Annotated in this window: 229 protein-coding genes, 1 other RNA gene, 3 pseudogenes, 1 CRISPR repeat array and 2 riboswitches (2 of these 236 only partly in view); of the genes and pseudogenes, 49 read left to right on the top strand and 184 right to left on the bottom strand. The window is 39.9% G+C overall.

Annotated elements, in window-relative coordinates:
- From AAFQ93_RS04865 to AAFQ93_RS04800, 14 genes are all read right to left on the bottom strand, one after another.
- Positions 1-104 carry the beginning of a glycosyltransferase family 2 protein gene (locus AAFQ93_RS04865; protein ID WP_375555760.1) on the bottom strand. 862 nt of this gene lie to the left of the window's left edge, so only the first 104 of its 966 coding nucleotides appear in the window; the start codon lies at positions 102-104; its stop codon lies off the left edge, out of view.
- Entirely contained in the window at positions 88-933 is an 846-nt protein-coding gene (locus tag AAFQ93_RS04860) for a phosphorylcholine transferase LicD (RefSeq protein WP_375555774.1), read from the bottom strand. Before AAFQ93_RS04860 ends, AAFQ93_RS04865 begins: the two co-directional genes overlap by 17 nt.
- 140 nt (positions 934-1,073) lie before the next feature.
- Positions 1,074-2,393 (bottom strand): LCP family protein, encoded by a 1,320-nt coding sequence (locus AAFQ93_RS04855; protein ID WP_375555759.1) that lies wholly within the window; start codon positions 2,391-2,393, stop codon positions 1,074-1,076.
- Positions 2,390-3,238 carry a prephenate dehydratase gene (gene pheA, locus AAFQ93_RS04850; RefSeq protein WP_070459865.1) on the bottom strand — a complete coding sequence of 283 codons (849 nt, stop codon included), beginning with the start codon at positions 3,236-3,238 and terminating at the stop codon, positions 2,390-2,392. Before pheA ends, AAFQ93_RS04855 begins: the two co-directional genes overlap by 4 nt.
- Positions 3,235-3,711, bottom strand: a complete 477-nt coding sequence (locus AAFQ93_RS04845; RefSeq protein WP_375555758.1) for a shikimate kinase — start codon at positions 3,709-3,711, stop codon at positions 3,235-3,237. Before AAFQ93_RS04845 ends, pheA begins: the two co-directional genes overlap by 4 nt.
- Entirely contained in the window at positions 3,704-4,987 is a 1,284-nt protein-coding gene (gene aroA, locus AAFQ93_RS04840) for a 3-phosphoshikimate 1-carboxyvinyltransferase (protein WP_375555757.1), read from the bottom strand. The genes AAFQ93_RS04845 and aroA overlap by 8 nt, the downstream gene beginning before the upstream one ends.
- A gap of 169 nt (positions 4,988-5,156) precedes the next feature.
- Positions 5,157-6,317 (bottom strand): TPM domain-containing protein, encoded by a 1,161-nt coding sequence (locus tag AAFQ93_RS04835; protein WP_375555756.1) that lies wholly within the window; start codon positions 6,315-6,317, stop codon positions 5,157-5,159.
- A 250-nt stretch (positions 6,318-6,567) separates the two neighbouring features.
- Positions 6,568-6,906 carry a YlbF/YmcA family competence regulator gene (locus tag AAFQ93_RS04830; protein WP_375555755.1) on the bottom strand — a complete coding sequence of 113 codons (339 nt, stop codon included), beginning with the start codon at positions 6,904-6,906 and terminating at the stop codon, positions 6,568-6,570.
- A gap of 11 nt (positions 6,907-6,917) precedes the next feature.
- Positions 6,918-8,021, bottom strand: a complete 1,104-nt coding sequence (locus AAFQ93_RS04825; protein ID WP_375555754.1) for a prephenate dehydrogenase — start codon at positions 8,019-8,021, stop codon at positions 6,918-6,920.
- A gap of 8 nt (positions 8,022-8,029) precedes the next feature.
- Complete coding sequence (gene aroC, locus AAFQ93_RS04820) at positions 8,030-9,196, bottom strand: chorismate synthase (protein WP_375555753.1); 1,167 nt, start codon at positions 9,194-9,196, stop codon at positions 8,030-8,032.
- Between the two features lie 9 nt (positions 9,197-9,205).
- Positions 9,206-10,273 (bottom strand): 3-dehydroquinate synthase, encoded by a 1,068-nt coding sequence (aroB, locus tag AAFQ93_RS04815; RefSeq protein ID WP_375555752.1) that lies wholly within the window; start codon positions 10,271-10,273, stop codon positions 9,206-9,208.
- 16 nt (positions 10,274-10,289) lie between these two features.
- Positions 10,290-11,147, bottom strand: a complete 858-nt coding sequence (locus tag AAFQ93_RS04810; protein WP_223140711.1) for a shikimate dehydrogenase — start codon at positions 11,145-11,147, stop codon at positions 10,290-10,292.
- Positions 11,137-11,814 (bottom strand): type I 3-dehydroquinate dehydratase, encoded by a 678-nt coding sequence (aroD, locus tag AAFQ93_RS04805; protein ID WP_223140710.1) that lies wholly within the window; start codon positions 11,812-11,814, stop codon positions 11,137-11,139. The genes AAFQ93_RS04810 and aroD overlap by 11 nt, the downstream gene beginning before the upstream one ends.
- Positions 11,811-12,974 (bottom strand): class I SAM-dependent rRNA methyltransferase, encoded by a 1,164-nt coding sequence (locus AAFQ93_RS04800; protein WP_223140709.1) that lies wholly within the window; start codon positions 12,972-12,974, stop codon positions 11,811-11,813. Before AAFQ93_RS04800 ends, aroD begins: the two co-directional genes overlap by 4 nt.
- 246 nt (positions 12,975-13,220) lie before the next feature.
- Between AAFQ93_RS04800 and AAFQ93_RS04795 the strand changes: the two genes are divergently transcribed.
- The gene (locus AAFQ93_RS04795; protein WP_375555751.1) at positions 13,221-14,672 is read left to right on the top strand and encodes an alpha-amylase; all 1,452 of its coding nucleotides are present in this window, start codon (positions 13,221-13,223) and stop codon (positions 14,670-14,672) included.
- Positions 14,673-14,871: 199 nt separating this feature from the next.
- Here the strand turns inward: AAFQ93_RS04795 and AAFQ93_RS04790 are convergent, their stop codons facing one another.
- The 12 genes from AAFQ93_RS04790 to cdaA form a co-directional block, all read right to left on the bottom strand.
- Positions 14,872-15,546, bottom strand: a complete 675-nt coding sequence (locus tag AAFQ93_RS04790; protein WP_375555750.1) for a DnaD domain-containing protein — start codon at positions 15,544-15,546, stop codon at positions 14,872-14,874.
- Between the two features lie 8 nt (positions 15,547-15,554).
- A complete protein-coding gene (metA, locus tag AAFQ93_RS04785) occupies positions 15,555-16,499 on the bottom strand; it encodes a homoserine O-succinyltransferase (RefSeq protein ID WP_375555749.1) in 945 nt (314 codons plus the stop codon).
- Between the two features lie 193 nt (positions 16,500-16,692).
- Complete coding sequence (locus AAFQ93_RS04780; protein ID WP_001049312.1) at positions 16,693-17,205, bottom strand: adenine phosphoribosyltransferase; 513 nt, start codon at positions 17,203-17,205, stop codon at positions 16,693-16,695.
- A 131-nt stretch (positions 17,206-17,336) separates the two neighbouring features.
- On the bottom strand, positions 17,337-17,933 hold the full coding sequence (locus tag AAFQ93_RS04775; protein WP_223140705.1) for a hypothetical protein: 597 nt from the start codon (positions 17,931-17,933) through the stop codon (positions 17,337-17,339).
- On the bottom strand, positions 17,933-19,801 hold the full coding sequence (locus AAFQ93_RS04770) for an ABC-F family ATP-binding cassette domain-containing protein (RefSeq protein WP_375555748.1): 1,869 nt from the start codon (positions 19,799-19,801) through the stop codon (positions 17,933-17,935). The genes AAFQ93_RS04775 and AAFQ93_RS04770 overlap by 1 nt, the downstream gene beginning before the upstream one ends.
- Positions 19,798-20,997 carry a CCA tRNA nucleotidyltransferase gene (locus AAFQ93_RS04765; protein ID WP_375555747.1) on the bottom strand — a complete coding sequence of 400 codons (1,200 nt, stop codon included), beginning with the start codon at positions 20,995-20,997 and terminating at the stop codon, positions 19,798-19,800. The genes AAFQ93_RS04770 and AAFQ93_RS04765 overlap by 4 nt, the downstream gene beginning before the upstream one ends.
- Complete coding sequence (dapB, locus tag AAFQ93_RS04760; protein ID WP_375555746.1) at positions 20,994-21,761, bottom strand: 4-hydroxy-tetrahydrodipicolinate reductase; 768 nt, start codon at positions 21,759-21,761, stop codon at positions 20,994-20,996. The genes AAFQ93_RS04765 and dapB overlap by 4 nt, the downstream gene beginning before the upstream one ends.
- A 281-nt stretch (positions 21,762-22,042) precedes the next feature.
- Complete coding sequence (locus AAFQ93_RS04755; RefSeq protein ID WP_375555745.1) at positions 22,043-22,891, bottom strand: DegV family protein; 849 nt, start codon at positions 22,889-22,891, stop codon at positions 22,043-22,045.
- A 3-nt stretch (positions 22,892-22,894) separates the two neighbouring features.
- Positions 22,895-23,269: a DUF1149 family protein gene (locus AAFQ93_RS04750; RefSeq protein WP_001050093.1), complete on the bottom strand. Its 375-nt coding sequence runs from the start codon at positions 23,267-23,269 to the stop codon at positions 22,895-22,897.
- A gap of 65 nt (positions 23,270-23,334) precedes the next feature.
- Positions 23,335-24,684 (bottom strand): phosphoglucosamine mutase, encoded by a 1,350-nt coding sequence (glmM, locus tag AAFQ93_RS04745; RefSeq protein WP_375555744.1) that lies wholly within the window; start codon positions 24,682-24,684, stop codon positions 23,335-23,337.
- Between the two features lie 22 nt (positions 24,685-24,706).
- On the bottom strand, positions 24,707-25,498 hold the full coding sequence (locus AAFQ93_RS04740) for a YbbR-like domain-containing protein (protein WP_375555743.1): 792 nt from the start codon (positions 25,496-25,498) through the stop codon (positions 24,707-24,709).
- The gene (cdaA, locus tag AAFQ93_RS04735; RefSeq protein WP_375555742.1) at positions 25,485-26,342 is read right to left on the bottom strand and encodes a diadenylate cyclase CdaA; all 858 of its coding nucleotides are present in this window, start codon (positions 26,340-26,342) and stop codon (positions 25,485-25,487) included. Before cdaA ends, AAFQ93_RS04740 begins: the two co-directional genes overlap by 14 nt.
- 134 nt (positions 26,343-26,476) lie before the next feature.
- Between cdaA and AAFQ93_RS04730 the strand changes: the two genes are divergently transcribed.
- Positions 26,477-27,445, top strand: coding sequence for an NAD(P)/FAD-dependent oxidoreductase (locus AAFQ93_RS04730; protein WP_375555741.1), 969 nt, complete (start codon positions 26,477-26,479; stop codon positions 27,443-27,445).
- A 382-nt stretch (positions 27,446-27,827) separates the two neighbouring features.
- Here the strand turns inward: AAFQ93_RS04730 and AAFQ93_RS04725 are convergent, their stop codons facing one another.
- The 18 genes from AAFQ93_RS04725 to rlmD form a co-directional block, all read right to left on the bottom strand.
- Positions 27,828-29,207: a sensor histidine kinase gene (locus tag AAFQ93_RS04725; protein WP_375555740.1), complete on the bottom strand. Its 1,380-nt coding sequence runs from the start codon at positions 29,205-29,207 to the stop codon at positions 27,828-27,830.
- Positions 29,198-29,857 (bottom strand): response regulator transcription factor, encoded by a 660-nt coding sequence (locus AAFQ93_RS04720; protein WP_375555739.1) that lies wholly within the window; start codon positions 29,855-29,857, stop codon positions 29,198-29,200. Before AAFQ93_RS04720 ends, AAFQ93_RS04725 begins: the two co-directional genes overlap by 10 nt.
- Before the next feature lie 19 nt (positions 29,858-29,876).
- On the bottom strand, positions 29,877-30,614 hold the full coding sequence (locus AAFQ93_RS04715) for a lantibiotic immunity ABC transporter MutG family permease subunit (RefSeq protein WP_375555738.1): 738 nt from the start codon (positions 30,612-30,614) through the stop codon (positions 29,877-29,879).
- Positions 30,614-31,351: a lantibiotic immunity ABC transporter MutE/EpiE family permease subunit gene (locus AAFQ93_RS04710; RefSeq protein WP_375555737.1), complete on the bottom strand. Its 738-nt coding sequence runs from the start codon at positions 31,349-31,351 to the stop codon at positions 30,614-30,616. The genes AAFQ93_RS04715 and AAFQ93_RS04710 overlap by 1 nt, the downstream gene beginning before the upstream one ends.
- A 2-nt stretch (positions 31,352-31,353) precedes the next feature.
- On the bottom strand, positions 31,354-32,049 hold the full coding sequence (locus AAFQ93_RS04705; RefSeq protein ID WP_375555736.1) for a lantibiotic protection ABC transporter ATP-binding protein: 696 nt from the start codon (positions 32,047-32,049) through the stop codon (positions 31,354-31,356).
- A gap of 303 nt (positions 32,050-32,352) precedes the next feature.
- Positions 32,353-33,264: a DNA-binding protein WhiA gene (gene whiA, locus AAFQ93_RS04700; protein WP_375555735.1), complete on the bottom strand. Its 912-nt coding sequence runs from the start codon at positions 33,262-33,264 to the stop codon at positions 32,353-32,355.
- Entirely contained in the window at positions 33,261-34,238 is a 978-nt protein-coding gene (locus tag AAFQ93_RS04695) for a YvcK family protein (RefSeq protein WP_001231098.1), read from the bottom strand. Before AAFQ93_RS04695 ends, whiA begins: the two co-directional genes overlap by 4 nt.
- Positions 34,235-35,125 carry an RNase adapter RapZ gene (gene rapZ, locus AAFQ93_RS04690; protein ID WP_070889283.1) on the bottom strand — a complete coding sequence of 297 codons (891 nt, stop codon included), beginning with the start codon at positions 35,123-35,125 and terminating at the stop codon, positions 34,235-34,237. The genes AAFQ93_RS04695 and rapZ overlap by 4 nt, the downstream gene beginning before the upstream one ends.
- A 51-nt stretch (positions 35,126-35,176) precedes the next feature.
- Positions 35,177-35,557 (bottom strand): RidA family protein, encoded by a 381-nt coding sequence (locus AAFQ93_RS04685; protein ID WP_001140424.1) that lies wholly within the window; start codon positions 35,555-35,557, stop codon positions 35,177-35,179.
- Positions 35,558-35,566: 9 nt separating this feature from the next.
- Positions 35,567-36,154, bottom strand: a complete 588-nt coding sequence (yihA, locus tag AAFQ93_RS04680; protein ID WP_006150399.1) for a ribosome biogenesis GTP-binding protein YihA/YsxC — start codon at positions 36,152-36,154, stop codon at positions 35,567-35,569.
- An 8-nt stretch (positions 36,155-36,162) separates the two neighbouring features.
- Entirely contained in the window at positions 36,163-37,395 is a 1,233-nt protein-coding gene (clpX, locus tag AAFQ93_RS04675) for an ATP-dependent Clp protease ATP-binding subunit ClpX (protein ID WP_006145154.1), read from the bottom strand.
- A 31-nt stretch (positions 37,396-37,426) separates the two neighbouring features.
- Positions 37,427-37,597 (bottom strand): hypothetical protein, encoded by a 171-nt coding sequence (locus AAFQ93_RS04670; protein ID WP_000442253.1) that lies wholly within the window; start codon positions 37,595-37,597, stop codon positions 37,427-37,429.
- Positions 37,597-38,103 carry a dihydrofolate reductase gene (locus AAFQ93_RS04665; RefSeq protein WP_178895326.1) on the bottom strand — a complete coding sequence of 169 codons (507 nt, stop codon included), beginning with the start codon at positions 38,101-38,103 and terminating at the stop codon, positions 37,597-37,599. The genes AAFQ93_RS04670 and AAFQ93_RS04665 overlap by 1 nt, the downstream gene beginning before the upstream one ends.
- Positions 38,104-38,230: 127 nt before the next feature.
- Entirely contained in the window at positions 38,231-38,749 is a 519-nt protein-coding gene (locus tag AAFQ93_RS04660; protein WP_178895327.1) for a DNA starvation/stationary phase protection protein, read from the bottom strand.
- Positions 38,750-38,897: 148 nt separating this feature from the next.
- Entirely contained in the window at positions 38,898-40,679 is a 1,782-nt protein-coding gene (locus AAFQ93_RS04655; RefSeq protein ID WP_375555734.1) for an ABC transporter ATP-binding protein, read from the bottom strand.
- A 10-nt stretch (positions 40,680-40,689) separates the two neighbouring features.
- A complete protein-coding gene (locus AAFQ93_RS04650) occupies positions 40,690-42,426 on the bottom strand; it encodes an ABC transporter ATP-binding protein (RefSeq protein WP_375555733.1) in 1,737 nt (578 codons plus the stop codon).
- Positions 42,427-42,550: 124 nt separating this feature from the next.
- Positions 42,551-43,309 (bottom strand): triose-phosphate isomerase, encoded by a 759-nt coding sequence (tpiA, locus tag AAFQ93_RS04645; RefSeq protein WP_000087902.1) that lies wholly within the window; start codon positions 43,307-43,309, stop codon positions 42,551-42,553.
- Positions 43,310-43,426: 117 nt separating this feature from the next.
- The gene (rlmD, locus tag AAFQ93_RS04640; protein ID WP_375555732.1) at positions 43,427-44,794 is read right to left on the bottom strand and encodes a 23S rRNA (uracil(1939)-C(5))-methyltransferase RlmD; all 1,368 of its coding nucleotides are present in this window, start codon (positions 44,792-44,794) and stop codon (positions 43,427-43,429) included.
- Positions 44,795-44,849: 55 nt separating this feature from the next.
- On the opposite strand from rlmD, the gene AAFQ93_RS04635 reads away from it, so the two are divergent.
- The 3 genes from AAFQ93_RS04635 to AAFQ93_RS04625 all read left to right on the top strand — a co-directional run bounded on the left by AAFQ93_RS04635 (position 44,850) and on the right by AAFQ93_RS04625 (position 47,031).
- Entirely contained in the window at positions 44,850-45,623 is a 774-nt protein-coding gene (locus AAFQ93_RS04635; protein ID WP_375555731.1) for an aminoglycoside 3'-phosphotransferase, read from the top strand.
- 9 nt (positions 45,624-45,632) lie between these two features.
- On the top strand, positions 45,633-46,409 hold the full coding sequence (recX, locus tag AAFQ93_RS04630; RefSeq protein ID WP_375555730.1) for a recombination regulator RecX: 777 nt from the start codon (positions 45,633-45,635) through the stop codon (positions 46,407-46,409).
- A gap of 88 nt (positions 46,410-46,497) precedes the next feature.
- The gene (locus AAFQ93_RS04625; protein WP_000775325.1) at positions 46,498-47,031 is read left to right on the top strand and encodes a DUF402 domain-containing protein; all 534 of its coding nucleotides are present in this window, start codon (positions 46,498-46,500) and stop codon (positions 47,029-47,031) included.
- Between the two features lie 265 nt (positions 47,032-47,296).
- On the opposite strand, the gene AAFQ93_RS04620 is transcribed toward AAFQ93_RS04625, so the two are convergent.
- The 5 genes from AAFQ93_RS04620 to AAFQ93_RS04600 all read right to left on the bottom strand — a co-directional run bounded on the left by AAFQ93_RS04620 (position 47,297) and on the right by AAFQ93_RS04600 (position 52,758).
- A complete protein-coding gene (locus tag AAFQ93_RS04620) occupies positions 47,297-48,064 on the bottom strand; it encodes an epoxyqueuosine reductase QueH (protein ID WP_049504710.1) in 768 nt (255 codons plus the stop codon).
- A 70-nt stretch (positions 48,065-48,134) separates the two neighbouring features.
- On the bottom strand, positions 48,135-49,331 hold the full coding sequence (locus tag AAFQ93_RS04615) for an MFS transporter (protein WP_375555729.1): 1,197 nt from the start codon (positions 49,329-49,331) through the stop codon (positions 48,135-48,137).
- 269 nt (positions 49,332-49,600) lie between these two features.
- A complete protein-coding gene (gene asnS / locus AAFQ93_RS04610) occupies positions 49,601-50,944 on the bottom strand; it encodes an asparagine--tRNA ligase (RefSeq protein WP_004252147.1) in 1,344 nt (447 codons plus the stop codon).
- Between the two features lie 150 nt (positions 50,945-51,094).
- Positions 51,095-52,273: a pyridoxal phosphate-dependent aminotransferase gene (locus AAFQ93_RS04605; RefSeq protein WP_375555728.1), complete on the bottom strand. Its 1,179-nt coding sequence runs from the start codon at positions 52,271-52,273 to the stop codon at positions 51,095-51,097.
- Positions 52,270-52,758, bottom strand: a complete 489-nt coding sequence (locus AAFQ93_RS04600) for a DUF5590 domain-containing protein (protein WP_375555727.1) — start codon at positions 52,756-52,758, stop codon at positions 52,270-52,272. Before AAFQ93_RS04600 ends, AAFQ93_RS04605 begins: the two co-directional genes overlap by 4 nt.
- A gap of 260 nt (positions 52,759-53,018) precedes the next feature.
- Here AAFQ93_RS04600 and AAFQ93_RS04595 point away from each other — a divergent pair, with 260 nt between their 5' ends.
- Positions 53,019-53,567 carry an NAD(P)H-dependent oxidoreductase gene (locus AAFQ93_RS04595; protein WP_375555726.1) on the top strand — a complete coding sequence of 183 codons (549 nt, stop codon included), beginning with the start codon at positions 53,019-53,021 and terminating at the stop codon, positions 53,565-53,567.
- A gap of 193 nt (positions 53,568-53,760) precedes the next feature.
- On the opposite strand, the gene AAFQ93_RS04590 is transcribed toward AAFQ93_RS04595, so the two are convergent.
- Positions 53,761-54,951: an O-antigen ligase gene (locus AAFQ93_RS04590; RefSeq protein ID WP_301559063.1), complete on the bottom strand. Its 1,191-nt coding sequence runs from the start codon at positions 54,949-54,951 to the stop codon at positions 53,761-53,763.
- A 210-nt stretch (positions 54,952-55,161) separates the two neighbouring features.
- On the opposite strand from AAFQ93_RS04590, the gene birA reads away from it, so the two are divergent.
- Positions 55,162-56,097, top strand: coding sequence for a bifunctional biotin--[acetyl-CoA-carboxylase] ligase/biotin operon repressor BirA (birA, locus tag AAFQ93_RS04585; protein WP_375555725.1), 936 nt, complete (start codon positions 55,162-55,164; stop codon positions 56,095-56,097).
- 57 nt (positions 56,098-56,154) lie between these two features.
- Here birA and AAFQ93_RS04580 read toward each other — a convergent pair whose 3' ends face one another.
- The 7 genes from AAFQ93_RS04580 to AAFQ93_RS04550 form a co-directional block, all read right to left on the bottom strand.
- Entirely contained in the window at positions 56,155-57,345 is a 1,191-nt protein-coding gene (locus tag AAFQ93_RS04580; RefSeq protein WP_375555724.1) for an acetate kinase, read from the bottom strand.
- Positions 57,346-57,395: 50 nt separating this feature from the next.
- Entirely contained in the window at positions 57,396-58,349 is a 954-nt protein-coding gene (locus tag AAFQ93_RS04575; RefSeq protein ID WP_375555723.1) for a class I SAM-dependent methyltransferase, read from the bottom strand.
- 103 nt (positions 58,350-58,452) lie between these two features.
- On the bottom strand, positions 58,453-59,580 hold the full coding sequence (locus AAFQ93_RS04570; protein WP_375555722.1) for an N-acetylmuramoyl-L-alanine amidase family protein: 1,128 nt from the start codon (positions 59,578-59,580) through the stop codon (positions 58,453-58,455).
- 118 nt (positions 59,581-59,698) lie between these two features.
- On the bottom strand, positions 59,699-61,306 hold the full coding sequence (locus tag AAFQ93_RS04565) for a CTP synthase (protein ID WP_375555721.1): 1,608 nt from the start codon (positions 61,304-61,306) through the stop codon (positions 59,699-59,701).
- A gap of 317 nt (positions 61,307-61,623) precedes the next feature.
- Positions 61,624-62,199 (bottom strand): DNA-directed RNA polymerase subunit delta, encoded by a 576-nt coding sequence (rpoE, locus tag AAFQ93_RS04560; RefSeq protein WP_049502915.1) that lies wholly within the window; start codon positions 62,197-62,199, stop codon positions 61,624-61,626.
- 293 nt (positions 62,200-62,492) lie between these two features.
- On the bottom strand, positions 62,493-63,692 hold the full coding sequence (locus tag AAFQ93_RS04555) for an ABC transporter permease (protein ID WP_375555720.1): 1,200 nt from the start codon (positions 63,690-63,692) through the stop codon (positions 62,493-62,495).
- A complete protein-coding gene (locus AAFQ93_RS04550; RefSeq protein ID WP_373094524.1) occupies positions 63,689-64,582 on the bottom strand; it encodes an ABC transporter ATP-binding protein in 894 nt (297 codons plus the stop codon). The genes AAFQ93_RS04555 and AAFQ93_RS04550 overlap by 4 nt, the downstream gene beginning before the upstream one ends.
- A 434-nt stretch (positions 64,583-65,016) precedes the next feature.
- Here AAFQ93_RS04550 and AAFQ93_RS04545 point away from each other — a divergent pair, with 434 nt between their 5' ends.
- On the top strand, positions 65,017-65,922 hold the full coding sequence (locus AAFQ93_RS04545) for an alpha/beta fold hydrolase (RefSeq protein ID WP_375555719.1): 906 nt from the start codon (positions 65,017-65,019) through the stop codon (positions 65,920-65,922).
- Between the two features lie 119 nt (positions 65,923-66,041).
- On the opposite strand, the gene pheT is transcribed toward AAFQ93_RS04545, so the two are convergent.
- The 6 genes from pheT to AAFQ93_RS04515 form a co-directional block, all read right to left on the bottom strand.
- Complete coding sequence (gene pheT, locus AAFQ93_RS04540; protein ID WP_375555718.1) at positions 66,042-68,447, bottom strand: phenylalanine--tRNA ligase subunit beta; 2,406 nt, start codon at positions 68,445-68,447, stop codon at positions 66,042-66,044.
- A gap of 77 nt (positions 68,448-68,524) precedes the next feature.
- Positions 68,525-69,034: an N-acetyltransferase gene (locus AAFQ93_RS04535; protein ID WP_223140669.1), complete on the bottom strand. Its 510-nt coding sequence runs from the start codon at positions 69,032-69,034 to the stop codon at positions 68,525-68,527.
- Positions 69,034-70,080, bottom strand: a complete 1,047-nt coding sequence (gene pheS / locus AAFQ93_RS04530) for a phenylalanine--tRNA ligase subunit alpha (RefSeq protein WP_049508191.1) — start codon at positions 70,078-70,080, stop codon at positions 69,034-69,036. The genes AAFQ93_RS04535 and pheS overlap by 1 nt, the downstream gene beginning before the upstream one ends.
- A 276-nt stretch (positions 70,081-70,356) precedes the next feature.
- Positions 70,357-71,073, bottom strand: a complete 717-nt coding sequence (gene ldcB, locus AAFQ93_RS04525) for an LD-carboxypeptidase LdcB/DacB (RefSeq protein WP_223140668.1) — start codon at positions 71,071-71,073, stop codon at positions 70,357-70,359.
- 11 nt (positions 71,074-71,084) lie between these two features.
- On the bottom strand, positions 71,085-71,546 hold the full coding sequence (locus AAFQ93_RS04520) for an HIT family protein (RefSeq protein WP_223140667.1): 462 nt from the start codon (positions 71,544-71,546) through the stop codon (positions 71,085-71,087).
- Position 71,547: 1 nt separating this feature from the next.
- Positions 71,548-72,585, bottom strand: coding sequence for a M42 family metallopeptidase (locus AAFQ93_RS04515; RefSeq protein ID WP_223140666.1), 1,038 nt, complete (start codon positions 72,583-72,585; stop codon positions 71,548-71,550).
- Positions 72,586-72,719: 134 nt separating this feature from the next.
- On the opposite strand from AAFQ93_RS04515, the gene AAFQ93_RS04510 reads away from it, so the two are divergent.
- A complete protein-coding gene (locus tag AAFQ93_RS04510) occupies positions 72,720-73,256 on the top strand; it encodes a DUF1307 domain-containing protein (protein ID WP_049502908.1) in 537 nt (178 codons plus the stop codon).
- Between the two features lie 46 nt (positions 73,257-73,302).
- On the opposite strand, the gene brnQ is transcribed toward AAFQ93_RS04510, so the two are convergent.
- The 6 genes from brnQ to AAFQ93_RS04480 form a co-directional block, all read right to left on the bottom strand.
- The gene (gene brnQ, locus AAFQ93_RS04505; protein WP_223140665.1) at positions 73,303-74,628 is read right to left on the bottom strand and encodes a branched-chain amino acid transport system II carrier protein; all 1,326 of its coding nucleotides are present in this window, start codon (positions 74,626-74,628) and stop codon (positions 73,303-73,305) included.
- A gap of 166 nt (positions 74,629-74,794) precedes the next feature.
- Positions 74,795-75,076 carry a rhodanese-like domain-containing protein gene (locus tag AAFQ93_RS04500; protein WP_223140664.1) on the bottom strand — a complete coding sequence of 94 codons (282 nt, stop codon included), beginning with the start codon at positions 75,074-75,076 and terminating at the stop codon, positions 74,795-74,797.
- The gene (locus AAFQ93_RS04495) at positions 75,073-75,663 is read right to left on the bottom strand and encodes a uracil-DNA glycosylase family protein (RefSeq protein WP_223140663.1); all 591 of its coding nucleotides are present in this window, start codon (positions 75,661-75,663) and stop codon (positions 75,073-75,075) included. Before AAFQ93_RS04495 ends, AAFQ93_RS04500 begins: the two co-directional genes overlap by 4 nt.
- A gap of 53 nt (positions 75,664-75,716) precedes the next feature.
- Complete coding sequence (pepV, locus tag AAFQ93_RS04490) at positions 75,717-77,117, bottom strand: dipeptidase PepV (protein ID WP_375555717.1); 1,401 nt, start codon at positions 77,115-77,117, stop codon at positions 75,717-75,719.
- Positions 77,118-77,126: 9 nt separating this feature from the next.
- A complete protein-coding gene (locus AAFQ93_RS04485) occupies positions 77,127-77,732 on the bottom strand; it encodes a nitroreductase family protein (RefSeq protein WP_000670142.1) in 606 nt (201 codons plus the stop codon).
- A 195-nt stretch (positions 77,733-77,927) separates the two neighbouring features.
- A complete protein-coding gene (locus AAFQ93_RS04480) occupies positions 77,928-78,428 on the bottom strand; it encodes a hypothetical protein (protein WP_223140660.1) in 501 nt (166 codons plus the stop codon).
- Between the two features lie 137 nt (positions 78,429-78,565).
- Here AAFQ93_RS04480 and AAFQ93_RS04475 point away from each other — a divergent pair.
- Positions 78,566-78,790, top strand: a pseudogene (locus tag AAFQ93_RS04475) (amino acid ABC transporter substrate-binding protein); the annotation flags it as partial.
- A 65-nt stretch (positions 78,791-78,855) separates the two neighbouring features.
- Here AAFQ93_RS04475 and AAFQ93_RS04470 read toward each other — a convergent pair.
- Positions 78,856-79,689 carry a metallophosphoesterase family protein gene (locus AAFQ93_RS04470; protein WP_223140659.1) on the bottom strand — a complete coding sequence of 278 codons (834 nt, stop codon included), beginning with the start codon at positions 79,687-79,689 and terminating at the stop codon, positions 78,856-78,858.
- Between the two features lie 207 nt (positions 79,690-79,896).
- Between AAFQ93_RS04470 and AAFQ93_RS04465 the strand changes: the two genes are divergently transcribed.
- From AAFQ93_RS04465 to AAFQ93_RS04450, 4 genes are read left to right on the top strand one after another with little or no spacing between them, the layout of a single operon-like run.
- Positions 79,897-80,091: a helix-turn-helix transcriptional regulator gene (locus AAFQ93_RS04465; RefSeq protein ID WP_006152985.1), complete on the top strand. Its 195-nt coding sequence runs from the start codon at positions 79,897-79,899 to the stop codon at positions 80,089-80,091.
- Between the two features lie 14 nt (positions 80,092-80,105).
- Positions 80,106-80,648, top strand: coding sequence for a DUF3278 domain-containing protein (locus AAFQ93_RS04460; RefSeq protein ID WP_223140658.1), 543 nt, complete (start codon positions 80,106-80,108; stop codon positions 80,646-80,648).
- 10 nt (positions 80,649-80,658) lie between these two features.
- Positions 80,659-81,000, top strand: coding sequence for a hypothetical protein (locus AAFQ93_RS04455; protein WP_223140657.1), 342 nt, complete (start codon positions 80,659-80,661; stop codon positions 80,998-81,000).
- A 12-nt stretch (positions 81,001-81,012) separates the two neighbouring features.
- The gene (locus AAFQ93_RS04450; protein ID WP_223140656.1) at positions 81,013-81,552 is read left to right on the top strand and encodes a DUF3278 domain-containing protein; all 540 of its coding nucleotides are present in this window, start codon (positions 81,013-81,015) and stop codon (positions 81,550-81,552) included.
- Positions 81,553-81,840: 288 nt separating this feature from the next.
- Positions 81,841-82,271: direct repeats of the CRISPR family, unit length 36 nt; unit sequence GTTTTGGAACCATTCGAAACAACATAGCTCTAAAAC.
- Between the two features lie 90 nt (positions 82,272-82,361).
- On the opposite strand, the gene csn2 is transcribed toward AAFQ93_RS04450, so the two are convergent.
- The 12 genes and pseudogenes from csn2 to zapA form a co-directional block, all read right to left on the bottom strand.
- A complete protein-coding gene (gene csn2 / locus AAFQ93_RS04445; RefSeq protein WP_223140655.1) occupies positions 82,362-83,024 on the bottom strand; it encodes a type II-A CRISPR-associated protein Csn2 in 663 nt (220 codons plus the stop codon).
- Positions 83,014-83,358, bottom strand: coding sequence for a CRISPR-associated endonuclease Cas2 (gene cas2 / locus AAFQ93_RS04440; RefSeq protein ID WP_223140654.1), 345 nt, complete (start codon positions 83,356-83,358; stop codon positions 83,014-83,016). Before cas2 ends, csn2 begins: the two co-directional genes overlap by 11 nt.
- On the bottom strand, positions 83,355-84,221 hold the full coding sequence (gene cas1, locus AAFQ93_RS04435; RefSeq protein ID WP_223140653.1) for a type II CRISPR-associated endonuclease Cas1: 867 nt from the start codon (positions 84,219-84,221) through the stop codon (positions 83,355-83,357). Before cas1 ends, cas2 begins: the two co-directional genes overlap by 4 nt.
- Positions 84,221-88,474, bottom strand: a complete 4,254-nt coding sequence (gene cas9, locus AAFQ93_RS04430; RefSeq protein WP_375555716.1) for a type II CRISPR RNA-guided endonuclease Cas9 — start codon at positions 88,472-88,474, stop codon at positions 84,221-84,223. Before cas9 ends, cas1 begins: the two co-directional genes overlap by 1 nt.
- 310 nt (positions 88,475-88,784) lie before the next feature.
- Positions 88,785-89,681 (bottom strand): TDT family transporter, encoded by an 897-nt coding sequence (locus AAFQ93_RS04425; protein ID WP_375555715.1) that lies wholly within the window; start codon positions 89,679-89,681, stop codon positions 88,785-88,787.
- A gap of 108 nt (positions 89,682-89,789) precedes the next feature.
- Positions 89,790-90,854, bottom strand: coding sequence for an acyl-CoA dehydrogenase family protein (locus AAFQ93_RS04420; RefSeq protein WP_375555714.1), 1,065 nt, complete (start codon positions 90,852-90,854; stop codon positions 89,790-89,792).
- Between the two features lie 14 nt (positions 90,855-90,868).
- On the bottom strand, positions 90,869-91,417 hold the full coding sequence (locus AAFQ93_RS04415; RefSeq protein ID WP_375555713.1) for a carboxymuconolactone decarboxylase family protein: 549 nt from the start codon (positions 91,415-91,417) through the stop codon (positions 90,869-90,871).
- A gap of 225 nt (positions 91,418-91,642) precedes the next feature.
- Positions 91,643-92,821: pseudogene (locus AAFQ93_RS04410) on the bottom strand (ryptide export MFS transporter).
- Positions 92,822-93,214: 393 nt separating this feature from the next.
- Positions 93,215-94,537 carry an alanine/glycine:cation symporter family protein gene (locus tag AAFQ93_RS04405; RefSeq protein WP_375555712.1) on the bottom strand — a complete coding sequence of 441 codons (1,323 nt, stop codon included), beginning with the start codon at positions 94,535-94,537 and terminating at the stop codon, positions 93,215-93,217.
- Positions 94,538-94,627: 90 nt separating this feature from the next.
- Positions 94,628-94,716, bottom strand: a riboswitch (glycine riboswitch).
- Positions 94,717-94,861: 145 nt separating this feature from the next.
- The gene (locus AAFQ93_RS04400) at positions 94,862-97,198 is read right to left on the bottom strand and encodes an endonuclease MutS2 (RefSeq protein WP_375555711.1); all 2,337 of its coding nucleotides are present in this window, start codon (positions 97,196-97,198) and stop codon (positions 94,862-94,864) included.
- A gap of 263 nt (positions 97,199-97,461) precedes the next feature.
- Positions 97,462-98,010 carry a CvpA family protein gene (locus AAFQ93_RS04395; protein WP_223140646.1) on the bottom strand — a complete coding sequence of 183 codons (549 nt, stop codon included), beginning with the start codon at positions 98,008-98,010 and terminating at the stop codon, positions 97,462-97,464.
- Positions 98,007-98,309, bottom strand: coding sequence for a cell division protein ZapA (zapA, locus tag AAFQ93_RS04390; protein ID WP_049503020.1), 303 nt, complete (start codon positions 98,307-98,309; stop codon positions 98,007-98,009). The genes AAFQ93_RS04395 and zapA overlap by 4 nt, the downstream gene beginning before the upstream one ends.
- Positions 98,310-98,395: 86 nt before the next feature.
- On the opposite strand from zapA, the gene rnhC reads away from it, so the two are divergent.
- The 3 genes from rnhC (at position 98,396) to AAFQ93_RS04375 (ending at position 102,362) form a co-directional block, all read left to right on the top strand.
- A complete protein-coding gene (rnhC, locus tag AAFQ93_RS04385) occupies positions 98,396-99,277 on the top strand; it encodes a ribonuclease HIII (protein ID WP_070460042.1) in 882 nt (293 codons plus the stop codon).
- Between the two features lie 3 nt (positions 99,278-99,280).
- On the top strand, positions 99,281-99,895 hold the full coding sequence (lepB, locus tag AAFQ93_RS04380) for a signal peptidase I (protein ID WP_223140645.1): 615 nt from the start codon (positions 99,281-99,283) through the stop codon (positions 99,893-99,895).
- A gap of 100 nt (positions 99,896-99,995) precedes the next feature.
- Positions 99,996-102,362, top strand: a complete 2,367-nt coding sequence (locus tag AAFQ93_RS04375; protein ID WP_375555710.1) for an ATP-dependent RecD-like DNA helicase — start codon at positions 99,996-99,998, stop codon at positions 102,360-102,362.
- A 47-nt stretch (positions 102,363-102,409) separates the two neighbouring features.
- Here AAFQ93_RS04375 and tig read toward each other — a convergent pair whose 3' ends face one another.
- The 16 genes from tig to AAFQ93_RS04295 all read right to left on the bottom strand — a co-directional run bounded on the left by tig (position 102,410) and on the right by AAFQ93_RS04295 (position 117,535).
- Positions 102,410-103,693 (bottom strand): trigger factor, encoded by a 1,284-nt coding sequence (gene tig / locus AAFQ93_RS04370; RefSeq protein ID WP_375555709.1) that lies wholly within the window; start codon positions 103,691-103,693, stop codon positions 102,410-102,412.
- A 231-nt stretch (positions 103,694-103,924) separates the two neighbouring features.
- On the bottom strand, positions 103,925-104,557 hold the full coding sequence (locus AAFQ93_RS04365) for a response regulator (protein ID WP_375555708.1): 633 nt from the start codon (positions 104,555-104,557) through the stop codon (positions 103,925-103,927).
- 18 nt (positions 104,558-104,575) lie between these two features.
- Positions 104,576-105,565, bottom strand: coding sequence for a sensor histidine kinase (locus tag AAFQ93_RS04360; protein ID WP_375555707.1), 990 nt, complete (start codon positions 105,563-105,565; stop codon positions 104,576-104,578).
- Positions 105,562-106,260: a cell wall-active antibiotics response protein LiaF gene (gene liaF, locus AAFQ93_RS04355; protein ID WP_375555706.1), complete on the bottom strand. Its 699-nt coding sequence runs from the start codon at positions 106,258-106,260 to the stop codon at positions 105,562-105,564. The genes AAFQ93_RS04360 and liaF overlap by 4 nt, the downstream gene beginning before the upstream one ends.
- A gap of 94 nt (positions 106,261-106,354) precedes the next feature.
- The gene (fni, locus tag AAFQ93_RS04350; protein WP_375555705.1) at positions 106,355-107,356 is read right to left on the bottom strand and encodes a type 2 isopentenyl-diphosphate Delta-isomerase; all 1,002 of its coding nucleotides are present in this window, start codon (positions 107,354-107,356) and stop codon (positions 106,355-106,357) included.
- Complete coding sequence (locus AAFQ93_RS04345) at positions 107,334-108,347, bottom strand: phosphomevalonate kinase (RefSeq protein WP_375555704.1); 1,014 nt, start codon at positions 108,345-108,347, stop codon at positions 107,334-107,336. Before AAFQ93_RS04345 ends, fni begins: the two co-directional genes overlap by 23 nt.
- Entirely contained in the window at positions 108,334-109,287 is a 954-nt protein-coding gene (gene mvaD, locus AAFQ93_RS04340) for a diphosphomevalonate decarboxylase (protein WP_375555703.1), read from the bottom strand. Before mvaD ends, AAFQ93_RS04345 begins: the two co-directional genes overlap by 14 nt.
- Positions 109,269-110,147, bottom strand: a complete 879-nt coding sequence (mvk, locus tag AAFQ93_RS04335) for a mevalonate kinase (protein WP_375555702.1) — start codon at positions 110,145-110,147, stop codon at positions 109,269-109,271. The genes mvaD and mvk overlap by 19 nt, the downstream gene beginning before the upstream one ends.
- A 122-nt stretch (positions 110,148-110,269) precedes the next feature.
- Positions 110,270-111,196, bottom strand: coding sequence for a choline-binding protein CbpJ (cbpJ, locus tag AAFQ93_RS04330; RefSeq protein WP_375555701.1), 927 nt, complete (start codon positions 111,194-111,196; stop codon positions 110,270-110,272).
- Positions 111,197-111,292: 96 nt separating this feature from the next.
- Positions 111,293-111,982 (bottom strand): response regulator transcription factor, encoded by a 690-nt coding sequence (locus AAFQ93_RS04325; protein WP_045763606.1) that lies wholly within the window; start codon positions 111,980-111,982, stop codon positions 111,293-111,295.
- An 11-nt stretch (positions 111,983-111,993) separates the two neighbouring features.
- The gene (gene gndA / locus AAFQ93_RS04320) at positions 111,994-113,418 is read right to left on the bottom strand and encodes an NADP-dependent phosphogluconate dehydrogenase (protein ID WP_003017375.1); all 1,425 of its coding nucleotides are present in this window, start codon (positions 113,416-113,418) and stop codon (positions 111,994-111,996) included.
- Positions 113,419-113,494: 76 nt separating this feature from the next.
- Positions 113,495-114,958, bottom strand: a complete 1,464-nt coding sequence (locus AAFQ93_RS04315; RefSeq protein ID WP_375555700.1) for a cell division site-positioning protein MapZ family protein — start codon at positions 114,956-114,958, stop codon at positions 113,495-113,497.
- 12 nt (positions 114,959-114,970) lie between these two features.
- Positions 114,971-116,128 carry a class I SAM-dependent RNA methyltransferase gene (locus AAFQ93_RS04310; protein ID WP_375555699.1) on the bottom strand — a complete coding sequence of 386 codons (1,158 nt, stop codon included), beginning with the start codon at positions 116,126-116,128 and terminating at the stop codon, positions 114,971-114,973.
- A gap of 81 nt (positions 116,129-116,209) precedes the next feature.
- Positions 116,210-116,590: RNase P RNA component class B (gene rnpB, locus AAFQ93_RS04305), an RNA gene on the bottom strand.
- Between the two features lie 18 nt (positions 116,591-116,608).
- Positions 116,609-116,938, bottom strand: a complete 330-nt coding sequence (gene gpsB, locus AAFQ93_RS04300) for a cell division regulator GpsB (RefSeq protein ID WP_000146538.1) — start codon at positions 116,936-116,938, stop codon at positions 116,609-116,611.
- A 69-nt stretch (positions 116,939-117,007) separates the two neighbouring features.
- A complete protein-coding gene (locus tag AAFQ93_RS04295) occupies positions 117,008-117,535 on the bottom strand; it encodes a DUF1273 domain-containing protein (RefSeq protein ID WP_375555773.1) in 528 nt (175 codons plus the stop codon).
- 67 nt (positions 117,536-117,602) lie between these two features.
- Here AAFQ93_RS04295 and recU point away from each other — a divergent pair, with 67 nt between their 5' ends.
- Positions 117,603-118,199: a Holliday junction resolvase RecU gene (gene recU / locus AAFQ93_RS04290; protein ID WP_375555698.1), complete on the top strand. Its 597-nt coding sequence runs from the start codon at positions 117,603-117,605 to the stop codon at positions 118,197-118,199.
- On the top strand, positions 118,196-120,358 hold the full coding sequence (gene pbp1a / locus AAFQ93_RS04285) for a penicillin-binding protein PBP1A (RefSeq protein ID WP_375555697.1): 2,163 nt from the start codon (positions 118,196-118,198) through the stop codon (positions 120,356-120,358). The genes recU and pbp1a overlap by 4 nt, the downstream gene beginning before the upstream one ends.
- Before the next feature lie 326 nt (positions 120,359-120,684).
- On the opposite strand, the gene AAFQ93_RS04280 is transcribed toward pbp1a, so the two are convergent.
- Complete coding sequence (locus tag AAFQ93_RS04280) at positions 120,685-122,661, bottom strand: peptide ABC transporter substrate-binding protein (RefSeq protein ID WP_375555696.1); 1,977 nt, start codon at positions 122,659-122,661, stop codon at positions 120,685-120,687.
- A 223-nt stretch (positions 122,662-122,884) separates the two neighbouring features.
- On the opposite strand from AAFQ93_RS04280, the gene AAFQ93_RS04275 reads away from it, so the two are divergent.
- Entirely contained in the window at positions 122,885-123,367 is a 483-nt protein-coding gene (locus AAFQ93_RS04275; protein ID WP_000032544.1) for an S-ribosylhomocysteine lyase, read from the top strand.
- 54 nt (positions 123,368-123,421) lie between these two features.
- On the opposite strand, the gene AAFQ93_RS04270 is transcribed toward AAFQ93_RS04275, so the two are convergent.
- Together AAFQ93_RS04270 and pflB are read right to left on the bottom strand one after the other, a co-directional pair.
- The gene (locus AAFQ93_RS04270; protein ID WP_375555695.1) at positions 123,422-125,524 is read right to left on the bottom strand and encodes an AAA family ATPase; all 2,103 of its coding nucleotides are present in this window, start codon (positions 125,522-125,524) and stop codon (positions 123,422-123,424) included.
- Positions 125,525-125,928: 404 nt separating this feature from the next.
- Positions 125,929-128,244 (bottom strand): formate C-acetyltransferase, encoded by a 2,316-nt coding sequence (pflB, locus tag AAFQ93_RS04265; protein ID WP_000260625.1) that lies wholly within the window; start codon positions 128,242-128,244, stop codon positions 125,929-125,931.
- Positions 128,245-128,481: 237 nt separating this feature from the next.
- Here pflB and dinB point away from each other — a divergent pair, with 237 nt between their 5' ends.
- Positions 128,482-129,543, top strand: a complete 1,062-nt coding sequence (gene dinB, locus AAFQ93_RS04260; RefSeq protein ID WP_375555694.1) for a DNA polymerase IV — start codon at positions 128,482-128,484, stop codon at positions 129,541-129,543.
- Between the two features lie 34 nt (positions 129,544-129,577).
- Here dinB and AAFQ93_RS04255 read toward each other — a convergent pair whose 3' ends face one another.
- Both AAFQ93_RS04255 and AAFQ93_RS04250 read right to left on the bottom strand, forming a co-directional pair.
- Positions 129,578-130,423: an undecaprenyl-diphosphate phosphatase gene (locus tag AAFQ93_RS04255; protein ID WP_049527374.1), complete on the bottom strand. Its 846-nt coding sequence runs from the start codon at positions 130,421-130,423 to the stop codon at positions 129,578-129,580.
- Positions 130,424-130,484: 61 nt separating this feature from the next.
- Entirely contained in the window at positions 130,485-132,380 is a 1,896-nt protein-coding gene (locus tag AAFQ93_RS04250; protein ID WP_375555693.1) for a DUF2207 family protein, read from the bottom strand.
- Between the two features lie 130 nt (positions 132,381-132,510).
- Between AAFQ93_RS04250 and AAFQ93_RS04245 the strand changes: the two genes are divergently transcribed.
- Together AAFQ93_RS04245 and AAFQ93_RS04240 are read left to right on the top strand one after the other, a co-directional pair.
- Positions 132,511-134,076, top strand: a complete 1,566-nt coding sequence (locus AAFQ93_RS04245; RefSeq protein ID WP_045763619.1) for an ABC transporter substrate-binding protein/permease — start codon at positions 132,511-132,513, stop codon at positions 134,074-134,076.
- Positions 134,076-134,816 (top strand): amino acid ABC transporter ATP-binding protein, encoded by a 741-nt coding sequence (locus AAFQ93_RS04240; RefSeq protein WP_000081949.1) that lies wholly within the window; start codon positions 134,076-134,078, stop codon positions 134,814-134,816. The genes AAFQ93_RS04245 and AAFQ93_RS04240 overlap by 1 nt, the downstream gene beginning before the upstream one ends.
- 458 nt (positions 134,817-135,274) lie before the next feature.
- On the opposite strand, the gene AAFQ93_RS04235 is transcribed toward AAFQ93_RS04240, so the two are convergent.
- The 13 genes from AAFQ93_RS04235 to AAFQ93_RS04175 form a co-directional block, all read right to left on the bottom strand.
- A complete protein-coding gene (locus AAFQ93_RS04235) occupies positions 135,275-135,490 on the bottom strand; it encodes a hypothetical protein (RefSeq protein ID WP_001140700.1) in 216 nt (71 codons plus the stop codon).
- A gap of 105 nt (positions 135,491-135,595) precedes the next feature.
- Complete coding sequence (locus AAFQ93_RS04230) at positions 135,596-136,492, bottom strand: SPFH domain-containing protein (RefSeq protein ID WP_000243418.1); 897 nt, start codon at positions 136,490-136,492, stop codon at positions 135,596-135,598.
- An 82-nt stretch (positions 136,493-136,574) separates the two neighbouring features.
- Positions 136,575-137,825 carry a threonine ammonia-lyase IlvA gene (gene ilvA, locus AAFQ93_RS04225; protein ID WP_223140626.1) on the bottom strand — a complete coding sequence of 417 codons (1,251 nt, stop codon included), beginning with the start codon at positions 137,823-137,825 and terminating at the stop codon, positions 136,575-136,577.
- 80 nt (positions 137,826-137,905) lie between these two features.
- Positions 137,906-138,928: a ketol-acid reductoisomerase gene (gene ilvC, locus AAFQ93_RS04220; RefSeq protein WP_045763621.1), complete on the bottom strand. Its 1,023-nt coding sequence runs from the start codon at positions 138,926-138,928 to the stop codon at positions 137,906-137,908.
- A gap of 65 nt (positions 138,929-138,993) precedes the next feature.
- The gene (ilvN, locus tag AAFQ93_RS04215; protein WP_001253809.1) at positions 138,994-139,470 is read right to left on the bottom strand and encodes an acetolactate synthase small subunit; all 477 of its coding nucleotides are present in this window, start codon (positions 139,468-139,470) and stop codon (positions 138,994-138,996) included.
- Entirely contained in the window at positions 139,463-141,163 is a 1,701-nt protein-coding gene (locus AAFQ93_RS04210; protein WP_375555692.1) for an acetolactate synthase large subunit, read from the bottom strand. Before AAFQ93_RS04210 ends, ilvN begins: the two co-directional genes overlap by 8 nt.
- Positions 141,164-141,374: 211 nt before the next feature.
- Positions 141,375-142,064, bottom strand: a complete 690-nt coding sequence (rplA, locus tag AAFQ93_RS04205; protein WP_001085672.1) for a 50S ribosomal protein L1 — start codon at positions 142,062-142,064, stop codon at positions 141,375-141,377.
- 96 nt (positions 142,065-142,160) lie between these two features.
- Positions 142,161-142,586, bottom strand: a complete 426-nt coding sequence (gene rplK, locus AAFQ93_RS04200) for a 50S ribosomal protein L11 (protein ID WP_001085808.1) — start codon at positions 142,584-142,586, stop codon at positions 142,161-142,163.
- 194 nt (positions 142,587-142,780) lie between these two features.
- A complete protein-coding gene (locus AAFQ93_RS04195; RefSeq protein WP_375555772.1) occupies positions 142,781-143,263 on the bottom strand; it encodes a GNAT family N-acetyltransferase in 483 nt (160 codons plus the stop codon).
- Positions 143,238-143,657: a chromosome partitioning protein ParB gene (locus AAFQ93_RS04190; protein WP_375555691.1), complete on the bottom strand. Its 420-nt coding sequence runs from the start codon at positions 143,655-143,657 to the stop codon at positions 143,238-143,240. Before AAFQ93_RS04190 ends, AAFQ93_RS04195 begins: the two co-directional genes overlap by 26 nt.
- Before the next feature lie 27 nt (positions 143,658-143,684).
- Positions 143,685-144,335 carry a phosphatase PAP2 family protein gene (locus AAFQ93_RS04185; RefSeq protein WP_375555690.1) on the bottom strand — a complete coding sequence of 217 codons (651 nt, stop codon included), beginning with the start codon at positions 144,333-144,335 and terminating at the stop codon, positions 143,685-143,687.
- Positions 144,325-144,888, bottom strand: a complete 564-nt coding sequence (locus AAFQ93_RS04180; protein WP_000185852.1) for an ECF transporter S component — start codon at positions 144,886-144,888, stop codon at positions 144,325-144,327. Before AAFQ93_RS04180 ends, AAFQ93_RS04185 begins: the two co-directional genes overlap by 11 nt.
- Before the next feature lie 157 nt (positions 144,889-145,045).
- Positions 145,046-145,264: riboswitch (FMN riboswitch) on the bottom strand.
- Between the two features lie 48 nt (positions 145,265-145,312).
- Entirely contained in the window at positions 145,313-145,816 is a 504-nt protein-coding gene (locus tag AAFQ93_RS04175; RefSeq protein WP_045763706.1) for a tRNA (cytidine(34)-2'-O)-methyltransferase, read from the bottom strand.
- A 393-nt stretch (positions 145,817-146,209) separates the two neighbouring features.
- Here AAFQ93_RS04175 and trkA point away from each other — a divergent pair, with 393 nt between their 5' ends.
- The 9 genes from trkA (at position 146,210) to AAFQ93_RS04130 (ending at position 157,375) form a co-directional block, all read left to right on the top strand.
- On the top strand, positions 146,210-147,559 hold the full coding sequence (gene trkA / locus AAFQ93_RS04170) for a Trk system potassium transporter TrkA (RefSeq protein WP_000691699.1): 1,350 nt from the start codon (positions 146,210-146,212) through the stop codon (positions 147,557-147,559).
- Between the two features lie 3 nt (positions 147,560-147,562).
- Positions 147,563-149,002: a TrkH family potassium uptake protein gene (locus AAFQ93_RS04165; protein ID WP_375555689.1), complete on the top strand. Its 1,440-nt coding sequence runs from the start codon at positions 147,563-147,565 to the stop codon at positions 149,000-149,002.
- A 163-nt stretch (positions 149,003-149,165) separates the two neighbouring features.
- On the top strand, positions 149,166-149,798 hold the full coding sequence (locus AAFQ93_RS04160; RefSeq protein ID WP_083279609.1) for a hypothetical protein: 633 nt from the start codon (positions 149,166-149,168) through the stop codon (positions 149,796-149,798).
- A 60-nt stretch (positions 149,799-149,858) separates the two neighbouring features.
- A complete protein-coding gene (locus AAFQ93_RS04155) occupies positions 149,859-150,551 on the top strand; it encodes a lysostaphin resistance A-like protein (RefSeq protein ID WP_375555688.1) in 693 nt (230 codons plus the stop codon).
- A 358-nt stretch (positions 150,552-150,909) separates the two neighbouring features.
- Positions 150,910-152,139 carry an arginine deiminase gene (arcA, locus tag AAFQ93_RS04150; RefSeq protein WP_223140618.1) on the top strand — a complete coding sequence of 410 codons (1,230 nt, stop codon included), beginning with the start codon at positions 150,910-150,912 and terminating at the stop codon, positions 152,137-152,139.
- 67 nt (positions 152,140-152,206) lie between these two features.
- Positions 152,207-153,220, top strand: coding sequence for an ornithine carbamoyltransferase (gene argF, locus AAFQ93_RS04145; protein ID WP_223141150.1), 1,014 nt, complete (start codon positions 152,207-152,209; stop codon positions 153,218-153,220).
- A 258-nt stretch (positions 153,221-153,478) separates the two neighbouring features.
- Positions 153,479-154,426 carry a carbamate kinase gene (gene arcC, locus AAFQ93_RS04140; protein ID WP_045763700.1) on the top strand — a complete coding sequence of 316 codons (948 nt, stop codon included), beginning with the start codon at positions 153,479-153,481 and terminating at the stop codon, positions 154,424-154,426.
- A 93-nt stretch (positions 154,427-154,519) separates the two neighbouring features.
- Positions 154,520-156,028, top strand: a complete 1,509-nt coding sequence (locus AAFQ93_RS04135) for a YfcC family protein (protein ID WP_045763699.1) — start codon at positions 154,520-154,522, stop codon at positions 156,026-156,028.
- 18 nt (positions 156,029-156,046) lie between these two features.
- Positions 156,047-157,375, top strand: coding sequence for a dipeptidase (locus tag AAFQ93_RS04130; protein WP_375555687.1), 1,329 nt, complete (start codon positions 156,047-156,049; stop codon positions 157,373-157,375).
- 356 nt (positions 157,376-157,731) lie between these two features.
- Here the strand turns inward: AAFQ93_RS04130 and AAFQ93_RS04125 are convergent, their stop codons facing one another.
- From AAFQ93_RS04125 to AAFQ93_RS04115, 3 genes are all read right to left on the bottom strand, one after another.
- Positions 157,732-159,276, bottom strand: coding sequence for a peptide chain release factor 3 (locus tag AAFQ93_RS04125; protein ID WP_045763697.1), 1,545 nt, complete (start codon positions 159,274-159,276; stop codon positions 157,732-157,734).
- Between the two features lie 240 nt (positions 159,277-159,516).
- Complete coding sequence (locus tag AAFQ93_RS04120; protein WP_375555686.1) at positions 159,517-160,209, bottom strand: TIGR02206 family membrane protein; 693 nt, start codon at positions 160,207-160,209, stop codon at positions 159,517-159,519.
- Positions 160,210-160,243: 34 nt separating this feature from the next.
- A complete protein-coding gene (locus AAFQ93_RS04115) occupies positions 160,244-160,918 on the bottom strand; it encodes a TIGR02206 family membrane protein (RefSeq protein WP_375555685.1) in 675 nt (224 codons plus the stop codon).
- A gap of 212 nt (positions 160,919-161,130) precedes the next feature.
- Here AAFQ93_RS04115 and gatC point away from each other — a divergent pair, with 212 nt between their 5' ends.
- The 9 genes from gatC (at position 161,131) to nusB (ending at position 168,407) form a co-directional block, all read left to right on the top strand.
- Complete coding sequence (gene gatC, locus AAFQ93_RS04110; RefSeq protein WP_004251926.1) at positions 161,131-161,433, top strand: Asp-tRNA(Asn)/Glu-tRNA(Gln) amidotransferase subunit GatC; 303 nt, start codon at positions 161,131-161,133, stop codon at positions 161,431-161,433.
- Positions 161,433-162,899 carry an Asp-tRNA(Asn)/Glu-tRNA(Gln) amidotransferase subunit GatA gene (gene gatA / locus AAFQ93_RS04105; protein WP_061862717.1) on the top strand — a complete coding sequence of 489 codons (1,467 nt, stop codon included), beginning with the start codon at positions 161,433-161,435 and terminating at the stop codon, positions 162,897-162,899. The genes gatC and gatA overlap by 1 nt, the downstream gene beginning before the upstream one ends.
- Positions 162,899-164,344 carry an Asp-tRNA(Asn)/Glu-tRNA(Gln) amidotransferase subunit GatB gene (gatB, locus tag AAFQ93_RS04100; protein WP_375555684.1) on the top strand — a complete coding sequence of 482 codons (1,446 nt, stop codon included), beginning with the start codon at positions 162,899-162,901 and terminating at the stop codon, positions 164,342-164,344. Before gatA ends, gatB begins: the two co-directional genes overlap by 1 nt.
- Before the next feature lie 52 nt (positions 164,345-164,396).
- Positions 164,397-164,789, top strand: coding sequence for a hypothetical protein (locus AAFQ93_RS04095; protein ID WP_045763692.1), 393 nt, complete (start codon positions 164,397-164,399; stop codon positions 164,787-164,789).
- Positions 164,790-164,839: 50 nt separating this feature from the next.
- Positions 164,840-165,796, top strand: coding sequence for a zinc-ribbon domain-containing transport protein (locus tag AAFQ93_RS04090; RefSeq protein ID WP_375555683.1), 957 nt, complete (start codon positions 164,840-164,842; stop codon positions 165,794-165,796).
- A gap of 9 nt (positions 165,797-165,805) precedes the next feature.
- A complete protein-coding gene (locus AAFQ93_RS04085) occupies positions 165,806-166,933 on the top strand; it encodes an SPFH domain-containing protein (protein WP_045763690.1) in 1,128 nt (375 codons plus the stop codon).
- 80 nt (positions 166,934-167,013) lie between these two features.
- On the top strand, positions 167,014-167,574 hold the full coding sequence (gene efp, locus AAFQ93_RS04080) for an elongation factor P (protein ID WP_000568646.1): 561 nt from the start codon (positions 167,014-167,016) through the stop codon (positions 167,572-167,574).
- A 28-nt stretch (positions 167,575-167,602) separates the two neighbouring features.
- The gene (locus AAFQ93_RS04075) at positions 167,603-167,992 is read left to right on the top strand and encodes an Asp23/Gls24 family envelope stress response protein (protein ID WP_000510582.1); all 390 of its coding nucleotides are present in this window, start codon (positions 167,603-167,605) and stop codon (positions 167,990-167,992) included.
- Entirely contained in the window at positions 167,985-168,407 is a 423-nt protein-coding gene (gene nusB, locus AAFQ93_RS04070; RefSeq protein WP_000203647.1) for a transcription antitermination factor NusB, read from the top strand. Before AAFQ93_RS04075 ends, nusB begins: the two co-directional genes overlap by 8 nt.
- A gap of 54 nt (positions 168,408-168,461) precedes the next feature.
- On the opposite strand, the gene AAFQ93_RS04065 is transcribed toward nusB, so the two are convergent.
- The 15 genes from AAFQ93_RS04065 to AAFQ93_RS03995 form a co-directional block, all read right to left on the bottom strand.
- Positions 168,462-169,187 carry a type II CAAX endopeptidase family protein gene (locus AAFQ93_RS04065; protein ID WP_223140613.1) on the bottom strand — a complete coding sequence of 242 codons (726 nt, stop codon included), beginning with the start codon at positions 169,185-169,187 and terminating at the stop codon, positions 168,462-168,464.
- 428 nt (positions 169,188-169,615) lie between these two features.
- The gene (locus AAFQ93_RS04060) at positions 169,616-170,383 is read right to left on the bottom strand and encodes an acetyl-CoA carboxylase carboxyl transferase subunit alpha (RefSeq protein WP_223140612.1); all 768 of its coding nucleotides are present in this window, start codon (positions 170,381-170,383) and stop codon (positions 169,616-169,618) included.
- Positions 170,383-171,246, bottom strand: a complete 864-nt coding sequence (gene accD, locus AAFQ93_RS04055) for an acetyl-CoA carboxylase, carboxyltransferase subunit beta (RefSeq protein ID WP_049503080.1) — start codon at positions 171,244-171,246, stop codon at positions 170,383-170,385. The genes AAFQ93_RS04060 and accD overlap by 1 nt, the downstream gene beginning before the upstream one ends.
- 185 nt (positions 171,247-171,431) lie before the next feature.
- The gene (gene accC, locus AAFQ93_RS04050; RefSeq protein WP_375555682.1) at positions 171,432-172,799 is read right to left on the bottom strand and encodes an acetyl-CoA carboxylase biotin carboxylase subunit; all 1,368 of its coding nucleotides are present in this window, start codon (positions 172,797-172,799) and stop codon (positions 171,432-171,434) included.
- Positions 172,800-172,810: 11 nt separating this feature from the next.
- Entirely contained in the window at positions 172,811-173,233 is a 423-nt protein-coding gene (gene fabZ, locus AAFQ93_RS04045; RefSeq protein WP_373114962.1) for a 3-hydroxyacyl-ACP dehydratase FabZ, read from the bottom strand.
- Complete coding sequence (gene accB, locus AAFQ93_RS04040; RefSeq protein WP_375555681.1) at positions 173,230-173,712, bottom strand: acetyl-CoA carboxylase biotin carboxyl carrier protein; 483 nt, start codon at positions 173,710-173,712, stop codon at positions 173,230-173,232. The genes fabZ and accB overlap by 4 nt, the downstream gene beginning before the upstream one ends.
- Before the next feature lie 2 nt (positions 173,713-173,714).
- Positions 173,715-174,950: a beta-ketoacyl-ACP synthase II gene (gene fabF / locus AAFQ93_RS04035; protein WP_045763683.1), complete on the bottom strand. Its 1,236-nt coding sequence runs from the start codon at positions 174,948-174,950 to the stop codon at positions 173,715-173,717.
- 22 nt (positions 174,951-174,972) lie between these two features.
- Positions 174,973-175,707: a 3-oxoacyl-[acyl-carrier-protein] reductase gene (gene fabG / locus AAFQ93_RS04030; protein ID WP_045763682.1), complete on the bottom strand. Its 735-nt coding sequence runs from the start codon at positions 175,705-175,707 to the stop codon at positions 174,973-174,975.
- Positions 175,708-175,739: 32 nt separating this feature from the next.
- Positions 175,740-176,660 carry an ACP S-malonyltransferase gene (gene fabD / locus AAFQ93_RS04025; RefSeq protein ID WP_375555680.1) on the bottom strand — a complete coding sequence of 307 codons (921 nt, stop codon included), beginning with the start codon at positions 176,658-176,660 and terminating at the stop codon, positions 175,740-175,742.
- On the bottom strand, positions 176,653-177,627 hold the full coding sequence (fabK, locus tag AAFQ93_RS04020) for an enoyl-[acyl-carrier-protein] reductase FabK (RefSeq protein WP_045763680.1): 975 nt from the start codon (positions 177,625-177,627) through the stop codon (positions 176,653-176,655). The genes fabD and fabK overlap by 8 nt, the downstream gene beginning before the upstream one ends.
- Positions 177,628-177,743: 116 nt before the next feature.
- Positions 177,744-177,968 (bottom strand): acyl carrier protein, encoded by a 225-nt coding sequence (locus AAFQ93_RS04015; protein WP_000257840.1) that lies wholly within the window; start codon positions 177,966-177,968, stop codon positions 177,744-177,746.
- A 56-nt stretch (positions 177,969-178,024) separates the two neighbouring features.
- Positions 178,025-178,999 (bottom strand): beta-ketoacyl-ACP synthase III, encoded by a 975-nt coding sequence (locus AAFQ93_RS04010; protein WP_223140607.1) that lies wholly within the window; start codon positions 178,997-178,999, stop codon positions 178,025-178,027.
- Positions 178,999-179,433 carry a MarR family winged helix-turn-helix transcriptional regulator gene (locus tag AAFQ93_RS04005; protein WP_000386343.1) on the bottom strand — a complete coding sequence of 145 codons (435 nt, stop codon included), beginning with the start codon at positions 179,431-179,433 and terminating at the stop codon, positions 178,999-179,001. The genes AAFQ93_RS04010 and AAFQ93_RS04005 overlap by 1 nt, the downstream gene beginning before the upstream one ends.
- Positions 179,434-179,524: 91 nt before the next feature.
- Entirely contained in the window at positions 179,525-180,310 is a 786-nt protein-coding gene (locus AAFQ93_RS04000) for an enoyl-CoA hydratase (RefSeq protein ID WP_223140606.1), read from the bottom strand.
- Between the two features lie 110 nt (positions 180,311-180,420).
- Positions 180,421-180,933 carry a hypothetical protein gene (locus tag AAFQ93_RS03995; RefSeq protein ID WP_375555679.1) on the bottom strand — a complete coding sequence of 171 codons (513 nt, stop codon included), beginning with the start codon at positions 180,931-180,933 and terminating at the stop codon, positions 180,421-180,423.
- A 203-nt stretch (positions 180,934-181,136) separates the two neighbouring features.
- Here AAFQ93_RS03995 and AAFQ93_RS03990 point away from each other — a divergent pair, with 203 nt between their 5' ends.
- From AAFQ93_RS03990 to serS, 3 genes are all read left to right on the top strand, one after another.
- Positions 181,137-182,501 (top strand): aspartate kinase, encoded by a 1,365-nt coding sequence (locus AAFQ93_RS03990; protein WP_375555678.1) that lies wholly within the window; start codon positions 181,137-181,139, stop codon positions 182,499-182,501.
- Between the two features lie 2 nt (positions 182,502-182,503).
- Positions 182,504-182,875: a DUF956 family protein gene (locus tag AAFQ93_RS03985; protein WP_375555677.1), complete on the top strand. Its 372-nt coding sequence runs from the start codon at positions 182,504-182,506 to the stop codon at positions 182,873-182,875.
- Positions 182,876-183,088: 213 nt separating this feature from the next.
- Positions 183,089-184,363, top strand: a complete 1,275-nt coding sequence (gene serS, locus AAFQ93_RS03980; RefSeq protein ID WP_375555676.1) for a serine--tRNA ligase — start codon at positions 183,089-183,091, stop codon at positions 184,361-184,363.
- A 97-nt stretch (positions 184,364-184,460) separates the two neighbouring features.
- Here the strand turns inward: serS and groL are convergent, their stop codons facing one another.
- From groL to AAFQ93_RS03900, 16 genes are all read right to left on the bottom strand, one after another.
- The gene (gene groL / locus AAFQ93_RS03975; RefSeq protein ID WP_375555675.1) at positions 184,461-186,080 is read right to left on the bottom strand and encodes a chaperonin GroEL; all 1,620 of its coding nucleotides are present in this window, start codon (positions 186,078-186,080) and stop codon (positions 184,461-184,463) included.
- Between the two features lie 15 nt (positions 186,081-186,095).
- Positions 186,096-186,380, bottom strand: a complete 285-nt coding sequence (gene groES / locus AAFQ93_RS03970; RefSeq protein WP_045763672.1) for a co-chaperone GroES — start codon at positions 186,378-186,380, stop codon at positions 186,096-186,098.
- A 136-nt stretch (positions 186,381-186,516) separates the two neighbouring features.
- Positions 186,517-186,810 (bottom strand): DUF202 domain-containing protein, encoded by a 294-nt coding sequence (locus AAFQ93_RS03965; RefSeq protein ID WP_375555674.1) that lies wholly within the window; start codon positions 186,808-186,810, stop codon positions 186,517-186,519.
- A 102-nt stretch (positions 186,811-186,912) separates the two neighbouring features.
- Positions 186,913-187,767, bottom strand: a complete 855-nt coding sequence (locus tag AAFQ93_RS03960; RefSeq protein WP_033586897.1) for a PTS system mannose/fructose/sorbose family transporter subunit IID — start codon at positions 187,765-187,767, stop codon at positions 186,913-186,915.
- Positions 187,751-188,593: a PTS sugar transporter subunit IIC gene (locus AAFQ93_RS03955; RefSeq protein WP_006151610.1), complete on the bottom strand. Its 843-nt coding sequence runs from the start codon at positions 188,591-188,593 to the stop codon at positions 187,751-187,753. The genes AAFQ93_RS03960 and AAFQ93_RS03955 overlap by 17 nt, the downstream gene beginning before the upstream one ends.
- A gap of 56 nt (positions 188,594-188,649) precedes the next feature.
- A complete protein-coding gene (locus AAFQ93_RS03950; protein ID WP_000261775.1) occupies positions 188,650-189,144 on the bottom strand; it encodes a PTS sugar transporter subunit IIB in 495 nt (164 codons plus the stop codon).
- 14 nt (positions 189,145-189,158) lie between these two features.
- Positions 189,159-189,596 carry a PTS sugar transporter subunit IIA gene (locus tag AAFQ93_RS03945; protein WP_061862697.1) on the bottom strand — a complete coding sequence of 146 codons (438 nt, stop codon included), beginning with the start codon at positions 189,594-189,596 and terminating at the stop codon, positions 189,159-189,161.
- 140 nt (positions 189,597-189,736) lie between these two features.
- Positions 189,737-191,035 carry an extracellular solute-binding protein gene (locus AAFQ93_RS03940; protein ID WP_375555673.1) on the bottom strand — a complete coding sequence of 433 codons (1,299 nt, stop codon included), beginning with the start codon at positions 191,033-191,035 and terminating at the stop codon, positions 189,737-189,739.
- Positions 191,032-191,715, bottom strand: a complete 684-nt coding sequence (locus AAFQ93_RS03935; RefSeq protein ID WP_025171300.1) for a response regulator transcription factor — start codon at positions 191,713-191,715, stop codon at positions 191,032-191,034. The genes AAFQ93_RS03940 and AAFQ93_RS03935 overlap by 4 nt, the downstream gene beginning before the upstream one ends.
- Before the next feature lie 6 nt (positions 191,716-191,721).
- Positions 191,722-193,038 carry a sensor histidine kinase gene (locus tag AAFQ93_RS03930; protein WP_049527044.1) on the bottom strand — a complete coding sequence of 439 codons (1,317 nt, stop codon included), beginning with the start codon at positions 193,036-193,038 and terminating at the stop codon, positions 191,722-191,724.
- Positions 193,038-194,021 carry a substrate-binding domain-containing protein gene (locus AAFQ93_RS03925; RefSeq protein WP_000164670.1) on the bottom strand — a complete coding sequence of 328 codons (984 nt, stop codon included), beginning with the start codon at positions 194,019-194,021 and terminating at the stop codon, positions 193,038-193,040. The genes AAFQ93_RS03930 and AAFQ93_RS03925 overlap by 1 nt, the downstream gene beginning before the upstream one ends.
- Positions 194,022-194,211: 190 nt before the next feature.
- The gene (locus AAFQ93_RS03920; protein WP_000282453.1) at positions 194,212-194,607 is read right to left on the bottom strand and encodes a single-stranded DNA-binding protein; all 396 of its coding nucleotides are present in this window, start codon (positions 194,605-194,607) and stop codon (positions 194,212-194,214) included.
- A 74-nt stretch (positions 194,608-194,681) separates the two neighbouring features.
- A complete protein-coding gene (locus AAFQ93_RS03915; protein ID WP_375555672.1) occupies positions 194,682-195,443 on the bottom strand; it encodes an SDR family NAD(P)-dependent oxidoreductase in 762 nt (253 codons plus the stop codon).
- A gap of 29 nt (positions 195,444-195,472) precedes the next feature.
- Positions 195,473-196,099: a YtpR family tRNA-binding protein gene (ytpR, locus tag AAFQ93_RS03910; protein WP_373094313.1), complete on the bottom strand. Its 627-nt coding sequence runs from the start codon at positions 196,097-196,099 to the stop codon at positions 195,473-195,475.
- Positions 196,100-196,112: 13 nt separating this feature from the next.
- The gene (locus tag AAFQ93_RS03905) at positions 196,113-196,430 is read right to left on the bottom strand and encodes a thioredoxin family protein (protein ID WP_375555671.1); all 318 of its coding nucleotides are present in this window, start codon (positions 196,428-196,430) and stop codon (positions 196,113-196,115) included.
- Positions 196,427-196,717, bottom strand: a complete 291-nt coding sequence (locus tag AAFQ93_RS03900) for a DUF4651 domain-containing protein (RefSeq protein WP_373094309.1) — start codon at positions 196,715-196,717, stop codon at positions 196,427-196,429. The genes AAFQ93_RS03905 and AAFQ93_RS03900 overlap by 4 nt, the downstream gene beginning before the upstream one ends.
- A 164-nt stretch (positions 196,718-196,881) precedes the next feature.
- On the opposite strand from AAFQ93_RS03900, the gene AAFQ93_RS03895 reads away from it, so the two are divergent.
- Positions 196,882-197,187: a DUF898 family protein gene (locus tag AAFQ93_RS03895; protein ID WP_375555670.1), complete on the top strand. Its 306-nt coding sequence runs from the start codon at positions 196,882-196,884 to the stop codon at positions 197,185-197,187.
- Between the two features lie 37 nt (positions 197,188-197,224).
- On the opposite strand, the gene AAFQ93_RS03890 is transcribed toward AAFQ93_RS03895, so the two are convergent.
- From AAFQ93_RS03890 to ccrZ, 13 genes are all read right to left on the bottom strand, one after another.
- Complete coding sequence (locus AAFQ93_RS03890) at positions 197,225-197,479, bottom strand: DUF1912 family protein (RefSeq protein WP_061862687.1); 255 nt, start codon at positions 197,477-197,479, stop codon at positions 197,225-197,227.
- 9 nt (positions 197,480-197,488) lie between these two features.
- Complete coding sequence (locus AAFQ93_RS03885; protein WP_375555669.1) at positions 197,489-198,823, bottom strand: DUF438 domain-containing protein; 1,335 nt, start codon at positions 198,821-198,823, stop codon at positions 197,489-197,491.
- Positions 198,823-199,056 carry a DUF1858 domain-containing protein gene (locus tag AAFQ93_RS03880; protein WP_000368731.1) on the bottom strand — a complete coding sequence of 78 codons (234 nt, stop codon included), beginning with the start codon at positions 199,054-199,056 and terminating at the stop codon, positions 198,823-198,825. The genes AAFQ93_RS03885 and AAFQ93_RS03880 overlap by 1 nt, the downstream gene beginning before the upstream one ends.
- A gap of 321 nt (positions 199,057-199,377) precedes the next feature.
- Positions 199,378-199,560 (bottom strand): hypothetical protein, encoded by a 183-nt coding sequence (locus AAFQ93_RS03875; protein WP_049504271.1) that lies wholly within the window; start codon positions 199,558-199,560, stop codon positions 199,378-199,380.
- A gap of 1 nt (position 199,561) precedes the next feature.
- Positions 199,562-200,341, bottom strand: coding sequence for a hypothetical protein (locus AAFQ93_RS03870; RefSeq protein WP_375555668.1), 780 nt, complete (start codon positions 200,339-200,341; stop codon positions 199,562-199,564).
- A gap of 162 nt (positions 200,342-200,503) precedes the next feature.
- Positions 200,504-200,854, bottom strand: coding sequence for a 30S ribosome-binding factor RbfA (gene rbfA, locus AAFQ93_RS03865; RefSeq protein WP_075227613.1), 351 nt, complete (start codon positions 200,852-200,854; stop codon positions 200,504-200,506).
- A gap of 249 nt (positions 200,855-201,103) precedes the next feature.
- Positions 201,104-203,857 (bottom strand): translation initiation factor IF-2, encoded by a 2,754-nt coding sequence (infB, locus tag AAFQ93_RS03860; protein ID WP_375555667.1) that lies wholly within the window; start codon positions 203,855-203,857, stop codon positions 201,104-201,106.
- 16 nt (positions 203,858-203,873) lie between these two features.
- The gene (locus tag AAFQ93_RS03855; RefSeq protein ID WP_223140590.1) at positions 203,874-204,173 is read right to left on the bottom strand and encodes a YlxQ-related RNA-binding protein; all 300 of its coding nucleotides are present in this window, start codon (positions 204,171-204,173) and stop codon (positions 203,874-203,876) included.
- Entirely contained in the window at positions 204,166-204,459 is a 294-nt protein-coding gene (gene rnpM / locus AAFQ93_RS03850) for an RNase P modulator RnpM (RefSeq protein ID WP_000857562.1), read from the bottom strand. The genes AAFQ93_RS03855 and rnpM overlap by 8 nt, the downstream gene beginning before the upstream one ends.
- 21 nt (positions 204,460-204,480) lie before the next feature.
- A complete protein-coding gene (gene nusA, locus AAFQ93_RS03845) occupies positions 204,481-205,617 on the bottom strand; it encodes a transcription termination factor NusA (RefSeq protein ID WP_000032287.1) in 1,137 nt (378 codons plus the stop codon).
- A gap of 42 nt (positions 205,618-205,659) precedes the next feature.
- Positions 205,660-206,139, bottom strand: coding sequence for a ribosome maturation factor RimP (gene rimP / locus AAFQ93_RS03840; RefSeq protein WP_000338687.1), 480 nt, complete (start codon positions 206,137-206,139; stop codon positions 205,660-205,662).
- Between the two features lie 126 nt (positions 206,140-206,265).
- Positions 206,266-206,901 (bottom strand): tRNA (guanosine(46)-N7)-methyltransferase TrmB, encoded by a 636-nt coding sequence (gene trmB, locus AAFQ93_RS03835; RefSeq protein ID WP_049508543.1) that lies wholly within the window; start codon positions 206,899-206,901, stop codon positions 206,266-206,268.
- The gene (gene ccrZ / locus AAFQ93_RS03830; protein ID WP_000362994.1) at positions 206,898-207,692 is read right to left on the bottom strand and encodes a cell cycle regulator CcrZ; all 795 of its coding nucleotides are present in this window, start codon (positions 207,690-207,692) and stop codon (positions 206,898-206,900) included. Before ccrZ ends, trmB begins: the two co-directional genes overlap by 4 nt.
- A 198-nt stretch (positions 207,693-207,890) precedes the next feature.
- Here ccrZ and AAFQ93_RS03825 point away from each other — a divergent pair, with 198 nt between their 5' ends.
- Positions 207,891-208,013, top strand: a complete 123-nt coding sequence (locus tag AAFQ93_RS03825; RefSeq protein WP_375555666.1) for a hypothetical protein — start codon at positions 207,891-207,893, stop codon at positions 208,011-208,013.
- A gap of 121 nt (positions 208,014-208,134) precedes the next feature.
- Here AAFQ93_RS03825 and AAFQ93_RS03820 read toward each other — a convergent pair whose 3' ends face one another.
- On the bottom strand, positions 208,135-209,184 hold the full coding sequence (locus tag AAFQ93_RS03820; RefSeq protein ID WP_375555665.1) for an ABC transporter permease: 1,050 nt from the start codon (positions 209,182-209,184) through the stop codon (positions 208,135-208,137).
- Positions 209,181-209,912: an ABC transporter ATP-binding protein gene (locus AAFQ93_RS03815; protein WP_070460224.1), complete on the bottom strand. Its 732-nt coding sequence runs from the start codon at positions 209,910-209,912 to the stop codon at positions 209,181-209,183. The genes AAFQ93_RS03820 and AAFQ93_RS03815 overlap by 4 nt, the downstream gene beginning before the upstream one ends.
- Before the next feature lie 67 nt (positions 209,913-209,979).
- Here AAFQ93_RS03815 and AAFQ93_RS03810 point away from each other — a divergent pair, with 67 nt between their 5' ends.
- The 3 genes from AAFQ93_RS03810 (at position 209,980) to AAFQ93_RS03800 (ending at position 211,426) form a co-directional block, all read left to right on the top strand.
- Positions 209,980-210,390 carry an HIT family protein gene (locus AAFQ93_RS03810; RefSeq protein ID WP_375555664.1) on the top strand — a complete coding sequence of 137 codons (411 nt, stop codon included), beginning with the start codon at positions 209,980-209,982 and terminating at the stop codon, positions 210,388-210,390.
- Positions 210,391-210,399: 9 nt separating this feature from the next.
- Positions 210,400-210,687 (top strand): hypothetical protein, encoded by a 288-nt coding sequence (locus AAFQ93_RS03805; RefSeq protein ID WP_375555663.1) that lies wholly within the window; start codon positions 210,400-210,402, stop codon positions 210,685-210,687.
- A gap of 85 nt (positions 210,688-210,772) precedes the next feature.
- Positions 210,773-211,426, top strand: coding sequence for a hypothetical protein (locus AAFQ93_RS03800; RefSeq protein WP_375555662.1), 654 nt, complete (start codon positions 210,773-210,775; stop codon positions 211,424-211,426).
- 86 nt (positions 211,427-211,512) lie between these two features.
- Here AAFQ93_RS03800 and dnaJ read toward each other — a convergent pair whose 3' ends face one another.
- The 19 genes and pseudogenes from dnaJ to AAFQ93_RS03705 form a co-directional block, all read right to left on the bottom strand.
- A complete protein-coding gene (gene dnaJ / locus AAFQ93_RS03795) occupies positions 211,513-212,649 on the bottom strand; it encodes a molecular chaperone DnaJ (RefSeq protein ID WP_049504307.1) in 1,137 nt (378 codons plus the stop codon).
- Positions 212,650-212,917: 268 nt separating this feature from the next.
- The gene (locus AAFQ93_RS03790) at positions 212,918-213,550 is read right to left on the bottom strand and encodes a DJ-1/PfpI family protein (protein WP_223140576.1); all 633 of its coding nucleotides are present in this window, start codon (positions 213,548-213,550) and stop codon (positions 212,918-212,920) included.
- 284 nt (positions 213,551-213,834) lie between these two features.
- Positions 213,835-215,658 (bottom strand): molecular chaperone DnaK, encoded by a 1,824-nt coding sequence (dnaK, locus tag AAFQ93_RS03785; RefSeq protein ID WP_075227631.1) that lies wholly within the window; start codon positions 215,656-215,658, stop codon positions 213,835-213,837.
- A 257-nt stretch (positions 215,659-215,915) separates the two neighbouring features.
- Positions 215,916-216,431, bottom strand: coding sequence for a nucleotide exchange factor GrpE (grpE, locus tag AAFQ93_RS03780; protein ID WP_375555661.1), 516 nt, complete (start codon positions 216,429-216,431; stop codon positions 215,916-215,918).
- 26 nt (positions 216,432-216,457) lie between these two features.
- On the bottom strand, positions 216,458-217,492 hold the full coding sequence (hrcA, locus tag AAFQ93_RS03775) for a heat-inducible transcriptional repressor HrcA (protein ID WP_375555660.1): 1,035 nt from the start codon (positions 217,490-217,492) through the stop codon (positions 216,458-216,460).
- 161 nt (positions 217,493-217,653) lie between these two features.
- Positions 217,654-218,166 (bottom strand): DUF2812 domain-containing protein, encoded by a 513-nt coding sequence (locus AAFQ93_RS03770; RefSeq protein ID WP_375555659.1) that lies wholly within the window; start codon positions 218,164-218,166, stop codon positions 217,654-217,656.
- A 21-nt stretch (positions 218,167-218,187) separates the two neighbouring features.
- Positions 218,188-218,763 carry a DUF2812 domain-containing protein gene (locus AAFQ93_RS03765; protein ID WP_070460243.1) on the bottom strand — a complete coding sequence of 192 codons (576 nt, stop codon included), beginning with the start codon at positions 218,761-218,763 and terminating at the stop codon, positions 218,188-218,190.
- Positions 218,763-219,083, bottom strand: coding sequence for a PadR family transcriptional regulator (locus tag AAFQ93_RS03760; protein WP_070460245.1), 321 nt, complete (start codon positions 219,081-219,083; stop codon positions 218,763-218,765). The genes AAFQ93_RS03765 and AAFQ93_RS03760 overlap by 1 nt, the downstream gene beginning before the upstream one ends.
- 120 nt (positions 219,084-219,203) lie before the next feature.
- A complete protein-coding gene (gene glnA, locus AAFQ93_RS03755) occupies positions 219,204-220,550 on the bottom strand; it encodes a type I glutamate--ammonia ligase (RefSeq protein ID WP_075230045.1) in 1,347 nt (448 codons plus the stop codon).
- Positions 220,551-220,585: 35 nt separating this feature from the next.
- Positions 220,586-220,942, bottom strand: coding sequence for a transcriptional repressor GlnR (gene glnR / locus AAFQ93_RS03750; RefSeq protein WP_000659542.1), 357 nt, complete (start codon positions 220,940-220,942; stop codon positions 220,586-220,588).
- Positions 220,943-221,019: 77 nt separating this feature from the next.
- Positions 221,020-221,541, bottom strand: a complete 522-nt coding sequence (locus AAFQ93_RS03745) for an aromatic acid exporter family protein (RefSeq protein WP_178895440.1) — start codon at positions 221,539-221,541, stop codon at positions 221,020-221,022.
- 130 nt (positions 221,542-221,671) lie between these two features.
- Complete coding sequence (gene mraY, locus AAFQ93_RS03740) at positions 221,672-222,652, bottom strand: phospho-N-acetylmuramoyl-pentapeptide-transferase (protein ID WP_375555658.1); 981 nt, start codon at positions 222,650-222,652, stop codon at positions 221,672-221,674.
- 1 nt (position 222,653) lies between these two features.
- Positions 222,654-224,909 (bottom strand): penicillin-binding protein PBP2X, encoded by a 2,256-nt coding sequence (gene pbp2X, locus AAFQ93_RS03735; RefSeq protein ID WP_375555657.1) that lies wholly within the window; start codon positions 224,907-224,909, stop codon positions 222,654-222,656.
- Between the two features lie 3 nt (positions 224,910-224,912).
- Positions 224,913-225,230 (bottom strand): cell division protein FtsL, encoded by a 318-nt coding sequence (gene ftsL / locus AAFQ93_RS03730; protein ID WP_375555656.1) that lies wholly within the window; start codon positions 225,228-225,230, stop codon positions 224,913-224,915.
- 9 nt (positions 225,231-225,239) lie between these two features.
- Positions 225,240-226,190 (bottom strand): 16S rRNA (cytosine(1402)-N(4))-methyltransferase RsmH, encoded by a 951-nt coding sequence (gene rsmH, locus AAFQ93_RS03725; RefSeq protein ID WP_375555655.1) that lies wholly within the window; start codon positions 226,188-226,190, stop codon positions 225,240-225,242.
- A gap of 68 nt (positions 226,191-226,258) precedes the next feature.
- Positions 226,259-228,085, bottom strand: a complete 1,827-nt coding sequence (gene uvrC / locus AAFQ93_RS03720; protein ID WP_375555654.1) for an excinuclease ABC subunit UvrC — start codon at positions 228,083-228,085, stop codon at positions 226,259-226,261.
- 68 nt (positions 228,086-228,153) lie between these two features.
- Positions 228,154-228,855, bottom strand: coding sequence for a M57 family metalloprotease (locus AAFQ93_RS03715; RefSeq protein ID WP_375555653.1), 702 nt, complete (start codon positions 228,853-228,855; stop codon positions 228,154-228,156).
- Between the two features lie 119 nt (positions 228,856-228,974).
- Positions 228,975-230,141, bottom strand: a pseudogene (locus AAFQ93_RS03710) (peptidoglycan bridge formation glycyltransferase FemA/FemB family protein).
- A gap of 4 nt (positions 230,142-230,145) precedes the next feature.
- Positions 230,146-230,686, bottom strand: partial view of an aminoacyltransferase gene (locus AAFQ93_RS03705; protein WP_225750723.1) — the 3' end only. 680 nt of this gene lie beyond the right edge of the window; 541 of the gene's 1,221 nt are visible here — the last part of the coding sequence; the start codon falls outside the window, past its right edge; it ends in the stop codon at positions 230,146-230,148.

Here is a 230,686-nt window from a genome sequence, read left to right as displayed (position 1 = left end):
AATTCAAAATTCGTATATGTCTGTTTTAAAATAGACTCTACACATCGTTCCAAATAAGCTTCTACATTATAGACAGGAACAATGATACTAATTTTTTCTTGCATTGTATTCCCCCTTATATTCTGTATAGCTCTTATCCATATCTGCTATTATGGCATCGTGGTGAGGCACTTGCTTGTCAGCTGGTGGTGGTGTCATATAGTCACCAAAAGCTGTGCTGAGATAGGCGTCATAGCCGACCGGAATAGGCATTTCTGTTCCCTCGAAAGGTAGGAAGATGTTGTCTTCAAAGGCCTGAATTGGATACTTTTTCTTCATGTATCCTGGCCCTGAACATAATTCTGTAATGCCATCACTTTCGGCTGGTCCATACTTGGTCATTTCTTTCTCAGCCTTTTTCCATATACGATAGCGAAGCGATTTTGGAGTCAACCCTAGTAAAATGGTACTACCCCACTTCATGAGAGCTCCATGTTTTTCTGGAATGGTTTGGGCACAAAAGAGAGAATAAATCAAAGCCCAACGTACCTGTTTCTTACGTTCAGCTGGGTTTTTAGGGTAGTAATCCAAGGGAAGAACATCCAAGGCCAAGCCGTGTGGTAGATTCAAATCTTGTTGATAAGGCTTGATACAAGTCGTCTCCTTGTCTCGAATAGTGATAAAGAGGTTGCGGTCAACAAAGTCTCTATCACTTTTTGATAGGAAGTAACGCTCGTCCGCATAACGAGGCCATAGCTCTGCTAGTTTTTCATAATCCTTGCGAGGCATAAAGAAGTCTAAATCATCATCCCAAGGGATAAAACCTTTATTTCGTAGAGCTCCAATAGCTCCTCCACCACACAAATAACAGAGTAAATCGTGTTCTTTACAAAAGGCGACAAAATATTCAGCCATCTCTAGGCTACGAGCTTGGATTGCCTTTAAATCACTCATCTCATTCTCTTCCTCTTCTATAGAATACATCATTTTATTATACCATAAAAATGACCAAAAATTCCATCTAACCATGTGAAAAATCAAAGCCCACGATACTCATTTTCATAGGTACCTCAAGCTCTGATTCATTTTACATTTTATCTAAATCCCATTTGGGACAATTTATTTTGGTAAGCTTTTTGGTCCACTCGAAGGGATTGACCGCCGTATACGTCAAAGTCGTCTACCCAGTCTCCAAGTTCTGGGACTGTCAATCTTTCAATACCATTCTGCGCTCCTTCAAGGACTGATAAACCGTTGGTCAATAAGAAGGTATATGGAAGGTTTGTAGAGGTCATGGCGAAAACTTTCCCGAGTGCTTCTGAGCCTGTGAAAAGTTTTGTAGGATCCTTAATCTGCTGCAAGACAGCTGTCATGACCTGCTGTTGTCTACGAGTACGGCCATAATCCCCTTCATCATCATCACGGAAACGTGCATAGTTCAGAAGAGTCGAACCATTCATCTGTTGTTTTCCAACTCGAATAGTTTGAGTCGGTGACTCAGTTTCCGTTGCATGCAAGTCATCTCCTACAGTCGCTTCTGTAACTGGAACCCCATTTAGAGTTGAAAACTGAGCATCAATAGTCACACCATCAGGGAAAAGCGTATCAATGGCTGTCGCAAAGGCTTGGAAATCGACAAGGGCATAATATTTTATGTCTAGATCAAAATTATCCTTGAGCACCTTGCGGACCATTTCAGCTCCTTGTTTACCTTCTTGTTCCCCTAATTCATAGGCCAAGTTTAATTTATGGTCGGTCTGTTTTTGACCATTGATGACTTGGCTATACCCATCAATATAGACCAAATTATCACGCATAAAGCTAACGAGCTTCAATTTTTTATCTTTGCCACTTACATTCAAAACCATAATGGAATCTGTCCGTGTTTCTGCACTATTCTGTCCAATACGGCCATCCGTACCCAAAATCAGAATATTAACCCCATCACGCGTATCTTGTCCATTGAAGACTTCAACCTGAGCAGCTTTGGCATCTTTGGGCCCATTTGAACTATTAGGGTTCGCCGATTGGAAGCCTTTTAAGAACATGACGATCATTCCTACTGCTACACAAAGCAATATCATCCCTAACCAAGCAAATAAGCGTTTAAAACGAAAACCTCTTTTTTTCTTTTGCTTCTTAGCTTTTGGAATCTTCGTTTCCAGTTGTTCTCCACTACTACGGCGACTAGAACGACTACGATTAGCATAGGTTGGCAGGTCGATACCAGAGTCTGAAAGAAGTTGTTCTTTGACTTCTGGATTGAAAACTTCTGCTGAATCTTTTTGACCTTCTAACTTGGCTTGTAAAAAGGCAAATTCTCTCTTTTCTTTCTCATTCAAATAATGAATGTTTTTCAAAAGATAGTCATATCTCAGTTTTTCATGATGTGTCAAAGGATTCTCTCTAGTCATTCCTTCTCCTTCCCTTTATCCTGTATGGTATAGATAGGGTAAGCTCCTAGTATTTTATACTGGATTCCAATCGTTTCTAGTTCTTTTTGAGCAAAATGGACCAGTTCTTTATCAGCATAGTCCACATCAATGATAAAAAAGTATTCGCCCAAGGCTGTTTTTAGGGGACGACTTTCTATCTTGGTTAAGTCAATCCCTCGCCAAGCAAAGGTCGAGAGTGCCTTGTAAAGTGCACCAGGTAAATTGTCTGGTAAGGTTATTGCTAGGCTCATTTTTTCAGTTGCATCTTGTAAAGGAATCTGTGGCAACTCTGCACCCAAAACCCAAAAGCGAGTGAAATTAGCTTCCATCTCTTGAATATCTTGAGCGATTAGCTCCAGCCCGTATTCTCCAGCAGAACTTTTGGGGGCAATGGCAGCAAAAGGCTGATCTGGATGCTCGGAAACATAGCGCGCAGCGTAGGCTGTACTGGCAGTGACCTCCAGTTGAGCGTCTGGATAATGCTCATCAATAAATTTCTTCCCCTGTGCCAAAGCTTGCGGGTGAGAAAAGATTTTCTCTATTTTAACTTGCCCTGGCACCGCCATCAACTGTTGATGAATTGGCTGTACAATCTCCGCCACAGCTTGAATTCGAGCCTGGTGGAAAAGATAGTCCAAGGTTTCATGAACACTACCTTCAATAGAATTTTCAACTGGCACCACTGAAAAGTCTACTAAGCCCTGTTCGTAAGCCTTGATAACGTCCGTAATATTTGAAAAAGGCTCTAGTTCCTCATGAGGAAAAGCCGTTTGCACCACATGGTGCGAAAAAGATCCTTTAGGACCTAGATAGGCAATTTTCATGTCAATTCCTCTATAATTTCCTCTGGACTTAGCTTGGACACATCGATAACTTTACTAGCCACTTCCTCATACCAAGCCTGTCTTTCTTTAAAAATCGCAGCTAAACCTTCCTTGCTATTCTTTAAAAATAGTGGACGTTGATTGTCCTTATCAGCTGAAATTCGCTGGTACAGGGTCTCAAAATCTGCTTTAAGGTAAATGTTGTCTGGATTTTGCTTGAGCAAGGCACGATTACGTGGAGAAATGACTATTCCTCCTCCTGTGGAAATAACTTTATCTGTCTTTAGCAAGTCAGCTAGGACCTCTTCTTCTAGCTGACGGAAGGCTGCTTCTCCTTTTTCTTCAAAGAAACGAGCAATCGGCATCCCCAGTCGGTCTTCCAGCAAGGCATCCATATCTACGAAGTCAGGATCTAGCTTTCTAGCAATAGTAGTTTTTCCTGAACCCATAAAACCTAGTAAAACCTTAGCCATGAATCAAAGTCTCCAAATCACCAAAGAAGCTTGGATAGCTAGTGTTGATAGCTTCGGCTCGATCCAATTCAACTTCTCCATCCGCAACTAAAAGAGCTGCAATGGCTGTCATCATGCCGATTCGATGGTCTCCAAAGGTGTTGACTTTGGCTCCAAGGAGGGCAGATTTCCCTTTGATAATCATTCCGTCTGCTGTAGGAGTAATAGCTGCTCCCATGCTATTTAAAGCGTCTGCGACAACTTGAATACGGTCCGTTTCTTTAACCTTGAGTTCTTCTGCATCTTTGATAACCGTTTGACCTTGAGCTTGGGTAGCAAGAAGGGCGATAATTGGCAATTCATCAATCAAACGTGGAATCAAGGCTCCGCCAATCTCAGTTCCTTTTAGGTCTGACGTCTCAACAGTCAAAGTTGCAGACTTAGCAATTGGGTCAATGTCAGTAAGATCCAATTTCCCACCCATAGCACGGATAACATCAATAATCCCTGTACGAGTTTCATTAATACCAACATTCTTAAGTACCACACGAGAATCTGGAACAATCAAACCTGCCACTAACCAAAAGGCTGCACTGGAAATATCTCCTGGTACGACAACTGTTTGTCCACTTAGTTTCTGTGGTCCTTGGACTGTGATTTTCTTACCATCAACACTCAAGTCTCCGCCAAATTGATGCAACATATCTTCTGTGTGGTTACGAGTGCACTCCTTTTCGACAATTACTGACTGACCTTGAGCCTGCAATGCTGCAAAAATCAAGGCTGACTTAACTTGTGCAGAGGCAATCGGCAATTCATAATGAATAGGTGTTAAATTTTTTGTACCTTTTAAGTGTAAAGGTGGCAAGTCTCGCTCTGTTTGACCAGAAATACTAACTCCCATTTTTTTCAAGGGAAGAGTCACACGATCCATGGGGCGTTTAGAAAGACTATCATCTCCAAACATTTCTACTTCAAAGTCTGCACCAGCAAGGACGCCTGAAATCAAACGAATAGAGGTACCAGAATTGCCCATATCAAGGGCATTCTGAGGAGATTTCAAACCATTCATGCCAACACCTTGAATGGTAACGACACCGTCTTTGTCCTCAATCTCTACGCCGAGGTCCCGAAATACTTGCATGGTTGATAGGACATCTTCACCACGCAAGATATCATAAACTTTAGTCTCACCTTCAGCCAAGCTTCCAAAAATAATAGAGCGATGACTGATGGATTTGTCACCTGGTACGCGAATGCTACCATTCAAATGGTTAACGTTTGTTTTTAACTTCATACTAGACCTCATACTGACAATACTTTTTCTTATTTTATCATAAAAAGTCAGAAATTTCTTAAAAATTCCTGACTTTATGATAGTTAATAATATTTTTTCAATACACTTTTACCTTTTTGATTTATTTCAACCTGAAGTTTGTTAATAGCAATTCTTTTTCATTTTCAATTTACCAGCTATCTGAAGAGCCACCACCATCAAATCCACCGCCATCCCAATCATCTGAAGACCAAGATGAACTAGAACTACTAGTATCATATCTAGATGTAGAAGAATCTAATCTACCAAAAGAACTTGACTGTACTCTTTGTGAAGCATAGTAGCTTTTTTTGAGCTCGGAAGTCCAAGAAGCATTCTTCACAAAATCTTTATCGTTTGGATAGAGTTTTCCCTTCCCATTATAAGAGTATTGAGAGCGATTCAGCCTATCTAATTGCTTTCTTTTAACTTCTGCGTAGTATTCTTCTATCAGTAATGTAGTCCAAGTATCATTAGGTAAAAAACCTTTTGAATCTGGATAGAGTTTGTTATATCCTGTGTAGTTATATTGAGACCTAATTAAACGCTTATTTTTTTTATAGTAAGATTTACGTTCTTCAGTCCACGTATCGTTAGGTACAAAGTCAGGAAAATCTGGATACAACTTCCCCTTTCCCTCGTACTCATACTTAGAAAAGCGACATCTTTTTAAGTACCTGAACCACGTTACTAAACTCAGTAAAAGAAAGAACATTAGATAGAACAATATCGGAAACGGAATGTAATCGAAATACTTACTAAGGCCTTCATTATTTTTTAATGATTTTTCATAGATTTTTGGAAGCCAACTATTCTTATTCTCTTTCTTGTTTATGATTTCAGCTTTTCCAGATTCGGCTTTAGAGATACCTACTAGAATTCTGTTAAGAGCATCAGTATATTTCCCTTCTTTCATGTAAGGCTTCGAATCATTTAGTAAAGAACTAGCCTTCGAGTCAGTAAGCCAAATTGCTGCTTCGTTGGATGTTTCAATACGAAACTTCCTATCCTTTATAGCAATAGCGATTAAAATTCCACTATTGGAATCTTGTTTCCCAATTTTCCATTTGCGTGCAACCTCATTGGCTACCTCTTCGATACTGGAACCGTCCAGGGTATCTACAATGTAAATACCTACTTGGGTTTCACTTCCAGCATTCATACTCTCTAACGTTTCTGCAACACTAGTGGTTAAATAACCATTAGGATCGTATATACCATTTAAAGGCCGGTCTGGAACAGCTATATTAGCCGCCACTAGTGGCATGAAAAAGAATAAAGGGATAATTAAGAGTAAAATTAACTTTTTCATAGGAGATCCCCCACAAGACTAATCAGTTAAATTGATTTTAGGGACAACTTTGCATCTTTCTCTGCTCCAATTAACTCAGCTCTGTAGTTAGAAACTTTCAAATTTGTTTTACATTTTTTTATTAACAAAGACAATCATTCTCTCAGTCATTATTAAACAGACCAGGCTACTAATTCTAGCTTATACAGTAGTTACCAATAATAAAAATACGATTGAGAAATGCCGATAAATCATAAACAAAATAATTTTTTTATTTTAGCAATTCTGAAATTGGTTCAAAAACAATTTTTTCAATATCAGATAGATAAATAGAAAGTTGTTGCTGTTTGGCAAAGAAGGCTGACAAGAGAGCGTTGCCCTGAATCAACTTGCCAAAGCTTTCCATTTTTTCTTGGAAAGAAGCGTCTGGCATTTGACCAGTTTGGGCCATCACTTGGATTTCATGCTGAAAAGCAACATAATCCGCAAAAATCTTGCTAGCTTCTGCATCGGCTTGGATAGCCTCTCTAGCTTCTTTAACCGCCTTGTATTCTGGCAATTCGCGTAGTCCGCGACTAAGTTCGTTTGCACTATCATAAATATTTGACATAATTGTCCTCCTTATTTAATTACGACTGTGTAATTCGTATTTTCTGTAATGACTTGCTCAGCACGTTTTAAATCCTGAGCATTCTTAAAGGAAATTTGCAGAATCCCGTGAACATCCTCACGGTTTTCCTCATTGATATGGATATTGACCAAGGAAGTTCCTCTTAGCAATTCCAAGATGCGCAAGATAACATCTTCTTCATCGGGAACATCTACATAGAGGTCAAATGAGCTATCTACTCCTCCACGTTTATGGATTTCCATAGCTTGGCGTTGCTCACGCGCTTGGTTGAAAAAATTCCAGATTTGGTTTTCATCACCCTTGCTGATTGCTTGCTCAATCTCGTCCAAACGACCCTTGAAATCCTCGATGCGTTCAATAATAGTCTCTCTATTTGATAAGAGGATAGAAGTCCACATACCAGGCTCACTTTCGGCAATCCGAGTCATATCTCGAAATCCACCGGCCGCAAAGCGTCGCGCCATTTCATGCTCTTCAGCATAACTTGCAGTTTGTTCCATCAGGCCTGATGCTAAGATATGCGGAAAATGGCTAATCTGAGAAGTCACTCGGTCATGCTCTTCAGCATCGATTTCAATGAAACGAGCATGAAGACCTGACAGCAAGTCTCTCATTTCTTCAAGCGTATCTGGAGTCGTTAGGCTCGAAGGCGTAAAGATATAGTAGGCATTTTCAAAAAGATTGACATCGGCAGAAGCCGCTCCTGTCTTATGACTCCCTGCCATGGGATGAGCTCCAACAAAGCGAACGGACTTATCAGCAAAACACTTCTCAGCTGTAGCCACGATAGCTGATTTGGTCGATCCAGCATCGGAAATAATGACACCTTCTTTCAAGTCCAAGTTGGCCAATTCCTTAATAAAGGCAATGGTTTGCTTGATTGGTAAGCTGAGGATAATAACATCTGCAAGTGGAGCAAAACTAGCAAAATCATCCGTCGCACGATCAATCATTCCTCGCTCCAAAGCAATATCTCTAGACGCTTGACTACGATTGTATCCTAAAATTTCATAATCAGGATGATCCCGCTTGATTCCGAGTGCCATGGAAGCACCAATCAAACCTAGTCCTGCGATATAGATGGTTTTTGCCATAAGAACTCCTAATAATTCTTTGTATACTCCCGATGTTTAGCAACAGCTTCTTTTAATTCTTCTAGATTATCAGAGGAGAATTTCTCAAGTATTTCTTGAGCCAAAACCGTTGCTACGACTGCTTCCATAACGACACCTGCTGCTGGAAGAGCAGTAGGATCACTTCTCTCTACTGTTGCTTTATAAGGTTCATGAGTTTCAATATCGACACTCATCAACGGCTTGTAGAGAGTCGGAATTGGCTTCATAACTCCACGGACAATAATCGGTTGGCCATTGGTCATACCACCTTCGAAACCTCCAAGGTTATTAGTCCGACGAGTATAGCCATCTTCTGATGACCAGAGGATTTCATCCATGACTTGGCTACCCTTAAGATGGCCTGCTTTAAAACCAAGACCAAACTCCACACCCTTAAAGGCATTGATAGAAACAACAGCATGAGCTAGCCTTGCATCTAGTTTACGATCCCATTGGACATAAGAACCAAGACCAACCGGAACACCTCCGACAACTGTTTCTACAACACCTCCGATGGTATCCCCATCTCGCTTAATCTGGTCAATATAGCCCTTGATTTCCTGCTCACGTTCTTGGTTGACGATAGAAACTTCTGACTGAGCAGCTAGTTTCGTAATCTCTGCGACTGTTAAGTTTTCTGGAACATTGATTTCCTTACCACCAAAGACAACAACATGGTTAGCAATTTCGATATCAAGCTCAGCTAAAAGCCGCTTAGCAACAGCTCCAACTGCCACTCGCATGGTCGTTTCACGGGCAGATGAACGTTCCAGAGAATTTCGCAAATCATCAAAGCGGTATTTGATACCTCCTACCAAGTCAGCGTGACCTGGGCGAGGATGTGTGATTTTTCGTTTACTTTTAAGTTTGTCCTCAATATCCTCGGCAGACATGATATCCAGCCATTTTTGGTGGTCTTTATTAATGACATCCATGGTAATGGGAGCCCCTGTCGTCTTCCCGTGGCGAACACCAGAAGTAAAGACAACTTGGTCACTTTCAATCTTCATACGACCACCACGTCCGTATCCACCCTGGCGACGTTTGAGATCCTCATTAATATCTTCTGCAGTTAAAGGAAGACCTGCTGGGATTCCTTCAATAATTGCTGTCAGACGAGGACCATGTGATTCTCCTGCTGTTAAATATCTCATACATTCTCCTTATTTTACTAAGTAATCTTTCATTTCTTCGAGAGAAACTGAGTGAATCCTTGCTGAACCAAGTTCTGGTACCAAGACTAATTTCATGGTGTTGCCACGTGCTTTTTTATCGTGAGTCAAAGCCTGATAGAGCTTATCAAGGTCCCAGTTTTCATAACCCACAGGAAGGCCAAATTTCTGACACATTTCTCGGATAGACTGAGTGATTCCAGCTGGCATAAGGCCTTTTTCTTCGGCTACCTTAGAGACCTGAACCATTCCCATCGCTACTGCCTCACCATGCATGACACGTCCATAACCAGCAGTTGCTTCAATAGCATGGCCAATCGTGTGACCAAAGTTGAGATACAAACGAATGCCATTGTCCAATTCATCCTCAACTACCATCTTTCGCTTCACCTGACAAGAATGCTCAATCAAACTTTCTGAATGCTCCAATATGCTTTCGACAGAACCATCCATATCAGATAATAGGTCCCAAAGCTCTGGATCTTCGATGAGGCCATACTTGATGACTTCACCCATTCCTTCAATCAACTCTCTCTTACCCAAGGTCTCAAGAACAGTTGGGTCAATCAAAACACCATCCGGCTGAGCAAAAGTTCCAACCATATTCTTGGCAAAAGGAGTATTCACTCCTGTCTTACCCCCGATTGAAGAGTCGACTTGAGCTGTCAAGCTAGTCGGAATTTGAACAAAGTGAATACCTCGCATATATGTTGAGGCTACAAAGCCAGCCAAATCACCAACGACACCACCACCTAAAGCTACGATGCCGTCACTGCGAGTCAAGTCTTGCTTAACTAGAAATTCATAAGCCTTTTGAACTGTGGTTAGATTTTTTCGCTCTTCACCCTCTAGAAAGTCAAAAACTGCCACTTGAAAACCAGCATCCTCTAGGCTCAATTTAACTTTTTCTGCATAGAGTGAGGCCACATGGTTATCGGTAATGATAACGACTTTTTGCGGTTGCCAAAGTTCCCGCAACCATTTTCCTGCTTGAGACAGGCATCCTTTTTCAATCTGAATATCATAAGGATGGTGGGGAAGGTCTATTCTGATTTTCATAGCAGTTCTCCTTTTTTCATTTTTGATACTTTTGTTTTAGTAATTCCCAGATTTGATCTGTTGGCATTTCCTTACCTGTCCATAACTGAAAAGCTTCAGCTGCTTGGTAAAGCAACATGCCAAGACCATTGATAGCTTGATTGCCCTGGTTTCTTGCCCACTTTAGAAATGGTGTTTCAAAGGGTTGATAAATCACATCTGCTACCAATATTTTCTCTGGTAAAACAATACTTGTTGGGATTGGCTGAGATACTCCATCCATACCAACACTGGTCGCATTTACCAGTAAATCCGAATCAGTTATCCTTGCTTGCAGTTCAGAAACATCTTCTAAAGCAAATAAATCTGCTTTAAACCCTGTTTCATTTTGCAGTTTTTCTAAGTAAGGTCTTGTTTTTTCTATTGAAGCCGAACGTACAAAGACAGAAACCTGACTGACTCCATCCAAGATTGCCTGTGCCAAAATTGCCTTGGCTGCACCACCTGCTCCTAACAAGACCATTCTTTTCCCAGATATTTTAAAAGAAGGCAAGCTCTTAAAGAATCCCTTGCCATCTGTGTTATATCCGATTAAAGTTCCAGCTCGATTCACCACTGTATTGACAGCACCAATCACACGAGCTTCTTCACTCAATTGATCCAAATAAGGAATCACCTGCTCCTTGTAGGGCATAGAAAGATTGATTCCAAACATCTGGTAACGACGAATGTTGGCAACTGTTTCTGCCAAGTCAGTCGCTTCTACTTCCCAAGCAAGATAAACCCCATTGGTATTGGTTGCCTCAAAAGCTCTGTTGTGAATGAAGGGTGAAATGGAGTGTTTGATAGGATTGGCGACTACAGCTGCTAAACGTGTGTAGCCATCAATCTTCATTTAGTATCTCCCGAATTTTTTTCATGCTAGAAAGTGAAATCTGTCCTGGAGCACTGGCTTCGTCCAGACTTGCAAAAGACCAGCTAGAACCCGTCACATCTGAAGTAATACGAGAAACCTTGCCCACTTTGCCCATAGAAATCGTCACATATTCTTGTTCTGGGTTCAGTGTTTTAAAGCCACGTGTAAAGTTCATAAGGTCCAATACATCTTGTTCTGTATGAGCCATAACCGATACTTTAACCACTTTTGGCGTTAGGCTGGTTAGCTCGGATAAGATTTCCATCATATTCTCTGGAGTTTCTTGGAAATTATGATAACTCAAGACAAGATTTGGAAAATCAAGCATCTCTTCAAAAACATCCTTATGGGAGAAATACTCAAAATCAATGTATTCTGGTTGATAGAGTTGAGCTACATCTTTGATAATTTGTACATACTCCGCCGAATCCAAATCGATCTCGCCTCCCTCAGCACGAGTACGTAGGGTGAAGAGGAGTTCGCGACCTGCAAATTTTTCAAAAATAGCTGGAGCTACCTGTAAAATAGCATCCTTTGGTAGGAAGTCGGCACGCCACTCAATGATATCAGCATCGATATACCGCATGGCATCGATTCCTTGCGCCTCTTCTAAACTCTTTGGCATTACTGAAACGACTAATTTCATTTAGTTACCTTCATGCTAATCACCTTAAGGTAATTACTACTTTCATCTTTTTCATTGTAGACAAAGTCTGCTGGAAGTCCATATTTATTAAGAACCTGGTACTTTCTTCCTGCAAATCCTTTGTCGATTTGTTCTATAAATTTTTGACGGGAAACATTGGCAGCATTGGTGCTAGCAATGATCATACCTCCCGGATTTAAAATCTCTAAACTCTGGGAAATCAACTTGTGATAGTCCTTAGCTACAGAGAAAGTTTGCTTTTTATTACGGGCAAAGCTAGGTGGATCTAGAACGATCACATCATAAGATAAGCCCTTACGTTTAGCGTATTTAAAGTATTCAAAGACATCCATAACAATGAAACGATGACTGTCAAGACTGAGTCCATTGGCATGAAAATGAGCTTCTGACAGTTCTCTTGAACGTTTAGCTAGATCTACAGAGGTTGTTTCACTAGCGCCTCCCATTGCTGCAGCAACTGAGAAAGCTGCTGTGTAGGAAAACATATTGAGTAAGGATTTTCCCATAGCTAAACCATCAACCAAGCTACCACGCACTTCATGTTGGTCCAAGAAGATGCCTGTCATAAGACCGTCATTCATAAAGACTTGATAGAGGACGCCATTCTCAAGAACTGTAAAATTTTCTGGTGCCTCTTGACCATAGATATGGGCAGACTCATAGTCTAGACCTTTAAAACGAATCTTTTCATAGGCACCTAAGACTTCAGGGAAAACCTGAGCAAAGGCTGCTAGGATCTGTTGGCGAAGTCCATAGATATAGGAGTTATACCAGGAGAAAACAACATAATCTCCATAGAGATCCAAAGTCATTCCACCAAAGCCATCGCCTTCTTGATTAAACAAACGAAAGGCAGTTGTCAACTCATCTTGATAGTAAGAAGAACGTTTTTGTTTGGCTTTTTCAAACAAGCTTTCAAAGAATTTTTGGTTAAAAGAAAGCTTCTGGTTCGTTACAAACCAACCAATCCCCTTATTTTGACGAGATAAATAGGCCTTGCCCAAAAACTGCTTGTTTTGACTAAATAACTCAACTTCTTGATCAGTTTCAGATAGTTCTGGAAAATCAATTTCCTCCAAAAGTACTAGACCTTGGTTTAGTTTTTTTTCAACACGTCTACTGACGAATACTTTATTCATAAATACTATTATAACAAATTTTGTGACAATTCACAAAATAGAAACTATTGATTCATCCATCATCCTACCCTATCTGAGAGAATTTTTCCTCCCATCAGTCCTACTATTTTTCTTTTATAGTATTTCAACACTTCCAGTTGAAAAATAGACATAAAATTCAAAGAGTTTAATTATAACGCAAACGTTTGCATATTCTTTAGCTTTATGCTACAATAATTCTCATCACTGTAAGTAAGAGGATCAACTATGAAAAATCAAACCCTAATGCAATATTTTGAGTGGTATTTGCCCCACGATGGAAATCACTGGACACGACTTTCTAACGACGCTGAACACTTAGCTAACTTGGGAATTAGTCACATCTGGATGCCACCTGCTTTTAAGGCTACAAACGAAAAAGATGTTGGTTATGGAGTATATGATCTATTCGACCTTGGCGAATTTAATCAGAAGGGTACTGTACGTACCAAGTATGGTTTTAAAGAAGACTATCTTCATGCCATCCAAACTTTAAAATCTCATGGGATTCAACCAATGGCTGATATCGTCTTAAATCATAAGGCAGCCGCTGACCATTTAGAATCTTTTCAAGTGATAGAAGTGGATCCAGAAGATCGAACTGTGGAACTAGGAGAACCTTTTACCATCAATGGCTGGACTGGTTTTACCTTTGATGGACGACAAAACACCTACAATGACTTCCACTGGCACTGGTACCACTTTACTGGAACTGACTACGATGCTAAACGCCGTAAGTCTGGTATCTATCTGATACAAGGTGATAATAAAGGCTGGGCTCATGAGGAATTAGTCGACAATGAGAATGGCAATTACGACTATCTTATGTATGCCGATCTAGATTTCAAACATCCTGAAGTGATACAAAATATTTACGACTGGGCAGATTGGTTTATGGAAACGACTGGCGTAACAGGTTTCCGTTTGGATGCAGTTAAACACATTGACTCTTTCTTTATGCGCAACTTCATTCGCGATATCAAAGAAAAATATGGCCAAGATTTCTATGTCTTTGGAGAATTCTGGAATCCAGACAAGGAAGCAAATCTGGATTACCTTGAAAAGATTGAAGAGCGCTTTGATCTTGTCGATGTTCGCCTTCACCAAAATCTCTTTGAAGCAAGCAAGGCTGGAGAAGAATATGATTTGACAACCATCTTTGAGGATAGTCTCGTTCAAATCAAGCCAGATAAGGCTGTAACCTTTGTCGAAAACCATGACACCCAACGAGGTCAAGCTCTGGAGTCTACTGTTGAAGAATGGTTTAAACCAGCAGCCTATGCTCTCATTCTTTTGCGTGAGCAGGGTCTCCCTTGTGTCTTTTATGGAGACTACTATGGGATTTCAGGACAGTATGCTCAAGAAGACTTCAAAGATGTCCTTGACCGTCTGCTTGCCATCCGAAAAGATTTGGCTTATGGAGAGCAGACTGACTACTTTGACGACCCTAATTGTATCGGTTGGGTTCGTTCAGGAGCTGAAAATCAATCACCACTTGCCATCGTAATTTCTAATGGCCAAGCAAACTCCAAAACTATGTTCGTCGATCAAGAATGGGCTGGTCAATCCTTTGTTGATTTACTAGGAAATCATCTTGACCAAGTAACTATTAATGCTGAAGGTTATGGAGATTTCCCAGTTACAGAACGCTCTCTTAGTGTATGGGGACTGGCTAACTAATCAATTAATACTCTTCGAAAATCTCTTCAAATCACGTCAGCTTCCATCTACAACCTCAAAACGGTGTTTTGAGCAACCTGCGGCTCGCTTCCTAGTTTGCTCTTTGATTTTCATTGAGTATAAAACGCACAAAAAATGCCCACAAGCCAGATTTTCTTTCTAGCCTGTAGGCATTTTTTTCTATTATCAATACTTAAAATTAGTCTTTCCAAAGATCCATAGCATTTTGAAAATCTGCAGAAACTTGAACATTTTGAGGATTAGTCGCTTCTCTCTCCTGACGCTTAGCCTCTACCTGAACTACACTCTTAATGCCTTCATGACGCCAGTTTCGTAGGATAGCCTGGATGTACTTCCAATTTGGTTTTCCATTTAAAACGGCTTCACGTAAGGCTTCTTTGATCAGGTCAGCACTGGTTCCGTCTTCTTTTAAACTCTTTTCTAAATCCTCAATTTCAAAAGGACTCAGGAGACGACCTAACTCTTGTTGGAAGGTTTCCACCAAGTCTTTCAAATCATTTTTAGCGGGTACAGCTTGGCTTGGTTCTTGTTTTTCAAAAATCTGGTCCAAACGTTCTAAAGCAAGGGTCGCATCAAAAATAACTTCTATTTCTCCATTGAGTTCAATCGTACGATATTGGAGTAAGCCTTTTTCGGTCAAGCGCGAAATCGCTTGATTGACTTCAAAAACTTGCTTGCCTATTTTCTCAGCGATTTGACTTGGGGACAATTCCCCTAAAACTGTTGTATTTTGTAGGTAAAAGAATTGCCAAACTAAGAAATCATCGCTTGATGAGAACAGTTGATTGTAGTGTAAAAAGAGGGCACTAGGTAGGACTAGATTCCCCGCTTTAAAGGCGTCTAAATATGTCATAATTCCTCTTATAAATATCCAAAATGAGAGACATCATCCTCCACACTCTTCCACTCAAAAGGCGTTTCTTGGTAAACTGCATAATTTACCCAGTTACTGAAAAAGAGAGCTGCTGAGGAACTCCAACGCATACAAGGAAGTTCATGGATGTCATCATTTTTGAAATAATTTTCTGGTATATGGGGATCTAAACCAGCATCTAGATCTCTGAAATATTCCTTGGCTAGCGTATCACGATCATACTCCAAATGCCCAAAGCTATAAACTTCTCTTAAATCTCGGCTTGCAAGGATAGAGATTCCCACCTCTTTTCCAGATGCTAAAATCTCTAGATTGGTTTTATTTACAATGTCCTCTTTGAGAATTTCTGTATGACGAGAATGAGGAGACACATACAAATCATCAAAACCTCTCAGCAAAAGATGACCTTCTTTTAAAACATCCTGAGGATAAATTCCCGAAAGTTTTTGAGCCATCTGGTGTTTATCTACGCCGTAACGATAGTAGAGGCCAGCCTGTGCCCCCCAGCAAATATGCAGGGTTGAAAAGACATGAGTCTTTGACCAATCGATGACCTGAGTGAATTCCTCCCAGTAGTCCACTTCTTCAAAAGGGAGATGTTCGACTGGTGCTCCTGTGATAATCAAGCCATCAAAATACTGGTCTTGAACTTCTGAAAAGGTCTTATAAAAAGTCTCCATATGCTCAGAACGAGTTGTTTTCGACTGATGACTTTCCATATATAAGAAATCAATATCTAACTGCAAAGGAGTATTAGCTAAATGTCGTAAAAGCTGAGTCTCTGTAACCATCTTCTGTGGCATCAAGTTTAAAATCAGAATTTTCAGTGGCCGAATATCCTGATGAGCCGCCCGCTGGTCATCCATGACGAAAATATTTTCCGTTCGTAAAATCTCAACTGCTGGTAATTTTTTATCTATTCGAATCGGCATGGAAATCTCCTTACTGTATCAAGTTTAGGCTCAAGTGAACATACAGTCATCAAATGAAAAAATCAGCTGACGAAAGTCCTTCCCTTTATTATACTGTAAGAAGATATAGTTTTCAATTATAGTTTTTCTCTAACTAGATATAGCCTTTTTTTATATCAGATGAAGAGAAAACAGCCCTAGGGACTGTTTTTCATTAATAATGCATAAGCACCTTGTAGTCGTAATCTCCGATAGCTTCACGACCTTTAAGCTCATCAAGTTCGATCAAGAAGGCACAACCTGCTACGACTCCACCCAATTTTTCAATCATTTCGATTGTAGCCTTAACAGTACCACCTGTTGCCAAGAGGTCATCTACGATCAGAACACGTTGTCCTGGTTTGATAGCATCTGCGTGCATAGTCAAAGTATCAACACCATATTCTTTTTCGTAGTCAGCTGAAATGACTTCGCGTGGCAATTTTCCTGGTTTACGCACAGGAGCAAAACCAATTCCCAACTCAAAAGCAACCGGACATCCAACGATAAATCCACGCGCTTCTGGTCCTACGATCATATCGATCTTTTTGTCAGTAGCATATTGAACAATTTCACGAACAGCATAGCTGTAGGCATTACCGTTGGCCATCAAGGGGCTGATATCACGGAATGTAATTCCTTCTTGTGGATAATTTTCAATACTTGCAATGTAATCTTTTAAGTTCATAGCATTTCTTTCTTTTTAAGTTTTTACTCCCTATTATACCATAAATCTTAGAAAAGAGAAATAGAAAGAAACCCTGGAAACTGAGTCCAAGGCTTCTAATCAGATCTATAACTATTGCTCGCTTAATAAAATCATTTCTTCTTTTTGCTTTTAGAGTTTTGATGGCGTTGACGATTTTGTTGGATGCGCCACTCTCGCTCAAAGTAGGACATGGTTTCAAATACTCTTCGCGGTAAACCGACATCCAGCAAATAGATTGGGATTTTCAAAACATTTGTTTGCTTTGCAGTCGAAAATCTACTTCGTAGACGATTCCATAAAGAGTTGGATTTTATAAAATTCTTGTCATAAAAATGAACTTCAATAGTATAAAAATCCCTTGAACTTCTACCACCCTTGATTCTCATAAGAGAAAACGTTTCTACCTGCCCCCAGGAATAAAACTGCCAATCTTTTTTAGGATGTGGCTTATAGGAAAAACCTTGGGCCGTACATTTCAAATACTCTTTATCTGAAAAAAGAAGTCGCAAACGTTCATACAAAATCCATCCAACAATGATGATTAAGAATAAGACAAAGAGTCTTAATGCCACTAATCCCACAGGTGCTTCCTTGGGATAGGTCATCATAAAAGATAGGATCCAAAGAAGAAAAGCTAACTCAAGGAAGCAGAGAACGATAGTCCAAATGATTTTCTTACTGCTCCATTTGATAATTTTTTCTTCCATTACGCCAACTCACTTAAATATTCATAGCGTTCATATTTTTCAAGCAAGGCTTCATTCTTCTCATCTAACTCTTTTTGAAGAGTAGCTAGCTTCCCAAAGTCCGAGCCATTGGCCTGCATCTCTTCTTCAATAGAGGCGATACGTTTTTCCAAGGCTTCGATGTCACCTTCAATACTTGCCCACTCTTGCTTTTCTTGGTAGGTCATGCGTTTCTTTTCTTCACGGACTTTGACGACTTTTTCCTTCTCAGCCTTTTGAACTTGATTTGTCGCTTCTGCTTCGAAGGCTTTTTCATCTAGGTAGTCGGTATAATGCCCAAAGAAAGGACGAATGCTACCATTCTCAAAAGCAAGAATCTTAGTCGCAACCTTATCAAGGAAATAGCGATCGTGACTAACTGTCAAAACTGGACCTGCAAAACCTTGTAAGAAATTTTCTAAAACGGTTAAGGTAGCAATGTCTAAATCATTTGTTGGCTCGTCCAATAGTAGCACATTTGGTTTTTCCAAAAGAAGTTTAAGAAGGTACAGACGTTTCTTCTCTCCACCTGACAGCTTCTCAATCAAAGTACCGTGCGTTGAACGAGGGAAAAGGAACTGCTCTAGCAACTCAGCGATAGATGTCGTAGAACCTCCACTGGTCTTGACTTCTTCTGCCACTTCCTGCAGGTAGTTAATAACCCGCTTGCTTTCATCCAGACCTTCGATTTGTTGAGAGAAATAGGCGATGCGAACTGTTTCACCGATAATAACCTCTCCTTCCGTTGGCTCAAGACTTCTCGCAATGAGATTGAGAAGAGTTGACTTACCAACACCATTGTCACCAACGATTCCGATACGGTCTTTGGCTTGGACCAAAAGGTTAAAATGTTTCAGAAGCGGCTTGTCGTCATAGGCAAAGGAAACATCCTTAAACTCGATGACCTTTTTACCGATACGGCTGGTTTCAAAATTCATGCTCAAGTCTGTCTCAGCTGTAGTTCCTGAGACTTCTTTTTTCAGATCATGGAATCGATTGATACGAGCTTGTTGCTTGGTCGCACGAGCCTGAGGTTGTCGTCTCATCCAAGCTAATTCTTGTTTGTAAAGTTGTTCCTTTTTGTGAAGAAGAGCTGCGTCACGCTCATCCTGTTCAGCCTTGAGACGAACATAGTCTTGGTAATTTCCTTGATATTCGGTCAAACCAGCTCGGTCCAACTCGAAAATTCTCGTCGAAAGCGCATCTAGGAAATAACGATCGTGGGTGATAAAGAGAACCGTTTTTTTGGAATTTTTCAAAAAGAGGGTCAGCCACTCAATCGTGGCAATATCCAAGTGGTTGGTTGGTTCATCCAAAAGCAAAAGATCGTGATTTCCTAACAGCACTTGGGCCAACTGAACCCGTCTTCGCAAACCACCTGACAGGGCTCCAACGGGAGTTGATAAATCCTGAATTCCCAACTTGCTGAGAACGGTCTTGACCTGACTTTCGATTTCCCATGCTTGGAGAGAATCCATCTCCGCCATGACCCGTTCTAGACGCGACTGCTTGTCCTCACTGTAGTTGAGCATAAGCAGTTCATACTCCCGAATTAACTGGATTTCCTTGAGGTCGCTCGATAGAACAGTATCCAAGACAGTCTTGCTATCATCAAAATCTGGGTCCTGAGTCAAGTAGCCAATTTTGTAATCATTTTTTGCCGAAAAAGGGCTTACGTCACCATCAAAACCAGAAACTCCTGAAAGCACATCTAAAAGGGTTGTTTTTCCAGTTCCATTGACACCGATAAGACCGATTCTGTCCAAGTCATGAATGATAAAGGAAATATCCTTAAAGACGGTCTTGTCCCCAACGGATTTACTTAGTTTTTCAACAATAAAATCACTCATTTTTTCTCCCTCAAGTAGGCATGAATAGCTTCCAAGTTATTTTCCAAATCTCCATCCACAATAGCATACTCAATCTCTGCTAAAATTTCTCCCATTTCTGGTCCTGGTTTATAGCCGTATTCCTTGATCAAAATCCCACCATTGATTTGAATTTCTTTCTTATCATGGATGGTTAGGCTGTGGTAAGTCTCTTCGATAGCCTGTGGATTGACTTCTTTTCCTTGAGACTGACGAAGATTTTCAGCCTGTAAAAGCAAATCTAGATCAAAACGGTAACAATCGCGCTTGCTTAGTTCCCCTTCTTCACGAAGTTCTAAGATCGTAAGTAAATCTTGAACTTGCTTAGCGAATTGACGCGAAGTTTTCCAATGTTTCAAAAATTGTTGAGCATCTTCCACTTCTAAAACCCATAAAAGTGCAGCCCAGGCTTGTTCAGAAGATTCAAAGGTAAAATCAGCATCTAAGTCAAATAAAGATTGGAGGTTCTCCTGACTACCAGCCATATCCGGAAGATAATCATAAGCTTTACTTGCAATCATAGAAGACAGACCTACTCGCCAATGAGGAGCTAATAGAAGTTTATCAAATTCAACAAAAGTACGTTCCACAGAAATTTTCTCTAATAGTGGTGTCAGATCTTTCATAGCTTCAAAGGTTTCTTGCTCAAGCTCAAAGCCAAGACTGGCCTGAAAACGGAAACCACGCATAATCCGCAAAGCATCTTCATTGAAACGCTCACTAGCTACACCAACTGCTCGTAAAACTTGATTTTCTAGATCTCTCAAACCATCGAACAAATCAATGATTTTTCCCATCTCATCCAAGGCAAAGGCATTGACTGTGAAATCACGGCGTTTGAGGTCCTCTTCTAACGAACGAACAAAAGAAACTGAACTTGGTCTACGGTAGTCTACATAGACATCCTCAGTTCTAAAAGTGGTGACTTCGTACTCTTCATCTCCGTCTAAAACCAAAACTGTTCCGTGCTCAATGCCAATGTCAGCTGTCCGTGGAAAAATCTGCTTGGTCTCTTCTGGATAAGATGAAGTCGCAATATCCACATCATGGATGGGACGATTGAGTAGGGCATCCCTAACAGAGCCTCCAACAAAATAGGCTTCAAAGCCTGCTTCTTTAATTTTTTCTAATACTGGTAAAGCCTTCTGAAATTCAGAAGGCATTTGTGTTAATCTCATAATAAGTGTTCTAATCCATAGACAAGCTCATGACGCTTGACAACTTCTTTGATTCCCAAATTCACTCCTGTCATGAAGGAGCTACGATCATAGGAGTCATGACGTAGAGTCAATCCTTCTCCCTGATTTCCAAATATAACTTCCTGATGAGCTACCAAACCTGGCAAACGGACTGAATGGATTCGCATACCATCAAAGTTGGCTCCACGTGCCCCTGAAATGAGTTCTTCCTCATCACTAGCACCTTGTTGGATAGACTCACGAACTTCTGCCATCAATTCCGCTGTTTTGATAGCTGTTCCGCTCGGAGCATCTTTTTTCTTGTCATGGTGAAGCTCAATAATCTCTACATTTGGGAAGTATTTTACAGCTTGTGCCGCAAATTGCATGAGCAAGACAGCACCCAAGGCAAAGTTAGGAGCAATCAAGCCACCCAAACCTTTGGAACGAGAAAATTCTTTTAGTTCTTCGATCTCTTGACTGGTGAAACCTGTTGTTCCAACGACAGGAGCAAAGCCATTTTCAAGCGCAAAACGGGTATTCTCATAGGCAACAGCTGGTGTTGTAAAGTCCACCCAGACATCTGCTTCAAAGCCTGCCAAGTCATTCTTATCATTGAATACTGGAATTCCCTGCCAGTCAGATGCAGACTCAAAAGGATCTAAAACCGCTACCAGTTCAAGTTCAGGATCAGACAAAACCATTTGACAAGCAGATTGGCCCATTCTCCCCTTAAAACCAGCAATAATTACTCGAATACTCATCTCAATCTCTACTCCTGTTTAAGATACAAAGGACTTTAGCTGCCCATGAAAAATAGGGAATGGCGCTGACTTTCCACGAAAGGCAAGACAGGCATCTTTTTTCAAGAGGCAGGTAGTCCGTGTTCAATTTCTAAGATACAAAGCCTGTAAGAACACAAAGTGAAAATAGGAGGTCTGAGCAAGGAGTATCTACTCCTTGGAAGAACTATCTTTTTCACACTGGGTTCCAGGCGTGTTCAATTTTAAGATACAAAGGACCTTAGCTGTCCATGAAAAATAGTCTAGATTATGGGTGTATATCCCAGAGCAATACTTCCTTCTCCCAGGTGAGTCCCAATAACACTACCGAAGGTTGCAATTGAAACATCTGTAGCCACTCCACCATCGATTAAAAGCTGGCGCAAATCTACTGCTTTTTGAGGAGCATTCCCGTGAATGACAGTGATCTGGTAATTCCCATTAGCTGTTGCTTCTTTAACAATTTCAACTAAGCGTTTTGTAGCCTTTTTCTCTGTACGAACCTTTTCATATACTTCTATCACACCTTGGTCATTGAAGTATAGGATTGGCTTGATACTAAGGAGATTCCCCAAAATAGCCGCACCATTAGAGAGTCGTCCACCCTTAACTAGATGGTCAAGATCATCCACCATAATAAAGGCTGAGGTATTTTCAATTTGTTCAGTTACTTTATCTAAGATAGACTCAAAGCCATCTCCTTGCTCTGCCCATTTCAAGACACTCTCAACCATATAGCCTAGGGGAGCGCTTGTAATACGGGTATCAGGAAAGGCAATGGTTAACCCTTCATATTCATCCTTCATATACTGGATATTTTGGTAAAATCCTGATATTCCAGAAGATAGGAAAAGACCTAAGGCATGTGTATAGCCTTTAGCTTTTAATGATGATAAAATTTCATCCAACTTGGCAATACTTGGTTGGCTCGTTTTTGGTAATTCGCTTGCTGAAGCCATTTTTTCATAAAATTCTTGAGCGGTTAGATTTACACCTTCAACATACTCCTGTCCATCGATATTCACAGGAATGTCTAGCACAAATAAATCTTCTTTCCGCAAGGCTTCCGCTTGTAGAAAAGCAGATGAGTCTGTTATGACCGCTAATTTCATTTCTTAAAACTCCAAATTAATTCCCGGTAAATCAAGGGCAATTTCTGTTACTTCATAAGTCAAACGATTAAGCATGTCCAAACATGGACGAGCTAGTGTCTCAACCTCTTCTTGGCTGAAATCACTTGGTTGATCGATAATACGACCTTCAACATGGTTGACTTGAGAAATCGTTCCACTAATGACAAATCGATCAAAGACAATCATAAAGCTCAAAACAACTACTAAAGAGGTAACTTGATTTTCTTGATCATGCTGAAGCAACTGGAAGTTTACATCTACCTTAGTTTCAGGTGCTCCATTTTCATTTTCCCATTCAAAGTTACGCGCATCAAAGTGATACTGGCTAACAAATTCTTGTTCACGTTTTAAATTCATTTTCATCTCCATTGGTACAATATAGTTGACATTGTACCATATTTTTTTATTTTCTGCTAGATTTACTAAATACCAATCTCAGTTTTAACAACTTGAGCAATAGTGTCTACATAGTAGTCTACTTCATCAGTGGTTGGGGCTTCTGCCATGACACGCAAGAGTGGCTCCGTTCCACTTGGGCGAACGAGGATGCGACCGTTGCCTGCCATTTCTGCTTCCATCTTCTCAATAATAGCCTTGATAGCTGGCACTTCCATAGCTTTTTCTTTCATGGCATTTTCCACACGGATATTGACCAATTTTTGTGGGTAAATGGTCACTTCTGAGGCCAATTGAGACAAACTCTTACCTGTTTCTTGCATGATCTTGGTCAATTGAACAGCTGAAAGCTGACCATCACCAGTAGTATTATAGTCCATCAAGATAACGTGACCTGACTGCTCACCTCCGAGATTGTAGCCAGATTTTCTCATCTCCTCAACTACATAACGGTCTCCAACTGCAGTGACGGCTTTATTGATCCCTTCACGATCCAAGGCCTTATGGAAACCGAGGTTGGACATAACTGTTGTCACAATCGTGTTTTGAGCCAATTGACCTTTTTCAGAAAGATATTTCCCAATGATGTACATAATCTTGTCACCATCGACAATTTCGCCATTTTCATCAACAGCAATCAAACGGTCACTATCCCCATCAAAGGCTAAACCAATGGCAGATTTGCTTTCTTTTACAAGTTCTTGCAAGGCTTCTGGATGAGTTGAACCAACGTTCAAGTTGATGTTAAGGCCATCTGGTGTTTCACCGATAACTGTTAATTGAGCACCTAGATCTGCAAAAATTTGACGAGCACTGGTTGCAGCTGCACCGTTGGCAGTGTCCAAGGCAACCTTCATCCCTTCAAGAGGAGTTCCAGTTGAAACAAGATAGGATTCATACTTACGTAAACCTTCTGGGTAGTCAACAACCGTACCTAAGCCCTCTGCACTTGGACGTGGAAGAGTATCTTCGCTCGCATCAAGCAAGGCTTCGATTTCTGCTTCCTTGTCATCGTCAAGTTTAAAACCGTCACCACCAAAGAATTTGATTCCATTATCAAGGGCTGGGTTGTGACTAGCTGAAATCATGACACCTGCGCTCGCACCTTCTGTTTTTACAAGATAAGCTACTGCTGGTGTTGCAAGAACTCCAAGCTTATAAACGTGAATTCCCACTGAAAGAAGTCCAGCAATAAGAGCTGCTTCAAGCATTTGACCTGAGATACGAGTGTCACGTCCTACAAAAACTTTTGGCGCTTCAGTCGTATGTTGACTGAGAACATAACCTCCAAAACGTCCCAATTTAAAAGCTAATTCTGGCGTAAGTTCTACGTTTGCTTCTCCACGGACTCCGTCCGTTCCAAAATATTTACCCATGTTATATCCTTTTCTAATTTTTTTAGTCTTTCTTTGAAGAGTCTGGTTTGGTTTCAGACCCTGTAGTAGAAGATTTCGTTGAAGATGAGCTAGTCGTTGAAGAGGTAGAACTACTTGATGATCTAGCTTGTTTCGTTGTTATCTTCATGGTTGTTTCATACGGTTTAATCACCGTTGGTAAAACTGTTCCATTCTTATCAATAGCTTGTAGAGGAACTGAACCCGTATAATTTCCAGTAATTTTTTCACTAGTTGGTAAAACAGCCACAATCTTATCAATCTTAGATAAGGTATCGGCATCACTTGTAACTGAAACGCGTTCATCTGAAACGGTCACACTATCGATGAGAATTCGTTCATCAACCTTACCAGAGTCAATCTGTGGAGTGACTGGTAAATTATCCCGTGTTGCCTTCTTCCCAATTTTAACGGTGATTTTCTGTGGTGTTGCTAGGGCTGTTAAACCGCTCGGAAGATTTTCAATGGTCAAGGGAACTTCAACGGTTCCTTCTGTCGCCTGTGTCAAATCTGCAATAACCTTGAATTTTCGAGTGCTTTCTTGCATCTCACTAGCCAAGGTCACTCGATTGGATCCAGTTAAAAATACCGTTACTTCTGAACTAAAACCGCTAATAAAATACTGCTCACTATCGTACTGAATATCAATCGGTACATTTACGACCGTATTGGTATAGGTTTCTGTTCGAGCCGGTCTTGCATTATTATTATTTTGGTAATTAATAGAGGTAGCGTAGATAAATAAAACGCAAGCAAAGAGGAGTGAGGAGATGATATATAAACTATTTTTTTTCATTCTTCCAGCCTCCTAATATACGCTCTGTTAAGCTTGGCTCTTGTGAATTTTCCGGAATCAGTATACGACGTAGTTCTTCCTCAAATTCTTCCATCGTTAAATCATGCTTAAAGACACCATTATAGGTAATGGAAATGCCTCCAGTTTCTTCTGACACAACAAATGTTAAGGCGTCTGATACTTCAGATAAACCAATGGCTGCACGGTGTCGTGTTCCAAACTCCTTAGAAATGCCAGTGTTCTCAGTAAGTGGAAGATAAGCAGATGTTACAGCTATACGATCACCTTTTATAATGACTGCACCATCATGTAAAGGTGTGTTTGGAATGAAGATATTGATTAAGAGTTCTGCAGAAATCTTAGCATCTAAAGGAATCCCCGTGGAAATATATTCCTGCAAAGTTCTGACACGCTGAACAGAGACCAATGCTCCAATTTTACGAGGGCTCATATATTCAACTGCCTTAACAAAGGCCTGAATCATCTGTTCTTCTGAACTCATTGGTGTACTTGAAAAGAAATCAGTCGCACGTCCCAAGCGCTCTAAACCTGTCCGAATTTCTGGAGAGAAAATAACTACTGCTGCAATAACCCCATAAGTAATCAATTGATTGATCAACCAGGAAATGGTTGTCAAACCTAGAGTGTTGGCGATAATCTGAGCTAGAATAAAGACCAAAACCCCACGAACTAAAATCATAATTTTAGTTCCTGCAATTGATTTTGTAAATTGGTATAAGATATAGGCAACGATAAGAATATCAATCACATTTATCAGAATACTCCAAGGACTGGAAAATAAACTAGACCAGTATTGAAGATTAGATAATTGCTGAAAATTCATTCTGGGCCTCCTCTCCATAAAAAAGCTACTCTTCATTATATCATTTTATATGAAAATTTTCTTCCCCCTACTTCATTTTAAATTGGTAGAAAATATGATAGAATAAAATGATAGAAATGAATTAAGGAGAAACCATGTCTGAACTATATGATATCACCATTGTAGGAGGTGGACCTGTCGGTCTTTTCGCAGCCTTTTATGCTCACCTTCGTCAAGCCAAAGTACAAATCATCGATTCTCTTCCTCAACTAGGTGGTCAACCTGCTATCCTATATCCTGAAAAACAAATTCTCGATGTTCCTGGTTTTCCAAACCTCACAGGGGAAGAATTGACTAACCGCCTTTTGGAACAACTTGAAGGGTTTGAGACACCTGTTCACCTCAATGAAACTGTTCTTGAGATTGAAAAAGAGGATGATGTTTTTAAGATTACAACTAATAAGGGAAATCATACTTCTAAAACCGTTATTATTGCTATGGGAGGCGGTGCTTTTAAACCACGTCCACTCGAATTAGAAGGTGTTGAAGGCTATGATAATATCCACTACCACGTTTCTAACATTCAACAATATGCTGGTCAGAAAATAACCATTCTCGGTGGTGGAGACTCAGCCGTTGACTGGGCTTTAGCTTTTGAAAAGATTGCTCCAACTACACTTGTTCACCGCCGCGATAACTTCCGTGCACTTGAGCATAGCGTACAAGCCTTGCAAGAGTCTTCTGTAACTATCAAAACACCATTTGTGCCGAGTCAACTTCTTGGTGACGGCCAAACTCTTGACAAGCTTGAAATCACAAAAGTTAAATCCGAGGAGACAGAAAGCATTGAACTCGATCATCTCTTTGTCAACTATGGCTTTAAATCTTCTGTAGGTAATCTTAAAAAATGGGGATTAGACCTTAACCGCCACAAGATTATCGTCAATAGCAAGCAGGAGTCAAGCCAAGCTGGAATTTATGCTATCGGTGACTGCTGCTACTATGAAGGTAAGATTGACTTGATTGCAACCGGTCTAGGTGAAGCACCAACTGCCGTTAATAATGCTATCAACTACATTGACCCCGAACAAAAAGTACAACCAAAACACTCTACAAGTCTATAATGTCAAAATTACAATTTTATTAAAAAATCAAGTGAAATTTCATGATAAAACGCATAATAACAAGTATCTAAAGAACTTGCTATTATGCGTTTTTATGATTTTAAAAACTTTTCCACTAACCACCTTTATTTGCTTTTTATAGAAAGTTTAATACTTATTGATTAGTTTTTTAATATTTCCCCTCATTCCGACATATTCAGACTAACAAACTCTGTGCACCGTATGAGTAATACTAGATAATATTCTATCTTAGTGTAATTTGTAGTGAAAGTTCGAAGTTAACATTTACAAATTGACGTTAAATACAGTTATGAACATGTTATAAAGTTTGATGTTAGTGGCTGTTAGATTAATTATTACATAAGTTAAGTGTTAATCTGGCTCATTTATCATTCTGTATCGGTAATATAAATTTAACTTCAGCACCACGACAAGCTTCTCTATTTTTCAAGATTACTGATCCACCATGTAATTTAATTATTTGTTCAGTAATAAATAATCCAATACCATAATTGGTTGCAGAATGCCTGCTATAATCTCCACGATAGAACTGTTCTTTTGCGTGAATTAAATCGATATCAGAAAAACCTTTCCCGTTATCTAATACTGATATTTCTAAAAATTCATCTACAGTTTTTAAATTCAATTCCAATGTAACTATTCCATTATTATTTTCAATTGAATTCGCTAAGACATTTTGCAATGCTCTCTCTAAGAGTTTCAAGTCTACACTCATTATACCATCTTCAACTACTACATTAGTTTTTAGATTGTTAGAATTAATTGACATTAGTTCTTTAGAAACTGTTACCAATTGTTCTGATACAGTTTTTACTGCCAACGATTGTGGCTGGTATTCAGTGGCATTAGAATTCTTATTCATGATTAGAAGTGTTTTTATATATTCAGATATTCTATTGCTATTCCTCAGTATATAATCTATATAAATACTCTGGTCCTCTGTCACAGATGTCTTTTTAAGCAACTCAGCATTTCCTTGAACAATAGATACTGGGGTTTTCAAGTCATGTATCAAAGCAGAAATCTGTTTTTGCTTGTTTTCTTCCTGTATCCACTCTTTGATTAATGACTCTTGCAAAGCATTTCTCATTTTCTCTAAACTAAATAGAACTTCATTAAATTCTTTGACTCTTGAATAATGCAGTTCAAAATCTAAAGTTTGTTCTGATATTTTTTCGGAAGCAGCAAATATAGGTGAGAGTTGTTTCACAAGATATTTAGCCCATACTATTGTAACAACCAATGTATTTAGTAAACTAACTAAAATAAGAATACTGACATACACTACATTGACATTAGGAAAATATTTTGCCATGAATTTATTTGTAAAATAGGGTTTTACTGAATATTGAATAATACAATAACCGTCATTTCGTAAAATTTCTATATAGCTATAAGATGGGGTATTATATACTCTCTCATTATTATAGTATCGAATTGCTCGATCTTCTTCATCTTTACTCATTGAACTAGTAATGATATTTCCATCCTTTGAAATTAATAGATATGAGGCATTATCTGGTATAAGATTTTTATCAAAGGTCTCTGTATTGGCTATCGCATTCTTCCTCTCATAAATCTGATTTTCTGTGTAATCAGCAGGTAAAATAAATCCTAATGAATACATGGCTGCGAACATCAGAATTACTAAACCAAGCGAAAGAAACAGTACAATTCCTACACTTATTAGATATTCTAAAAATATTATTTTTAGTGATTGACCTTTTAATTTTATTCCCATTTATATCCAATCCCCCATACAGTTACTACTGGAGATACACCTTCCTTCTGTAATTTTGCGCGAATATTTTTAATATGTTCTGAAATAGCTGAAGAATTACCTATTCCATCATATCCAAATATCATCTCATAAATCTGTTCCCTTGAAAATACTTGTCCACGTCTACGTGCCAGAAGTTCACAAATTCGATACTCAGATTTTGTAAAAGGAATTTTCTTATCATTTACATAAATTATATTCGCTGATAAATCAAATCTAATTTCTCCAAGATTTAAACTTAAATGTCTCTCTCGGTTTTCTCGACGTAAATGAGCATCAACTCTCGCAATTAATTCATTTACTCCAAAAGGTTTTAAAATGTAATCATCAGCTCCTGTTGAAAAACCTGAAACAATGTCACTTTCCAAAGATTTTGCAGTTAAAAATAAGATGGGACAGTCTACTCTATCTCTAATAGATTTACAATAAGATATACCATCGATTTTTGGCATCATTATATCTAACAAGATTAAATCATACTCTGTTAATTTAGAAATAGGTACTTCTGTTGGATTTTGAAAAATATCTACATGATATAATTTTTGCGTTAAAATATTTTTGATTAAGATCAAAAGATCCATTTCATCATCTATAGCTAATATTTTCACCATCTTATTACCACCTTCATTTCTATTCCATATTAGTTCTGCCGTTCCATTTACTAAACCAAATCAAACTTACAAATAAAATTACAACTATCATTGGTGTTGCAACTAAAGACCATTTAAAAAATTCATAATAAAATAAGTTTTCACCAGATATTTTATCTACAAAATAAAGACCACAAAGTCTTGAAGACCAAGAACTTGGTATGTAATACCAAATCTTATCCCCCATACTTGTAACAGCAAGCAGAGCTATCAATGTTTCAAAGAAACCAAGACCAATAGAGGCACCACTCCCAAATCTGAGGCTAATAACCAGATGTATTAAATATAACGGAACAACTCCGATAATCATTAAGACTGATTCCAATATCAAATCATAAAATTCTTGATAATTAAAAAACATCAAAAAACTACTTTGGAGTAAAACAAGTGATAGAGATGCACACAACAATAAGGATAATAACTTACCAATATACATACTAGTTCTTGATTGCGAACCAGTTAACATTATCTGAAAACAACCTGCTTCTGCTTCCATTTCTATTACCTTTGCAGTAATAAAACCAATAATAATCGGGAACAATGCACCTAACGTAATCAAATAATTTAATGTGACATCCTCTATTGAATACCTACTTAGGCTCGTAAATTTAAAACCAGCATATATCATAATCACAAATAGTATTGGGAGAAACAGATATAACCAGGGTAACCAAGTATGTTTTATCTTATATAGTTCAGACTTTAAAATATTTATCACTATCCCACCTCCTGTTTTGCAAACCAAATAGATGATAAGTAAGATAATAGAAGAAATAACAGAATTGAGAAGATACATGGAGGCAAAATGGATGTGTTTAACATCATATTTCCTGCATCTGCTGGTAGTCCATTTGGCATAATTTTCAGCATTGGAACCATAGTTCTTATACTCCAACTATATGGGGAAAACAACCAATAATCTCCAGCAGAAAACATAATTCCTAGTACAACACCTAATAAACCATTTATCATAAGACTAGTAGAAAAACCAAACTTTTTAGCTAATAGTAGGCAAAATGGAATTTGCCATATACTTGATACCACTAATACTATACTCGAAACTAATAAAGTACTAAAGCTATAGCTTAAAAATATTTGTTTTCCAAAAATAAATTGCACAATTAAAACTGCTATCAAATGAACCAAACTTGTCATCAGAATCAAATAGCTTGCTACAATAATTTTTGATATCCAAATCTTTCTTAAATCAATACTTAGAGGATAAACTGCCCTATATTTTATTTTTTTATCTTCGTATCGATTCATTAAAGCAGGAATCAGTGCATAAGTAATTGGCATAATTATAGTATACCACCAATTATATGAATCTACTGTAAAATATGGTGGTGCCAGTATATAAGAAAGAATTATCAAAGATATAGGTATTATATAGATTATTTTTTTTAAAAAAGTTCTTTTATATTTTAAATAATCACTAAGGATATAATTTATCATTTTTAATTCTCCTTCTTTACTACTTCCAAAAATAAATTTTCTAAACTTTCTTGAGAGTTTTTTATATCTTGGTATTTTAATTCACCTTCACATATTATTCCGATATAATCTGCAACTTGCTCAACTTCGGAAATGTTATGGCTGGATAGAATTACTGTAATGCCTTGTTTTGGAAAGCCAAGAATCATCTCCCTTAATTCTTGAATTCCCAATGGATCTAAGCCGTTGGTTGGCTCATCTAAAATTAATAATTTAGGATTATTTAACAGTGCTATTGCAATTCCTAATCGTTGTTTCATTCCCAAAGAAAATTTTCCACTTCTTTTTTTACCTGTATTTGATAGACCAACGATTTTTAGAACTTCATCAATTCTTGATTCGGGTAATCCAAGTAACATTGTTCTTACTTTTAAATTTTCTCTTGCACTTAAGTTCTCATATAACGGAGGTAGCTCTATCAAGGCACCAATTTGTTCAAGATCCTTTCTACTCCATGTATGATCATTAAATATAATATCTCCGGACGATTTATGGAGCATTCCTGTTATCATCTTTAGTGTTGTTGATTTCCCAGCACCATTTGGACCAAGTAATCCGTAGATACAATTCTCTTTCACTTGTAATGAAATATTATTCACTACAAGTTGATTCCCAAATTTCTTTGACAAATTCTTTGTCTCTAAAATATTTTTTTCCATTTTGATCCTCCTTAAATTTACACTTCAATAATAAAATATAAATTTAAAGATTTTATAAAGAAAATACATAACTTTTATTGATTTAAAAAAATAAACTATAAATACGCAATTTAATGAAGATTAAAAAAATTTGAAATTTTTAGTATTCTGTTTAGACCTTAATCTCTTAAAATAACGAGTCCTCTGAAAATGAAAATTCTACTGAATGAAATTTCAGTAGAATTTTTAGGATTTGAGGTTATTTTAAAAATTTTTCAAACATCTATCTCGATATATCTTTTTTGAACATCAATATATTATATTTTACAGTTCCTCTGCGATTTTGTTGATCTTTCTCAAGCGATGATTGACACCACTTTTGGTTAAGGGATTTGTCAGACTATCTGCCAGCTTCTGGATAGAATAGTCTGGATGCTGGATACGCAGACGGGCAACTTCCTGCAAGTCTGCTGGCAGATTATCCAAGCCAATTCTATCTTTGATCTTACTGATATTGTTGATGGTTTTCATGCTTGCTGAAACCGTCCGAGCAATATTAGCCGTCTCTGCATTATTAGCACGATTGAGGTCATTACGAGTTTCACGTAAAATTTTGATGCCTTCGAAAGTATCACGCGCCTGCATGGCTCCAATAACTATGAGAAAGTCCATGATATCCTCAGCACGCTGAAGATAGGTCACTGCACCTTTTTTTCGTTCAATCACCTTGGCATCCAACAAGAAATGCTGAAGAAGCGCCGCAATCCCTTGGGCATGGTCCAGATAGACTGAGCTGATCTCAAGCTGGTATTTACCAGAGTCTGGATCCCGAATACTTCCGTTTGCCAAAAAGGCTCCACAGAGATAGGCACGACCTGCTTCCTCATCTGCTAGAATTTCAGGCGCAATACCAGTCTCTAGTCCAAAGAAGGAGTCTGCCAAGTGCAAATCACTGAGTAGTTCTTGGACTCGCTCATCCGTAAAAACAGTATAAACTCGATTTTTACGAAGATTACTCCTCTGATGGTGACGAATTTCTGATTTAATCTCATAGAAGTGCAAAAAAGATTCATAGAGATGACGGGCTAACTTGGCATTTTCTGTAATGACGGACAAGGTCAAGCCAGAAGTCGATAAACCAATACTACCAGACATCTTAATAATGGCAGATAGTTCGTGGCGACTCAGATGGTGCTGACCTAGGATTTCTTCTTTTACTGCTACTGTGAAACTCATTTTCTCACCTGTATGATGCGCATCAATTCATCAACGATTAAATCCCCATCGTGGAAGGCGCCACCATTTTCCAAACGTAGGAAGTTGGATGAAATGACACGTGGGACTTGCTTACGTAAGCCTTCAAAATCATGCTCAACCTGTACTAAATACTCATCAAAACGGTTGGTATCCATATAATCTCTAGGTACCTTCTCGATATTAACAAGCACAGTATCAATAAATGGTCTACCCAAATGACGTTGCAAGACTTCTACGTGGTCACTGTCTGTGAAATGCTCTGTCTCGCCACGCTGGGTCATGATATTGCAAACATAAGCCACCTCTGCTTTGGTTTCAAGAAGGGCTTTTCCAATCTCTTCAATGACGATATTCGGCAAAATGGAGGTAAAGAGTGAACCAGGCCCTAAGACAATCATATCACTCTCAAGAATGGTATTCACAACTCGACGACTTGCTTGTGGTTTTTCATCATCCAGGGTATTGGTGACGTAAACATGATCAATCATGCCTGGATGGTCTGCAATGTGACTTTCCCCAGCTACTTCTGAACCATCTTTAAAGACTGCGTGCAAGGTTAAGGGATGATCACTAGATGGATAAATCTTACCTGTCGTATGAAAAAATTTACTCAGTAATTGCATAGCATTATAGGTTGAACCCTGCATTTCAGAAAGCCCTGCTATGAGAATATTCCCCAGAGGATGTCCAGCAAAAGCACCTGCATCCTCCGAAAAGCGGTATTGAAAAACCTTCTCATAGAACTTTGGCATATCTGACATGGCAACAAGTACATTGCGTAAATCCCCAGGTGGTGTCAACTGCTGCATATTTTTACGCAGTTCACCTGATGAACCTCCGTCATCAGCGACGGTTACAATGGCTGCAATGTCGACATCTCTTTCCCGCAAACTTTTTAAAATAACAGGGATTCCGGTTCCTCCACCAATCACCGTAATTTTGGGTTTTCTCATGAACGGTTTACCGTTTCCTTTCTTCGGTCTTTATCACGATGACTTTCATTTACAGGCCAACTTTTAGATAGGTCAGTTGCTAAACGCTTGGCAAAAGCGACACTTCTATGCTGTCCACCAGTACAACCAATCGCAATAGTTAAGACTGATTTGCCCTCTTTTTTATAGCCTGGTAGGATTGGTTCAACCAAGGCTAACAAATGACGGTAGAAATCTTCAGATTCCTCATGGTTCATGACATAGTCATAAACTGCCTGGTCTTCACCTGTCTGATTACGAAGTTCTGGCAGATAGTAAGGGTTTGGTAAAAAGCGAACATCAAATACCAAATCGGCATCAATTGGAATACCGTATTTAAACCCAAATGACATGACCTCGATACGGAAAGACTGCGTTTGTTCTTGGTCCGAAAACTGCTCTGCAATGGTCTTACGAAGTTCACGTGGAGTTAACTCTGTCGTGTCTACCACGTTTTGACTCATATTTTTTAATGGTGCCAAGAGTTCACGTTCCAGCTTAATTCCGTCCAAAATACGACCATCTGCTGCCAGAGGGTGGCTTCTTCTAGTTTCCTTATAGCGTGCCACCAATTCCTTATCTGCCGCATCCAAAAAGAGGATTTTAAAGTCTAAATCATCTTGGTTTTCCAATTCATCCAAGACAGCCTGAATCTCTGAGAAGAAGGAACGACTACGCATATCCACTACTAGGGCCAACTTATGATCATCATCCTTGGTCTCAACCAACTGCAAAAACTTTGGTAAGAGGGCAGGCGGCATATTATCAATCGTAAAATATCCTAAATCTTCAAAAGATTGAATGGCTACAGTTTTCCCTGCACCACTCATCCCTGTAACAATCACCAGGTGAAGTTGTTTCTTTGTCATCTTTGTCTCCTTATATCAAAAGAAGTTTGGAAGAACCAAACTTCAACTCGCTTATCCAATCTCTGCGATGACTTCAATTTCGACTTTTACATCGCGAGGAAGACGAGCTACTTCTACAGCTGAACGAGCTGGAAATTCCTTGTTAAAGGCTGTTTGGTATACCTCATTGAAAGGTACAAAGTCGTTCATATCACTCAAGAAGCAAGTTGTTTTAACAACATGGTCAAAATCCGTTCCCGCTTCTGCCAAAATAGCTCCAATGTTTTTCAAAACTTGTTCAGTCTGTTCTTGGATCGTTTCTCCTACGATTTCTCCAGTTTCAGGAGATAGAGGTACTTGACCGCTAGCAAACAAAAGGTTGCCAACGATTTTTCCTTGAACGTAAGGTCCAATTGCCTTTGGAGCTTTATCTGTATGAATTGTTTTTGCCATTTGTATTCCTCACAATTTTTCTAAAATAGCATCCCAAGCTTGGTCCATTCCTGCTTTTGTCACTGAAGAAAAGAGGATGAAATCATCACTTGGATCAAAGTTTAATTTCTTTTTAATAGCTGATTCGTGCTTATTCCATTTACCACGCGGAATCTTATCTGCTTTAGTCGCCACAATGATGACAGGAATTTCGTAATATTTAAGAAATTCGTACATCTGTACATCATCAGCCGTCGGATCATGGCGAAGGTCTACAAGACTAACAACCGCTCGAAGATTTTCTCGAGTAGTCAAGTACTCTTCAATCATACGACCCCATTTTTCACGTTCTTTTTTGGAAACACGGGCGTATCCATAGCCAGGCACATCCACAAAACGCATCTTGTCATCAATATTAAAGAAATTGAGTAGTTGTGTTTTTCCTGGTTTTCCAGAGGTACGAGCTAGATTTTTACGATTGAGCATGGTGTTGATAAAGCTTGACTTCCCAACATTTGAGCGCCCTGCAAGAGCAATTTCAGGAAGTTCATCCTCTGGATAGTGGGACTTGTTGGCTGCACTCAGCAAAATCTCAGCATTGTGTGTATTGATTTCCATAGTCACCTCTAGGCTGTCTCTAGAATTGGCTTAGCCGTTCCGTCAACTGCTTCTTTTGTGATACGAACAGTTTTCACATTTTCTTGACTTGGAACCTCAAACATAACATCTAGCATGGTTTCTTCGATAATTGAGCGAAGACCACGCGCACCCGTTTTACGTTCGATGGCTTTGTTTGCAATTTCTTGGAGAGCTTCGTCGTCAAATTCAAGCTCAACATCATCATAAGAAAGCAAGGTCTGGTATTGTTTAACCAAGGCATTTCTTGGTTCCTTCAAGATGCGAACCAAATCATCTACAGTCAACTGCTCCAAGGCTGCAAAGACAGGCAAGCGTCCAATCAACTCAGGAATAATACCGAATTTTTGAATATCTTCTGCGATGATTTCTTGCATGTATGAGCTGTTTTCGTCAATGGCCTTGTTGTTTTGTCCAAAACCGATAACTTTTTCACCAAGACGCTGTTTGACAATCTCTTCGATGCCATCGAAGGCTCCACCAACAATGAAGAGAATATTCTTAGTATCTACTTGAATCATCTCTTGTTGTGGATGTTTGCGTCCACCTTGTGGAGGAACACTTGCTACTGTACCTTCAATAATCTTGAGGAGGGCTTGTTGCACCCCTTCACCAGAAACGTCACGTGTGATAGACACGTTCTCGCTCTTCTTGGCAATCTTGTCAATTTCATCCACGTAGATAATCCCACGTTCTGCACGTTCGATGTTAAAGTCAGCTGCTTGCAAGAGTTTGAGGAGGATATTCTCCACGTCCTCACCAACATAACCAGCCTCAGTAAGAGCTGTTGCATCTGCGATGGCAAAAGGTACATTCAAACTTCTAGCAAGAGTTTGAGCAAGGAAAGTCTTACCTGAACCTGTTGGGCCAATCATCAAAATGTTTGATTTTTGCAAATCCACATCTTCTGACTCTTCACGAGTGTCATGGAAATTGATGCGTTTGTAGTGGTTATATACAGCTACTGCCAAGGCACGTTTGGCACGATCTTGACCAATCACATAGTGGTTCAAGATGTTTAAGAGTTCGATTGGTTTTGGTACTTCAGATAAGTCTGCTAGGACTTCCTCTGCCAACTCCTCACGAATAATTTCCTGGGCTAACTCCACACACTCATTACAGATAAAAGCGTTGTTCCCAGCGATTATTTTTTTAACTTCTTCTTGGCTTTTGCCACAAAATGAGCAATAAACCATCATATCATTTTTCCTATTTGTAGGCATGATTCCCTTCCGTTCTAATTATTCATTCTCTCTAAAATAAGGTCATATAAAAAGCATGAATGCTATTCACCAAGTTTGTAAAGGCATTAAGCCAAAGTAGAGTAGCAAGTCCAAAGCGCTTTTTACGAAAAGCGTGTGTTCCAGCTACAAAACAGACAGCACACAAAAGAGCTGTAAAAAATCCAAAAATACTACGCTCCATTAGACTTCCTTTCTCTTTCTATATTCGATGGTAAAATCATAGGCATTTTTCTCATCTCTAGTATAAGATTTGCTTGCAAGAGTCTCAAAAACAGTCAAGTCAAAATCTGCTGGGAAATAAGTATCCCCTTCAACTTGAGCATGGATTTGTGTCACAATAATCTCATCGAGATAAGGTTCAAAAAGCTGAAAAATCTGCTTGCCCCCGATGATATAGAGATTTTTATCCTGGTTCTGATACCAGTCTAAAACGTCCTCAACATTTTGGAAAACCAGAGCACCCTCAATTGACTCTTCAGGGTTGCGCGTCAAAATCAGGGTCTCACGTCCTGGAAGCAATCGTCGTCCCATTCCATCAAAGGTGACACGTCCCATCAAGATGGCATGATTCAAGGTTGTTTCTTTAAAATGTTTTAACTCTGCTGGCAAATGCCATGGTAAGCGATCCTCTTTTCCGATTACACCCTTTTCATCTTGTGCCCAGATGGCTACGATTTTCTTTGTCATGCTTTCATCCTTTTTATTGATAGTTCTATTTTATCAAAAATCTTCAAAAAAGACTGTTTTGGAATGCCCTCCTGAATAGAAAAAATCCGTAGAAAACTTCTACGGATTTTTAGAAAAATTCAGTATCTTACAAACCAGGTGCTTGTCCTAATTCTGCCGCAAGCATCCAGACTGTTTTTTCAAGGTCAGCCTTAGCACCAACGAAGATATCATTAGTAACATCATCACCTTCCTCATCAGTTACATCCAATGCTTTTTGGAAGAGTGTGATGAGGTAACGATAAATAGATAGAACACGCTCTAAACTTTCTTCTACGTTACGGAATTCTCCAACTTCTTCTTCGATTTCACTGTGTTGAAGGAATTCTGTCAAAGTAGAGTAAGGTTTGCCACCAAGAGTGATCAAGCGTTCGCTGATTTCATCAAGGTAACCATCAAGGCTATTCATATATTCATCCATCTTAGGATGCCATACCATAAAACCACGTCCACGCATGTACCAGTGTACTTGATGAAGAGCGATATGCGCTACATACAAGTCTGCTACGGCTTGATTCAAGACTTCTTTCGTTTTTACTAGCGTTTCAGGAGCTGTCTTAGATAATGTTGTTACGTCTTTTAATGCATCTTTTTTCAATTCTACCATTTTTCTCACCTCATAATATTATTTTTGCAACCATATTTATTGATTACTATCTCAGTATACTACACCTAGTAGACAAAAGCAAGAAAATTAACCCATATTAAAAAAGTTGCAATAGACTGATAATTTAAGAATAGGAAGTCGTAATTTTTTAGTTGTTTTCTGCGTCTTTACCAGAAAATTGGCTTTGATAAAGGTCATAATAGAAACCTTTTGAAGCTAAGAGACTTTCATGATTTCCTTGTTCGATAATCTGTCCATCTTTCAGCACCAAAATCTTGTCCGCTTCCTGAATAGTAGAAAGGCGATGGGCGATAACAAAGCTTGTTCTCCCCTTCATCAAACGCTTCATGGCTTTTTGAATCAAGAGTTCTAGACGCGTATCGACTGATGAGGTCGCTTCGTCAAGGATTAGAATTTTTGGATCAGCCAAGAGGGCACGCGCAATAGTCAAAAGTTGCTTCTGACCAAGAGAAATATTACTTGACTCTTGGTTCATTTCCATGTTGTAACCACCAGGAAGGGTGCGGATAAAGTGGTCAACATTGGCAGCCTTAGCAGCTTCAACGATTTCTTCATCTGTTGCCTCAAGATTCCCAAAGCGAAGATTTTCCTTGATACTGCCTTCATAGAGCCAGGCATCCTGCAATACCATCCCAAACTGTCGACGATAGTCCTGACGAGACAGGTCACGAATATCTTGACCGTCCACTAAAATAGCTCCAGCAGTTACATCATAAAAACGCATGAGAAGGTTAATTAAGGTTGTTTTTCCTGCTCCAGTTGGTCCTACGATAGCCACCATCTCTCCTGGTTCAACATCCAGATTGAAATTGCGAATCAATGGTTTATTTTCCACGTATTGGAAATCAACATTCTTGAAGCTAACCTGACCTGTCAATGGTGCCAGTTCTTTCACTTCAGCAGTTTGGGCTTCTTCCTGTTCATCCAAAACTTCGAAGACACGATCAAGCGAAGACTTAGCACTTTGCATTTGTCCCGCTAATTGAGTGATATTTTGGATTGGTTGACTAACCTGCCACACATACTGAACGAAAGCTTGCATATTACCAATGGTTAAGCGTCCTGCGATAACCTGCAATCCACCTAATACTGCAACAATTAAGTAAGTTAAATCCGATACAATATGAAGGGCAGGCATCATCAAACCTGAAATGAAGCTAGCCTTGAATCCAACTTGTTGCAATTCATCCGTAATCTTTTCAAATCTCTCTTGAGATTTCTCTTCACGTCCGAAAAGTTTAAGAACATTGAAACCAGTCAAGCTTTCCTGTACAAATCCATTCATACTTCCTAGAATGGCTGCCTGCTGTTTAAAGTATGGTTGCGAACGATTCAGAATTGTTTTAGCCCCAAAATAAGTTATCGGAATCGACAAGATAACAATGATGGCCAACTGAAGATTTAGATAGAGGACCATTCCCATAACAAAAAGAATGGTAAAAACAGCATTGACAATCTGTAAGAAGGATTGTTGAAGGGCATTTGAAACAGTTTCAACGTCACTGGTAAATCGACCTAATAAATCACCAAACTGGTGCTTGTCAAAGTAGGACACAGGGATGCGATTGATTTTTTCGCTCATTTCATTTCGCAAATCCTGTATCATGGACTGCACCGCATTGGTCATAAAGTAGTTTGAATAATATGACCCCAACTCATAGAGAAGACCACGCAAGAGATAAATCACTAGAATTACTGCAATATAGCTAGTATTAATGCCTGCTCCTGCAACACCATTTGCCATGGCAAGAAGGTTACTGGTTAACTCAGTGATAGCAAGCCCCAATACGAATGGCTCGATAACACTCATAATGACGCTGACTATTTTCAAGAAAACTGCAAAGAAAACAGAGAAACGGTAGGCTTTTAAATAGCTCCATAGACGAGCTAGACTAGATTGTTGTTTCATCCTTTACCTCCTATTCTTCTGTTAGAGACGCATTTTTCAACTGCGATTCAGCAATTTCTCGATAGATGTCATTGGTTTCCATCAATTCTTCATGACGCCCACGACCAACAATTTCACCCTTATCAAGGACGATAATCTGGTCAGCATCCATGATAGTTCCAACACGTTGAGCAACAATCAATACCGTAGCATCTTGTGTCACTTCCTTGAGACGACGGCGCAAAATAGCATCTGTACGGTAGTCCAAGGCTGAGAAAGAATCATCAAAGATATAGATATCTGGACCCTTGATGACTGCTCGTGCAATCGACAAACGTTGTTTCTGACCACCTGATAGGTTGCTTCCGCCTTCTGCCAGATGCGTCGCAAAACCTTCTTCTCGACTTTCGATAAAGTCTTTGGCTTGGGCCACATCTGCTGCTTGGTGCAAGTCCTCATGACTGGCATCCTCTTTCCCGTAACGGAGATTGTCTGCGATAGTCCCAGTAAAAAGCAAGGCCTTTTGTGGAATAAATCCAATCTTCTGACGGAGTGATTTGAGACGGTAATCCCGGACATCAACACCATCGACCTTGATTTTCCCTAGCGTAACATCGTAGAAACGAGGAATCAATTGAACTAGAGTAGACTTACCTGACCCAGTTGAACCGATAAATGCAATGGTTTCTCCCGGTTTAGCAGTGAAGGAAATATTATGCAAAACAGGGCTTTCTGTTTCCCCAGGATAGGCAAAGGTCACATTATCAAATTCTAAATAACCATGAGTTTCTGTTTCTTGAATTCCACCCTCGTTTGGATCAATGGAAATTGGCATATCCATGATTTCTTTCAAACGCTCACTAGATACAGCTGTTCTAGGATACATGGTGAAGAGGTTTGATAAGAATAGGAAGGACAAGAGAGCATGGAAACTATACTCGATGAAGGCTACCAAATCACCAATCTGCAAACTGCCGTGCTTGAGGGGATCAAGGGCAAACCAAACGATAGCCACAATCATAGCGATAATGATTTGCACAAATAGCGGTTCTGTCAAACCTGTCAATTTGAATAAACGATTCGAATTGTCCGCATAGATAGCATTTTTCTCTTCAAAACGTTTTTCTTGGAAGTCTTCACGAGCAAAGGCACGTATGACACGCAAGCCCATCAAATTCTCACGGACATACTGGTTAATCTTATCCAAAGTTTTCTGTTGTTTTTCAGATAAGGGACGCGTTTTGACCGCCACATAAATGACTACTACAGCTAGAAAAGGAACGGAAAAAGCCACAATCCAGGCTAGTGAAGGACTGGTCAAGAAAATCATGAGAATACTCGACAGCATCATCATGGGAGTGATAACACCCAACTTAAGCGTCTGCTCTGCAAACTGCATGAGAACAAAAGCATCACTGGTGATACGAGTGACTAGTGAAGACACACCAATTTGTTCATATTCGTGATGAGAATACTCTTGCAGCTTAGCATAGACATCATCCCGCATGTCCTTAACCATATTCGTGGTCAATTTACTAGCAGCATAAGCTAGAACAACCCGCCCAAATGTTCCCAAGACGATAATAACCAACATGATGATGGCCCAAAAATAGAGTTTATCCTGGTCACCTTGGTTTATTCCCTGGTCAATCATGCGGGCTAAAACTGTTGGTAAACCTAGATTGACAATGACAAAGAAAATTGCCCCGAGAAAGTCTAACACTAACCACTTGGGATAGCGTTTGAGATAAGACCAAATATAAAGCATAATTCTCCTTTCTTTTTCTTCTAAAATGCAGAAAAGAGCGTGCTTTCGCACGCCATTTTACTAAAAAGAAGACAGGCAGCCAAAACCTCGAGAGAGGGAACTGTCTGTCTCAGATATTTAAAGACTATTTTACAAAGTCAAGCAATGCCAAGAAGCTTTCTGGATCAAGGGATGCACCACCAACAAGAGCTCCGTCAACGTCTGGACAAGCCATGTATTCAGCAACGTTTTCAGGTTTAACTGAACCACCGTATTGAACACGTACTTTGTCAGCTACTTCTTGACCGAAGTCAGCAGCTACAACGTCACGAACAACTTTACACATTTTTTGTGCGTCGTCTTGTGAAGCTGATTTACCAGTACCGATAGCCCAGATTGGCTCATAAGCGATAACTGATGAAGCTACTTGTTCTGCAGTCAATCCAGCAAGAGCAGCTGAAACTTGAGCACCTACGAATTCTGCTGCTTTACCAGCTTCGTAAGTTTCAAGTGACTCACCACAACAGATGATTGGAAGCATGCCGTTAGCAAAGATTGCTTTTGCTTTTTTGTTGATGTCTTCGTCTGTTTCGTGGAAGTAGTCACGACGTTCTGAGTGACCGATAACAACGTAGTCAGTACCGATTTCTTTCAAAACTTGTGGGCTAGTTTCACCAGTGAAAGCACCAGCATTTTCAAAGTAGCAGTTTTGAGCAGCAACTTTAAGGTTTGAACCTTTAGCAGCAGCAAGTACAGTAGTCAAATCAACTGCAGGAGCTGCGATACCTGCTTCAACAAGGTCTGATGAAGGAAGTTTTGATGCTACAGCTTCAACGAATGCTTTTGCTTCTTCTGGGTTTTTGTTCATTTTCCAGTTACCAGCAATAAATGGTTTACGTGACATTTCACATACCTCTTTTTTCATTTTATTTTCTACTTATTTTATCATATTTATAGATAGCTTGCAAATCTTACTCTGTAACTAGAAGTCTTCTTTTCAAAAACTTTCCAGTCGCCATTTCTATTTGAAAGCTGGCTTGCGCCTCGTTAATTTGACCACTGCTTCTGTTCTAGCCGTGTGTGGAAACATGTCAACGGACTGGATATAATGCAGGTCATAAACCTCTAGCAATCGGACTAAATCACGCGCCAAGGTAGACACATTACAGGATACATAAACCATCTTTTCAGGAGCGTATTTGACAATGGTATCCAAGAGCTTATCATCTAAACCTGTACGCGGCGGGTCTACTATCAAAGCATCTGCACGATAGCCTTCCTTGTACCAACGAGGAATAATTTCTTCTGCAGTCCCTGCTTCATAGTGAGTATTGGTATAACCCATACGCTTAGCATTTTCTTTGGCATCCTCAATAGCTTCTGGGATAATATCCATCCCTCTCAAACTTTTGACTTTTTTAGCAAAAGCAAAACCAATGGTCCCAACACCACAATAGGCATCAATCAGATGGTCATTCTCAGTCACATCCAAGGCCTTAACCGCTTCACTGTAGAGAATCTCAGTCTGTTCAGGATTGAGCTGATAGAAAGCTCGAGGTGATAGAGAAAATTCATAGTCTAGGACACCCTCGCGTATACTATCCTGCCCCCAAATAATCTCTGTCTTGTCCCCATAAATCTCACTAGTTTTAGCCGTATTGGTATTGACTGCGACAGTCACTACTTCAGGATAATCCTTGACTAGGTCTTTCACAAATTGAGTCAGATTCAATTGACGATTGGTCACAATGATAATCTGGACTTCCCCAGTTTTCCGTGCTCGACGAACCATGATGGTCCGAACTCCAAGAATTTTCCGTTCATCCGTAATCGGAATCTGATGATAAGTCAAGAGTTCAGCAATGCGATTGGCAATTGCTTGTGTCTCCTTGTCTTGAACAAGACAGTCCTTTAGCTCGACCAAATAATGGGAATTCTGAGCATACAAACCTGCCTTGACTTGACCTTTAAACTTTCGTGTTTGAAATTGTAGTTTGGCCCGATAATATTTTGGTTTCTGCATGCCAATAGTTGGTCTGATTTCAAAGTTTTCGTAGCCTGCAGGTGCAAATTTCTTCAGAGCTTGATGGAGGAGATCCGTCTTGAACTCCAACTGCTTGTCATAATGTAGGTGCATAATCTGACAGCCACCACACTCATTATAAATCGTACAGTCTGGGACTACTCGAAACTTAGATTTTTTATTGACCTCAAGCAGCTTAGCCTCAACGTAGTTACGCTTAACCGAAGTCACCTGACAATAGATATCTTCTCCCTTGAGGGCTCCTGGAACAAAAACGAGGGTTTTCTGGTAAAATCCGATTCCTTCCCCGTTAATCCCCATGCGCTTGATTTTTAATGGAATTTTTTGTTTGACTTTTAGATTCATAAGTCTATTATACCACGTAGTTTCTCAATGGTTAAGAATATGTTACAATAAAACCATGAATACAAAGATATCTTTTTCCTCATTGGATTTTCCTGAGCAATTACGAACTTATATAGAGGAGGCAAACCTATCGGACAGCTCTTCTCATTCAGGCGCAAGAGTTCTCTATCTTGATTCAGGTTACTATTTAAAAATTGATCAAAAGGGAAGATTAGAGCGAGAAGCTAGCATTGCGAGTTGGTTTGAACAAGAGGGAATAGGAACTCCAGTTATCGACTATGTATCTGCGGATAAAGACTACCTCCTGACTAAAGAGGCTATTGGTCATGATGCTCTCGCTTTTTTAGACCAGCCAGAAAAAATCTGCCGAACAATGGCAGAGGCTCTTAAAAAGCTTCACAACTTAAACCCACACAATTTTCCATCAGAAAATCATTTAAAAGCCTATAAAGAAAGAGCCTTTAAAAACTATGAAAAAGGGGAGTTCTATGCCAAGGCGCTCCTACCCCAATTCCAAATTAACAGTCGCGAAGAGGCCTTCCAAGTCATCCAAGAACAAGGGCACCTTTTAGAAACAGATGCCTTTATTCACGGGGATGCTTGTCTACCAAACTTTATTCTAAAAGATGCTGACCACTTCTCTTGTTTTATTGATCTTGGTTTGGCTGATTTCAGTGACCGGCATATCGATCTCTTTTGGGCTATTTGGTCCCTCAATTACAACTTAAAAGATCCCAAATATGCTGAACTATTTCTCGACTGTTACGGGAGAGAGCTGGTTGATAGCAACAAACTTCGACTCGTTGCTGCCTTTGAAGCATTTGGGTAAGAGGAAAATATGAAAATCACAAAACTTGAAAAGAAAAAAAGACTCTATCTGCTCGAACTTGATAGCGACCAAACCTGCTACATTACTGAGGATACCATTGTTCGCTTTATGTTGACAAAAGGGAAAGAGATTTCAGCTGAGGAACTAACTGAGATTAAATCCTTTGCGCAATTTTCCTACAGTAAAAATCTAGCTCTCTACCACTTATCCTTCAAGGCCCGTACTGAAAAAGAAGTTAGAGATTATCTTGCCAAACATGAAATTGATGAGAAAATCATTCAACAAGTCATTCAGTCTCTAAAGGACGACAACTGGATCAATGACCGCCAATATGCACAAGCTATTATCAATTCCAATCAGCTTTCGGGAGATAAGGGAAGCTATTTGCTGATGCAGAAGATTTCTCAAAAAGGCGTTGCTAAGTCTATCATCCAAGAAGTCTTACAAGAATTTGATATGACGGAAGTCGCAGAGCGCACAGCTGAAAAACTACTGAAAAAATATCAGGGAAAATTGCCAGCCCGCGCCTTACAGGACAAGATTATCCAAAATCTGACCAACAAAGGTTTTTCCTACTCAGAAGCCAAGGCTGCCTTTAATCAACTTGATAACCAGATCGATGAAGAAACTGTCCAAGAGCTGATTTTTAAAGAGCTCGATAAACAATACCCAAAATACTCACGAAAGTATGAAGGATACGAACTGAAACAACGTTTGACCCAAGTTTTAGCTAGAAAAGGTTATGATTTTTCGGATATAGCCAGCGCCCTCAGAGAATATCTTTAATTTTTTCATGAAAAAACTAAGAACTTTAAACAAAAATGTGATACAATAGTAAACGATAAACTTATAAATTGTAGAAAGTTGGTTAGTTATGAAACTTCCAAAAGAAGGCGACTTTATTACAATTCAAAGTTATAAGCATGATGGGAGTCTCCACCGTACTTGGCGAGACACCATGGTACTAAAAACAACAGAGAACGCTATTATCGGCGTCAACGACCACACACTTGTTACCGAAAGTGACGGTCGTCGTTGGGTGACTCGAGAACCGGCTATTGTTTACTTTCACAAGAAATATTGGTTTAATATTATCGCTATGATTCGTGAAAATGGTATCTCCTACTACTGCAATATGGCAAGTCCTTACTATCTGGATGAAGAAGCTTTAAAATACATTGACTATGATTTGGATGTTAAAGTTTTTACAGATGGTGAAAAACGCCTCTTGGACGTTGAGGAGTATGAACGACATAAGCGAAAAATGAAGTATTCTTCTGATCTAGACTATATTCTGAAAGAGCATGTTAAGATTCTTGTTGATTGGATTAACAATGAGCGAGGTCCTTTCTCAGAAGCCTATGTCAACATTTGGTACAAACGCTACGTAGAACTAAAGAATCGGTAAAGTTGTCAGAGGTCAGGATTAAAATCCTGACCTCGTTTTTTGATTTTCAACGAGCCTTTGAGTAGCGACTAATTGAACTGTTTATCAGCCTTCTAAATTCCAAAAAACACTTTTGACCTAAACTTCATGTTTATCCACAAATCTTAAGTCTCAACTAGTTTATTGAAGGCTCGCGAGTCATGGACTAGGAATTCATAGATTAGTCCATCGATTTCTCTCCATCACCTTTCCCTAGTAAAAAACCTGCCTTGAGGCAGGTTTTCATCTAAATATCTAATTTTGTAACAGTGAACTTGATATGCGAATAGTCTTTTTCGATATCCTTATCTACCATAAAGGCTGTTGCATCCTTCTTGACCTGTACCAAGTCAATATTTTGAGCTTGAGCGGCATAGACACAGCCACAATAACATTGGCGATAAATGTCGTACTCTTCACACATTTCTACAGAGCGTTTATAGCCTTGATTTTTCTTAAAATCACTCGGAAGATAATGAGTGGTGTAGATTTTCTGTACATCAATCCCGATACTATTGATGGTTTGTGAATTTTTGTGAGGACTGATGGTTAGGGCTGAACCAAAGTAGTCAAAGCCTAAGTCCATAGCCACTTGCGCTGTCTTGTCCAAACGATAATCAAAACAAACCTTGCAGCGATCGCCACCTTCAGGTTCTTCTTCCAAACCTCTGACCAGCTGACGGTATTCGTTGGGTTCATAGGGTGCTTCTAGGTATTGGACATGATTGCCTGTTCGCTCATTGAAATCACTGACAAACTTCTTGGTTACATAGGCACGCTTGTGATACTCAGCTTTAGGATGGATATTTGAATTAGCAAAATAAATGGTTACATCTGCATACTTGGTCAAATACTCTAAAGTATAGGTGCTACAAGGAGCACAACAGACGTGCATGAGAATGGTTGGCCTTTCTTCATTTTTTTCCCAAACTTGAACCATCTTTTGCATGACACGGTCATAGTTGATCTTTTGATTGGGATTCATCTTACTTAGAATTTCTTCTACATCGATCATACTCTTCTCCTTTTCCTCTTGCTATTGTACCACAGGATGATCCTTTGGGCAAATAGGTTTTCGTGCTTTACTAAGTTTTTAAGTCCTTATCTAATAGCTTGCCCATCCTTGTCAGACTGATTATTAATATAGGATAAATGAAAAGCAAGATAAGACCTAGAACTAAAAAGACCGCTACAAGACCCCAACGATCGATCAACCAACCTGTCAGTGGAAATATGACAATCATGGAAAGACTAAAGAGCATGGAATTGATACTAAGCATAGTTGCTCTTACACTGGAAGGTAAATAACCTTGTAAGTCATTGAAATAGATAGGCTGATAAACTGCATAAAGTGTATCAGTTAAAAGATATACAAGAAGAAAAGCAAAGGGGGTTCCTAAAAACACCAACAACAAGGCCAAGCCCGTTAGTGCAACAAGAGTCGGAAAAACTCGATTGCTATTCCATTTTTTACCAATTTGACTAGCTACATAAACTGCTATAAGATTTAAGCCACTACCAATCAGCATGACCAGCGATACCTGCCATCCTGCTAAGTCACTTATTTTCTGCTGATAATAAAAGTAAAACATGCACATGAGTGTCCCGACTAGCTGATAAGTCATCATCCAGTAAAAAAGTACTGGTTTTTCCTTCCATTCTTTACGAACTTGCTGGACAATCATTTTAAAGGTTAAGAATTCATTTTTCTCTCTCTTAGCCATTGGTTCTTTCATCAAATAAATCAAGATTATAGACAGAAATGAAAATCCTATAGCAATCAGATAGGTCCAGGCAAGTGCTCCGTGAATAAAGAAGCCTGCCACAACTGTACCTAGGGTTCGGGTGACTTCTGCCACACCAGATAAAAAGCTAGAAATCTGAAGATATCGGTCCTTTTGACCCGCTTCAACCGCCGAATCATATAAGAAAGCGGTACTAGTCCCCGAATCAAAATTGTAGGACCAAGCGTTGACCATCATAGCAAAAGCATAAATCCAAAAATTCCCCTGACCAAACAAAATCAAGATAGAGGACACAATACTAGCCAGGCGAGCCAAATAGAGATTGGTCTTGTAGCTAAATCGATCAGCCAACATACCAGACGGGATTTCACACAAGAGACTTGTACCGTGAAAGATACTTTCTAGTAGACCGATTTGAAGTAAGGAAAGACCATTTTGAATGAAAAATAAAATCCAAAAACTGGTGATTCCAAAATAAGAAGTGAATTCCAGACCTGCTAAGAGTGGAATATTGCGTTTGTAAGTTCTTTTAAACATCGTTTTCTCTCTTTCAATATATAATATGAGTTTTTCTAAAAGACTTACTTAAAGTTGCCTACATTTTCTCCACCTCTTTCATTTAAAGTAATACTCAATAAAAATCAAAGAGCAAACTAGGAAGCTAGCCGCAGGCTGCTCAAAACACTGTTTTGAGGTTGTGGATAGAACTGACGAAGTCAGTAACATATATACGGCAAGGTGAAGCTTACGTAGTTTGAAGAGATTTTCGAAGAGTATAAAAACGCCAGACGGCGTTTTTATAGTTATTAAGGTTTGATACGGTGCAACATACGTGGGAATGGAATAGCTTCACGGATGTGTTTTGTACCTGCTGCGAAGGTTACCATACGCTCGATACCGATACCAAATCCACCGTGTGGTACTGTACCATATTTACGAAGGTCAAGGTAGAATTCGTACTCTGTAAGATCCATTCCAAGTGATTCCATCTTAGCGACAAGGGCATCGTAGTCTTCCTCACGCATGGAACCACCAATAATTTCTCCGTAACCTTCTGGCGCAAGCAAGTCTGCACAAAGTACGCGATCTGGGTTCCCAGGAACTGGTTTCATGTAGAAAGCTTTGATGTCTGATGGATAGTTGATCACAAAGGTTGGTACACCAAAGTGGTTTGAAATCCAAGTTTCGTGTGGTGAACCAAAGTCATCTCCATGCTCAAGATGTTCGTAGTCAGCATCTGCATCATTTTCATGATCTTGCAAGAGATCAATCGCTTCATCGTAAGTAATGCGTTTGAATGGCTCTGCAATGTAGCGTTTCAAGAGCTCTATATCACGCTCCAAGGTTTCCAAGGCTTGTGGAGCACGATCTAGAACACCTTGAAGCAACGCTTTAACATAAGCTTCTTGCAAGTCAAGTGACTCGTCGTGCGTCAAGTATGAATACTCAGCATCCATCATCCAGAACTCTGTCAAGTGACGGCGAGTCTTAGACTTCTCTGCACGGAATACTGGACCAAAGTCAAAGACGCGACCTAAAGCCATAGCACCTGCTTCAAGATAGAGCTGACCAGATTGACTCAAGTAGGCTGGTGTTCCAAAGTAGTCTGTTTCGAAAAGTTCTGTAGAATCTTCTGCAGCATTTCCTGAAAGGATTGGGCTATCAAATTTCATGAAGCCATTCTTGTCAAAGAACTCATAAGTTGCATAGATGATAGCGTTACGGATTTGCATAACCGCTACTTGCTTACGAGAGCGGAGCCATAAGTGACGGTTGTCCATCAAGAAGTCAGTTCCGTGTTCTTTTGGAGTAATTGGGTAATCTTGAGATTCACCGATCACTTCGATGTCTGTAATATCCAACTCATAACCAAATTTTGAGCGTTCGTCTTCTTTGACAATCCCTGTCACGAAAACAGAAGTTTCTTGGCTTAGGCGTTTGATCGTATCAAATTTTTCAAGACCTACTTCTTCACCAAATTTCTCGATAAAGTTTGGTTTGAAAGCCACGCCTTGGAAGAAGGCAGTTCCGTCACGCAATTGCAAGAAGGCAATTTTTCCTTTTCCTGATTTGTTGGCAACCCAAGCACCGATAGTGACTTCTTGACCAACGTAATCTTTTACTTCGATAATTGTTACACGTTTTGTCATCATTTATCTTCCTTTTTTCGTTTAACTTGTCCAAAGACATTATTACTCATTATTGTACCACAAATAATGCCTGATAGCTAGCTAGTTTGACAGAAATTCATAAGTTTTTAGCTACAAAAACCTCCGCCAAAAGGACGGAGGTTTAACTTCTTATTTTTCCATAAATTGGTGCAAACGACGAATGGCTTCTTTAAGGGTATCCAAGTCTGTCGCATAGCTGAGACGAACATTTTCTGGTGCTCCAAATCCGGCTCCTGTAATCAAGGCCAGACCAACTTCTTCAAGAATAGCCGTTGTAAATTCTGTTACATCGCTATAACCTTTCATCTCCATAGCTTTTTTGACATTTGGGAAGAGATAGAAGGCTCCTTGTGGTTTGACAACTTCAAAACCAGGGACTTGGCACAAGAGAGGATAAATGGTATTGAGACGTTCCTCAAAAGCCTGACGCATGGTTTCTACAGAGTCTTGCGGTCCAGTTAGCGCTTCAATCGTTGCATATTGAGATACCGCAGTCAGGTTTGAAGTCGTTTGACCTGTTAGTTTACTCATGGCAGCGATGATTTCTGGATCACCTACTGCATAACCCACCCGCCAACCTGTCATGGCATAAGCTTTTGATACACCGTTAATGACAATGGTTTGCTTGCGAATGGCTTCTGATAGACTAGAGATTGGCACAAACTCATTACCGTTATAGACCAAGCGTCCATAAATATCATCTGCTAGGATGAGAATATCATGTTCAACAGCCCAATTTCCAATGGCCAAGAGTTCTTCACGAGAATAAATCATCCCAGTCGGATTAGATGGTGAGTTAAGAACCAAAACCTTGGTCTTATCTGTGCGAGCTGCTTCTAATTGCTCCACAGTTACTTTAAAGTGATTGTCTTCTTTGGCTTGGACAAAGACTGGAACACCTTCTGCCATCTTAACCTGATCTCCATAGCTAACCCAGTAAGGTGTTGGAATAATGACCTCATCTCCAGGATTAACCACAGCCATAAAGAAAGTATAAAGGGAGAACTTGGCACCAGTCGCAAAAGTGACCTCATTAGCTGCCACAGAATATCCATAATATCGTTCAAAATAGGTATTGACTGCTGCTTTTAACTCAGGCAAACCTGAAGCTACCGTATAGAAAGAAGCACGTCCATCTCGAATGGCTGCAACAGCGGCATCTTGAATATTTTCAGGAGTATGAAAATCGGGCTGACCTAAAGTTAAGAAAAGAACATCTTTTCCTTCAGCTTTTAACTTCTTTGCTCTTGCATCACTAGCCAGAGTGACACTTTCTTCCATTTCTAAGACACGTTTAGATAATTTCATAGTTTCTCCTTTTCGATTAGGGCACCAGATTCAAAATCCACTAGATAGTAGTCTCCACCAGACTTGATTTCCCAGACGGGTTTACCAGCATACCGTCCAAAGGTAATCGTGTCAATCTCAGTTGCTCCTTTTTCTCTGACAACTGCTTCTGCTTTTTCTTGTGAAGTGCCACCTTCTAGTTGATACACATAGATTTTTTTACTATTTTTCTCAATTAAAACAGCTACTGGCTTTTGATTCTTGTCTTGGCCAAGGACACTATAATAAGTTTCCAAACCATTGAAGAAATCAACCTGACTGACCGTTTCTAGATTCGCATACTGCTTGGCAAGCTTTTCCCCTTCTACCTTTGCTGTTTGATAAGGCTTCATGCTAAACCACACCAAACAGAGAAAGGAAGAAGTCACAACTAGTGCCAGCAGGGTCATACCAATACCGTACTGAAATAATAAGGAATTTTTTTCTTTTTTCTGTCTCATTTTCACTCGTCTATTTTACCATCTATCCAAGTGAATTACAAGTGAATAAAGGAGGAGGATTTGGCTCGGAACTTCTCTTATAACAGAAATATATGACGCTTGAATCATTGATTTCACAGACTTTTCATAATCTCTACTCCTAAAAATAATCTTGACTATCATCGATTTTATTTTCTGGGCAAATTTCTTGCAAATGATTTCATTTTGTTGTAACATCATTTATAACAACAGAAAAAGCTCTGATTAAAATATAAAGGAGACTCCCTATGTCTAAAAAAGTATTATTTATCGTTGGTTCACTTCGTGAAGGTTCTTTCAACCACCAAATGGCGCTAGAAGCCGAAAAAGCTCTTGCAGGAAAAGCTGAGATTAGCTACCTTGACTACTCAGCAATCCCACTTTTTAACCAAGAACTTGAAGTTCCAACTCTTCCAGCTGTAGCAGCAGCTCGTGAAGCTGTTCTGGCTGCTGATGCTATCTGGATTTTCTCTCCAGTCTACAACTTCTCCATTCCTGGAACAGTTAAAAACTTGCTTGACTGGCTTTCACGCGCTCTTGACTTATCTGAAACTCGTGGTCCATCTGCCCTTCAAGATAAAATTGTTACTGTGTCTTCAGTAGCAAATGCAGGTCATGAACAACTCTTTGCAATCTACAAAGACCTCTTGCCATTCATCCGTACACAAGTTGTAGGTGAATTCACTGCAGCTCGTATCAATGATTCTGCTTGGGTAGATGGTAAACTAGTCCTTGAAGACAGTGTTGCTACTTCACTAAAACAACAAGCTGAAGACTTGGTTCAAGCTATTCAATAATTGAATTGAAAAAAGAAGAGGTTGGGACAAAAGATCCCAACCTCACTTTTTATTAGCAATAAAACTTTGACGCGGTAGCTGATTGAACTTTTTGTTCGTCTTTTAGACTCCAAAAAGCTCCTAATCATCCTCGCGGGGCTGGGACAACGAAATCGAGACTTTGTCTATCGATTTCTGTCCCACCGCCTTTTTCTTAATCAACTAATTCATCAATCATACTATGTTTTAGTGGTAAACTACACATCACTAAAAGGAAAATAAAGGATGATTGAAGCCAAAAGAGAGCCAAATCAAAAATTCCGTGCACAGCTACTACTGTCAAGAAAGAGAGGTAAAGTCCAAGGATAGGACGCTTACTAGGTACTTGACTCATATCAATCAACATTCGTACTGGAGTGGCAGAAGCAATCCCCAAGAGAACTGTACCAACAACTCCATAACTCAAAATCGTATCTATATAAATACTATGAGCATGTTCATGATAAGGTGCTCCAATACGAGGGAAAGAGTGCATGTAGGTTAGCGGTCCTTCACCCCAAAATGGATTTTGCTTAAACAAGGCCATTCCAGCATTCCAGATAGAAACACGTTCTTCCATAGATGAATCTAAGGTTCCCATTCGAACACCCAAATCACTAGAAAATAGAAAGGCTAAACCAACCCCAAAAACTCCTATACTAAGCCAGAAAGCACGCCAGTTCTTAATGGTTGTGAAGAGATAAATAATCGCTCCAAAAATAATGGCTGGAAAAGCTGTACGATTCTGCGTAAAGTTTAAACCGAATAAATTAGCAAAGATGGCAATCATAGAAAAGATTCGTAACCACCTTAACTTCGTTGTGCTAATCAGGTAAAAACCAATCATGATACAGAAACAACAGATAATTCCATAGTAATTGGGATTAAAGAAGGCAACTTCCGCTCGATTTTGATGCCAAACCTGCATTCGTGGTGAGAGGAAGGTATAATCAAATTTCTTTACAATTTGGAAATGTTCCAAGGCTGCAAAAGCTGCTGCCAAGACACTTGAGGCTAAAACCCCTTCAATCGTCAACCTGAAAAATTTAGGAGTCAATTGAGATTGATAATAGTAAAAGAAGATGGCAAACAGAAACATGGCCACCGAAGAAACTACTCCCATCACATTTTGTGCTAGAAGAGAAATTGCAGTGCTATAGGCAATAAAAAAGAGCAAAACAGGGTGTTGAGACAGACGTTTCAAGATCCCCTTCATCTCCCCAGTATATACTAACCAAAGTAAGTAAGAGATAAAAATAATAACAAAAAGATAAAAAGGGAGAAAAATACTCAGAATAACTCCTAAAAGAAGTCCTTCTTGTTTTGATAAACTTTTTAACTTTTCAATGACACCTATTGATTTCACAACAGATCCTTTCCTTCTGAATATCACATTCAGATAAATAAGCTATTAAAACATTTTACCATTTTTCAAGCGATTTGAAAACCTCTTTGCCTCTATCATCCTAACTAAAACTGGGTAAAATTTTATAGTTAGCTAAGATTACTTGAAAATCGCTATCCCTTTTTTAAAAATATGGTACAATAAATCTAATTATTCCAGAAAGGGTCTAGCATGAAATCCTACCAAGAAGTCTATAAAATACTAATTACTGAGACTGATTATCTAAGCGGAGAAAAAATAGCTGAGAGATTAAATCTATCTCGAACTTCCGTATGGAAAGCTATCCAACGTCTCCAGCAAGAGGGACTGGAGATTGACAGTATCAAAAATCGTGGGTATAAACTTCTGGACGGAGACCTTATCTTGCCTCAGGAAATCGAAGCGAATAGTCCCATTACTGTCCAGTTTAAACCCTCAACAAAATCTACCCAAACTGATGCTAAAGAGGCTATGGAAGCTGGTGCCAAAGGGGATAGGCTCTACCTTTCCACTAGCCAAACTATGGGACGTGGCCGTTTTCAACGTCCTTATTACTCACCTGATAAGGGGGGGATTTACATGTCCCTCCACCTACAACCCAATCTCCCTTATCAGAATCTTCCTGCCTATACACTTCTAACAGCTGGAGCTATCTACAAGGCTATCAAAAACCTTAGTTTAATCGACGTGGATATCAAGTGGGTCAATGACATTTATCTGAACCAGAAAAAAATTGCTGGCATTCTAACCGAAGCCATTACCTCCGTCGAAACTGGACTCGTTACAGATGTTATCATTGGGGTCGGGATCAACTTTTCTATCGCTGAATTTCCCAAGAATCTACAAACTAAAGCTGGAAGCTTATTTTCTCAACATACTCCTATTACTCGCAATGAATTGATTGCTGAAATCTGGAAATGTTTCTATGAAACAGAAGCCGATGAACTCCTCTATCTCTATAAAAAACGCTCAATCGTTTTAGGAAAAGAGATTTCTTTCAAGAAGGATCAAGAAATAATCACAGGAAAAGCCTGTGACATCTCTGACCAAGGCCAACTGCAGATAGAATTAGCAAACGGTGAAAAGATTTGGCTTAATAGTGGCGAAGTTTCTCTGACTAAATGGTAGTTCTACTAGATCAAAAAAAATCGACCTTTATTATTGAAGGTCGATTTTTTTGATATGTTATTTTTTCAAACGTTCAACGTCACGCGCAATGACCAATTCTTCATCCGTTGGAATTACCAGTACACGTACACTTGCTGCATCTGTCGAAATATCTCCGGTTGCACCAAAGACATTTTTCTCTGGATCTACATCGCAACCGAACCAAGAAATCCCTGAAATAACATCTTCACGTACATTAGTAGAATTTTCACCGATACCTGCTGTGAAAATAATAGCATCTGCTCCATTTAGGACTGCAAGGTATTGACCAATATGTTTTTGGATACGGTCAACATACATTTCATAAGCCAAAGTAGCATCATGATCTCCGGCCTCCATAGCAGCAATTACATCACGCATGTCACTAGATTTACCAGAAACACCCATCAATCCTGACTCACGATTGAGAATACGACTGATGTCCTCAGGCTTGTTAAAGTCCTCTGTATATTGCATTAAATAAGGAATGATGGCTGGGTCAATATCCCCTGTACGAGTTCCCATCATTACACCACCAAGTGGAGTGAATCCCATTGAGGTATCAACAGATTTCCCACCCTTAACAGCTGTAATAGAAGCACCATTACCGATGTGACAGGTGATCAACTTCAACTCTTCAAGTGGACGACCCAAGAGTTTTGCTGCTTCTTGAGCAACATACTGGTGGCTTGTACCGTGCGCTCCGTACTTACGAACCTTGTTTTCTGTGTAATATTTTGTTGGTAGAGGATAGCGATAAGCTTTCTCTGGCATTGTTGTATGGAAGGAAGTATCAAAAACAACGACACTCGTAATATCTGGCAATAATTCTTTGAAGGCACGAATACCCGCAGCATTCGCAGGATTGTGCAATGGAGCAAGAAGACCTAACTCTTCAACTTTTTCAATTACATCACCTTCCACGACTGTAGACTCTTTGAAGTACTCTCCACCTGCAACAACACGGTGTCCAACACCAGTAATTTCATCATAAGATTTAATAATATCAAAACGAATCAAGTCATCAAGTAAGATTTTTACAGCCAAGGTATGGTTTTCAATATCAAGAACTTGCTGTTCTGAACGACCATCGAACTTAACTGTAGAAATAGAATCTTTCAACCCAATGCGTTCAATCAAACCTTTTGCAAGTACTTTTTCTTCTGGCATTTGGTAAAGTTGCCATTTCAAACTTGAGCTTCCAGCGTTAATTGCAATGGTTTTTGTCATAATGTTTCCCCTTTTTTTAAGCGTTTTCAACTATTATATCAAAATTTATACTAGATTTCATGTTCTTGACACCAATTTTGAAAATTTTCCTTAAATTCCAACAAAATTTCAGGATCACGAAGACTAGCAAGTGGATAAACAAAGGGCTCTGTCCCTTCTCCCACCTTCTTTTGCAAAACAAAAATGGTCTTAGACTGGGCTCCTTGAGCGAAGAGATCCTCTGGTAAAGCTATGATAGCGACTAGTTGAGCCTGTTCAGTTAACCATCCTTTCAAGAGGTCACTCTGAGGACTCGTCAAAAGATCTGTTGGAGCAAGGAAAATAGCATAACCTCCCGTCTTAAGATACTTGAGAGATTGCTCCATTAATAGATGATGAGCGTAAGTATGTTCATCCTTTGCTGCCACTTGGTAACGTGAAGCGATCTGATCGTCTGGGTAGTAGCCAATCGGGAGGTCGCTCACAATAATATCACTTTCTTTTAATACTTGTGGACGTACTGCATCTCCTTGGACAAAGCCCATTTGCAGATCCATAACTTCTGCCATGCTTGCAGCCAGATCGATCAAGAGGTCATCTAGCTCAATCCCAAGGTAATCTACCTTTTTGTTCATGGACGTTAAGAAGCTAGCACCTAGAATTCCCATCCCAGACCCCAACTCTAATAAACTTAGATTCTCAGCAGGCCACAGTTGCTCTATCAGAAAAATCATCAAGTGACCAATGACATCTGGTGTAAACTGGTGATTTGCTTGGAGAGGTTCTGTTTGCGCTGCCTTCATTAACAAGAATTGGTAGGTTCGTAACCACTCTTCTTTTCGAAGAGCCAATCGTTTTAATGCTTGATTGTTTTTCTTGACATCTTCCAGATTTGTCTGACCATCTAGATAGATTCCATTTTGCTCAATCAAGGCATCGTAAAAATTTGTCGTCAAATCATTTTGAATGATTTGGACATTTTCTAGTAAATAGGTATATGCTTGTTCAATTTTTTCAAAATCCATACCCTTATCTTACCAAAAATAATGTCCTTTTTCCAGATTTTCATAATTGTGAAAATGAAAAAAAGAAAATCTACCTCCTCAGTAGACTTTCTCTGTTTAACATTTATTTCCAAACGCCATTGGCATCTACATAATAGCCATCTGGTGTGCGTGTATTGCTAAGCATATTACCAGATGAAGCCAGATAGTACCACTTACCATTATCTTTGATCCAGCCTGTTGCCATTGCACCTGAATCTTTTAGATAATACCAAGAGCCCTTATCTTTGACCCAACCTGTTGCCATTGAACCTGAGTCCTTTAGATAATACCAAGTACCACCATCATTAAGCCAGCCTGTCGCCATGGAACCTGAGTCTTTTAGGTAATACCAAGAGCCGTTATCATATAACCAATCAGCTGAAATCATAGCTCCTGATGATTTAAAGGCATACCAGCTACCACCTTGATGAAGCCATGTTTGATTAAACATAACCCCTTTATCATCCATAAAATACCAGCTTCCCTGATCCTTGATCCAAGCATCTTTAACTAGTTGTCCTTGTTTTTGATAGTACCAGTTTTGTTTTGATTTTAGCCAGCTTTCTGCTTTTACAATTGGATAAAGTTCTTGGAAAGATCCCCCACCCTTGTAGTAATGACTGATAGATTCTGGTTTTGTAAGTTTTAACTCACCATTGTCATAGTCTTCCCAAGCATAGACTTTTTGACCATTGACAGTTTCTGGTAAGGTAGCTGTGTAGGTCTTGGTTTGATAGTCCCATTTAGTATCAAGGTAGGTGTATTGATCATTTGATTCTTTAATATGGTAGTAGCCACTCTTTCCACCATTATATACGTCATCTACCACTTTAGTGGACCAGGTCTTTACTTCATTTCCGCTCTTAGCTTCTACTACAATATCTCCACGGTATCCATAAGGTACATAGAAATTCAGGTAACGCCCCTCTGTACCTACCATAGACTTGTCCTTTTCTTGACCTAGGAAATTGACTGTCTGATCCTGACCATTTAAAGTGACTTTCCATTCAATTTTTTCGTTTTTAGGCAAATCCAATACTTTAATATCTACTTCATGGCCATTATTAAATCTGAGAATTTTGCCATCTTGATACCAAACGCCACCCTTAATAACCCATTCTTCTTCCAATTCGAAGGCCTTTCCTGAATGAGGGAAAGCCAGTAAGGCTAAACCTGCTAGAGACAAACTAAATAGTGTGATTTTTTTCATGCGATTTCCTCCTGTTTTTATTCATGTTAATTATATCACTATGTTATTTTTTTGCAAGAGATATCCTAATTTCATATAGTAAAAACCTCTGAGATGACTCTCAAAGGTTTTATTCTGTCTATTTACTATTTTCAACCGCTGCTGTTACAAAAGCAGTGTAGAGTTCTTCTGGGCGGTTTGGACGACTTGAAAGCTCTGGGTGGTATTGACAAGCCACAAAGAATTTATTTTCTGGAATTTCCACAATTTCGACCAAGCGGTTGTCTGGTGAAACACCTGAAAAGACAAAACCTGCTCCTTCAAACTGTTCACGAAAAGCATTGTTAAACTCATAACGGTGACGGTGACGGCGTTGCACCACCTCTTTGTTATGATAAGCTGCCGCTGCCTTAGAACCACGTTTTAACTTAGAAGGATAAAGTCCCAAACGAAGGGTACCACCCATGTCCTCAACATCAATCTGATCACGCATGATATCGATGATAGGGTATTTGGTATCAGGATTTAGCTCTGCTGAATTAGCTCCTTCAAGACCTAAGACATTACGGGCAAACTCGATACAGGTCAACTGCATACCCAAGCAGACTCCCAGCATTGGTACATCATTTTCACGCGCATAGCGAATCGCTTCAATCTTACCTTCTGTTCCACGTTGACCAAAACCACCTGGAACGATGATTCCGTCAGCATCCGATAGGAGTTCTGCCACATTGTCAGCTGTCACATCGTTAGCATTGACCCAATCAATCTTGACTTCTGCATCATTGGCATAACCTGAGTGTTTCAAGGCCTCTACGACAGAAATGTAGGCATCTTGCAACTCAACATACTTACCAACAAGGGCAATCTTGACTTGTTTTTTGAGGTTCATAACCTTGTCAACCATAGCTGACCACTCTGCCATATCTGCTGCAGGCGCATCAATTTTCAAATGGTCACAAACGATTTGATCCATACCTTGTGCTTGCAGGTTAAGTGGGATTTGGTAAAGATGATCCACATCCAAGGACTCGATAACTGCTTCTGGTGCCACATCACAGAACTGGGCCAGTTTATTTTTAATTCCTTGTCCAGCTGGCTTTTCAGTACGGATGACCAACATATTAGGCTGGATTCCCAAACCACGCAATTCTTTGACAGAGTGTTGAGTTGGTTTTGTCTTCATTTCACCAGCTGCCTTGAGGTAAGGAAGCAAGGTTGTATGGATATACATTACATTATCTGCACCCACATCTGCCTTCATCTGACGAAGAGCTTCTAAGAATGGAAGGGACTCGATGTCGCCGACTGTTCCACCAACCTCTGTAATAATGACATCAGAGTCTGTCGTAAGAGCAGCACGCTTGATTTTTTCTTTCAAGGCATCTGTAATATGAGGAATAACTTGGACAGTTGCTCCAAGGTACTCTCCACGGCGTTCCTTACGAAGAACTTCGCTGTAGATTTTACCAGTTGTCACGTTTGAGTATTTGTTGAGGTTAATATCGATGAAACGCTCATAGTGGCCTAGGTCCAAATCTGTCTCAGCCCCATCATCTGTTACAAATACTTCTCCGTGCTGGTAAGGGCTCATGGTTCCTGGGTCAATATTGATATAAGGGTCAAATTTTTGAATGGTCACCTTCAAACCACGGTTTTTCAAAAGACGCCCAAGGCTCGCTGCAACGATCCCTTTCCCAATAGACGATACCACACCACCAGTGACAAAAATATATTTCGTAGACATAGATTCCTCTTTCTAAAATGCTCAAGGTCTTGTTTACTAACAGGGGATTGAGAAAACAAGACCTTCATCAATAACTACAACCCAAGAAAAAAGCTTCTTGGAAAAACAAAAATAGCTCCCTAATAACTAGGGAGCTCCGACCTCTAAAAGAGGTGCCCGAACAATATGTTACCTCAAAATGAACCATTTGTCAAATAGAACAAATCGTTGACTTGGCGCATTCCAGCTTACAAAACTAATTCAGACTAATACAAAAAAGCTGGATCTAGGAAATCGAGACTTGATAGACCGATTCCAGCTCCAACTCCTTTTTATTTTTATTCTTCCTCTTCTTCAGAGTCTTCGTCGTCTTCTTCATTAAGATCGACTTCTTCATCTAGATCATCTGGGGCGATTTCATTGATTTCAGCATCGTAGGCTTCCACTTCATTCTTCTCATCATCTGGATTTTCATCATCATAAGAAAGAGCTGGATCTTCTTCGTAGGCGTCCTCATCTTCAGGATCATCTGCACTGTAATCAATAGCATCTGTATCACCATCCATAAAGGCGTTGACACGTTTTTTCTTAGCCTTAGGTGCTACTTCTTCATCATCACTTTCTTCAAGAGCAATGATTTCCTCATCGATTTCATCCACTCCATACCAGGAACGAAGGCCCCATTTGTTATCTCCAAGTGAGATAAAGCTACCGTCAAAGTTCAACTCTGTATAGAACAAAGGCAAAGCTTCACGAATATCGCTATTAGAGGTACCGAGATAGTTTTGGATTTCATTAACCAAATCACTAAAATGCATTTCGTGATCACGACCACGGAGTTCTAAGATGGCACGAGCCACCTCAATCATAGATAGTTCACTTTTTTCTTGCCCAGCAAATACTTCTAATTCCAAAGCGTTTCTCCTCATTTTTTACTACTAACGCCAGAGTGGATAAACTCTGATCTCATTTTATCATGTACTCTTTATTGTACGATAATTTTGCCTAATAGTCAAAGGTTTAGGAGAAATAAATGTGAAATATTTCAGCTAATTAATACTCAATGAAAATCAAAGAGCAAACTAGGAAGCTAGCCACAGGCTGCTCAAAACACTGTTTTGAGGTTGCAGATGGACGCTGACGTGGTTTGAATTTTATTTTCGAAGAGTATAAAAGACCTGGGAGATACACTCACAGGTCCGTGACTTTATTTATAACTCAAAGCTCGTTTAAAGGTTTTCCAGATCCCCAAATCATCCGTTTGAAGAACCAAACTAGCATACATGCGTCCGATAAAGATGGTTGCAGTCACCGCAAAAGCAATCGTAATCATAAGTGAAATCCAAGCTTCTAGTCCATTTGCATAACCATTGATAGCTCTGAATGGCATAAAGAAGGTTGAAACGAATGGGATGTAAGAACCGATTTTCAAAATCAAATTATCACCAGAAGTTCCTAATACTGTTACCCCAATGAAACCTACCATAATCAAAAGCATCAAAGGCGATAAGGCCTTACCAGAATCTTCTGGTCGTGAAACCATAGAACCTAAGAAGGCAGCCAAGACCACATACATAAAGAGACTAACCAAGACAAACAACAAGGTATTGATCGAAAAGGCTTCTCCCAAGTGATTTAGAATACCTGAATTTGCCAAGATAGGCATATCCTTAAAGAAGAAAATAGCTCCAAGACCACCTACAACATAAATACCAATATGAGTCAAAATGACTAGAAGTAAGGCAATCATGCGTGCGTAGAAATAATGGCTAGCACGAATACTTGAGAAGACCACTTCCATGATTTTGGTTCCTTTTTCACTAGCTACCTCTTGAGCAGTGACACTAGCATAAGTAATCAAAATCATATAGAGGAAGAAACCTAGTCCTGCAGCCGCAAAGGTTTGGACCATCTTTTTATTTTCCTTGGCTTCATCAATCTGTTCTGTGAATTGAATTGTTTGAGCCAAGCGTTTTTCCTGTTCCTGAGACAAATTTGCTTCTGAACGGTTGAGTTGGGATTGAAGTTCATTCAACTTAGCGGTCACTGCTAACTTAATGCCACTCTCTAGTGAAGTTTCACCATGATAGACTGCCTTGAGGACACTGTTCTCCTGGTCAATGGTTAGATAGCCTTTTATTTTTTCATCCTTGATAGCGGCTTGGGCACTTGCTTCATCCTTATAGTCAAAGTTAAGACCATTGGTCGATTTAAGTTCTTCTGTAACAAGAGGAACGGCACTAACTACTGCTACCTTACTATTTTGAGCCAAGGAAGAACCTTGTAGAACACCAATTCCTCCCGATAGACCTAAAAAGAGGAAAGGCGAAATCACCATAAAGAAGAAACTCCACGACTTGACATGTCTTAGATAGGTTTCTTTGATTACAACCCACATATTTCTCATACTTCCACCCCTGATTCTAATTTAAAGATTTCATCGATTGTTGGAGCTTGTTGGTCAAAAGTCGCGATATATTGACCTTGAGTCAAGATTGGGAAGAGTTCTCTACCTGCACTTTCATCATCTAAAATCAACTTCCAACTACCTTGCTTGGTCAAGCTAACCTGTTTGACATGAGGAAGATTTTCCAGTTCTTCCTTGCTTCGTTCACTTGAAACAAAAAGTCGTGTTTTGCCGTATTGATTGCGGACCTCTTGAACCGGTCCATGCAAGACCACACGCCCATCACGAATCATCAGGATATCATCACAAAGTTCTTCGACATTGGTCATGACATGATCAGAAAAGATAATGGTCGCGCCGCGTTCTTTTTCTTTCAAGATAACCCGCTTAAGAAGTTCGGTATTAACTGGATCCAAGCCACTAAAAGGCTCATCTAGGATAATCAAGTCTGGTTCATGAATCAAAGTGATAATCAACTGAATCTTCTGTTGATTTCCTTTTGAGAGACTTTTGATCTTGTCCGTCAGTTTCCCCTTGACTTCCAGTTTTTCCATCCATTGAGGGAGTTTTTCTTTGATTTCCTTGGTGTCCATGCCTTTTAGGGTCGCCAAGTAACGAACTTGTTCAAGGACTGTCAATTTAGGCATAAGACTGCGTTCTTCAGGGAGATAACCAATGCGAGCATAGGTCTCCTGACGAATATCTTGACCATCAAGCTCAATCTCCCCTTGATAGTCTAAAAATTTCAAAATACTGTGAAAAATGGTTGTTTTCCCAGCTCCATTTTTCCCAACCAGCCCCAAAATACGCCCTGGTCGTGCTTGAAAGTCAACACCAAACAAAACTTGCTTAGGCCCAAAACTTTTCTCTAGATTTCTTACTTCGAGCATCATCCACCTCCGAAATTTATTGCACTCATTATACTCCTTTTTGACAGCTTTTACAATGATTTATGTACATTTTTAAATCTTGATTTCAATAAGGATATTTACTGGATAAGGACTTTATTGACTCATCACCAAGCATTTTAGTCCTCCAGATTTTTATACTCAATAAAAATCAAAGAGCAAACTAGGAAGCGAGCCGCAGGCTGTACTTGAGTACGGCAAGACGAAGCTGACGTGGTTTGAATTTGATTTTTGAAGAGTATTAAGTGATAACTTTATTATACTCATCTCTTAATAAATCCGTCGGCTATGTCCTCAAATGTTCATTTTCAGTCCTGAATTGTGACTACTAAACTTCATCATTCTGCCTAGCTTATCGTGCTATTTTATGGTATATTTCTGATAGACTATAGATTATCATAAGCAAGGAATCTGATATGAAAAAAAGACTTAAACTCGAACCAAACAACAATAACTTAATCATTTGGAAAGCTGATCATCCAAAAGCCATTCTTCAGATTGTACATGGCATGGTAGAATACGTAGAACGGTATGAAGAATTTGCTCTAGCCATGAATAACGAAGGCTTTACTGTTATCGGCCATGATCATCTCGGCCACGGCTATACTGCTCAAAATCCAAGTCAACTCGGAGTCTTTCCTGAATCTCCCGAGGAACTCATCGATGATATTGAAAGAGTGACCTCTTTTATTCAAGAAAGCTATCCAAAACTTCCAATCGTCCTTCTAGGGCATTCTATGGGTTCTCTTATGTGTCGCTATTATGTAGCTAAACGAAAACCACCTATCAATGCCTTGATTATCATGGCGACTGGTCAACAACCTCAGTTTCTAACTCGATTTGCTCTCATCCTAACAGAATGCATCCGACTTATAAAAGGGAATAAACACCGTAGTAAACTCCTGACCTACCTGTCCACTGACAGTTTTAACCGTAGTATTAAGAATCCTAAAACATCTGTCGATTGGCTCTCAAAAAATGAAGAATCCAACCAAGCTTATCTGAAGGATCCATTCTGTCAATTCATCCCTACTATTCCCATGTACAGATCCATTTTTTACTTCTCTAATCAAGTAGCTAGTAAGCAAGTAATCGATAAGATTCCTGCTCAACTCCCCATTCTCGTTATTTCAGGACAAGAAGACCCTCTGGGAGAAAATGGTAAAGGTATAGAAAGATTTGTAAAACTCCTAAAGGCTTCACATTCGAAAGTAAGCGTCCGAGTAGTTGAAGAGGCTCGTCACGAAATTCTGAACGAGAATAATCGAAACGATACCTATCACTTCATAGCTGATTGGATGGCAAAAAACATAGATGTCTAAACATCTTGTAACAGTATTAAAAAGGAGTTGTTTCCCCGTCAATTTGATTCAATCATCAGGTTAAAACTTGATGATTTTTTGTACTAAAAAATCCATCCCTAGGGATGGATTATAGACTGTTAACGCACTTCTGCATTCACTTTTTCTTCAAGTGATGCTTGAATTTTTTCCATATAGCGTGCGACTTCTTCATCCGTTAAGCTATCTTCTGGATTTTGGAAGGTCAAGCTATAAGCCATTGACTTCATACCAAGTCCTAGTTTTTCACCTGAGAAGACATCAAAGAGTTTGATATCTGTCAAACGTTTCACGCCTGCAGATTTGATGGCATCAACCACATCTTGGTGAGTCACTTCAGCTTTCAAGAGAAGAGCAATATCACGGCTCACTGCTGGGAATTTAGTAATTTCCACAAATGGAGCTGCTGGTTGAAGAGCTGTCTCAATAGCTGAAAGGTTGAGCTCTGCTACATAAGTTTCTGGAATATCGTAAGCCTTAGCTGTAACAGGATGTACTTGACCGAAGAAACCAAGGACTTGGTCACCGAGTGAAATCAAGGCTGTACGTCCTGGGTGAAGGCTAGCGATTTCAGAGGTTGCTGTATAAGTCACTTCAAGACCCAAGCGAGCAAAGAGAGCTTCCAAAATTCCCTTGGCATAGAAGAAGTCAACCGGAACGGCTGTAGTTTGGAAGTCTTTTTCAGCGACTAAACCTGTCAATGCAAAGGCAAAGCTGTTGATCTCATTTGGCAAGTCTTCTTTTGGATTACCAGTTTGCTCGAAGACTTTTCCAATCTCATAAAGAGCCAGGTTTTTGTTCTTACGAGCTACGTTGTAGGCAACTGTATCTAAAATACCTGAAACCATATTTTGACGGAGGACTGAACGGTCCACAGTCATTGGCCACATGAGCTCTGTCAAATGACTTGGCTGAATCGTAAATTCAACCGCTTTTTCAGGAGTTGTAAGAGCATAAGTGATGATTTCTGTCAATCCAGCACCTTCAGCAATGGTACGAACTTGACGGCGGAGTTTTTGTGTCGCAGTCAATTCACCAGCTGTTCCATCATCTTTTGGAAGACTAGTTGGCAAGCGGTCATAACCATAGATACGAGCGATTTCTTCAAAAAGATCCGCTTCGATAGTGATGTCCCAGCGACGACGTGGTACGCTTACTGTGAAGCTATCTGCATTTCCAGAAAGGCCAAATCCAAGACGACGGAAGACATCTTCAACATCAGCAAATGAAAGCTCTGTACCGAGGACACGGTTGACGTCAGCAAGAGTTGAAGAAACTTCCACATCAGAAGTGTCAAGCTCACCTGCTGAAACAATCCCCTTACGTACTGTTGCACCTGCAAGCTCTGCAATCATGCTTGCTGCTGCATCAAGGGCTTCATTGACTGTTGCTACATTAATGCCTTTTTCAAAACGAGAAGAAGATTCAGAACGAAGGTTGAGACGACCGCTGGTCTTACGGATAGATTTGCCATTGAAAACAGCTGCTTCAAGGACAACACGACTAGAGCTTTCAGAGATTTCTGTAGCCTGACCACCCATAACACCTGCAAGGGCTACTGGTTTATCAGCAACAGTGATCACTAAGTCATTTGTTTCCAACTCACGTTCTTCACCGTCCAAGGTTACCAATTTTTCACCAGCACGTGCTTCACGCACACGGATCTCGCTTCCTTCAAAGGTATCTAAGTCAAAGGCATGCATAGGCTGACCAAAGTAAAGCAAGATATAGTTGGTTACGTCAACTACATTGTTAATCGGACGGATGCCTTCATTCATGAGGAGATTTTGCAACCATTGTGGACTTGGTGCAATCGTCACATTGTCCAAGATACGAGCTGCATAGTAAGGCGCCTTGTCTGTGTCAATGCTGACAGAAAGAGCGTCTGCTGCAGATTCATTGGTTTCTGTTAGAGTATATTCTTTAAAGTTGACTGCCTTGTCATAGATAGCTGCTACTTCGTGCGCTACTCCACGCATAGAAAGAGCGTCTGCACGGTTTGGAGTGATGGAAAGTTCGATAATTTCATCATCCAAGTCTAGATAAGAGAAGACTTCATCCCCAGGAACAGCATCTTGAGGCAAGATTTGAATCCCATCTGCAAATTCTTTCGGTACAACGGAGTCAGAAATACCCAACTCACCAAGTGAACAGATCATCCCAAGGGATTCCAAGCCACGGATTTTCCCTTTTTTGATTTTGTAGTTGTCTGCAATACGAGCACCTGGAAGTGCCACCATGACCTTGATGCCTGCACGCACATTCGGTGCACCACAAACGATTTGACGGGCTTCTTCTTCGCCAACGTTAACCTGACAAACATGGAGGTGAGTTTCTGGCACATCTTCGCAGGACAAGACCTCACCGACAACAATTTTTGAGAGACCAGCAGCAGGTGATTCGACACCTTCGACCTCGATCCCTGTGGTTGACATTTTTTCAGCCAACTCTTGTGATGGCACATCAATGTCCACCAATTCTTTTAACCATTTGTATGATACTAACATAATTTAGTTTCCCAGAATGACCGTTGCCACTCTAGTTTTTTTCCTTTCCTATCATTTCATATAGAAGAATCATCTTCTTACCTTAATTTCTTTTTCAGTAACCAATCCGTATCTACCTTTTGCCCAACCAGAAAACTATGTTGGCTAAATTTTTCAAAACCATATCGATTATAAAATGCTTGAGCTTTTGTATTATGCTCCCAAACACCTAGCCAAGCCCAGGAAAAACCATTGTTTTCGGCAAGCTCCAAAGCGAATTCAAATAGTTGCTTACCAAGTACAAATCCTTGATATGCTTGTAGCACATAGAGGCGTTGAATTTCAAAGGCGTTCTCTAATTCTTTCTCAGTTTGAGCATTCCCCCAGTTGACTTTGAGAAAACCAGCTATCTCCTCTTCATGCATGATGAAATAGGTCGCTGATTCAGGATTTTCCAACTCAGCTGACAAAACTCTCAGACTATAAGCATCTTCAAAGTATTCCTTTAACTGCTCTTCCGTATTATCATGAGCAAATGTTTCACGAAAGGTTTGTTTGGCAACCTGGGACAACACCCCAACATCTGCCTTTTCTACTTTTCTAATCATTATTTAAACTGTTCTGAGAAGCGGACATCTCCTTGGTAGAATCCACGGATATCGTTAATTCCGTAACGAAGCATAGCTACACGCTCTTGACCAAGACCAAAGGCAAAACCAGAGTAGACAGTCGCATCGATACCACTCATCTCAAGGACACGCGGGTGAACCATTCCGGCACCCATAATCTCGATCCAACCTGTTTTCTTACATACATTACAGCCGTCTCCGCCGCACTTGAAGCATGAAACATCAACCTCAACAGATGGCTCTGTGAATGGGAAGTATGATGGACGCAAACGGATTTGACGCTCTTCACCAAACATTTTTTGCACAATCAACTGAAGCGTTCCTTGAAGGTCAGCCATAGAGATATTTTTCCCGACAACCAAGCCTTCGATTTGGTGGAATTGGTGACTGTGAGTCGCATCGTCTGTGTCACGACGGAAAACACGCCCTGGTGAGATCATTTTCAAAGGACCTTTGGAGAAGTCATGGGCATCCATCGCACGCGCCTGAACTGGAGACGTGTGGGTACGAAGCAAGATTTCTTCTGTGATATAGAAAGTGTCCTGCATATCACGAGCTGGGTGGTCTTTTGGAAGATTCATACGTTCAAAGTTGTAGTAGTCTTGCTCAACTTCAAATCCATCCACAACTTGGTAACCCATTCCGATGAAAATATCTTCAATTTCTTCACTAGTTTGTGTGAGAACGTGACGGTGACCAGTCGCAACTGGACGACCTGGAAGCGTCACATCGATGCTTTCACTTGCTAGTTGAGCTTCCACTTTCTTTTCTTCCAAGAGCTTAGCTGTTTCTTCAAAAGCGGCTGTTAAGACATCACGAGCCTCATTTACGTGTTTTCCGATAACAGGGCGCATTTCAGCTGATACATCCTTCATCCCTTTGAGGATTTCAGTTAGTGACCCTTTTTTACCAAGGACAGAGACTCGCAAATCTTGCATCTCTTTTTCATTTTCAGCAGTAATCTGCTTCAAGCTAGCTAGCGTTTCTTCACGAAGCGCTTTTAATTGTTCTTCAATAGTTGACATAATTCCTCCATCAGTCTCTCGTAGATAAAAAGAAAACCACATGCCAAAAACTCCATTCGGAGCGTTGACACGCGGTACCATCCGTTTTCATCTGACAAGTCAGACCTTTATTTCTGAATCCATAGGCAAGTGAATTCACCCAGCTTTCATATAGAGAGCTTTCAGTCACGGCTCTCCTCCCTGATATACTTCCCCTGAGATACTAGTCTTGCAGATTCCTATTTAATTATTATTCATTTTATCAAATTTTAAGTAATCTTGCAAGATGTTTTGCGACTAATCAACATAGTCTCCACCTTCAAAGCCGTAATACTCTTCCAGACTGAGGCCACTTGCAGCAATTTCTTTGGCTTCTTTGCCAACATAGCGAAGGTGCCATTCTTCAGCCATATAACCAGTTTCTTTTTCCTTACCTTTGAGGTAACGAACGACAAAGCCATAGTCTGCGGCGTGGTCTAAAAGCCATTGAGCAGCCTTTTCTTCTGTCACTAAGTTTCCATTTGTTCCTATTAGGTCAAAGGCAAGCCCAGTTTGGTGTTCACTATAGCCAGGTCTTGCAGAATAGCGGTCAGCCTCAGCCTTGCCATCTTGGTTGACATAATCCTGATACAGTTTAACCTGAGTTTCATAACTTCTAAATCCACTATAGTGGTCGCTAATCGGGAATCCTGCTTGCTGCATTGCTGCAATAAGTTTTAACAGTTCTGCCTTTGCGGTAGGATTTTCTCCAGGATTATAATCTTTTGACATAGGATAATGCTTGTTAGCGACAACAATCTCATCATACTTACCTTGAATACTGTAGTGATCTCCTTTGTCTACTACTTCTGCCTTCTTTTGGCTAGCTTCCTGAGACTTACTTCCCGCGGTTCCTTCTTGTACAGTTGATTGCTCTGCAGAAGACTTGACCTCTGTAGTTGTTGATTTTTCTTGTGAACAAGCTGCCAATGTCAAGGCTAATAATCCTGATAAGATAAGGTATCTTTTTTTCATCTGTTATCCTTTCATTTAATCATCTGGTTTAAAGTCTCAGATAATCTTGCAATCAAGTCTTCTAATTTACTTCCCTTAACCTGATATTCTTCAGCAATCATTTCTTCCCATGGAACCCACCAGACTGGACCACGACCATTAAGACCGTGTCCCTTCATATCACCAGCTCGTCTAGGAAAAATATGCCAGTGGACATGAGCGTCTCCATTTCCCAACAACTCTACATTCATCTTTTCAGCAGAAAAAGCCTTAGAGACAGCTTCCTGCACCAGACTCATTTCCTCTAAAAATTGAAGTTTGACACTTGGATCTAGATGATGTAATTCTGTGACATGTTCCTTGGCTAGAAAGAGAGTGTAGCCTTCAAAATACTGGTGGTCTCCGATGACAACATAGCCTGTTTCCAGTTCTTTTACAAAGTAGGGATTATCACCAGACTGGATGAGTTCAATTCGATCACAAATCAAGCACATCTCAGTCCACCAACTCACTCTTGAGATAAGCATCCACCATACGCTCAGTAGCCACTACAGAATCAATATGAGTACGCTCGTATGAGTGACTTGACTCGATACCTGCCCCTAGAAGAGCGTGCTTAACCTCTGCTCCAGCTGACATTGCTGCAGAAGCATCAGAACCGTAAAATGGATAGATATCTAGTTTGAATGGAATGTCTTGCTCTTTTGCGAGAGCTACCAAGTGTTGACGGAATTCATAGTGGTAAGGACCAGAAGCATCTTTAACACAGATAGACACTGTGTACTCGTCTGTCTGCTGATCATCTCCCATTGCTCCCATATCCACAGCTAGATATTCGACAACTTGACTAGGGATACTTGAGTTAGCACCATGCCCCACTTCTTCAAAGACTGAAAAGGCAAAATGCGTAGTGACAGGAAGTTCAATCCCTTCTTCTTTGTAGACTTTGAGGAGATTAAGGAGAATAGCTGCGCTGACCTTGTCATCCAAATGACGAGACTTGATAAAGCCTGTCTCAGTCACGACAGTTCGTGGGTCAAAGCTGATAAAATCACCAACCTCGATACCGAGTGCGCGTGTTTCTTTTTCATTGGTCACTTTTTCATCCAAACGAACTTCCATATTGTCCTGTGTACGTTCCGCAGTTCCAGCATCTTTGTAAACGTGACAAGAAGTTTGGTGGATCAAAATCGTACCTGATACGGTTTTACCTGTGCTAGCTACATGGACCGTGCAGTTTTCGCCTTCAATCATGTTCCAAGGATAGCCACCAATACGATCCATTTTGAGTCGACCATCTGGTTTAACAGCACGAACGATAGCTCCCAGGGTATCCACATGGGCAGTTACATAGCGTTGTTGCTCATTATTTTTACCTTTAACAGTAACGTTAACTCCACCTTTAGCAGTACGGACAGGTTGATAGCCTAGTTTTTCAAGCGTCTCAACTAGATAATTCGTAATTTCACGCGTAAAACCTGTTGGTGACGCAATAGCAGTTAGTTCTTTGATATATTCTACAGTTTGATTCATTTTTTCACCTCTTGTTACCATTATATCACTTTTCCCATCGTAGTATGTGCAAAAAAGAAAAACTTAAAATACTTTGATTTTAAAATTAATCTATGGTAAAATTAAGTAAAGCGTTATGATGAAAGGAATACAAAATGAACAAATATTTCAAAACGACACTTTTCTTAGCCTTGCCTTTGGTATTCTTGTTGGGATGTTCAAAACAATCTTCAACCACTTCTTCTAGCTCTTCTACACCAGAAACGACTGAGGTAAAAACTTCTGAATCTAGTACTACTGAAAAGAAATCAGAATTAAAAACTGCTACCTTTGTGAACGATTCTCAGCCTGGTGTCGTATCAACCTTAACATATACGGTTGACGGTGATAATGTTGTCAAACAAACTGCTCATAATGTAGCTGACCCTGAAGTCCTCAATAATACTGCAGATGCTGTAAAAAGTATTCTTGAAGAAACCTACAAAGGCTATAAGGGACTCAAAGGGGTAACCTTCTCAATCGAAGTTAAAGATGGTAAAGTCGTTCAAGATCTTGAAATCGATCTTTCAGTTGCAAGCATTGACGAACTTAGAAAAGCTTTACCAGAAGAATACTCAGGCGTTGGAAAAAACGTAAGTTTTAAAGCCTCTAAGAAAATGTTAACAGACCTTGGTTATACAGAAAAAAACTAAGCAACTAAGACTAAATAGAAAAAAACTTGGCCGATGCCAAGTTTTTTTATTCCATTTCAAAAGCTTCACTTTCTTGTTTATTTGGAAGAACAAGAGAAAGTAGAATACCGATAATAGCTGGTACCAACCATGGCAGAGAAGCCTCCGCAAATGGTAGAGCGTTCACGATATTTGCAAGGATCTCAACTTTAAAAGTAGATCCTAAAACACTTGCAATAGCAATGGCTGTGACAATACCAACCGTTAATTGCATTCCTGGTTTTGAAAGAGCAACAAACTTGTTCACAATCACAATCATGACAATGGCAATCGTAATTGGGTACAAAATAACGAGAACTGGCACAGAGTACTTAATAATAGCACTCAAACCAAGATTTGCAATGGCAAAACCAATCAAGGTAAAGACTGTCGCATAAATCTTGTAGCTGACTTGTGGGAAACGTCCGTTAAAGAACTCGGCAGTTGATACAATCAACCCTACAGTCGTTGTAAAGCAAGTAACAGTTACCATAGCCGCAAGGAAAAGCTGAGCAGTAGAACCAAAGATTTCTTGAGTCGCTTGAGACAAGATATAAACTCCCGGAGTTCCACTCTTCATTGCTTCTTCTGTTACTGGGAAATGATTGCCCAAGAAACCTAGACCGATGTAAAGAGCACTAAATCCGAGTGCTACAACGATTCCAACCACCCAGATGGTTGAAATGTACTCTTTCTTGTTTGAAAAACCAAGTTGTTTCAAGGTTTGTACTGCAATAACACTGAAGGCAACCGAAGCAAGCGCGTCAAGTGTGTTGTATCCTTCTAAGAAACCAGCTCCAAAGGCGGAAGCTTGATAAGCTCCTGAAGCTGCTTGTGGTGCGTTCCCACCATACTTGAAAGCTCCAAGGATAACCAGAATAACAATTAAGATGGCAAAAACTGGAGTCAAGACTCGACCGATACGATCCAAGATTTTTGAAGGATTCAAGGAGATTAGGTATGCAGCTACAAAGTATAGAATGGTGAAGACAATCAAACCTAAACCTTTATCTGCTTGATCTAATAGCGGACTAATACCAACTTCAAATGATGTCGTTGCTGTACGTGGAATGGCAAAGAATGGACCAATCGACAAGTACAAAGCTGCAAGATAAATTGTCGCAAACCATGGTGAAATTTTCTTAGAAATTTCATAGATATAGCCCTTTGGATTAAGGGTTCCAATGATTAAGGTTAGGACGGCAATCCCAACACCTGAAAATACAAATCCTGCAATGGCAGGAAGGAAGTTTTCTCCAGACTGTGCGCCTAGAGTTGGAGGGAAAATCAAGTTACCTGCTCCAAAAAATATTCCAAACAGGAGTAATCCTGTTAAAGCACCTTTTTTAGCCATAAACTCTCCTTATTAAAAATAAAATACTTTCTTAGTATAACATGATTAAAGGCTAGAAAAGGCTATCACGAAACAATTCTGAAATGTTTTCAATTTTCCGAATTTTAATGCAAAAAAATCCTTCGAAGCCTTCCTATTTTTTTAAAGGTTTCGAAGGAAATTTTTCTTATTCAAAGGCATCCATGCCACCTTGGACATTGACAACCTTATAGCCTTGTTCTGCTAAAAATTGGCAGGCACGTGCGGAACGTATTCCTGATTTACAAATCACATAGTAAGGCTGGGCTTTATCTAGTTGATCATAAGTATCTGCCAGTTGACTCAGAGGGTAATTAAGAGCACCTTCTAAATGAAGAGCTTCAAATTCCTCTACTTCTCTCACATCCAATACAGAAAGCGACTCTTTCTGGTAAAGTTGGTAAAAATCGTTAAAAGTAATTTCTTTCATTTTTCTTCTCCGAGAATTTTTTGGATTCTATCTTTCAAATTAGGAAGCACCTCTGCTTCAAACCAGGGATTTTTTTTCATCCAGATTTGATTACGAGGTGAAGGATGAACTAGTGGAAAGTACTCTGGTAAATAATCTTTAAATCGATGTACACGGTTTGTCACCTTGCCACTGACCTTCTCATGCAGATAGTAGGCTTGGGCATACTGCCCAATCAAGAGTGTTAATTGAATATCTGGCAATTCCTTCAAGAGTTCTGGATGCCATTTTTCTGCAAAACCTGGACGAGGTGGCAGATCACCCGATTTCCCATGACCTGGAAAGTAGAAATCCATGGGCATGACTGCAAAGTAACCTGAGTTGTAAAAGGTGTCTTCATCCACACCCAACCATTCGCGCAAGCGGTCCCCACTTTTATCCTTCCAGTATAGCCCTGCTTCTTGGGTTTTGAGACCTGGCGCCTGCCCAATGATATTAATACGAGCAGTTTTTGGGGCCGCAAAGAGAGGTTGGATTCCTTGCTCAGTATAACTGGCATTCTGGGAATCCGCCATAATAGCTTGCTTGATGTTTTCGATTTGTGACATCTGTTTTCCCTCCAAAAAGAAGTCCAAGCATTAAATCTCAGACTTCTAGATCATTATTTGATCAATTCGTAAATAGCTTCAGCGTAGATAGCTGCTGCACGGAAGAGATCATCCAAGGCGATAAATTCGTTGGCTTGGTGCATAGTATCGATAGAATCTGGGAACATAGCACCGTAGGCTACACCACGCTCTAAGAGACGTCCAAATGTTCCACCACCGATAACTTGTTCGTGACCTTTAAGACCTGTTTGTTTTTCATAAACATCCAACAAGGTTTGGACAAGCGGATCTTCCATTGGCACATAGTGAGGAGTGTGACCATGTTCAGAAAGGCTAACTGAAGCAACTGGCAAGGTTTCAAGAACTGACTTGATTTGCTCTGGGCTTGTTCCTTTTGGATAACGGAAGTTAAGGGCAATAGTGTTGTCAGCACTTGCTTCGTCGAAGCGGAAGACACCAGCATTCATAGAAAGAGCACCCATCTTTTCATCCACATGAGCTACTTTCAAGTTCTTGCCTTCGTGGTCATTCAAGAGAATCTTACCAGCAATGTCAAGGTAGTCTTTTGCAGGTCCTTCAAAAGCAAATTGGCTAAGGAAGAGGGCAAGGTAAGTCGCACCATTGACACCTGAAGCAGGCATAGCACCGTGGGCTGATTTACCAATTACAGTCACCTTGTACTGACCGTTCTCTTCTTGGATTTCTCCTCTGAGTTTGTGCTCTGCAACGAAAGCGTCTAGTTTCCCTTGCAAGTCAGCTAAGTCACCTGAAACGACTGCTGTTGCTGATTCTGGAACCATGTTTTCACGCAAACCACCTGTGAAGCTGTGAAGACGAGCTGCACCAGTATTTTCACCAGCAAAGTGGAGGTATTCTGTGATGTTTCCTTTTTCACCATTGATGATAGGGAATTCAGCATCTGGAGAAAAACCAAAGTCTGGTTTTGCAAGTCCTACATGCTCAAAGTAGTAGTCCATATCTGCCCAACCTGATTCTTCGTCTGTTCCCACGATGAAACGAACTTTTTTAGAAGTTGGAAGTCCCAATTCTTTGATGATTTTCAAACCATAGTAACATGCTGTAGTAGGGCCCTTATCGTCAGAAGCACCACGCGCATAAAGACGACCATCTTTGATAGTTGGAGTATAAGGGTCAGTGTCCCAACCGCTACCTGCTGGCACTACGTCCATGTGGGCAAAAATTCCGAGAACTTCTTCTCCTTGACCAAACTCAAAATGTCCTGCGTAGTTATCAACATTTTTTGTTGGGTAGCCATCACGGTCTGCGATTTCAAGGAATTTTTCCAAGGCTTTTACTGGCCCAGGTCCAAATGGATGCTCAGCATCTGCCTTGCTGTCATCACGTTCTGAGTTGATTTCCAAAAGGCTAAACAAGTCAGCCAAGAGGTCTTCTTTACGTTTTTCTACTTCTGCTGTAAAATCAATAACTGTCATTTTTTCTTCCTATCTTTTTTCGATAATTTCATCTACTGGCAAGCGATAGCTTGGTTCCAACTTCTCATCTGTGTATCCCACTGTAATCAAGAGCTCTGGACGGAAGCGTTCTTCGATTTCCAAGACTTCATTGACTTTTGATTTGTCAAAACCAAGGATAATGTTTGATCCGATTCCTTGGTCAGTCAAAGCAAGGACCAAGTTCATAGCTACAAGCCCAGCATTAAGAGCCAAGTAGTCACTGACTTGTTGTTCGTTGTAACGCGCAAACTCAGCTGGAAGATTTTTCAAGAAGTATTGCAGTTGCTCTTCTGAGAAATTGTTGGCACCACCAGTACGGGCAATCTTGCGAGCACGTTTAGCTAAGTCTGTATCTGTAAACAAGGCAATGGTTACAGGTGCAGATGCTACTTGCTCAAAGTTTGAACCGTAAGCTAATTTTGCTAGTTCAGCATTTCTCTCACGAACCACGACAAATTTCCAAGGCTGACTGTTGTGAGCGCTTGGTGCCAAGGTTGCGATTTCGATAGCTGTACGAACATCCTTCGGATCGACAGGTTTATCAATAAAATGCTTGGTCGCATGACGTTTTTTATTTAACTCAAGAAATTTCATAATTGATTTCCTTTTCTATTTCTATTGCTTCCATTTTACCACATTCTGAAAGAGCTTGCAGAGATTTTTCATAATGTAGAGATCTTTATTCCAACTCTTAATCAGGAATTACATACTTTTCGATTTAGTTGCTAGCTATAGTAAAAATTTTTTGCATAAGAAAAAGTAGACGATTACTCGCCTACTTTACTCATATTATTGCGCTGAAACAATTTTACTTGCAGACTCAATCGCTTGTTTCATAGCATCACGTGCAGTCTTCAATTGTTGAAGGAAAACAGTGCGTGCTTCTTCTGGCATTTCTGTATCATCAGAACCAGCGCTTGACAATCCATCATTAAATGCCTTTCTTGAAGTTTCTAGTGAGTTAAGAGCAGGTTCCACTTGTTGTTTAAAAGCATCTTTTTGAGCTTCTGGAACTTTGCCACCGATTTCTTCAACATATTTCTTATAGCTGTCAATCAACTTACCAAAAAGAGTTTTCATATCTCCAATTGTTTTAGCGTTGTCGAGTTCTTCATCTGTTAAAAGAGTAACTTCAGATGTGTTTGTCTTTGAGTTATCTGTTTTTGATGAAGCAGATGTTTGTTCAGTCGAGCTTGAAGCTTTACTTGCAGAATCAGAAGATTTATTTCCACAAGCTGCTAAAGTTGCAACTGATAAGAGCACAAGGCCCGCAGTAAGAAGTTTTTTCATGACTATCTCCTTTAAATAGTTTTATGATACCTATATTTTAAAATAAAATAATTTCATTATCAAACATTTACCGAATTATTGAAGCTAAAAAGATCTTTGAGTTCGCTATTTTTAAAATCTATATTAAATCTATCGAAAATGTTCAAAAAATTATTCAAGACCGAGGTTTAGACTTAAACGTAGTCGACTTGGAGAGCAATGATAATCCAAACAACTACATCATCTTCTCAAGTGACCAAAAAGAATTTAAAGACCAATTTGACAAGGTCCTCAAAGAACTCTACCAAGATGGAACCCTTGAAAAACTCAGCAAAACCTATCTCGGTGGTTCTTACCTACCAGATCAATCTCAATTACAATAAGATATATTAAAAACGATTGGCTAGTCCAATCGTTTTATTTAAGTATTTGTTCGTTAAAGCAACTCTTACAAAAAATCAAAATAATTTTTGACATCCTCGACATATCCATATTTTTCATTGAGGCTAGCCAGCAAGTCTCTGTTATGGCCTTGGTAATTGTCTTCTCGTCGCAACTCTTCATACATTTCGATAAAAGGAAGTCCTTTTTCCTTGGCTGATTCTAGCTCTGCTTCATAATCATAGGCAACCTTACGAAATTGAATATTGACTAACTCACCATTTTCAATCTCAAGTAAGGCATACTGGGCTCGGTGATTTTTCAGCCCTTCCCAGTCAAAATAAGGCATACCAATCGAACCTGGATTGATGATTTGTTGGCCTTGGCTACCATAACGTAGGAGCTGTTTATGGACATGCCCATAGACAGCAACATCAGTAGTTTCATCAAGTAGCTGGTCAAATTTTTCAGTATTATTTTCAACCAGTAAATCTCTACCATAATTTTTCTCAGGTAAATTATGAGAAAGAGAAAAACGCAAGCCTTCAACTTCTTTCTTGGCTATCATAGATAGATTTCTCAACCAATCAATATGCTCTGGCTTTAGGTCCTCCATCAGAAACTGAGTCATCCTGAGAAGCTGAATTTCTTCTGGATCCTCTAAACCATATTGCCCATCTAAAGCCTCTAAGACACAATCATCCCAATTCCCTCGAACGGATGCTGTAAGGGGTAGATCTTTCAAAAGAGCCACCAAGTCATTCGCTCCCGGCCCAGGTAGAAAAATATCTCCCAAAAGCCAATATTCAGTCGCTCCCAAATTTTTTGCGTCCTCAAGCACTCCAGCTAAGGCCGTCGTATTGCCATGAATGTCTGATAAAATTGCAATCTTATGGTTCATTTTCTGCTCTTTCTTTATTGGATAGCATTCAGGGTATCCAAATCACTCTTATTTTTCTTCATTATACCATAAAATCGCTAGAAGATTTTCACATAGAAATATTATCACCAAGATTCTTTTAAAAATGTGTCAAAAATAGTTGACATTTTATTTTTAAAAGAATATACTATAGTCAAATATATGTGACATAAATAAAAAGGAGGAAGCATGAATCGTGTAAAAGAATTTCGCAAGGAACTGGGAAAGTCCCAACTCGAACTTGCCAAGGATATTGGTGTCTCGAGACAAACCATTAACATGATTGAGAACGACAAGTACAATCCTACCCTGGAACTTTGTCTCAATCTCGCTCGAAGCCTCCAAACTGACCTCAACAGTCTCTTTTGGGAGGATGATTTTTAAAAAGGAGAAGAAAAATGAAAAAAGAACCCCTCTATGAAAAACTAATCAAACGTATCTATGGCATTTCAGGGCCACTTGATGAACACAAACGACGCGAGGCTGACCACATCGGGAATAAAGTCTTTATGATTCTCTTTTACCTCATGACTCTAGGCAATTTCATCCCCTTTGTTCTTGCTTATAAATATCCCCAAATGGTCGCTTTCGGATATCCAATCATTATTTTTCTGGTTTCCTTGGGTTGTGCTTTCTATGTCACTACTCAAACTAAAAAAACTGGTATTGCTGCTATCGATCCTGATATGTTAAGCCAGAAGGAAAAGAAACAGTTACGTAATCCCGGACTTAAAGCTGGTCTGATCTATGGAATAGTCATGTTATTTGGAATGCCACTTCTCAATATCCTAATGGATGATAGCAAAAGCTATCTTACCGCTCTTTTGAATACAAGAAGTATCTTGTCAACCATCGTTGCAGCCTTCTTTTTCGGATTAACAGTGCATATTGTCATCACTCTTCGTATTCAAAAAGCTAGAGAAGATCAAGACGACGATTAGGAGGAAACTTATGAAATCACTACAAACTTTAATTCTCAGTCATATTTTGATCAGTATCTTTATGACAGTTTTCCTGGTTTATGGCCAAATTACGCGTCCTTTTCTGATCATCTTCCTCTTAGCCCTTCCTGTCTTGAACAAAGGACAAAGATTTCAGAAAATCACATCAAAAAAAATACGCCTCTTAAACGCATCTCTCTGCTTTATCCTCGTATCTTTCCCACAACTGTTAACGAATTCTATGGATTGGAGATATCTCCTATTTCTAACCATCTGTATCATTTTTAGTCTAGTCTACTTCTATACTCTCTATCAACTCTTTAAAGAAGCTAATCAAAAACAAGGTTATTAAGAGGTCACTACCATGAAAAAAGAAGACTTAACCACTCGCTTAGTTCGAAATTTCTTTCATATCCAAGGACCCTTTGATGAATGCCGTCAAGAGGTCATCTATAAGGCTTGCGCCCGTTCCATGGTCCAAATCTTTTACTCTTCCTTCTTTCTCTTCCTGTTCTATCTTTTGTTTGGGCGCTTTATAGAGATAGTTCGAACAGCTATACCCTATCTCTACTTCTTGATGATTTTTGCCCTCAGTCTCAAGGCAAGGTATTCTACTAGAGGGCTCCACTTAGAAGATGATGATCAATCCGAGATTCCACAAATCACTTACAGCAAGCGTCAAATCAAGTTAAGAAGTTGGATAGTTGGAACCAGCATCCCAACTCTCTACTTATTTATCCTATTTTCCAAAAAAGTAATCCTTGAAAATCACTCCATTACAGATTTCTTTTTGCAGTTTCTTGAACTCAAAATGATCGCATTTTTCCTACTAGTAGGACTTGGAGTAGGATCAATCTTTGGTACTATGACTTATTATTTTTTATCCGAACATGAAGAACAGTAGGAGAAAGCTTGGATTACAGTCAATAAGCGGAGTGATAAACTCAATTTTAGGAGAGAATGGAAAAATAAAATATTTCTGTTATAAAACGCATAATATCAAGGTTTTTAAATGCCTGGTAATATGCGTTTTTATGATTTTAAAGACTGCCTGCTTCATCTCTCTTTAAAACGAAAAAGCCATCTTTGCGGATGACTTCCTAGCAACCGAATCGGCGCTCACTTTTTTCAAGTTATGTACGGACAAAGCTTTATTTTAACCTGCTGTGTTGTAGATGATTATACTTGAACCGTTTTGGAACCATTCGAAACAACACAGCTCTAAAACTGAAATAGACAAGAATATAATCTGTCCAAGTTTTGGAACCATTCGAAACAACATAGCTCTAAAACTTCAATCCGTACTTGAAATGCTCTGGGTTAGTTTTGGAACCATTCGAAACAACATAGCTCTAAAACTAGTTCTCTTGTGCGTTCGATATGATAAAGGTTTTGGAACCATTCGAAACAACATAGCTCTAAAACTACAATTCTATTTCAGTAAATTCACTATTTGTTTTGGAACCATTCGAAACAACATAGCTCTAAAACCAGTCTTGAATGAAGACGTTGAGCGCCTAAGTTTTGGAACCATTCGAAACAACATAGCTCTAAAACTATCCCAATACCTATCCAGTGGTTGCCGTCGTTTTGGAACCATTCGAAACAACATAGCTCTAAAACCTCGTAGAAAAATTTTTTTCACGAAATTTCGTAATCGCGCCATTCGTCCCAGCCAGACTTCAGCTCGTCAGGTTCCAATTATTACTTTTATTATACCATATTTTCAGGGTTCAAGAAATAGTCTTGGTCCAGCACATACTGCGGAAAATCATATACTTTTCGAGGTTCGACAAATAAAACACTTAGTTGATTGAGCTGGATGTACTCTATCAGATTTGCTAACTCATCCTTTGATAGATAGGCTGTCGCATTGATGAAAACAAGGAGTTTCTTTTTGGAAAGATACTTAAAAACCTGGATAATTTCTAGCATCTTTTCAAAAGGAGTATCGCTCAGAGTTTCAACTTTGACTCCTAACGCATCAATCAACTCTAGAATGGTGATTTCATCGTACTCCAGGTCTAGTTCATTTTCCAAGCACTCAAATGCTAACAATTCTGTAATCGTAGCTACTAGCTTTTCAATCATGGATTTGACTTCTGGTTTATCATTGAGCTGATTTTCAAGATCTGCATGTATCAGTTTAATCATAGCAGGTGAGTTGAGATTGTATCCTAAGACATCCGTTATCACTAGTAATTCAGACTCTTTTAGAGCTTTTAGATTTCTGGCAAACAACTTCAACTCCCCATCATCAGTGTATTGGTAGAACTGCTTGACGATAGCTGAAAAGGTAAACTGGTCTTCCAATACTAAAAAGGTCGCATTTTCAATAGCTAATGGTTCATCTAATAATGGAAAATTAATCTTCATCTCTAGGCTCCTCTCCTAGAAAAATCAAACGTGCATCGGAGTTTGCTACGCTGGTATTTCGCTCACCATTTAAGTAAATCATGCGAGAAAACTGCTTTTCTGTAACGGTTAAGAGAGTAATATTTCCTTTTTTAGGATTGTGCGTCTTAAGGCGTTCAATCATGGCATTATTAGCAGAGTTATTGAGCAAGAGCTTGCTATAGATGGAGAATTGGTGCATAATAAATCCTTCATCTATGAGGAACTTCCGAAATTTCCGATAGGCCTTACGTTCCTCTGCGGTATCAACCGGCATATCAAACATTAAAATCATACGCATATATCGATAACTCATATCCTAAACTCAGGAACTCCTTTCTCCGGTTGATTGAGGGATTGAATGATTTTCTTAGTATAGTCGCTGACGATATTCGTCAGATACATTTCCTTACCATTGTAGTGGAAGGTATCTGAGAAAATAGTGAAAAGTTCTCGTTTGATTTTGACAAAAGAACTGTTTCGATTTTCGTAGACGATTCTGTCAATAATCGGACGAAAAGGTTCCATAATATCGCTAGCCAGATTGAATTGATTGAACTGATTGGCATGTTTCAATCCAAATTGGGTCATGCAGCCAGACAATACAATCTCACGCGCAAACATACTCAAAATCAAGGTGTAACCATAGTCCAAGGCAGCATTGACACCATTATCCTGCTCACGACTAAAATCATTCCCAAACAAGGTGTTGAAATAAATCCGTGCTGCGTGTCCCTCACGATTGCTTGGGTCAAATAGATCTAAACCATTATATAGATCAATGACGGACTGGCTCTTCTCCAGAAAACCACAACTCCCCAAATAAAAAGCCTGATTGAGAATTTTTTGTGCAATAATGGTGGTCCAAACTTGTTCCTTAGTATCCTCATCCCAAGCAATTTGTCGAGAGAGTTGCAAACTGGAGTCGTGTCGACCGTAGTAGGGCATTAAGTAAGCAGTTGGCAAGCGCTTATCATCACAAAAGATAACCAGAATATTTTCATCCACCAAGCGTTTTATCAGCATAGTGGAGAGAACGATATCCGTCGTCTCCAAAAGAAGGATGTCCACCTCGGACAGGTGAATCAACTCTGTCCGAGAGGCATCTTTAAAAATCAAGTGGTTGTTCTTGTAGGAGAGTTTAGAGTGCGTATTAACAACAACGGTTCTCCATCCCATCAGTCTTCTCCTAGTTTACTTAAGTCAATCCGAGTCTCGTAGAGACCAGTGATGGATTGGTGGATGAGGGTGGCTTTACTTTCATCCTTCGTTGCTTTATAAACAGCATTTCGTAATTTAGGAGCTTCAAACAGCCCCACTACATAGCCACTGCTAGTACCACTCTTTGTCAAAGAAAAGAGTTTTAAGAGATTATCATAGTAGTATCGAATAATTTCTTCACTTAAATTAAAAACAGGATATTTTCTTAGCTTGTATGCTTCGTGAGCCTGAGTAAATAGTGATTTACTTCCTAACTGTTTTTCAGCATATTCAAACAGACCATTAACTATGTTGTCAAATTCTTCCTTATGACTCATTATGAAATCTTGACTTTCTTTTATAGATTTTTCAGATTTTAAGTCCATAAAATCCGTTTTAGTCAAGAGACGTCTCATATGAAAGAACAGTTCATTTTGTGATTCTGTTAACTTAAACTGAGTAGCTTTATGGAAATTGGTTGTGCTTTCAAAAAGCATTCTTGTTCCATCATTTTTTTGAATAAGTGAATATTTAGGTATCTTATAAAACGCTTGAACACTCTGTAAATTATTCTTTGTAAGAAAGCCATTTTCAGAATCATCATTAAAAAAACTCATTGGGTTAGTATTAAACCATGGATAATCAATAATATTGATATCGTAAAATTCTTTAACGACTTTTAATTTATTGTTCTTATTGAATCTTTGCCCAATTATAAAAACCGATAATGCTGAATTTCGTTCATAGTAACCACCATAAAGTTTTGGATCTAAATATTTTTTGTTTTTTATTGGAAAACGTTTATCAACAGTGACAGAACTATTTTTAGGTATAATATTCTGTTTATAAAATGCTCCTTTTTTAATCATTGTTCGTTTGACAAAGTTGACTTGAGATTTGTAGATGACATCTTTTATGATTGGCAAATCTCTATTACAATCCCAAATGTCTTTACTAACTTTAGAATATGGATTATTAAAGAATCTCATGATGTTAGAATAGAGATGCTTTCTTATCGTTGCTTTATTCTCTTCATGTCGATTAAAGTGAGCATGGTGGCCATATATCAATTCAGGAGCTAATTTGGGATAGGCCTTAAGAAGAGTTTGTCCTACAACAACAGCAAGATAAGCATCATGAGCATGGTGATAATCATTTAGTTCACGTATTTTGGCAATATGAAAGGTATTTCTAAAATTGGTAATTAGTTGAGATTTTAAAGTAATGATTTTGGTGTCTGAAAAACGATTATCTAGTATGCGAGCAACATGTTTTATCATTTGTCGTGTCTCGACTAATTGACGTTCAATAAAGCCAGCTTTCATGCTCTCTGTCAGAACACCATCAGGAGTTCGTTCGCTAGTAGTTAATCTTTGATATTTCGTTTGAGAAATTAGTTTTGCATTATATAATTTCTCCCAGAAAGGTTTCATATTAGCAACTGTTTCTTTGTCCGGTATATTATCCAACTTTCTTTGATTATTTTTCCTATGAGTTAATACTTTATTATCAATTGAATCGATTGGTAAAAAACTATAGGGGATAATATGATCGACTTCGTATTGATCGAGCTGATCTCGGTATAAGGGGACAGGGCTTCCTGTTTTATCTAAGGAGTACATATCTTTCCCATTTTGAAGATAGTATAAATATAATTTCTCAGATTGTAGCTGTTCGTCTGAATGTGGAACTTTCCCATTTTCTAATACACTATTTTCAATATTTTTTAGTGCAGATTCTAATTTAGTTTTACGAGTTTTTGACTTTCTTTGTCCTTCTTCTGTAGTCATATTTTCACGAGCCATTTCAATGACAATATTTTGGGGTGGATATCCTATAATTTGAACCAGTTCATCAACAATTTTAATACTATTTAAAATTCCTCGTTTGATAGCTGGACTACCAGCCAATTTTTTAATTTCGTCAAAAACATCATCTTCAACAGTTGATTTAGATTGAATGGCTTTAATCTTAGGTTCAAAAGATAAGGTGTTATCAGAAATGAGGTTAGTTAAATTACGATTTTCTTCATCGTTTCGAAGGAATTGCAATAGATTAAAACCCGTATCCTCATCACGAATATCTAATAATAACTTCGCAGAATAACGTCCCCAACCTGTATAGCGCAATTTTGAGAGTTGATTAATTTTCTCTTCATCTAAAAATTCAAGATGTCCAAAATATTTTGTAAGGTAGTTTTTAATAGATTTTTTATCATCAAAAACAGTAATAACCTTGATAATCTCCTCTAACTCTTTTTGATAGATTTCAGAATCTAGAAATTCTTCTGAAAAAATAGTTTTGAAATCATTATATGTTTTTAAAGTAGAATTAAGGGATTTGTCTTTTTCAATTCCCGAAACAATTTCAACCGCTTGTAAATTTGTGTAATTCTCCAAGTAATCAAGGAGCATTGCAGAACTAACACGTTTACTATTCGTTTTAAATATGTTATTGATTATTTCTTGTCGGAGCTCAGAATCTAAAAAGTGAGTTTTACCATATTTATCTTTGTACTTAACCCGAGTTAGTTCATTTTGGAGCATAACTTCTTCATAGATCAAACTACGTTTTGGTAAAACTTTTTCATTTAAGAGAATAATATCATTTCCTATTAGATTGGTGATGAAGGCATCTCTAGTTTCATCCATATTTATCAGTTTATGATAGTTCCAAGGACGTATCTTACCATTTCTAGTATCTTCATCATTATCATCTAAAACATCTTGACTAGTCGCTCGTTTAATCCAAGCAAACCTACTATTATTTCCTTTTGCCAAAGGACCAACATAATAAGGAATTTTAAATGTCAAGATAGATAGTAATTTATCCTTGTTTTCTAGTAGAAAAGGATAATCCTCCCCTTGTCTTTCGATAATTTTTTCTAGTTCATAAGCATGAATTTGATTAGGAATAGCTCCATTGTCAGATGTACGAAGTTTTCTTAAAAATGTTCCATCTGATATTTTATTAAGAAAATATTCTGCTCCTTCGATACCAGTTATTTTTCCACTAATATAATCATAAAAATTTTGTTGTATTGTTTTTTGTTTCTGTGAATTAGTTAATACCATCTTATTAGATATGTATCCAACATATCCCTTTGTTTCTTTATCTATATCAAAACCATTTTGTGTTTTTCTGCCAAAAATATCTAAATAATCTTGCTCAGATAGATTTTGTTTAACAAAAGATTTGAAGCGTTGCAAATCTTTGCGATGTTCCTCGTATCGCTCGATCATAGTAGCAGAAAAGCGAGCATGAGTTGCTCCAGTGTATGTTAGCATACCAGATAAAAGGATAGTATCACGTAAAATTTTTAGTTTATCAAATACATCGGAAAAATCATCTTCTAATGTACCAAGAAGGTTTTCTAAATTTTCATCATAGTTTTCTTTAGAAAAATTGAGATCTGGTTCTTCCTCTAACTCAAAACAATCTTTAAATTTCGTTTTTAAACCAAATAATAGCTGTAACAGTTGTTTAAAAATACTTTTATCCTTTTTTTCAAGCTCTTTTGGGAAATAGGATAGTATATTTTTAACTTTAGCTTGTCTGTTATCACTGGACTTAAATATATCTGCTATGGTTTTAGATTCATCAGAGACTTCCAAATCAAAAACTTCTTGACAAGCTTCAATAAAATCAAACCAAGAGTTTTGCATATAGATATTATTAGGATTGATCTTATCTAACGTTAAAAAATGCCCTCTATACTTTAAAATATGTGATAAGGCCATGTAAACTTCTCGAATATCAGCTACGGGAGAATTTTTATCTGCGTCAGCTAAGTGTTTTCGTAAATGGTAAATCGTAGGGTACTTCTTGTGATAGGCAGTTTCCAAGTCTTTATTACCAAAAAATGGCTGTTTTATCTGTAGATCCTCACTTTTATCACCAAGCAGCCTAAAACTTTCGTCTAATCTACGATAAAAATTTTTATCGACTTTTTCAATCTCTTTTTGAAAAATATCTCGTAAATAGGCAATTCTATGATTTCTTCTATCAATTCTACGACGATTAACACGAAATACTCGAGTTCCTTTAGCTGATTGAGCTGGCACAAAGGTGGTAGAACCGATTAAATTTTTCTTTATTTTTTCTTTTTCTGTATTACCTAAAACTTTAAATTTTAAAGCAGGTACTCTATAATCTTCAGTGACAACGGCGTAGCCAACAGAAGATACACCTATATCCAATCCAATTGAATAATTTTTATTAAATTTCGCCATTAAACTACTCCTTATCTTGATTTTCGATTTTATTTTTTGTATAATAACTATGTTGGAACTATTCGAAACAACACAGCCAAAAGATTTTTCTTTTGAGTTAAAATATGGTTATCCATAATCATTAATGCGCACCGTTTCGGTGCTTTTTTATTTTATTATACCAATTTATTGTACTCCTAATTTGATAAAAAAACAAATAATATTGTAGCGTTTTCAAAATAAGTAATAAAAATATTTTTTTATAAATGAACTTAAATTTAACTACTAAAACTATTCAACCCCTAACACTTCTTCAGTGCTAGGGGCTTTTTTAGTTTCTTAAATACCGCATATACTCTACTAATACATAGACAAGGATTGTTAAACAAATGATAATCTCTAACCAAACGAGGAGGTTAAGGACTGGAAACTGTAGAATGCCTTGGGCCATTTTCAATGATGTTGCTGTGATGATAGTTGGGAAGGTTAGGGCTGAAAAAGCTGGTTGAAATCCCTGTTTTAAAATCCTTGGCAAACGACTGAGGACAAAGAAAAAGAAAGTTTGTGAAGCAAGGATCATGACTAGCAAAATCCAGCCATGAAGACCTGAACCTCCGATCCGAACGAGTGCTGCCAACAGTAGAGAAAAGGGAGCACAGTAGATTCCTTCTTGCCCCAGTAAAGCCTGTGGCAATGGATTACTTTTCAAATCTTGATAAATCAGAGTATAAAGGAAAAGGGTTAAGGTAAAGCCAAAAATCCAAGCACCATAGGCAATCTCGACTATGCCCACCACTGGGTAGGTCAAGCTTGCTACTGCTATCCCCACATAAAGAACTGTCCAACTTGGCGTTGCGCTCGTTCTTGGTTTAGTCTGAACATAATTTTTAGTGAAGTAGATGATTAAACCTACATCTAGAAGAAAAGCAAACCACCAAAGAGCTTGCGCCATGATACTCATACTCGTAGGTAAGATTCGCAGTAAGTAGGTTGATAAAATCATCCCTGCCATGGGAAAGGTCGCCATTCCCGATAATAGAGGAGCTTTCTTAAGTTCTTGCTGGCTTTCTTGCCAATCACTAAGATGACTGTATAAAAAATAAAACCATAAAATCAAGCCTGACAAACTAAAGACGTGCGACAATAGCGGAACAGTATCCAATATGAGATTGCCTGCTCCAGCCAATCCCAATAAGCACCCTGAAAAGGCCAAGGGGAGTTTTTTCATGTGAACCTCCAATAGTCATGTTATTATCAGTATAGCATAAAAGCGCTTAAATGAAGTATTAAAAAACGAAATTTAAAAAGATAAACCTCGTTTTTATTTTCTTTATTTTTAGTTTGTCGCTAGAATATGTCGCAATTGCACAGCACTAGGAGAAACAATTGGTAAAAAGGCACCTTCATTCCAACGACGTATGAAACCGGATGTCGATTTACTAAAATAGCCTCTACCGCCACCAGCTTGTAGTTCCAATAGGAGACTTTGGGCAACAACATCAACAATATCAATCCGTAACTGGAATAGCTCGCGCGGATTTTTAACGAAATAGGACTCTTCAGATAATCCCTGATAGAGAGAATGTCGAATAGCATCTAACTGTTCGACCTGATGCTGCCATTCTTCTTTCAAGACACCTCGTTTCCCCAATTCTTTTTCGACTTCTGAGAGTGAACGTTCAGCTAAGCCAAAGGCTAGGCCAAATTGGTAGCCTAAAAAGGCTGGACGATTTTGCGCTAAAAATTGATGAGCATCCTTGGATAGAATCCACTCTTCCTTTAAAGGAACCTTGTTGAAAGTCAGAGCTGCTGTATTACCTCCTTGGAGAGAAACAAATTCCAAATCTTCGGAACGACTAAAGTTTTCTGCATCCGATGGTACGGCTACTACATAACTTTTACTCGAGTCATCTGCAAATCCTGCTACAAAAATAGTGAGGAAGCGATCCTTACGAGCATTGGTTACCCAAGGAAGTCGGCCTTTAAGATAATAATTCCCATTTTCTTCAAGGATACGAACATTTAGTTCCTCTAAGTCAGATAGATACTTGATCGCATTAGATAAGGCCGTAGCACCTGCATATTCTCCTGATAAGAGTTTTTCCAAGTAAACTTCTTTGAAGTAAGTATTATCAGTATGAAGAATATTGTCTATTAAAGTTCGTTGCCCCCATGAGATAAAGGAGGCTGTTAAGGAATGTTGAGCGAGTTCAGCAAGGATATCGATAACATCTTGGTCATTTCCACCTAGCCCTCCAAGAACTTTGGGAACCCCTACACGAAAGGCGCCTTCTGCAGCAATTTTCTCAATCAACTCTTCTCCAGCTTGACATGATTTTTTGTCAATTTCATCGGCGTGCTGGTCTAACCAGCTTAAAAATTCTTCTGAAAAAAATCCCATACTCTGCCCTCCTCTTATGCATAAGGTTGTAATTCTGGATTAATCGGTGTGTTAGCTAGGTTGTTGGCATAGTTACACAGACTTGCTAGACTGACACCGAGAACAACATCCAAGGCATTTTCTTGTGTATAGCCTGCTTCAAGAAATTCTCCAAGTGCTTCATCTCCTACGCGCCCTTTGGTATTGATAACTGCTAAGGTAAACTTAGCTAGGGTATCCAGCTTAGGATCGCTTTCGATTGGAGTACGATTGCGAAGGGCTTGAAGTAGGTCATCATTCATCTGGATTTGCTTGATAGAAAAGGCTGTATGTCCAGCGACGCAGAAGGCACAACCGTTGGTTACAGCTGCCGTGATTTGTACCACTTCGCGCTCTACAGGTGTTAGACTATTGCGACGGTTAATAGCTCCAACAGTTCGGTAAGCTTCTAGGGCTGTGGGAGCATTGGCCAAAAGACCGATAAGATTTGGGATATAGCCATTGTTGTCCTTTTGTACCATTTCAAGAACTTCTTTCACTTCTGCTGGTGCTGATTCTACTGTGTGGATAGTAAATGTTGTCATAAGGGGACCTCTTTTCGTTTTGTAATTGAATGGTTTCTGCGAAAATCTTACGAAATCTCATCAGCCTATTGAACAAATCCTTGCCTTGATTGATGACTCATTAGCTTTTCGTTGACAATAAGTCTAACACAGAATCTATACCTTGCATAATATATATTTTAAATTGCACTGATAAAAAATTTTTATGAAAACAAAAAAATCACACCAGATGTGTGATCATAACTGTTAATTTATCTGATGCTTGTTTCTTAAAACTAAGATGGACTCTACTAGCAAACAGAATATAGCCAAGCCAAAGCCAATAAATACACCAAAATATTCTGTGATAAAACTCATTAGAAAAACAGAGACAGAAAAGGCCAATGTAGAGACAACTTCAATAACGGAGTAAACATTCACAAGTTCCTTCTCATCAACCGATTCCTGTAAAAATACGCTCTCAGGAACTTCCTTAATCTGAGATAGAAAACCAATTACTAGAGATAGGAATAGAAAAGCAGGTGGATTTGGAAATAACACTATCAACAGAGTTACTAGTGCTGTCGCTAACAAAGAAAAGGTCATAGTTTTATATTTATAGGTAACAACTTTCTCTGCTAGACGGAAGACAATAGCACCTCCCAAGATAATCCCAAAGGAATAGGATGTATTGACGTAGCCCCAATAGCTTTCTGACTGATGTAAAATTTCAGTCACAAACACAAGTAAAACAGAAGATACCCAGATAGCATTGGATAAAATTTCTAAAAGATTGGCTTAGACAATAAAGCCTAATCTTGATTCTTTAGCCACCAATCGCCAACCTTTTGTTAGCGTCTCAAGACTTGTTTCAGAGGACAACTCTTCTTTTTTGACTAGTGGCAAACCGAACATCAAAATCGTCGAAAATGTAAACAAAACTAACACAATGAGCAGACTAGGATTCATTCCCAGACTCGCAAATAAGAAACCTCCTAAGCCCCAACCAACTAGTTGTACACTTTCACCACTCATAGAAATAGCTGCGTTCGCTTTAGCTAAATCACTTGCATAGCGTGGAACAATCGCATAGGAAACAGGCGCTGCAAAACCATCCAAAACGGAGATTAAGGTAACAATAGCATATAAAAGAGGGAGGGAAATAGTTTCAGATTGCTTGAGTAGAAAAAACAAAATCGCTAGCAGAATCGTCTTACCAAATTGAGTCAAGAAAAGAACACGATTTAAAGCTAATCTCTTCGTTACTAATGGAACTAAGAAACTAGCTAAAAAGGAGGATAGTCCAATCAGAATTGGTACTAGAGAGGTTGAAATAACCGAACCAGATAAGACAAAAACATTCGCAATCACAACAACTCTAAAAAAGACATCTGCTAGATTCGCTAGTCCCTGTGAAGTCACTAATTTTCGAATATCTTTTGACATAAACACCTCCAGTTTATTTCTCTTTCGCACATAGATGAAACAAGACATATCAGACCAAAAACAGATTTATGCTGACTATTATACAATAAATAAAAGTGCAAACAAAGGATATCATAAAAGAGGTACTATTGATTTACATTCATCTTATGACATAAAACTCTTCGAAAATCTCTTCAAACCGCGTCAACGTCGCCTTACCGTATATATGTTACTGACTTCGTCAGTTCTATCCACAACCTCAAAGCAGTGCTTTGAGCAACCTGCGGCTAGTTTCCTAGTTTGCTCTTTGATTTTCATTGAGTATAAAATAAAAGACTAGCCCTAGTAGTGAAAAAACCAGCATCTCACAAACAGATGCTAGTCTTATCTATAAATGGTAATATCAATCTTACATTATTTATCAAAATACTTCTTAGTCTCAGCAATAACAACTGGCGACAAGGCTAAGAGTGCAATCAAGTTTGGTAGAGCCATGAGGGCATTAACAATATCCGCAATGACCCAGACCATATCCAGCTCGATAAATCCTCCCAGCAAGACCATGAGTACAAAGAGCACACGATAAAGCCAGATAAAGCGAACGCCAAAGAGAAACTCAAAACAACGCTCTCCATAATAGTTCCATCCCAAAATCGTGGTAAATGCAAAAAGTACCAAGAAGATTGTTAGAAGAGCAGGTCCAAAGAAAGAGAAGACTGTAGAAAAAGCTGACTGAGTTAGAGCAACGCCATCTAAATTACCATGCCAAACCCCAGTCACCAAGATGGTCAAACCAGTCAATGTACAGATAATCAAGGTATCAATAAAGGTTCCCGTCATGGAAATCAAACCCTGTTCCACCGGTTCATTTGTCTTGGCTGCTGCAGCTGCAATGGGAGCCGAACCCAGTCCAGACTCGTTTGAGAAGACCCCACGCGCCACACCATTTTGAATAGCCATCCGAACACTCGCTCCTGCAAATCCTCCTAGTGCAGCAACTGGACTAAAAGCTGATGTAAAGACCAAGGTCAAAGTTGCAGGGATTTTCTCAATATTAACAAAAATGACTGTCAAGGTTCCTAAGATATAGACAATAGCCATAAAGGGAACAACTGTAGTTGACACCTTTGAAATGGACTTAAGTCCACCAAAGACTGCTATCCCTACAAATATTGAAAGGACCAAAGCAGTAATGGTCGGTGACAAGCTGGTTGTATTTTGTATAGACTCTGTGATGGAGTTGACCTGAGTAAAGGTACCAATACCTAAGAGAGCTACCAAAACACCTGCCAAGGCAAAGAGCATCGCCAAGGGGCGCCACCTTTCTCCCATACCTAGAAGGATATAGTGCATAGGTCCTCCTGCGATAGCGCCATTTTCATCCTTACTCCGATATTTAATAGCCAGTAAACCCTCTGCATACTTGGTTGCCATTCCAAAGAAAGCAGCCACCCACATCCAGAAGAGGGCACCAGGACCTCCCACCTTGATAGCTGTTGCCACCCCGATGATATTTCCCGTACCAACAGTTGCTGCTAGGGCTGTACACAAGGCTGCAAAGCTTGACACATCTCCATACCCCTTGTCTTTAGCAAAAATCAACTGAAAGGCTTTTGGTAAACGTAAAATTTGTAAGAGCCCGAGGCGAATGGTCAAATACAATCCTGTTCCCACTAGCAAAATTAAGAGTGGTGGTCCCCATACCAGAGCATCCAGCTCTTTTAGCAAATTTAACATACCATTCTCCTATCTATTCAACCCCAAAAGAAAGAGCACATGTTAAAAACATGTACTCTGGAATGCATCGATAAATGCCAAAAAGCGCTCTATCATTGCTCTGTCCTTTTACCTGAGAGTTTGAGCAGTTGCCTGCCTTGCCCCTTCGGTGCCTTTACGGTCTCTCCAGAGTTCCGTCCATTTACAGTCATGAAAAATCAAACGATTTTCCACTTCTATTAAACTTCATTCGGTGTTGTATTTAATTTTTCTTATTTTACAAGAAAAAACAGAACTTGTCAATTGTTTTCAGAAAATTTTATTCATATTTTTATTATTTTCGCATTATCCCTTAAAGGTTACGATTGTTGCCCCACTTCCACCTGCATTTTGTGGTGCATAACCAAAGCTCTTGACTTGTTTGTTTCTTTGCAGGTACTTAGTCACCCCTTCACGGATGACCCCTGTACCGATACCATGGATGATGTCGACTTGGGCCATATTGTTGAGCAGGGCTTGATCGATAAAGGCATCCAAGGCTTCCATAGCTTCCTCGTAGCGTTTGCCACGAAGGTCTAGTCTAGCCTGTGGGCCTTTGCCTGCTGCACGTTTGACGACGTTGACTTGTTTCTTCTTGACTGGTGCTTCTTGCTGAGCCTGAACCAAGTCAAACTCTTTTTCTTCAAGCGTCATCTTAATCAAGCCAACCTGTGCTTCCCAACGACCATCCTTGAGTTGGTTGGTCAAGGTGCCTCGTTGACCATAGCTTAAAACGATAATATCATCCCCAATTTTTGGAGCTCGTTTTTTCTTGGCCTTTTGGAGGACCTTGTTTTTAGAAAGGTCAACTTTTTCAGGAGCTAACTTCTTGAGCTTAGCCTTGGCTTCGATAATCTCGTGCGGTTTCAGTTGAGATTTACTGTGAAGATTTTTAAGAATATCGTCACTTTCAACCAGAGCCAAGTCAACAATCTCAGCAGCTTGTTCACGCGCCTTATTGAGTTCTGTTTCCTTTTCACGATTGAGCTCGTTATACAGTTTTTTAAGGGCACGATTCATCTTGAGGTTTTCTTGCTCGACTTGACGAATATTCTCAAGACGTTTCCGGCTTTCAAGTGTCTGCTCTTCCAATTGTTCAATGATGCGATTGACATCATTGTCTTGGTTAATCTGCTTGCTGGCATCGCCTACAATGACATCTGACAAACCTAGACGTTTAGCAATCTCAAAGGCATTGCTTCGACCTGGAACTCCCTGCATAAAGCGATAGGTCGGGCGCAGGCTAGCTGTATCAAATTCCATGCTAGCATTCTGAACATAGGCCGTTTCAATACCATAAGCTTTTAGTTCAGGATAGTGAGTGGTTGCCATGGTCTTAACTTGCCGCAAACGCAAGTCTTCTAGGATTGACATGGCAAGGGCTGCACCTTCTTGGGGATCTGTTCCTGCTCCAAGCTCATCAAGTAGCAAGAGCGAGTTTTGATTGACCTTACCAAGAATATCTACGATATTAGTCATGTGACTAGAGAAGGTTGAGAGACTTTGCTCAATGGATTGTTCGTCTCCGATATCTGCGAAAATCTCCTCGAAAATCCCTACTCGACTGCCCTTATCGGCTAGAATCGGCAGACCAGACTGGGCCATCAACTGCGTCAAACCTAAAGTCTTCAGCATGATGGTCTTACCGCCAGTATTGGGACCAGTGATGACGATAGCTGTTAGATCCTGACCAAAATGCACATCATTGGCAACAGCATTCTTCACCAAGGGATGACGAACGTGAAGAAGTTGAATCTCCTGTTCCTCAGATACTTGAGGTACTACAGCCTCCGTCTCTTGGATAAAGCGGACCTTAGCACGAATTAGGTCCAAATGTCCAATAATCCAAGCATCATTGGCGATTTCAGCTGCATGAGGTCTTACTCTTTCAGAGAGTTCTTGGAGGATACGCATCATCTCATAGCGTTCATCTGCACGAAGACTTGCAATCTCCTCACTTAACTTGACTACTTCACGCGGTTCGATATAGACAGTATTACCACTAGCAGAGATATCATGTACTACACCAGCAATCTTATTACGATAGGTATTCTTGACTGGAAGGACTTGGCGACCATTTCTACTTGCGATGATACCTTCAGTCAACATCTGTGACTTTTGCTTGAGAAGGTCTTGCAAGACATCTCTGACCTGACTTTCACTATCATGGATTTTTCGACGGATTCGTGCTAAGTCCTCACTAGCAAAGTTCTCAATAAATCCAGCTTCGTTGATGGCTTGGAGATTACCCTGCAGATGCGGGAAATCATGAAGTTTCTCAAACCAGTTAGCTAGATGCTCTAAACGTACATTTTCAAGATTGTCATAGAAATTCTTCAACTCACGACTGGCAAATATGACACGCTTGAGAAGGAGAAATTCCTCGATGTTGAGGTCAGCACCCATCTCCAAACGTTTGCTAGTTGCAACAATGTCTTTTGTTCCCGAAATACTGAAATGGGGATGTTCGACAAAGAGTTCTTGCATTTCCTTCATCTCTGCAAAAGCTTGCTTAATCTTGTCTCCTTTATCAGTCGGAGCAAGTTCTTTCAACTGCACTAGTCCTTGCTCGGTCAAAAGATGAGGTTCAAATAAAGCCTTAACCTTATTAAATTCTAATGTTTCTAGTATCTTTTTATTCATTTTCTTTTCCTTCGTAATGAGCGAACGATTTTTTTAAATTCTCACTCTTTTCAAAAAGGCTCCTAAACTATTGATACTCAATGAAAATCAGAGAGCAAACTAGGAAGCGACCCGTAGGTTGCTCAAAGCACTGCTTTGAGGTTGTAGATAAGACTGACGAAGTCAGTCACATATATAATCCAAGGCGAAGCTGACGTGGTTTGAATTTGATTTCCGAAGAGTAGGAAATTGTAAACAAAAGGCTAGGAATTGTTCCCGCCCTTTTATCCGATTATTTTGGTTACCCAGAGTTGTTTAATCACATGACTAGTAATGGGAACATTCTGGATAATATGTTTAGCTACAAAACTGTTTTCAAGTGAATTTTGAACAATTTGTAAAGGAACAGTCGCAAGAATGGTCAGTATCATCTGGAGGACAAATAAGGCCACAGCCAGAGATAAAACACCTGCACCTATACGGAAATATTGGCCCTCTAGCTTTTTAGTCGGTAGAAGATTAAGAAAGAGACCCAGCAAACGACCAATGCAATAAAATATAGTAAAGGCTAAGAGGTAACCAATCCCTGCATAAAAGACCTTGTCCAGTTGGAAAAGTTGATCGGATGGGAAAAAGAAGGTTCCCTGCCCTTCCTGTGGACTTGCATATGGAATCAACAAATCAAATTGTTTCCCTAAAGATTGATAAAAATTTCCTGCCAAAAGAGCTGAAATCACAGTTGCTACAAAATAGTAAATCTGTAGAACCAAACCTCTACGATAACCGATATAAAAGCTCCATGCAAGAACCAATAAGAGAAGGACGGAAATCATAGGGAATCCTCAATCTTGCTCTGTTCTTGTTTAGTCGCTACAACTTGATGACGGAGGGCGTCTAATTCTTGTTCCTTATCATCAAATTCAATCTCACGACTGAGTTGAGTTGATAAGCTATTAACTGCTAATAAAATAGCGATTGTCTCATCATCCGCCCCAGGCATTTGCTCTTTAATTGCTTCATATTTTTCTGTTGCGACCTTGGCAATTTCCTCCATAAAGAGGTTGTCATGCTCAGTTGTTAGGGTCAATGTTTTTTTTCCGAATGTAAACTTGTATCGATTTAAATTTGCCATAAAATTCACCTCACGATATTATACCAAATTTCACTTAGTTTGTCAGTTTTTACCAATTCTACGGCTTTTATGGTACAATAAGAGTTATGGCAAGTATTACATTAACTCCGAGCGAAAAGGAAATCCAAGCCTTTGTTCAGAAATATGAACAAGCACTGACTCCTAGTAAAAATCCTTATATTCGCTATTTTTTGAAGCTTCCGCAGACAAGTGTTTCCATCTACACATCAGGAAAAGTGCTCTTGCAAGGAGAAGCTGCTGAACGTTACGCCAGCTTTTTTGGTTATCAGGTCAGCCCAGTAGCTAGTGGACAAAACTTTCCGATGATTGGAACTGACGAAGTAGGAAATGGTTCCTACTTTGGTGGTCTGGCTGTAGTAGCATCCTTTGTGACTCCTGACCAGCATGACTTCCTACGAAAATTAGGTGTAGGGGATTCTAAGACTCTGACAGACCAAAAGATTCGTCAGCTTGCTCCTCTGCTTAAGGAAAAAATTCAGCACCAAGCTCTACTGCTTTCTCCAATCAAGTATAATGAAGTCATCGGTGAGCGCTACAATGCCGTTTCTGTCAAGGTAGCCCTGCACAATCAAGCCATTTTTCTCCTTCTCCAAAAGGGAGTCCAGCCAGAAAAGATTGTGATTGATGCCTTTACTAGTACTCAAAACTATGAGAAGTACTTAAAAAATGAAGCTAATCATTTTTCTAATCCAGTCAGCCTAGAGGAAAAAGCTGAAGGTAAGTACTTAGCTGTCGCAGTAAGTTCTATCATTGCACGTGATCTCTTTCTAGAAAATCTCGAAAATCTGGGTAGAGAACTTGGTTATCAACTTCCAAGTGGGGCTGGAACGGCTTCTGATAAGGTAGCTAGCCAAATCCTTCGTGCCTATGGTATGCAGGGACTCAACTTCTGCGCCAAACTACACTTTAAAAATACTGAAAAAGCAAAAAAAATGCTAGAAAGGTAAATTATGAAATATTTAAAATCATTTTTAAAAGAGTGGGGAGTTATCTTCCTACTTATTACACTAGTAGGTCTTAGCCGTCTCTTTCTCTGGAGCAATGTCCGCGTAGAAGGACATTCTATGGATCCTACCCTGGCAGATGGAGAAATCCTCTTTGTGGTTAAACATCTCCCAATCAATCGTTTTGATATTGTGGTTGCTCATGAAGACGATGGGAACAAGGATATCGTTAAACGGGTCATTGGTATGCCAGGAGATACTATCCGTTATGAAAGCGACAAGCTCTATATCAATGGTCAAGAAACTGATGAGCCCTATTTAGCAGAATACCTTAAGCGTTTCAAGGAAGATAAACTCCAAAGCACTTATACTGGAACTGGTTGGGACGGCAAAAAGGGCGAATACTTTAGAAGTTTAGCTCAAAAGGCTCAGGCCTTTACCCTAGATGTTAATTACAACACTAGCTTTACCTTCACTGTTCCGGAAGGAGAATATCTCCTCCTAGGTGATGACCGTCTGGTATCTAGCGACAGTCGACATGTTGGTACCTTTAAGGCAAAAGATATCATCGGTGAAGCCAAATTCCGCTTCTGGCCACTCAAACGTATCGGAACATTTTAAAAACTAGGAAGAGGCCGAGAATTTCCCATCTCAGCCTCTTCTCATTCTATTTTGACTAAATCTGGGATAAATTTTCTCAGAAATTAATGTAAGGAATTTTATGGAAGTTTATTTTTCAGGCACCATTGAACGCATTATTTTTGAAAATGTCAGCAATTTTTTCCGTATTTTACTTCTAGATATTGAGGATACCAATGCTGAAGACTTTGATGATTATGAAATCATTGTCACAGGTACCATGGCTGATATCATTGAAGGAGAGGAATACACCTTTTGGGGACAAATCATCCAACACTCCAAATATGGTGAACAACTACAGATGACTCGCTATGAGAGAGCCAAGCCGACTAGTAAGGGCTTGGTCAAGTATTTCTCCAGCAGTCATTTCAAGGGAATTGGACTCAAAACAGCTCAGAAAATTGTGGATATTTACGGAGATAACACTATTGACAAAATCTTAGAAAATCCAGACAAACTCCAGTTTATCTCTGGCCTCTCTGCTAAAAATCGTGAAGCCTTTGTCTCAACTCTTCGTCTTAATTACGGAACAGAGATGGTCTTAGCCAAACTGGCTAATTACGGCATCCCAAATAAGCTAGCCTTTCAGATCCAAGACTTTTACAAGGAAGAAACGCTAGAGATTGTCGAGAACTATCCCTATCAACTGGTCGAGGATATCAAGGGTTTGGGATTTACCATCGCTGACCAATTGGCCCAAGAACTGGGAATTGAAAGCCAGGCTCCTGAGCGCTTCCGTGCGGGTCTTGTCCATAGTCTCTTTCAAGGTTGCATGGAGACAGGAGATACCTATCTGGAAGCTAGGGACTTGTTGGAGCAAACCCTCAACCTTCTGGAATCCTCCCGTCCAGTCGAACTAGATCCGAGTCAAGTTGCCCAAGAGCTTGCTTATCTGATTGAAGAAGATAAGGTCCAGCAGATTGACACAAAAATCTTTGATAATAGTCTCTTTTTTGCAGAAGAAGGGATTCGCAGTCATCTCATCAGAATCCTCGAAAAAGGTCAGAGTAAAAAACAGGATCTAGAGACTATTCAAGAGCATATCACAACTGTTGAGGAAGAACTGGGGATTAAGTATGATAGTATTCAAAAACAGGCCATCTGCGATGCTATCCAAAACAAGATCTTTATACTTACAGGTGGACCTGGTACTGGTAAGACAACTGTTATCAATGGCATTATCGCTGTCTATGCTCTTTTGGAAGGACTGGACCTCAAGAAAAAGAGCAATCTACCCATTCTCCTAGCTGCTCCAACTGGTCGCGCAGCCCGTCGCATGAACGAATTGACAGGTCTACCAAGCGCTACCATTCACCGCCACCTGGGCATGACTGGAGATGACGATACTAGCCATCTGGAAGATTATCTGGATGCTGACTTTATCATTGTTGACGAGTTTTCGATGGTAGATACTTGGCTGGCCAACCAGCTCTTCTCCAACATCTCTTCAAACAGTAAAATCCTTATCGTAGGTGACAGTGACCAGCTGCCTTCTGTCAGTCCTGGTCAAGTTCTGGCTGACCTACTCCAGATACCAACCATCCCTCAAACACGTTTGGAAAGAATCTACCGTCAGAGCGAAGAATCAACCATCGTCACTCTTGCAAGTCAGATTCGCCAGGGAATATTACCTGCAGATTTTACCCAGAAAAAAGCAGACCGCTCCTACTTTGAAATCGCTAGTAACCATATCCCTGCTAGCATTGAAAAAATCCTAGGTGCTGCTATCAGAAGTGGCATTCCTGCTCGCGACATTCAGGTTCTTGCCCCTATGTACCGTGGAACTGCAGGTATTGATGCCATCAACCAGCTCATGCAAGACCTCCTTAATCCTCCACAAAAAGACCAGCTTAGCTTTGAAGCTCCTCAGTGTCACTATCGAACAGGAGATAAGGTTATCCACCTAGTTAACGATGCAGAGGTCAATGTCTTTAACGGAGACTTAGGCTATATCACAGACTTGATTCCAGGAAAATACACCGAGTCCAAGCAGGATGAGATTGTCATCGATTTTGATGGTAACGAAGTTTCCTATCCTCGAAATGAATGGTACAAGATTCGTTTAGCCTATGCCATGAGTATCCACAAGTCTCAGGGGAGCGAGTTTCCCGTCGTTATTCTACCTATCACCAGTGCAAGTAAGCGCATGTTAGAGCGTAATCTCATCTACACTGCTATCACTCGGGCCAAAAGTAAACTGATTTTACTAGGCGAAATACAGGCCTTTGACTATGCAACTCAACATATCGGAACAGCTCGTAAGACCTATCTAATTGAACGGTTCGCTGACCTAATGGAGAATGCCGAGGAAACAAACCAACTTGCTACCGATATTACAACTTCAACAGATTCTGAACAATCCTACATCCTAACCGAGGACAACTGGTCTAATATTCCAGCCATGATTGGGATTACTGAAGAAGACCTGCAGGAGTTTTTCGGAAAATAAAGCATAAAAAAACCCACCGAATCAGGTGGGCTTTTATCTTGTAAAGATTATTTTACTGTTGCAGTGCTTGTGATCAATTCAACAGCTTTTTTCACTGCGATATCGTGTTTCAACATTTCAGCTGAAAGCAAGCTTTGTACTTGTGCAACTTCCATTTTGTAGTCTGCAGCCAACTGCTCGATTTCTTTTTGGATTTCTTCTTCTGAAGCGTCAAATCCTTCAGCTTTCGCAACTGCTTCGATAACAAGGTTAGTCTTCGTACGTGACTCAGCTTCTGCTTCGTATTGTTTGTGAAGGTCTTCTTGAGTAGTTCCAGTGATTTGGAAGTACATGTCAGGGTTGATACCTTGACGTTGCAAGTTTCCAAGGAATTCATTTACTGAACGGTGAACTTCTTCGTGGATCATTTCTTCTGGAAGTTCTACGATTTCAGCATTTTCAACTGCTTTATCGATTGCTGCACCTTCAACTGCATCCTTGTATGCTTCTTCTTTAGCAGCAGCCAATTCGTTGCGGTATTTTTCTTTCAATTCAGCAAGTGTTTCAACTTCTTCATCAATATCTTTTGCAAGCTCATCGTCAAGAGCTGGAACTTCTTTAGCTTTTACTTCGTGGATAGTTGTCACGAATTTAGCTTCTTTACCAGCAAGGTCTTCTGCTTGATAATCTTCTGGGAATGTTACGATAACGTCAACAGTTTCACCAGCTGAGTGACCTACCAATTGGTCTTCAAATCCAGGGATAAATTGACCTGAACCAAGTCCAAGTGAGAAGTTTTCACCTTTTCCACCGTCAAATTCAACACCGTCGATAGAACCAACAAAGTCGATAACAACAGTATCGCCGTTTTCAGCAGCACCTTCTTTGACCACCAATTCAGCCAAGTTGTTGCGTTCACGTTCGATACGCTCTTCAACGTCAGCATCTGTTACTTCTTTTTCTACATCAACTGATACTTCAAGGTTTTTGTAGTCACCCAATTTAACTTCTGGTTTTGTAACAACTTCAGCAGTGATAACCCAATCTTGACCTTTTTCCATTGAAGTTACGTCAATTTTTGGTTGTGCAACTACTTCAAGACCAGCTTCTTTTACAGCTGCTTCATAAGCGTTTGGCAAAAGAGCGTTCATAACGTCTTGGTAAAGTGACTCTTCACCAAATTTTTGGTCGAAGATAGGACGTGGAAGATGACCTTTACGGAAACCAGGAACGTTAAGAGATTTCTTTACTGAGTTAAATACACGATCCAATTCTGGTTTGATTTGGTCTTGAGAGATAGTGAAAGTCAAGACACCACGGTTTGTTTCTTTGTTTTCAAATGATACAGACATTCTGTCATTTCTCCTTAAAATTTTTTTAAATACAGTCTATTATATCATATACTAGTAACTTTTTTCAAGTCAGAACCGAGTTTTCAGTACTGCTTGAGATACTTGCTAATTCTAAATCACTGTTTTATGGCTAAATGTATCCAATTTACCAAGAAAAAGTATTATAAACTAATTTCAAAGGAAAAATCACCTTTGGAACAGAGAAATACGCTTTCACTCCAAAAGATTCATCTAGAAATCCTCATGCCCTACTAAGTGGTGTTGAAAGGCATATACTGCTGCCTGGGTGCGGTCACTAACCTGAAGCTTTGATAAAATGTTGGATACATGGGTTTTAACTGTCTTAAGGGAAATGAACAATTCATCGGCGATACGCTGATTTTCATAGCCCTTAGCGATTAGTTGAAGGACATCTCGTTCACGAGCTGTCAGCTCTTCATGTAGTTCAATATGATTGCGGTTATATTCTACTTTCTTACTTACCTCTTGTTCAATAGCCAACTCTCCAGCCGCCACCTTACGAACAGCGTGTAACAATTCATCTGCACTGGACGTCTTGAGCATATAACCTCTAGCTCCAGCATTCAAGACCGGCATGATTTTTTCATTGTCTAGGTAAGAGGTCACGATTAATATTTTAGCTTCTGGCCATTCTTTGAGAATAGCTAGTGTTGCATCAATCCCATTGACTTCAGGCATGACAATATCCATGACAATCACATCTGGACGAAGCTCCAAGGCCATAGAAATTCCTTCCGCACCATTGGTTGCTTCTCCTACAACCTCTACATCATCTTGTAATTCAAAATAACTTTTTAAACCCAGACGCACCATTTGGTGGTCATCTACTAGTAATAGTTTCATTTCATTTCCTTTTGTTAGTCACTCAAGCAAGGGAATGCGGATATCCACTGCCAAACCCTGCTTAGGAGCCGTCATCAATTGTACTGTCCCAGCCATATCTTCCACTCGTTCTTTGACATTGCGTAAACCATAGCTTAGTTCATCAACATCATCTAGCTGAAAACCGCGACCATTGTCTACTACCTTTAACTGCAATTCAGTTTCCGTTTGATAAAGATAAACATCTAGACAAGAAGCTTGGGCATGACGGAGAGTATTACTAATCAATTCTTGGACGATACGAAAGACATGCTCCTCAATCTTTTTAGGCAATTCGTCTACCTGATATCTAAAACTGACTTTGAGTTCACTTTTTTCTTCCAATTCTTTGAGAAGCAACTGTATCCCCTCAACCAGACTCTTTTGTTCCAGTTCTATCGGTCGCAAATGCAAGAGTAGAATACGCAAATCTCTTTGGGCTGTCTCCAAAATAGCTGTTACACTCTGGAGTTGTGTTTGCATCTTCTCTCTGTCTAATTTGGAAGCTTGTTGACTGAGCCCTGATAAAATCATATGGGCAGCAAAAATTTCTTGGCTAACTGTATCATGTAAGTCACGCGCGATTCGCTTGCGCTCCTTTTCAACAATTTCTTCTTCTTTGACCAAGGCCTGATTGTCCGCTTTTTGAATAGCTTCTGTCAACAAACCGAGCTTTCCTGACAAATTTCTAAAACTTGCGTCTAAATCAGCATCTCCCAGACTTTCTATATCTTTGCCAGCTAGGAGACGTTTGAGATTTGCTTGGATTCTTCTCTTTGAAATTTCGTCAACCATTGTCCAGAATAGGACTAATAAAAAGGCTAGGGCAAGACTAAACATCAGGGCTAGAAAAAGGACTTTTTCTGTCTTTTCTAGATCCTGAAAAAGAAAAGTCCACTCCAAATCCAGGATCTTAAAAATGTTTCGAAATAGAAAAGCAACAAAGAGAAATGAGGTGAGTCCAATTAAAATATAGGGTTGCTTTTTCATCCTCTCACCACCTCAACATCTCCAACCATGGTTGTCAAAAGAATCTTAACACTCTTTGGACTCTTGAGATAATCTCTGGTTTCTTGGTGAAATTGTTCATTGCGCAAAGCACGTTTAGGTTGGTCAAAAAAGGTTAAGTCTCCATACAGAGAATTGACACTAAGGCTGACTTCAACATCTACTGGTACGATAATTCTAGTCGTACCGACCAGTTTTCTCAAGATGATGACATTATCATGATTGCTCAAAATCACGTGCTCTAGATGAATGGTATCCTTCCCCATAAGACGAAAGAGATTGATATCATCAAAACGACAAGTCTGGTAACTTGAAAAATGGTGGAGATTCCCAAACCAGCGATTTTTCTCTCTCTTCACCGTCACTACTTCTTCAAAGAACAGATTGGTGTCTTCTCTTTCCTGGTTCATCATAGGATAAAGCAAGAAGAGACTGTATATCAAGGCCACAAAGATAGCCATAATGACAAAGGGATTAAGCATGATGATAAAGAAAAATAAGATGCTCACTGCCACTAATATGAGGTTATTCCCCTGTCTTCCAGTATAGTATCGAATCAGCAGTAAAAACAAGAGCAAGATCAACAGAAAACGGGAAAAATGCTCTGATACCATCATAATCAGAGCTCCTGTTAATAAACAAGCTTCAATAAATAGAAAAATTTGAAATTTTCGCATGTATCCGTCCTCTCTATTTTATTGTATCACAAAACCAAAAAGTCACATCAGTCTGAGGAATGATAAAAAGATCGGGATAAAAATCCCGACCTCCTCACATTTGGTCTTTTGCTTCTTTTAATTTTCCATAAAGGAGATAGTCGACCTGCTGCAAATCCTCAATCTTTGCGCAATTAAGGGCACACATAATCAAGCGTAGGTCTTCCTTCCAGCTTTCAACAATGGAAATAACGACATCAACAGAGCAATTTTCAACCAGCTCTAACATAGTGCGTGATAGACCAACTGCCTTGGCTCCAAAGACCAGGCATTTGATGATGTCTAGTGGATTGCGCACTCCTCCACTCACCAAAAGCTCCATCTTATCTTTCCAGTCTTGGGCATTCAGAAGTGCTTGCATGGTCGATTGACCCCAATCATTGAGGTAGTCCCGTTGACCACTGCGACGGTTTTCGATATAGGCAAAGCTAGTCCCCCCACGGCCAGACAAATCAACGGTTCGTATTCCCATCTCATAAGCCTTAGAAATGGTCTTAACATCCATGCCAAAGCCGACTTCTTTTAAAACAAGTGGCACAGAGATTTGCTCAGCATAATCTTTCAGATTATGTTGCCACAATCTAAATTGACGTTCACCCTCTGGCATGAGCAATTCCTGCATGACATTAACATGCACTTGTAAAAGTAGTGGATTCACCTCTTTCACTGTTTGTAATCCTAGTTCTACAGGTTTATCCAAGCCAATATTGGTTCCAAGAAGAAGATTAGGATGATTAGTTTTGACTGAAAAAGATTCATCCGATGGATTCTTGAGTGCGGCACTGTAGGAGCCCGTCACAAATAAAATTCCACAGGCCTCGGCCACCTGAGCCAGCTTTTGATTGATTTCTCTGCCCTTATCGCTTCCACCCGTCATGGCATTGATATAAAAAGGAAAGTCCCATTTTCGCCCTGCAAATTCTGTCGAAAGATCAATTTCATCTAAGTCATATAAGGGTAGCGAGGAGTGAATCAACTCCACTTCATCAAAACTATTATAAGAACTTTTTTGTTCAAGGGCATAGCGGATGTGTTCATCCTTCCGATTTATCGTCATGTCCTATCCTTTCTTGATACAAGAGCTCAATCCCTAGAGCAGCCCAGCGTTTTTTCAGTAATGTGGTCGAGTCTTGGTCAAAACTAAGGGCAATGCCGCAATCTCCACCACCGGCGCCACTACTTTTAGCAACAGCTTTCAAGTCTTGACTGGCATTTTTTAATTGTCTGAGAGAAGGGGTGTAAATATCTGAACTCAAGCCTTCTAAAAGTTGGCTGGCTTGTTCTAACAAGGCAATAATGGTTTCTTCTTGACCTGTCTGCAAAGCCTTTACCAAGTTAGCTACAGTTTCTTTTGAAGCCTGCAAAAAGCTAGCGTTCATATTATTCTTGATTTGCTTAACCATGTGACTAGAGACAGCCACTTCCTTGGTCCAACCCACCAGAAAATCAAATGCCAAGACCGGTTCAACATTCCTAATAGAAAAGCCCCAATCACGTGCCAATACAGTTGGCAAGTCTTCCTTTTCTAGCCATTGTGACACTTTCTCACGATCAAACGACTGATAGAGGACTAGGTCTTCTGAAACGATACAGGCAATATCCCCCATGGAACCATTGTCTCCACGTTTGAGAAGGACTGCACTCGCCAGTTTAAACAAGAGGTCTCTTTCAGCTGTTCTTTCATAGAAAGCAAGCATAGCCTTGATAACCAAAACAACGACACTACCACTAGAACCCAGACCAAACTTCTTACCTTCACGTTCCATTTTTCCACGAACATCTAGGGAAAAAGGACGCAAGTCAACTCCTTGGGCAGTCAAATATTCCTCCACCAAGGCAACTGTTTCTTGAATCAAGGCATAGGAAGAATCCGGTCGCATGTCCACAACATAAGTAAACATATCCGAGTAGAGTCGATAAACTTCTGAGGACTCAATCTCAGCTGTCATATAGATGGGAATAGCTTTTATTAGTGCCAACTGCCCTGGTTCTAAAATGGCATACTCACCAGCCCAGTAGAGCTTTCCACAAGTTTTAACAATCGTCATCTTGGCTCAAATCCTTTGTCTTTGAAACGATTAAACGATAGCGTTGACCTAAGAGTTCTGATAGATGTTCCAAGTCTTTTTCTAAACAAAGAACCTTTACATTAGGCCCCGCATCCATGGTGAAGTAACAAGATTCTCCTTGTTCTCTAAGCTGACGAACGAAATCCATAGCCTCATAACTCGCATCTGTCAGATAAGAGAACGGCGGATTTGCAGTTTTTGTCGTAGCATGCATTGCAAGAGCGTTCTTTTCTGTTAAAGCTCCAACCTTCTCAAAGTCGTTTTCCTTGAGGTAGACCAGCATATCCTTGTAGTCTTGTTCAGACTGACGAATCCAGTCCTCAAATGTTGTCGAAGTTTCCACACAGAGTTTCATACCATCCCGACTAGAGATTGGTTTTTTCTGGTCTTCCAAGACCAACATGATCATAGCTAGCTTCAAGTCAGTTTCGACAGGATAGATTTCTCCACTATCCTTGTCCCAAGCTGCTAAGGGGCCATAAAAACTACGAGATGAAGAACCCGATGCAAATTTAGCTTCTAAGGCCAACTCTTTACGATCTAATCCTAATTGGAAATAGGCATTACAGGCTTTGACCAGGGCAGATAAGCCACTGGAACTTGAAGAAAGACCTGCCGCTGTTGGCATATTGTTCTTGGTATCGATACGAACAAAACCTGCTCCTTCAGGACGGTAGCGGTCAATGATTTTACTCATTTTGACATGCTCAGCTTCGTTTTGCAACTGACCATTGATGTAGAAAGCATCCGAGCTTGCATCTGCTGATAAAGGAGAAAGTGTCGTCTCCGTAAACATATTTTCTAAAGTCAAAGAGATACTGCTAGTAGCGGGAACCATCTCTTGTTCTGCTTTCTTACCCCAATATTTGATAATAGCAATATTGGCATAGGAACGTACTGTTACAGGCTTTCGATCCATGTCTGAACAGCTCCTTTCTCTTCTAATCTTTCTGCTAGTTCTTGCGCTTGGCTTACATTAGCAACCAGGGCGATAATACAGCCTCCTAGACCACCACCACTCATCTTGGCTCCTAGGGCTCCATGTTCAAGGGCAGTTTCCACCAAGGCATCTGCCTCAGGGCTACTAACTCCAATTTCCTTTAGATTTCCATGAGCTTTGGTTAAAATTTCTCCCAGCTTCAGGGCATCTTTTGAGTGAATAGCTACTTCTGCTTGCTGAGTCAACTCTCCTAGCGCATGTAAGAAAGGTAAGGCATCCTTGCCTTTACTCTCTACAACTTGGATAGCTTCACGAGTATGTCCATAGACTCCTGTATCTGCAATGACCAGATAAGCCGACAAGTCCATGGCTAGTTCTTCAAAACCTACATTCTTGATAAAACGAATAGGCTGGTCACTTAGACAAGTCTTGGCATCCAATCCGCTAGGATTCATATGGGCAATCATCTCCGCCCGATTGACTAAAATCTCTAAAACATCATGCGGAAGTTCTGCTTGGTAATAATCAAATACCGCTCGAATGGCTGCAATGCTAATGGCCGCCGAAGAACCCATCCCTCGCTTTTCCGGAATAGCCGAGTCAATTTGACAACGGATGCAAGCATCTTTGATATTTAGATACTCGAGAGAAGCATAAACAGCCATGGACAAGGTGTCCTCTTCAAACAGACGCCATGGTGTCGCTGCTGGTACAACCCGACAAGTCACCTCTACCTCTAAAAGAGGCAAAGAGATGGCTGGATAGCCGTAAACCACTGCATGCTCTCCTATTAAAATAATTTTACTATGTGCCTGACCGACACCAACTTCTTTTGTCATTTAATCCTTCTATCAGACGAAAACCGTCTTTTTCTAGATAAAATTTTAGAACTTTATTCCTTTCTATTTTATTATATTTTCACAAAAAAAGCGATTGTTTCCTTCACAATCGCTTGTTTTCATTACTGTACCCATTCACCATTATAATTGACCTGGTAGCCACCTACTGTGGTATTTACAGCTAAGGCACCTGAACTATAGGCATAGTACCATTTACCATTAACTTGGAACCAGCCTGTCACCATAGCTCCTGACGAACGAAGATAATACCAAGTATTACCGACATAAATCCAGCCAGTTTTCATATCACCATTTTGAGCATCTAAATAATACCAAGTTGAACCATCTAGATACCAACCAGTTGCCATAGCTCCTGATGAACGGAGATAGTACCACTTGTTACCAAGATACTGCCAACCAGTTTGCATTGCAGCAGTTGTTGTATCAAGATAGTACCAAGTTGAATTGTCGTTAATCCAACCAGCACGTCTTTCTCCACCAAGGTAGTCCTTTCCTGAAGAACCTATTTTTGCTAGGTAATACCAGTTAGATTGATCGTAAAGCCAACCTGTTTTTAATGAATGATCTTGATCAAAGTAGTAGTATGCTAATTTAAGAACTTCTGGACCTTCCCAGCCTTCACCATGTTTTTTCCCAACGGTTAAGGAATCTTTTAACTCTAATTGTTGCCAGCCAACAAATTCTTGTAGTACGCCATCTTGGTTAAAGTAATACCATTTTGACATTGGCATATATTCTAATCTGATACCATTTGGGTAAGGACCAATTGTACTACCTTTATCTGGCATGGGAATATACTGCCATCCAATAACCATTTCACCATTATAGTCAAAATAATAGTACTTACCATCAATCACTCGCCAGTAGGTTTCTTTGAGTTCCCCCTTCTTGTAGTAGGTTCTACCATTTTCTTGAACAAATTTCCAGCCTTCAGAATCCGAATCATCCGCAAATACTGTACTTGTTGCTAACAGACCAAAAAAGAATACTGCTAGTCCAACTTGCATCATTTTTTTCAAAAATTTCATTCTTGTTTCCTCCAAAATGATTGTAGCAAAAATCAAATCATATGTCAACATTTCAACGACTTCAAAAAAAGCAGTTACAAAACTGCAACTGCTTTTCTATTCTTGCATGGTGTAACCAACACCACGCACGGTTTTAATGTAGCTCTTTTGACCTTTCACGTCAAGTTTGCTACGTAGATAACGGATATAAACGTCCACAATATTGGTTTCGGTCGCACTTTCATACTTCCAGACACTCTCTATCAATTGTTCACGAGTTAAGACTTTTTTACTACCCATGAGTGTAGCTAAGAGGTCATATTCACGACGTGTCAGAGCAATCATCTCCTCGCCACGATAGACGGTATGATGTTCAACATCCATACGCAGATTGCGATAAGCTGTCGGAACTTTCATCTGACTACAGTGTTGATCGATGAAATCTCGACCTCGGAAGATAGCTGAAATACGACTGACCAAATCATCAATAATGATTGGTTTATAGATGTATGAAACAGCGAAACGCTGGATTGTTTCAAGTTGGTCTTGCAATTCTTCTCGATGGTCCAAGACCATGATAACCGCAGCTGGCTTGGTTCGACTCAACTTATCTGCAAAATCCTGGGCTGTCATATCCCCTAGATGAGCATTCAGTAAAATCAAGTCATAGTCTGTCTGAAGAGCCATGGAGAGGGCTTTTTGTCCCTCTTCTACCTGATCAACTCGGTATTGCTCTTTTTGGAGTTCCAGACTTAAAAAATGAGCTAGATTTCTTTCTTTCTCAAGTAATAAAATCCGTTTCCCCATGGCTGACCTACTTATTTTTCGTCATACCAAGAGTAGTGGAAGGTTCCTTCTTTGTCTTTACGTTGGTAAGTGTGGGCACCAAAGTAGTCACGTTGTGCTTGGATCAAATTAGCTGGAAGATCAGCTGAACGGTAGCTATCAAAGTAAGTAATAGCTGCTGAGAATGTTGGTACTGGTACTCCAGCTTGAACAGCAAGAGCTACAATATCACGAACTGATTGTTGGTACTTAGCAGTTACGTCCAAGAAGTACTCATCCAAAAGAAGGTTAGCAAGATCTGCATCACGGTTGTAAGCATCTGTAATCTTTTGCAAGAAACGTGAACGAATGATACATCCATCACGCCAGATAGAAGCGATATCTGCAAATGGCAAGTTCCAATTGTTTTCTTTAGAAGCTACACGCAATTGCGCAAAACCTTGTGCGTATGAGATGATTTTTGAGAAGTAAAGAGCTTGACGGATTTTTTCAATCAACTCAGCCTTATCACCTTCAAATTTGAAAGCAGCTGGTTTTGGAAGCACCTTGCTAGCATGTACACGCTCTTCTTTGTAAGTAGAGATGTAACGCGCAAATACTGACTCAGTAATGAGTGACAATGGCACACCAAGGTCAAGCGCTGATTGGCTAGTCCATTTACCAGTTCCTTTGTTACCTGCAGCATCAAGAATGTAGTCTACGATTGGTCCATCTTGACCTTCATCGTCTTTGCGTCCAAGGATATCAGCTGTAATTTCAATCAAGTAGCTGTCCAATTCACCCTTGTTCCACTCAGTAAAGATTTCAGCCATATCTTCTGCAGAAAGACCAAGCAAGTGTTGCATAAGATCGTAGCTTTCTGCGATCAATTGCATATCACCGTACTCGATACCATTGTGGACCATTTTCACATAGTGACCAGCTCCATCAGGACCGATGTATGTCACACATGGTTTTCCATCTTCTGGTGCTTTAGCTGAGATTTCTTCAAGAACATCAGCCACCAAGTCGTAAGCTTCTTTTTGTCCACCAGGCATGATAGAAGGACCTTCAAGGGCACCTTTTTCACCACCAGATACACCAGTACCGATAAAGTTGATACCTGAGTTCGCCAATTCTTCATTACGACGGATGGTATCTTTATAGAAAGTGTTTCCTCCGTCGATCAAAATATCACCTTTATCCAAGTGTGGAAGAAGGGCTTGAATCGTCGCATCTGTACCAGGTCCTGCTTGAACCATAAGCATGATACGACGTGGTTTTTCAATTGAATTTACGAAGCTTTCGATATCATAGCTTGGCACGAAGTTTTTATCAGGATGGCAAGCAATCACATCCTCAGTTTTTTCTTTACTACGGTTATAAATAGCAACTGTATAACCACGGGATTCAATATTAAGGGCAAGGTTACGACCCATTACGGCCATACCAACAACACCAAAGTTAGCTTTTGTCATGTGACACTCCTCTTGTTTAATATGTTTTATTTTATCATGTTTATCTGTGAAAAGAAAGAATTTTGTAACAATTTGACTAGTAGTCTAAATCATCCGCATGTCCAGAACCATTCCCTACAAAGTAACCTGTCTTACAATTAAGGGTAAAGAGATAGGTACCATCTGGTTTATAAAGATTATAGTAGCCATTACCATTAACAATATTCACAGGTTCCAAAATATATTGGTTTCCTGTAATGTAGCCACGCGCACGCGAAGTCTCAAGAATTCGTTCAAGGACACCATCTGCAAAAGTCCAAGCAGGATTACTACTATCACTAACAGCAGCTTGATTGTACGGTACTCGACTGACACTTCTTTGTAGGTTCACACCATTGCTTGCTAGTCCACTATTAAGGATATTATTTGCTGAGGCTGTTTCACCCGCTGAAGTTGATGCATTAGCAGAGCTGCTAGCATTGCTTTCAGTTGCTGAGTTTGACTCTGTTTGACTTGATGAACTTGATTGACTACTGCTAGAGCTTGTAGAACTTGAAAGTTGACTCTTACCGAGACTAATAGCCTTATCTAGCAGTTTATCAATTTCAGTATTCCCAGTCTTAACTTCGGTAAATTTGGCATCTGCCTTAACCTTAGCATTTGTATCTAGAACACCATCTGTAATCGCTGGTGTTTCAAATTGAGCATTAACATCTTGTACTGCCTTGATTTGTGTTTCAAGGCTATCATATTTTGATTTGGCAAGAGTATGTTCTTTAGCACCCTCAAGTTTATCTAATAGCTCTTTGAGCTGACTCAATTGACTAAACTGACTATTTTTTAGGGCAGTTTTATTCTCATCAGTATAAAAAGTGTCATAGAGACTGTTAAATTGATCGAGAATTGCTTGATTGCTTACCAAACCTGCATCAGATGACTGAGACTGAATTTCTTGAGAAGAACGCGTAATTTGACGATAAACGTAGTAGCTACCCCCAATAATCAAGACAATAATCGCTAAAAGAGCTGACAAGATGACCCACAGTTTTTTGCGTCGTGGCTCATCCTCTTCTTGAAGAGAGCGAGCTAGAATTGAGGTTTCTTCTTGTGAAGTTTCCTCATTTTCTACCTGTTCTGGTTCAAATACTTCCTCTACAAGATTTTTATCCATAACTAAAGTTTCTTCTAGTGGCGAAAGGAGAACTTCTTCAGTTGCTACTCCCTCTTCTTCAGCAAACTTTTCTGATTCAGAGACTTCTTCTACTGGTTCCACCTCTTCTTCAATCGTTTCTTTGGCGTCTTGGATCAAATCATCGAGACTTTGAAGTTCCTCTTTCTTTTCCTGAATGTTCGTAAATTTGTCAGCTTCGATTTCTTCACGGTGTTGTTTGATGTATTTGTCCAAAATCGTATCATCAGGAGTTACTCCCGCTTCAATTTCTTCATTTTTTCGAATAACTTGCCCAACTGTCAGATCCTTAGCTTCCTCAAAATCAAACTGAGGTTCTTGGGAGGTTTTCTCCGGTTCTAACATTTCTTCTTTTTTATCCTTCTGATCCATGGCAGCTCCTTTCTAATCTGTCAAATTTCTTTTGACACGTTGACCAAAATATTGATATAGATCAACTTTCAAAGTACCGTTGTAGAGTTTTCGTTTTTTGTCCGCCTGACTACCATATTTGCTTTCAAAGGCTTCATCACTTGTCAGGATAAACTTACTCCAAGTTTTGAGAGGTTCAAAAACCTCACCCATTTCAGCATAAAGTTTAGTTACTCCTGCATCATCTGACAAACGTTCCCCATAAGGTGGGTTAGAGATAATGACTCCATTAATCTTGTCCGTACGCAAATCCTGTACGCGCATCTGTTTAAAGAGAATATCTCCAGATACTCCTGCTGCCTGCGCATTAGCCTTGGCAATTTCTACCATACGACCATCGATATCACAGCCCATAATATCCAGTTCAATTTCTCGATCTATCTGCTTACTAGCCTCAGTTCTGATTGCTTGAATCAAGCGGTCACTAACCCAGTTCCATTCTTCAAAGGCAAAAGAACGACGTAAACCAGGCGCCATCTTGCGCGCAATCATAGCCGCCTCAATACAAAAAGTTCCAGAACCACAGGTTGGATCAATCAAAGGCTTATCTGGATACCAGTTTGACAGTTGCAAAATCGCAGCTGCCATATTTTCTTTGATCGGAGCTCCACCTTTTTCAGTACGGTAACCACGTTTAAAGAGACTTGACCCACTTGTATCAATCATAACAGTCGCTACATCTTTCAAAATGGAAACTTCAATCTTGAACTCAGGGCCATTCTCCATCAGAGGAACACCTTCTGGTCGTGCATAGTGTTTTTGTAGTTTCTTAACAACTGCCTTCTTAGAAATTGCCTGCACACTTGGCTCATTGTGTAATTTTGACTTGACACACTTAGCCTTGGCAATTGGGAAACGGGCTCCAAGTGGGAGATAGTTCTCCCAATCTAGAGCAAAAATACCTTGGAAGAGCTCTTCAAATGTTTTTGCAGGAAAAGTTCCCACAACAATTTTGATTCTATCCGCAGCTCTTAGCCACAGGTTAGTTTGGATAATCGCTTTAACATCACCTTGAAAACGAACTCGCCCATTTTCAACTTGACAATCATAACCCAAATCTCTTACTTCACGTCCAACTACAGCTTCCAAACCCGCCGCAGCAGTCGCAATTAAATTAAATGTTGTTTTCATTTCAGTCTTTTATAGACCTTTCTTTATTCACTTTAAAAAATGAGGTTGAGAATATATCTCAGCCCCAACCTATATGCAATTTTCTATAAGCCATGTTTTGTTCCAGAAGTGACTAGGACCACTTCCTTCGATAATCATCTGTCTACCACTAGCAGCTCTAGCTGCTAGCAGTCAGAGTACTACGTTCGTTTCCGCGCACTCCATGCCCCGACCAAAATTTGGGTTGCTAGCTTGAGGGGTTTACCGCGTTCCACTCTCTCTGTTTCCAGAGAGACTCCGTCACTGTGGCACTTTCAAGTCTACTCTGACATATCCTAAGACTTAGCCATTTCAACTGCCGTAACGATTTCTCGTCCCTAGGCTTATGGTTTCGCCTAGCACAAACACTACAGGCATCACAGCCTGTGCTAGCATGGACTTTCCTCATGAAAAGAAACTCTCTTCACGCGATTATCCAAAAATTGCACAACAGAAGTATTCTTAGAAATCAGAATTATCCATGATTTGTTTGCCAAATACTTCTTTTTCAAGACGATTCAAACGTTTCAAAATATCAAAGTTTGTCATAGAAGTTGTACTTCCAAGCTCTGCTGGTTCAGAAGCTACTGGAGTCACTTGAGGTTTTTTTGCCAATTCCTCTTTCAACTCTGCAATTTCTAAACGGAGTGACTTTACTAATGCTGCATAAGTTTCATAATCCTTGATGACATCATCCAAGAATTCATCAACCTCTGCTTTACTATATCCACGTACTTCTCTTCCAAAATCCTGCTCAAAAATATCTTTTGCTGTAAAAATAATACTTGCCATGTCTCTCTCCATTCTCAGTTGCTAGTATTATTATATAAAAAAAGGCAAACAAAAAGCAAGGTCAAAGGCTCAATTTTCGGAAAAATTTTCAGCTACTTCGTTTAATTCCTCAAATGTTAATCTTTTTGTAATATAGTTGTCTTTCTTTTTCATCAGTTCGTAAAAATACTTCAGTTTTGTTTCATTTTCTTCATCATAAAAAAGATAGGCTCCATCTGTATTTTCAAGTAAGAAAAGTTGATAATCTCGTAATTGACCCTTGTGTTCATAGTTCGGATAGGCGTATTTAACAAAATCAACTTGTTTAAATTCACTAAGTTTAACCCGATTCCCCTCATTCCAGTTTTCCCCATGAGTCTCAAAATCAAAGATAGTCGCAAGTTGGAAACCAAAGTCATCTTTCATATCTCTGGCCACCTCCAAAACCCAGTGTTCAAATCCCAGAGTTCCCGTAAACACCAACCATTTCAACCCTTCGTCAGCCATTTTTTCCAAATCTCTACGAATGGCTTTTTTAATAATTTTTAAACGAATATCTTTGTCATTAAACAATCCTAAATCAAAGCTAGAATAGCCTAAAACCAAGGCTGTATGCATTTTTTCACCCTTTCTGTTCACTTTTATGGTATAATAGAGTGATGTTATTGTACCAATAAGGAGAATTATGGTCAACTATCCTCATAGACTTTCATCGAAAAAAAAACAACAAGTCACCTCACAAACTAAAAATTTCGCAAATCGTGGGATGACCTTTGAGAAGATGATCAATGCTACAAACGAGTATTATCTGACACACGGTTTAGCTGTTATTCATAAGAAACCAACTCCTGTTCAGATTGTCCGCGTAGACTATCCTCAGCGTAGTCGTGCTAAGATTGTTGAAGCTTATTTTAGACAAGCATCGACTACCGATTATTCTGGAGTTTATGAAGGGTTTTACATCGATTTCGAAGCCAAGGAAACCAAGCAAAAACATGCGATTCCGATGAAGAACTTCCATCCTCATCAGATTCGGCATATGGAACAAGTCCTTGAACAAAAAGGAATTTGCTTTGTCCTTCTTCATTTTTCTTCTTATCAAGAAACGTATTTATTGCCGGCACTTGACCTCATCCGTTTTTATCATCAGGATATGGGAAAAAAGTCAATGCCGCTTGACTATATCAAAGAATTCGGTTATGTGATTGAGCAGTCTGCTTTTCCACAAATTCCTTACCTTGATACAGTCAAACAACATTTACTAGGTGGTAAAACAATATGAACAAACAAACTATCTTGCGCATCGCTAAATACCTCGGCATTGGTGTGATTAGCTTATTTATCGCAGCTTTCCTGCTTGGTGGTGGTGTCTTTCTTTACTATGCAAACAAGGCTCCTGAACTTTCCGAGAGTAAACTTGTTGCAACTACATCCAGTAAAATTTATGATAGCAAAAATGAACTAATCGCAGATTTAGGCGCTGAACGTCGTGTCAATGCTCAAAGTAGTGACATTCCTACTGATCTTGTCAATGCGATTGTCTCTATCGAAGATCACCGTTTCTTTAACCACAGAGGAATTGATAGCATTCGTATAGCAGGAGCATTCCTTCGTAACCTTCGAAGCAATAGTGGTCTTCAAGGTGGATCAACTTTGACTCAGCAGTTAATTAAATTAACTTACTTTTCAACATCAACAGCTGATCAAACTCTATCCCGTAAAGTTCAAGAGGCTTGGTTAGCTATCCAGCTAGAGCGAACTGCAACTAAGCAAGAAATCTTAACCTATTACATCAACAAGGTCTACATGTCAAATGGTAACTATGGTATGCAGACAGCTGCGGAAAACTATTATGGTAAGGACCTCAAAGACTTATCCATTCCTCAGCTAGCACTCTTAGCAGGTATGCCACAGGCTCCAAATCAATATGATCCTTATTCTAACCCTGAAGCAGCCCTTGAAAGACGGAACCTCGTTTTGTCAGAAATGCAAAAACAAGGTTACCTTACAGCCGAACAATATGAAACAGCCATCAATACTCCAATCACAGATGGACTTCAAAGTCTAAAATCTATTAATAGCTATCCACAGTACATGGATAACTATCTTAAAGAGGTTATTGATCAAGTGGAGCAAGAAACAGGTTATAATCTATTAACAACAGGTATGGAAGTCTATACCAACGTTGACCCAGAGGTACAAAAACACCTTTGGGACGTCTATAATACTGATCAATACGTAAACTATCCTGATGATGATATCCAAGCAGCTTCTACTATCGTTGATGTATCAAATGGTAAAGTTATTGCCCAACTCGGAGCTCGTCACCAAGCAAGTAACGTTTCATTTGGTACCAACCAAGCTGTGGAAACCAATCGTGACTGGGGTTCTAGCATGAAACCAATCACAGACTATGCTCCCGCACTAGAGTATGGAATTTATGACTCAACAGCCTACATGCTTAAAGATGCTCCCTACAACTATCCAGGTACAAATATCCCTCTTTACAACTGGGATAGAGGCTATTTGGGCAGTATCACCCTACAAACAGCTATCCAACAATCACGGAACGTACCAGCAGTTGAAACTCTTGACAAAGTTGGATTAGACCAAGCTAAAACTTTCTTAAATGGTCTAGGAATTGACTACCCAACTATGGTCTATGCTAATGCTATATCAAGTAATACAACTGAATCAAATAGAAAATATGGTGCAAGCAGCGAAAAAATGGCTGCTGCTTACGCTGCTTTTGCTAACGGTGGTATCTACCATAAACCAATGTATATCAACAAGATTGTCTTTAGTGACGGTAGTTCAAAAGAGTACTCTGATCCTGGCTCACGCGCTATGAAAGAAACAACTGCCTATATGATGACAGAAATGATGAAAACAGTATTATACTCTGGTATAGGTCGAGATGCTTATATTTCATGGCTTCCACAAGCAGGTAAGACGGGTACATCTAACTATACAGATGATGAAATTGAAAATTACATTAAGAGATACGATTATGTCGCACCTGATGAATCGTTTGTAGGATATACCCGCAAATATTCAATGGCGGTTTGGACAGGTTATTCAAATCGTCTCACTCCAATCGAAGGAGATGGATTTAGAGTAGCGGCCAACATCTATCGCTCAATGATGCAGTACCTTTCCGAGGATGATTCCCCTGGTGACTGGACGATGCCAGAAGGACTTCATAGAAGTGGTGATTACATCTTCAAGAATGGGGCACGTAGCAACTGGATTCCACAGTCAACTCAAGCAAGTTCGACAACAGAGAGCTCTAGCTCAAGTTCAACTTCAACAACTGAAAGTGAAAGCTCTTCAAACGAAAATACGAATGGTACTCCTAATCCAAATGCAACGCAACCAAACTCATCTGCAAATTCTCAACAACAAAACCAACCCCAACAAAATCCACGAAGACAGCAATAAAATATAGAAAAAACTGAGAATAACACCTCAGTTTTTTCTATATAGTTTATATCAAACTTTTTAAAAATATGTAGAGAAACAACTGAACAGGTTAAATACCTCAATCGCAACCTTATCCCAAACACATGATAAATAGTCGGGAAAACTGTTTAATATTATAGATAAAAGATACCTTATTTTTATGTAGTTTATCTATGAACAGGGGCGTGACTTAGAAAGTCTAATCTACTACTTCAATGCAGGGATTAAACCAATAATCAACATGCTAAACTAAAGTCTCAGGAAGGGTATCAAAAGGCCAGACTTTTTGTCCGGCCTCTTTTTTATTATTTAACATGATTTGCAAGGTCTTCTTGCGCTTTTTTATTAGATTCTTCTTTTTCTTTCTTCCATTTATCTTGAGCTTTTTGATATTCATCAGCAGTTACTGGCTTATCTTGAAGTTCAAGGTATTTGTACAAGAGAGGTTCAGTTGTTCCCTTGTTACCTGAGTAAGCAAATGGAAGCGTAAATGGTACCATCTTAGACAACATTGGACGTCCAGTTTGAGAAGATGTTGGAATAATCAAAGCACTATCTGTCAACCAAGCTTGGGCTGCAGCATATTTGTCATAACGTTTTGAAACGTCAGTGTTTTCATTTCCAGCTTCAACAACCATCTTTTCGTAGTCTTCCAAACCAACTTGTTTGGCAGCAGCATTATTTGTTCCTGCATCAAATCCTAGGTAAGTTTTAGTGTTTTCACCGACTGATGGTTTGATGATATCAAGGTAAGTAGATGGGTCTGCAAAGTCTGGAGTCCAACCAACGTTATCTGAAAGGTCCCAATCTTCCCCAGCAGCTGATTCTGCAAAGTAAGTGACATTGAGAACTTCATCTTTTGGAAGTTGTTGGATATCAACGACTACGTTATCAGTTCCTAATGTTGCTTCAAGTGATTGTTTCAATGATTGAACACGTTGTACTTTTGTAGTACTTGTTTGGTCAACCGGCATATCCAAGTGAATTGGGAATTGAACACCTTCTGCTTGGAGAGCTGTCTTAGCTTTAGCAAATTCTGCTTTTGCTTTTTCTGGACTGTAAAGACCGTCTTGAGCATCGTCTAGGTTAACATCTTTCCACTCGTCACCATAGGTCACCAATTTTTCCTTAACTAACTCACCAAAGTTTTTACCATCTGCTTGAACAAATGTTGGTGGTACGAACAAGTTACGAAGAAGTTTTGTTGCTCCACTTTCTCCATTGATTTGAGAAGTATAAGCTGTTCTATCAATACCGAAGGCAATCGATTGACGGAAGTCTTTGTTAAGGAGAGCTTTCTTAGTTGAAGTTTTTTGCTCATCTGTAGTCTTAGAAGTATATTTATAAGACTGACGATCAATATTGGTACCAATTAAGTAAGTTGAAGAATCTTGTGGTGTATAAACGATATTGTCTTTAAACTCTTTTTCAGTTTCAGGATAACTTGCACTTGTTGGGAATAGACGAGCCGTTGAGAAACCACCAGACTTAAAGGTTTCTGCAGGTTTATTTGTATCTTGACCATCCCAGAATGAGAGTTTTACTTTATCAATATGAACATTGTCCTTATCCCAGTAATTTGGATTCTTTTCAAATTCTACTGACGATTTAGCTACCAATGATTTCAACAAGTAAGGACCGTTATAAAGGATACTACTTGGATCAGTTGCTTTGGCAAAGTTACTTCCTTGTGAAGTAAGGAATTCTTCATTGACCGGTGCAAGAACACCCATAGTTGTTTTAGAGTTCCAGAAGCTTTCAGGTTTGTTCAAAGTGTATTGAACTGTCTGATCATCAATTGCCTTGATTCCAACTTCAGAAAAGTCTTTAACTTCACCTTTCACATATGCATCAAGACCCTTAATAGAATCTTGAACGAGATAAAGTGCTTCTGATTTATTGTCAGCTGCATATTTAAGACCTGTTACAAAGTCTTGAGCTTTCACAGCTGCGTACTCTTCACCTTCAGAAGTATACCATTTAGCATCTTTACGGATTGTGTAAGTGTAAGTCAAACCATCTTGAGATACAGACCAATCTTCTGCCATTGATGGCACAAAGTTTCCGTAGCGGTCATTTTCCATCAAACCGTCAATGACGTTACTAGTGATATTAGCAGTTGCTGCTTTACCAGTTGTCAAATAGTTGAGGTTGTCTGGGTCGGTTTCATACGTGTAAGAAAAAGTTTTCTCACCTTTTGCGCTCGAACCTGAACAAGCCGCCAAAACACCTGACGCCAACAGAGTCACTCCTGCTAGGGCCATTACTTTTGAAAATTTCATAATAAACTCCTTTATGACTTTTTATACATTATAGTCCCTTTTTTGCTAAGTGTCAATACAATTTTCAGAATTTTTCAAATTGAATTGAAAACAATTGCCATTTTAAAATTATTTTTTACAGTCAGTCACTTTTTTGGCATTCATATTTGAAAAATCTCTTTGTTAGCAGTTTTCAAGTAAATCTTTATGATATAATGAAAGGAGAAAATTGAAAGGAAATACCATGTCAAAAGAAGTTATTGTTGAAAGTTTTGAACTGGATCACACCATTGTTAAAGCACCGTATGTCCGTTTAATCGGAGAAGAAACAGGTCCTAAAGGAGATATCATTTCTAACTTTGATATTCGCTTGGTTCAACCAAATGAAGACTCTATCCCTACTGCTGGTCTTCATACAATCGAGCACCTCTTAGCCAAACTCATCCGTACTCGCATCGACGGGATGATTGATTGTTCACCATTTGGGTGTCGTACAGGTTTCCATATGATTATGTGGGGACGTCATACTAGCGCAGAAATCGCAGCTGTCATCAAGGATTCACTAAAGGAAATCGCTGAAACCACAACTTGGGAGGATGTCCCAGGAACAACCATTGAATCTTGTGGTAACTACAAGGATCATAGCCTTTTCTCTGCTAAGGAGTGGGCAAAATTGATTCTTGAACAAGGAATTTCAGACGATGCCTTTGAGCGTCATGTCATTTAACACAAAAGAACCAGCTTTTCAGCTGGTTCCTTTTTTGATTCGCAAAACTTTGATTTAGGCTTTTTCACGAATGACCAAGACACCATCTTCCATGTCGGCTTCAAGGTGTTTAGCATCAAGATTATCCAAGTGGAAGTCTGTTACTTTGTCACGGATTTGTTGTTCAACTACTCGACGGAGTGGACGAACACCCATGACTTCATCATAACCTTCTTCAGTCATGTATTCTTTAGCTGCATCGCTCACTGCCAAGTCGATTTCTTTCTTAGCAAGTGTCTTATTGACATCAATCAACATCAAATCCACAATCTTAGAAAGATCTTCCTTGCTCAAGTGTGAGAATTCGATAACAGCATTGAAACGGTTGAGGAACTCTGGACGGAAGTATGGTTTCAAACGATCCATTAGCTCTGGTTTGTCCGCATCTTCTGTCAAGTTGGCTTCATAACCAAAGCCAGCATTTGAAGTTGCGATAATCACTGTATTCTTGAAGTTTACAGTGTTACCTTGACCGTCTGTCAAACGACCATCATCCAATACTTGAAGAAGAAGAGTGATCACTTGAGGATCTGCCTTTTCAATCTCATCAAGAAGGACGATTGAGTATGGATTACGACGAACACGTTCAGTCAATGTATTGTTGTTGTCATCGTAACCAACATAACCTGCAGTAGTACCAATCAATTTAGAAACGGCTGTACGGTCGCTGTATTCAGACATATCCAAACGAATGATGGCATCTTTCGTTCCGAACATATCAAGAGCTAATTGTTTAGCCAACTCAGTTTTACCAACACCAGTAGGACCTACAAAGAGGAAGCTACCAATTGGACGGTTACCTTCGTCAAATCCTGCACGGTTACGACGGATGGCACGTGCCACTGCTTCAACGGCTTTATCTTGACCGATAACCTTAGTTTGCAAACGGTTGCCCATATCTTTCAAACGTTCAATATCAGTTGCACCCATTTGTGAAACAGGAATACCTGTCATACGTTCTACAGACTCAGCTACGTCATTAACAGTCGCTGTAACCTTGTGATCTTCTGTATGGTTAGCAATTTGCTTTTCAAGTTCTTCGATACGAACTTTTGCATTTAATGCTGCTTCGTAATCTTCTTTAGCAGCTGCAGCTTCTTGTTTAGCTTTTTCTTCTTCAATTTCATGTTCCACAGCATGTACATCTGTCACTGGGTGTTGTGCTGCCAAGTGAGCAGCTGTCACATCGACCAAGTCGATAGCCTTATCTGGCAAGCTACGTTGTGGAATATATTGAACAGAGTAATCAACAGCCGCTTTCAATACTTCATCTGGCAAGATAACATTGTGGTGGTGTTGATAAAGATCACGGATCCCTTGGAGAATCTTGAAAGTATCTTCAGCAGATGGTGCATTAACTTTTACTTCGTTGAAACGACGAGCAAGAGCAGCATTTTTCAAAATAGTGTTGCGATATTCATCTTGAGTTGTTGCCCCAATCACCGTCAATTCACCACGTGAAAGAGCTGGTTTCAAGATATCAGCAAGACCTTTAGATCCTTGACCATCCCCTGTGCTACCTGCACCAAGGATTTGGTGGATTTCATCGAAGAAGAGGATAATATTTCCAGCCTCTTTAACCTCGTTTACCAGGTTTTGAATGTTTTCTTCAAAGCTACCACGGTATTGAGTACCAGCTTCAAGTCCAGAAATATCAATTGAAATGATTTCTTTGTTCTTGATTGCTGCTGGAACGTCTCCATTCACAATAGCTTGAGCCAAACCTTCAACTACTGCTGTTTTACCAACACCAGCATCACCGACAAGAACTGGGTTATTCTTTGTACGACGAGAAAGGATTTCAGATGTTTCTTGAATTTCCTTATTACGTCCAATAACCGGATCTAACTTACCTTCACGAGCTTCAGCTGTTAAGTTACGTCCAAGTTTTGCAAGAATACCATCTTGTTTCATAGCTTTACCTTGAACATACTGAGCTTGGTCACTTCCTTCACTTGGCAGCTGACCTGTTTGACGATAAATAGCAAATTCTTCAGGTGTTACTTCACGACCGTTAATCAAGTAACGACGGTTTTCTGAACTGTATCCACGCATACCGCCCATTAATTGGTTAAACAAATCATCCATGTTGTTAAAGTTATTAAAGTTGTTGTTCATATTTCATACCTCGTTTGTTTTCAAAATTAGTTAGTCAAATTAATTTGACTTTCTCTGACCTTTGTTTTAAAAAATTTAGACTAGCTATTTGCTACTCTACGTATAATTTCAGGTTTTTCTTTATCCAATAAAGGTTTTGTGATTGGACTTCTAAAAATACTAATGTTCATCATAGGTTGTACCTCTTTTCTAGGTTTTACCCATACTTTGACCTTAAGATAAATTACACAATCACCTTAAAATCAAGGTTTTCTAAGGATTTCCTTATCCTTATGTTCTTAGTATATCACTTTGGTCAGTAATAGTCAAGAGATTTGACCAAATTTGACTATTTTTTTTAAAAAATTTTTTATAACAAAAAAACCAGTCAAAATGACTGGTTTTTAATTTATTATTTATGAATCTTAGCTCAATGCGTCATCCATTGAAAGAACTTCGTGGAAGACACGTTGTGTCAATTCAGTTTTTTGTTCTGGAGTGAGGTACTTAGTATTTACACAGTATCCTGAGATACGTACGATTACGTCTTCACCTGACATGATCTTTTCGTAAACATCATTCAAGTCCATAACGTTCAAGTTAACGTGTTGTCCACCGTTTTCGAAGTAACCATCAAGGATTGTTACCAAGTTATCAACTTGTTCGTCACGAGTTTTACCAAGAGCACGTGGTGATACTTGAGTTGTCAATGAGATACCATCAGCTGCGTAACCAAAGTCAAGGCTAGCAAGTGAGTTCAAGTTTTGCAACCATCCACCTTTAGCTTTGTTAGATGGGTTAGCACCTGGTGAGAAGAATTCAAGTTTAGACAAGTTCACTGAACCATCTTCGTTGAGGTATACACCTTTGTGGACTGGTGAGTTACCAGTTTGTTTAGAGTAAGCAACGTTAGATGTGATTGTCAAAAGTGAAACTGTAGCTTCTGCGTTCTTGTAAAGTTTGTGGCTACGTAGACGAGTTGTGTAAGCTTCGATCAACCATTCTGCCAATTCGTTTGAACGTGGGTCATCTTCACCCCAACGTGGGTATTCACCGATTGTTTCGTAATCGTAGATGTAGCCATTTTCATCACGGATTGGTTTAACTGTAGCGTATTTGATAGCTGACAATGTGTCAACAGTGTTAGCGAATCCACAGATACCGAATCCCATGTTAGCACGTTGTTTAGTTGGCAAGAAGGCCATTTGAACAGCTTCGTAGTTGTACTTATCAGTCATGTAGTGGATGATGTTCAAAGCATCTACGTAAGTGTCTGTCAACCAGTCAAGAGATTTTTCAAAGTTAGCTTTAACTGATTCGAATTCAAGAACTTCGTCACGGATTGGTTCGATGTCAAATACTTTGTAGTCTTTATGAACATCATCGTAACCACCGTTCAAACCAGTAAGAAGAGCTTTAAGAACGTTAACGCGAGCACCGAAGTACTGGATGTTGTGACGTTGTTCTTCGTTTTCTGGGTCAAGTGGAGATACACAACATGAGATACAGCTCATTTCACCATATCCATCTTTAGCCATTGTTGTTACACCTTCGTATTGGATTGAAGAGTGTTTGTGGCTCATGTGCATACAGTAGCGGCGGAAGTTGTATGGCAATTTGTCAGTCCAAAGAACTGTCAAGTTTGGTTCTGGAGAGTTACCGATGTTGTCAAGAGTGTTCAAGAAACGGTAGTCCATCTTAGTAACACGGTGACGACCGTCGTTACCCATACCAGCCATAGAAGTTGTGATGAAAGTTGGGTCACCTGAGTACAATTGGTCATAAGCTTTTGTACGAGCAAATTTAACTGTACGAAGTTTCATAACGAAATCATCAACAAATTCTTGGATTTCTGATTCAGTAAATGTACCACGAGCAAGGTCACGTTCTGCAAAGATGTCCAATACGATTGGCACACGTCCTAGAGATGTAGCAGCACCGTTGATAACACGGCAGACAGACATGAAGGCGATGTTAACCCATTGGATTGCTTCTTTAACGTTCATCGCAGGTTTGCGAACGTCAACTCCGTAAAGGTCACCCAAGCGAACAACTTGTTGCAATGCTTGGTATTGAAGATTGATTTCTTCACGAAGACGGATTGTTTCTTCATCGATTTCTTCGATTGAATTCCAATCGTTTACTTTTTCTTGCATCAAGTAGTCTGCACCGTAAAGAGCAAGACGTGCGTAAACACCGATGATACGTCCGCGTGAGTATGCATCTGGAAGACCAGTTACAGTGTGTGCGTGACGAGCGCGACGAATGTTTGAAGTGTAAGCGCGGAAGATACCGTCGTTAACTGTTGTTACGTATTTAGTGAAAATTTCGTGAACAGCTGGATCTGGTTCGTATCCATTTTCTTTCAAAGTAGTTTCAGCCATACGGATACCACCTTTTGGCATGAAGTTCAATTTGAAGAGTTCATCGTTTTGGATACCATAAATCAATTCGTTTTCTTTGTCGATAAATCCAGCAGGAATATCAGCAATAGAAGTTGGACGAGTGTCCATTGGGAAACGAGTTTCTTCGTAGTGTGCTTTAGTTTCTTCTACGATTTTTTTGATGTGAAGTGAACGCTCTGTTGGTCCTGCAAGGAAGCTTTCGTCTCCATCGTAAGGTGTGTAGTTAGCTTGTACAAAGCGTGATACACTTGCTTTTTCTTTCCAGTCAACACCTTTAAAGCCTTCCCAGGCTTTGTCAAAAATATCTTGTGCTTCAACAACTGTCTTAACAACCATGTTAATGTCCTCTTTTTTCTTTCTAGTAACAGTCATCTGTTACATTCATGTATTCAGTATAACACACAGTAAACGATTTCAACAACTAAAAACTCACTTTTTTAACACTTTCTTTTCTAATACAGTTCAAAATATTCCACAAACTGTATTATATTTTTGAAAGAGGTTATTTGATTTTCAATTTTTCAGAAAAAGAGTATAATAAAATTAAACAAACTAGCACTGAGAGGTTTCTCCATGTTGATTTTTCCACTAATGAATGATTTATCTCGTAAAATCATCCATATTGACATGGATGCCTTTTTTGCTGCGGTAGAAATTCGGGACAATCCCAAACTAAAAGGGAAACCCGTTGTTATTGGTAGTGACCCGAGAAAAACAGGTGGTCGCGGAGTTGTTTCGACTTGTAGTTATGAAGCGAGAGCCTTTGGCATCCACTCAGCCATGAGTTCTAAAGAGGCCTATGAACGTTGCCCTCAAGCCGTTTTCATTTCTGGAAACTACGAAAAATATACTGCTGTCGGTCAACAGATTCGAGCTATTTTCAAACGTTATACGGATAATATCGAGCCTATGAGTATCGATGAAGCTTATCTAGACGTGACTGAAAACAAACTCGGCATCAAGTCCGCTGTTAAAATAGCTCGACTAATTCAACAAGATATTTGGCAAGAACTTCATCTGACTGCTTCTGCTGGTGTGTCTTACAATAAATTCTTAGCTAAAATCGCTAGCGATTACCAAAAACCTCGAGGTCTGACAGTTATTCTCCCTGATGAAGCTGAAGATTTTCTCAAACAAATGGATATCGCTAAATTCCACGGTGTAGGTAAGAAAACAGTTGAGAAATTGCATCAAATGGGGGTATTTACAGGTGCTGATCTTTTAAAAATTTCTGAAATTAGTCTCATTGACCGTTTTGGTAGACTCGGTTTTGACCTGTATCGCAAGGCTCGTGGTATTGATAATTCTCCCGTCAAATCCAATCGCATTCGTAAGTCTATCGGTAAAGAAAAAACCTATAGTAAGGTTCTCAATCTAGAAGAGGATATCAAAAAAGAGCTAACCCTCCTTTCGGAAAGAGTTGCCCTAAGTCTTCAAAAACATGAAAAATCTGGAAAGATTGTTATTTTAAAAATCCGCTATGCTGACTTTTCTACAATGACTAAGCGGAAAAGCTTATCTCAAAAGATCCAAGATGCTGGAACTATTTCACAAATGGCTATCCAACTTTACGAATCTCTGACAGATAAAGATAAAGACGTTCGCTTATTGGGTGTCACTGTGACTGGATTTTAAAACCTTGAAGGAATCTTCCCTCAAGGTTTTTTTATTATACAAATAATCGAACAAAGCTATAAAGCAACAAGACACTACCAAGGACAATACGGTATTTACCGAAGACTGTAAAGTCGTGTTTCTTAACATAGCTGGTCAAGAAACGAATAGCAACCATGCTGACTGCAAAAGCGACTACCATGGCTACTAAGAGTAAGAAGAATTGACCAAAACTCAAAACTTCTCCTGCCTTGATGAATTTAAAAATCTTCAAGGCACTAGCTCCAAACATAACAGGAATTCCTAGATAGAAGGTGAATTCTGTCACCACTGAACGACTGGTTCCATTTAACAAACCACCGACGATAGTCGCACCTGAACGGCTAGTCCCTGGTAAAAGGGCCAAGACTTGGAAAAGTCCGATATAGAGGGCTGTTTTATAAGGCAACTTATCTAGTTCAGTTACTGTTGGCTCAATCGCTTGCGCTTTGTTACGTTTTTCAAGATAGATAAAGGCAACCCCATAAACAATCAGCATAATAGCTACTGAAACCATATTATGGAAATGAGTATCAAACCAATCATCAAACTTAAAGACTAAAAGAAGAGGGAGGGTTGCAACAAATACTTTGGACCATAATTGCCAAGTTCTACGAACTTCGACTTTATCCTTGCCTGGTTTGAAAGGATTCAGTTTGTTAAAGTAGATAACCATAACGGCTAGGATAGCACCCAGTTGAATGACTACGTTAAACATAGACATAAAAGCTTCATTTTGATCTTTATACTGGATAAACTCTTCTGCCAAAATCAAGTGACCAGTACTTGAAATCGGCAACCATTCCGTAATTCCTTCAACAATCCCAAAAAAGATAGATTTTAAAATTTCAATAAGATACATAGATAACTCCTTTTTCTATCCTCCATTATATCATACTTTTAAAGGCTGTGTTGAGTTTTCTTTAGAAAGCACCAATACTTCCACCACCGCCACCGCCTGAGAAACCTCCACCAGAGCTACCGCTTCCAGATGATACAGAGAAGGTACTTGCTGTATTTGCGACCGAAGTGTATTGATTAATGTGAGCAGCAGATGTATGAAACTGTTTATCCCAGCCACAAGATACATAAAGATTCATAGTTTCGTTTTCAAGTTGAATATTGTGGAGCTTCATGATCTTATTCACTTTCTTTGCGTATCCATACAGAGTTGCATAAACCAAAATACGATTCCAAAGTACAATGCTCTCTAGTTCAGCCTTATCAAGATGAGCAATATCACGAAGCATATTTTCAAAACTTGTCCAAAGGTAATAGGCTTCTGCCCCTTCTTCGTTTAAGACTCCATCACGAGATGGACCTCGAGTCACAAAATAAACTAAGGCACTGGCAAGTAAGCCTATTAAACCTAGGGAAAGTAAAGGAAGTGAGAAATAACCACGTGTTCGCAGACTATAATAAAAGACAAGAAGGCCTATTAAACCTGTTATAGCTGAACAGACTTTCATCCCATTCACAAGACTACTTTCTTTATCAGTCAAAGGACGATAATAGCTTGGAAGACGTAGAATTTTTACCTTGTCTCGAACACAACTTTGCATGCGTTGAAGTCGTCTCTCGAAGGAACGCTTGAGATGCAAGCCGAATTCGCGAATATGCTGCTCATCAGCTTCCTTAGCTCCATGGAATAGTCCTGAAGAAACTTGATACTCTGGAAAAAGGTCTGAAAGAGCCAGTTCTTTATTAGTTGAGAGAGTCATCCGCAAGCATTCTTTTTCAAAATTCGACAAGCCTTTTTCACTATTGATTTTTATCCACGGTTCTTCTTCACCCTGAAAAATGGATAAATGCCCTCGATCAACTAAGTCTAGCAAAGTCGCCTGAATCAATCGTTCAAAAGAGAATTTGCCAAACTTCTTCTTATTCAAGGGACTGATTTCCTCCAAGGAGGTAGAGTAAATAGCCTCCGCCAAAACCATTGGAGGTAGGTCCATTGGAAGTTCGTAGAGTCGATGATCCTTGGGATATACCTTTTTGAGGGTCGTATGTTTACGAAATGCTCGATAATACATGATGGTCATCATCAATAACACGATAAAGACTATTGGGAAAATCCACTTTATCATGAGACTAGCTTGCACTTTGCTAGCTTTTATTTCTATCTCAATTTTTTTTAAATCTCTTAAACGCTCTTCTTCCAGTCCTTGGCTTGGAGCTACCGAGAAAGCCTCCCTGGGCCAATAGGCATGTAGCTCAACTTGACGTTTTCTAGGAAGAGTTTTCATCTTCACCCGATAAATATCATTTACTTTTTCGACACTACCCTCATTGAGGAGTTTTCCAGTATGAAAAAAAACTTTCTCTGCCGGACTATCTGAAGTTACTCGAAATTCTAAGTCTTTGATGTCTCCTGAACTATCTGTCAGTGGTTGCCAATTCAGCTCAGCAATATCCTGATATAAGAAAAGAAGATTTTTCAATTGCCAGGTAATGGTTACACGTACAGTGTCTCCAGCTTTTCCTGGATTTAAAATTATTACTTGATAGCCTTTCCCATTTTCCTTTGTGTAGGAAAGTGCATCTTCTATAATTTCTCCATTCTTTGATACAAGAACAGTGGGATCATCATCAATCTCAAAGCCTTCTGGCATTTTCCCTGCTTTTCCTAGTCCGACCGATTGACCATTAAAATCATCTTTAAAACGATAGGTGATTGTTTGTTGGAAAACTGCTGTATTATCTGCATGAATATTCAAATCTCCCTTATAAGATAGAATATCAAAGTCTACAGCAAAAACCAGGTGCGGTACCAATAGCAAACAGGCAAACACCAAAGTAAATAGCCATCTTTTTTTCATCGTATACTCCCTTTCAAGTTTTTTCACCATTATATCATTTTTTACAAGTAAGGGTTTACTAAGATTGAAAAAGTTCCGCTTTTTCGATACAATAGAGAGAAGCAATTTTAGACTAGAAATAGGAGAAATCATGAAAAAATTATGCTTAACTATCCTTGCTAGCCTGGCCCTTACTTTAGGACTAGTTAGCCAGGTCCAAGCCGATGAATATTTACGCATCGGTATGGAGGCAGCCTACGCACCCTTTAACTGGACTCAAGATGACGACAGTAACGGCGCTGTCAAAATCGATGGAACCAACCAATATGCTAATGGTTACGACGTCCAAATAGCTAAAAAGATTGCTAAGGACCTAGGCAAAGAGCCCTTAGTTGTTAAAACCAAGTGGGAAGGACTTGTTCCAGCCCTTACTTCTGGTAAGATTGATATGATCATTGCAGGTATGAGCCCAACTGCTGAACGCAAACAAGAAATTGCATTTTCAAGCAGCTACTATACTAGCGAACCAGTACTTTTGGTCAAAAAGGATTCTGCCTATGCAAACGCCAAATCACTAGAGGACTTTAGCGGAGCAAAAATCACTTCTCAACAAGGTGTTTACCTTTATGATTTGATTTCACAAATCTCAGGCGCTCAGAAGGAAACTGCCATGGGAGATTTCGCCCAAATGCGTCAAGCCCTTGAAGCTGGTGTCATTGATGCCTATGTTTCTGAACGACCAGAAGCTCTCACCGCCGAATCAGCAAACGCTAAGTTCAAAATGATTCAGCCTGAACCTGGTTTTAAAACTGGTGAAGAAGATACATCTATCGCTATTGGACTTCGTAAAGATGATGACCGTATTAGCCAAATCAACGCCAGTATTGAAACCATTTCTAAAGATGAACAAGTTGCGCTCATGGATCGTATGATTAAAGAGCAACCAGCAGAATCTACAACGACAGAAGAAAGCAACAGTAATTTCTTTGGTCAAGTCGCTAAAATTCTGACTGAAAACTGGCAACAACTCTTGCGTGGTGCTGGTATTACCCTTCTCATTTCAATTATCGGTACCATAGTTGGTCTCGCTATCGGTCTTGCTATCGGTGTCTTCCGTACAGCACCTCTATCTGAAAACCAATTTATCTTTGGTATCCAAAAACTAATTGGTTGGATTCTCAATATCTATATTGAAATTTTCCGTGGAACACCTATGATTGTACAATCTATGGTTATCTACTATGGAACTGCTCAAGCTTTCGGGATCAACCTAGACCGTACGCTAGCTGCTATCTTTATCGTTTCGATCAACACTGGTGCTTACATGACTGAAATTGTTCGTGGTGGTATCCTAGCTGTTGATAAGGGACAATTTGAAGCAGCAACTGCACTTGGTATGACTCATAATCAGACCATGCGTAAGATTGTTTTGCCTCAAGTTGTTCGAAATATTCTACCAGCGACTGGTAATGAGTTCGTCATAAACATCAAGGATACTTCTGTATTGAACGTTATCTCTGTTGTAGAACTTTACTTCTCAGGAAACACAGTAGCAACACAAACCTACCAGTACTTCCAAACCTTTACCATCATCGCAGTTATCTACTTTGTCCTCACCTTCACAGTAACGCGTATCCTACGCTTCATCGAAAAACGTATGGATATGGATACCTACACGACAGGTGCTAACCAAATGCAAACGGAGGATTTGAAATAATGAGTCAACCAATCCTTGAAATCAAACACCTCAAAAAATCCTACGGGCAAAACGAGGTCCTAAAAGACATCTCTCTCACTATTCATAAAGGAGAAGTGATTTCTATCATCGGTAGTTCCGGTAGTGGTAAATCAACCTTCCTACGTTCTATCAACCTTCTCGAAACACCAACTGAAGGTGAGATTCTTTATCACGGTGAAAACGTACTTGAAAAAGGGTATAATCTCACTCACTATCGTGAAAAACTAGGCATGGTTTTCCAATCCTTTAACCTCTTTGAAAATCTCAACGTTCTTGAAAATACGATTGTTGCACAGACAACTGTCCTCAAACGTGAACGATCAGAAGCAGAGAAAATTGCTAAAGAAAACCTTGAAAAAGTTGGCATGGGAGAGCGCTACTGGCAAGCTAAACCAAAACAACTTTCTGGTGGTCAAAAGCAACGTGTAGCCATTGCTCGCGCGCTTTCTATGAATCCTGATGCCATTCTCTTTGACGAGCCTACTTCAGCCCTTGACCCTGAAATGGTCGGTGAAGTTCTAAAAATCATGCAAGAACTAGCTCAAGAAGGCTTGACAATGATCGTTGTAACCCACGAAATGGAATTTGCTCGTGACGTATCACACCGTGTCATCTTTATGGACAAAGGTGTGATTGCAGAAGAAGGCAAACCTGAAGATTTATTTACAAATCCTAAAGAGGAACGTACAAGAGAATTTTTACAACGATATTTAGGATAAGATAAAAGCGGTTGGATAAACCTCTTAAACCAAGAGTTGTATTCCTTTTCAATCCCTAATCAACATTGAGTCAAAGGCTCATGAACATAAAAATCAAGGTCGGAGTTTTTTATCCCGACCTCTTTTTATATACTTTAAAAATCAGCTTTATCCCTTCTTCTGTTTCCTGAGCAAGTATTGCTTGTAGCTATATTCCTAATCTTTTATTTGATTTTCATGAGTGATACTCAATGAAAATCAAAGAGCAAACTAGGAAGCGAGCCGCAGGCTGTACTTGAGTACGGCAAGGCGAAGCTGACGTGGTTTGAATTTGATTTTCGAAGAGTATGAGATCACGCAGCTCCCTGTCAACCTAGCTCATCCTAACAAATAGATTTGTTGAGTAGGTCATAGCATGGCTATTTCGCCGTTCCATAAATAAAAGCAGACCCTAATTAGAGTCTGCTTGTATCCAAAGATTAATCTTCAAATTTTTCATGATTTTTTTCATAGAAATCAATTAATCCAAGGGCTGTTTCAAAGGAAATATTTTTAACTTTTGCACGTCCTTGAGCTAGAGCAATGATAGACATTTCACGTGCATTCGTTTCTTTAGAAATACGATAACCAGTGATCTTCTTATCACGAACCCAGCTAACAACTGATTCTACTTTTTCAAAGTTAGTCTTAGCCATGTTTTTCTCCTATTTTATTCTTTACGATATTTAATCGTATACGTTTTTATGGCATTTGTCAATAAAAAAACATATATCCAATCAAATAAGACGTTAAGATTTAGTTTACTTGGCTTTTAAAGCCGATAATATATGGGTTCGTATATCTTCAACTCCGTTAGGATTTGCTGGTAAGAAAATTGTATTATTACCTTGTTTTTCTGCAAAATTATTCAATGTATCTAAATACTGGTTAGTTAACAAGATTGACATGATTTGCTCTTCAGTTAATTCAACATTGGCTCCTTTTAACTCTTTAATAGAATCAGCAAGTCCATCAACAATTGCTTTTCGTTGCTCTGCGATCCCCACACCATGTAGGCGATCCTTTTCTGCCTCTGCTTCGGCCGCTGTTACGATCTTAATTTTATCTGCTTCGGCCAATTCTTGTGCTGCTACTCTCTTACGTTGAGCAGCATTGATTTCATTCATCGATTGCTTGACTTCCGCATCCGGCTCTACTTTGGTAATGAGCGTTTTGACGATAATGTACCCATACGTTGACATTTCTTCCGCTACTTGTTTTTGAACTTCTAATGCAATTTCATCCTTTTTCTCAAACAATTCATCCAAAGTTAACTTAGGAACTGATGAGCGCAATGCGTCTTCAATATAAGATTTGATTTGAGCCTCAGGTCTCATTAGTTTATAGTAAGCATCTGTAACATTTTGTTCATTTACTCGGTACTGTGTCGCAACATTCATCGTCACAAATACGTTATCTTGAGTCTTGGTTTCCACAACGATTTCACTTTGCAAGAGACGCAGTTGTACACGAGCTGCAATTTTATCAATCCCAAATGGTGCTCTTAGGTGAATACCACTATTGCTCAATTTTTGATACTTACCAAATCGTTCAATGATAGCTACTGATTGTTGTCGAACAACATAGATTGAGCTCATTAATATAGCTCCTACAATAAGCATTAGAATAATTAGAACAAGTATAACTTTTAAAACCATGGGAATCTCCCCCTTTCTTCACTTACATTATAGCACTAGTAAATAGGTTAGGCAAATAATATGATAAAAATTTCATAGCATATTAAACAAGCATATTATATAGGGTCTCATTCCCATTCAAGTTAATATAAGACGGGTCGAATTTTTCCATCCGGTGAATCAATCCCGCATAATCATGCTTGTTAGCAAGAGCAATCCCGATTAAGACTGGTCCTGTTCCCTTGCTGGCACGTTTAATATACTCAAAACGAGTGATATCATCATTTGGCCCCAAGATATCATTTACAAACTCTCGAAGTGCTCCCGGACGTTGTGGGAAATTCACTACAAAGTAATGCTTGATACCATCATAAATCAAGGCACGTTCTTCCATCTCTGGCATACGGTTGATGTCATTATTCCCTCCAGAAATGATACAACAAATAGTCTTGCCCTTAATATAATCGGATAATACTTCTAGAGCTGCAACACTAGCAGCACCCGCAGGTTCTGCTACGATACCTTGTTTAGAATAAAGATCAATTAAGGTCTCAGAAATCAAGCCTTCATCTACTCCGATAAGAGTTTCTACATGTTTGCGTGTTGCTTCATAGGTCAACTGTCCTACCTTTTGCACAGCAATTCCATCCGCAAACTTATCAATTTCTTTAAGTTTAACCGGTCCTCCAGCTTCAAAGGCAGCCTTCATAGAACGAGCACCTTCAGCCTCTACTCCAATGACCTCAATCTGAGGATTTGTTTCTTTAATATAAGTAGAAACACCTGAAATGAGACCTCCGCCTCCAACAGGTACCAAGATAGTATCAAATTCAATAGATTCTTTACGAGCTTCTTCTAAAATTTCATAGGCTACCGTACCCTGACCAGCTTGAACATAGGGATCATCAAAGGGATCAATAAAAGTACGATTTTCAGCTACGGTAAAGTCTTGAGCAGCCTTGGCTGAAGCATCAAAAGTATCCCCTACTAATTTAATGGTTACAAAATCTCCTCCAAAGAAACGAACCTGACCAATTTTCTGTTGAGGTGTCGTAATTGGCATAAAGATTGTTGCAGGAATATTCATCTCATTACATGTGTAGGCAACTCCTTGAGCGTGATTTCCCGCTGAAGCACACACTACACCACGTTCACGTTCCTCTTTTGTCAATTGGGAAATTGCGTAATAAGCCCCACGAATTTTAAAAGAACGGACACGTTGAGCATTTTCCTTTTTAAGATAAATTTTCGCTCCGTATTTTTCGGATAAATAATGATCGTAGTCAAGCGGCGTATTGGCTACTACACCACTCAAAACCTTGTGGGCTTTCACCACATCTTTTGCACTTAGCATAATCTCCTCCTCGATGAGTTTTCAAGATAAAAAACGAGTTAGGTTCCCCCCAACTCGCCTTCTGTTTATATTCTTAAAAATTAGTTGTAGATCTTGAATGCATCATCGTCGTTTTTACCGACAAATGGCATTGCTTTACGCAATTCTGCACCAACTTTTTCAATTTCAAGGTTAGCTGCTTGTTCACGGTAGGCAGTCAATTTTGGACGTCCAGCTTTGTAGTCATTTACAAAGTCGTTGGCGAATTTACCATTTTGGATGTCCGCAAGAACTGCTTTCATATTTTCTTTGACTTGTTCAGTGATTACACGTGGACCTGAAACATAGTCGCCATATTCAGCAGTGTTTGAAATTGATTGACGCATTTTCTTGAATCCACCTTCGTAGATCAAGTCAACGATCAATTTCATTTCGTGAAGAACTTCAAAGTAAGCCAATTCTGGAGCATAACCAGCTTCTGTCAAGACTTCAAAACCAGCTTCAATAAGGGCAGTCAAACCACCACAAAGTACTGCTTGTTCACCAAACAAGTCTTCTTCAGTTTCTTCTTTGTAAGTTGTTTCAAGAAGACCTACACGAGCTGCACCAACACCTTTACACCAGTCCATAGCGATGTCTTTAGCATTTCCTGTTGCATCTTGGTAGACAGCGTAAAGCGCTGGAACACCAAATCCTTCTTCGTAAGTACGACGTACCAAGTGTCCTGGTCCTTTAGGAGCACACATGAAGACGTCAACATCTGCAGGAACTTTGATGAATTCGAAGTGGATGTTGAAACCATGTGCAAATCCAACAGCATTTCCAGCTTCCAAGTTTGGTGCAATTTCTGCTTCGTACAATTCTTGTTGGATTTCGTCTGGAGCCAAGATCATGATAACATCAGCCAACTTAGTTGCTTCTGCTACTGTGTATGTATCAAAACCATCTTCTTTTGCTTTGTCAAAAGATTTACCTGGGCGTACACCGATGATCACATCACGACCTGAATCACGCAAGTTTTGAGCGTGAGCATGACCTTGTGAACCATAACCGATAACGGCGATTTTTTTACCGTCAAGTGCTGCTACTTTTACATCTTTTTCGTATTCCATTTGAACTGCCATAGTTTTTTCTCTCTTTTCTATTTTTATTGCCTATTAGGCTAGTTTAACAAATTGAGGTTGGATTTTTAGTCGCGGGTAAATCCAGTTGCACCCGTACGAGCGATATTCTTAATACCATATGGTCGAATCACTCGAATCAAAGCTTCACTCTTCTCTGCATTCCCAGTCATCTGAATGGTAATGGAACTTGGAGCTACATCGACTACTGTTGCACGGAAAGGTTGGATAATAGCCAAAATTTCTGCACGTTTTTCAGCAGGCGCTGAAACCTTTATAAGAATCACTTCTCGTTCTAAGTGGGGCTGATCCGTGATATCACGAATGCGAATCACATCAATCTGACGATTAAGTTGTTTGATGATTTGCTCAACTTCATCATGTGAGGCAACATCGATGATAATGGTAATTCGTGATACATTAGGATTTTCCGTTGCGCCCACAGAAATGCTTTCGATATTGACTTGACGTCTCGATAAGACTCCTGTGAAGCGATTGAGAACACCTGAACGGTTTTGAAGTTTGGCTGTTAACATTCTACGCATTAAACTTCACCCCCAACATCTCATGATTACTCTTACCAGCTGGTACCATCGGTAAAACATGTTCTTTACGAGAAATGTCTACTTCAATAAACATTGGTACATCTTCCATGATGACTTCCAAATCCTTCTCAAGAGTTTCAGGATTATCAAACTTATAATTTTTAATCCCGTAGGCTTGAGCCATCAATTGAAAGTCTGGCAAGGTTTCAAATACCGACTCTGAAGTTCGACCATCATAGAAGGCTTCTTGCCACTGGCGGACCATCCCAAGTGAGTGGTTGTTAAGCATGATGACCTTGATTGGAATCTTGTAAATATTTAAGATTGCTAATTCCTGATTGGTCATCTGGAAACCACCATCTCCGACAAAGAGAACAACTTCTTTATCTGGATTGGCAATCTTAGCACCAATAGCTGCAGGGACTCCGAATCCCATAGTTCCTAAACCACCTGACGTAACCAATTGACGCTCGTTTTTGTAAGGATAGTATTGAGCCGTCCACATTTGGTGTTGCCCAACGTCTGTTACAACAATAGCATCACCCTTGGTCAACTCACCGATACGTTCAATAACTGCTTGAGGTTGAACCACACGTTCTTTCTTATCATATGAACGAACACGATTCTTATCTTTTGTAACTTTTTCAATCCACTTTTCAGTATTGTTACGAACAATTGGCTCAACTAGCAACTGCTGTAAGGCCTTTTTCGCATCACCAACAACCGGAATATCAACTGCGATAATCTTACCAATCTCTGCAGGATCGATATCAATATGTGCTACTTTTGCATTCTTAGCAAAGGTTTTAGGATTTCCAGTCAAACGGTCATCAAAGCGACAACCAATAGAAATCATAAAATCAGCCTCAGTCATCGCAATGTTAGCTGCAAAGGAACCGTGCATTCCACCCATTCCCAAAAACAGTGGATGGCTAGTTGCAATTGTTCCCTGTCCCAAAAGACTTGTCACAACTGGAATTTGATAACGCTCTGCAAATTCATTTAACTCCCCTGCAGCCTCAGCGTAACTAATCCCACCACCAGCTAGCAAAACTGGTTTTTTAGCCTTAGACAATTGCTTCAAGATTTTCTTGATTTGCATATCATTTGGCTCAAGTGTTGGCTGATAACTTGGTAAATCTATCTCTGGAGAGTAAATGAAGTCTGTCTCAAGCGCAGAAACATCTTTTGGTAGGTCAATGACGACTGGCCCTGGACGACCTGTAGTCGCAATATGCACAGCTTCTGTAATAATTCGCGGAATATCCGCAGTTTCTCGAACCTGATAATTGTACTTAGTGATTGGCATGGTGATACCAACGATATCAGCTTCTTGAAAAGCATCCTTACCGATTCCCGCTCTTGCAACTTGTCCTGTGAAGACCAAAAGGGGAACACTATCACTCATAGCATCTGCGATCCCTGTAATGGCATTTGTAGCTCCTGGTCCGCTTGTGACGACTGCAACACCCAGTTTTCCTGTTGACTTAGCATAACCTTCAGCTTCGTGAAGACAGCCCTGCTCATGGCGACCTAGAATATGGCGGATTCCCTTAAAATTATAAATAGCATCATATAAAGGAAGTACTGCTCCACCAGGATAACCAAAAATCGTGTCGATTCCTAAGTCGCGAAGTGTTTCCAAAACAAGATCCGATCCCGTCTTAGGTGAGTCTAAAATGATTTTCTCCATCGTTCCCCTTTCTCTTCTCTTAAAAATAGCTTGTTACTATCATACCATTTTTTCAAAAATTTTCAAGAGAAAAGAGCAAATTTTCTGAATTTTCTATCTAGATATTTTACAATATTAAATGAATTAGAAAGTTTATACGTATTTATATTTTTTAACAGAAAAAAGGTTGAGACAGATCTGTCTTCAACCTTTCATGTTAAATTATTACTAATTAAAGTGAGTTAACGTCAACCTTGATACCAACACCTTGAGTAGTTGTGATTGTCAAGCTTGTTACATAAGTTCCTTTAGCAGTAGCTGGTTTAGCTTTTTGGATTGTTTCGTTGAATGCTTTGAAGTTTTCAACCAACTTGTCAGCTTCAAATGAAACTTTACCGATGATCGCTTGTACGATACCTGCACGGTCTGCACGGTAAGTGATTTTACCACCTTTAGACTCTTCAACTGCTTTAGCAACATCCATTGTTACAGTACCAGTTTTAGGGTTTGGCATCAAGTTACGAGGTCCAAGGACACGTCCAAGACGTCCAACAAGAGCCATCATGTCAGGTGTAGCGATAACTACATCGAAGTCCAACCAACCGTCGTTGATTTTAGCAACAAGGTCATCTTCACCAACAAAGTCTGCACCAGCAGCTTTTGCTTCTTCAGCTTTTGCACCACGTGCAAATACAAGAACGCGAGCTGTTTTACCAGTACCGTTTGGCAATACCATTGCTCCACGGATTTGTTGGTCAGCTTTTTTAACGTCAATGTTCAAGTTGTAAGCAACTTCTACAGTTGCGTCAAATTTTGCAAAGTTAGTTTCTTTTGCAAGAGCTACAGCTTCTTCTACGCTGTATGCTTTTGTGCTGTCGATCTTCTCAAGAGCAGCACGAAGTTGTTTGCTTTTTTTAGCCATTTTCTATTCTCCTTGTAAGTGGTTCAATCGATTTTCATCTCCCACGTCACTTCTCGAAATGATGAAGTCTTGCGGGTTATATAGGGATGTTATTGATTAGTCAACAACAGTGAATCCCATAGAACGAGCAGTACCTTCGATCATACGCATTGCAGACTCAATGTTTGCAGCGTTCAAATCTGGCATCTTAGTTTCTGCAATTTCTTGTACTTGTGCACGAGTAACTGTAGCAACTTTAGTTTTGTTAGGTGTACCTGATCCTTTTTCAACACCTGCAGCTTTTTTCAAAAGAACAGCAGCTGGTGGTGTTTTTGTAACGAAAGTAAATGATTTGTCTTCGTATACTGAGATAACAACTGGAATGATCATACCAGCTTGGTCAGCAGTACGAGCGTTGAACTCTTTTGTGAATCCCATGATGTTGATACCAGCTTGACCAAGAGCAGGTCCAACCGGTGGAGCTGGTGTAGCTTTACCAGCAGGGATTTGCAATTTTACAAGTTTTTCGACTTTTTTAGCCATTTTTAAATCCTCCTTTGTGGTTTTGGCGGTAATTTAGAGATTTTTACCTCCCACAAGTATGCTTTACACATACCCATCTATTATACACTATTTTTAAAAAAATGCAAGAGAAATTTTTATTTTTGATATTTCTTTATGTTACACCTTTTTTGGTGCAATTAATCTTCAAAATCTTCTACCATGATGGAAAGAATTCATTCGCTCAAAGTCAGTACAAAACTCAAGCCCTTTTCAGTAGCACCGCTTTCCACAAATCCAATAGACTCAAAACATCTTATAGAGATACGATTGAAAGTGTAGATTTCTTGAACTTTCAATTGTTTCCAACCCTTTTGCCGAGCTAGATCAATCAAAATCTTCAATACCTTGCGTCCAAGTCCCTGATGTTGATAAGTCGGATTGCCAATCACAATAGGAAGATTCTCCTGAGATAAGGTTACATCCCCAATTGGAAGCCACTCTCCCTTTTCTCGAAACTCAAACCAGAACAAATCCCCGTGACTCTCTAAATAGGAATACATAGCATTTAATTTTTCTGAACTATAAGGTATTCTAATACCGTCTACAAGTTCCACCAAATCCACATCTTGATACCAGGCCAAAGCTGCATCCTGATGATCTGCTAAAAAATAGGGAACTAAACGTAAGGAATCATCTATCTGAATGATTTTTGTCATCATTTTCTACTCCTAATACTAGCTCCGCTGCTTGATTAAAACCATCACACCAGTTATACCATTTTGCTTCATAATCATCTTGAGGTAAGATATGATTTTTTAAATCCAGAACAGAGTATATCTTTCTTTTCTCACAAGCTTGCGCATAGAGATGATATAGTTCGTCACCTCCATCTCTATCAAACTCAGCAGAAATTGTATCCTGGCCTACCAACAAAGCCTGATAAGCCCTGTGATGGCCATCTGTAATCAAGAAGCAATTTCCAAATGCAAGAACACTGATTGGATTGATATTGGGCTTTTCTTTCGACTGATAAAGCATCTGGATATCTTGTAACTTCTTTTCTGATAAGTATAGTTGAGTCGGATGAAGATTTTTTATGTTGACTTCCATTTTTATCTCCTCAAAAAGGGTCAATTCCTACTTCTGCTTTCCTTTGAAGCGCCATTGAAAACGCAGTTTATCGTAGAAAGGAAACTCCATAAACAAAACTCCTAGGCCTACACAAAGGCTGGCAATCACATCTGATGGGTAGTGAACTCCCAGATAAATTCTTGATACCAATACACTGACTAAGTAAATACCAAGTCCGATTTGCACGACTTTTCTCCAAGTTGTATTCTTAATCCGTTGGCTCAAAATCACAATCAAAGATCCTACCATGAGCGTCACAGCTAGAGAATGTCCACTAGGAAAAGAAAAACCTTTTTCCTCTACTAGATGTACTATTTCTGGTCTAGGTCGTTGGTAGATATTTTTAAAAGTTACGATTAAGATTCCAGCTAAAGTCAAATTCCCCAGCATGAGATAACTTTCCATCTTCCATTGCTTACGATAAAATATAAAAGCTACAATTAAAACCCAGCTAATAATGACTGGGATATCAATTAAGTGCGTAATTGCCCGAAAAAGAAGCGTTAAGATCTCAGGTAAATCACCTCTAATGGCAGTCTGAATCGGCTGATCAAAACTGACCAGCATTTCTGGATAAAATTTGACAATATAGCCAATAATCATAAAAAGTAAAAGGGCAAAAGAGCCCTTCATCATAAATGTTTGTTTATCTTTCATAGTATTTTAAAGTTGGTTTCAAAAGGACAAACAACAACCAGAAAGAGATGGCAAAGATAATACCTTCAATCAGATTAAAAGGCAAAACCATAGTCATCAGGTAGTTGCTCAATCCTAAGATTTTCTCAATATCAAAATTAGCAAACTTAGCGTACAAAGGAACAGCATAAACATAGTTTAGAACTAGCATAGCTAGAGTTAAACCAAGTGTACCAGCTAGTGAAGCTAGGACGAAACGCATGGTTGTTCGCTCTTTTTTCCAAATCAAACCAAAAGCAAGTACAAAGACTCCCAAGGCAACAATATTCATCGGTAAACCAATATAGGTACTAACCCCTTGATTGTTCAGAAGGATTTTCAACAAGGACCGAAGGAAAAGCACTCCAAAAGCTGCTGGTAAATCCAAGACCACCAAGCCCACAAGGACCGGTAAAATACTGAACTCAATCCTCAAGAAGGATGCCGCTGGCAAAAGCGGAAAGTCAAAGTACATCAACACAAATGAAAGTGCTGATAAAATTGCAATGGTCGAAAGTCGACGTGTGTTTGTCATAACAGGTTCCTCCAATTTTCTATAAAATCAGAAGAAGTTGGAAAGGATTCCTCTATCTATCCTTTATTTTTATATTCCAAAAGTTCCCCCTAACTCTTTTTAAGCAAGCGGTTGCAATTTACCTATAAAAAATCAATTAGAATAGACAAAGCCATTCTTTCGTCTTCTCCCATCCAGACTATACTGTCGGTTGTGGAATCTCACCACATCAGCTTGCGCTCGCGGACTTATTTGGCTAAGATATTTTAGATTTATCTAGACGTCGCAGTCGAAGATAATACTTAAAGTATATCGAGACAAGACAACGAAGAGAAAGCTAAAATAGCTAGTCAAATTCACCGCCGGTCGGGAATCTCACCCAGCCCTGAAGACCCCTTTATGATAACAAAAAAAGCTTGCAAGCGCAAGCATTTTATCTAAGTGTTTATTTCAATTTATCTGTTTCGTAAGTGTGAACCAGTTCGAGACCCGCAAAGTTTTGTTGACGAAGTGCCTCATAAACAATCATACAAACGGTATTGGAAACATTGAGACTACGAACATGCTCATCATTCATGGGAATGCGGAGAGCCTTTTCTGGATGCTCGCGCATAAATTCCTCAGGCAAGCCCTTATCTTCTCTCCCAAAAAGAAAATAATGATCTCCTTCTGTCGTGAAATCTGCATCGGAATAGACTTTTTCTGCAAACTTGGAAATCAAGTAGAGCTGACCATCCATTTTTTCCATAAAATCAGCCAAACTATCATAAAAATGAATCTCAAGCTTGTCCCAATAATCTAGACCTGCCCGCTTCATCTTACGATCATCAATAGGAAAACCCATCGGTTTGATAATATGAAGGGGCGCATTCGTTGCTGCGCAAGTACGAGCAATATTACCCGTATTTTGTGGAATCTGGGGTTCAAATAATACAATATGATTTGCCATGCCTTGTTTCCTCTCACTAGTGCAAAAAAATAGCCACACTGCTCGGAGTCAAGCTCAGCAAACAGCGTGGTTAAGGCATCGTTAACTTACCTCACAACAGGTTTGAAGTAAATCAGCGAAACTACTGTTTTAGTATATCACTTTCAGCTTGAATGTCAATAGAAATGACTTGATTTTTTCAATTTTTTTACAAACATATTTACATTAGCTTAAAATGCTTATGTATTCATTAGAATTACACGAAAATAGCTGATTTATATCTTAAATTTTTAACAAGTAAGATTATCAGTGGGACAATTTTCTACCCTAATAATGAAAAGAGTCGGTTGCCGAGTGCATTTTATTCTAAAAAAGAGTATGATAGATACATATTGAAAAAGTAGGTTATTTGATATGAAGATTATTCTTGTCGGAGGGGGGAAAGTTGGTTCTGCCCTTTGTCGTTCACTTGTCGCTGACAATCATGATGTTGTCTTAATTGAACAGAACGAAACGGTTCTTAATTATATGACAAGCCGTTTTGACATTATTGGAATTGCTGGTAATGGGGCTGACTTTGCCATGCTAGAAGCTGCCAATGTTCAAGACTGCGATATTTTCATCGCTATGACTCAGTATGATGAGGTCAATATGGTCTCTGCTGTCTTAGCTAAAAAGATGGGGGCTAAAGAAACCATCGTCCGTGTCCGCAATCCTGAGTATTCCAACCCTTACTTTAAAGAAAAAAATATTCTCGGATTTTCTCTTATTGTCAATCCAGAACTCCTTGCAGCTCGTGCTATCGCTAATATCATCGATTTCCCAAATGCTCTTTCTGTTGAGCGTTTTGCAGGTGGTTTGGTTAGTTTGATGGAATTCAAGGTTCGAATTGATAGTAATATTTGTCAGATGTCTATTGCTGATTTCCGTAAAAAGTTTGGTAATGTTATCGTTTGTGCCATTGAGCGCGATCATAAGCTCATGATTCCAAGTGGGGATATGGTCCTCCAAGATAAGGATCGGATCTTTGTTACAGGTAACCGTGTAGACATGATGCTTTTTCATAACTATGTCAAATCTCGTGTCGTTAAAAGTTTACTCATTATTGGAGCTGGAAAAATCGCTTACTACCTTGTTGGTATTTTGAAAGATAGCCGTATTGATACCAAGGTCATTGAGCTTAATCCAGATCGTGCAGCATTTTTCAGTCAAAAATATCCAAAACTCTATATTGTGCAAGGTGATGGAACCGCAAAAGATATCCTCCTAGAAGAAAGCGCCCAACACTACGATGCTGTCGCAACTCTCACTGGCGTTGACGAAGAAAACATTATTACATCTATGTTCTTAGATAGTGTTGGTGTTCAGAAAAACATCACCAAGGTCAATCGAACTAGCCTTTTAGAGATTATCCATGCACCTGAGTTTTCTAGTATTATCACACCAAAAACCATCGCTGTAGATACTATCATGCACTTTATCCACGGTCGTGCCAATGCCCAATATTCAGATCTTCAAGCGATGCACCACCTTGCAAATGGACATATTGAGACTCTTCAATTTCTCATCAAGGAAGCCAATAAAATGACTGGCAAACCCTTGTCTCAATTGAAACTCAAAAAAGATATTTTAATTGCTGCTATTATCCGCAACGGAAAAACAATCTTCCCAACAGGTGAAGATAGCCTTCAAGTCGGTGATAAGTTAGTTGTCATCACACTACTATCAAATATCACCAAGATTTATGATCTATTAGAGAGGTAAGCTATGAATAGAAGTATGGTACGATTTCTTCTTGCAAAGCTACTCTTGATCGAGGCTGGTCTACTCTTAGTTCCAGTTAGCATTGCTCTTTATTATCGAGAATCGAGTCAAGTTTTTACAGCACTTTTCTCTACCATCGGAATCCTTGTTGTGCTAGGTCTTCTCGGCATCATCAGCAAGCCTAAAAAACAGCGAATCTATGCAAAAGAAGGGGTCTTAATTGTAGCCCTCTGTTGGATCCTCTGGTCATTCTTTGGCGCCCTTCCCTTTGTCTTTTCAGGGCAAATTCCCAATATGATAGACGCCTTCTTTGAGATTAGTTCTGGCTTCACAACAACGGGAGCAACCATTTTAAATGATGTTTCTGTCTTAAGTCGTTCTCTTCTATTTTGGAGGAGTTTTACCCACCTCATCGGAGGGATGGGGGTACTGGTTTTTGCCCTAGCTATTATGGACAATGCTAAAAATAGTCACCTAGAAGTTATGAAGGCTGAGGTTCCAGGACCAGTATTTGGCAAGGTTGTATCTAAGCTAAAAAATACAGCTCAAATCCTTTATATCCTTTACCTGGCTATGTTTGCCCTCTTTGTGGTTATTTATTACCTTGCTGGGATGCCACTCTACGATAGTTTTGTTATCGCTATGGGTACTGCTGGTACTGGTGGCTTTACTGTTTATAATGACGGAATTGCCCACTATCACAGTTCTCTCATTACCTATCTGACAAGTGTCGGGGTTTTGATGTTTGGTGTCAATTTCAATCTCTACTACTACCTCATGCTCCGTCGTATCAAGGAATTCTTTTTTGATGAAGAACTCCGAGCATATCTCTTGATTGTGGCTATATCTACTGGTCTAATCACACTCAACACGCTCCACCTCTATAACGGAGTTTCTCAAAGCTTTGAGATGGCCTTCTTCCAAGTATCTAACATCATTACCACTACCGGTTTTGGATATGGAGATATCACGAACTGGCCTTTGTTCTCTCAATACATCTTGCTAATGCTGATGGCAATCGGTGGTTCTGCTGGTTCTACCGCTGGTGGTCTCAAGATCATCCGTGGAGTCATCCTGTCTAAAATTGCTAAAAATCAAGTCTTGTCTACCATATCACCTCACCGTGTGTTAACCCTTCAGGTTAATCAAACGGTTATTGATAAGGATACCCAGCACAAGATCCTGAAGTATTTTGTGGTTTATATCATGATTCTACTCAGTTTGATTTTCATCGTCAGTTTAGATACCAATAATTTAATGGTTGTCACGAGTGCTGTTTTCAGTTGTTTTAACAATATCGGTCCTATTTTAGGAACAACTGCAAGTTTCTCAATTTTTAGTCCATTTTCAAAACTTCTACTATCCTTTGCAATGATTGCAGGACGTCTTGAAATCTATCCAATCATACTGCTCTTTATGAAGCGAACTTGGTCTAAACGTTAGAACAATCAACTTTACACCCTATCTCTCCTCTTCAAGGAACCCTTGAAGGGGGATTTTTTAGTTTCAAAAGACAAGACAGCTCTAAAAATCGACAATTGGGAATTTAAGGATTTTTCTCTCCTATCTTTTAGCTATAATAAGAAAAAAATATAGGGGATACTTTATGGAAAAAGTCATAAAATCAATTCGACTACTCTTGTTCTTTGCCTTAATCCAACTGGCATTTTGTAGTTGTATCTTTTGGTCTGGAACCTCTCTGGCCCTCAAACAATCCTGTTTTTATTTTCTACTGACTTTATTGGGCTTATCTGGGTCTTGTGCCTTTATGCATTATTTATCTAGTCATAACCTGAAAAGAGATAGACTGATTGATAGGAGTCGCTTTATCTTTTTATTTTATAGTATGATGATTGTGGTCAACCTCTGCGGGGTTGGGCTGGTTCTATCAGATACTATCGTTACTGTCAACTTACTTCAAAAAGAAGCTGTAGAACTCATCCTCCCCTCCTTCTTTTTTCTCTTTGGAGTTGATCTTATTACCTTTCTCCCCTTGAAAAAATGGAGAAGGTTGCAAAAAAATTCCAGTAGTAAGGAAGTGAGATTTTCCATCATTATCATTTCCATTTTAATCTTCCTACGTAATCCAATCACCATTTTATCCATCGCTTTTTATATTGGCCTTGGCGCTTTATTTCTCAGTTTTTTATTCCCAAAAAACTTAAGAGAAGAGGTGTCATTCTACAGTCATTTGATTCGGGATATTCTATTTGTCGTTTGTACCTTCCTCTTATGGTAACAAATAGAATCCTTGCAATAATTATGTTATAATTAAAAAAAAATTTTAGGAGATACATCAATGAACTTTTTTAAAGATTTTCGTAAGCGACTCGCTTGGTTTGGGATTTTGTTAGTAGCTATCTTTCTATCTCAGACTCCTATGCTAACTCTAGCTATACTAACTAAAATTCAGTTTAATCCAATCTGGTCAACAATTCTTGTGTCCCTTATTTCGATTCTTGTACTTGCTATCTTTTTATACGGAGCCCATAAGAGCAAGTTGCTGGATTTAAAATCTAAACTTCTCACCATTAACGATCTTCCTCGCATTGTCTTAAGCTATCTAGTTATTTATGTTGGAAATCTTGTGGGTGGAATCTGGTTACAACTCGTGAAGCAAACAACAACTGCTAATCAACAAGTAATTAACAACCTTGTTTCTGAAAGCTCTCTGATTAGCAGTTTCTTCCTCATCGTTTTAATCGCACCTATTTGTGAAGAAATCATTTGTCGCGGGATTATTCCTACCAAACTCTTCCAAGGCTACGAAAAGTTTGGCTATGTCATTGGTTGGCTAATCTTCCTCCTTGCACATATGCCTTCTAATCTCCCTTCCTTCTTGATTTATGGTTGGATGTCAGCCGTCCTCACTTGGACTGCTTATCGTACCAGACGTTTGGAAATGTCTATCTCGGTCCATATGCTACTTAATAGTATCAGCTTCATCTTACTGGCACTCTTTACAATTTTTATGAAAAATTTCGGTATCTAATACCCAACTATCCATTTCCTTAGACTAGAATGTTTCGTTCCAGTCTAAGGGATTTTTTTGTTTCAAGCAGCACTTTATCTCGGAAAAATTCATTTTTTCTACCATCTTAAAAAAATTTTTAAAAAAATTTTAAAAATATTTTTATGCATAAATTTTATAGAATATAAAAATAAGTTAATTCAACATGTATATTTGTGAATATTCTTATAAAAAAAATGTAAGAAATCCTTTAAAATAGCCATTTTAAAGCCTTTTAGGCCTTATCATATCTCTTGTAATGCATATTAATTTGTGATACTATTAATTTGTAAGCGATACCAATATAATTTGGTACACACGAGAAAAAAGGAGGATTCACATGTCTTCACATCCAATTCATGTTTTCTCAGAAATTGGAAAACTGAAAAAAGTTATGTTGCACCGTCCGGGTCAAGAATTAGAAAACTTGATGCCAGATCACCTTGAGAGGTTGCTCTTTGATGACATCCCATTCTTAGCAGATGCCCAAAGTGAACACGACGCCTTTGCTCAGGCACTCCGTGACGAAGGAATCGAAGTGCTCTATCTTGAACAATTGGCTGCTGAATCATTAACTTCTCCTGAAATACGTGGCCAGTTCATCGAAGAATATCTCAACGAAGCAAATATTCGTGGTCGACAAACTAAAAATGCCATCCGAAAACTGCTTCATGATATTGACGACAACCTTGAACTGATCAAGAAAACAATGTCAGGTGTTCAAAAAGTTGAATTACCTGACATCCCTGAAGAAAGCAAAGGATTAACTGACTTGGTTGAATCTAACTATCCGTTTGCCATCGATCCAATGCCAAATCTTTACTTCACTCGCGACCCATTTGCGACTATCGGGAATGCAGTATCACTCAATCACATGTACGCCGATACACGCAATCGCGAAACACTTTATGGTAAGTACATCTTCAAGCATCACCCAATCTATGGTGGTAAGGTAGAGCTCATCTATAACCGTGAAGAAACTACTCGTATTGAAGGTGGAGATGAACTTGTTCTTTCCAAAGATGTCCTAGCAGTTGGGATATCTCAGCGTACTGATGCTGCTTCTATCGAAAAACTTTTGGTTAATATCTTCAAAAAGAATGTTGGCTTCAAGAAAGTTTTGGCTTTTGAATTTTCAAACAACCGTAAGTTCATGCACTTGGATACCGTCTTCACCATGGTAGACTATGACAAATTTACAATCCACCCTGAAATCCAAGGCAACCTTCGCGTTTATTCTGTTACTTACGAAAATGAAAAACTCAAGATTGTTGAAGAAAAAGGAGATTTAGCAGAACTCCTTGCTCAAAACCTTGGTTTAGAAAAAGTTACACTCATTCCTTGTGGTGATGGGAATATCGTTGCAGCTGCTCGTGAACAATGGAATGATGGCTCTAACACTCTCGCTATTGCACCAGGTGTCGTAGTCGTTTATGAACGCAACACTGTGACTAATAAAAAACTTGAAGAATACGGACTTCGTTTAATTAAGATTCGTGGAAGGGAATTGGTACGCGGTCGTGGTGGACCTCGTTGCATGTCAATGCCGTTTGAACGCGAAGACATTTAGATTCTTCCTATTTCTGCCTAGCATCTGCTAGCAGAATCATGCTTGTTAGAAAAGGATATATAGAATGATACATTCAGTATTTCAAGGAAGAAGTTTTCTAGCTGAAAAAGATTTTACCCGTGCAGAGCTCGAATATTTGATTGGACTTTCAGCTCACTTGAAGGATCTTAAAAAACGAAACATCGAACACCGCTATCTAGCTGGTAAAAATATTGCTCTTTTATTTGAAAAAACTTCTACACGTACACGCGCAGCCTTCACTACTGCAGCAATTGATCTTGGTGCACATCCAGAATACCTAGGGACCAACGATATTCAACTAGGTAAAAAAGAAACTACTGAAGATACCGCAAAAGTTTTGGGACGTATGTTTGATGGTATTGAATTCCGTGGTTTTAGTCAAGATATGGTTGAGGAATTAGCTAAATTCTCTGGTGTTCCTGTTTGGAATGGCTTGACGGATAAATGGCACCCAACTCAAATGCTTGCAGACTATTTGACAGTACTAGAAAATTTCGGACATCTTGAAGGTTTGACTTTGGTTTACTGTGGTGACGGCCGTAATAATGTTGCCAATAGCCTTCTAGTAACAGGAGCCATCCTTGGGGTGAACGTTCATGTCTTTTCACCAAAAGAACTTTTCCCAGATCAAGCAGTTGTTGCTCTGGCTGAGGGATATGCCAAAGAAAGTGGGGCTCACATTCTCATCACAGAAGATGCTGACGAAGCTGTAAAAGGGGCTGATGTCCTTTACACTGATGTTTGGGTATCTATGGGCGAAGAAGATAAGTTTGCAGAACGCGTCGCTTTGCTAAAACCTTATCAAGTAAATATGGAGCTTATTAAGAAAGCAGACAATGAAGACTTAATCTTCCTCCACTGCTTACCAGCCTTTCATGATACGAACACAATCTACGGCAGACAAGTAGCTGAGAAATTTGGCGTAAAAGAAATGGAAGTAACTGATGAGGTCTTCCATAGCAAATATGCTCGTCAGTTTGATCAAGCAGAAAATCGTATGCACACCATCAAAGCCGTTATGGCTGCTACACTAGGAAATCTCTACATTCCTAAAGTGTGATACCAACTATAAGAAACAGCTTAGGGGCTGAGACTAGTGTTTTAGTCCGGTCCCTTTTTGTAATAGTTACGAGCTCTGAGTTGGAGTTTGCTGATAGTCACCATTCAAGCAAAAACCTCATAACAAGTAACTGCCTTCCAGTTATTCGCATTTCGAAATTCCAACTCAACTCGTCCCTACAAAGTCTTTCTTCTCAACTTCCAAATCCAAGCTTTTAACCAAAATTGGTTTTTATCCATCCAAAAGAAAGGAGCGCTCATGTCTCATCGTAAAATTGTTGTCGCTCTTGGAGGAAATGCTATTCTCTCTACCGATCCATCTGCTCAAGCCCAAGAAGCAGCTCTGGCAGAAACAGCACGCCATCTGGTGAAACTCATCCAAAATGGTGATGAATTGATTATCACCCATGGCAATGGACCGCAAGTTGGTAACCTTCTTCTCCAACACCTAGCAGCGAATTCCGAAAAAAATCCTGCCTTTCCTCTCGATTCACTTGTTGCAATGACAGAGGGTAGCATCGGTTTTTGGCTCCAGAATGCTCTGGAAAATGCTTTACAGGATATTCATCTTGATAAAACTGTCGTTTCTGTTGTCACACAGGTTGTCGTAGACAAGGATGACCCTGCCTTTCTCAATCCAACCAAACCAATCGGTCCATTCTACTCAGAAGAAGAGGCTAAAGCGGAAAGCGAAAAAACTGGGGCTAACTTTAAAGAAGATGCAGGTCGTGGTTGGCGTAAGGTAGTGGCTTCTCCAAAACCCATTTACATCAAAGAAATCGACAGTATACGCGCACTCTTAGATAAGGGACAAATTGTCATCGCAGCAGGCGGTGGAGGTATTCCTATCGCCAAAAATGAAAACGGTTACTTTTCAGGAGTGGAAGCTGTCATCGATAAGGACTTTGCATCGCAATGCTTGGCAGAGCTAGTCGAAGCAGATCTCTTCATCATTTTAACTGGTGTCGATTATGCCTATATCAACTATAACAAACCAAATCAGGAAAAATTGGAACGGGTAACTGTAAGCCAACTCCAAGAATACATCCAAGAGGGGCAATTTGCTCCTGGTAGTATGCTGCCAAAAATCCAAGCTGCCATTGATTTTGTGACCAATCGTCCAGCAGGAAAAGCAGTTATCACTTCTCTTATCAATCTAGGAGCCTTGATTGAATCTGAAAGTGGAACAATCATTGTGAAAGAATAATAGTTTAGTCATACCTTTCAAGAAAGTTTAGTCAGCACTCTTGCCACATCATTCGTTTTTATACTGTGTGACATAGTTTAGGAGGAAAAACAAATGAGTGAAAATAAAAAAAGGTTTCAAATGCCCTCATCATACACTGTTTTGATTATCATCATTGCCATTATGGCATTTTTAACCTGGATCATTCCAGCAGGTAAGTATGATACCAATGAAGCAGGTAACCTCATCGCAGGTACCTATCAAACTGTTGACTCAAATCCTCAAGGGATTTACGATATCCTTATGGCACCAATTCGTGCCATGCTCGGTCACAAACCAACCAGCGCAGCTATCGACGTTGCCTTCTTTATCCTTATGGTCGGAGGTTTCCTTGGTGTCGTAAACGCTACTGGTACACTCGATGTAGGGATTGCCTCCATCGTTAAAAAATACAAGGGTCGCGAAAAAATGTTGATTCTCATCCTCATGCCCCTCTTCGCACTTGGAGGAACTACCTATGGTATGGGAGAAGAAACCATGGCCTTCTATCCCCTTCTTATTCCTGTAATGATGGCAGTTGGTTTTGACAGTATCACTGCCGTAGCCATCATCTTACTAGGTTCTCAAGTTGGTTGTTTGGCATCTACATTGAATCCATTTGCTACTGTTATCGCCTCTGATACTGCGGGAATTTCTTCTATGGATGGGGTTATTCTCCGTGTTATCTTCTGGTTCGTAATGACAGGTATCAGCACTTACTTTGTCTATCGTTATGCAGAAAAGATTCAAAAAGATCCTACTAAATCACTCGTTTACGCTCAACGCGAAGAAGATATCAAACACTTTAATGTTTCAGATAACGATGATGCACCATCTACCTTGAGCAAGAAACAAAAACATGTCCTCGCTTTATTTGTATTAACCTTTATCATTATGATTGCAAGTTTCATCCCTTGGGTTGATTTGCATGTTACTGTATTTGAAGACTTCAAGAATTGGTTAATCGGCCTTCCTGTAATTGGAGGAGTTATCGGTTCAGATGCTCTACCATTTGGTAGCTGGTACTTCCCAGAAGGCGCTATGCTCTTTGCCGTTATGGGGATTTTGATCGGTGTTGTCTATGGTCTCAAAGAAAGCAAGATTGTCTCAACCTTCCTAACTGGTGCTGCAGATTTGCTTTCAGTAGCCTTGATTTGTGCGGTTGCTCGTGGTATCCAAGTTATCATGAACGATGGTATGATTACTGCAACCATCCTACACTGGGGTGAAGTTGGCCTTCAAGGTCTTTCTCCTCAAATCTTCATCGTATTGACCTATATCTTCTACCTACCTATGTCCTTCCTCATTCCTTCTTCATCTGGTCTTGCTAGTGCAACTATGGGTATCATGGCTCCTCTTGGAGAGTTCGTCAATGTTAAAGCAAGCCTTATCGTCACTGCCTACCAATCTGCATCTGGTGTCCTTAACCTTGTAACTCCTACTTCAGGTATTGTTATGGGTGCTCTTGCTCTTGGTCGTGTCAGCCTTGGAACTTGGTGGAAATTTGTTGGAAAACTCGTCATCGTCATTGTCGTTGCAAGTATTCTACTTCTTATCTTAGGTACCTTAGTGCCATTCTTATAGAAACAAAGGGAGATACGGATGAAATCCTATATTACAGAATCAATCAAAGAGGATTTTCTTCAAAGTTTGAAAACCATCATCTCCTATCCATCTGTTCTCAAGGAAGGTGAAAATGGTACTCCTTTTGGTCAAGCCATCCAAGATGTCCTGAAAAAAATGCTGGACTTGTGTCAAGATCTTGGTTTTAAAACCTATCTGGATCCTCAAGGATATTATGGGTATGCAGAAGTTGGTGAAGGTGATCTCCTTACCATCCTCTGCCACCTAGATGTAGTTCCTGCAGGCGATTTGAAAGACTGGGAAACTCCTCCATTTGAAGCAAGTATCAGAGATGGGCGAATTTATGGTCGGGGTGCGCAGGACGATAAAGGACCTTCTCTTGCAGCCCTTTACGCAGTTAAGAGCTTGCTTGACCAAGGAATTCCATTCAAAAAAAGGGTTCGTTTCATATTTGGTACTGATGAGGAAACCCTTTGGCGTTGTATGGCAAGATATAATACCATTGAGGAACAGGCCGGCATGGGATTTGCTCCTGACTCCTCATTCCCATTAACCTATGCAGAAAAAGGACTTCTTCAGGTCAAACTTCATGGACCTGGATCAGAACAACTCGTCTTAGAGGTAGGTGGAGCCTTTAATGTCGTTCCTGATAAGGCAACTTATCAAGGACCACTTATGGAACAGATCCAGGCAGGCCTAATAGTTGCTGGCTACGATTACCAACAAAATGACCAGAGCCTTACTGTTCTAGGTGTGTCTAAGCACGCCAAGGATGCTAGTCAAGGGATTAATGCAGTCATTCGACTAGCCACTGTCCTTGATTCCATTCAATCCCATCCTGCACTGACATTTCTTGCCAAAGAAGTTGGTCAAGATGGTCAAGGAAAAGGAATCTTTGGTGATATCAGCGACCAGCCTTCTGGACATTTATCCTTTAATGTGGCCGCCTTAACCATTACTCCCGAAAGTTCTGAGATTCGAATTGATATCCGAATCCCAGTCCTTGCAGACAAGGATGCCCTTGTTCATCAGCTGATAGAGTGTGCAAAAACTTACCAACTTAGCTACCAAGAATTTGACTACCTAGCACCACTTTATGTGGCAAGAGATAGCCTGCTCGTCACTACTCTCATGCAGGTTTATAAAGAAAAAACTGGCGATAACAGCCCCGCTCTATCATCTGGCGGTGCAACCTTTGCACGTACCATGCCAAACTGTGTCGCTTTTGGCGCCCTCTTCCCAGGAAGAGAGCAAACAGAACACCAAGCAAATGAATATGCTATCTTAGATGATCTCTATCATGCTATGGATATCTATGCTGAAGCTGTTTACCGATTAGCGACCTAAAAGACCTCCTAAACTCCGTCCCACATTGGGGCGGAGTTTTAGGAAAATTTTGAATAGCAAGCTACAAGAAAAGCCAAGAAAAATATCTTCTTGGCTTTTTTACAATAAATTTAAGGTAAGTGACCATCTAAGGTACTCATTTTCCGCTACAACACGCAATTAGTATGGCAATAGCAGGCAGCTAGACTACTTTCTAACTGTTACCAATTGTTAGATTACGACACAGAGCATTACGACACGGAGTTTGTAAATCGATTTTATTTGCCAAACGCAGTTAGTAAGGCAGTTAGCTAGACCGCAAAATAGCGACTAGCGTCCAACAATTAGGAACTTTAGTTCCAATTGTTGGTACTGAGTTACATCTTCTCTTCTAACTCTACATCCGGATACTTGTCCGCAAACCAGCGGAGGGCAAAGTCGTTTTCAAAGAGGAAGACAGGTTGGTCAAAGCGGTCTTTAGCCAAGATGTTTCGACTTGAAGACATACGCTCATCCAAATCCTCTGGTTTAATCCAGCGAACGGTCTTTTTACCCATTGGGCTCATAACGACTTCTGCATTGTACTCATTTTCCATACGGTGTTTGAAGACTTCAAACTGCAATTGACCAACGGCACCCAACATATATTCACCTGTTTGGTAGCTGGTATAAAGCTGAATAGCTCCTTCTTGAACCAATTGCTCAATTCCCTTGTGGAAGGATTTTTGCTTCATAACGTTCTTAGCAGAAACTTTCATGAAGATTTCAGGGGTAAAGGTTGGCAGTGGTTCAAATTCAAATTTGTTTTTCCCAACTGTCAAAGTATCTCCCACCTGATAAGTACCAGTATCGTAAACTCCGATAATATCCCCTGCTACGGCATTAGTGACATTCTCACGACTCTCCGCCATAAACTGAGTAACATTTGATAGTTTAGCACTCTTACCAGTACGAGGAAGATTAACACTCATACCACGCTCAAATTCACCAGAGACAATACGGACAAAGGCAATACGGTCACGGTGACGAGGGTCCATGTTGGCTTGGATTTTAAAGACAAATCCTGAGAAATCCTTGTCGTAAGGATCCACAATTTCGCCATCTGTTTTCTTGTGACCGTGTGGTTCTGGAGCAAACTTGAGGAAGGTTTCAAGGAAGGTCTGTACTCCAAAGTTAGTAAGAGCTGAACCGAAGAATACTGGAGTTAATTCACCCGCAAGGATGGCTTCTTCTGAGAATTCATTTCCAGCTTCTTGCAAGAGTTCGATATCATCCTTGACTTGCTCGTAGAATGGGTTGCTAGCAAATAGCTTGTCCCCATCTTCCAGACTAGCAAAGCGTTCATCCCCTTTGTAAAGTTCCAAGCGTTTATTGTAAAGGTCATAGAGTCCCTCAAAAGCTTTCCCCATCCCAATCGGCCAGTTCATCGGATAGCTAGCAATGCCCAAGACTTCTTCCAATTCTTGCAAGAGGTCTAGTGGCTCTCGGCCATCACGGTCAAGCTTGTTCATAAAAGTGAAGACTGGAATACCACGATGTTTGACAACCTCAAACAATTTCTTGGTCTGGGCCTCGATACCCTTGGCAGAGTCCACAACCATGACAGCCGCATCCACCGCCATCAAGGTACGGTAAGTATCTTCTGAGAAGTCCTCGTGCCCTGGTGTATCTAGGATATTGACACGTTTGCCATCGTAGTCAAACTGCATGACAGATGAGGTTACCGAAATCCCACGTTGTTTCTCGATATCCATCCAGTCAGACTTAGCAAAGTTTCCTGTCTTCTTCCCTTTTACAGTACCTGCCTCACGAATCTCTCCCCCAAAGTAAAGCAATTGCTCAGTGATAGTCGTTTTACCAGCGTCCGGGTGGGAGATGATGGCAAAGGTACGACGTTTTTTGATTTCTTCTTGAATACTCATAACTTCTCTTTCTTTTTACTTTTTTTGAATTATTTGAATTTCTAATCGCTCTTTGTTACATTGGACCCTAAAATTCCTTTCAACACTCCATTATATCGGATTTTAGAGAGTTTTTCAATCGCCTACACAAGAAAAAGCAGGTCTCTATAATAGACTTGCTTTTAAATAATGGATGTTGTAATTTATATTTTGTGATTGGTCGACTCAAATTCTATATCTTCTTTTAGCTTACAATCTAAATCATGAAAGAGTTGATTCTAGTGCCATTTTCTTTTGCCAGCGTTTCTTAAACAAGATATCAAAGAGCACCAAGGCTGAAGATAGAATGATTGAAACCAACAGATATTTTATCCAAATAGGAGCATCTGGGATAAAAGGCGTGGTATTCAAAAGCCCATAGTTTCCACCTGTCACTTGATTGACTCCAACTAGAAAAAGATTAAGAACAAAAGTGTAGACGATGATTCGATACTTTTTAAGCAGGGTCTTATCGTAGTGGTTCATGAGATAGACAAGTGAATTTACCAGGAGAGCATAATGTCCAATCAAGAATGAAAAACTGGTAATATGCGGAAAGTCATAGGGATCAAAAACCGGATAACCCAAGGCAAATACTGCTCCACTAGCTCCCATAAGGGCAAAATACTGCTTGGTTTTCCATCTGTCTGGTAGGAAGATAACTGCGAACATGGCTAAACGACAATGGTAAAGAGGCAGACTATTTGAAAATGGAATGCCAAAACCAATATACCAAGTGTAAAGAGCTAGCAGTTGCGCTATTTGAATCCACTTAAATAATCGAACAAATTTGGGATTTTTGTAGTAAGTAAGAGAAGCATAAATAGACAAGGCAAGAAGGCCTATCATGACACCGTACCAAAAAATCGGAATAGGCGGTGGTGTGGTTTGGGTTCTTGTAATAAAATGATGCATAAAATCTCCTTAGAATAATTAATTCATTTGTTCGCTAACTATTCTTATGTTTATATTTGACGAGTTGATTGATAAGGACGAGAATACCTGTCATCAAACTGGTTACTATCAAATAGTTAAGCAAACTACCATGATCCCCAATCACAGGAGGCTTGCTCATGAAGCCATAATTCCCTCCTGTTGCAAGATTAGCTAGAAAGATAATAGCATTGACGCCAAAGGTCATCTGGCAAATCTTCCAAATATCCCTATTTTCAACTTGATAGTATCTGACAAGATAAATCAAGCAATTTGCTAAGAGGGCCCAGTGGCCGAAAACATTGTTAACCGAGGAAACATGAGGAAAAGGAAAAGGATAGAAGACTGGATAAACTAAAGCCATAATAGAACCAAATACTCCAACCAGGGCGAAATATTGTTTGAAAAAGGTCTTGTTAGGAGCAAAAAGAATCATCCACATAGCCATGCGACTATGGTAAAAAGGGAGAGCCTCAGACAAGGGCAGGCGTGCCGAAATATACCAAGCGTTGATGATGAGCAACTGAATCAATTGTCCCCAATACCAAAAGTTTCTGTAACCTTTAGATGATGCGAAACGAATCGATAAAACAGCTATGATTACCAAAGAAGTAGGTAATAAGAAGTACCACGTCCCCAAATGAGGAGGGACTGTTTTTTTACTGGTAAAAAGCAAATCCCAAATTTTCATATGTCCTCCTTAACTTGTTCGAATCGGTCAATGTCTCCATCTTGTTTGCCGGCTAAAAACCAATGCTGTTCTTGCTTCTATTTTCAACCATTATATCGAATTAAAAACCATTTTTCAATTTCTATTTCTTTTCAACTTAGCTCACCTTATTTATAGGAAAATATGGTAAAATAGAACAGATAAATAATCATCATTTCACGAAAGGATACCAGATGAAAATTACGCAAGAAGAGGTAACTCACGTTGCCAATCTTTCAAAATTAAAATTCTCAGAAGAAGAAACTGCTGAGTTTGCGACAACCTTGTCTAAGATTGTTGATATGGTCGAATTGCTCGGCGAAGTCGACACTACTGGTGTTGAACCAACGACTACCATGGCAGATCGCAAGACCGTTCTTCGCCCAGACGTAGCCGAAGAAGGAACTGACCGTGATCGCTTATTTAAAAATGTACCTGAAAAAGATAACTACTATATCAAGGTACCAGCTATCCTGGATGATGGAGGAGATGCCTAATGACTTTTAACAATAAAACGATTGAAGAGTTGCACAACCTCCTTGTATCTAAGGAAATTTCTGCAACCGAACTAACGCAAGCAACGATTGAAGATATCAAGGCGCGTGAAGAGGCTATCAATGCCTTTGTCACTATCGCTGAAGATCAAGCTCTTGCTCAAGCTAAAGCTATTGACGAAACTGGAATTGACGCTGATAATGTCCTTTCAGGAATTCCGCTAGCTGTTAAGGATAATATCTCTACAGACGGTATCCTAACAACTGCAGCCTCAAAAATGCTTTATAACTACGAGCCAATCTTTGATGCGACAGCTGTTGCCAATGCAAAATCTAAGGGCATGATTGTTGTCGGAAAAACTAACATGGACGAGTTTGCCATGGGTGGATCAGGTGAGACTTCTTACTACGGTGCTACTAAAAATGCTTGGGACCACAGCAAGGTTCCTGGTGGATCATCAAGTGGTTCAGCTGCATCTGTAGCTTCTGGACAAGTCCGTTTATCACTTGGTTCTGATACTGGTGGTTCTATCCGCCAACCTGCTGCCTTTAACGGGATTGTTGGTCTCAAACCAACTTACGGAACAGTTTCACGTTTCGGTCTCATTGCCTTTGGTAGCTCATTAGACCAAATTGGTCCTTTTGCACCAACTGTTAAGGAAAATGCGCTCTTGCTCAATGCTATTGCTAGCGAAGATGCAAAAGACTCTACTTCTGCTCCAGTCCGCATTGCTGACTTTACTTCAAAAATCGGTCAAGACATTAAGGGCATGAAAATTGCTTTGCCTAAGGAATACCTTGGCGAAGGGATTGACCCAGAAGTTAAGGAAACCATTCTGAACGCTGCTAAACACTTTGAAAAACTTGGTGCTATCGTTGAAGAAGTGAGCCTTCCTCACTCTAAATACGGTGTAGCAGTCTACTACATCATCGCTTCATCAGAAGCTTCATCAAACTTACAACGTTTTGACGGTATCCGCTATGGTTTCCGTGCTGAAGACGCTAAAAACTTGGACGAGATTTACGTTAATACTCGCAGCCAAGGATTTGGTGATGAAGTGAAACGTCGTATCATGCTTGGAACTTTCAGCCTTTCATCAGGTTATTACGATGCCTACTACAAGAAGGCTGGTCAAGTTCGTACCCTCATCATCCAAGATTTTGAAAAAGTCTTTGCAGATTACGATCTCATCCTTGGTCCAACAGCTCCAAGCGTGGCCTTTGATTTGGATTCACTCAACCACGATCCAGTTGCCATGTACTTGGCTGACCTCTTGACCATCCCAGTCAACTTGGCTGGACTTCCAGGAATTTCAATTCCTGCAGGATTTGCCCAAGGTCTACCTGTCGGGCTCCAATTGATTGGTCCTAAATACTCAGAAGAGACTATCTACCAAGCTGCTGCTGCTTTTGAAGCAACAACAGACTACCACAAACAACAACCCGTGATTTTTGGAGGTGATAACTAATGAACTTTGAAACAGTCATTGGACTTGAAGTCCACGTAGAGCTCAACACCAATTCAAAAATCTTCTCACCTACTTCTGCCCACTTCGGAAATGACCAAAATGCCAACACAAATGTGATTGACTGGTCTTTCCCTGGCGTACTGCCAGTTCTCAATAAGGGTGTTGTCGATGCTGGTATCAAGGCAGCTCTTGCCCTCAACATGGACATCCATAAGAAGATGCACTTTGATCGCAAAAACTACTTCTATCCTGATAATCCTAAAGCCTATCAAATTTCTCAATTTGATGAGCCAATCGGTTATAACGGCTGGATTGAAGTGGAACTAGAAGACGGAACAACTAAGAAAATCGGTATCGAGCGTGCTCACCTAGAGGAGGACGCTGGTAAGAACACTCACGGTACAGATGGTTTCTCTTATGTCGACCTTAATCGTCAAGGGGTGCCATTGATTGAGATTGTATCTGAAGCCGACATGCGCTCACCAGAAGAAGCCTACGCTTATCTAACAGCCCTCAAGGAAGTTATCCAATACGCTGGTATCTCTGACGTTAAGATGGAAGAAGGTTCTATGCGTGTAGATGCCAACATCTCTCTTCGTCCTTATGGTCAAGAGAAATTCGGTACCAAAACTGAGCTAAAAAACCTCAACTCCTTCTCAAACGTTCGTAAAGGTCTTGAATACGAAGTGCAACGTCAGGCTGAAATCCTTCGTTCAGGTGGTCAAATCCGCCAAGAAACACGTCGCTATGACGAAGCTAACAAGGCAACTATCCTCATGCGTGTCAAGGAAGGTGCTGCAGACTACCGCTACTTCCCAGAACCAGACCTACCACTCTTTGAAATCTCAGATGAATGGATCGAAGAAATGCGTACTGAATTGCCAGAGTTTCCAAAAGAACGCCGTGCTCGCTACGTATCTCAACTTGGTCTATCAGACTACGATGCTATCCAGTTGACTACCAATAAAGTCACTTCTGATTTCTTTGAAAAAGCTGTCGCCCTCGGTGGCGATGCCAAACAAGTCTCTAACTGGCTTCAAGGGGAAGTCGCTCAGTTCTTGAACGCCGAAGGTAAGACACTGGAACAAATCGAATTGACACCAGAAAACTTGGTTGAAATGATTGCCATCATCGAAGACGGCACGATCTCTTCTAAGATTGCTAAAAAAGTCTTTGTCCATCTAGCTAAAAATGGCGGCGGAGCGCGTGAATACGTTGAAAAAGCTGGTTTGGTGCAAATCTCAGATCCTGATGTTTTGATTCCAATTATTCATCAAGTCTTTGCGGATAACGAAGCTGCTGTTGCCGACTTCAAGTCAGGCAAACGTAACGCAGACAAGGCCTTCACAGGATTCCTTATGAAAGCAACCAAAGGCCAAGCCAACCCACAAGTAGCCCTTAAACTACTTGCCCAAGAATTGGCTAAGTTGAAAGAGAACGAGTAAATATACTTTTGTTAATAGCCTTTTCTACTAAAAAATAGAATAAGGAGAATAAATGAACAAATTTTTACGAGTACTATTTATTTTAGTTATTGTCGCCATGTTGGGTGCTTCTATTCTACAAATCTTTCTTCCATCATATATGGGAGAGCATTCTGGTTACGGTATTTCTGCAGGATGGCAAAGAGAAATTGGAATTTGGAATCTAGCTGTCTTAATTATTATTCTTGCCGTTAATATTAAGTACGATTGGTTTTACCTGCGAATTGCCCTTCTTGCCCTCATTATTGGTGGTATAGGAATAGGAACAAATCATTTGTTAAATTTTATTGAATATCATTCTCCTGTTAATGCAATTGGTGCTATCGAGAATTATATACTCGTATTTGGTTGGATTATAGGGTGGTTTATTGAAAATAAAACTATAAAACTCCAAAACTCTTTATAGACATAAAATTTAGCAAAAACTATTTTTATACTCACATAGTTAGGAGACATATGAAAAAGTTATATACTCTTCTCGCCACTTGTTTATTGTTGTTATTCTTCACACCATTTAACTCAATTGATGCTGGCGTTGGCCATTCGCGAAGTGGTAGCTCTAGCCGAAGCAGTTCAAGAAGTAGCAGCCGCAGTAGCTCAAGTCGCAGCTCCTCTTATAAAAGTAGCTATCGCTCTGGAAGTAGCTCCTCTAGTTCAGGTGGTTCTTTAGGTACTGGTATGAACATGCTTATCATGTTTGGTGTTGGAGGTTTCTTACTCTACATGTTCATCAAATATCTAAACGACCTGAATTCATCTTCTGGCAAGTCTTACGGTAGTTCAACTGGATATAATCCACCTAGCCATCGTCGAGTAGAACACAACACACTAGCTGTTAGTCGTATCAAATATGGCGATCCAAACTTTGATGCTGATGCCTTCGCTTCATGGGTTAAAGAAGTCTATATTCAGTTGCAGGCAGCCTGGACTAAAAAGGATTGGAATTTGGTTCGCTCTCTCGAAAGTACTAGTCTCTATTCCCAACATAGTACACAACTCGAAGATCATATTCGGGCAAAAACAACCAATGTTTTAGAAAAAGTCTATGTTGAAAATATCCGCATCAAAGATTTCTATGAAAATCCTGATGGAAATGATACTTTAGTGGTTATCCTTTCATCTACACTCAGAGACTATGTTATCGATGATAAGACTCGTAAGGTTATCGAAGGAGACCCTCAACAAGATCTATTTACAGTTTATCAAATGAACTTCATCCGCAAACATGGTAGCCAAACCGAAAACACTGTTCAAGATGAAGCTGTTAGCGACCACTGTCCAAACTGTGGTGCTCCACTTAAAATCTCAGCTATTAGCCAATGTGAATACTGCGGAGCTGAGCTCACACGTAGTCCAAATCAATGGGTACTCGATACCTACGATGTTGTGGATGAAGACGAACTTTATAATTAGGAGGAAATTATGGGATTTATTCGTGCCGCCCTATCTTCAGGGCTTAATAGCTTCAACGATAGCAAATTTAAAGAAGCGATCGTACTTCCAAATAACCTAACAGCCGATGCTTTGGCCATTAAAGGCCAACTTCTTTCAAAAGATCCAGATGGCAAATCTAGACAAAGCAATCAAAACACTGGACTACTAACAGATGGTAGTGTCGTTATTGTTCCTCAAGGCTATGTCGCTATTCTAGTGAACAACGGTACCTTCCTTGGAGACGTCTTAGAAGCTGGTAGCCACGAATGGCGTTCTGGAGACAATGCCTGGCTTCTTGAAAAAGGTGGCCTAAAGGGTACTTGGGAAAATTTCAAAAACCGCTTCTCATTTGGTGGTCAAGTCATTACCCAACAAGAAATCATCTTTATTCGTATGCAACCCGTTGCCGGAAATAAATTCGGTACACAGAATGCTGTAGAATACTTCAGTGAACGTTATCAACAATTACTTAACATCCGCTTCTACGGCTTATTTGATATCAAAGTTGCTGATCCAGTCCTATTCTATGTCAGCTCCATCAGTCAACAAATTGAAGACCATAAAGCCTTTACATTACAAAATGTAGCTCAAGGAACACTTCGACAAAATATCGCACCAAAGATTGCCATTGCAATTGCTAAATTTACCAATGAAAACAAGGTAGATATCTATAGCCTTAATGCCAATCAAGATACTTTCAATGAGCTAGCAAAACAAGAAGTTAATAAGGTATGGGCAGGACTTTATGGAATTGAAACAACCAACATTCTACTTGAAGATTTGAGCTATGATCAAGAAAGCTTAGATATTGTCCGTAAGCTTGATAGCGAGCTTGTCGCTATGAAGTACAATACGATTGAGATTGAAGAACGTCGTGCTCGTAATGAAGCTCTCATCGCTGCTGCTAACAATGAAGGCAATGGCAATGGTATGAACATGATTATGGGAATGAATCTAGGACAAACACTTGGCGGTCAACTCAACCAACAAGCCCAAACTCAAGCTCCTGTTCAAAATAACGGGCAAACTGCAAGCAAGAACTTTTACATCGAGGTAGACGGTAAGTATGTTCTCGTAACCAAAGATGAAGAAGGAAATATCGTACCAGTCAACTAATTCAAGCTCATCTGATATTTGAGAATTATTGCATTTTATGGTACAATAAAGAGTAAACTATTTATTAAAGAGGTAAAAACATGATTGAAGCAAGTAAACTAAAGGCTGGTATGACTTTTGAAACAGCTGAAGGAAAATTGATCCGCGTTTTGGAAGCTAGCCACCACAAACCAGGTAAAGGAAACACTATCATGCGTATGAAATTGCGTGATGTCCGCACTGGTTCAACTTTTGAAACAAGCTACCGCCCAGAAGAAAAATTTGAGCAAGCGATCATCGAAACAGTTCCAGCTCAATACTTGTACAAAATGGACGACACAGCTTACTTCATGAACACAGAAACTTATGACCAATACGAAATTCCTGTTGTGAATGTTGAAAACGAATTGCTTTACATCCTTGAAAACTCAGATGTAAAAATCCAATTCTACGGAACTGAAGTAATCGGTGTGACTGTACCAACTACTGTTGAATTGACAGTTGCTGAAACACAACCATCTATCAAAGGTGCTACTGTTACAGGTTCTGGTAAACCAGCAACAATGGAAACTGGTCTTGTCGTGAACGTTCCAGACTTCATCGAAGCAGGTCAAAAATTGATTATCAACACTGCAGAAGGAACTTACGTTTCTCGCGCCTAATCTCTAGAAACTAGAAAGAGGTCATTCTATGGGAATTGAAGAACAACTTGGCGAAATCGTCATCGCCCCACGTGTACTTGAAAAAATCATTGCTATTGCAACTGCGAAAGTTGAAGGCGTACACTCTTTTTCAAACAAATCAGTATCTGACACCCTTTCAAAACTTTCTCTTGGTCGTGGCGTATATCTAAAAGAAGCAAACGATGAGCTCACAGCTGATATCTACCTCTACCTAGAGTACGGTGTCAAAGTTCCTAAGGTTGCTATGGCTATCCAGAAAGCTGTTAAGGATGCTGTCCGTAACATGGCTGATGTTGAAATCTCTGCTGTCAACATTCACGTTTCAGGTATCGTTCCAGATAAAACACCAAAACCAGAATTGAAAGACTTATTCGACGAGGACTTCCTCAATGACTAGTCCATTATTAGAATCTAGACGTGAACTACGTAAGTGTGCTTTCCAAGCCTTGATGAGTCTTGAATATGGTTCAGATCTAGAAACTGCTTGTCGCTTCGCCTACACACATGATCGCGAAGATACAGACGTACAACTTCCTAACTTCCTTGTAGAGCTCGTTTCTGGTGTCCAAGCTAAGAAGGATGATCTGGACAAACAAATCACTCAACATTTGAAAACAGGTTGGACCATCGATCGTCTGACTTTGGTAGAAAAGAATTTACTACGCCTAGGAGTTTTTGAAATCACTTCATTTGATACTCCTCAGCTCGTAGCTGTTAACGAAGCTATTGAACTTGCTAAGAGCTTTTCAGATCAAAAGTCAGCCCGTTTCATCAATGGACTCCTTAGTCAATTTGTGACAGAAGAAGATTAAATAATATAGAAAAAGTGTTTGAATCAGATCAAACACTTTTTTCTTTGCCTTCCACTATCTAAAAAAGTGGTAATAGACATAATTATAAACAAATATCCAGATGGGCTTGGCATAAGTGAGAAAGTTGAAAAAACTATGGCAAAGAATTGTGATTTTTAGATTCTTTGTCCAACGGTAGACAAGGGCAAAGAAAAGGCCTCCTAAACTATAAATGATCAAACTGATGGGATCTCGATGGGAAAACACCAAATGACTGATTCCAAAAATAAGAGCTGATAAGATAACATCCAGATAATACCTAGAATTGGGAAAGAAGGTATTCATAAAATACCCTCTATCAACGCTCTCCTCAAATATAGGAGCAACGATAACACTAGATATAAAGTAGAAACTAGTCGCTAAAAAAGTAGGTTGTCCATTTGAATATAAAGTCGAAATAAGGTCTTGAAAAATAAACTTGTTATCAATTAAGTGATGAAACTGTAACTGAAAAGTATTCAACAACTGACGAACAAAATAAGTAGCCACTAGAGCAAATACAAGGTAAAAGAATCTTGACTTCTTCGAGCCCTTTGTTTCAAAAATATAGAGCATCTTTTTCTTTTTTAACCAGTAGACAAACATCACTAAAAGAGTTACTTCCCCAACTGCTGAAATGCTATAATAGCCATCTATCCCCCATCCTAAAAACTTAGTCAGATGAAGACTACTAAACTCTAGTAGATAAACCGAGAGGAATACAAAGAATGTATAGAATCCCAAATGCCCTAGTTTTTTCATACTCACTCCTAAAAAATTAAAATTACCTTGATGGAGGGAAAGATTAACAACCCCCTATTCAGTTTATCAGTTATATACTGATCTAGCACAGCATAAAATCTATAAAAACTTATACTCTTCGAAAATCAAATTCAAACCACGTCAGCTTCACCTTGCCGTATATATGTTACTGACTTCGTCAGTTCTATCTACAACCTCAAAGCAGTGCTTTGAGCAACCTGCGGCTAGCTTCCTAGTTTGCTCTTTGATTTTCATTGAGTATTAATCTATTCTCTGTAGCACTTATAGATTATCATTCCTTATTATAAAATATACATCTTTTTTAAACGACTCTCAGTTCCATCTCCTCAACTGTCAATTTTTAATCCTGAAATGAATTTTTGAGAGAAACCAAAAAGCTAGAACCGTTTTTAGTTCTAGCTTTCTTTTTAATATTTTCTAAAGCGTTGATAACGCTCTTCCAAAAGTTTCTCCAACGGTAATTGTTTTAATTGTTCAATTTCTGTTTGAAGTTCATTTTTCACACGAGCTAGCAGCTCTTTGGCAGAGAGGCCTCTCTCTGAAATAACCTTATCTACGACTTCCATCTCCAAAAGTTCATGTGAAGTGATTTTCATCAACTCAGCTGCTTCCATGGCACGCGTGCCATCTTTCCACAAAATAGAAGCAAAGCCTTCAGGACTGAGAACTGCATAGATAGAGTTTTCTAGCATCCAAACACGGTCAGCCACTGCTAGAGCTAGAGCTCCACCAGAGCCACCTTCTCCGATAATAATGGCGATAATGGGTACTTTGAGGTCGCTCATCTCCATGAGGTTACGAGCAATGGCTTCACCTTGACCACGTTCTTCTGCTCCGACACCAGGATAGGCACCAGCCGTGTTGATAAAGGTTACAACAGGACGACCAAACTTTTCTGCTTGCTTCATCAAACGAAGGGCTTTTCGGTAACCTTCAGGATGAGGTTGACCAAAGTTACGGTTAAGATTATCTTGTAAACTTTTACCTTTTTGGATTCCAACAACAGTCACTGCTTGGTCTCCCAACCAACCGATACCACCAATAATAGCACCATCATCACGGAAGGAGCGATCCCCATGCAACTCAATAAAATCATCAAAAATTCCTGTTGCGAAGTCCAAGGCTGTTAGGCGAGTTTGTTCACGAGCTTCTCTAACGATTTTCGCAATATTCATCAACTCTCCCTCCTATGTAGTCTTACTAATCGAGCAATCGTATCTGGCAATTCTCGCCGTTTAATAATTGCATCTACAAAACCATGTTCCAGTAAAAACTCTGCTTTCTGGAAGTCTTCTGGCAGGTCTTCTCTTACTGTATTTTCAATCACACGGCGTCCAGCAAAACCTACCAAACTTTGGGGTTCTGCCAAGATGATATCCCCTTCCATAGCGAAGGAAGCTGTTACTCCTCCAGTCGTCGGGTCTGTAAGGATTGTCAGATAAAAGAGACCTGCATTGGAATGACGTTTGACTGCGGCAGAGATTTTGGCCATCTGCATCAAGCTCATGATTCCTTCCTGCATGCGTGCTCCGCCAGAAGCTGTAAACAATACGACAGGTAATTTTTCAGCGGTCGCATATTCGAACAAGCGAGTGATTTTCTCACCAACAACTGTCCCCATCGATGCCATGATAAAGTTAGAATCCATAATGCCAAGAGCAACTTTTTCGCCCTTAATCAAAGCAGTTCCAGTAACAACAGCTTCATCAAGACCTGTCTTTTCACGCATCAAAGTCAATTTTTTACGATAGCCTGGAAAATTCAAAGGATCCTGGGTCTCAATCCCTTTAAACATTTCCAAAAACGTCCCCATATCAATGGTTAAAGCTAAACGCTCTTGAGCTGAAATACGGAAGGTATAGCCACAGTGAGGGCATATTCGCTCACTCCCCAAGTCCTTTTGGTAAATCGTATATTTGCAACCTGGACATTGGGAGAAGAGCTCATCTGGAACCTCTGGCTTGATCTGAGGTTGATTTACAGTCGAACGATTGGGATTGATTCGAATATATTTATCTTTTTTACTAAATAGAGCCATACATCCCCCTTTTCAGTCTTATACTATTTTTATACTCAATGAAAATCAAAGAGCAAACTAGGAAGCTAGCCGCAGGTTGCTCAAAGCACTGCTTTGAGGTTGTAGATAAGACTGACGAAGTCAGTCACATATATAATCCAAGGCGAAGCTGACGCGGTTTGAAGAGATTTTCGAAGAGTATTACATTATTCTTTTTCTTGATAGTGTGGTAAGAAAGTTTCCATCAAGAATGAAGTATCGTAGTCCCCTGCTATCACGCGACGATCTGAAATCAGATCAAGTTGGAAATCAGCATTGGTGACCACCCCTTCAATTTCGAGTTCATAAAGAGCTCGTTGCATTTTCATGAGAGCATCAAATCGATTTTCACCATGAACAATAATTTTAGCAATCATACTATCATAGTATGGCGGAATGGTATAACCAGGATAAACTGCTGAGTCCACTCGCAAGCCCACACCACCACTTGGTAGATAAAGATTGGTAATCTTACCTGGACTTGGTGCAAAATTAAAGGCTGGGTTTTCCGCATTGATCCGACATTCAATGGCATGTCCTTTTAGAACAATGTCTTCCTGCTTCAAGGTCAATGGTTGACCTGCTGCGATACGGATTTGTTCCTTGACAATATCCACACCAGATACAAATTCGGTTACTGGATGTTCTACTTGGACACGCGTATTCATCTCCATAAAGTAGAATTTACCAGTCGCTTCATCTAGCAGGAATTCAATGGTACCAGCATTCTCGTAACCAACAGACTCCGCTGCACGAACTGCCGCTGCACCAATTTCATTACGAAGGGTTTTTCCAATAGCAATCGAAGGACTTTCTTCTAAAACCTTTTGGTTATTCCGTTGCAGCGAACAGTCACGTTCACCAAGGTGAATAACATGTCCCATTTGGTCAGCAAGAATCTGTACTTCAATATGGCGAGCAGGATAGATCACACGCTCAAGGTACATAGCTCCATTACCAAAGTTGGCTTTGGCTTCACTAGAGGCTGTTTCAAAGGCTGACACAAGATCTTCTGCTTTTTCAACCTTACGAATCCCTTTACCACCACCTCCAGCTGAAGCTTTCAGCATAACTGGATAACCAATTTTTTCGGCAATAGAGAGGGCCTCTTCTGCTGTATGGACTTCTCCATCTGATCCTGGAATGACAGGCACGTTTGCCTTAATCATTTGAGCACGGGCGTTAATTTTATCTCCCATGACATCCATGACACGAGCTGATGGTCCGATAAATTTGATACCAACTTCTTCACACATGGTTGCAAACTTGGAATTTTCACTTAAAAAACCAAATCCAGGGTGAATAGCTTCAGCTTCAGTCAAGACCGCAGCTGATAGGATGGCATTGATGTTCAGATAAGATTCTGTAGCCTTCCCAGGGCCGATACAGATAGCCTCATCAGCCAAAAGCGTGTGGAGAGCTTCCTTGTCAGCAGTCGAATAGACAGCGACTGTTGCAATTCCTAATTCTCGTGCCGCACGAATAATACGAACAGCGATTTCACCACGATTGGCAATTAAAATCTTACGAAACATGGAAAACCTCCCTAGTTTCCAATAGCAAAGGTTAGAGTACCGCTTGCTGCAAGCTTACCATCTACTTCTGCCTTCGCTTCTACTACGGCGATTGTGCCACGACGTTTGACAAAAGTTGCTGTCATGACAAGCTGATCACCAGGAACAACTTGTTTTTTAAATTTAACTTTGTCCATACCAGCGTAGAAGACCAGCTTCCCTTTGTTCTCAGGTTTTAATAATTCCAAAACACCTGCTGTTTGTGCCAAAGCTTCCATGATCAAGACACCTGGCATCACAGGGTAGGCTGGAAAGTGTCCGTTGAAGAAAGGTTCGTTAATCGTTACATTTTTAATAGCAACAATTGTATCTTCACTAACTTCCAAAACACGATCCACTAAGAGCATAGGATAGCGGTGAGGCAAAGCTTCTTTAATTCCTTGAATATCAATCATTTGATACGTACCAAGCCTTTCCCAAACTCAACCATTTCTTCATTTTCAACTAGAATTTCTGTTACAACACCATCTTTAGGTGCTGGAATTTCGTTCATAACTTTCATGGCTTCGATGATGACCAAGGTTTGACCTTTTTTAACAGTATCACCGACTGAAACAAAATTAGGTTTGTCTGGTCCAGCAGCCAAGTAAGCAACTCCGACAAGTGGACTCTCTACTAGATCTCCTTCAGCTACAGATTCAGTAACATTTGATTCTGAAACTGCTTCTACAGCTGGTGTTGAAGTTGGAGCTTGAGGTGCAACTGTAGGTGCAGTTGCTGAAACCACAGGTTGAGGTGCTGGACTTGCTTCTGCAACAAGTTTTGCTTCATTCTTGCTGAAGAGCAACTCATCCGTTCCATTTTTATAAGAAAATTCTCTCAAGCTCGACTGGTCAAACTGCGCCATCAAGTCTTTGATTTCATTTAAATTCATCTTTACTTATTCTCCCAACGTTTGAAAGCAAGAACTGCATTATGCCCACCAAATCCAAAAGTGTTTGAGATAGCATAAGGAATTTCACGTTCCAAGCCTTGTCCATAAATAACATTTGCTTCAATGTAGTCTGATAATTCTGTTGTTCCAGCTGTCATTGGAACATAGTTGTTACGAATTGCTTCAATTGTTGCAATGGCTTCAACTGCACCTGCTGCACCGAGCAAGTGTCCTGTAAATGACTTAGTTGAAGATACAGGTACTTCCTTACCAAGAACAGCTACAATCGCTCCACTTTCTCCCTTTTCATTAGCAGGAGTTGATGTACCGTGAGCATTGACATAAGCTACTTGGTCTGGTGTGATTTCAGCTTCCTCCAAGGCAAGTTTGATAGCCTTAATAGCACCTTGACCTTCTGGATGTGGTGAAGTCATATGGTAGGCATCACAAGTATTTCCATAACCAACAACTTCAGCTAAGATAGTTGCTCCACGTTTTTCTGCGTGCTCTAGACTTTCAAGTACCAACATACCTGATCCTTCACCCATGACAAATCCATTACGGTCTTTATCAAACGGAATAGAAGCACGAGTTGGATCTTCCGTTGTTGAAAGAGCTGTTAAGGCTTGGAAACCAGCAATCGCAAATGGAGTAATAGATGATTCTGAACCACCAACCAACATGATGTCTTGGAAACCAAACTTGATAGAACGGAAGGCATCTCCGATAGCATCATTTGATGAAGCACAAGCTGTATTGATAGATTTACAGATACCATTTGCCCCAAAGCGCATAGCAACATTTCCTGCAGCCATATTTGGCAAGGCTTTTGGAAGTGTCAATGGTTTTACACGTTTTGGTCCCTTATCATGAAGTCGAAGCACTTGATCTTCGATTTCTTTAATCCCACCGATACCTGATGCAACGATGACACCAAAGCGGTCTCTATCAAGAGTCTCTACATCAAGATTAGCATTGTTCACTGCTTCTTGAGCTGCATACAAGGCATACAAAGAATAGTCATCAAAACGATTGGTATCTTTTTTTACAAAGTATTTATCAAACGGAAAATCCTGGATCTCTGCCGCATTATGAACGTCAAAAGCACTGTGATCAAATTTGGTGATTTCACCAATTCCAATCTTTCCATTTTTAAGACTGTTCCAAAATTCTTCTGGTGTGTTCCCAATTGGAGATGTCAATCCATAACCTGTTACTACTACACGATTTAGTTTCATTTTCATACCTCTATTTTAACTCTTATTGCATGGTTAGTCCACCATCAATTGCAATGACCTGTCCCGTTAGATAATCCTGACTTGCAAGAAAGACTGTCACCTCTGCGACCTGCTCTGCTTGGCCAAATTGTTTCATCGGAATTTGTGCTAACATGGCATCTTTGACCTTATCAGATAGAACTGCTGTCATATCTGATTCAATCATTCCTGGAGCAATGGCATTGACACGCACATTGCGATTAGCAACCTCACGTGCTACTGATTTAGTAAATCCAATCAAACCAGCTTTGGATGCGGCGTAGTTGGCTTGACCGATATTTCCCATGAGACCAACAACACTAGACATATTGATGATAGCACCTTCGCGAGCTTTTATCATCGGTTTCAAGACTGATTGTGTCATATTGAAAGCCCCTGTCAAATTGACTTTCAAGACCTTCTCAAAATCTTCTTCTGTCATCTTGAGCATGAGAGTATCTTGAGTAATCCCAGCATTATTCACTAGGACATCAACTGAACCCAGCTCTTCAATGGCTTGGTCTACCATACGTTTTGCGTCCGCAAAATCAGAAACATCACCAGAAATAGCAAGAACCTTCACCCCGTATGGTTTAAATTCGGCTAGAAGCTCCTCGGAGATTTCACCACGACTATTCAAGACAACGTTAGCTCCCAAGCTAGCAAATTTATGAGCAATGGCTAGACCAATTCCTCGACTTGAGCCTGTAATAAAGACATTTTTCTGTTCTAGTTTCATTTTTCTCCTTTCAGAACTTCTACCACATTAGTCTAATTTTCCAAGAGTGCTTGTAGACTTGCTTGATCTTCCACATTAGCAAGTTGAGCCGTTTTATCAATTTTTTTGACAAATCCTGACAAGACTTTACCAGGGCCAACTTCGATAAAACGAGTGACACCCGCTTCTTGCATGACTGCAATACTTTCATAAAAACGGACAGGTTCCTTAACTTGACGAGTAAAGAGTTCTGCTATACGTTCTTTTTCCATGACCTTTGCTTCTGTATTGCCAACAAGTGGACAAGCAAAGTCAGAAAATTCAACTTCTGTCAGGGCTTGAGCTAATTTTTGACTAGCAGATTCCAATAAAGCTGTATGGAAAGGTCCAGAAACATTTAGAGGAATCAAGCGTTTTGCTCCCGCTTCTTGCAAAAGTTCAACTGCACGATCTACTGCAGCTACCTCCCCACCAATAACAATCTGGCTTGGAGTATTGTAGTTAGCTGGAGTTACAACACCAAGTTGAGAAGCTTCTTGACAAGCTTTTTCAATCACTTCAACCGGTGTATTGAGGACAGCTACCATTTTCCCTGATCCTGCTGGTGCTGCTTCTTCCATATAAGACCCACGTTTAGCAACTAGAGCTACTGCATCTTCAAAATCCAAGGCACCACTAGCTACCAGGGCAGAATATTCTCCAAGAGATAAACCTGCCACCATATCAGGCTGATAACCTTTCTCCTTTAGTAGTCGGTAAATAGCAACGGACGTAGCTAAAATAGCTGGTTGCGTGTAACGAGTCTGATTTAGCTTTGTTTCATCATTATCAATCAAGTCACGAAGGTCATACCCCAAGACTTGGCTAGCTTGGTCGATTGTTTCCTTGACGATAGCATATTGGTCGTATAGCTCACGTCCCATTCCTAGGTACTGGGCTCCTTGACCTGCAAATAGAAAGGCTATTTTAGTCATTTCTTGTAACTCCTGCCCAACGAGCAGCTTCTGCTTGAATCTTTTCAGCTGCACCGTAGTAAATATCTTTTAAGATTTCTTCAACAGTTTCTTCTTTCGAAACCAGACCTGCAATCTGACCAGCCATAACAGATCCACCATCCACATCTCCGTGAACAACAGCCTTAGCTAAGGCTCCTGCGCCCATTTGTTCAAAGATTTCTAAATCTGGATTTTCTTGTTTGAAGGCATCTTTTTCAGCTTGTTCGAAATCACGAGTCAATTTGTTTTTAATGGCACGAACTGCGTGTCCAAAATGTTGTGCTGAGATCGTTGTGTCAATATCACGAGCTTTTAAAATTTTAGCTTTATAGTTTGGATGAGCATTTGATTCTTTAGCAACTACAAAACGAGTTCCTACTTGCACAGCTTCTGCACCAAGCATAAATCCAGCTGCAGCTCCCTCACCGTCTGCAATACCACCAGCAGCGATAACAGGAATTGAAACAGCAGCTGCAACTTGACGAACCAAGGTCATAGTTGTTAGTTTACCGATGTGTCCACCTGCTTCCATACCTTCTGCAATAACAGCGTCTGCACCGATTTTTTCCATGCGTTTAGCTAAAGCAACACTAGGAACTACAGGAATAACGGTGATTCCCGCTTCATGGAATCGCTCCATGTATTTACTTGGGTTTCCTGCGCCAGTTGTGACTACCTTAACCCCTTCTTCAATGACGAGGTCAACAATATCATCAACAAATGGAGACAGAAGCATAATGTTGACACCAAAAGGCTTGTCTGTTAAAGATTTAATCTTATCGATATTAGCCTTAACCACTTCTTTAGGAGCATTTCCTCCACCGATGATACCTAGACCACCTGCTTTTGAAACAGCTCCAGCAAGGTCACCATCTGCAACCCAGGCCATTCCACCTTGGAAGATAGGATATTTAATATTCAATAATTCTGTAATACGTGTTTTCATAGTGCCTCCATATGTCTTGCTTACGTAATAGTTCGACTACATTATAATTTGACAGTCAAACTATTACCTAAACAAGAGGGAGCGGGTCCCCCCTACTCCTTCTTCATTTATTTTAATTATTTTGTTTGCTCTTCAACGTAAGCAACCAAATCACCAACTGTTTTCAAGTTGTCTTCAGCTTCGATTTGGATATCAAAAGCGTCTTCGATTTCTGAAATTACTTGGAACAAGTCCAATGAATCTGCATCCAAATCATCAAAAGTAGATTCAAGTGTTACTTCTGATGCGTCTTTCCCAAGTTCTTCAACGATAATTTCTTGTACTTTTTCAAATACTGCCATGATAGACTCCTTTAAAATAAATAGTTTTTATAACAATGTGTTCACCACATGATTACCTAAATTGTAACAATAAGCGTGCCCCATGTCAAACCTCCACCGAAGCCTGACAAGAGAATATTTTGGCTACCATCCAAACGAATGAGCCCTTCCTCTACACACTCTGAAAGTAGGATCGGAATACTTGCCGCACTGGTATTTCCATACTTGGTCATATTGGCAGGAAGCTTGTCTCGATCTACACCGATCTTTCTAGCCATCTTATCTAGAATGCGGATATTAGCTTGATGAAGCAAGAGATAGTCTAGTTCTTCTGCCGAAAGAGGACTCTCTTCTATGGTATGTTTTATAGACTTAGCAACATCTCGAATCGCAAAATCAAAAACTGCTCGGCCATCCATTCTCAAGAAAGCATCGGACTTTTCTTGATTTGAAAATGGTGAAGTTAAACCAGTCTGTCCAAAGGTCAAACACTCACTACGCGAACCATCGCTATTGAGACTCTCCGCTAGGAAATGTGTCTCTTCGCTTGCTTCTAACAAGATGCCCCCAGCTCCATCTCCAAATAGGACAGCAGTTGAGCGATCCGACCAGTCTAAAGCTTTTGACATAGTTTCACTACCGATAACTAGACCCTTACGATAGGCTCCTGAAGAGATAAACTTCTCTGCAGTTGATAGGGCAAAGATAAAGCCACTACAGGCAGCTGTTAAGTCATAGGCAAAAGCCTTGTGAGCGCCGATTTTAGCCTGAACACGAGCGGCTGTTGAAGGCATCATCGAGTCAGGTGTCATCGTAGCTAGAATGATAAAATCCAACTCTTCAGCAGAAATCCCTGACTTCTCTAGGAGTTGTTTTGCAACTGCCGTTGCCAAATCTCCAGTTGATTCTGTCTTAGAAATGCGACGTTCCTTAATCCCAGTTCGACTTGAAATCCATTCATCACTCGTATCCATAACCTGAGCTAAATCCTCATTTGTGATAATCTGCTCTGGTACATAATGAGCAACCTGGCTTATTTTTGCAAAAGCCATTATTTCAAATCCTCCAAAAATTGATAAAGATTGGTCAAACCTTTACTCATGACGTCCATTTCCTCTGGGCTCATGCCTTCGATAATTCTTTCGACCATGGCCTTGTGGAAACGTTTATGGAGACGATGTACGAGTCGACCTTTCTTAGTCAAATGCAGATGTACTACACGACGATCCTGATCTGAACGTAAGCGTTCAATGTAACCTTTTCGTTCCAAGTTATTCAAGCTAGTTGTCACTGTTCCTAGAGTTACCATCAGCTCTTTGGACACTTGACTTGGTGTCACATCTGGAAACTTACCAATCACATCAATCGTGTGCATTTCCTTGATAGAGATGTCCTTGAAACGACTACCTCGCAAACTTACTTCCTCAATCACCAGGACGTTATTAAAAATAGATGTTAAATAGTCATTGATCCGTTGGTAGTCCAATTCTCTTCCCTCCCTTATCAAAAAAGTTTAACTATCAAAACATTTGACAAAAAAAGTATATCAAACTTCAAAGAATTGTGCAAGTATTTTTTTATTTTCCGATAAATTTTGGACGTCTTCTCTCAGAATGTGCACGAACACCTTCTTTGAAATCCTCCGTATAAGATAGAGATTTTTGCAATTCCAGTTCTAGCTGTGCGTACTCGTGCCACTGCTTAAACTCGCTCTCCCAGACTAACTTCTTAACAGCAGCATAGGAGTTAGAAGAACCTCGTCTCAACTTCTTCAATAGTTGCTCTCTTGTCTTTTCTAATTGATCACTAGCACAAAGACGGTAGACAGCTCCAGCTTCCAGTGCTTTTTCTGCTGTGAAAGCTTCTCCCGTCATAGCTAATTGCGTTGCCCGAGTCGCACCAAGTGATCGTGTAAGCAAGAATAAACCTCCCGCATCTGGAGCCAAGCCCACACCTACAAAGGCCTGGATGAATTTAGCTTTGTCAGAAGCAATACAGAAATCAACTGCTAAAGCCATATTAGCCGCTGCCCCAGCAACTGCTCCATCCACCTCCATAATGACTGGTTTTGGAATTTGTTTAATCTTATAGGAAATCGTATTTACTAACTCCGCGATTTGGGTGAGGGAGGCAATATCATCCTCATCGACAGCACGTTTCATTTCTACTAAATCCCCTCCAACGGAGAAGACTTTGCCAGCAGCATTAATGAGAACAAACGAAACCGAAGCATCTTTTTCAGCCAATTCCAATGCTTCTAGAATTTCTTGACACATAGGAATATGAAAACCATTGGCCACCTCAGGACGATTTAAAGTTAGTATCGCTAAATCGTCTTGAACTTGATAGAGAATATGATTCATAACCACTCCTTTAAATTTACAACGAAAATTAAATTATTTTATTTTCAAATTATATCTTTTTTTGATTTATTAAACAAGAGAAAAATCGACCAAAAGTGTATCGGCCGATTTTAAAAACTTAGTTTGGTCTCTAAAAATAAAGGTAAACCAGTACTTGTATCATCCATGAAATCATAAATGACTTCAAGCATCCGCCCTCCTTCTCTCTGATAGAGCTGTTCTTTGTTGAATCCTTTATGGTAGAATTCTCCTGAAACCATGTAAAAAATACGATTGGGATCTTCTAGGTAGGCAAAAAGATTCCCTGTAAAAGGAGCTTCCTTATCCCCGTCCTTGTTGACCAGACTTGCAGCTAAGAGTTTCGTGATTCCTCTAAATTGTCCACTTTCATCTGTTCGACAGTAAAACTTGACTCTAGCTTCATAGTTAGGATTGACGATAACCTTTTCAGAGAGAATTCGATAAGTCCTTGACTTACTATCTGACAAGCTGATAGATAAGATAATTTTAGCCCTCTCAACTGATATCTGACCTTCCTGAGCATACTCAATCGCTAATTCTTCTCCGGTCAAACGACCACTGGGAAGAGGATGAGAAGTTGCTCCGATACTTGTAGGAATCATCAGGAATGTAAGAAATAGTATTAAACAAAACACTCTTTTAATCATCTTGCTCAACTCCTTTATATGTGAAGAGTTTTCCCCCTACACCTTTATTATAAGCTTTCCTGATGAGATGTTCAAACAATTATATAGGACATTTTCCAGATTGAAAAAAGCCCCTCTTTCTGCTATAATCGTATAAAATACTTACTTTAGGAGTTCTTATGAAGGTTGTAAAATTTGGTGGAAGCTCACTTGCCTCTGCTAGTCAGTTAGAAAAAGTTTTAAATATTGTCAAAAGTGACCCAGAACGTCGTTTTGTGGTTGTATCTGCCCCTGGTAAACGCGATTCCGGAGACACTAAGGTTACAGATGCCTTGATTAAATACTACCGCGACTATGTAGCTGGAAACGACATTAGCAAAAGCCAAAACTGGATCATTAATCGCTATGCTGCTATGGTTAGCGAATTAGGTCTTAAACCAGCCGTTTTAGATAAAATTTCAAAAAGCATTCGCTCTCTGGCTACTCTTCCAATTGAAGATAATAAGTTTCTCTATGATACCTTTCTAGCAGCTGGAGAAAATAACAATGCCAAATTGATTGCAGCCTACTTTAACCAAAATGGCTTGGAAGCGCGTTATGTTCATCCTAGAGAAGCTGGTATCGTTGTGACAAGCGAACCTGGAAATGCACGTATCATCCCATCAAGTTACGATAAAATCGAGGAATTGACAAATTCAACTGAAGTTCTTGTTATCCCTGGTTTCTTCGGTGTTACTAAAGAAGATCAAATTTGTACCTTCTCACGTGGGGGATCAGATATTACTGGTTCCATCATCGCTGCTGGTGTCAAGGCTGACCTCTATGAAAACTTTACTGATGTAGACGGAATCTTTGCAGCTCACCCTGGTATTATCCATAAGCCACACTCTATCCCAGAATTGACCTACCGTGAAATGCGTGAATTGGCCTATGCAGGATTCTCTGTACTACACGATGAAGCACTTCTACCAGCCTACCGTGGGAAAATTCCTCTGGTTATCAAAAATACCAACAATCCTGAGCATCCAGGTACTCGTATCGTTCTAAAACACAGTAGTGATGAATTTCCAGTTGTAGGAATTGCTGGGGATTCTGGCTTTGTCAGCATCAATATGTCTAAATATCTCATGAACCGCGAAATCGGTTTTGGTCGTAAAGTTCTTCAGATTCTTGAGGACCTTAATATTGGTTGGGAACACATGCCAACTGGTATCGATGACCTGTCTATCATTTTACGTTCACGAGAATTGACTCCGATTAAGGAAGAAGAAATCCTTCGTCAGTTAGTTCAAAAAGCAGAGGTAGACCACGCTGAAATCGAACACGACCTCTCTATCATTATGATTGTTGGGGAAAAAATGAAGCGTCATATCGGGGTAACTGCTACAGCCACTCGTGCCTTATCTGAGAACAACATCAACATCCAAATGATGTCACAAGGTTCTAGTGAAGTTTCTATCATGTTTGTTGTCCATAAAGACCAAGAAAAAGCCGCTCTTAAAGCTCTCTACCAAGCATTTTTCGGTGAAAATAAGGAAGACTAAACATGGCACAATCCCTCAACAAGGTCGTCGACTTGCAAACAACTGGAACCTCCTATCTCTCCATTACAGGAAAGGTTGGAAAATTTCTGGTTGGAGATCATGCGCTAGAATTTTACGCAGATCGTAATGTCGAGGACTATATTCAAATCCCATGGTCCAGCGTTAACCAAATTGGAGCCAATGTTTCAGGTCGCAAGGTTAGTCGGCATTTTGAAGTCTTTACAGATCAAGGAAAATTTCTCTTCGCCTCAAAAGACTCTGGAAAAATCCTTAAGATTGCTCGTGAAAAATTGGGAAATGACAAGGTTGTCAAACTTCCCACCTTACTCCAAATCATTGGTAAAAAAATAAAAAATCTATTTGCAAAAAAATAGAAAGTTTAGTATAATCATAGCAACGGATAAGTAGGTTACTTCCTTCTTTCAGAAAGTCTGCGGGTGCTGCGAGCAGATAGGAGGGGTAGGTGAAATTCTACCGTTGTTTTAAATCAAATACAGAATCAAGTGCACACCTGTGAAGTTGGATGGAACCGTGGCCCTGCCACTCCAACGCTTTGTCAGGTGTGCTTTTTTCATAAAGGAGTATATATGTTAGATATCAAACGTATTCGTACAGACTTTGAAGCTGTCGCAGAAAAACTAGCTACACGTGGTGTAGATGCTGCTATCTTGAATGAGATGAAAGAAATCGACGCTAAACGTCGTGACATCTTGGTTAAGGTTGAAACCCTCAAAGCAGAGCGTAACACGGTTTCTGCTGAAATTGCTCAAGCTAAGCGCAATAAAGAAAATGCAGATGATAAGATTGCAGCTATGCAAACCCTATCTGCAGAGGTCAAAGCTCTCGATGCTGAGTTGGCAGAAATTGATGCTAAATTAACAGAATTTACCACTACTCTTCCAAACATCCCTGCTGATAGTGTTCCTATCGGTGCTGACGAAGATGATAACGTAGAAGTTCGCCGTTGGGGAACTCCTCGCGAGTTTGATTTCGAACCGAAAGCTCACTGGGATCTTGGCGAAGACCTCGGTATTCTTGACTGGGAACGTGGTGGAAAAGTCACTGGAGCTCGCTTCCTCTTCTATAAAGGCCTCGGAGCTCGCTTGGAACGTGCCATCTACAACTTTATGCTAGATGAGCATGGTAAGGAAGGTTATACTGAAGTCATCACACCTTACATGGTTAACCATGACTCTATGTTCGGTACAGGACAATATCCAAAATTCAAAGAAGATACGTTTGAATTGAAAGATACGAACTACGTCCTCATTCCTACAGCTGAAGTTCCTCTGACCAACTACTATCGTGATGAAATTCTTGATGGAAAAGACTTACCAATCTACTTTACTGCTATGAGCCCATCATTCCGTTCTGAAGCTGGTTCAGCTGGTCGTGATACTCGTGGTTTGATTCGTTTGCACCAATTCCACAAGGTAGAAATGGTGAAATTTGCCAAACCTGAAGAGTCATACGAAGAACTAGAAAAGATGACAGCCAACGCTGAAAACATCCTTCAAAAACTCAACCTTCCATACCGTGTGGTTGCTCTCTCTACTGGAGATATGGGCTTCTCTGCTGCTAAGACTTATGACTTGGAAGTATGGATCCCTGCGCAAAATACCTACCGTGAAATCTCAAGCTGTTCAAATACAGAAGATTTCCAAGCTCGTCGTGCCCAAATCCGTTACCGTGATGAAGCCGATGGTAAGGTTAAACTTCTTCATACTTTGAATGGTTCTGGACTTGCTGTTGGACGTACAGTCGCTGCTATCCTTGAAAACTATCAAAACGAAGATGGTTCTGTGACCATTCCAGAAGTTCTTCGTCCATACATGGGTGGAGCTGAAGTTATCAAACCATAATTAATAGATGTAAAAAGAGGAGGCTGAGCTTCCTCTTTTTGAGTAATTCAAAAGAAACAGGTAGAAATCTTTCATTCTACCTGTTTTTATTTATTTCTTAGTAGCCACCCATCATTGATGGATCCATAGCTGGCGCTGGTGCAGCGGGTTCTGGTTTGTTAGCTACGACTGCTTCTGTCGTTAGAATCAAACTTGCTACTGAAGCTGCGTTCTGAAGGGCTGAACGGCTAACCTTAACAGGATCGATAATTCCTGCTTCAATCATGTTGACCCATTCACCTGTTGCAGCATTGAAGCCTGTTCCAAGCTCTGCATTTTTCAAACGATCGATTACGATTGAACCTTCATAACCTGCATTGTAGGCAATTTGACGAACTGGCTCTTCTAAGGCACGAAGCACGATGTTGCGCCCTGTCGCTTCATCACCTTCTAACTCCAAGGCCGCAACAGCAGAGATAACATTAACAAGAGCAGTACCACCTCCGGCAACGATACCTTCCTCAACGGCTGCACGAGTCGCATTGAGGGCGTCTTCGATGCGGAGTTTCATTTCTTTCAATTCTGTTTCAGTCGCAGCTCCGACCTTGATAACTGCAACTCCACCTGACAACTTAGCCAAGCGTTCTTGGAGTTTTTCACGGTCAAATTCTGAAGTTGTTGTTTCAATTTGTGATTTGATGACAGCAACACGGTTAGAAATTGCTTCAGGATTACCTGCACCTTCTACAATGACTGTACTATCTTTATCAACAGACACTTTAGCTGCTTGACCAAGCGCTTCGATAGTAGCATCTTTCAATTCAAGACCAAGATCTTCTGTGATAACAGTTCCGCCTGTCAAAATCGCGATGTCTTCCAACATAGCCTTACGACGGTCACCGAATCCTGGTGCCTTAACAGCAACTACGTTGAAAGTTCCACGAATCTTATTCAAGACAAGCGTTGGGAGGGCTTCACCGTCAACATCATCTGCAATAATCAAGAGTGGACGACTGCTTTGAAGGATGCTTTCTAGTAGTGGCAAGATTTCTTGGATATTTGAAATCTTCTTATCTGTAATCAAAATGTATGGATTTTCAAGGTCTGCAACCATTTTTTCATTGTCAGTGACCATGTACTGTGATAGATAACCACGGTCAAATTGCATTCCTTCTACAACTTCAAGCTCTGTTTCCATCCCACGTGATTCTTCAATGGTGATGACTCCATCCTTACCAACTTTTTCCATGGCTTCAGAGATGTACTCACCTACTTTTTCAGAGCGAGAGGATACGGCAGCGACTTGTGCAATAGCTTCCTTGCTTGATACTGGAATAGCATTGTTCTTCAAGGCTTCTACAGCTGAAGAAACCGCTGCTTCAATTCCACGACGGATACCGATTGGGTTTGCTCCAGCAGTAACGTTTTTGATTCCTTCACGAACAATAGCTTGGGTCAATACTGTTGCAGTAGTTGTCCCGTCACCAGCGATATCATTGGTTTTAGAAGCCACTTCTGACACCAATTTGGCACCCATATTTTCAAAATGGTCTTCTAGTTCGATTTCTTTAGCGATGGTTACACCATCATTGGTAATCAATGGTGAGCCGAATGATTTTTCAAGAACTACGTTACGTCCTTTAGGCCCCAAGGTTACTTTAACTGTATCAGCTAGGATATCAACACCACGGACCATTGCTGAACGTGCATCAGATGAAAATTTAATCTCTTTTGACATACTTATTTCCTCCTCTTATTCTTCAACGATTGCTAAGATGTTAGCTTCACCCACGATGACATATTTTTCGTCACCATCTTTGACCTCGATACCTGCATGAGCTTCGACTAAAACTTGATCTCCAACTTTTACACTTGGAGCGACTAGTTCACCGCTCAAGGTACGAACACCTTGTCCTGTAGCCACTACTTTAGCTGTTTTTGTTTTTTCTTGAGCTGATCCTGCAAGGACAAAGCCTCCAACAGTTTGTTCTTTTTCTTCAATTTTCAAGACCACGCGGTCTCCTAATGGTTTCAACATCTGCTTTCCTCCATAAGATAATCATATTGTTAGCACTCTTTACGTATGAGTGCTAAACCATAGTTCTATTGTATCACTTAGTCAGAAATAGTCAAGAAAAAAACACCTCAAAAATGAATGAGATGTTCCTTTAATATTAATTGAGAATCGTCAATTTTTGATTGAAATCATTGATAACCTTTTGGAGATTGATCCGCCCTTGGTAGATACCATATCCAAAAACCACCATTCCCAATATTCCAACCAAGGCAAGTAAAATTCCGAAAAGTAAGAGTGGGAGGAAGCTTTTATGAAAGAGATAAATTAAGACCATACCTATACTGGCAATGATAAAGAGTAAGCTAAACCAACGGCCAAGATTTTCAATCATATGACGTTGATACTTAATTTCTGTTTCATATCCATTAACAAGTTCTTGTTTTGTAACCATGAGGATCCTCCTGACAAAAATTGAGAATGAAGGGTAAGAGAAGGAGGTTAGTCTACTTCATTCTCAAAATTCTCTACTAGTAAATATGTGCTTTTCTTGAGCTTAGTAATTAAGATGTGGGTCAAAGATACCTAGAGCAACACCGACCAAAGCGACAACAACTAGAAGCAACATTACTTTGTTTGGTGAAACTTTTTTCTTAGACATTAACCACCAGCAAATAGTGATGAAAGTTGCTGTCAAGAGACCTGGATAAACACCATCAATCTTTTCTTGGATATTTAAGAAGACTTTTCCTTCAGAATTCTCGAATTGAAGAGCTGTTGTAACAGATACCCAAGTTGCTGCTACCGCACCGATAACCATACCGCCGACAACGCTGATTGCTTTACGAAGGGCTTGTCCTTTTGGTCCTACAAGGAATTCAACGGCTTTATCCCCTAATTGATACCCTTTAAAGAAGGCAAAGCGCATACCAAAGTATACTAAGAGGTTCCATACGACGATGTAGAAGATAGCACCAGCGATGTTACCACCTTTAGAGAGACCGAGGGCAATCCCCAAAAGAACTGGAATCAAGGTCCCAACGACCAATGAGTCACCGATACCAGCGATTGGACCCATCAAACCGGCACGCATACCATTGATGGTTTCACCATCTACTGCATCTCCGTTTGCGCGCGCTTCTTCCAAACCAGCTGTAATCCCTACAACGAGAGAGCCAAGTTGTGGTTCAGTATTGAAGAAGGCAGTATAGGTTTGCATAGCGTCTTTTTGTTCTTCTTTTGTATCATACATTTCTTCTACGATTGGAAGCATAGAAGTCAAGTACCCGAAGGTTTGCATGTGTTCTTGAGAGAAACAAGTCAAATGGCCATAATACCAATGATGAAATGCTTTTGCTAATGTTTTCTTTGAAATTTTCTTTCTATCAGCCATTTTAAATATCCTCCTCATCATCGTCTACGTAAACAACCCCAGCCGGAGCAGCTTTCATAGATTTAATCACTTCAAGTTCATAGTAGATTACTGCAAAGATCAATGAAACAACTGCACTAGCTACCAAGTTCAAGCCGAGAGATTTAGCCAAGGTAAATCCAACAAAGAATGGAATGAAGTCAGTTGCTTTTGTAACAATTTGTTTCAACAAGATAGCAATACCAACACATGGGAGAAGGGCTCCAACTGTAAAGAGGGCTTTCATCCAGAAACCATCCATAGGAAGGTAAAGTTTCATCAAATCAACCATGTTTTCACCATATTTGGTGATAATCATAGTTGGAAGGAAAGAGAAGAGGAAGTGAGAAATCCAAGGATAAACCCAGTCAACTGCGTAGAGTTTTTTGAAGTTTCCTTCTTCAACGGCTTTCCAACCAATGTGTTGCCAAAGCAAGTTCATTGTAGCTGTACCGTAGAAAAGAACAGTACCGATTGTCCCAACGGCTGCACCGATTGGGGCTGCAGCTGCGGCAATTCCAGCTTCGTCTGTGATGTGATTTGCATGCACAAACAAGATAGCAAGAGGAACACCGATATAAGAGATGGCACGAACATCGGCAGATACGGTTCCACCAGGTGTTACCAAGGCGATATAAACGACTTGAAGGGCAACCCCGACCATAATACCAGTTGTCACATCTCCAAGAATTAAACCTGAAATCAACCCACCGATCAAGGGACGACCGAGTGTATAGTTCCCGATACTGGAACCTCCCATACCAGGCATTGAAGACAAGCTGGCGAAAACAGCAAGCAAGATTGCTTGAATCCATGAAATTGTCATAACAAACGCTCCTTATGTTTGTAAATTTATTTACCTAACTAATAAAACTGTTCGGTTTAAAAACCAAATTTAGATTTGAAATCATCCCAGTAACCAATTGAAACATCCGGCAACAATTGGAATTTAACCTTGTAACCTGCTGCCTGAATAGCCTGAAAGGCTTCTGCTTCTTCCTGAGTGATGGATTGGTTATTGCCCAATTTCACTGCACCAGGTCTATCATTTGCAGGGCCAACGATGATTTCTTTAACATCTCCTGGGACAAAACCTTGATCCACCAAAATTTCCTTCATATCGATTGGGTTTTTGGTAATCAAGAAGTACCGACTGTCAGATTCCGTTACTTTTGCTGACTTTTCTTTAAAGGCTTCTTTTGTCCATACAAAGGTTTTCTTGTCTGATGCGCCTTTGTAAGCTTGGATCAAAACCTTGTTTGATGCTGCTGCATCGTTTACGGCAATCAAACCATCACATGGTTTTTCTTTTGCCCAGCGTGTGACTGTTTGACCGTGAATCATGCGGTCATCAATCCGTACAAATGTTACTACCATAAGGTACCTCCCTATTAAATATCGTCATCATCTTCTTCAGCACTAGTGGCTGAAACTTCAAAAGGTTGTAGTGCAGATTTTGCTTCTGATAAGATAGTTGCTGACAAATCGTCTCCATCCAACACATCCTTCATCACAACTGCTGTCAAGGCCATGGTCAGGTTCATCCCACCAAGGATCAAAGCTCCATCTAGCTTTCCGACTTCTTCTAGGACAGTGGTTGCCGTGGTTAATGGACTACCACCTACAATGTCTGCCAAGACCAGCACAGAATCATCTGCTGTCAATTCTGAAATGCTCTCTCTAAAATCAACTGCAAAGTCATCGACCGATTTTCCTTCTTTAAGTCCAACTGCGATGACCTGATTCATCTTGTCACCAGCAAACATAGCTAGCGATGTTTTTAGTCCTTCTGCCAATCCACCATGACTGACTAAAATGAGATATTTCATTTTGCTACACCTCCTTTATTTGACTCTATTGTAGAATATTTGGAAGCGCTTTTACATTGTCAAATGTCACATGATAAACATGACATTTAGCAACAAAAAAATGACATCTGTCACTTGACACAATGTCATCTTATTTTTCTTTAAACTCCTACCTGAAGACTACTTTCAATTTCCCTCTGAATTTGAGGCAAGCGGTTCTCGACATCTTGATCGCGCAAAGCATTGCCAATCAAGTAGTCCAGCTTTTCCAACATTTCTTTAGAGACATTCTTGGGACTACTTTCAACAGCTTGTTCCATGATACGATTCAAGGTCTGATTGGTCAAGGAATCCGTGCCAAAATCATCTACCTGTAGAAGATCTTTACTAGATTGACTTTGGACCACCTGTGGCATAACGGAAATCCCTTGAGATTGAGCAAAGAGGAGTTGTTGAATTTCTGGATCTTCTGTCAACAATTGCATCAATTCCCAAGCTAACTTGGAATGAGGAGTCCGAGCAGACATGGCAAAAGAAGTCGTCGTAACCAAAGTCGCCTTGGTAGTTTTTGACTTAGCAGGCATAGGGATACAGGTCCAGGTGAAGTTTGAATATTTTGAAACATGGTAAGGATAAGGTTTATAGGTTCTATATTGAGCCAAAGTCATGGGATAAAAAGCGACTTTCCCCTGGTCAAAATCTTTGGAACTCACCTTATAGTTCTTATTCAACTCTTCCAATTTTTGTAAAAAAGTCAATGATTCTTTGACTTCTGGAGCCGTAAGTTTGAGCATCCCTCCTTGAAAAAGACTACCCCCATTTGCTGCCAAAGCTTCTTTCCAGGTATATTCTGTACTCCCAAACTGATCCAATTGACCATCTCCATTGGTATCTTTGGTTAGTTTTTTACAAATTGTATAGAACTCTTCCAAGCTCCAACCTTCCTTGGGAACCTCAATGCCTTCTTTGTCCAGCAAATCTTTATTGACACACATCAAAATAGGATTACTTTCATAAGGTAATGCATAGGATTGCCCCTGATAGACACCTGATTCAAATGCAACAGGATAAAAAGCAGCTTGGTCTTCTTGATTCATATAGCCATTTAACTTTTCTAGAACGCCACGCGCCGCCAATAAGGACAGATCTTGCTCAGATACCATAAACACATCCGGCGTCTTTCCTGAAACAATCTTTTCTGAGAGCCAGTCTGAATAATCCGACTGTGGAATCCCATTTTCATATTCCACACGGACATTAGGATGGGACTTTTCAAATTTTTGAATCGCAAGATCCAAAGCATGGGAGCGTTGACTGGTCGGTACATCCCAACTAGATCCTGCATAAACGCCTATATGGAGCACGATCGGTTGTTGTTTCCACCAATAAAAACCAGTACTCAAAGAGAGCACAAAAAGGAGAACGATTCCCCAACAAAGATGCTTTCGGTTTAATTTCATTCCGTATTTCCTTTTGAAAAATCGCGTCTAGTAACTCCTGTTTGAACTGACCAAATTGCTAATTGCGTTCGATCTCTTAGGTTTAATTTCGCCAAAATCGTTGATAGGTAATTGCGCACAGTTCCTTCTGATAAGAAGAGTTTTGCAGCAATTTCTTTGTTTGACTCGCCATAACCGACTTCTTGAATAATTCGCCATTCTGTCGTGCTCAAATCCTTGACGTTGTCCTCATCCACAGCAATAGAGAAATTCGATTTGGCCATTTGAGAGAAGATCTGAAAGACCTTGCTTGCGATATTGGGATTGATCATAGCTCCACCCTGATGCACCACCTTAATAGCCTCATAGAGCTCTTCTGTAGAGGCTCCCTTTAAGAGATATCCTGAAGCACCATACTTGAGTGCACTATAGATAAATTCATCATCGTCAAAAGTTGTTAAAATAATAATTTTGATATCCGGAAAGTGTTCTTTTACTTCTTTTGTAGCCAAAACCCCATCCATGCCCGGCATCCGAATATCCATCAGGATCAGATCCGGATGCGTCTGTGGAATGCTGGACAAGACATGATTCCCATCTTCCACTGTAGCTACCACTTCGATGTCAGAGTGAGCCGACAAAATAATTTTCAAAGATTCTCGAATCAAGGCTTGGTCATCTGCCACCATTACTTTTATCACCATATCTTATCTCCCTTCTTTATATTTTGGTAAACTGACACGTGTGAAAAATCCATCGCGACTTTCAAATTGAAGCTGGCCTCCTAGAATTGAAATACGCTCCATCATCTGTTTGAGTCCATAGCCATAAGTTAAGGTTTCAAACCCAACTCCATTATCTTGCAAAGCGATCAAATAATTCTCTTTATCCTCAAAAAAATGGAGTTTTAGCTGGCTGGCGTGACCGTGGCGAACCGCATTGGTCATAGACTCTTGAATCACACGAAAGATCGTATCTTCAATCATGACATCCATATCGACATCTACCCATTCATAGTTTAGATCAACTTGTAAGTTGGAAAGAATTTGATACTCGCGGATGGTCTTTTCTAAAGCATCTTTGAGAGTTCGTCCCTCAAGGGCTCCCGGACGAAGACGATTAAGAGAACCTCTCACATCTTGGATCCCTTCGCGGACAACTTCTGACACATTTTTTACCTGTTCTTTTGCCCGATTTGGGTCGATATCAATCAAGACCCCAACAGCATCTAAACCTGCTGAGATTCCTGTTAGTGCGTGCCCCAAAGTATCGTGAATCTCACGAGCAATCCGCTTACGCTCCCGATCCTCTGCAATCTTCTCAGACAGGGCCATATAATTGTTCAACTCCGTATTAACCTTGGACACCATGGCCAATTCTTCCTCTACTTCGTGGTTCTCCGCAAGGACGTTCATAATATAAAACAAAAGTGAAATAATGAAGAGTACCATATTCGAGGCATATAGGGAATTCTTTAAGAAAAAGGCCAGAATGCGAATAGATTCAGGATAAAAATGAATATAGACATCTAAGGACGGAATCGGGAAGAAAAGCGAAAAGACATCTGAATTTGTCACAAGGAGCATCAAAAAGCTCACTAGGATAAAGGCAAACCAATACTTCCGATCTCTCTTGGTATTCAACTCTTTGGAACCATAGAAGATATCCGCAAAAACCAAGAGAATGAGCCCGTTATAAGCTACATTTTGAACCCACATCAGAAGCAGCATCAGGAGAATCTCCAGAATATTCCTCTTATCAAAAATAGACCATCGACTCGTTTGAGGCCGATATCGACTCATCGATATCAAAGCAATCCCAGCAAACAAAACTGCAGACAACCAAAAAGTCGTAGATGGAGCAAAGGGAATACGCTCTAGACGCTCTAATAATAGAGAGGCTTGGCGTTGAGCTATGATATAGTTGGTTGCTTGAAGATAGATAATACTGTTTAGCATGACAGCGATAAAATTGACGACCATAAGAATGGCCAAACTGTATCGAACACCTCTAAACTTTCTCATTACTGCCACCCATTCACATCAAACTGATCAATGTTTTCCTTTGTCATCATTTCAACTGGAATGCTCACCTCTTTGGTATAGCTCTTCCCTTCTGCAATATCTTGAATGACCTCCATCACGCGGTCTCCCATCTTCAAAGGAGACTGAGCAACGGTCCCCACAACATCATCCGTCGAGTGCAACAAAGATTTCATATCTGGTGAACCATCGATTCCATAAATCGCAATGGGGTAAGTTATTCCTTGCTCCTTAATTGCAGCCAGAGCCCCTATAGCTGAGCGGTCATTTAAGGCAACCAAGGTATCAATTTCAACCCCTGATTGTAAAAAATTCTGGACAGCCGGCATGGCGATTTCCGTTTGCCCCTTGGTTTCTAGTTCCGATACAATCTGATAAGAACTGTGCCCCTCTATAGTGTCTTTAAAGCCCTGAATCCGCGTATCTGCTGAAACAGTCCCCTTATGTTCCAAAAGGAGGACTCGAGCACTAGAAGAACGTTTCATCAACTCTTTAGCAATCAATACTCCCGCTTGGTAGTTATCGGATACAATACTTGCATCTGGCTTAAAATTCTTCAGTTGGGTATCGACCGCAATGATTTTAATTCCTTGTTTTCTAGCTTTTTCAAGAGCAGTTAAAATTGACTGGCTATCCCCCTTGACCGGATTGATCACTATCATATCAACTTTTTGAGCACAAAAATCATCAATCTGTTGGCTCTGTCTTTCTTCATCCAATTCTGGATCTCGGACGTAAACAAGAGCTCCTCTTTCATCGGCAATTCGACTAATTTCCGAATGAATACTTTTATAGAACCCATTGTTCATGGTCATATAGGTGACACCAATTTTAGTCTGATCCTTGATGCCACTTGTTTGACAACGGCCGAAAACCCATAAGAGAACACAGACCACTGGAATCAGCAGTAATAGACGCTTTATCAGCCATTTCAACAATTCTATTTTCTCTTTATTTTTCGTCAAATTTCATTCCTTTTCTGAAAATTTTGAATATATATTACTTTATTCTACTACTTTTTCAAAAAAAGTGCTTGATTTTATTGTACAAGTGCATTTATTCGACCCATCTTAAAAAGTAATTTCCGAACAATACCATAAAAACAATAGAAAAAAGCCGGTCTATAGGTGAACCAGCTCTTCTATTTGATTGATATTAAAATGGAAGTTCCTCTTCTTCCAAGACCAAATCTGCCAAGTCTTGACCTGCATTATTTTCACGCATAGCACGTTGGGCACGACTTTCTAAGAGTTGGAAACCTGTACAGAGAACTTCTGTTACATAGTTGGTCTGGCCATTCTTCTCAAACTTACGGGTACGAAGTTCCCCATCCACAGAAATGAGACTACCCTTGCTTCCATAACTAGCCAAGGTTTCAGCCAATTTGCCCCAGACCACAATATTGATGAAGTCTGCTTCACGTTCTCCGTTTTGGTCTTTGTAACGACGGTTCACTGCGATAGTTGCTCGTGCAACGGACTTATCATTGTTGGTTTTGTGCAATTCTGGTGTAGACGTCAAGCGTCCAATCATAATAACTTTATTATACATTTTTTCATCCTCCTACTTATCTATTCGAAGGAAATCAAAAAAAGTTACAACATTTGTAACTTTTTTAAATAATGTTAATCTCTATGAATCATAAACCCAGTGGCTTGTTGATTGGCCATGATGGTCATATCTGTGATTTGCACACGACGAGGTTGGCTGGTCACATAAACTACAGCATCTGCGATGTCTTGTGCCTGCAAGGCTTCGAGTCCCTGATAGACCGTCGCCGCCCGTTCCTCATCTCCATGGAAACGGACCTTAGAAAAGTCAGTCTCTACAATACCAGGCTGAATGGTTGTCACCTTGATATCAGTCGCAATGGTATCAATCCGTAGTCCATCTGAAAAGGTTTTGACTGCAGCCTTGGTTGCTGAATAGACTGCTGCACCAGCGTAAGCGTAAATACCTGCGGTTGAACCCATATTAATGATATGGCCTTGATTTGCAGTCACCATAGAAGGCAAGAGACAACGAGTAACAGCCATCAGGCCCTTGACATTGGTATCCAGCATGGTCAGCATATCCCACTCTTCATAATCCTGATAGGGAGCTAAGCCTAAAGCAAGTCCAGCGTTATTGACCAATATATCAATCTGACCCACAGTTTTTAGAATATCTGAACAGACAGTCTTAACCATGCGCATATCCGTAACATCTAAAGGAAAGGTCCAAACTTTTTGATTTAGAAAGATTTCTGCGAACTCAGTTTTGAGAGCTTCAAGTCTTTCTGTTCGACGTCCTGTGAGAACAATATTCTCACCTTTTTCTAGATAGGCACGCGCAATAGCTTCACCAATACCTGATGTTGCACCTGTTATCACAACATTTTTTGCCATCTTACTTTCTCCTATCTAACTTAACAAATTTAAGCTGTCCAGTGTTTTGCTGGGTCAAATGGAGTTCCAACAACTTGGTCTTCGGACAATTCAATGACACCACGTTTTTGTGGAGCATTTGGCAAATGCAATTCACGAGGACTACACATCATGCCAAAACTCTTTTCACCACGAAGTTCCCCTGGGAAAATGAGATTGCCTTTTGGCATCATAGCTCCTGGAAGAGCTACAATGGTTTTCAAACCAAGACGCGCATTTGGAGCACCTGCCACGATTTGTACTGTTTTGTCATTCCCAACAGCAACTTGACAGATGTTCAAGTGATCACTATCTGGATGTGCCACCATCTCTACAATTTCTCCAACCACAAATTTCGGTTCCTTGTCATTGATAATCTCTTCGGTAAAATCTTGAGCTTGCAATTCTTGGTTCAAATGAGCTACTTGGTCGTCTGTCAAGAATACTTGGCCACGTTCCTCAATTTCGAATAAGCTAGAAACTTCAAAAATATTCCAAGCAACAGTTTCACCTGTTTCCTTTAGGAAAACACGCGCCACATTGCCTTTACGTTCAACATCTAGTTTGGCATCGCCACTGTTTTTCACGATGACCATAAGGACATCACCAACATGTTCTTTGTTATATGTAAAAATCATTCTTTCTTTTCTCCTATTTTAATCCTGCTAAAAAGTCGTTAATTTGTGCCTTGGTTTTACGGTCACGATTGACAAAGCGCCCAATCTCCTTGTCCTTGTCTAAAACAACAAGACTTGGAATCCCGTAAACATCCCAAAGTTTAGCTAGTTCCATGTACTCATCACGGTCTACTCGTATAAAGGTAAACTCTGGATTTGATTCTTCAATCTCTGGCAAAGCAGGGTAGATATAACGACAATCGCCACACCAATCCGCAATAAAAAGGAAGACCTTCTTGCCATCCTGTTCAACTAGATTAGCTAGTTCTTCCAAACTATGAGGATTTATCATAAGATTTCCTCCTCATAGATGAGAGCATCATCATCATAGACAAAGGTATAGTGACGACCATCCTCAAAAATGACACCACCAACGAGACGCTCTAAGCTACTTTCGTAGACTTGGACATAGAGAGTCGCAATTTCACCCATCTCTGAAAAGGAGTCACGCACAATAGCGGTCAACTCTTCCTGCGTTTTCATGAGTTTATGGTCATCAGCTACTTTCTTAGCTCCAAAAGCAAGTGCTCCGAGGCCTACTAATGCCAAACCTGTTTTAATGATATTTTTCGTTTTCATGCTAACATTGTAACACAAAAAGATAAGTAGGACAAATCGTGAATGCTATTTTCGTTTGAACTATATGTACCTCATTTCAAGAAATATTGACTCCTATCTCCTCCTATGGTACAACACCTCAAAGTAATGATTTACTTATCCATAAAATTCTAAGGAGACTCTATATGAACAAAGAAAGTTATTTTGACGGTGGATTACTCAGCTTTATTGGACACTCGATTGTCGCTTTTTTCATCATCGCCTTAACTCTAGGAATTGCCACACCTTGGACCGTTTGTTTTATGCAAGATTGGAAAATCCGGCATACTGTCATCGATGGTCAGCGTTTATACTTTGATGGAACTGGCGCCCAGTTATTTGGAAATTGGATCAAATGGTTCTTACTGACGATTATCACTCTTGGAATCTATTCATTTTGGTTAAAAATAAAAACAGAACAATGGATTACCAAGCATACCCATCATATGTAAAAAGTGCGGTTTATAGACCACACTTTTTTTATAGCTCTTAATAATGTCTCTCACCAAATAAACCTTCCGGCAATTCATGGAACCCCTTGCCTGCCTTGAAGTTTTCAAATTTGCCTAGCAAGAACTGGTAGGCATCCAAGCGGCTTTCATAGCGAATCATGGCATCTTTAGCCCGCTCATCTTGATCTTCTTCATAGACCTTTTGGCTTTCCTTGAGCGCCATATCATTAATCATGATTTGGGTATTAACCCAGGCTTCAAATTCCTTCATAAATTCTTGTTCGTAACTCATTGTTTCTCCTTATTCTATTCCTCGATAATAATCTGTATCAATCTCACGGTAAGGCTGGATATCCTGAACATACTCCAATACACCTTGAAATTCTCCATTTTCATCGTGTACAGCAGCATAAGTGATATGAACAAACTTGCCCCGTGATTCTGACTTGAACCACATCTCGTACTTGTCTTTTTTCCCTTCACGAAGACCTTGCATAATGGTTTTTACCTTATCCAAATACTTGGGCGGATGACATATTTCGACATTGCGCCCGACTTGAGACGGTGTCCGCTTGAAAATCATCTCATCTGCTGGCGTATTGTCATTGTAATACTGGAAGATATCATCCTTATTAACAAAGGTAATCTCCATAGGCAAATGATTAAGGATAAGATTAGCTTGTTCAACTGAAAGATAGCCATTTCCAAAAGCCTGCTGACTATTTCGGTCCATCACTGCTTCCTTTTCCTTAGGTGTAAAGGTGATAGTAAACTGACCCTCTGGCGTATCAATCACTTGTTGAACCTGTCCATCTACAGTTTCTGGCTGAGTTGGTTCTTCTACACTTTTTTCCTCAACAAAACTTTGACGTTCAGGAACCCATTTCTCAGACGGACGGATGATCGCATAGCCATAAGCATCACTTTCCTCTGCAATCTGAATCCAGTCATCCTGGGTGAAGGATTCGAGCAGAATCATGAGGAGGATGGACTCTTCCTTGAAAATCATACTCTCAAATTCAGTCGCAAAAGCTTCAAAAGCTTCCTTTACGGCGGAAATTGGCACTTCTGGGAGCGACTTAGTTGCCGCTAAAGCTGTTTGAAAGAGTTCCCTAATCTGGTCATCGACTCCCCACATGACTTTTGGAGGCGAATCATGTCCATAACGCTCCATGATAGGAAAGAAGAGTTCTTCCTTACGCTGGTAGTGACGGTCGAACTGACCTACAAGCCCCATCTGACGAACCAACCCCTTACGCATCTCTGCAAGCATTTCCTCGTCTTCCATAGACTCATATGTGTCTAACAATCTTCGAACACGAATCAAGGCAGCACGGAGGGCTAGATTTTCATCCTTAAAAACACGTACAGGATGACCTGGATGCTCGGTATCTTCAACTTCGACACCCTTAACAGCATTCTTAAAGAGATTAGCATGCACATCACAGAGCTCCATGACGTCTTCAAATGTCACACCTGAGTCAGAGTTCATCAACTCGTGCTCCATGAGAGAAATCTCGATAGCTGATACACCTGTAAAGGTTGCATCAAAGCGTTCCTGAACGGATTCAGGGGAGGCTCCATTATGCAATTCTAATAAAATATCCCGTAGGATATGAATACGTTCATCTGCCATTAGTCTATTCCAATCACTTCGTAACCATTTGCTTCAAGTGTGCGCACAATCTTATCCATAGGAGTTCCCTCCAGTTTAGACCCCTGTTTGAGCGATACTTTTCGTCCGACTGTATTTCGCATCAAAGGATTTGCAAGAGGTTTAAAACCGAGTTCTACTAGGATATCTAAAACTTCTGGATGCTTGTCCACAACTTCCGCAACAGGAATAGATACATCAATGATATTGTCCATCATAACCTCCATCATATTCTCTAACAGTTTTTTCTTTTTTATTATACCACAAGGGCAAAGATTAAAAAACTAGCAGTAGAAGACTTGCTAGTTTATTTCGTATAATTTCATTATTTCCAATTATATAGACTTTTCCTAGTAAAACCTCAAAGTCTTATCCTTACCATGATCATCAGAGAAGTTTGAAAAACCAATCTATGATCTTGAAAAGAATCTTATAAAACAGTAATTGGAAGGCGAAAGAGATTAGAAACCAGAGAATTTTTATCAAACCAACAATTGGTGTTATAAAAAGAAGAGTGAAGAACCTCCAAAAAGATTTCATTCTTTATCCTCCGGCTTCATCAACCAAGTAGCTGTATCCATAAGCTTATCTACGAGAAATAATTTTCCCAAACTAACGACTGTGTTTTCATCTTTTTTTATGGTTTCTGCAACTTTTAAAGCTTGCCTTGTTAGAAGATAATTACCGTAGGTTTTGGCCAGTACTGTTATGATCCCCATGTCAATCTCCTTCTATGATTTCCACTTCTTTTCGGATAGTGGCAACATCTCTTTGATATTGTGCTTCATCGTAGTTAATCAATTTGGACAATTCTTTTTGCAATCTTTCTCCCATGGGTTTCATGGTCGCAAAGGTTAAGCCACCTGATAGGACTCCACCTAAGATAGGAATAACTTTCCCCATCCCCTTAGCCAATCCTCCCTTGGTCAGATTCACTCCAAAGATTTTCAGAACTTTTTCCAAAATTGGATACCAAAGAGTCTTTGTTAAAGCCTTTTTATTCACGATTTTCATCACTTGCTTAGCAACTGTAACACCACCAGAACGAAGGAGAGCTCCCGCACCATTTACTCCCAACATCACTCCCAGATAGAGCAAGAGGGTATTTTTAGCTTCTTCGCTCAGCTCATTTCGCGAAGCCCAGAGATCATCATAGCCGTAAATATAGCCTAGCTCCTGAGCTAGTTTCAGTGAAAATGCGTAAAACTGGGCTACATCTGTCGGAATTGTAACGGCCATGGCAATACCTCCAGGTAATCCAGCCAAAACAGATGTCCCACTTGCTAACAATACATTATCTCTAATACAGGTATTGGCCACTCGATCTAAGGTTTCCTGAGGTAATAAAGCTGTCGGCCCTTCATCCAATAATCTAGGAATATCCTTTGAAGCCACTTCCTTAGAGAATTTGTCCATTAAAAATTTTGACCGGTTCACTTTAACGACAGGAAGTTTTACTACCTGTTGCAACACTTGCATCGCCACATCTTCTTTAGCCATCTCTATCTCCATTTTTCATTCATATCAAGCTTTATCTTATCATATTTATGGAATAAATGATATTTTCAAGATTTATTTTATTTTCTGAATTTCTACTCATCTAATCTGACTAGACAATGACCGACTTATAGCCACAAAAAAGAGGGTTGCCCCTCTTTCTGCTTAATGTTTATCCAGATTGCGTAGCATCTCGTCAATCTTGTTTCCATATTCGATGGATTCGTCTTTGACGAAAGTTAAGTCTGGAATTTTGTACAATTTCAAATTGCGACCAAGTTCACGTTTGATAGTACCAGTTGCTTTTTCAAGTCCGACTTGAGCTTTTTGATTATCTGAAGCCAGGTTACTCAAAATAGTGTAGTAGACCTTAGCAACAGACAAGTCACCTAGCATCTGAACATCAGTGATAGTCACACCTTGGACACGTGGATCACGGACTTTCTTTTGCAAAATCTCGTTGACTTCGCGCTTGATCTCCATGCCCACACGATCCGTACGGAAATGATTTGCCATATTTCTTCCTTTCTCTCAATTGAACCAAAAGCTAGGCCAGCAGACCTAGCTTTTCTTGAGTTATTGATAACCATTTCAATTTGAAATGAATTTCAGTTTGAAACTACTTGCTTCTTTCGCCGTAGTGAAAGTTATGGAACTGCATTAGCGGTTTCATAACAGGGGATTTTTGAGACATTAGGCTCAAAAATAAGCAATGAAACCATGGGTTTGCTTGCGTCCTTCGCCACTTAAGAAAGGAGCAAAAAATTATCTCTTGATTTCTTCCATGATATAGGCTTCAATCACATCATCCATCTGGATATCATTGTAGCCGTCAATCATGAGACCACCTTCACGGCCGTTTGTAACTTCTTTAACGTCATCTTTATAGTGTTTCAAGCTAGCTAGAGCACCATCGTAAATAACAACACCATCACGGATAACACGGACTTTAGAGTCACGGGTAACTTTACCGCTGGTAACCATGAATCCTCCGATTGTTCCCACTTTAGATACCTTGAAGGTTTCTCGGATGATCGCTTCACCAATAATTTTTTCTTTAAATTCTGGGTCAAGCATCCCTTTCATGGCTTCTTCCATCTCTTCAATTACCTTGTAGATGATGCTGTGGAGACGGATTTCTACATCGTCAGCTTCTGCTTGTTGACGAGCTTGTGGTGTAGGACGTACGTTGAAACCAACGATAAAGGCATTTGAAGCCTCGGCAAGAGTCACGTCAGATTCATTGATAGCACCAACTGCTGAGTGAACAATGGTTACTTTAACGCCTTCCACATCAATCTTTTGAAGTGATGCAGAGAGAGCTTCAACAGAACCTTGTACGTCGGCTTTGATGATGACATTAACTGACTTGAGTTCTCCTGCTTTAAGGGTATCAAAGAGGTTTTCAAGGCTAACACGTTGAGTAGCTTGACGTTGCTTCATAAGAGCACGTTTGGCACGTTCTTCACCAGCTGCACGCGCAGATTTTTCATCTTCGTAAACAGCAAAGTGGTCACCCGCCATTGGCGCTTCGTTCAAACCAGTGATCGATACTGGTGTTGATGGACCTGCGACCTTCACACGACGTCCGAGGTCGTTGGTCATAGCACGGACACGTCCGAAAGTATTACCAACAACGATTGGGTCTTGGACATTCAAGGTACCTTGTTGAACAAGGAGGGTCGCAACTGCACCTTTTCCTTTATCCAAACGAGCCTCAATAACAGTACCAATGGCACGAACTGTTGGATCTGCTTTGAGTTCTTGGATTTCAGCCACAAGTAGAACAGTTTCCAAGAGTTCATCGATATTTTGGTTGAATTTAGCTGAGATTTCTACAAACTCAGAATCGCCACCCCAAGCTGTTGACATAACACCATGTTCAGCCAATTCACCGATAACACGTTCTGGATTAGCACCTGGTTTATCAATCTTGTTAATGGCAACGATGATTGGAACATTCGCCGCTTTTGAGTGGTTAATGGCTTCGATAGTTTGAGGCATTACCCCGTCATCTGCCGCTACGACCAAGATGGTAATATCGGTAACAGAGGCACCACGCGCACGCATAGAGGTAAAGGCTGCGTGTCCTGGTGTATCAAGGAAGGTAATCTTCTTACCATTTTCCTCAATCTGATAGGCACCGATATGCTGAGTGATACCACCGGCTTCACCTGTTGCAACACGAGAATTACGAAGGGTATCCAAAAGGGTTGTTTTACCATGGTCAACGTGTCCCATGATCGTTACAACCGGTGGACGCTCTACGAGTTCATCTTCATTGAGATAACCCTCTTCAGCAAAGAAACGTTCGATATCAGCATTGTCGACTTCAACCTTTTGTTTCGCATCAATACCGTAATCTACCATGAGGAGTTCGATTGTTTCACCGTCCAAGGACTGGTTTTGTGTCGCCATCACACCCATCATGAAGAGTTTCTTAACAATTTCAGCTGGTTCGCGTTTGATACGTTTTGCGATTTCCGCAACGGTCATACCATCTGTATATTCAAATTCTGTTGGCAATTCATGGAACTTACGCTCTGTAACAGGTTTTGGTGCCTGATTACGGTTATTTTTGTTATTGCCTTTTTTATTCTTTTTGTTATTGTTCCAGTTACTATTTCTTTGATTTCTCACTTGATTTTGACTACTTCGATTCTTTTGTTGTTTTCTAGGACCATCTTCTTCGTGATCGTAATCATCACGATCTTTGTCTGGTCGGGCTTGTTTCTTACGACGTGTATCCACTACAGGTTCTTTAGCTGCAGGAGCAACTTCAACCACTGGTTGAACTGGCTGCGCTTGTTCAGCTAACTTAGCAGCTTCTTCAAAGATTTCCTCAGGTTCCTTGCGTTTGTTTGCTTGGGCCAAGGCTTCTTTGGCAGCTTGAGTTTGCTTGAAGCGTTCCTCACTTGAACGAGCATATTCTGCATTTTGCTCTGCCTTTAGAGCAGCTGCACGGGCTTTGAAGTCAATGCGTGGTCCAGCCTGATTTGGACGTTTGTCCTCTTGCTGACGACGATCATTCCCACGATTTTGCTGACCTTGTTGTTTTTTACCTTGATCATTGAATCGACGGTTGTCACGATTGCCTTGACCTTGTTTACCACCATTACGGTTATCATTTTTTTGACGATTCCCATTTTGTTGATGGTCACGGTTATTGCCCTTGTTTTGTTTGCGTCGCTCTGCTTGCTCTTTTGCACGTGCTTCACGCTCAGCCTTAAAGTTTCGACTCTGCGGTTTTACTGGTACCACTTTTTCTTCTTTAGGGGCAACAGCTGCTGCTGGTTTTGCCTCTTCCTTAGTGACAACTGGTTTTGGAGCCACAGGTTTCGATTCTACCTTTGGAGCAGGAGCAGGTTTAAAACTTGCTACGATTTTTGAAGCAGCTGCTTCCTCCACACTTGATGAGTGGCTTTTTACATCCAAGCCCAACTCTTTTGCACGCGCTACAACTTCTTTACTTTCTTTTCCAAGTTCTTTTGCGATTTCGTACAATCTTTTCTTAGACAAATCATGTCCTCCTCTTCTATTCCATAAGAGACCTCATTTTCTTTGTAAATCCAGCATCTGTCACAGCCAAAACTTTTCTTGATTTTCCGACTGCTATGCTTAATTCCAGTGTTGAAAACACGGTAATAACTTCTACTTGATAATAATGACTTTTATCCTGAATCTTCTTGGTCAGATTGGGACCAGCATCATGGGCGAGAAATACCAGTTTTACTTTCTGGTCTTGGATAGCCTTGACGACCATTTCTTCACCCGAGATGATTTTCCCTGCTCTCTGAGCAAGACCCAAGAGATTGGCAATCTTTTGTTTATTCAAGTCCTAACTCTCTTCTTTTCACTTTGTGATCGACATAGGCAATCAACTCGTCATAAAAGCTTTCTTCAACTTCCATACTAAAGCTACGGTTAAAGACTTTTTTCTTTTTGGCCTCAAGGGCTTCTGCATTGTCTAGCTTGATATAAGCGCCACGACCATTAGCCTTGCCTGTCGGATCGATAAAGACTTGTCCTTCCTTGTTCTTGACAATGCGGAGCAAATCACGCTTATCAATCACTTCATTAGACACAACAGACTTGCGCAAAGGGATTTTTCTAGTTTTCATCTTTCCCTCCTCTAGCAGCTTTTATTCTTCGACCAATTCGTCTGTTTCTACCTGGTCAGCTTGTTCTGCTGCTTCCATGGCTTCAAACTCACTTGCAGACTTGATATCAATACGGTAGCCTGTCAAATGAGCTGCCAAACGAACGTTTTGTCCACGACGACCAATCGCAAGAGAAAGCTTGTTATCTGGCACAACGACCAAGGCACGTTTGCTGTCGTTTTCATCAAAGATAACTTGGTCAACTTCAGCAGGAGCGATAGCGTTGTAGATAAATTCAGCTGGATCTGCTACCCATTCGATAACGTCGATGTTTTCTTCGATTGGAACCATACGGTCGCTCTTGGCATCGTAGCGAGCTGGGTGGAATTTGCTAGTGATTTTCTTGATGTTAGCACCACCACGTCCGACGATTGTCCCGATCGCATCCACGTTTGGATTGTGGCTACGAACAGCAACCTTTGTACGGTCACCTGCTTCACGAGCCACGCTCATGATCTCAACTGTTCCGTCATAAACTTCAGGAATTTCTTGTTCCATCAAGCGTTTGATCATTTCTGGGTGGCTACGACTTACAAAGACATTCACACCACGAGGATTGTCTTCAACCTTGTAGACATAAACTTCGATACGATCGTGAGAAGCAAAGACTTCTCCAGGAATTTGGTCTTGTTTTGACAATTGAGCTTCGATGCTGCCAAGGTTGACATAGATAAAGCGATTGTCGAAGCGCTCCACTGTACCTGACATGATTTCTTGCTCATGCTCTTTGTAAGTGTTGTAGGTGATAGCACGTGTTTGCTTGCGCATTTTTTCCATGATGGTTTGTTTGGCAGACTGAGCTGCTACACGACCAAACTCACCTGGTGCTTCTTCAAATTTAATCTTGTCCCCAAGCTCGTAAGCTGAGTTAATGGCAAGAGCATCTTTCAAGCTGATTTCCAAACGGCTATCAAATACTTCATCAACAACTTCACGAACAGTATAAACTGTAAAGTCACCTGTTTTTTCGTTGAAATCAATGGCTACACTGTCAGACTGCCCATAGCGTCTGCGATAGGCTGAACGAAGTGATTCCACCACTGCATCAATGATGTCTTCTTTTTTGATTCCCTTGTCTTCTTCCAAAATGCGGAAGGCCTCTAGCATTTCTTTACTCATCTTCTATTCACTTTTGAATCTTCAAAAGCTTCCTTTCTTTTACTATAATTTTACTGCTAAACGTGCTTTTGATACCAAACTGTATGGGATTTGGACTGTTTTCTTACGAGTCTTGTCCATATATTCCATAGTCAACTCATCCTCTTCAAAGGCTAGCAAGGTTCCTTCAAAGACCTTTTGCTTATCGATGGCTTGGTAAAGTCCAACATGGATGTATTTCCCAACTGCTCCAGCGACTGCTTCCTTGGTTTTCAAAGGACGCTCCAAGCCTGGACTGGTGATCTCTAGGAAATATTGTTCTGGGAAGGGATCTGGCTTGATAGTATCTAGGACAGGACTGATAATCTCTGTCAAGTCCGCTGTGTCGTTCAAGGTAATTCCCTCTGGTTTATCTACAAAAATACTAAGAATCATGTCACTGCCAATCTTTCCGTACTCGATATCAACGAGTTCAAAGGGAGCTTCAATGACAGGTTCTACGACTTCTCTGACTAATTCTACGATAGTTGCGATTGCGTCCACCTCCTCATAAGCAAGAGGCGAAGATATTTCCCCGCCTCACTTTCTCATATTCTTACTTACAGTATAGCACTTTTGACTACTTATGTAAAGTATAAGCACTCAGAAGGCTTGATTTTAAGCTTGTTCTTAAAATTCTGCCTCAACTCGGTAGATGACCTGACCCTTACTTGAGAATTTTTCTTCATATTCTGTCATGACATTGCCTTCAAAGTCGCTGGCATGCAAGTCCAACCAAACTCCATTGAGCTTCATGCCGTATTGAGAAAAACTCACTAGGCTATATTCAAATAAGCCACGGTTATCTGTCTTGAAATGAATCTCACCGTGTTCAGGCAAGATACGCTTGAAGGTATCCAAGAAACTCTTATAAGTTAGACGACGCTTTTCATGGCGCTTTTTAGGCCACGGATCTGAAAAGTTTAGGTACAAGCGATCAATCTCACCATCTTCAAAGTAGTCGGTCAAATCAGAACCATCAACCCACAACAACTTAATATTGGGTACAGCGACTTCCAAGACCTTGTCCAAGGCATAACTCAAAACAGACTTTTGAATATCAATCCCGATATAGTTGATATTAGGGTTTTGCTTGGCCATACCTGACACAAAGGCTCCCTTACCACTACCAACCTCAACATGGATAGGATTGTCATTTCCAAAGAGGTCTCGCCATTTTCCTTTGGCTTCTAAAGGATTTAAGACAACATACTGAGGATTAGCCTCTAGTAATTCTGTTGCCCCTTTACGATTTCTAACTCTCATCTCTTCTTTCCATACTTGTCACGGAAGATGCGCAAGGCATAAATCTCCCGATTGACATTTTCTAGATCTTCATTTGTATAATATTTGGCAATCTGGCTCAAGAAGGATAACTGAGCATACCAAAATAGTTTGTTGATGACTGTTTGGTTGTATTTGTAACCGTAATAAGTCAACCACTCTTTCCACTGATAGTCTGGAATATAGTGACATAGCATATGCGCTACATCAAACATGCGATCCGTTAAACGAACGGAATCCCAATCCACTAAATAAACAAGACCGCTCTCTGTCTCAATCCAATTACTATGTCGTACATCTCCATGAACGATCGTTGCATAATCTTCCCTAAAGTTTGGCAAACTTCCTCGCAAATCCTCTACTACCATTCTTAGATATTGATTGTTCTTCAAGGATTCTGGAGCATCTTTTAACCAAGCCTGAAGCAAGTCAAAAGGCGTTTCTAAAGAATAGCCCAAACGAGTCAATTGCGTCATCAAAGGACGCGAACGATGCAAGCGGCTCAAAATATTGATAATCTGCTTGCGATTCATATCATAAGGGGTCAAAATTTTACCATTCAACCATTCTTGGGCACACATATCACGCCCATCCGATAAACGGCGAGTCCATAATAATTGAGGAGCGATTTGTTCCTTGGCTAAACCAGGTAGGATTGGAGAGGTGTTCATTTTAATAAAGACGCGCTTCCCATCAGGGTAGCTTCCCATATAAGCTTTTCCGCTTTTCCCAGGTATAGGGGTCAGCGTTAGCTCAATATCACCCAAGTCCATTTCTTTCCTCCGTATAAAGTTTCCTTACTATTCTACTAGTTTTTAGGCTATTCGTCAACCAGTCCAGACTCGATTCTCAAATAAAAGCCCTTTATCCAATCTTGTTAAAAGAAAAAGCCAAGCAGAGAGATCTACCTAGCCTTGGTATTTCAATTTTTTCTTAGTAAATCGCCCCCCAAAAATCTGCACTTATACTCAATGAAAATCAAAGAGCAAACTAGGAAGCTAGCCACAGGTTGCTCAAAACACCGTTTTGAGGTTGTGGATAGAACTGACGAAGTCAGCTCAAAATACTGTTTTGAGGTTGCAGATGGAATCTGACGTGGTTTGAAGAGATTTTAGATGAGTATAAGTCTCTACGGACCAACCATTCTCTTGTAGAAAATAAAAGAAGCTGAGACAGACTGAACTCAACTTCTTTTTTAGTATTATATAAGCAATGTTAGTCCTGCATCTGGCGTTTCACCTGATATGGCAGGTAAAGTACTTGTAAAACCAAACCAGCACCTAGTAAGGCTAGAAGGGCTAGTTTTTCTTGGAGGGTAATCAACCCAACTACCAGCTGAACCAATAAAACAAAACCAGTCAATCCTCGGACAACTGCCTGTAACCCTTTTTCCTTTTGTCCCTTGTCTAGCGGGAAAAGTTGGGTCAAATATTGGTAATCAAAGGCATGATAGAGAGCCAATAACTGAAAGAGTAAGAGATAGTTAAATAAAACCACTACTGCTGTTGCTATCCAAGCTTGCTCGATAAAGATAAACGCCAGCAAGGATAGGAAGAGGAGACGAAGACTGAGGGCAAAGAGATCTCCATTTCGCAAATAAGAACGAAGATAGAGGTTCTGCCAAATCTTGCTCGGCACCTTCTGAACAACTTTAAGGATAAAGTCTAGATAAGCTCGTCTCTTGACGCTGTTTGAAATCCCCTTAACTTGGGTAAAGAGGGCAAAAAAGCGAAGCAAGAACTGCTTGCGTTTACTTTCTTGGGCAATCACATAGTCCCAGTCCAGATGATTTGCACTAAAAAACTTGCCAGCCTTTTTCTGAAACAGGAAATATTTTCCGACTCCCAAAAGAAGAACATAAATCCCAAAAACTCCTAAGCCTAAGCCCATGGCTAAAAATAGAGGGGCAAAAAGAAGCAAAAAGAGAGTCTGTACACTGACCCAAAAGATGAAGGAAACTAGGCTTTGCTTCTGGATATGTTCTCTTACTTCTTCTTCAGCTACTAAGAGAAAGAGCTTATCAGGTGCTTCCACATAGGTCGCGATTCCACCCCAAAGCATGAGTAAAACAGAGACAATTCCAATTAAACATAGGATTGGTAGGTGATTCTCAGGAAAATGCTGGAGCAGTTGACTATACTGATAGGCTAGAAAACCTACCAAGACCAGTAAAAACAAGACAAAGTGGTCATTGAGTACATAGCGCAGATAACCAAGACACTCCTTACGAAAAGCCTGCTTTCGCTTTAGAAACAAGTCTTTCATCGGTCCTCCTCTTTGGTCAAAGCCAAATAGATATCATTGAGACTTGCTTGAGGCATGGCAAAAGCTTGTCTCAACTCTTCAAGATCCCCTTTAGCTCTCACTTGTCCTTTGTGAAGAATAACAAAAGAATCACACATTTTTTCAGCAGAGTCAAGAACGTGGGTACTCATGAGGATAGACTTGCCTTTTTTCTTTTCAAGATCCAAAAGCTGAATCAAGTCTGAAATTGCCAAGGGATCAAGACCAAGGAAAGGTTCATCGACGATAAAGAGACTCGGATCCACGACAAAGGCACAGATAATCATGACCTTCTGCTTCATCCCTTTTGAAAAATGAACTGGGAACCAGTCTAATTTCTGATCCAAACGGAACATTTTTAAAAGCGATTCTACACGTTCAAAAGCTAGATTTCGCTCAATACCATAGGCCATAGCAACCGTCTCGATATGTTCTCTGAGAGTCAATTCCTCGTACAAACTAGGAGTTTCAGGAATATAACCAATCTGCTGACGATATTCACGAGGATTAGCACCTAAGGTTAGCCCGTCGATGTTTATTTCTCCACTATAAGGTGTCAACAAACCAATAATTTCATTGATGGTCGTTGATTTTCCTGCACCATTGAGACCGATCAAACCGACCAACTGTCCACTCTCGACTGTAAAGGACACATCTTTCAAGACAGGAACATGAACATAGCCCCCAGTCAGGTTTTTAATTTCTAACATATTTTCTCCAAATCTGGTATAATGTAGCTATATTATATCAAAATTCAATACAGTAGAGGTAGATTTTATGTCAGATTGCATTTTTTGTAAAATTATCGCAGGGGAGATTCCCGCATCAAAGGTTTACGAAGATGATCAAGTTCTTGCCTTCCTTGATATCTCACAAGTAACACCTGGTCACACCTTGGTCGTACCAAAAGAACACTACCGCAATCTTTTAGAAATGGATGCTGCAAGTGCTAGCCAACTTTTCGCCCAAGTACCAAAGATCGCTCAAAAAGTCATGAAAGCTACCAAAGCTGAAGGTATGAATATCATCGCCAACTGTGAAGAAGTTGCTGGACAAACGGTTTTCCATACCCATGTCCACCTCGTTCCTCGCTATAGTGCAGATGACGACCTAAATATTGACTTTATCGTACATGAACCAGACTTCGACAAACTTGCTCAAGTCGCTGAAACAATCAAAAACGCTTAAGGAGTCACTATGAAACTATCAAATTTACTACTTTTTGCAGGCTCTGCAGTCGGTTCATACCTCCTCGTTAAGAATCGCCAAGCTATCACTGAAGAAGTTCTAGATACTACTGATCGTGTTGAAGCCATTAAGGATGACTTAGTTATCATCCAAGATAGCCTGCAAATTATCGACCAACAAAAAGAACTCATCAAGGAATATCAAAAAGATTTGACCTATAAGTTTAAAGTCTTTGAAAAAGACCTTCAAGCAAGACTTAGTGTGATAAAAGAATTACAAGAAACTGAAGAAAACTAAGGAGAGGAAAACTCCAACTTTCCTTATTTCCCTTTTAAATCCATTTTGGGTTAGCAGATCCTAACAGACCAGGGAGGGCATGAAAATGAAACAGTTTTTTAAAGTTTTGACGCGGATCATCCTGATTATTTGTGGTGGCCTCTGCCTTCTTGTAGCCCTGGCATTTCTAATACTGGCCAATCTGTTCAAGGCCTCACCTGGTGATATTCGAGAAGGAAATGAGGCCTTAAAACAAATCTTTATCTCCCTTGACTTACCTCCTGAAAAAGTAGAATCAAATGGAAGCTATCAATTCGAGGGTGGGGGCCTAGATTTTTATGTGACATTCTCTGATGATGTCGTCAATAGCCACCCAGTTCTAAAAGAAAGCCCAAACCTTACTAAAAACCGACTCAAAGTCTATGTCCTAAACACAGGAGATATTTCCTACCATTCAGTAGAGGACAACTTATTCAATCATGGTTTATCCCAATTTTTAGAGGAGGAAGGCGAGAAGTATTTCCGAGAAAACGGAAAGAAATCACATTCTTCTTACACAATTCTAACTTTGAATGATCCAGAAAGCATGAAAAAGGGAATCGCGTTCTATGAGAAAGCTTTGACCTTAGTGGATATTCAGGATAATTCGGCGATTAAGCGCATTGATACCGTCACCGTTAAGCCTGGCAAGGAATCAGAACTCAAGCAACTCATCCAGGACATGGATGAGGCTGTCTTACTCACTCAAAAATATCAATAGTAAACCAGTTGGAGATTCTTTCTCCCATGCTAAAAGTCCAAAGATTGCACGAAAAAAGAGCCCGAAGGCTCTTTTTACTTTATGCTTTATTCTCCTTCAAAGGCATCTTTAATATGGTCAAAGAAGCCTTTTTTCTTTGGATTGACTTTTAGATCACCTGCAGCTGCGAATTCTTTCAAGGCTGCTTTTTGTCGTTCGTTCAAGCCTGTTGGAGTCACGACATTGACAGTCACATATTGGTCACCAAGGGCACCACCACGAAGGCTAGGCGCACCTTTACCACGTAGACGGAATCGTTTACCAGTCTGAGTTCCTTCTGGAATGACTAATTCTACATCACCATGAACTGTAGGGATGTCTACTGTATCACCAAGTGCTGCTTGAACAAAATTGAGGTTCAAATTGTAGAAGATAGTGGTTCCTTCACGTTCAAACTTATCACTAGCTTCAACTGAAACCACCACGTACAAGTCACCATATGGTCCACCGTTAAATCCTGCTTCACCTTGACCAGCTAGGCGGATCTGTTGACCTGTTTCCACACCAGCAGGGATTTTTACGTGTACGCTATGGGCTTGTTTTTCATGACCAGTTCCATGACAGGTTGTACATGGATCTTTGATTTCTTGACCACGGCCATGACAGACATCACAGGTTACTTGGCGACGCATCATACCGAGAGGTGTTTGGGTATCAACATTGATCACACCTGAACCATGACAGCGTCCACAAGTAACTGGACTTGTTCCAGGTTTAGCGCCAGACCCATTACAAGTACGACAGCTTGCTTCACGATTGTATTTGACTTCCTTTTCTGTACCAAAAATAGCTTCTTCAAAAGTCAAATGAACGCGATACTGGAGGTCGTCACCTTGACGAGGGGCGTTTGGATTACGTGATGCACCGCCACCACCAAAAAAGCTTGAGAAGATATCTTCAAATCCGCCAAAGCCACCTGCTCCGTCGAAGCCTCCGAAACCGCCAGCACCACCAAAACCACCATTGGCACCAGCAGCACCGTATTGGTCATAGGCAGCACGTTTCTGTTCATCGCTCAAAGTTTCATAAGCTTCTTGAACTTCCTTGTACTTGTCCTCAGCACCAGGATCCTTGTTGATATCTGGGTGATATTTTTTAGATAATTTCCGATAGGCTTTCTTGATCTCATCTTGAGATGCATTTTTCGAAACGCCCAAACGGTCGTAAAATTCAGTATTGTTCATACAAGATACTAAGAGCGAACAGAAAGCGACTGAAATTTAGGAAACCGACAAGAAATTCTGATTTCTTAGGAGGTTTATCTAATTTCCAAGCTTTCCGCTCGGGTTCAATTCCCCGAACACTCTTTGTTCCTTTCTATTGATGTTGTAAATCAAACCTCGATGTAGGTCGGGTTCAATTCCTTTCTTTTATATTGAGTAAGAAACTTCAGAGCTTGGCTACAATTTCCCAAACACTCTTTGTTCCTTTCTATAATTTTTATGTAAATCTTTAGAGAGTGTTTTCTATACTTCGCTTCACTTGATCAAACTCTTCATCTGATAGAGTAAATATCAAATCCTCTTCAGAGTACTCGTTTTTTTCTTTAAAATAGTTGCCCGTATTTTCTGCCAAACCTAGACTAAGAATTACTCTTCTTGCAAACTCTTGATGCGCAAAACCGATTGCCGTAATGATTTGTTTATCTTGCACAAGAACTTTCGGTTGGAAATTCTCACGTGGAAGAAATTCAAAATAGTCAAAGAAGTTTTGCCAAATTCCACCTGTAAATTTCGTGTCCTTCAACAAGCCTGCTTTGGCTAATAAAAGGGGGGCTGAAGAAATGGCTGCAATTAAGACATCTTGCTCACCAAGCTCCCTCAAAAACGATATCAATTTTTCATCCTGTAGAGCAGGTCCAATGTTAATCATTCCTGGCAAAATCACACAAGAATACTCTTCTATACGGATTTGATCCAATGTTTTGGTCGGTTGACAAGGTAAGCCATCCTCAGATATAACTATCGAATGTTCTGAAGCCACATAATCAATTGTTACGCCAAAAGATAAAGCTAAAGTACTTGTTAAAGTGGTTATCTCATAAAGAGAAAAATTAGGATAAATGATACAAAGTACTTTTTTCATACGCAACATCCTCTATTTTACCGAAAAACAGAGGCTGGGTTGCAACCTCTGGATTTCTTCCTATCATTACGACGTTCTAAAACAAAGTCGATTATACTTTGTTTTAGAACTAGTAAGGCGTTTAGGCAAGTCGCCATAGCGATTGCCGTAGAATGACAATCACTTTAGTGATTAGTCATTCTTAACGAGTTAGGCTTAATTGAGTTTCGGATTAAAGGAATCCTAAAATCTCGGAACCTTTCTTTATTTCAGGAGGTTCTGCTAAAACAATCCACTGGATTGTTTTACTTTTCAGTAAACTCTCCGTCTACGACGTCATCGCCTGCGTTTCCTGTTGCTTGTGCGCCTTCTGCTCCTGCTTGAGCTTGTTGCGCTGCTGCGGCTTGTTCGTAGAGTTTAACCGCAAGTCCTTGAGCTTTTTCGTTCAAGGCTTCAAGTTTTGCTTTCATGTCGTCCAAGTTGTTGTCTTCTTGAGCTTTCTTAAGATCATCAAGGGCAGCTTGTGCAGCATCACGTTCTGCATCGAAGCCTTTGCCTTCAGTTTCTTTGATTGTCTTTTCAGTCGCAAAGATAGCTTGGTCTACTTCGTTACGAAGGTCTACTTCTTCTTTACGTTTCTTATCTGCTTCAGCATTTGCTTCTGCATCTTTCATCATACGGTCGATTTCTTCATCTGTTAAACCTGAGTTAGATTGGATCACAATTGTTTGTTCTTTTTGAGTTCCAAGGTCTTTAGCCTTAACAGATACGATACCGTTCTTGTCAATATCAAATGTTACTTCGATTTGTGGGATTCCACGAGGTGCAGCTGGGATATCAGTCAATTGGAAGCGCCCAAGAGTCTTGTTATCTGCTGCCATTGGGCGTTCACCTTGAAGAACGTGGATATCAACGGCTGGTTGGTTGTCTGCTGCAGTTGAGAAGACTTGTGATTTAGATGTTGGAATTGTAGTGTTGCGGTCGATGAGTTTTGTGAAGACTCCACCCATTGTTTCGATACCAAGTGACAATGGTGTTACGTCAAGAAGGACAACGTCTTTCACATCACCAGTGATGACACCACCTTGGATTGCAGCTCCCATAGCAACTACTTCATCAGGGTTAACTGATTTGTTTGGTTCTTTACCAGTTTCAGCTTTAACAGCTTCAACAACGGCAGGGATACGAGTTGAACCACCGACAAGGATCACTTCGTCGATTTCTGACAAGCTCAAACCTGCATCTGAAAGGGCTTGGCGAACTGGAACTTTTGTACGTTCTACAAGGTCACGAGTCAAATCGTCAAATTTAGCACGAGTCAAGGTCATTTCTAAGTGAAGAGGTCCAGCTTCACCAGCAGTGATAAATGGCAAGCTGATTTGAGTTGAAGTCACTCCAGAAAGGTCTTTCTTAGCTTTTTCAGCTGCGTCTTTCAAACGTTGAAGAGCCATCTTGTCAGCTGACAAGTCGATGCCGTTTTCTTTCTTGAATTCTGCTACCAAGTGGTCGATGATTTTTTGGTCAAAGTCGTCACCACCGAGTTTGTTATCCCCTGCAGTTGCCAATACGTCAAAGACACCATCACCCAATTCAAGAATAGATACGTCGAATGTACCACCACCAAGGTCGAATACCAAGATTTTTTCTTCTTTATCTGTCTTGTCCAAACCGTAAGCAAGAGCTGCTGCAGTTGGTTCGTTGACGATACGTTCTACTTCAAGGCCAGCGATTTTACCAGCGTCTTTAGTTGCTTGACGTTGAGCATCGTTAAAGTAAGCTGGAACTGTGATAACAGCCTTGGTTACTTTTTCACCAAGGTATTCTTCAGCGTAACCTTTCAAGTATTGAAGGATCATAGCTGAGATTTCTTGTGGTGTGTATTCTTTGCCGTTAGCAGAAACTTTTGCAGAAGTACCCATCTTAGATTTGATAGAGATGACTGTATCTGGGTTTGTGACTGCTTGACGTTTTGCAGCGTCACCAACGATGATTTCACCGTTTTTGAATGACACAACAGATGGAGTTGTGCGGTTTCCTTCTGGGTTTGCGATGATTTTGCTTTCTGTTCCTTCAAGAACTGCAACTGCTGAGTTTGTTGTACCTAAGTCAATACCGATAATTTTAGACATGTGTTTTTCTCCTTAAATTTATCTTCTTTTTTTCTTTTTGATATTTCCCCTTAAGTGGTGGGGACGTGAGCAACTCCCTTCGGGATTTCATCACTTATTTTTGAGCCTACTGTCTCAAAAATCCCCTGTTTCAGTAGTACAAGCTACTGAAACTTTCACCACGGCGGGAAATATCTTCCTTGCAAGCCTCCGGCTTGCTTCTTATCTTTCTTTCATAGTTTAGTGTCGTTTCGGACAAGATTTTTAAGTTCTCTAGCCTAGTTATATACAACTACCATAGCCGGTCTTAGGATGCGGTCATGGAGTTTGTAGCCTTTTTGGAAGACTTGTGCGATGGTGTCTGCTGGATGTTCGTCATCTGCTGGAACTGTTTGAATAGCCATGTGGTAGTTATGGTCAAATTCTCCATCTGCTGGGATTTCTTCGATCCCTTCTTCTTCCAGAGCATGTACCAAACTTTCTTGGACCATTTCCAAGCCCTTCTTCACATCATCTGTCAACCCTTCGACGGCAAGAGCGCGTTCAAGGTTATCAAGTGATGGTAAGATTGCTTTTGCCAAATCTTGGCTGCGATAGCGTTGCAAGAGTTGGCGCTCTTCGTTGGCACGGCGCTGAATGTTTTGCATTTCTGCATGGGCACGAAGGTATTTGTTTTCAAATTCCTCGGCACGTTCATTGGCTAAGTCCAATTCAGACTTTTCAGGTCTTGTTCCTTCAGCTGTTTCCACAACTTCCTCTTCTTTTACTTCTTCATTTTTTATATCTTGGGCCATTTTCGCCTCCTTTAATGATTTCAATCTTAATTCACTTCATAGTGATTGCTGCTAAGATAGCGGTAAAAATCCGTCAACTTCATAGTTAAAACTCGATTGACAACATTAAGTTGATTAACCAATTGTTGATAATCCAGATTAACGGGACCTATAATCGCAAGAATTCCAAACCCACGATAGGGAATCAGGAACTTACTGCTAATCACTGCTAAGTCAGCAAGACAAGATTCTTGGCTATCCGCAACTCGGACACTTTGCATCTGGTCGCCAATCAGATTTTCTCGAATTTCCAAAGCAACCTTTTGTGGCTGATCAAAAAACTGATAAGCTGCTAGATTAGCAAAATTCAAGAGATTGACTTTCCCAGAAACCACGATATTTTCATTGAACATTTCTTTAAAGATATGTTCGACGAGATCCATAACATTATCCGTTGTTGTGAAGTAACGTTGGATAATCTGTGGAATCTCTGTCCGAATCTTATAGTGAATATCCAAAACAGTTTGTTCCAGGAAACGTTCTTGAATCATGGTCTTAAGGCGGTTTAAATCCTCCTGCAAGAAATTTCTCGGAATCAAAAACTGACTGGTAACTGTTCTAGACTCATCAAGCGTAAAAACAGCAAGAGCTGTATGTTGCCCGAGAACAACAATATCAAAAGCTGTTAGCTTCTGCCTACTTGGTTCTACATCCAGCGCTACAACCGTACAACCACTCAAGTCTGTTAAGATTTTCGTTGCCTCTTGAAGAATATCCTCAAGTTTGAAGAATTCCTGATCAAAGGCTTTTACAATCTCATAAACTTGATTCTCAGCTAAACGATCGAAGGATAAGGAGTGTTTGACATAATATTGAAAACCAGCCACACTCGGCATACGACCACTGGAAGTATGAGCCTTTTCAAGCAAACCTTGCTTTTCTAGAGCTGCCATATCATTTCGAATGGTAGCACTACTAGAGTTGATAGACTCTTGCAAGGCCTTAGATCCAACAGGTTCGTGCGTTTTGGTAAAGATGTCAATAATCAGATTTAAAATATTCTGCTGACGTTCTGTAACCATCTCGCTACTCCTCTCTGATAGATCTTTTTAGCACTCGTAACCCCCAAGTGCTAAGTTATGATTCTATTATACACCCTTAGAAAAGAATGTCAAGACAAAAACTCAAAAAATTAGCACTCTTTTACCAAGAGTGCTAAAAATCGGTCTGAGGACCTAGAAAATCATCTTATATTCACAAGATATTTCTTTTTAAGTCTGCAAAAACTATAGATGAGATAAGAAATCATGAGGGCATAAAGGGCAAAAATAAGGAAGAACGACTGAGAGAGACTTTCGCGAAACAAGCTCATACAAATAACTAGACCGCCAGAGATAGAAACTGTAGATGTACGAAGTCTAGATTTCACATCAGCCCATCGAAGACGATTGTCCATGAAAGATTGATCATTTGAATCTACATCACAAGTTGCTTTTCGAAACACAGAATAAGAACAATTTTCTACAAATTCCCATCCTCTATCCTTAATACCTTGTAACACCATCTCATTCTTTCTAAGGTAGCTAGTATTCCACACACGGTACATCACATCATCTGGTCGGCATTGTTCAAAATAGAAAAAACCAAAACGATTCGATTTAAATTTCCAACCTTTCAAATGCATCTCATGCAAATAATCTTCTACCTTATCCAAATCAAAAATGGTAAACATTTGAAATTGTACTTTGCTATTCATTGTCTAACCTCCAAAATGGTTTTATTTATCAGATAATTCTCTCCACTTTTGAAACAATCTCCAAAAAATATAAGAAATCTGAATCGTGAAAACTATCAATAAAGTACAGTCTATGATAACAATCAAAAACATTCCCCAACTGAAATAACTTCTTCCACTGAGTAACTTTGAGAAAACCGGTAGTAGAGCTGAAAAGAGAAGAAAAATAGGGATCATCCGCATTATTAAAATGCGCTTGACCATGGCTAACTTCCCGGCCGCGTCATTATAAATTTCAAACTCGGCATCCGACTCAACTCCAGAATAAAGCTTTCTAAAATAGGAAAACCCATTAAAGTTTGTAATATGCTCCCAGCCAAAATCTTTAAACAGTTGTAAATAGGAAGCTCTCTCTGACTTCTTCATAGGATAAAAGTCCAACTGATAAACCACCTGCTCCGGTTGGCACTTTTCAAAAGTATACTTAACCGCAACTACTAAGTTAGAGTAACTTACTTCCTTAAGTTTCCAGCCTTGAGCATGCATTTCTCTGAGATAGAGAGCCTCTCTATCATAATCCGCAATGGTAGCAATTCTATAAACAACTTTCTTTTCCATCAAAGCTCCTCCCGACTATTTCTGTAGAGCCGTTCAATACGTTTGACTTCAATTTCTAAAACTTTCTGACCCAAGTCAGTTATCTGATAAATCTTTCGTTTTTCCTCTTCTCGAACAAAGGAAATCAAACCATCTTTTTCCATCTTTGACAGGGTTCCATACATGGTCCCAGGGCTAATGGAAACCTGTGAATCTGTCATCTCTTTAACCTTTTGAGTAATACCATAGCCATGATTCTCCTTTTGCAGACAGAACAAAATATAAAAACCCGTTTCAGTCATGGGAAGATAAACCCGCCTAATCTTATCTGTTAATTCCATTTCATCAGACCTCCTATTTAGTTCGATATATCGCACCTCGTTATATAAAATATATCACACCTCGATATAAAATGCAAGAAAAAAAAGATCGTCCTCACGGACAATCTTTCTGATTTATCATTAGTAAAGATCTAGGTAATTGTCAATTTCCCATTGTGAAACGAAGGTTGCATAGCTTGCCCATTCAATTCGTTTGGCTTCAAGGAAGCTAGTGTAGATGTGTTCACCTAGAGCTGCTTTAACCACTTCGTCTTCTGTCATGGCCTTCAAAGCGTTGTGAAGAGTTGATGGAAGGTCTGTGATGCCAGCCTCTTTACGCTCTTCTGCAGTCATGATATAGATGTTTTCTTCGATTGGCGCTGGTGCTTCGATTTTGTTTTCAATACCGTGCAAACCAACTTCCAAAAGAACAGCCATTGCGATATATGGATTTGCCATTGGGTCTACTGAGCGCAATTCCAAACGTGTTCCCATACCACGTGTAGCTGGAACGCGGACAAGTGGTGAACGGTTACGACCAGCCCAAGCGATGTAAACAGGTGCTTCATAGCCTGGAACCAAACGTTTGTATGAGTTAACTGTCGGGTTCATGATAGCTGTGTAATTGTAAGCGTGCTTGATCAAACCACCAAGGAAATGATAGGCTGTTTCTGACAATTGCATTCCTTTTGGATCATTTGGATCAAAGAAGGCGTTGTTTCCTTCCGCGTCAAACAAGGACATATTGCAGTGCATTCCTGAACCAGCGATACCAAATTTAGGTTTAGCCATAAAGGTTGCATACAAACCATGTTTACGAGCAATGGTTTTTACAACAAGTTTAAAGATTTGAATCTTATCACAAGCACGAAGAACTTCATCATACTTAAAGTCAATCTCATGTTGACCTACGGCAACTTCGTGGTGACTGGCTTCTACTTCAAATCCCATTTTAGTCAAGACATTTACAATCTCACGACGAGTATTATCAGCAAGGTCTGTAGGCGCCAAATCAAAGTAACCACCCTTGTCATTCACTTCAAGAGTTGGGTCTCCATTTTCATCAAGCTTAAATAGGAAGAATTCTGGCTCTGGTCCAAGGTTGAAAGATTTGAATCCAACTTTCTCCATATGATGAAGAGCTCGTTTAAGGTTGCTTCGAGGATCTCCAGCAAATGGCTCTCCTTCTGTTGTATAGACATCACAGATCAATCCTGCGACACTACCGTTCTCATCTCCCCAAGGGAAGACAGTCCATGTGTCCAGGTCAGGGTACAAGTACATATCTGATTCATTGATACGAACAAACCCTTCAATAGAAGATCCATCAAACATAGCCTTGTTTGACAAGACCTTGTCTAGTTGTTCATCTGTAGCAGGAATTTCGACGTTTTTCATTGTTCCCAAAATATCTGAAAACATGAGACGGATAAAGGTTACATTTTTTTCCTTAACTTCACGACGAATATCTGCAGCTGTGATTGGCATGGTTTTTCTCCTTATATATGACGACTAGCGGTTGCCTAACCGCGACCAAAAGGCGATTGTTGAGAAGCAAAGCGACTTTGTTGAAGAACTTCATTCCGAAGTGCTCGGCGCACCTCCGTTTGACTGACAGGTTTTTTAGCTTTCGCCTCACGTTCGGCATATTTTTTCTTGATAGCAGCAATGTTGAGGCCTTCAGAGATATAGTCCTTAATCTCAAGCAACCGATCCATATCATTTAAAGAATACATACGGCGGTTACCTTCGTTGCGATCAGGTTTTATCAACTCCTGATCTTCATAATAACGAATTTGACGCGCCGAAAGATCGGTCAGCTTCATAACACTACCAATGGGGAAAACTGCCATATTGCGACGAAATTCTTTTTCCTTCATGTGCACTTCCTCTTCTTTCTGTCTATTATAGTCTAAAAAAATTCAATCGTCAATTGTTAATGTTATATCTTGTGACATTATTTTTTCTGTATGATGCTTCGTAAGCGATCAATATCGTAATTTACAAGAATTGCTACAAAAACACCCATAAATGTTTCAAAAACTCGAGCAAACACGTACAAAACAGTTTCTCCGTTTGGAATTGATAGGGTAATAATCAGCATAGCTGCAACTCCCCCAATAACTCCTGACTTATTGTTCATGGCAACATTTGTCATAATGGTTAACATGGTACAAATTGGAACTACAAGAAGAGTTACCCAAAAGGCTCCATGAAAAAAGTTATTTAGGAGGAAGAACATCAGCGCATAAAAACCACCGATACTATTCCCTAAAATACGTGATGTCCCAAAGTGGACACTTTTATCAAAGTCTTCTCTCAAGCTAAAAACGGCTGTAAGAGCCCCAATCTGAAGTCCCTTCCATCCAAAAAAACCAAAAATCATGAGGACCAAAAAAACAGCGATTCCTGTTTTAAACGTTCGCATCCCTAACTTAAACTTAGATTTATCAAATGTATACTTTTTAAAATAACTCATAGGCTCATCTTTCTTTTTTCCATTTTATCATAATTTTACTTTTTTGAGAAAAGGATTCCTCAATTGAAGAAAATAGGAACTAAAAAGAGAAGGGTATAAATCCTTCTCTTTTATATTCCAATATTCTATTTTAGAATAAATACATGAAAGCCAAGGTCACGAGACTAGCAAGCAAGCCCACTCCCCAGAAGAAGAAATCGACCTTCCACTCACTCCAGGCTTGACCTTTACCTGAAAATCCACCCAACTCAAAATGGTGATGAACTGGTGTCATCCGGAAGATACGTTTTCCTCCAGTCAACTTAAAGTAGGTAACTTGCATCATGACAGATGTTGTTTCAAAAACATACACTATACCAATCAGGAGTAGCGTCCATTCTTGGTGCAGCGCCATAGAAATAGCGGCCAACATTCCTCCAAGAGCAAGACTTCCGACATCTCCCATAAAAACTTTAGCAGGCTTATGGTTAAAGACAAAGAAACCAAGAAGACCACCAATCATGGCAAGAATCACTAGGAGAATATCCAATTGGTTTTGTACATAAGCAATGACTCCATAGGCAGACAGACTAATCACTACTGAGATACTTGCCAAGCCATCAATTCCGTCAGTCAAGTTAACAGCATTTGAAAAACCAACCAACCAGAAGAGAGCAAAGAAAATGTAAAGAACGCCTAAGTGCAATGGATAACCAAATACATTTAAGACATCCCCTCCTCTTTCATAAAAGAGATAGAAGATAACTCCTCCTACTAATTGAAGCAAGAGCTTTTGTTTAGGATTGAGCCCTTCATTGATTTTACGAAAAACCTTGAGGAAATCATCTAAGAAGCCAACCAAACCATACAAAACGAGAATAAAGAGGATCATTCCAACATTGTTGGTTAGTTGATTAGTAAAAAGTGCAAGAACTAAACTAACTAAAACGCTTGTTACGAGGAAGACAATTCCTCCCATTGTCGGCGTCCCAGCTTTTGCTTGGTGCTGTTTAACATCCTCATGCATCTGTTGACCAGTAATCTGTGCTTTACGGTAAAAACGGATAAAAGCTGGAATCCCGATAACTGTAAGAATAAAGGCAGATATTCCAGCAAGGATAGAAATAAGCATTCTAATCTCCTAATGTTATTTTTATTTTCTCGATATCTTTTAAAGCTGTATGGGCACGAACGCTTTGTTGTTTGACAGTCTGACCTGTCCCCTCAAATTCAACTTCGATATTCAACCACTTGGCAAGGGTTTCGATATTTTTCTTAGTCCAACCGTATAAGTCAGGCATCTCCTCTACCTTATCAGACAGAAGCAAGATTTGCTCGTTAGCATCCAGATTTGTCCCTTCTGCTACAGAGCTTTCTTTGATTTTTGTTCCTGAACCGATAACAATTGGTTGTACAAGGTTACGACGGAGTTCTTCAGCTAGATCTCCAGGGCTAGAGTCCTTAATGGTAGGCATGGCATAACTAGTTGTAGATGTCACTTGGTCCAAATTCTTAGCCGTAGATTGAAGATTGAGCGATTCTTTCATCGCAGAAGCTCTCTCCAAGATAGGGGTGGCAAATTCTCCCAACTGGATACCTGAATAATGCTCAGGCTGTTGAACCGTTACATACAAGATAAAATCAGGATTTTCAGCAGGATTCATAGTCACAACTGAGAAAATATAATTGGTAGAACCAACCAAGTATCCTCCATTTTTCTCATCAGCGATTTGAGCCGTACCGGATTTAACTGCTACATTTTGTCCAGGAACTGTTATAATTGGCTTTCCTGTGTAGTGATTATACATAGTTCCATATAGAGGGTCCGTCCCAACTAAGATCATGTGATTTCGAGTTGTGCTTGCTGCCTCTTTGGAAACAGGATTTCCTACTATTTCTTTTTGTGACTTACGTACAGACTGATTGTTAGTATCATAAATAGCACTTATAAATTTTGGCTCCAGCATAACTCCATCATTAGCAATAGCTGTAAAGGCACGAAGCATTTGTGTTTGTGTCACTGAAATTCCTTGCCCAAATGAGCTTTGAGCAATACTAACAATATTATCAGCTGGAAGTTGACCAGCGTATTCATCTGTCAAGCCAAAGCGAGTTGGAACCCCAAATTTAAAGCGTTTTAGATAATCCAACCAAGTAGCATCTCCCATTTTTTGTTCAAGTAGACTCATTCCAACATTACTGGAGTGAGCGAAACCTTGTAAGAAAGTCATCATACTACCAGTAGTCAAACCTTCATTAACATCCCAATCTCGAGTCGTCGCATCCGCCATTTTAAATTCACTGCTATTGAAGTATTCTCCACTTGGGAAGGTATTATTATCAATAGAAGAAGCTAACGTCATAACCTTCATGCCTGATCCTGGTTCATAGTTACTTTGATAAAGAATGTCACGCCAAACAAAGTCCTCAGTGATTCCTTCTTTAGTATCTGCATTAAAGGTAGGTCGTTGGGTGGTAGCGAGAATTTCACCGGTCTTTGCACTGACCAAGGTCGCGGTCATATACTTACCTTTTACTTTTTCTAGAAAGGCATCCATCTGAGTTTCCATGAAAGATTGTAGCGGACTAGACAATGTTGTATAAACATCCTTGCCATCCACAGTTTGTTGCGATACCAGTTCTGTACCTGGTACGATATTTCCTACACGGTCTTTTTCATAGGTAATAATACCGTCTGTCCCTGCTAACAAGCTATTCAAGGAACTTTCAATACCAGATGTTCCAATAAGGCTCTTTGAACCATCTTCATTTTCATGGAGCTGAGCTAGACCAATGAAGGATGAAGCAAATTTCCCATTTGGATAACTTCGATTGGGACTAGTGGTAAAATTGACACCCTCGACCTTGGCAGCTTCTAAGTCTTGTTTAATGGACATCATATTAGCGTAGGTAATCCCATTTCCTTTAGCACCAAAGGAAACCTGCTTGAGATTTGGTTGTGAGAGTTGATCCTTGACGTAGGGCTCATCCATATCAAGATATTTATGGAAGACTTCTGCAACCTTGCTATACTGAGACTCCTCTACATAGAGAATTTTCCCATTTGCAGATTTATATTCCTTATCGATAATCGCATAAACGTTGTAGGATGTTGCATCCTCAGCGATTGGTGTACCATTACGGTCATAGATAGTTCCTCGTTTTGCAGGAACTGTCCGAGTTGTTTGGTGTACCCTGCTTGCTTCCTTAACTAGGTCAACACCAAATTTTGAGCCTGTACCAATAATTACCGCAAAGTTAACCAAAAAAACAGCAAAGAGAAAGACGGCTATGAGACTGAGGCTCTTTCCAACTCGTCTGCGGTTTTCAAGGGGAGATTTGCGATTCTTAATGGCAAAGTGTATTATTTTTTCTTTCCAGTTTTTCATTTACTACTCCGCCGATCGGATATTTTCATTATTTAATTGTAAGTCTTGTGAGTCTGCAATTCCGGTCAAACGTTCTGATCGGATCAATTCATTAACTTCTTGTTTAGCATCATCCAACTCTGTCTTTTTTTCCTCAATTTGTGAATTGACTGTTGTCAAATCACTCTGAACCTGAAAAAGTTTTGTCTGCATATAGACTACACTAATTGCTAAGACAAGGGCTGTGATGGCAATTGAAAGGTAAAAGGCCTTTTCAACACGTGAAAATTTTTTTATACGAGCTTGTAGCAATTGGCTCGTCGTTTCTCTTTTGTCTACCATTTTATCCCCTTACTTGTGAATTTTTCTAGCTACTCGTAGCTTGGCTGAGTGGGAACGATTATTTGCCTCCAACTCCTCCTTGCTTGGTAGAATTGGTTTACGAGAGACTAATTCCATCTTGGGCTTGAGCTCATCTGGAATGAAAGGCAAGCCTTTTGGTATCTCAACTGTTGAAGCCTCTTTGAACAATTGCTTGGTCAAACGGTCTTCCAGCGAATGAAAGGTAATGACTGAGATTCTTCCGTCCACTGCTAGTAATTCCATAGCTTGTTGGATGGACTCATCTGCAGCACCCAGTTCATCATTGACCTCAATACGGATAGCTTGGAAAATCTGCTTGGCTGGATGACCTTTTTTCTTGAGTTCCTTGGCAGGCTTGGCGGACTTGATAATCTCGGCCAATTCTGTCGTTGTCTCAATAGGTTTCAACTCACGCGCCTGTTCAATCTTTCGAGCAATCTGTTTGGAAAACTTGTCTTCTCCATATTTGAAAAAGATTCTTACCAAATCATGGTAGTCGTAGTGATTAACGACTTCATAAGCGGTCAAACTAGCTTCCTGATTCATGCGCATATCCAGTGGTGCATCCTTCTTATAGGAAAAACCACGTTCACGCTGATCTAACTGCGGGCTTGACACACCTAAATCATAACAAATTCCATCAATTTCAGTCACACCTAAGTCATGTAAGCGGTCCTTCAAATGACGGAAATTATCCTTGATGAAGGTGACCATGCCCTTTTCAATGTAAGGCGCCAAACGTTTTTGTGCATTATCAATAGCGTTTTGGTCCTGGTCAAAGGCATATAAATGCCCCTTCTCACTTAACTTACTTAATAAATACTCGCTGTGTCCTGCTCCTCCCAAGGTCGCATCAACGTAAATACCATCAGGTTTTACATCTAGCATATCAATGGTCTCATGGAGCATGACCGTTACATGATGAAATTCTTTTGTCATATCTTATCTATTTTACCACAAATCCGACTAGCTTGCACTCACTAAAGCTAAAACATTCCATTGCTACTTTATTCCTTGTATTCAAGAGGTTTCTCAGCTAATTGAGCTAGCACTGAGTCTACTTCTAGATTTAAGTGTTGATGAACTGCCTCTGCCACTGCTCTTGGTATACCAACTGCAACAATTTCGTCCACGCTAGCTTCCTTGATTTTTGTCAGAGATTTGAAATATTTCATCAAATTCTGCTTGCGTTTGGGGCCTAAGCCTTCAATTCCATCCAATCGAGAGGAGAAGGAATTTTTAGAACGGAGTTGACGGTGGAATGTAATGGCAAATCGGTGTACCTCATCCTGAATGCGTTGCAAGAGGAAAAATTCCTGAGAATTGCGAGACAACTCTACCACCTCAAGCGGATCTCCAAAGAGCAATTCATGGGTTTGGTGCTTGTCATTCTTTTGAAGTCCTGCGATCGGAATATCCAACCCCAACTCTTCTTGAATAACCTGCTTAGCAATGTTAACCTGTCCCTGACCACCATCGATGACGATTAGATCTGGCGGTGTCAAACCGTCACGCTGGACCCGTCCATAACGTCTACGAATAACCTCTCGCATACTTGCATAGTCATCTGGTCCGACCACAGTTTTGATTTTATACTTACGGTAATCTTTTTTGCTTGGTTTCCCGTTAACAAAAACAACCATAGCAGAGACTGGACTAGTCCCCATGATATTAGAGTTATCAAAAGACTCAATGCGGACTGGGGTCGGAATTTGTAGAAGTCGCCCAAGATTTTCAATAGCTCCTTGAGTTTTTTCAACTGATTTCTCTAATAGATTAAACTTCTGCTCTAAACTAACACGAGCGTTTTTAATGGCTAGATTAACAAGCTGCTTTTTCTCCCCTCGCTGGGGCTTGAGAACCTTTGTATCCACCAAAGCCTTGATAGCTTCTTCGTCAATATCTTGAGGAATCAGGATTTCATTGGGAATCAAGTGAGATTTTTCTTGATAAAACTGCCCCACATAGGTCAAGAAATCCTCGTCTGGATCGTTGTAGTATGGAAAAAGGTTGACATCACGCTCAATGAGCTTACCTTGGCGAACAAAGAAAACCTGAACGCACATCCAACCCTTATCCACATAGTAACCGAAGACATCACGATTTTGGAGATCCTTGGCCATAACACGTTGCTTAGTCCGAAGGGTGCCAATAGCCTGAATCAAATCACGGTATTCCGCGGCACGTTCAAACTCCATACTTTGGGCTGCCAAAGCCATCTTACTCTTAAGTTCATCAATAATTTTATCGTCTTGTCCTTTGAGAAAATCAGAGACTTCTTGGGACATTGCTTTAAAATAGGCTTCATCCTTTCGACAAACCGTATGAGCCATACACTGGCCAATATGATAATAAAAACAAACCTTGGAAGGAGGATTGGTACACTTGCGAAAAGGGAAAATCCGATCCAATAGCCGTTTAATTTCATTGGCCGCACCAACGTCTGGATAAGGACCAAAGTATAATCCCCCATCCTTCTTGACCTGACGGGTGATAATCAAGCGAGGATAGCGCTCATTGGTGATTTTGATAAAAGGATAAGACTTGTCATCCTTGAGCATAATATTGTACTTAGGCTTGTTTTCCTTGATGAGGTTAATCTCTAAAAGAAGGGCCTCAATATTAGACTCCGTGACAATAAACTCAAAATCCACAATTTCAGACACCAAGGCTTCTGTCTTGGTATCATGGCTCCCACGGAAGTAGGAGCGCACGCGATTGCGCAGATTTTTAGCCTTTCCTACATAAATGATAGTGCCGTTTTTATCTTTGTGAATGTAACAACCTGGACTAGTTGGCAAGAGCTCCAGTTTTGATTTGATCAAGTTATTCATAGTTCCATTATAGCAAAAACTCCTTACCATTGCTGACATCAAGAAGTCCTATTTAAGCTTAAAAACACTTATTCTCCAGAGCCGTAAAGTTTCTGAACTGCTTGAACATCTTGAGCCTGAATACCATAGTATGACCCCGCTGGCTGCATGACCGAAACTTCATTGGTATGTTCCAAACCAATGGCATGCCCTAGCTCATGCTCTGCTGTATGCAAGATGCGGTCGTAGGTATAGCCATAGTTTTGATTAGATAAATAATAATGATTCAGGCGAACGGTCACTGAAGTGAATTGTTTGGTTAGGAGATTTGTCTGACTCTCCGCCTCACCAGCAACGGCTGTCGAACCATCATTCATTTCGGTAGCGAAAATATTGGCCTTATCCGCTTCTGTTACAAGCTCAAAGTCAAAAGCCCCTGTCTGGTTCCAGTTAGCAATAGCTTCAAGGTAGGCCTTTTGGAAAGTGGCATCCATTTGAGGATCAATATAGATAGTTGCTTGCGCCTTTGACCATTTTGCTCCTGAATCTTGATGATGATCTGTCTGAGACAGACCTTGTAATTTACCAGTTTCTTGCCATTGTTGCCAACCTGCTTGGCTGACTTGGACCACTTTGCTAACTTGATTTAAAGTAGCAGATAAATCCCCTGTCACATACCAGAGAATCCCAAAAGTGATGAGAATGAAGAAGATAAGCGTCCATACAAGGCGCCAAAACATACGCAAAATCCCTAGCAAAAACCGACATAACACACGAATAATCCAGCTCATAATTGCCCACCTTTCTAAAAAAATAAGAACCCATCTTTAAGCCATGGATTCCCATTCTAAAGATAGATTTCTTATTTTACTCGAGTAAGCTGAAAGAAAACTAAAACCACTTTGTTCACTTATCTTCCGATTATTTTTTTCAAAAATTGTAAACACTTAAACTTGATTGGATTTGGATAATATCGGAAAGTTCCTGCCTTTCTCACAATATAACCATTAAAGTTCTGCTTAAATCGTAATACGCCATCACTTCCATCAAAAATCCCTTGAATACCCAGAAAGTTATATTTGCCAATTCTTCTTTCCAGAGCCTGCTTCATTGCATGATATTGAAGCAAAAACGGAGCAGAAAACTTCTGATACTCTGTAAATGAGCCTCCAAACAAATATGCTACTTCCGTATTTGTGTAAATGATTAAAGCACAAGCTAAAGCAATGTTGTCAGATTCACTATCCAAGTTCCACAAAAGATCTTTTTTCTTTTGTAAAGCTTGATATTGCTGTTTAAATTGCTTTGATCTTTCATCAAGACCAGCCTGCTTCACATCGAGAGCTTCGATTGATTTTTTAGGATTCACTTCAGCAATTAGAAAAGCCGCCTTGTCCTCAAAAGCATCATACAATTTACAGTAATAATCTAAATTCTTATCCTTAAACCCTTGTATTTTTCCTGTTTCTTCAATAATTTGTTTGAATTTCGAAATTTCATTTCGTTCTATATTTCTTACAATCAGATTAAAATCATATGCTGATTGAATATTTCGAATACTGTTTTTATTAAAGGATTTCAGCAAAGATTTCTCATCGTAACCCTCCAAATCTTTGATAAAATGCCAAAAAATTTCGCCATTAGGATAACCGGTTGGCAAACCATCAAATTGGTAGCCTAAATTACACAAATCTTGGATAATACTTTTTTCTTCTTCATCTATTGGCTTCCCATCACTGTCAAAAGCTTAACAGGTCTCATAGGGTTTTACAAGCAACTCTAATACACCATTTTGCTTGGCATATTCTTTTAACTCCGCATAAAAAACTGGAAGGGCATCTTGTTGGATATAAACGGCCCCGAATTGAGCTCCATATGCAGACCACCTAGCATAGGCAAGCTATAAACCAGAGCTGCAACTTGAATTTCTCCTTCTTGTTTTAAAGCAAGATAAACAATTTGAGCTCCTCTTTTTTCTATCAAATCACCCATCTGGACAGATTGCATAAAGGAACGAGAAAAAACCTGATTAGAAGTAAGTACGAAACTCTTCTTTCGTGAGTGTAATTAGTGCCATATACTTACTTTCTATGTTTTTTTCTTAATGTTTTACGGAAATCAAGAACAAGTCTTAACAGAGGATAGAGAGGATGAGTGGGCATTGTAAATTCACCCAAGTATTCTTCAATCGTTGGATTAAATTTCTCCTTAAAATGATAAAGTCCACCATCTAAAGCATTCTCGACGCCTCCTAAATTTTGCCATAAAATGCCACGTTCAAAGGAATATCGAGCTGTCTCATACCAAGTCAAAATAGGAGCTTTATAACGTCTAAAATCTTCATTCATTCCTGCGTATAGATTGACAGAAGTTTGTCCGAATTCTAAAGTCAAGGTAGCCGCCAAGGGAACTCTTGATTGACCTGCATCCATATATTCCTGCAAGAAAGTCAATTCCTCTAACAAACGTTCTTTTTCCTTCTTCTGCGCTTCTACTTTTGAAGTGCGAGTTGACTCAGTAAAGGTCTCTTCCAAGGTTCTGTTTTTCGCCAACTGTTCTTCTAATTCTTGCGAACGTTTAGAGACATCCAAGGTTGCCAAGGTGATGTAGGCCTTGTCCTTA

The sequence above is a fragment of the Streptococcus nidrosiense genome (assembly GCF_042140045.1).
GTDB classification, from domain to species: domain Bacteria; phylum Bacillota; class Bacilli; order Lactobacillales; family Streptococcaceae; genus Streptococcus; species Streptococcus nidrosiense.
This window is presented reverse-complemented; position numbering and strand designations above follow the sequence as displayed.

Excerpts from the sequence above, each read along its gene's own strand:
- accD (WP_049503080.1), bottom strand. The coding sequence starts at position 171,246 with ATGGCTCTATTTAGTAAAAAAGATAAATATATTCGAATCAATCCCAAT.
- AAFQ93_RS04660 (WP_178895327.1), bottom strand. The coding sequence starts at position 38,749 with ATGGTAGAATTGAAAAAAGATGCATTAAAAGACGTAACAACATTATCT.
- AAFQ93_RS04450 (WP_223140656.1), top strand. The coding sequence starts at position 81,013 with ATGAAAAAAGAAGACTTAACCACTCGCTTAGTTCGAAATTTCTTTCAT.
- AAFQ93_RS04655 (WP_375555734.1), bottom strand. The coding sequence starts at position 40,679 with ATGAAACAACAATCTAGTCTAGCTCGTCTATGGAGCTATTTAAAAGCC.
- AAFQ93_RS04740 (WP_375555743.1), bottom strand. The coding sequence starts at position 25,498 with ATGAAAAAAAATAGTTTATATATCATCTCCTCACTCCTCTTTGCTTGC.
- gndA (WP_003017375.1), bottom strand. The coding sequence starts at position 113,418 with ATGACAAAAGCTAACTTTGGTGTTGTTGGTATGGCCGTAATGGGTCGT.
- AAFQ93_RS04115 (WP_375555685.1), bottom strand. The coding sequence starts at position 160,918 with ATGAAAATTTGGGATTTGCTTTTTACCAGTAAAAAAACAGTCCCTCCT.
- aroD (WP_223140710.1), bottom strand. The coding sequence starts at position 11,814 with ATGAAATTAGTCGTTTCAGTAATGCCAAAGAGTTTAGAAGAGGCGCAA.
- serS (WP_375555676.1), top strand. The coding sequence starts at position 183,089 with ATGTTAGATATCAAACGTATTCGTACAGACTTTGAAGCTGTCGCAGAA.
- AAFQ93_RS04665 (WP_178895326.1), bottom strand. The coding sequence starts at position 38,103 with ATGACAAAGAAAATCGTAGCCATCTGGGCACAAGATGAAAAGGGTGTA.
- AAFQ93_RS04395 (WP_223140646.1), bottom strand. The coding sequence starts at position 98,010 with ATGATTTCCGTCCTTCTCTTATTGGTTCTTGCATGGAGCTTTTATATC.
- AAFQ93_RS04860 (WP_375555774.1), bottom strand. The coding sequence starts at position 933 with ATGAGTGATTTAAAGGCAATCCAAGCTCGTAGCCTAGAGATGGCTGAA.
- clpX (WP_006145154.1), bottom strand. The coding sequence starts at position 37,395 with ATGCCTACAAATAGGAAAAATGATATGATGGTTTATTGCTCATTTTGT.
- AAFQ93_RS04535 (WP_223140669.1), bottom strand. The coding sequence starts at position 69,034 with ATGATTAGAAAAGTAGAAAAGGCAGATGTTGGGGTGTTGTCCCAGGTT.
- AAFQ93_RS04195 (WP_375555772.1), bottom strand. The coding sequence starts at position 143,263 with ATGACAAAAATCATTCAGATAGATGATTCCTTACGTTTAGTTCCCTAT.
- gatC (WP_004251926.1), top strand. The coding sequence starts at position 161,131 with ATGAAAATTACGCAAGAAGAGGTAACTCACGTTGCCAATCTTTCAAAA.
- tig (WP_375555709.1), bottom strand. The coding sequence starts at position 103,693 with ATGTCTGTATCATTTGAAAACAAAGAAACAAACCGTGGTGTCTTGACT.
- AAFQ93_RS03950 (WP_000261775.1), bottom strand. The coding sequence starts at position 189,144 with ATGGTAGTAACATTTGTACGGATTGATGACCGCATGATTCACGGTCAA.
- cas2 (WP_223140654.1), bottom strand. The coding sequence starts at position 83,358 with ATGAGTTATCGATATATGCGTATGATTTTAATGTTTGATATGCCGGTT.
- AAFQ93_RS04720 (WP_375555739.1), bottom strand. The coding sequence starts at position 29,857 with ATGGTGAAAATATTAGCTATAGATGATGAAATGGATCTTTTGATCTTA.
- AAFQ93_RS04695 (WP_001231098.1), bottom strand. The coding sequence starts at position 34,238 with ATGAGAAAACCCAAAATTACGGTGATTGGTGGAGGAACCGGAATCCCT.
- AAFQ93_RS03915 (WP_375555672.1), bottom strand. The coding sequence starts at position 195,443 with ATGGCAAAAAATGTTGTGATAACAGGTGCAACATCAGGTATTGGTGAA.
- AAFQ93_RS04625 (WP_000775325.1), top strand. The coding sequence starts at position 46,498 with ATGAAACTTCCAAAAGAAGGCGACTTTATTACAATTCAAAGTTATAAG.
- AAFQ93_RS04160 (WP_083279609.1), top strand. The coding sequence starts at position 149,166 with ATGGAAAAAGTCATAAAATCAATTCGACTACTCTTGTTCTTTGCCTTA.
- AAFQ93_RS04635 (WP_375555731.1), top strand. The coding sequence starts at position 44,850 with ATGAATACAAAGATATCTTTTTCCTCATTGGATTTTCCTGAGCAATTA.
- mvk (WP_375555702.1), bottom strand. The coding sequence starts at position 110,147 with ATGACAAAAGAAGTTGGTGTCGGTCAGGCACATAGTAAAATTATTTTA.
- AAFQ93_RS04810 (WP_223140711.1), bottom strand. The coding sequence starts at position 11,147 with ATGAAGATTGATGGCTACACACGTTTAGCAGCTGTAGTCGCCAATCCT.
- AAFQ93_RS04575 (WP_375555723.1), bottom strand. The coding sequence starts at position 58,349 with ATGGATTTTGAAAAAATTGAACAAGCATATACCTATTTACTAGAAAAT.
- AAFQ93_RS03945 (WP_061862697.1), bottom strand. The coding sequence starts at position 189,596 with ATGAAATATCTCATTTTAGTCAGTCATGGTGGATTGGCAGAAGGACTA.
- AAFQ93_RS04280 (WP_375555696.1), bottom strand. The coding sequence starts at position 122,661 with ATGAAATTTTCAAAAGTAATGGCCCTAGCAGGAGTGACTCTGTTGGCG.
- AAFQ93_RS03875 (WP_049504271.1), bottom strand. The coding sequence starts at position 199,560 with ATGGGGATCATAACAGTACTGGCCAAAACCTACGGTAATTATCTTCTA.
- groES (WP_045763672.1), bottom strand. The coding sequence starts at position 186,380 with ATGTTGAAACCATTAGGAGACCGCGTGGTCTTGAAAATTGAAGAAAAA.
- AAFQ93_RS03960 (WP_033586897.1), bottom strand. The coding sequence starts at position 187,767 with ATGAGGAGGATATTTAAAATGGCTGATAGAAAGAAAATTTCAAAGAAA.
- AAFQ93_RS04455 (WP_223140657.1), top strand. The coding sequence starts at position 80,659 with ATGAAATCACTACAAACTTTAATTCTCAGTCATATTTTGATCAGTATC.
- AAFQ93_RS04415 (WP_375555713.1), bottom strand. The coding sequence starts at position 91,417 with ATGACAACATTTACTATCCACACAGTAGAATCAGCACCAGCAGAAGTG.
- yihA (WP_006150399.1), bottom strand. The coding sequence starts at position 36,154 with ATGGAAATCAATACACACAATGCTGAGATTTTGCTGAGTGCAGCCAAC.
- AAFQ93_RS03745 (WP_178895440.1), bottom strand. The coding sequence starts at position 221,541 with ATGAGTTATTTTAAAAAGTATACATTTGATAAATCTAAGTTTAAGTTA.
- AAFQ93_RS04310 (WP_375555699.1), bottom strand. The coding sequence starts at position 116,128 with ATGAAAACAACATTTAATTTAATTGCGACTGCTGCGGCGGGTTTGGAA.
- AAFQ93_RS04595 (WP_375555726.1), top strand. The coding sequence starts at position 53,019 with ATGTCTAAAAAAGTATTATTTATCGTTGGTTCACTTCGTGAAGGTTCT.
- AAFQ93_RS04295 (WP_375555773.1), bottom strand. The coding sequence starts at position 117,535 with ATGCATACAGCCTTGGTTTTAGGCTATTCTAGCTTTGATTTAGGATTG.
- cas1 (WP_223140653.1), bottom strand. The coding sequence starts at position 84,221 with ATGGGATGGAGAACCGTTGTTGTTAATACGCACTCTAAACTCTCCTAC.
- aroC (WP_375555753.1), bottom strand. The coding sequence starts at position 9,196 with ATGAGATATTTAACAGCAGGAGAATCACATGGTCCTCGTCTGACAGCA.
- AAFQ93_RS03760 (WP_070460245.1), bottom strand. The coding sequence starts at position 219,083 with ATGGAATTAACAGATAAGATTAGGCGGGTTTATCTTCCCATGACTGAA.
- fabZ (WP_373114962.1), bottom strand. The coding sequence starts at position 173,233 with ATGATTGATATTCAAGGAATTAAAGAAGCTTTGCCTCACCGCTATCCT.
- rplA (WP_001085672.1), bottom strand. The coding sequence starts at position 142,064 with ATGGCTAAAAAAAGCAAACAACTTCGTGCTGCTCTTGAGAAGATCGAC.
- AAFQ93_RS04825 (WP_375555754.1), bottom strand. The coding sequence starts at position 8,021 with ATGGCAAAAACCATCTATATCGCAGGACTAGGTTTGATTGGTGCTTCC.
- AAFQ93_RS04775 (WP_223140705.1), bottom strand. The coding sequence starts at position 17,933 with ATGGAAGAAAAAATTATCAAATGGAGCAGTAAGAAAATCATTTGGACT.
- AAFQ93_RS04770 (WP_375555748.1), bottom strand. The coding sequence starts at position 19,801 with ATGAGTGATTTTATTGTTGAAAAACTAAGTAAATCCGTTGGGGACAAG.
- AAFQ93_RS03790 (WP_223140576.1), bottom strand. The coding sequence starts at position 213,550 with ATGAAAAAAGTACTTTGTATCATTTATCCTAATTTTTCTCTTTATGAG.
- AAFQ93_RS04515 (WP_223140666.1), bottom strand. The coding sequence starts at position 72,585 with ATGAATCAAACTGTAGAATATATCAAAGAACTAACTGCTATTGCGTCA.
- AAFQ93_RS04755 (WP_375555745.1), bottom strand. The coding sequence starts at position 22,891 with ATGAAATTAGCGGTCATAACAGACTCATCTGCTTTTCTACAAGCGGAA.
- groL (WP_375555675.1), bottom strand. The coding sequence starts at position 186,080 with ATGTCAAAAGAGATTAAATTTTCATCTGATGCACGTTCAGCAATGGTC.
- AAFQ93_RS04270 (WP_375555695.1), bottom strand. The coding sequence starts at position 125,524 with ATGAACAACAACTTTAATAACTTTAACAACATGGATGATTTGTTTAAC.
- ilvN (WP_001253809.1), bottom strand. The coding sequence starts at position 139,470 with ATGCGTAGAATGTTAACAGCCAAACTTCAAAACCGTTCAGGTGTTCTC.
- accC (WP_375555682.1), bottom strand. The coding sequence starts at position 172,799 with ATGTTTCGTAAGATTTTAATTGCCAATCGTGGTGAAATCGCTGTTCGT.
- AAFQ93_RS04165 (WP_375555689.1), top strand. The coding sequence starts at position 147,563 with ATGAATAGAAGTATGGTACGATTTCTTCTTGCAAAGCTACTCTTGATC.
- AAFQ93_RS04705 (WP_375555736.1), bottom strand. The coding sequence starts at position 32,049 with ATGGAAAAAAATATTTTAGAGACAAAGAATTTGTCAAAGAAATTTGGG.
- AAFQ93_RS03800 (WP_375555662.1), top strand. The coding sequence starts at position 210,773 with ATGAAACAGTTTTTTAAAGTTTTGACGCGGATCATCCTGATTATTTGT.
- AAFQ93_RS04510 (WP_049502908.1), top strand. The coding sequence starts at position 72,720 with ATGAACAAATATTTCAAAACGACACTTTTCTTAGCCTTGCCTTTGGTA.
- AAFQ93_RS04180 (WP_000185852.1), bottom strand. The coding sequence starts at position 144,888 with ATGACAAACACACGTCGACTTTCGACCATTGCAATTTTATCAGCACTT.
- AAFQ93_RS04210 (WP_375555692.1), bottom strand. The coding sequence starts at position 141,163 with ATGGAGAAAATCATTTTAGACTCACCTAAGACGGGATCGGATCTTGTT.
- cdaA (WP_375555742.1), bottom strand. The coding sequence starts at position 26,342 with ATGAATTTTCAGCAATTATCTAATCTTCAATACTGGTCTAGTTTATTT.
- AAFQ93_RS04485 (WP_000670142.1), bottom strand. The coding sequence starts at position 77,732 with ATGAAATTTCTTGAGTTAAATAAAAAACGTCATGCGACCAAGCATTTT.
- AAFQ93_RS04405 (WP_375555712.1), bottom strand. The coding sequence starts at position 94,537 with ATGTTAAATTTGCTAAAAGAGCTGGATGCTCTGGTATGGGGACCACCA.
- efp (WP_000568646.1), top strand. The coding sequence starts at position 167,014 with ATGATTGAAGCAAGTAAACTAAAGGCTGGTATGACTTTTGAAACAGCT.
- dnaK (WP_075227631.1), bottom strand. The coding sequence starts at position 215,658 with ATGTCTAAAATTATCGGTATTGACTTAGGTACAACAAACTCAGCAGTT.
- glmM (WP_375555744.1), bottom strand. The coding sequence starts at position 24,684 with ATGGGTAAATATTTTGGAACGGACGGAGTCCGTGGAGAAGCAAACGTA.
- rnhC (WP_070460042.1), top strand. The coding sequence starts at position 98,396 with ATGGCAAGTATTACATTAACTCCGAGCGAAAAGGAAATCCAAGCCTTT.
- trkA (WP_000691699.1), top strand. The coding sequence starts at position 146,210 with ATGAAGATTATTCTTGTCGGAGGGGGGAAAGTTGGTTCTGCCCTTTGT.
- rnpM (WP_000857562.1), bottom strand. The coding sequence starts at position 204,459 with ATGAAAACTAGAAAAATCCCTTTGCGCAAGTCTGTTGTGTCTAATGAA.
- ldcB (WP_223140668.1), bottom strand. The coding sequence starts at position 71,073 with ATGAAAAAAAGATACCTTATCTTATCAGGATTATTAGCCTTGACATTG.
- trmB (WP_049508543.1), bottom strand. The coding sequence starts at position 206,901 with ATGAGAGTTAGAAATCGTAAAGGGGCAACAGAATTACTAGAGGCTAAT.
- pheA (WP_070459865.1), bottom strand. The coding sequence starts at position 3,238 with ATGAAAATTGCCTATCTAGGTCCTAAAGGATCTTTTTCGCACCATGTG.
- fni (WP_375555705.1), bottom strand. The coding sequence starts at position 107,356 with ATGACGATAAATCGGAAGGATGAACACATCCGCTATGCCCTTGAACAA.
- cbpJ (WP_375555701.1), bottom strand. The coding sequence starts at position 111,196 with ATGAAATTTTTGAAAAAAATGATGCAAGTTGGACTAGCAGTATTCTTT.
- AAFQ93_RS04855 (WP_375555759.1), bottom strand. The coding sequence starts at position 2,393 with ATGACTAGAGAGAATCCTTTGACACATCATGAAAAACTGAGATATGAC.
- AAFQ93_RS04465 (WP_006152985.1), top strand. The coding sequence starts at position 79,897 with ATGAATCGTGTAAAAGAATTTCGCAAGGAACTGGGAAAGTCCCAACTC.
- AAFQ93_RS03880 (WP_000368731.1), bottom strand. The coding sequence starts at position 199,056 with ATGGACAATATCATTGATGTATCTATTCCTGTTGCGGAAGTTGTGGAC.
- asnS (WP_004252147.1), bottom strand. The coding sequence starts at position 50,944 with ATGACAAAACGTGTAACAATTATCGAAGTAAAAGATTACGTTGGTCAA.
- AAFQ93_RS04470 (WP_223140659.1), bottom strand. The coding sequence starts at position 79,689 with ATGAACCATAAGATTGCAATTTTATCAGACATTCATGGCAATACGACG.
- AAFQ93_RS03990 (WP_375555678.1), top strand. The coding sequence starts at position 181,137 with ATGAAGGTTGTAAAATTTGGTGGAAGCTCACTTGCCTCTGCTAGTCAG.
- rlmD (WP_375555732.1), bottom strand. The coding sequence starts at position 44,794 with ATGAATCTAAAAGTCAAACAAAAAATTCCATTAAAAATCAAGCGCATG.
- AAFQ93_RS04190 (WP_375555691.1), bottom strand. The coding sequence starts at position 143,657 with ATGGAAGTCAACATAAAAAATCTTCATCCGACTCAACTATACTTATCA.
- arcC (WP_045763700.1), top strand. The coding sequence starts at position 153,479 with ATGTCTCATCGTAAAATTGTTGTCGCTCTTGGAGGAAATGCTATTCTC.
- AAFQ93_RS04010 (WP_223140607.1), bottom strand. The coding sequence starts at position 178,999 with ATGGCTTTTGCAAAAATAAGCCAGGTTGCTCATTATGTACCAGAGCAG.
- AAFQ93_RS03985 (WP_375555677.1), top strand. The coding sequence starts at position 182,504 with ATGGCACAATCCCTCAACAAGGTCGTCGACTTGCAAACAACTGGAACC.
- AAFQ93_RS04545 (WP_375555719.1), top strand. The coding sequence starts at position 65,017 with ATGAAAAAAAGACTTAAACTCGAACCAAACAACAATAACTTAATCATT.
- gatA (WP_061862717.1), top strand. The coding sequence starts at position 161,433 with ATGACTTTTAACAATAAAACGATTGAAGAGTTGCACAACCTCCTTGTA.
- AAFQ93_RS04650 (WP_375555733.1), bottom strand. The coding sequence starts at position 42,426 with ATGCTTTATATTTGGTCTTATCTCAAACGCTATCCCAAGTGGTTAGTG.
- nusA (WP_000032287.1), bottom strand. The coding sequence starts at position 205,617 with ATGAGTAAAGAAATGCTAGAGGCCTTCCGCATTTTGGAAGAAGACAAG.
- mvaD (WP_375555703.1), bottom strand. The coding sequence starts at position 109,287 with ATGGATCGAAAGCCTGTAACAGTACGTTCCTATGCCAATATTGCTATT.
- csn2 (WP_223140655.1), bottom strand. The coding sequence starts at position 83,024 with ATGAAGATTAATTTTCCATTATTAGATGAACCATTAGCTATTGAAAAT.
- AAFQ93_RS04065 (WP_223140613.1), bottom strand. The coding sequence starts at position 169,187 with ATGAAAAAACTAGGGCATTTGGGATTCTATACATTCTTTGTATTCCTC.
- ccrZ (WP_000362994.1), bottom strand. The coding sequence starts at position 207,692 with ATGGACTTGGGTGATATTGAGCTAACGCTGACCCCTATACCTGGGAAA.
- AAFQ93_RS04555 (WP_375555720.1), bottom strand. The coding sequence starts at position 63,692 with ATGAGAAATATGTGGGTTGTAATCAAAGAAACCTATCTAAGACATGTC.
- pbp1a (WP_375555697.1), top strand. The coding sequence starts at position 118,196 with ATGAACAAACAAACTATCTTGCGCATCGCTAAATACCTCGGCATTGGT.
- AAFQ93_RS04245 (WP_045763619.1), top strand. The coding sequence starts at position 132,511 with ATGAAAAAATTATGCTTAACTATCCTTGCTAGCCTGGCCCTTACTTTA.
- AAFQ93_RS04235 (WP_001140700.1), bottom strand. The coding sequence starts at position 135,490 with ATGGCTAAGACTAACTTTGAAAAAGTAGAATCAGTTGTTAGCTGGGTT.
- AAFQ93_RS04570 (WP_375555722.1), bottom strand. The coding sequence starts at position 59,580 with ATGAAAAAAATCACACTATTTAGTTTGTCTCTAGCAGGTTTAGCCTTA.
- AAFQ93_RS04075 (WP_000510582.1), top strand. The coding sequence starts at position 167,603 with ATGGGAATTGAAGAACAACTTGGCGAAATCGTCATCGCCCCACGTGTA.
- AAFQ93_RS04090 (WP_375555683.1), top strand. The coding sequence starts at position 164,840 with ATGAAAAAGTTATATACTCTTCTCGCCACTTGTTTATTGTTGTTATTC.
- aroB (WP_375555752.1), bottom strand. The coding sequence starts at position 10,273 with ATGAAAATCAGAATAGACCTTCCCCACCATCCTTATGATATTCAGATT.
- uvrC (WP_375555654.1), bottom strand. The coding sequence starts at position 228,085 with ATGAATAACTTGATCAAATCAAAACTGGAGCTCTTGCCAACTAGTCCA.
- pepV (WP_375555717.1), bottom strand. The coding sequence starts at position 77,117 with ATGACAGTTATTGATTTTACAGCAGAAGTAGAAAAACGTAAAGAAGAC.
- AAFQ93_RS04095 (WP_045763692.1), top strand. The coding sequence starts at position 164,397 with ATGAACAAATTTTTACGAGTACTATTTATTTTAGTTATTGTCGCCATG.
- AAFQ93_RS04315 (WP_375555700.1), bottom strand. The coding sequence starts at position 114,958 with ATGGATCAGAAGGATAAAAAAGAAGAAATGTTAGAACCGGAGAAAACC.
- AAFQ93_RS04835 (WP_375555756.1), bottom strand. The coding sequence starts at position 6,317 with ATGAAAAAGTTAATTTTACTCTTAATTATCCCTTTATTCTTTTTCATG.
- AAFQ93_RS03810 (WP_375555664.1), top strand. The coding sequence starts at position 209,980 with ATGTCAGATTGCATTTTTTGTAAAATTATCGCAGGGGAGATTCCCGCA.
- rsmH (WP_375555655.1), bottom strand. The coding sequence starts at position 226,190 with ATGACAAAAGAATTTCATCATGTAACGGTCATGCTCCATGAGACCATT.
- metA (WP_375555749.1), bottom strand. The coding sequence starts at position 16,499 with ATGCCGATTCGAATAGATAAAAAATTACCAGCAGTTGAGATTTTACGA.
- pheS (WP_049508191.1), bottom strand. The coding sequence starts at position 70,080 with ATGTCAACTATTGAAGAACAATTAAAAGCGCTTCGTGAAGAAACGCTA.
- gatB (WP_375555684.1), top strand. The coding sequence starts at position 162,899 with ATGAACTTTGAAACAGTCATTGGACTTGAAGTCCACGTAGAGCTCAAC.
- AAFQ93_RS03815 (WP_070460224.1), bottom strand. The coding sequence starts at position 209,912 with ATGTTAGAAATTAAAAACCTGACTGGGGGCTATGTTCATGTTCCTGTC.
- pbp2X (WP_375555657.1), bottom strand. The coding sequence starts at position 224,909 with ATGAAAAACTGGAAAGAAAAAATAATACACTTTGCCATTAAGAATCGC.
- AAFQ93_RS04250 (WP_375555693.1), bottom strand. The coding sequence starts at position 132,380 with ATGAAAAAAAGATGGCTATTTACTTTGGTGTTTGCCTGTTTGCTATTG.
- pheT (WP_375555718.1), bottom strand. The coding sequence starts at position 68,447 with ATGTTAGTATCATACAAATGGTTAAAAGAATTGGTGGACATTGATGTG.
- dinB (WP_375555694.1), top strand. The coding sequence starts at position 128,482 with ATGTTGATTTTTCCACTAATGAATGATTTATCTCGTAAAATCATCCAT.
- AAFQ93_RS03805 (WP_375555663.1), top strand. The coding sequence starts at position 210,400 with ATGAAACTATCAAATTTACTACTTTTTGCAGGCTCTGCAGTCGGTTCA.
- AAFQ93_RS04460 (WP_223140658.1), top strand. The coding sequence starts at position 80,106 with ATGAAAAAAGAACCCCTCTATGAAAAACTAATCAAACGTATCTATGGC.
- zapA (WP_049503020.1), bottom strand. The coding sequence starts at position 98,309 with ATGGCAAATTTAAATCGATACAAGTTTACATTCGGAAAAAAAACATTG.
- AAFQ93_RS04120 (WP_375555686.1), bottom strand. The coding sequence starts at position 160,209 with ATGCATCATTTTATTACAAGAACCCAAACCACACCACCGCCTATTCCG.
- AAFQ93_RS04780 (WP_001049312.1), bottom strand. The coding sequence starts at position 17,205 with ATGAACTTAAAAGATTACATTGCAAGTATTGAAAATTATCCACAAGAA.
- AAFQ93_RS03770 (WP_375555659.1), bottom strand. The coding sequence starts at position 218,166 with ATGAATAGCAAAGTACAATTTCAAATGTTTACCATTTTTGATTTGGAT.
- birA (WP_375555725.1), top strand. The coding sequence starts at position 55,162 with ATGAAATCCTACCAAGAAGTCTATAAAATACTAATTACTGAGACTGAT.
- AAFQ93_RS04060 (WP_223140612.1), bottom strand. The coding sequence starts at position 170,383 with ATGAATATTGCGAAAATCGTTAGAGAAGCTCGTGAACAAACTCGCCTA.
- nusB (WP_000203647.1), top strand. The coding sequence starts at position 167,985 with ATGACTAGTCCATTATTAGAATCTAGACGTGAACTACGTAAGTGTGCT.
- AAFQ93_RS04565 (WP_375555721.1), bottom strand. The coding sequence starts at position 61,306 with ATGTCTACGAAATATATTTTTGTCACTGGTGGTGTGGTATCGTCTATT.
- AAFQ93_RS04125 (WP_045763697.1), bottom strand. The coding sequence starts at position 159,276 with ATGAGTATTCAAGAAGAAATCAAAAAACGTCGTACCTTTGCCATCATC.
- dapB (WP_375555746.1), bottom strand. The coding sequence starts at position 21,761 with ATGAGTATTCGAGTAATTATTGCTGGTTTTAAGGGGAGAATGGGCCAA.
- AAFQ93_RS04365 (WP_375555708.1), bottom strand. The coding sequence starts at position 104,557 with ATGAAACTATTACTAGTAGATGACCACCAAATGGTGCGTCTGGGTTTA.
- rapZ (WP_070889283.1), bottom strand. The coding sequence starts at position 35,125 with ATGACAAAGAAACAACTTCACCTGGTGATTGTTACAGGGATGAGTGGT.
- liaF (WP_375555706.1), bottom strand. The coding sequence starts at position 106,260 with ATGCGAAAATTTCAAATTTTTCTATTTATTGAAGCTTGTTTATTAACA.
- AAFQ93_RS03820 (WP_375555665.1), bottom strand. The coding sequence starts at position 209,184 with ATGAAAGACTTGTTTCTAAAGCGAAAGCAGGCTTTTCGTAAGGAGTGT.
- AAFQ93_RS04725 (WP_375555740.1), bottom strand. The coding sequence starts at position 29,207 with ATGGGAATAAAATTAAAAGGTCAATCACTAAAAATAATATTTTTAGAA.
- AAFQ93_RS03940 (WP_375555673.1), bottom strand. The coding sequence starts at position 191,035 with ATGAAATTAAACCGAAAGCATCTTTGTTGGGGAATCGTTCTCCTTTTT.
- accB (WP_375555681.1), bottom strand. The coding sequence starts at position 173,712 with ATGAATTTAAATGAAATCAAAGACTTGATGGCGCAGTTTGACCAGTCG.
- AAFQ93_RS04130 (WP_375555687.1), top strand. The coding sequence starts at position 156,047 with ATGAAATCCTATATTACAGAATCAATCAAAGAGGATTTTCTTCAAAGT.
- ilvA (WP_223140626.1), bottom strand. The coding sequence starts at position 137,825 with ATGCTAAGTGCAAAAGATGTGGTGAAAGCCCACAAGGTTTTGAGTGGT.
- AAFQ93_RS04790 (WP_375555750.1), bottom strand. The coding sequence starts at position 15,546 with ATGACATATTTAGACGCCTTTAAAGCGGGGAATCTAGTCCTACCTAGT.
- AAFQ93_RS04765 (WP_375555747.1), bottom strand. The coding sequence starts at position 20,997 with ATGAGATTAACACAAATGCCTTCTGAATTTCAGAAGGCTTTACCAGTA.
- fabK (WP_045763680.1), bottom strand. The coding sequence starts at position 177,627 with ATGAAAACACGTATTACAGAATTATTGAATATTAAATATCCTATCTTC.
- mraY (WP_375555658.1), bottom strand. The coding sequence starts at position 222,652 with ATGCTTATTTCTATCCTTGCTGGAATATCTGCCTTTATTCTTACAGTT.
- AAFQ93_RS04800 (WP_223140709.1), bottom strand. The coding sequence starts at position 12,974 with ATGAATAAAGTATTCGTCAGTAGACGTGTTGAAAAAAAACTAAACCAA.
- AAFQ93_RS04240 (WP_000081949.1), top strand. The coding sequence starts at position 134,076 with ATGAGTCAACCAATCCTTGAAATCAAACACCTCAAAAAATCCTACGGG.
- AAFQ93_RS04230 (WP_000243418.1), bottom strand. The coding sequence starts at position 136,492 with ATGGTTTTAAAAGTTATACTTGTTCTAATTATTCTAATGCTTATTGTA.
- AAFQ93_RS04135 (WP_045763699.1), top strand. The coding sequence starts at position 154,520 with ATGAGTGAAAATAAAAAAAGGTTTCAAATGCCCTCATCATACACTGTT.
- AAFQ93_RS03765 (WP_070460243.1), bottom strand. The coding sequence starts at position 218,763 with ATGGAAAAGAAAGTTGTTTATAGAATTGCTACCATTGCGGATTATGAT.
- rplK (WP_001085808.1), bottom strand. The coding sequence starts at position 142,586 with ATGGCTAAAAAAGTCGAAAAACTTGTAAAATTGCAAATCCCTGCTGGT.
- AAFQ93_RS03965 (WP_375555674.1), bottom strand. The coding sequence starts at position 186,810 with ATGGTTACAAAACAAGAACTTGTTAATGGATATGAAACAGAAATTAAG.
- AAFQ93_RS03955 (WP_006151610.1), bottom strand. The coding sequence starts at position 188,593 with ATGACAATTTCATGGATTCAAGCAATCTTGCTTGCTGTTTTCGCCAGC.
- AAFQ93_RS03905 (WP_375555671.1), bottom strand. The coding sequence starts at position 196,430 with ATGATAAATCCTCATAGTTTGGAAGAACTAGCTAATCTAGTTGAACAG.
- recX (WP_375555730.1), top strand. The coding sequence starts at position 45,633 with ATGAAAATCACAAAACTTGAAAAGAAAAAAAGACTCTATCTGCTCGAA.
- AAFQ93_RS04685 (WP_001140424.1), bottom strand. The coding sequence starts at position 35,557 with ATGGCAAAAACAATTCATACAGATAAAGCTCCAAAGGCAATTGGACCT.
- AAFQ93_RS04480 (WP_223140660.1), bottom strand. The coding sequence starts at position 78,428 with ATGAAAAAACTTCTTACTGCGGGCCTTGTGCTCTTATCAGTTGCAACT.
- AAFQ93_RS04275 (WP_000032544.1), top strand. The coding sequence starts at position 122,885 with ATGTCAAAAGAAGTTATTGTTGAAAGTTTTGAACTGGATCACACCATT.
- brnQ (WP_223140665.1), bottom strand. The coding sequence starts at position 74,628 with ATGGCTAAAAAAGGTGCTTTAACAGGATTACTCCTGTTTGGAATATTT.
- AAFQ93_RS04620 (WP_049504710.1), bottom strand. The coding sequence starts at position 48,064 with ATGATCGATGTAGAAGAAATTCTAAGTAAGATGAATCCCAATCAAAAG.
- AAFQ93_RS04605 (WP_375555728.1), bottom strand. The coding sequence starts at position 52,273 with ATGAAATTATCTAAACGTGTCTTAGAAATGGAAGAAAGTGTCACTCTG.
- arcA (WP_223140618.1), top strand. The coding sequence starts at position 150,910 with ATGTCTTCACATCCAATTCATGTTTTCTCAGAAATTGGAAAACTGAAA.
- hrcA (WP_375555660.1), bottom strand. The coding sequence starts at position 217,492 with ATGGTTACAGAACGTCAGCAGAATATTTTAAATCTGATTATTGACATC.
- AAFQ93_RS04325 (WP_045763606.1), bottom strand. The coding sequence starts at position 111,982 with ATGGGGAAACGGATTTTATTACTTGAGAAAGAAAGAAATCTAGCTCAT.
- AAFQ93_RS04155 (WP_375555688.1), top strand. The coding sequence starts at position 149,859 with ATGAACTTTTTTAAAGATTTTCGTAAGCGACTCGCTTGGTTTGGGATT.
- AAFQ93_RS03825 (WP_375555666.1), top strand. The coding sequence starts at position 207,891 with ATGAAAATCAAAGAGCAAACTAGGAAGCTAGCCACAGGTTGCTCAAAA.
- AAFQ93_RS04830 (WP_375555755.1), bottom strand. The coding sequence starts at position 6,906 with ATGTCAAATATTTATGATAGTGCAAACGAACTTAGTCGCGGACTACGC.
- recU (WP_375555698.1), top strand. The coding sequence starts at position 117,603 with ATGGTCAACTATCCTCATAGACTTTCATCGAAAAAAAAACAACAAGTC.
- AAFQ93_RS04420 (WP_375555714.1), bottom strand. The coding sequence starts at position 90,854 with ATGGGATTTTTTTCAGAAGAATTTTTAAGCTGGTTAGACCAGCACGCC.
- ilvC (WP_045763621.1), bottom strand. The coding sequence starts at position 138,928 with ATGGCAGTTCAAATGGAATACGAAAAAGATGTAAAAGTAGCAGCACTT.
- ytpR (WP_373094313.1), bottom strand. The coding sequence starts at position 196,099 with ATGATTTTTACATATAACAAAGAACATGTTGGTGATGTCCTTATGGTC.
- tpiA (WP_000087902.1), bottom strand. The coding sequence starts at position 43,309 with ATGTCACGTAAACCATTTATTGCTGGTAACTGGAAAATGAACAAAAAC.
- AAFQ93_RS04255 (WP_049527374.1), bottom strand. The coding sequence starts at position 130,423 with ATGTATCTTATTGAAATTTTAAAATCTATCTTTTTTGGGATTGTTGAA.
- fabF (WP_045763683.1), bottom strand. The coding sequence starts at position 174,950 with ATGAAACTAAATCGTGTAGTAGTAACAGGTTATGGATTGACATCTCCA.
- aroA (WP_375555757.1), bottom strand. The coding sequence starts at position 4,987 with ATGAAGTTAAAAACAAACGTTAACCATTTGAATGGTAGCATTCGCGTA.
- AAFQ93_RS04400 (WP_375555711.1), bottom strand. The coding sequence starts at position 97,198 with ATGAATAAAAAGATACTAGAAACATTAGAATTTAATAAGGTTAAGGCT.
- gpsB (WP_000146538.1), bottom strand. The coding sequence starts at position 116,938 with ATGGCAAGTATTATTTTTACAGCAAAAGATATTTTTGAGCAGGATTTT.
- whiA (WP_375555735.1), bottom strand. The coding sequence starts at position 33,264 with ATGAGTTTCACAGTAGCAGTAAAAGAAGAAATCCTAGGTCAGCACCAT.
- AAFQ93_RS04495 (WP_223140663.1), bottom strand. The coding sequence starts at position 75,663 with ATGTCACAAATCGAAAACATCAAGCAAGCTATTATGGCGGATTCCCAG.
- AAFQ93_RS04520 (WP_223140667.1), bottom strand. The coding sequence starts at position 71,546 with ATGTGCTTGATTTGTGATCGAATTGAACTCATCCAGTCTGGTGATAAT.
- AAFQ93_RS04175 (WP_045763706.1), bottom strand. The coding sequence starts at position 145,816 with ATGGCAAATCATATTGTATTATTTGAACCCCAGATTCCACAAAATACG.
- pflB (WP_000260625.1), bottom strand. The coding sequence starts at position 128,244 with ATGGTTGTTAAGACAGTTGTTGAAGCACAAGATATTTTTGACAAAGCC.
- glnR (WP_000659542.1), bottom strand. The coding sequence starts at position 220,942 with ATGAAGGAAAAAGAATTTCGTCGCAATATGGCAGTTTTCCCCATTGGT.
- AAFQ93_RS03895 (WP_375555670.1), top strand. The coding sequence starts at position 196,882 with ATGAACAAAGAAAGTTATTTTGACGGTGGATTACTCAGCTTTATTGGA.
- AAFQ93_RS04375 (WP_375555710.1), top strand. The coding sequence starts at position 99,996 with ATGGAAGTTTATTTTTCAGGCACCATTGAACGCATTATTTTTGAAAAT.
- AAFQ93_RS03920 (WP_000282453.1), bottom strand. The coding sequence starts at position 194,607 with ATGTATAATAAAGTTATTATGATTGGACGCTTGACGTCTACACCAGAA.
- AAFQ93_RS03870 (WP_375555668.1), bottom strand. The coding sequence starts at position 200,341 with ATGGCTAAAGAAGATGTGGCGATGCAAGTGTTGCAACAGGTAGTAAAA.
- AAFQ93_RS03930 (WP_049527044.1), bottom strand. The coding sequence starts at position 193,038 with ATGAGAAAGTTTAGAGGTGTTCGATACAGTTTGGCCATTCTTATGGTC.
- AAFQ93_RS04580 (WP_375555724.1), bottom strand. The coding sequence starts at position 57,345 with ATGACAAAAACCATTGCAATTAACGCTGGAAGCTCAAGTTTGAAATGG.
- AAFQ93_RS04750 (WP_001050093.1), bottom strand. The coding sequence starts at position 23,269 with ATGAATTTAAAACGTGAACAAGAATTTGTTAGCCAGTATCACTTTGAT.
- AAFQ93_RS03995 (WP_375555679.1), bottom strand. The coding sequence starts at position 180,933 with ATGATTCCTACAAGTATCGGAGCAACTTCTCATCCTCTTCCCAGTGGT.
- AAFQ93_RS04670 (WP_000442253.1), bottom strand. The coding sequence starts at position 37,597 with ATGGAGCGTAGTATTTTTGGATTTTTTACAGCTCTTTTGTGTGCTGTC.
- AAFQ93_RS04185 (WP_375555690.1), bottom strand. The coding sequence starts at position 144,335 with ATGAAAGATAAACAAACATTTATGATGAAGGGCTCTTTTGCCCTTTTA.
- AAFQ93_RS04550 (WP_373094524.1), bottom strand. The coding sequence starts at position 64,582 with ATGCTCGAAGTAAGAAATCTAGAGAAAAGTTTTGGGCCTAAGCAAGTT.
- AAFQ93_RS04360 (WP_375555707.1), bottom strand. The coding sequence starts at position 105,565 with ATGAAAAAGCAACCCTATATTTTAATTGGACTCACCTCATTTCTCTTT.
- AAFQ93_RS04345 (WP_375555704.1), bottom strand. The coding sequence starts at position 108,347 with ATGACGATTGTTAAAACTTGTGGAAAGCTCTACTGGGCTGGTGAGTAT.
- rbfA (WP_075227613.1), bottom strand. The coding sequence starts at position 200,854 with ATGGCAAATCATTTCCGTACGGATCGTGTGGGCATGGAGATCAAGCGC.
- AAFQ93_RS04795 (WP_375555751.1), top strand. The coding sequence starts at position 13,221 with ATGAAAAATCAAACCCTAATGCAATATTTTGAGTGGTATTTGCCCCAC.
- grpE (WP_375555661.1), bottom strand. The coding sequence starts at position 216,431 with ATGGCCCAAGATATAAAAAATGAAGAAGTAAAAGAAGAGGAAGTTGTG.
- AAFQ93_RS03715 (WP_375555653.1), bottom strand. The coding sequence starts at position 228,855 with ATGAGCTGGATTATTCGTGTGTTATGTCGGTTTTTGCTAGGGATTTTG.
- AAFQ93_RS04730 (WP_375555741.1), top strand. The coding sequence starts at position 26,477 with ATGTCTGAACTATATGATATCACCATTGTAGGAGGTGGACCTGTCGGT.
- AAFQ93_RS04000 (WP_223140606.1), bottom strand. The coding sequence starts at position 180,310 with ATGAATCATATTCTCTATCAAGTTCAAGACGATTTAGCGATACTAACT.
- AAFQ93_RS03900 (WP_373094309.1), bottom strand. The coding sequence starts at position 196,717 with ATGAAAACGAAAAATATCATTAAAACAGGTTTGGCATTAGTAGGCCTC.
- cas9 (WP_375555716.1), bottom strand. The coding sequence starts at position 88,474 with ATGGCGAAATTTAATAAAAATTATTCAATTGGATTGGATATAGGTGTA.
- dnaJ (WP_049504307.1), bottom strand. The coding sequence starts at position 212,649 with ATGAACAATACTGAATTTTACGACCGTTTGGGCGTTTCGAAAAATGCA.
- AAFQ93_RS04015 (WP_000257840.1), bottom strand. The coding sequence starts at position 177,968 with ATGGCAGTATTTGAAAAAGTACAAGAAATTATCGTTGAAGAACTTGGG.
- AAFQ93_RS04845 (WP_375555758.1), bottom strand. The coding sequence starts at position 3,711 with ATGGCTAAGGTTTTACTAGGTTTTATGGGTTCAGGAAAAACTACTATT.
- glnA (WP_075230045.1), bottom strand. The coding sequence starts at position 220,550 with ATGCCAATCACAGCTGCAGATATTCGTCGTGAAGTTAAGGAAAAAAAT.
- fabD (WP_375555680.1), bottom strand. The coding sequence starts at position 176,660 with ATGACTAAAATAGCCTTTCTATTTGCAGGTCAAGGAGCCCAGTACCTA.
- AAFQ93_RS04615 (WP_375555729.1), bottom strand. The coding sequence starts at position 49,331 with ATGTTTAAAAGAACTTACAAACGCAATATTCCACTCTTAGCAGGTCTG.
- AAFQ93_RS04500 (WP_223140664.1), bottom strand. The coding sequence starts at position 75,076 with ATGAAAGAAATTACTTTTAACGATTTTTACCAACTTTACCAGAAAGAG.
- fabG (WP_045763682.1), bottom strand. The coding sequence starts at position 175,707 with ATGAAACTAGAACAGAAAAATGTCTTTATTACAGGCTCAAGTCGAGGA.
- AAFQ93_RS04425 (WP_375555715.1), bottom strand. The coding sequence starts at position 89,681 with ATGAAAAAACTCCCCTTGGCCTTTTCAGGGTGCTTATTGGGATTGGCT.
- AAFQ93_RS03890 (WP_061862687.1), bottom strand. The coding sequence starts at position 197,479 with ATGAGTTACGAACAAGAATTTATGAAGGAATTTGAAGCCTGGGTTAAT.
- AAFQ93_RS04085 (WP_045763690.1), top strand. The coding sequence starts at position 165,806 with ATGGGATTTATTCGTGCCGCCCTATCTTCAGGGCTTAATAGCTTCAAC.
- ftsL (WP_375555656.1), bottom strand. The coding sequence starts at position 225,230 with ATGGTAGACAAAAGAGAAACGACGAGCCAATTGCTACAAGCTCGTATA.
- AAFQ93_RS03885 (WP_375555669.1), bottom strand. The coding sequence starts at position 198,823 with ATGGCAGATGAACGTATTCATATCCTACGGGATATTTTATTAGAATTG.
- lepB (WP_223140645.1), top strand. The coding sequence starts at position 99,281 with ATGAAATATTTAAAATCATTTTTAAAAGAGTGGGGAGTTATCTTCCTA.
- AAFQ93_RS04710 (WP_375555737.1), bottom strand. The coding sequence starts at position 31,351 with ATGATAAATTATATCCTTAGTGATTATTTAAAATATAAAAGAACTTTT.